This window comes from Achromobacter sp. DH1f (assembly GCF_000633435.1).
Classification (GTDB): Bacteria; Pseudomonadota; Gammaproteobacteria; order Burkholderiales; family Burkholderiaceae_B; genus Achromobacter; species Achromobacter deleyi.
Genome location: NZ_AYMF01000023.1, coordinates 114,384 through 282,707, shown reverse-complemented (window position 1 = coordinate 282,707; position 168,324 = coordinate 114,384). Strand labels below are relative to the sequence as shown.

At 68.4% G+C, this 168,324-nt stretch carries 136 protein-coding genes and 4 pseudogenes (1 of these 140 cut by a window edge); 56 read left to right on the top strand and 84 right to left on the bottom strand.

Going from position 1 to position 168,324, the window contains the following annotated elements; genetic code table 11:
* The 21 genes and pseudogenes from U858_RS33785 to U858_RS0119145 all read right to left on the bottom strand — a co-directional run.
* Positions 1-2,711, bottom strand: a 2,711-nt coding sequence (locus U858_RS33785) for an autotransporter outer membrane beta-barrel domain-containing protein (protein ID WP_025138790.1), incomplete at its 3' end; no start/stop codon positions are given.
* A gap of 248 nt (positions 2,712-2,959) precedes the next feature.
* Positions 2,960-6,328, bottom strand: coding sequence for an autotransporter outer membrane beta-barrel domain-containing protein (locus U858_RS0119235; protein WP_157838825.1), 3,369 nt, complete (start codon positions 6,326-6,328; stop codon positions 2,960-2,962).
* 234 nt (positions 6,329-6,562) lie between these two features.
* Positions 6,563-7,951: an LLM class flavin-dependent oxidoreductase gene (locus U858_RS0119230; protein ID WP_025138788.1), complete on the bottom strand. Its 1,389-nt coding sequence runs from the start codon at positions 7,949-7,951 to the stop codon at positions 6,563-6,565.
* 119 nt (positions 7,952-8,070) lie between these two features.
* Positions 8,071-8,937, bottom strand: coding sequence for an ABC transporter ATP-binding protein (locus U858_RS0119225; protein WP_025138787.1), 867 nt, complete (start codon positions 8,935-8,937; stop codon positions 8,071-8,073).
* Between the two features lie 19 nt (positions 8,938-8,956).
* Complete coding sequence (locus tag U858_RS0119220; protein ID WP_198529741.1) at positions 8,957-9,787, bottom strand: ABC transporter permease; 831 nt, start codon at positions 9,785-9,787, stop codon at positions 8,957-8,959.
* Positions 9,784-10,629 (bottom strand): ABC transporter permease, encoded by an 846-nt coding sequence (locus U858_RS0119215; protein ID WP_025138785.1) that lies wholly within the window; start codon positions 10,627-10,629, stop codon positions 9,784-9,786. The genes U858_RS0119220 and U858_RS0119215 overlap by 4 nt, the downstream gene beginning before the upstream one ends.
* Positions 10,630-10,643: 14 nt before the next feature.
* On the bottom strand, positions 10,644-11,807 hold the full coding sequence (locus U858_RS0119210) for an ABC transporter substrate-binding protein (protein WP_025138784.1): 1,164 nt from the start codon (positions 11,805-11,807) through the stop codon (positions 10,644-10,646).
* Between the two features lie 28 nt (positions 11,808-11,835).
* The gene (locus tag U858_RS0119205; protein ID WP_025138783.1) at positions 11,836-13,356 is read right to left on the bottom strand and encodes an amidohydrolase family protein; all 1,521 of its coding nucleotides are present in this window, start codon (positions 13,354-13,356) and stop codon (positions 11,836-11,838) included.
* Between the two features lie 202 nt (positions 13,357-13,558).
* Positions 13,559-14,566 (bottom strand): alpha/beta hydrolase, encoded by a 1,008-nt coding sequence (locus U858_RS0119200; RefSeq protein ID WP_157838824.1) that lies wholly within the window; start codon positions 14,564-14,566, stop codon positions 13,559-13,561.
* A gap of 8 nt (positions 14,567-14,574) precedes the next feature.
* The gene (locus tag U858_RS0119195; RefSeq protein WP_198529740.1) at positions 14,575-16,929 is read right to left on the bottom strand and encodes a TonB-dependent siderophore receptor; all 2,355 of its coding nucleotides are present in this window, start codon (positions 16,927-16,929) and stop codon (positions 14,575-14,577) included.
* A gap of 196 nt (positions 16,930-17,125) precedes the next feature.
* On the bottom strand, positions 17,126-18,211 hold the full coding sequence (locus tag U858_RS0119190; protein WP_025138780.1) for a FecR domain-containing protein: 1,086 nt from the start codon (positions 18,209-18,211) through the stop codon (positions 17,126-17,128).
* Positions 18,211-18,786, bottom strand: a complete 576-nt coding sequence (locus tag U858_RS0119185) for a sigma-70 family RNA polymerase sigma factor (RefSeq protein ID WP_025138779.1) — start codon at positions 18,784-18,786, stop codon at positions 18,211-18,213. The genes U858_RS0119190 and U858_RS0119185 overlap by 1 nt, the downstream gene beginning before the upstream one ends.
* A gap of 91 nt (positions 18,787-18,877) precedes the next feature.
* Positions 18,878-21,037 (bottom strand): LamG-like jellyroll fold domain-containing protein, encoded by a 2,160-nt coding sequence (locus U858_RS0119180; protein WP_025138778.1) that lies wholly within the window; start codon positions 21,035-21,037, stop codon positions 18,878-18,880.
* Positions 21,038-21,172: 135 nt separating this feature from the next.
* Entirely contained in the window at positions 21,173-22,609 is a 1,437-nt protein-coding gene (locus tag U858_RS0119175) for an amidase (RefSeq protein ID WP_025138777.1), read from the bottom strand.
* A 126-nt stretch (positions 22,610-22,735) separates the two neighbouring features.
* A complete protein-coding gene (locus tag U858_RS0119170) occupies positions 22,736-24,289 on the bottom strand; it encodes an ABC transporter substrate-binding protein (protein WP_025138776.1) in 1,554 nt (517 codons plus the stop codon).
* Positions 24,290-24,364: 75 nt separating this feature from the next.
* A complete protein-coding gene (locus U858_RS0119165) occupies positions 24,365-25,219 on the bottom strand; it encodes a hydrolase (RefSeq protein WP_025138775.1) in 855 nt (284 codons plus the stop codon).
* Positions 25,216-26,130, bottom strand: a pseudogene (locus U858_RS36515) (ATP-binding cassette domain-containing protein); the annotation flags it as partial. The pseudogene U858_RS36515 and the gene U858_RS0119165, both read right to left, overlap by 4 nt.
* A 30-nt stretch (positions 26,131-26,160) precedes the next feature.
* Positions 26,161-26,943, bottom strand: a pseudogene (locus tag U858_RS36510) (ATP-binding cassette domain-containing protein); the annotation flags it as partial.
* On the bottom strand, positions 26,940-27,758 hold the full coding sequence (locus U858_RS0119155) for an ABC transporter permease (protein WP_025138773.1): 819 nt from the start codon (positions 27,756-27,758) through the stop codon (positions 26,940-26,942). The gene U858_RS0119155 and the pseudogene U858_RS36510, both read right to left, overlap by 4 nt.
* Complete coding sequence (locus tag U858_RS0119150; RefSeq protein ID WP_025138772.1) at positions 27,755-28,699, bottom strand: ABC transporter permease; 945 nt, start codon at positions 28,697-28,699, stop codon at positions 27,755-27,757. Before U858_RS0119150 ends, U858_RS0119155 begins: the two co-directional genes overlap by 4 nt.
* 5 nt (positions 28,700-28,704) lie before the next feature.
* Positions 28,705-29,868, bottom strand: coding sequence for a C45 family peptidase (locus U858_RS0119145; RefSeq protein ID WP_025138771.1), 1,164 nt, complete (start codon positions 29,866-29,868; stop codon positions 28,705-28,707).
* A gap of 212 nt (positions 29,869-30,080) precedes the next feature.
* On the opposite strand from U858_RS0119145, the gene U858_RS0119140 reads away from it, so the two are divergent.
* The gene (locus U858_RS0119140; protein WP_042885188.1) at positions 30,081-30,953 is read left to right on the top strand and encodes a GntR family transcriptional regulator; all 873 of its coding nucleotides are present in this window, start codon (positions 30,081-30,083) and stop codon (positions 30,951-30,953) included.
* Between the two features lie 57 nt (positions 30,954-31,010).
* Here the strand turns inward: U858_RS0119140 and U858_RS0119135 are convergent, their stop codons facing one another.
* Positions 31,011-31,838, bottom strand: coding sequence for an IucA/IucC family C-terminal-domain containing protein (locus U858_RS0119135; RefSeq protein ID WP_029954089.1), 828 nt, complete (start codon positions 31,836-31,838; stop codon positions 31,011-31,013).
* 153 nt (positions 31,839-31,991) lie between these two features.
* Between U858_RS0119135 and U858_RS0119130 the strand changes: the two genes are divergently transcribed.
* Entirely contained in the window at positions 31,992-33,320 is a 1,329-nt protein-coding gene (locus U858_RS0119130) for an LLM class flavin-dependent oxidoreductase (protein ID WP_025138768.1), read from the top strand.
* Positions 33,321-33,416: 96 nt separating this feature from the next.
* Here U858_RS0119130 and cysW read toward each other — a convergent pair whose 3' ends face one another.
* The 5 genes from cysW to U858_RS0119105 form a co-directional block, all read right to left on the bottom strand.
* On the bottom strand, positions 33,417-34,229 hold the full coding sequence (cysW, locus tag U858_RS0119125) for a sulfate ABC transporter permease subunit CysW (protein WP_025138767.1): 813 nt from the start codon (positions 34,227-34,229) through the stop codon (positions 33,417-33,419).
* Positions 34,230-34,232: 3 nt separating this feature from the next.
* On the bottom strand, positions 34,233-35,075 hold the full coding sequence (gene cysT / locus U858_RS0119120; protein ID WP_025138766.1) for a sulfate ABC transporter permease subunit CysT: 843 nt from the start codon (positions 35,073-35,075) through the stop codon (positions 34,233-34,235).
* Between the two features lie 73 nt (positions 35,076-35,148).
* Positions 35,149-36,165: a thiosulfate ABC transporter substrate-binding protein CysP gene (gene cysP, locus U858_RS0119115; protein WP_025138765.1), complete on the bottom strand. Its 1,017-nt coding sequence runs from the start codon at positions 36,163-36,165 to the stop codon at positions 35,149-35,151.
* A 141-nt stretch (positions 36,166-36,306) separates the two neighbouring features.
* The gene (locus U858_RS0119110) at positions 36,307-37,872 is read right to left on the bottom strand and encodes an MFS transporter (protein WP_025138764.1); all 1,566 of its coding nucleotides are present in this window, start codon (positions 37,870-37,872) and stop codon (positions 36,307-36,309) included.
* Positions 37,873-37,919: 47 nt separating this feature from the next.
* Entirely contained in the window at positions 37,920-38,390 is a 471-nt protein-coding gene (locus U858_RS0119105; RefSeq protein WP_025138763.1) for a MarR family winged helix-turn-helix transcriptional regulator, read from the bottom strand.
* A gap of 86 nt (positions 38,391-38,476) precedes the next feature.
* Between U858_RS0119105 and U858_RS0119100 the strand changes: the two genes are divergently transcribed.
* Together U858_RS0119100 and U858_RS0119095 are read left to right on the top strand one after the other, a co-directional pair.
* Complete coding sequence (locus U858_RS0119100; RefSeq protein WP_029954087.1) at positions 38,477-39,379, top strand: LysR family transcriptional regulator; 903 nt, start codon at positions 38,477-38,479, stop codon at positions 39,377-39,379.
* Positions 39,380-39,434: 55 nt separating this feature from the next.
* A complete protein-coding gene (locus U858_RS0119095) occupies positions 39,435-39,956 on the top strand; it encodes a hypothetical protein (protein ID WP_025138761.1) in 522 nt (173 codons plus the stop codon).
* A gap of 44 nt (positions 39,957-40,000) precedes the next feature.
* Here the strand turns inward: U858_RS0119095 and U858_RS0119090 are convergent, their stop codons facing one another.
* The gene (locus tag U858_RS0119090) at positions 40,001-40,945 is read right to left on the bottom strand and encodes a LysR family transcriptional regulator (RefSeq protein ID WP_025138760.1); all 945 of its coding nucleotides are present in this window, start codon (positions 40,943-40,945) and stop codon (positions 40,001-40,003) included.
* Positions 40,946-41,126: 181 nt separating this feature from the next.
* On the opposite strand from U858_RS0119090, the gene U858_RS0119085 reads away from it, so the two are divergent.
* From U858_RS0119085 to U858_RS0119050, 8 genes are all read left to right on the top strand, one after another.
* Positions 41,127-42,332: an aminotransferase class V-fold PLP-dependent enzyme gene (locus tag U858_RS0119085; protein ID WP_025138759.1), complete on the top strand. Its 1,206-nt coding sequence runs from the start codon at positions 41,127-41,129 to the stop codon at positions 42,330-42,332.
* Positions 42,333-42,377: 45 nt separating this feature from the next.
* Positions 42,378-43,931 (top strand): ABC transporter substrate-binding protein, encoded by a 1,554-nt coding sequence (locus U858_RS0119080; RefSeq protein WP_025138758.1) that lies wholly within the window; start codon positions 42,378-42,380, stop codon positions 43,929-43,931.
* A 10-nt stretch (positions 43,932-43,941) separates the two neighbouring features.
* The gene (locus U858_RS36450; protein ID WP_025138757.1) at positions 43,942-44,898 is read left to right on the top strand and encodes an ABC transporter permease; all 957 of its coding nucleotides are present in this window, start codon (positions 43,942-43,944) and stop codon (positions 44,896-44,898) included.
* Positions 44,895-45,725 (top strand): ABC transporter permease, encoded by an 831-nt coding sequence (locus U858_RS0119070; RefSeq protein ID WP_025138756.1) that lies wholly within the window; start codon positions 44,895-44,897, stop codon positions 45,723-45,725. Before U858_RS36450 ends, U858_RS0119070 begins: the two co-directional genes overlap by 4 nt.
* Positions 45,722-46,606 carry an ABC transporter ATP-binding protein gene (locus U858_RS36180; protein ID WP_051593619.1) on the top strand — a complete coding sequence of 295 codons (885 nt, stop codon included), beginning with the start codon at positions 45,722-45,724 and terminating at the stop codon, positions 46,604-46,606. Before U858_RS0119070 ends, U858_RS36180 begins: the two co-directional genes overlap by 4 nt.
* The gene (locus U858_RS36175; RefSeq protein ID WP_025138754.1) at positions 46,603-47,436 is read left to right on the top strand and encodes an ATP-binding cassette domain-containing protein; all 834 of its coding nucleotides are present in this window, start codon (positions 46,603-46,605) and stop codon (positions 47,434-47,436) included. The genes U858_RS36180 and U858_RS36175 overlap by 4 nt, the downstream gene beginning before the upstream one ends.
* A gap of 100 nt (positions 47,437-47,536) precedes the next feature.
* On the top strand, positions 47,537-47,944 hold the full coding sequence (locus tag U858_RS0119055; RefSeq protein WP_025138753.1) for a DUF2946 family protein: 408 nt from the start codon (positions 47,537-47,539) through the stop codon (positions 47,942-47,944).
* 99 nt (positions 47,945-48,043) lie between these two features.
* Positions 48,044-50,101 carry a TonB-dependent copper receptor gene (locus U858_RS0119050; RefSeq protein ID WP_025138752.1) on the top strand — a complete coding sequence of 686 codons (2,058 nt, stop codon included), beginning with the start codon at positions 48,044-48,046 and terminating at the stop codon, positions 50,099-50,101.
* Here U858_RS0119050 and U858_RS0119045 read toward each other — a convergent pair.
* Positions 50,091-51,005: a LysR substrate-binding domain-containing protein gene (locus tag U858_RS0119045; RefSeq protein ID WP_025138751.1), complete on the bottom strand. Its 915-nt coding sequence runs from the start codon at positions 51,003-51,005 to the stop codon at positions 50,091-50,093. The genes U858_RS0119050 and U858_RS0119045 overlap by 11 nt on opposite strands.
* Positions 51,006-51,114: 109 nt before the next feature.
* Here U858_RS0119045 and metC point away from each other — a divergent pair, with 109 nt between their 5' ends.
* The 5 genes from metC (at position 51,115) to U858_RS0119020 (ending at position 56,621) form a co-directional block, all read left to right on the top strand.
* Complete coding sequence (metC, locus tag U858_RS0119040; protein ID WP_025138750.1) at positions 51,115-52,263, top strand: cystathionine beta-lyase; 1,149 nt, start codon at positions 51,115-51,117, stop codon at positions 52,261-52,263.
* A 157-nt stretch (positions 52,264-52,420) separates the two neighbouring features.
* Entirely contained in the window at positions 52,421-53,560 is a 1,140-nt protein-coding gene (locus tag U858_RS0119035; protein WP_025138749.1) for an amino acid ABC transporter substrate-binding protein, read from the top strand.
* A 45-nt stretch (positions 53,561-53,605) separates the two neighbouring features.
* A complete protein-coding gene (locus tag U858_RS0119030) occupies positions 53,606-54,754 on the top strand; it encodes an amino acid ABC transporter permease (protein WP_025138748.1) in 1,149 nt (382 codons plus the stop codon).
* Positions 54,751-55,848, top strand: a complete 1,098-nt coding sequence (locus U858_RS0119025) for an amino acid ABC transporter permease (protein ID WP_025138747.1) — start codon at positions 54,751-54,753, stop codon at positions 55,846-55,848. The genes U858_RS0119030 and U858_RS0119025 overlap by 4 nt, the downstream gene beginning before the upstream one ends.
* Before the next feature lie 35 nt (positions 55,849-55,883).
* Positions 55,884-56,621: an amino acid ABC transporter ATP-binding protein gene (locus U858_RS0119020; RefSeq protein WP_115596994.1), complete on the top strand. Its 738-nt coding sequence runs from the start codon at positions 55,884-55,886 to the stop codon at positions 56,619-56,621.
* 55 nt (positions 56,622-56,676) lie between these two features.
* On the opposite strand, the gene U858_RS0119015 is transcribed toward U858_RS0119020, so the two are convergent.
* Positions 56,677-57,549 (bottom strand): LysR substrate-binding domain-containing protein, encoded by an 873-nt coding sequence (locus tag U858_RS0119015; RefSeq protein ID WP_025138745.1) that lies wholly within the window; start codon positions 57,547-57,549, stop codon positions 56,677-56,679.
* Positions 57,550-57,679: 130 nt separating this feature from the next.
* Here U858_RS0119015 and U858_RS0119010 point away from each other — a divergent pair, with 130 nt between their 5' ends.
* The gene (locus U858_RS0119010) at positions 57,680-58,804 is read left to right on the top strand and encodes an agmatine/peptidylarginine deiminase (RefSeq protein WP_025138744.1); all 1,125 of its coding nucleotides are present in this window, start codon (positions 57,680-57,682) and stop codon (positions 58,802-58,804) included.
* Positions 58,805-58,879: 75 nt separating this feature from the next.
* Here the strand turns inward: U858_RS0119010 and U858_RS0119005 are convergent, their stop codons facing one another.
* The gene (locus tag U858_RS0119005) at positions 58,880-59,362 is read right to left on the bottom strand and encodes a hypothetical protein (protein ID WP_025138743.1); all 483 of its coding nucleotides are present in this window, start codon (positions 59,360-59,362) and stop codon (positions 58,880-58,882) included.
* A gap of 219 nt (positions 59,363-59,581) precedes the next feature.
* Here U858_RS0119005 and U858_RS0119000 point away from each other — a divergent pair, with 219 nt between their 5' ends.
* The 9 genes from U858_RS0119000 to U858_RS0118960 all read left to right on the top strand — a co-directional run bounded on the left by U858_RS0119000 (position 59,582) and on the right by U858_RS0118960 (position 70,988).
* Entirely contained in the window at positions 59,582-61,255 is a 1,674-nt protein-coding gene (locus U858_RS0119000) for an NAD(P)/FAD-dependent oxidoreductase (RefSeq protein ID WP_025138742.1), read from the top strand.
* A 163-nt stretch (positions 61,256-61,418) separates the two neighbouring features.
* Entirely contained in the window at positions 61,419-62,537 is a 1,119-nt protein-coding gene (locus tag U858_RS0118995) for an FAD-binding oxidoreductase (RefSeq protein WP_025138741.1), read from the top strand.
* Positions 62,538-62,577: 40 nt separating this feature from the next.
* Positions 62,578-63,729, top strand: a complete 1,152-nt coding sequence (locus U858_RS0118990) for an FAD-binding oxidoreductase (protein WP_025138740.1) — start codon at positions 62,578-62,580, stop codon at positions 63,727-63,729.
* Positions 63,730-63,767: 38 nt separating this feature from the next.
* Positions 63,768-65,384 (top strand): ABC transporter substrate-binding protein, encoded by a 1,617-nt coding sequence (locus tag U858_RS0118985; protein WP_025138739.1) that lies wholly within the window; start codon positions 63,768-63,770, stop codon positions 65,382-65,384.
* 6 nt (positions 65,385-65,390) lie between these two features.
* Entirely contained in the window at positions 65,391-66,341 is a 951-nt protein-coding gene (locus tag U858_RS0118980; protein WP_025138738.1) for an ABC transporter permease, read from the top strand.
* 9 nt (positions 66,342-66,350) lie between these two features.
* On the top strand, positions 66,351-67,250 hold the full coding sequence (locus tag U858_RS0118975; protein WP_025138737.1) for an ABC transporter permease: 900 nt from the start codon (positions 66,351-66,353) through the stop codon (positions 67,248-67,250).
* On the top strand, positions 67,247-68,905 hold the full coding sequence (locus U858_RS0118970; RefSeq protein ID WP_025138736.1) for an ABC transporter ATP-binding protein: 1,659 nt from the start codon (positions 67,247-67,249) through the stop codon (positions 68,903-68,905). The genes U858_RS0118975 and U858_RS0118970 overlap by 4 nt, the downstream gene beginning before the upstream one ends.
* 131 nt (positions 68,906-69,036) lie before the next feature.
* The gene (locus tag U858_RS0118965) at positions 69,037-70,656 is read left to right on the top strand and encodes an FAD-dependent oxidoreductase (protein ID WP_025138735.1); all 1,620 of its coding nucleotides are present in this window, start codon (positions 69,037-69,039) and stop codon (positions 70,654-70,656) included.
* Entirely contained in the window at positions 70,653-70,988 is a 336-nt protein-coding gene (locus U858_RS0118960; RefSeq protein WP_025138734.1) for a 4Fe-4S dicluster domain-containing protein, read from the top strand. The genes U858_RS0118965 and U858_RS0118960 overlap by 4 nt, the downstream gene beginning before the upstream one ends.
* Here the strand turns inward: U858_RS0118960 and U858_RS0118955 are convergent.
* From U858_RS0118955 to U858_RS0118935, 5 genes are read right to left on the bottom strand one after another with little or no spacing between them, the layout of a single operon-like run.
* Positions 70,957-72,477, bottom strand: a complete 1,521-nt coding sequence (locus tag U858_RS0118955) for an FAD/NAD(P)-binding protein (protein ID WP_025138733.1) — start codon at positions 72,475-72,477, stop codon at positions 70,957-70,959. The two genes, U858_RS0118960 and U858_RS0118955, sit on opposite strands and share 32 nt — an antisense overlap.
* A complete protein-coding gene (locus tag U858_RS0118950) occupies positions 72,474-74,171 on the bottom strand; it encodes an amidohydrolase (RefSeq protein WP_198529739.1) in 1,698 nt (565 codons plus the stop codon). The genes U858_RS0118955 and U858_RS0118950 overlap by 4 nt, the downstream gene beginning before the upstream one ends.
* Position 74,172: 1 nt before the next feature.
* On the bottom strand, positions 74,173-75,072 hold the full coding sequence (locus tag U858_RS0118945) for an ABC transporter permease (RefSeq protein WP_025138731.1): 900 nt from the start codon (positions 75,070-75,072) through the stop codon (positions 74,173-74,175).
* Entirely contained in the window at positions 75,069-75,839 is a 771-nt protein-coding gene (locus U858_RS0118940) for an ABC transporter ATP-binding protein (protein WP_025138730.1), read from the bottom strand. The genes U858_RS0118945 and U858_RS0118940 overlap by 4 nt, the downstream gene beginning before the upstream one ends.
* Positions 75,840-75,843: 4 nt before the next feature.
* The gene (locus U858_RS0118935) at positions 75,844-76,893 is read right to left on the bottom strand and encodes an ABC transporter substrate-binding protein (protein WP_025138729.1); all 1,050 of its coding nucleotides are present in this window, start codon (positions 76,891-76,893) and stop codon (positions 75,844-75,846) included.
* A gap of 249 nt (positions 76,894-77,142) precedes the next feature.
* Here U858_RS0118935 and U858_RS0118930 point away from each other — a divergent pair, with 249 nt between their 5' ends.
* The 22 genes and pseudogenes from U858_RS0118930 to U858_RS0118825 all read left to right on the top strand — a co-directional run bounded on the left by U858_RS0118930 (position 77,143) and on the right by U858_RS0118825 (position 104,757).
* Entirely contained in the window at positions 77,143-77,631 is a 489-nt protein-coding gene (locus tag U858_RS0118930; RefSeq protein WP_025138728.1) for a rhodanese-like domain-containing protein, read from the top strand.
* Between the two features lies 1 nt (position 77,632).
* Complete coding sequence (gene epsC, locus U858_RS0118925) at positions 77,633-78,532, top strand: serine O-acetyltransferase EpsC (protein ID WP_025138727.1); 900 nt, start codon at positions 77,633-77,635, stop codon at positions 78,530-78,532.
* A 60-nt stretch (positions 78,533-78,592) separates the two neighbouring features.
* Positions 78,593-79,525, top strand: a complete 933-nt coding sequence (locus U858_RS0118920; RefSeq protein ID WP_025138726.1) for a family 2A encapsulin nanocompartment shell protein — start codon at positions 78,593-78,595, stop codon at positions 79,523-79,525.
* An 8-nt stretch (positions 79,526-79,533) separates the two neighbouring features.
* A complete protein-coding gene (locus tag U858_RS0118915) occupies positions 79,534-81,480 on the top strand; it encodes a family 2A encapsulin nanocompartment cargo protein cysteine desulfurase (protein ID WP_025138725.1) in 1,947 nt (648 codons plus the stop codon).
* Between the two features lie 158 nt (positions 81,481-81,638).
* Positions 81,639-83,255, top strand: coding sequence for an ABC transporter substrate-binding protein (locus U858_RS0118910; RefSeq protein WP_025138724.1), 1,617 nt, complete (start codon positions 81,639-81,641; stop codon positions 83,253-83,255).
* Between the two features lie 9 nt (positions 83,256-83,264).
* Positions 83,265-84,254 (top strand): ABC transporter permease, encoded by a 990-nt coding sequence (locus U858_RS0118905; RefSeq protein ID WP_025138723.1) that lies wholly within the window; start codon positions 83,265-83,267, stop codon positions 84,252-84,254.
* Positions 84,251-85,120: an ABC transporter permease gene (locus U858_RS0118900; protein ID WP_025138722.1), complete on the top strand. Its 870-nt coding sequence runs from the start codon at positions 84,251-84,253 to the stop codon at positions 85,118-85,120. The genes U858_RS0118905 and U858_RS0118900 overlap by 4 nt, the downstream gene beginning before the upstream one ends.
* The gene (locus U858_RS0118895) at positions 85,117-86,766 is read left to right on the top strand and encodes an ABC transporter ATP-binding protein (RefSeq protein WP_025138721.1); all 1,650 of its coding nucleotides are present in this window, start codon (positions 85,117-85,119) and stop codon (positions 86,764-86,766) included. Before U858_RS0118900 ends, U858_RS0118895 begins: the two co-directional genes overlap by 4 nt.
* A 12-nt stretch (positions 86,767-86,778) precedes the next feature.
* The gene (locus U858_RS0118890) at positions 86,779-87,933 is read left to right on the top strand and encodes an LLM class flavin-dependent oxidoreductase (protein WP_025138720.1); all 1,155 of its coding nucleotides are present in this window, start codon (positions 86,779-86,781) and stop codon (positions 87,931-87,933) included.
* A gap of 2 nt (positions 87,934-87,935) precedes the next feature.
* Positions 87,936-89,231, top strand: a complete 1,296-nt coding sequence (locus tag U858_RS0118885) for an LLM class flavin-dependent oxidoreductase (RefSeq protein WP_029954073.1) — start codon at positions 87,936-87,938, stop codon at positions 89,229-89,231.
* A pseudogene (locus U858_RS0118880) lies at positions 89,228-90,307 on the top strand (LLM class flavin-dependent oxidoreductase); the annotation flags it as partial. The gene U858_RS0118885 and the pseudogene U858_RS0118880, both read left to right, overlap by 4 nt.
* 468 nt (positions 90,308-90,775) lie before the next feature.
* Complete coding sequence (locus tag U858_RS0118875) at positions 90,776-91,924, top strand: formylglycine-generating enzyme family protein (protein ID WP_025138717.1); 1,149 nt, start codon at positions 90,776-90,778, stop codon at positions 91,922-91,924.
* 57 nt (positions 91,925-91,981) lie between these two features.
* Positions 91,982-92,953: a MoxR family ATPase gene (locus U858_RS0118870; protein ID WP_025138716.1), complete on the top strand. Its 972-nt coding sequence runs from the start codon at positions 91,982-91,984 to the stop codon at positions 92,951-92,953.
* An 8-nt stretch (positions 92,954-92,961) separates the two neighbouring features.
* A complete protein-coding gene (locus U858_RS0118865; protein ID WP_025138715.1) occupies positions 92,962-93,927 on the top strand; it encodes a DUF58 domain-containing protein in 966 nt (321 codons plus the stop codon).
* Complete coding sequence (locus tag U858_RS0118860; protein WP_025138714.1) at positions 93,924-94,424, top strand: DUF4381 domain-containing protein; 501 nt, start codon at positions 93,924-93,926, stop codon at positions 94,422-94,424. The genes U858_RS0118865 and U858_RS0118860 overlap by 4 nt, the downstream gene beginning before the upstream one ends.
* Positions 94,411-95,427, top strand: a complete 1,017-nt coding sequence (locus U858_RS0118855) for a VWA domain-containing protein (protein ID WP_025138713.1) — start codon at positions 94,411-94,413, stop codon at positions 95,425-95,427. The genes U858_RS0118860 and U858_RS0118855 overlap by 14 nt, the downstream gene beginning before the upstream one ends.
* On the top strand, positions 95,412-96,983 hold the full coding sequence (locus tag U858_RS0118850) for a VWA domain-containing protein (RefSeq protein WP_025138712.1): 1,572 nt from the start codon (positions 95,412-95,414) through the stop codon (positions 96,981-96,983). The genes U858_RS0118855 and U858_RS0118850 overlap by 16 nt, the downstream gene beginning before the upstream one ends.
* Positions 96,980-98,443, top strand: a complete 1,464-nt coding sequence (locus U858_RS0118845) for a BatD family protein (RefSeq protein WP_025138711.1) — start codon at positions 96,980-96,982, stop codon at positions 98,441-98,443. The genes U858_RS0118850 and U858_RS0118845 overlap by 4 nt, the downstream gene beginning before the upstream one ends.
* Positions 98,443-99,477: an HAD family phosphatase gene (locus U858_RS0118840; protein ID WP_042885212.1), complete on the top strand. Its 1,035-nt coding sequence runs from the start codon at positions 98,443-98,445 to the stop codon at positions 99,475-99,477. Before U858_RS0118845 ends, U858_RS0118840 begins: the two co-directional genes overlap by 1 nt.
* A 50-nt stretch (positions 99,478-99,527) precedes the next feature.
* Positions 99,528-101,165 carry an arylsulfatase gene (locus tag U858_RS0118835; RefSeq protein ID WP_025138709.1) on the top strand — a complete coding sequence of 546 codons (1,638 nt, stop codon included), beginning with the start codon at positions 99,528-99,530 and terminating at the stop codon, positions 101,163-101,165.
* Positions 101,166-101,265: 100 nt separating this feature from the next.
* Positions 101,266-103,785 carry a fused MFS/spermidine synthase gene (locus U858_RS0118830; protein WP_051593615.1) on the top strand — a complete coding sequence of 840 codons (2,520 nt, stop codon included), beginning with the start codon at positions 101,266-101,268 and terminating at the stop codon, positions 103,783-103,785.
* 18 nt (positions 103,786-103,803) lie between these two features.
* Positions 103,804-104,757, top strand: a complete 954-nt coding sequence (locus U858_RS0118825) for a hypothetical protein (RefSeq protein ID WP_025138707.1) — start codon at positions 103,804-103,806, stop codon at positions 104,755-104,757.
* A 26-nt stretch (positions 104,758-104,783) separates the two neighbouring features.
* Here U858_RS0118825 and U858_RS0118820 read toward each other — a convergent pair whose 3' ends face one another.
* The 5 genes from U858_RS0118820 to U858_RS0118800 are packed head-to-tail and all read right to left on the bottom strand — an operon-like array spanning position 104,784 to position 110,318.
* Entirely contained in the window at positions 104,784-105,485 is a 702-nt protein-coding gene (locus tag U858_RS0118820; protein WP_025138706.1) for an SDR family NAD(P)-dependent oxidoreductase, read from the bottom strand.
* A gap of 38 nt (positions 105,486-105,523) precedes the next feature.
* Positions 105,524-106,846 (bottom strand): MFS transporter, encoded by a 1,323-nt coding sequence (locus U858_RS0118815; protein WP_025138705.1) that lies wholly within the window; start codon positions 106,844-106,846, stop codon positions 105,524-105,526.
* Between the two features lie 36 nt (positions 106,847-106,882).
* Positions 106,883-107,743 (bottom strand): fumarylacetoacetate hydrolase family protein, encoded by an 861-nt coding sequence (locus U858_RS0118810; protein WP_025138704.1) that lies wholly within the window; start codon positions 107,741-107,743, stop codon positions 106,883-106,885.
* 11 nt (positions 107,744-107,754) lie between these two features.
* Positions 107,755-108,690, bottom strand: a complete 936-nt coding sequence (locus U858_RS0118805) for a VOC family protein (protein ID WP_025138703.1) — start codon at positions 108,688-108,690, stop codon at positions 107,755-107,757.
* Positions 108,687-110,318, bottom strand: coding sequence for an FAD-dependent monooxygenase (locus U858_RS0118800; RefSeq protein WP_042885185.1), 1,632 nt, complete (start codon positions 110,316-110,318; stop codon positions 108,687-108,689). The genes U858_RS0118805 and U858_RS0118800 overlap by 4 nt, the downstream gene beginning before the upstream one ends.
* Before the next feature lie 136 nt (positions 110,319-110,454).
* Here U858_RS0118800 and U858_RS0118795 point away from each other — a divergent pair, with 136 nt between their 5' ends.
* Positions 110,455-111,369, top strand: coding sequence for a LysR family transcriptional regulator (locus U858_RS0118795; protein WP_025138701.1), 915 nt, complete (start codon positions 110,455-110,457; stop codon positions 111,367-111,369).
* Here the strand turns inward: U858_RS0118795 and U858_RS0118790 are convergent.
* The 3 genes from U858_RS0118790 to U858_RS0118780 are packed head-to-tail and all read right to left on the bottom strand — an operon-like array spanning position 111,358 to position 114,099.
* Positions 111,358-112,305 (bottom strand): LysR substrate-binding domain-containing protein, encoded by a 948-nt coding sequence (locus tag U858_RS0118790; protein ID WP_025138700.1) that lies wholly within the window; start codon positions 112,303-112,305, stop codon positions 111,358-111,360. The two genes, U858_RS0118795 and U858_RS0118790, sit on opposite strands and share 12 nt — an antisense overlap.
* 45 nt (positions 112,306-112,350) lie before the next feature.
* Positions 112,351-113,088 carry a hypothetical protein gene (locus U858_RS0118785; RefSeq protein ID WP_025138699.1) on the bottom strand — a complete coding sequence of 246 codons (738 nt, stop codon included), beginning with the start codon at positions 113,086-113,088 and terminating at the stop codon, positions 112,351-112,353.
* A 9-nt stretch (positions 113,089-113,097) separates the two neighbouring features.
* On the bottom strand, positions 113,098-114,099 hold the full coding sequence (locus U858_RS0118780) for a tripartite tricarboxylate transporter substrate binding protein (RefSeq protein ID WP_025138698.1): 1,002 nt from the start codon (positions 114,097-114,099) through the stop codon (positions 113,098-113,100).
* 245 nt (positions 114,100-114,344) lie between these two features.
* Here U858_RS0118780 and U858_RS0118775 point away from each other — a divergent pair, with 245 nt between their 5' ends.
* A complete protein-coding gene (locus U858_RS0118775; protein WP_025138697.1) occupies positions 114,345-115,178 on the top strand; it encodes a hypothetical protein in 834 nt (277 codons plus the stop codon).
* Positions 115,175-116,083 (top strand): polysaccharide deacetylase family protein, encoded by a 909-nt coding sequence (locus U858_RS0118770; protein WP_025138696.1) that lies wholly within the window; start codon positions 115,175-115,177, stop codon positions 116,081-116,083. The genes U858_RS0118775 and U858_RS0118770 overlap by 4 nt, the downstream gene beginning before the upstream one ends.
* A gap of 42 nt (positions 116,084-116,125) precedes the next feature.
* Here U858_RS0118770 and U858_RS0118765 read toward each other — a convergent pair whose 3' ends face one another.
* From U858_RS0118765 to U858_RS0118735, 7 genes are read right to left on the bottom strand one after another with little or no spacing between them, the layout of a single operon-like run.
* On the bottom strand, positions 116,126-117,025 hold the full coding sequence (locus U858_RS0118765; protein ID WP_025138695.1) for a polysaccharide deacetylase family protein: 900 nt from the start codon (positions 117,023-117,025) through the stop codon (positions 116,126-116,128).
* Between the two features lie 26 nt (positions 117,026-117,051).
* On the bottom strand, positions 117,052-117,756 hold the full coding sequence (locus U858_RS0118760) for an ABC transporter ATP-binding protein (RefSeq protein ID WP_369797695.1): 705 nt from the start codon (positions 117,754-117,756) through the stop codon (positions 117,052-117,054).
* Positions 117,740-118,522: an ABC transporter ATP-binding protein gene (locus U858_RS0118755; RefSeq protein WP_025138693.1), complete on the bottom strand. Its 783-nt coding sequence runs from the start codon at positions 118,520-118,522 to the stop codon at positions 117,740-117,742. Before U858_RS0118755 ends, U858_RS0118760 begins: the two co-directional genes overlap by 17 nt.
* Positions 118,519-119,505 carry a branched-chain amino acid ABC transporter permease gene (locus U858_RS0118750; protein ID WP_025138692.1) on the bottom strand — a complete coding sequence of 329 codons (987 nt, stop codon included), beginning with the start codon at positions 119,503-119,505 and terminating at the stop codon, positions 118,519-118,521. Before U858_RS0118750 ends, U858_RS0118755 begins: the two co-directional genes overlap by 4 nt.
* 14 nt (positions 119,506-119,519) lie before the next feature.
* Complete coding sequence (locus U858_RS0118745) at positions 119,520-120,389, bottom strand: branched-chain amino acid ABC transporter permease (protein ID WP_025138691.1); 870 nt, start codon at positions 120,387-120,389, stop codon at positions 119,520-119,522.
* Between the two features lie 27 nt (positions 120,390-120,416).
* Complete coding sequence (locus U858_RS0118740) at positions 120,417-121,583, bottom strand: ABC transporter substrate-binding protein (protein ID WP_051593614.1); 1,167 nt, start codon at positions 121,581-121,583, stop codon at positions 120,417-120,419.
* 36 nt (positions 121,584-121,619) lie between these two features.
* Positions 121,620-122,900, bottom strand: coding sequence for an amidase (locus tag U858_RS0118735; protein WP_025138689.1), 1,281 nt, complete (start codon positions 122,898-122,900; stop codon positions 121,620-121,622).
* A 166-nt stretch (positions 122,901-123,066) separates the two neighbouring features.
* On the opposite strand from U858_RS0118735, the gene U858_RS0118730 reads away from it, so the two are divergent.
* Positions 123,067-123,990: a LysR substrate-binding domain-containing protein gene (locus U858_RS0118730; protein ID WP_029954063.1), complete on the top strand. Its 924-nt coding sequence runs from the start codon at positions 123,067-123,069 to the stop codon at positions 123,988-123,990.
* Positions 123,991-124,014: 24 nt separating this feature from the next.
* On the opposite strand, the gene U858_RS0118725 is transcribed toward U858_RS0118730, so the two are convergent.
* The 5 genes and pseudogenes from U858_RS0118725 to U858_RS0118705 all read right to left on the bottom strand — a co-directional run.
* A complete protein-coding gene (locus U858_RS0118725) occupies positions 124,015-124,326 on the bottom strand; it encodes a DUF6587 family protein (protein ID WP_025138687.1) in 312 nt (103 codons plus the stop codon).
* The gene (locus tag U858_RS0118720; protein ID WP_025138686.1) at positions 124,323-126,146 is read right to left on the bottom strand and encodes a ferrous iron transporter B; all 1,824 of its coding nucleotides are present in this window, start codon (positions 126,144-126,146) and stop codon (positions 124,323-124,325) included. Before U858_RS0118720 ends, U858_RS0118725 begins: the two co-directional genes overlap by 4 nt.
* Positions 126,139-126,402 carry a FeoA family protein gene (locus U858_RS0118715; RefSeq protein WP_029954062.1) on the bottom strand — a complete coding sequence of 88 codons (264 nt, stop codon included), beginning with the start codon at positions 126,400-126,402 and terminating at the stop codon, positions 126,139-126,141. The genes U858_RS0118720 and U858_RS0118715 overlap by 8 nt, the downstream gene beginning before the upstream one ends.
* A gap of 100 nt (positions 126,403-126,502) precedes the next feature.
* Positions 126,503-126,946 (bottom strand): DUF2946 family protein, encoded by a 444-nt coding sequence (locus U858_RS0118710; RefSeq protein ID WP_025138684.1) that lies wholly within the window; start codon positions 126,944-126,946, stop codon positions 126,503-126,505.
* Between the two features lie 78 nt (positions 126,947-127,024).
* Positions 127,025-127,447: pseudogene (locus U858_RS0118705) on the bottom strand (MurR/RpiR family transcriptional regulator); the annotation flags it as partial.
* Positions 127,448-127,855: 408 nt separating this feature from the next.
* Here U858_RS0118705 and U858_RS0118700 point away from each other — a divergent pair.
* Together U858_RS0118700 and U858_RS0118695 are read left to right on the top strand one after the other, a co-directional pair.
* On the top strand, positions 127,856-129,301 hold the full coding sequence (locus U858_RS0118700) for an MFS transporter (protein WP_025138682.1): 1,446 nt from the start codon (positions 127,856-127,858) through the stop codon (positions 129,299-129,301).
* Positions 129,302-129,306: 5 nt separating this feature from the next.
* Positions 129,307-129,939, top strand: a complete 633-nt coding sequence (locus tag U858_RS0118695) for a TetR family transcriptional regulator (protein ID WP_025138681.1) — start codon at positions 129,307-129,309, stop codon at positions 129,937-129,939.
* On the opposite strand, the gene U858_RS0118690 is transcribed toward U858_RS0118695, so the two are convergent.
* The 3 genes from U858_RS0118690 to U858_RS0118680 form a co-directional block, all read right to left on the bottom strand.
* The gene (locus U858_RS0118690; protein ID WP_029954059.1) at positions 129,932-131,530 is read right to left on the bottom strand and encodes a PepSY domain-containing protein; all 1,599 of its coding nucleotides are present in this window, start codon (positions 131,528-131,530) and stop codon (positions 129,932-129,934) included. The genes U858_RS0118695 and U858_RS0118690 overlap by 8 nt on opposite strands.
* Positions 131,531-131,537: 7 nt before the next feature.
* Positions 131,538-133,592, bottom strand: coding sequence for a TonB-dependent receptor domain-containing protein (locus tag U858_RS0118685; RefSeq protein ID WP_025138680.1), 2,055 nt, complete (start codon positions 133,590-133,592; stop codon positions 131,538-131,540).
* A 500-nt stretch (positions 133,593-134,092) separates the two neighbouring features.
* Entirely contained in the window at positions 134,093-135,637 is a 1,545-nt protein-coding gene (locus U858_RS0118680; protein ID WP_081821653.1) for a carboxylesterase/lipase family protein, read from the bottom strand.
* Between the two features lie 173 nt (positions 135,638-135,810).
* Between U858_RS0118680 and U858_RS0118675 the strand changes: the two genes are divergently transcribed.
* On the top strand, positions 135,811-136,602 hold the full coding sequence (locus tag U858_RS0118675; RefSeq protein WP_025138678.1) for an IclR family transcriptional regulator: 792 nt from the start codon (positions 135,811-135,813) through the stop codon (positions 136,600-136,602).
* A gap of 64 nt (positions 136,603-136,666) precedes the next feature.
* Here the strand turns inward: U858_RS0118675 and U858_RS0118670 are convergent, their stop codons facing one another.
* The 25 genes from U858_RS0118670 to U858_RS35375 all read right to left on the bottom strand — a co-directional run.
* Complete coding sequence (locus U858_RS0118670) at positions 136,667-138,217, bottom strand: ABC transporter substrate-binding protein (RefSeq protein WP_025138677.1); 1,551 nt, start codon at positions 138,215-138,217, stop codon at positions 136,667-136,669.
* Between the two features lie 56 nt (positions 138,218-138,273).
* Entirely contained in the window at positions 138,274-139,479 is a 1,206-nt protein-coding gene (locus U858_RS0118665; RefSeq protein WP_081821652.1) for an alanine--glyoxylate aminotransferase family protein, read from the bottom strand.
* Positions 139,476-140,216 carry a class II aldolase/adducin family protein gene (locus tag U858_RS0118660; protein WP_025138675.1) on the bottom strand — a complete coding sequence of 247 codons (741 nt, stop codon included), beginning with the start codon at positions 140,214-140,216 and terminating at the stop codon, positions 139,476-139,478. Before U858_RS0118660 ends, U858_RS0118665 begins: the two co-directional genes overlap by 4 nt.
* A gap of 13 nt (positions 140,217-140,229) precedes the next feature.
* A complete protein-coding gene (locus tag U858_RS0118655; protein ID WP_198529738.1) occupies positions 140,230-141,264 on the bottom strand; it encodes an alpha/beta hydrolase fold domain-containing protein in 1,035 nt (344 codons plus the stop codon).
* A gap of 25 nt (positions 141,265-141,289) precedes the next feature.
* Entirely contained in the window at positions 141,290-142,216 is a 927-nt protein-coding gene (locus tag U858_RS0118650) for a glyoxylate/hydroxypyruvate reductase A (protein ID WP_025138673.1), read from the bottom strand.
* A complete protein-coding gene (locus U858_RS0118645; RefSeq protein WP_025138672.1) occupies positions 142,213-143,865 on the bottom strand; it encodes an ABC transporter ATP-binding protein in 1,653 nt (550 codons plus the stop codon). Before U858_RS0118645 ends, U858_RS0118650 begins: the two co-directional genes overlap by 4 nt.
* Positions 143,866-143,871: 6 nt before the next feature.
* On the bottom strand, positions 143,872-144,735 hold the full coding sequence (locus U858_RS0118640) for an ABC transporter permease (RefSeq protein WP_025138671.1): 864 nt from the start codon (positions 144,733-144,735) through the stop codon (positions 143,872-143,874).
* 7 nt (positions 144,736-144,742) lie between these two features.
* Positions 144,743-145,684 carry an ABC transporter permease gene (locus U858_RS0118635; RefSeq protein WP_025138670.1) on the bottom strand — a complete coding sequence of 314 codons (942 nt, stop codon included), beginning with the start codon at positions 145,682-145,684 and terminating at the stop codon, positions 144,743-144,745.
* 17 nt (positions 145,685-145,701) lie between these two features.
* Positions 145,702-147,291 carry an ABC transporter substrate-binding protein gene (locus U858_RS0118630; protein ID WP_025138669.1) on the bottom strand — a complete coding sequence of 530 codons (1,590 nt, stop codon included), beginning with the start codon at positions 147,289-147,291 and terminating at the stop codon, positions 145,702-145,704.
* 87 nt (positions 147,292-147,378) lie between these two features.
* A complete protein-coding gene (locus U858_RS0118625; RefSeq protein WP_025138668.1) occupies positions 147,379-148,818 on the bottom strand; it encodes an amidase in 1,440 nt (479 codons plus the stop codon).
* 190 nt (positions 148,819-149,008) lie between these two features.
* Entirely contained in the window at positions 149,009-149,974 is a 966-nt protein-coding gene (locus tag U858_RS0118620; RefSeq protein ID WP_029954053.1) for a LysR family transcriptional regulator, read from the bottom strand.
* A 51-nt stretch (positions 149,975-150,025) separates the two neighbouring features.
* Positions 150,026-151,198 (bottom strand): acyl-CoA dehydrogenase family protein, encoded by a 1,173-nt coding sequence (locus U858_RS0118615; RefSeq protein WP_025138666.1) that lies wholly within the window; start codon positions 151,196-151,198, stop codon positions 150,026-150,028.
* 46 nt (positions 151,199-151,244) lie between these two features.
* Positions 151,245-152,231 carry a tripartite tricarboxylate transporter substrate binding protein gene (locus tag U858_RS0118610; protein WP_025138665.1) on the bottom strand — a complete coding sequence of 329 codons (987 nt, stop codon included), beginning with the start codon at positions 152,229-152,231 and terminating at the stop codon, positions 151,245-151,247.
* Positions 152,232-152,265: 34 nt separating this feature from the next.
* Positions 152,266-153,837 carry a long-chain-fatty-acid--CoA ligase gene (locus U858_RS0118605; RefSeq protein WP_025138664.1) on the bottom strand — a complete coding sequence of 524 codons (1,572 nt, stop codon included), beginning with the start codon at positions 153,835-153,837 and terminating at the stop codon, positions 152,266-152,268.
* Complete coding sequence (locus tag U858_RS0118600; protein WP_025138663.1) at positions 153,834-154,295, bottom strand: MaoC/PaaZ C-terminal domain-containing protein; 462 nt, start codon at positions 154,293-154,295, stop codon at positions 153,834-153,836. Before U858_RS0118600 ends, U858_RS0118605 begins: the two co-directional genes overlap by 4 nt.
* Positions 154,292-155,407, bottom strand: a complete 1,116-nt coding sequence (locus U858_RS0118595; RefSeq protein ID WP_025138662.1) for a mandelate racemase/muconate lactonizing enzyme family protein — start codon at positions 155,405-155,407, stop codon at positions 154,292-154,294. The genes U858_RS0118600 and U858_RS0118595 overlap by 4 nt, the downstream gene beginning before the upstream one ends.
* Entirely contained in the window at positions 155,407-156,381 is a 975-nt protein-coding gene (locus U858_RS0118590) for a tripartite tricarboxylate transporter substrate binding protein (RefSeq protein WP_025138661.1), read from the bottom strand. The genes U858_RS0118595 and U858_RS0118590 overlap by 1 nt, the downstream gene beginning before the upstream one ends.
* A 22-nt stretch (positions 156,382-156,403) precedes the next feature.
* Positions 156,404-157,570 carry a CaiB/BaiF CoA-transferase family protein gene (locus U858_RS0118585; RefSeq protein WP_025138660.1) on the bottom strand — a complete coding sequence of 389 codons (1,167 nt, stop codon included), beginning with the start codon at positions 157,568-157,570 and terminating at the stop codon, positions 156,404-156,406.
* Positions 157,567-158,262: a dienelactone hydrolase family protein gene (locus U858_RS0118580; RefSeq protein WP_025138659.1), complete on the bottom strand. Its 696-nt coding sequence runs from the start codon at positions 158,260-158,262 to the stop codon at positions 157,567-157,569. Before U858_RS0118580 ends, U858_RS0118585 begins: the two co-directional genes overlap by 4 nt.
* A gap of 16 nt (positions 158,263-158,278) precedes the next feature.
* Positions 158,279-159,427 carry an acyl-CoA dehydrogenase family protein gene (locus U858_RS0118575; protein WP_025138658.1) on the bottom strand — a complete coding sequence of 383 codons (1,149 nt, stop codon included), beginning with the start codon at positions 159,425-159,427 and terminating at the stop codon, positions 158,279-158,281.
* Positions 159,427-160,401, bottom strand: coding sequence for a tripartite tricarboxylate transporter substrate binding protein (locus tag U858_RS0118570; RefSeq protein WP_081821648.1), 975 nt, complete (start codon positions 160,399-160,401; stop codon positions 159,427-159,429). The genes U858_RS0118575 and U858_RS0118570 overlap by 1 nt, the downstream gene beginning before the upstream one ends.
* The gene (locus U858_RS0118565; protein ID WP_025138656.1) at positions 160,398-161,204 is read right to left on the bottom strand and encodes a citryl-CoA lyase; all 807 of its coding nucleotides are present in this window, start codon (positions 161,202-161,204) and stop codon (positions 160,398-160,400) included. The genes U858_RS0118570 and U858_RS0118565 overlap by 4 nt, the downstream gene beginning before the upstream one ends.
* A gap of 135 nt (positions 161,205-161,339) precedes the next feature.
* On the bottom strand, positions 161,340-162,545 hold the full coding sequence (locus U858_RS0118560) for a multidrug effflux MFS transporter (protein WP_025138655.1): 1,206 nt from the start codon (positions 162,543-162,545) through the stop codon (positions 161,340-161,342).
* Positions 162,542-163,150 (bottom strand): TetR/AcrR family transcriptional regulator, encoded by a 609-nt coding sequence (locus U858_RS0118555; protein ID WP_025138654.1) that lies wholly within the window; start codon positions 163,148-163,150, stop codon positions 162,542-162,544. The genes U858_RS0118560 and U858_RS0118555 overlap by 4 nt, the downstream gene beginning before the upstream one ends.
* Before the next feature lie 153 nt (positions 163,151-163,303).
* Positions 163,304-168,324, bottom strand: partial view of an autotransporter-associated beta strand repeat-containing protein gene (locus tag U858_RS35375; RefSeq protein ID WP_025138653.1) — the 3' portion only. Its footprint extends 3,514 nt past the window's final position; the window shows 5,021 of its 8,535 coding nt (coding positions 3,515-8,535); the start codon falls outside the window, past its right edge; its stop codon occupies positions 163,304-163,306.

Here is a 168,324-nt window from a genome sequence, read left to right as displayed (position 1 = left end):
GTGGACGTGGACGTGGTGCGCGCGTCGCCATGGCCGCCCATCAGGCCGGCGTAGAGCACGCCGCCCTGGCCCAGCGGCGCTTTGACCAGGTCGCCGCCCAGTTGCAGGATGGCGCTGTCCGAATCGATGGCAACGCGGCCCTGCGACAGGCGCAGGCCGCTGTCTTGACGGCCCTGGACGCGGGTCCAGAGGCCGCGGCCGCTGTTGACGCTGCCGTCGTCGGCAGCATCGCCACCGCCGTCGCCGGCCGCGTAGGGTGCGCTGGCGCCGTTGGTGTAGGCGGGAGTTCGGTCGTGGCGGCCATGGTTGAAGAACTGGGCACTGGCCAGCCGGTTGCCCAGGTAGGCGCCGCTTTCGGGCGAGACGTTTCTGACAATACGCAGGGGCGTCGGCGGGGGGACGACAGGGGACACGGGATCGGCCGGCGAAATCGGCACCGCGGGATCGGTCGGCGAAATCGGTACCACGGGAACGGGCGGGACAAACCCCGTGTAGTCGGACGTCAGGTACCAATCCGACGCTGCCCCGCCATTGCCGCCGCGCACCAGGCTGTATTCGTAGCCGTTCAGGGCCAGCGTCTGGGCGCTGGCGCGATAGCCGGAGGACCCGGCGTCCAGGCGGAATGCATCCGCCGTGGTGGTGGCGCCATTGATGGTTTGAACCACACGGATGCCGGTTTGCGTCTGGGCCCCGGTGCCGCCGGCATTGAGAACGCGCAGCGATGTGTTGCCCGTTGTGGTTCCTCTGTTGATCACGAGCTTGTCGGTGGCCGAGGTGTCGTCGCCCAACTGCGTGTTCAGCACCAACGTGCCCCCGCCCGCATAGTTGCTGACTGTGATCGTCTTGAAGCCCACGCCGCCTGTCGGCGCCATGAATGCCACGGTGCCGCTGTTGTCCAGCAGCTCCAACGTGGAATCGCCACGTACGTTCCAGGTGCTGGTGGCGTCCAGCTTCATGCCGTCGACGTGACCGGTGTCGCGCTCTTGCAGGGCGCCGGTCAGCATCGACCCATCCTCCAGGGAGACAAACGCGCTGCCGTCGCGGGCCACCACGTCGCCGGTCAGGCGCGAGCGGACGGCGTTTACCGTGACCCGCACGGTGTTGGTATCCGTGGACACGCCGCCGCTGGTGACGCGCAGGAAATCGGTGTGCAGCAACACGCCGTTGTCCAGGCTGCCGCCCGCCCGTCCAGTGAGGGTGGCGTCGGAGATTTCGAATACATGGTAGCCGCCGTTGGCCCGAAGGGCGGCGCCGTCCTGGGTATTGATCTCGGTGCCGTTGCGTACGGTGACGGTATTGAGTTGGCTGTCGCTCTCGCGGGTGCTCCAGATGCCGACGGCGCCGGCACCTTGCGCGGTCATGCGGACATTGTCGAGCGTGGTGGTCGCGCCCTCGCTGGTCACCAGGCCCGACGAATTGACGCCGGAGGTGGTGACGACGGTATCGGTCGCGGACAAGGTCGAATAGGCCCCGCGGGCCAACAGGCCGGGCGCGTTGTTGCCACGCGTGGTGATGCGGGAGTTTCGCAGCCGGATCTCGGCGGCGTCGCGGCTGTTCAGGTCGCCCAGCCTGACTTCGGCGCCGCTGGCCCGGTTGCCCTGGGTTTCGATGGTGACGCGGGTGGCGTCGATCAGCGCTGCGCTGCCATATTCGCGCGATACGTACAGACCATGGCCGCCCGCGCCCTGAGTTGTGATTGTGCCCGTGTTAAGGGAGACATTGCCTAGCCGGTTGTCTATGCCGGTGAGATTCGAGGTGATGTCGAAATTGTTGGCGATCAGTTGGGTGTCCTTGGACGGCAACCATATCCCGCCGCCATCGGCGGCCTGCGCAGAAATGGACGAATTCGACAGGGAGACGAAGCTATAGGCAGCATTCATGTCGAGCGCGGCGCCGGAACCTGTGGAAATCAGCGCCGCATTGTTGAGGTAGGCAAGGTTGCTCGCGCCGCCCGCATCGGCGCCCATATAGAGTGCAATGCCGCCCGTGAGGCTACCGCCTTCCATATCGAGCCTGCCGCCGCTCATGCGCGCGCCGTAGTGGTCACCGCCGCCCTTGACCACGGTATGGTTCAGCGAAACCTGAGAGTTCAACCCAGCGACCTCGACGCCTGACGAGGCATAGCCGCCCAGGGCCGTGACGCTGCCGCCGTTCAGCGTGATGGTGGCGCCGTTGTTGGCCTGGACGCCGGCGGCGTCATCGCCGCGGGTGGTGATGTCCACGTTCGTTGTCGTGATGGAGGACCGCGCGTCTTGCGCCCACAGGCCCACCGCGCTGACGCCGGTCGTGGCAACCGACCCGCCGCGAATCACGATGCTGCCGCCCGATGTGGCGTTGGCGCCGTTGGACAGGTCGCCGCGGGTGCTGGCCCGGCTATCGGTGAAGGTGATCTCGCTGCCAACGCCCGTGGCGGCCAAGGCATGCGCGGCTTGGCCGTCGCCCAGGGTGGTGACGGAGCTGTTGTTGGTGAGTTCAATTTTGCCGCCGGCGACGGCCCGGACGCCCATCATGTCCTTCGTAGCCGGGTCGCCCGCTGTGCCAACGACAAAATTGACGCCGCTGCCATGGTAGGGCGCGTCGCCGTTCGATACCTGAAGGCCCGCGGCGGGCACGGCGTAGGAAAGGGGCTCGGCAGCGCGGGCCGGCAGGGGGAGTGTGGGCAGCGAGGCGGCGAGCAAGCCGACCATGATGGGGTTCAGAGCGATACGCATAGAGGTTCCTTGGCCCGGGGGCAGGCACATCCACACAGATCCATCAACACCCATTTGTCAAAAGCAGGAATCGTCGAAACGTACTTGTAGGTAGCCAGCCAGCAGGCGGTTGCGTGGCAGTAGTGTGGTCATGGTGGCGTCTTCGAGCGGTGTCCGGAATTGGAATATTCTGAAAGATGTAATTCGGGACACATTCACCGCCAAAAGCGCCCCCGGCCCTGATATCCCTGCTGGCGCGGGGCTGGCTGCTACCAGCGATACCCCACATTCACCATGCCGCCGTAGCCGCGCTGGTTGTTGTTGCCGGCCTGGCCGAAGACGTGGCCGGATACCTGGACGGCGCGGCTGACGCGGCCTTCGGCGCCTACCTTCAGTTCCAGGCTGTTGCGCGACAGGGAGGCATCCAGGGTGTTGGGGCCCATTTGCACCGAGGGGTTGCCGAAGTTGTGCAGCCAGTTGGCTTCCAGGAACGGGCGCACGGCCGGCGTGTTGGGAGTGGCCTGCGGATACAGGCGGACGCCGACGCGCGAGTTCCATGCGTTGTCGTTGCCGCTGCGCATGCGGGTGCCTTGCAGCGTGGCGTCCTGGGCGTCGTAGCGGCTGTAGACCAACTGAGCGTGCGGCTCGATGACGACCGGTCCCAGCGAGGAACCGGGCGCGAAGGGCGCCAGGGCGTAGCCGGCTTCGATCGAGGCGCTCCAGACCGTGGAATGGTAGCGGGTGGATCCGATTTCGCTGTTGATCTGGTTCGAATAGCGGCCATATTGCAGCCAGGTATCGGCGTAGGCGCCCATCCGGGTCGCTGCGTTCTGGTAGAACGTGCCGTACACCCCGACCGAATAGCCGGAGACCTTGCCGCGGGCGCGGGCCTGCACCGTGGCGCCGCCGGGCAGCATGAGGGTGGACGTGGACGTGGTGCGCGCGTCGCCATGGCCGCCCATCAGGCCGGCGTAGAGCACGCCGCCCTGGCCCAGCGGCGCTTTGACCAGGTCGCCGCCCAGTTGCAGGATGGCGCTGTCCGAATCGATGGCAACGCGGCCCTGCGACAGGCGCAGGCCGCTGTCTTGACGGCCCTGGACGCGGGTCCAGAAGCCGCGGCCGGTGTTCAGGGCGCGGCCGTCGGCGGTCTCGCCGCCGCCATCGCGTGCCGCATCGGCCGCGGTATTGCCACTGGCGTAGGACGGCGTGCGGTCATGTCGGCCATGAATGAAGAACTGAGCGCTGGCCAGCCGGTTGCCCAGGTAGGCGCCGCTTTCGGGCGAGACGTTGCGGGACACGGGCCTGATTGGCCGCGCGATCGCCTGGGGATCTTCGGGGTTAATGGGATCTACCGGGGCAGGCGGGATCGGGACATTGACGTAGCTGGTCAGGTACCAATCCTGATCCGCGGCGCCGTGGCTGCCGCGGACCAGGCTGTACTCGTAGCCGTTCACGGAGAGGGTGCGGGTACCGTAGCGAAAGCCGGTGCCACCGGTCAGGCGGAATGCGTCCAGGGTGGTGGTGCCGCCATTGATGGCTTGGATGATGCGAATGCCCGACGGCGCTTCGGCGCCCGCACCGCCAGCGTTGTTGACGATCACGCCGGTAGGCCCGGACGCGTTGCCGCCGTCGATGATGAGCTTGTCCGTCTCTGATGCATCGTCGCCCAGGCGAGTATTGAGTATCAGCGTGCCGTTGGGGCCGACATAGTCATTGACGGTCACGGTCTTGAAGCCCGTGGCGCGCGTAGGCGCATCGAACATGACGAAACTCTCGTTGTTGGTCAGGGTGCCCAGCGTGGAGTCGTTGTTGACGGTCCAGTTGCTGCTGTCCGTCAGCGTCAGACTGCGTATCTTGCCGGTGCCGCGTTGGATCAGTGCGCCCTCCAGGTTGGAGCTGTCGGTGAGTGAAATGTCCACGGTGCCGGTCTCGGCGATCACATCGCCGACCAGGATGGATCGGGTGCGGGCGTCCAGCGTCACCTGTTCGCTATCGATGTTGGTCGTCGTGCCGCCGCTGGTGACGGGAAGGAAGGTCGAGTGCAACAGCACGCCGCCGTTGTTCAATCTACCGCCAGCCAGCGCGACAACCTGGGAATGGTCGAACAGGAAGGTGTGGCTGCCGCCGGCCGCAAGCAGGCCGACGCCATCCTCGGTATTGATCTGGCTGCCGTTGGTGACGGATACGGTATTGCGCTGGCCGGCGGTGTCCAGGGTGCTGCGAATGCCGGCCGCGCCGGCGCCGCGGGTGGAGATGCTGACCTGGTTCAGCGTCACGGCGGCGCGGTTGCTGGCCACTGCGCCTGCGGCATTGGCGCCGGCAGTGCGGACGACGGTGTTGCGCGCGTCCAGGGTGGCGCCGGTACCGTTGGCGTACAGGCCATGGGCGCCGTTGCCCTGGGTGGTTACCGTGGAATCTTCCAGCACGGCCGCGGCCCCATCCCGCCGCACCAGCACGCCAACGGCCGAGTCGCCTTGGGTTTGTATGTCAACGCGCGTCGCGCGCACGGTTGCCGGTGTGCCATAGTCGCGGGATGTGTACAGGCCATAGGCGAAATTGCCCTGGGTCTTGATCGTACCGTCGACCAGCGTGACCCGGCCAGCCCGGTTGTCGATGCCGATATGATCGGACGTGATGTCGAACACGGTTGCAGAGAACACGGTGTCCTCCTCCGGCAGCCAAACGCCCCCGCCCTGGGGGGCCAGCGCTGAAATGGAAACGTTTTCCAGAATGGCTGACGTTCCTTTGTTATTCAGGTCGACGCCGAAGCCGCCGTGGCCAGTGGCGATCAGCGTGGCATTGCTGATCTTGGCGGACGAGGCGACTCCCCCTGGGCCGGAATCACGAAGGTAGATGGCGGTGCGTGCGGTCAGGCTGCCACGATCCATCTCCAGCTTCCCGCCGTACAGTTCGGCGCCGTAGAAGGCACTGCTGCTGGTGACGACGGTATTGGTCAATGACACCAGAGAGTCCGCCCCGGTGATGTAGATACCAGAGGCATTGGCATCACTGGTGGTGACGCTGCCACCTTCCAATGTGATCCTGGCGCCACCGGCGGCGCGGACGCCGGTGGCGGTGTCCCCGTTGGTTGACACGGACACACCGCGGGCGGTGATGGCGGAACCGGCGCCTTCCGCCAACAAGCCGATACTTTGCGATCCCGTCGTGGCGACGGATCCGCCGCGCAGATCAATGGTGCCGCCGGTATCGGCCTTGGCGCCATGTGAATAGTTGGCTTGCGTAGAAACTTCGCTGTCACGGACTGTGATCTGGCTGGCGGCGCCGCTCGCTTGCAAGGCGTGGGATTGCGGCGATCCGTCCAGCGTCTTGATGACACTGCCCGTGAGCGTGACGGCGCCGCCGCTTGCGGCAGCCACGCCAACGGCGCCTCTGCCGGTTGTCGATATGCCGGTGACCGTAATGTTGTCGCCTTGCAAGGCATTGCCTTGAGACACGCTGATGGCCGGGCCCTGGCCCGTGTATGTCACCGTATCGCCGCTGTCCAGCACGAACTGCGTGTTGCCGGCGGGATCATCGACGTTGATTTGCCCACGCTCGGCGGCCTGGGCCGGCAGGGACATCGTGGGCAGCCAGGCGGCGAGCAACGCCGCGGCGAGAGGGGTCAGGGCAATACGCATAGATCGGTCCTTGGCCCAGGGCCAAGGAGGGACGCCTACGCAAATCGAACCAACTCAAAGCGGGAATAACCGGAGCTGCTGAAGGGTAGTACGTATCCGGCCAGGGGCGGTTACGGGGGGGAGTGCGTCATGGTCGCGTCCGTGGAACGTGCAGGGAATTGGAAGATTCTGAAAGTTCGTGGCAAGTGCTGGAATGTTTTGAGAGCTTGCAGCACGGGCCGGACTGCGCCGCGGCTAGGCAACGACTCGCTCGGCCCGGGCATCGGCTGTGCGGGCCTCGGGCGGATGCCCGCGCGCCGCGCGATGCATCGGCCGCGCCAGCTCCAGGTTCTCTCGCAGCGTATTGCCTTCATATTCCGTACGAAACAACCCGCGCCGCCGCAACTCGGGCAGCGCCAGTTCGATGAAATCATCTAGCCCGCCCGGCAGCCAGGGCGACATGATGTTGAAGCCGTCGGCGCCTTCTTCTTCGAACCATTGCTGCAGCTGGTCCGCCACGCTTTCGGGCGTGCCGACTACCTGCTGGTGGCCGCGGGCCCCGGCGATGCGCAGGTACAGCTGGCGGATCGTCAGGCCATCGCGGCGTGCCAGGTCGATCAGCAACTGCTGGCGGCTCTTGCCTCCGTTGGTCTCGGGGATGTCGGGCAGCGGCCCGTCCACCGGGTAGCGCGACAGATCGAAGCCCCCGATCATGTTGGACAGCAGCTGCACCCCCACCACCGGGTGGATCAGGTCTTGCAGGCGGGCGAATTTCTCTTCGGCCTCGGCCTGGGTGCGGCCGATGACGGGGAAGATGCCGGGCATGATCTTGATGTCGTCCGGGTCGCGGCCATAGGCGGCGGCGCGGCCCTTGATGTCGCGGTAGAAGGCCTGGGCCTCGTCGAAGGTCTGGTGGGCCACGAAGATGACTTCGGCGGTGCGGGCGGCCAGGTCGCGGCCGGCGGGTGATGCGCCGGCCTGCACCACCACCGGGCGGCCCTGCGGCGAGCGCGACACGTTCAGCGGGCCACGGACCGAGAAATGTTCGCCACGGTGGTTCAGCGGGTGCAGCTTGTCCGGGTCGAAATACTGGCCGCTGGCCTTGTCGCGCAGGAAAGCGTCGTCTTCCCAGCTGTCCCACAGGCCCAGCACCACATCGTGAAATTCCGCGGCGCGGGCGTAGCGGCGGGCGTGTTCCACGTGTTCGTCCAGGTTGAAATTCTGCGCCTCGCCCTGGCCGCTGGACGTGACCAGGTTCCAGCCCGAGCGGCCGCCGCTGATGTGGTCCAGCGACGCGAACTTGCGCGCCACGTGGTAGGGCTCGTTGTAGGTGGTGGACACGGTGGCGATCAGGCCGATTCTCTCGGTGACGGCGGCCAGGGCCGACAGCAGCGTCAGCGGTTCGAAATGGTCGCTACGGGCCGTGCGCGACAGCGACGGCAGGTCGGTATTGCGCACGCCCACCGAGTCGGCCAGGAACACGGCGTCGAACTTGGCGGCCTCGGCGCGGCGGGCCAGGTCGGCGTAATGGCGGAAATTGATGGGCGCATCGGCCTGGGCATCGGGGTGGCGCCAGGCGGCGATGTGGTGGCCGGTCTGCATCAGGAAGGCGCCTAGCTTGATCTGGCGCGAAGGGCGGGACATGGGGCGGACTCCAGGTAACGGGATAGGCGATCCCCGGGCGCGGCGGCCAGGGATCGCGGGGGCGATACGTTTTGGGGGCAGGCTGCCCGGGCGGTGCGGCCCGCGCAGCCGGGGCGGTACTACCAGGCCATGCGCAGCGAGGCCAGGGACGGCAGCGCCGGCACGCCGGCATTGGCATCCACGCCCAGCGGCGGGCTGTCGTCGGCAGGGGCGCCGTCGGGTTCCAGGAAGTCGGACAGCACGTCGTCGCGCAGGCGGATGAAGCGCGGGTCGCTGCGGTTGCGGGCATGCGGCAGCGGCACATCCACAATGCGGCGGATGCGGCCCGGGCGCGGCTGCATGATCACCACCCGGTCGCCCAGGTAGACGGCTTCTTCCACATCGTGGGTCACCAGGATCATGGTGATGCGTTCTTTTTGCCAGATGCGCTGCAGTTCGGTCTGCAGGCGGGCGCGGGTCAGGGCGTCCAGCGCGCCGAAGGGCTCGTCCAGCAGCAGCACGCGCGGCCGGTTGACCAGGCCGCGGGCAATCGCCACGCGCTGCGCCATGCCGCCCGAGATCTGGTGCGGATACGATTGCTCGAAGCCTTCCAGCCCCACCAGGGCGATGTGCTCGGCCACCCGGTCGCGCTTTTCCGAAGCCGGCAGGTTGGCATTGCGCAGGCCCACGCCGATGTTCTGCGCCACGTTCAACCAGGGGAACAGGCGGTGGTCCTGGAACACGATGCCGCGTTCGGGGCTGGTGCCGCGTACCGGCTGGCCGCCCAGGGTGATGGCGCCTTCGTAGCTGTCGTCCAGCCCCAGGATCAGGCGCAGCAGCGTGGATTTGCCGCAGCCGCTGGCGCCCACGATCGATATGAATTGCCCGGCCGGGATGGCCAGGTCCACGCCTGTCAGCACTTGCAGCACGCCGCCTTCGGCCTGGGCGCTGGGGTAGCGCTTGCCGACGGATTGCAGTTCCAGGTCCAGCGAATTGTCTTGAGCCATGCTTGAGGTTTCCCGCGGGTTATTGGTCCTGGCCGCGCAAGCGCGCCAGCCGGCGTTCGGCCAGGCGGGCCAGGGCGTTCATCAGCCAGCCCACCAGGCCGACGACGAACATGCCGAAGATCACCAGGTCCATCTGGAAGTGTTCGCTGCCTTCGATCAGCAGGTTGCCGATGCCCACGCCCGCCACCAGCAGGTATTCGGCGCCGATGGTGGCCAGCCAGGAATAGATCAGCGCCAGGTAGACGCCGGTGAAGATGGCGGGCGCGGCGGCCGGCAGCACGACCTGGGTGAAGGTCTGCCAGCGGGTGTACTGGTAGACGCGCGCCACTTCCAGCAGCTTGGCCGGCGCGTTGCGCACGCCGTCGCAGGTGTTGACCACCACCGGCACCAGCGCGGCCAGCGACAGAAACACCACCTTGGCCGTGTCGCCCAGCCCGAACCACACCGAGATCAGCGGTATCCAGGCGAACAGGGAAATCTGCTTGAAGGTGTTGAAGCTGGGGCCGACCAGGCGGTTGAACGCGGGGGATAGCCCCAGCAACACGCCCAGGATCAGGCCGGACACGGTGCCGATGGCAAAGCCGGTGAGTTCGCGGCCCAGGCTGGCGCCCAGGGCGCGCCACAGCTTGCCGCCCAGGATCTGGTCGATGGCGGTGGCCAGCACCTTCTCGGGCGACACGAGCAGCGCGGAATTGACCAGGTCGGCGCGCGCCGCCAGCCACCACAGCACGATGGCGGCCACCGGCAGCACCAGTCCGCGCCAGCGGCCGGCGCCGCGCACGGCCAGGGGTTGGGATGCGGCCAGCTCGGCGGCGTCGCGGGACGTTGCGGGGGACAGGGATGCGCTCATGGACGGGCCTCGGTGGGGACAAGACGGGCCGCGCGGGGGCCGTGGATCAGGCGCGTTTCGGCCCAGTCCAGGAGACGGTCGATGGCGTAGCCGATGGCGCCCACGACGATCACCGCGGCCATCACCAGGTCCAGCTGGAACAGCTGGCGGCCGTAGACGATCAGGTAACCCAGGCCTTCGCTGGACGCCACCAGTTCCACCACCACCAGCGACAGCCAGGCCTTGGTGAAGCCCAGGCGCAGGCCGGTGAACAGGGTCGGCAGGGCCAGCGGCAGCACGATTTCCAGCACTTCCTGGCGGCGGCTGTAGCCGTAGACGCTGCCCACTTCGCGCAGCGCCGGGCTGGCCTGGCGAAAGCCTTGCAGCGTGTTCAGCGTGACGGGCACCAGCGCGGCCTTGGCGATCAGGATGTATTTCAGCGGTTCGCCGATGCCCACGATCAGCAGCACGAAGGGCAGCCAGGCCAGCACCGGAATCTGCACCAGCGCATTGAAGGTGGGCAGCACGTAGGCTTCCAGCCGGCGCGACAGGCCCATGGCGGTGCCCAGCAGCAGGCCCAGCACGCTGCCCAGGGCAAAGCCCACCAGCACGCGTTGCAGGCTGGCGCGGGTGTTCAGCCACAGATCGCCGCTGGTGGCCAGGTCGCGCAGGGTGTCCCAGACGTAGGCGGGCGGGGGCAGCACCTGCGGCGAGATCCAGCCCTGGCTGGCGCCGGTCTGCCACAGCACGATCAGGGTCAGGGGCAGCAGCCAGGGCGCGGCGGTCCAGGCGGCCTGGCGAGCCCAGGCCGGCCAGGTGACGGCGGCGGGCGGCGTGGCGCCGGAGAGCGTGGTGGGGGACATGGCGGCGGCCCGGGTCAGCGCGCGGCGGCCTGGCTGGCGCCTGCGGATGCCGCCGCGGCAACGGGCTTGACGTCGCCGGGCGTTGCCGCGGCCGCATTGCCCGCCGCAGGCTTGCCGCTGGCATCGAACGCCGTCCAGTACTTCTCCAGCCCCTGGGCCTTCAGCGAGTTTTGCAGATACCGCGGATCGAACCAGCCATCCAGCGAAACGTCGCGGCGGATCAGTTTCAGCTTGACCGCATCGGCCACCACCGCCTTGTAGCGCGCAATGATGAAGTCGTCGATCAAGGGCGAGTTGCGGGACGCCAGGTCTTGCTTGTCGAACTCGGCGGCCCAGGACGCATAGGGCACGCCGCTCTTTTCCCAGATCTTGAAGAGCGCATCGCGGTTCTTTTCATCGGACGACCACTGCGCGGCGCGCACGAACACGTCGACCACCTTCTGCACCTGGGCCGGGTTGTCGCGTTCGAAATCCTCGCGCACCAGCAACGACGCCTGGCGGGTGTAGGCGGGGTCCTGCCCCTGGGTGCTGTAGATGACCTTGGCCAGGCCCTGGTCACGCACCTTGAACCATTCGTAGCCGCCAAAGGCCGCGTCCACGCCGTTGGACACCAGCGCGGCCTGGGCGCTGCCGGCATCCAGGTTCACGCCCTTGATGTCGCGTTCGGCCAGGCCGTGGGCGGCCAGCACGTTGATGGCCACCAGATGGCCGTTGGTGCCGCGAAAGATCGAGACCTTGCGGTCCTTCAGGTCTTCGATGGATTTGAGCGGCGAATTGGGCGGCGCCACCAGGTACAGGTTGTTGCGCGCGCCGCTGACCAGCAGCAGCTTGGTCTTCAGTCCATTGGCGCGGCCCACCACCTGGGGCAGGTCGCCCTGGTAGGCAAAGTCGATCTGCTTGTTGGACAAGGCTTCGTTGACGGCGGGGCCGGCGCCCTTGAAGAACAGCCATTCGACCTTGACGCCGTCGGCGGCAAAGGCTTGTTCCAGCCATTGGTTCACGCGCACCACGCCGCCCGGCGAGCCGCCCCAGGTGATCGGGTCGCCGCCACCCGCGGTGGCCACGCCCACGCGGATGACGTCGGCGGCGTGCGCGGCGCCGCCGAACAAGACGCCGCCGAACAAGACGCTGGCGGCCAGCGTCAGGCGGAACAATTTCAAGCGTATCAATGACTTCATGGGTAGAGGCTCTAGGCTGGAAGGTGGATCAGGCGGCGCGGGCGACGGGGCTGGCCAGCTTGCGTTCGATGGCGGTGCCGCGGAAGAAGTCCGGGTTGGCCTGGGTGTAGAAGCGGTAGGGGTTGCCGAACACCAGCGCCTTGAAGTCCTGCGCGCTGATGACGCCTTGCTCGACCAGGTCCCAGCTTTCGGCCAGGGGTTCGGTCAGGTCGGGCACGTCCCAGTGGCCGATATCCGACGACCAGATGGCGTTGATCCTGGCGCCCAGCGGGTTGACCTTGTCGTTGAAGGCGGCGGCCACCGTGCGGTCATCGGCTTCCGAGCCGAAGTAGAAGCTGTCGACCCAGCGGGTGCGGATGTCTTCGGCGGACTCGATGCCGGCGGCGGCAAAGTCGTCCAGTTCGTCGGGGTGTGGGTCGCGGCTGTGCGGCAGCGCCGAGATGCCCAGGCTGTCGCGCAGCAATTGCTGCGGGTCGATGTCGCGGCCTTTGATGAAGTCGGCGCCGTAGCGCTGGAACAGCTCGTGCAGCAGCGCCACGTCGGCATTGGCGGGGTTGTAGTTCTGCACCGCGTGGCGGTTGCGCTTTTCCCAGCGGTCCACCAGGTGGGTGTAGACGTGCGAGCCCCAGTCCGCGCCGCCTTCCAGCAGCGCCACCCGCAGGTTCGGAAAACGCCGCGTCACCCCGCCAAAGAACAGCGCCTTGGCAAAGGCCTGCGAGCCATCGGCAAAGTGGCCGATGTGATTGAACATGTAGTTGCTGATCGAATGGCGCCCGGTCCAGCCCTGGCTGCCGTAGTGCGTGGTGACGGGCACGCCCAGCTCGACCACCTTGGCCCAGAACGGGTCGTAGTCGTATTCGCTGTCGATGCCGTAGAAGTCGATGTAGCTGGCGTGTTTGGCGACGTCAGGGTGGTCGGCGGCCGGGTACTTGTCGGCCACCGCCTTGATCGGGCGCTTCACGCCGCCGGCGATGTTGATGACCTTCAGCCCCAGCGTCTTGACCGCGAATTCCAGTTCTTCGATGCCTTCCTGCGGGGTGTTCAGCGGAATGCCCGCCACCGGGGTCAGGCGGTCGCTGTACTTGCGGTACTGGTCGGCGTGGAAGTGGTTGATGGCGCGGTGCAGCGGCTGGCGGAACTCGTTGCCTGCGGCCAGGGGCGCCAGCACGTCATTGGGAAACAGCACGGAGTAGTCGGCGCCTTGCTCGGCCAGCCGTTCGTTCAGCAGCTCGGGCAGCGTGTAGGTGGCCAGGTCCAGCGTGTTGCGCGTGACCCGCGCCCACCAGGGCGAACGCAGCGTGCGGTTGTGCTGGCGTTCCGCCGGGGTCTGCTGGTACCAGTCCTTGCCGCCGCTCTTGGTGGCAAAGCGCGAACCCAGCGCCTTGCGCAGCGCGTCGACCAGCTTGCCGCCGCCGTAGTGCAGCACATAGTCTTCCAGCACCGGCGCATAGTCGTTGACATGCACGTCGGTGTCGATCACCGGGTAATCGAGGGTGGCCTTGACGGCGGCGGACCGTGACGCTTGGCTGGGCTTCAAAGGCTGGTTCATGCTGGCGCGCTCCGTAGGGTAGGTGCAGGGCGCCAGAGGAAATCCCCTGGCTGTCGGCACACCTTACGGGAGGCGCGGGCAACGCCAAACGATGCTTTTGTTCTTTATTTGTGCGGCATTTTCAAATAACCGGCGGCCCCCTGGCCTGGCGTGAACGGCCGTGCCAGGGGGCCGTGAACGGGGCTGCCGCCTGGGGTTGCCGCTACTGCTGGCGTGCGGTCAGCACGTGCCGCAGCACATGCGTGGCCGCCGCCACCGGCACCGACATATGCGTCTCTTCGGGCAATTCCACATAGACCGTGGCCAGCCCCTGCGGCGCCAGCGCCACGTCCAGGCGGCGGGCCAGGGAGCGGGCCTCGTGCACCGTCTGCGCAGTTTCCGCACCGCCCGCCATCAGCAGCAGGCGGCTGCGGCGCAGGTCTGCCTTGCCCGCCTGGGCCTGGCGCACGAAGGCGCTTTCGCGGTCCAGCAGGTAGTGGTCCTGCCACCACAGCGACGGGCTGATGGCCACGATCTGGTTGAACAGGTCCGGCCGGGTGTACAGCACGTTCAGCGCATACATGCCGCCAAAGGAATGGCCGGCCAGCGTCAGGCGCCGATCGTCCACCGGGTAGCGGCGGGCGATCTCCGGTAACAGCGTGCCTTCCAGGAATGCCAGCAGGGCCTGTTCGCCGCCCAGCGGTGGCGGATAGCCGTTGACGCGCGGCAGCGGCTTGCCGGCCGGTTCCGGCGGCGAAAAATCGTACGAGCGCCGCAGGAAATCAAAGGGCAGGTCGGTGGGGTAGCCCACCGCCACGACGATCGCGCTGCCGGCCAGGTCCTGCTGCAGCCGCACCGCGTCGTAATAGGCGCCGAACACGGCATTGCCGTCCAGCAGGTAGATGACCGGACGCTTGCCGCTTGCCGGCGGCTTGCCGCGGGGCTCGACCACCTGGATACGGTAGGCGCGATCGGGCTGGCCGGGCGGATGCAGGTCGAACTGCACGGTGCCGGGCAGGGTGGCGCGGGGGTCGGGCAAGGCCTGGGCGGCGGGCGCTTTGGCCGGGGAGGTGGCCGTCAGGGGCTGCTGCCCCACGGCCTGTTGCTGCCCGATAGCCAGCCCCGACGCGGACAGCGCCAGCACCGCCGTCAGCACCGCCGTCAGCGCGGCCAAGGCGACGCTCCGGGCAGCGCCTGGCGTCTGGCGCATCGCCGCGCGTGCCTGGGTCATGCGCGGCCTCACCATTTGTAGCGCACCTGTCCGACGATCTGGCGTCCCTGGCCCAGATAGCAGTAGCCGTCGCTGCACGTCTGCACTTCCTTGTTCGCCAGGTTCTGCACGCTGATGCTGGCCTGCCAGCCCTTGAGCGCGGGGTGGGCATAGCCGGGTTCGTAGCTCAGGGATACGTCGAACAGCGTCGCGGCCGGGTTGCGCATGACGTTGAGCGAATCGCCATAGCTGGTGCCGATATAGCGCGCCCCAGCGCCCAGTCCCACGCCGGCCAGGGGCCCCTGCGGCAGGCGGTAGTCCAGCCACAGGCTGGCCATGTGGCGCGGCTGGTAGGACGGCACCTTGCCGACCTCGGCGGGGTTGTTGCTCTGGGTGACCTTGCCCACGTTGTAGCTGTAGCTGGCCACCAGCTGCAGGCCGCGGTCCAGTTCGGCCAGGCCTTCCAGTTCGATGCCGGTAGACCGCAGGTTGCCCGCCAGTTCGGAATAGGGTGTGGCCGGCACGACGCGGGCGGCGTCCTTTTCCTCGATGCGGTAGGCCGCCAGGGTGATGTAGCTGTGCGAGCCATCGGGCTGGTACTTGATCCCGGCCTCGACTTGCGAGCCGCGGGTGGGGCCCAGCACGTTGCCGGCCTTGTCGATGGCGGTGTTGGGGGTGAACGACGTGGAATAGCTGGCATACGGCGCCAGGCCGTTGTCGGCCAGGTACAGGGCGCCTGCCTGCCAGGTGAAGGCCTTGTCGGTCTTGGCCTGGGCCGGCGCCTGGGTCAGCAGGTTGCGGTTGTCCTGTTTGGCGATGTCGTAGCGTCCGCCCAGCGACAGCCGCCAGTTGCCCAGCTTGACCTGGTCGGCCAGGTAGGTGCCGTACTGTGAATTGCGTTGCAGCACCGACACCATGTTCATGGGCGGCGTGGGGCCGGGCACGTAGCCGTATTGGGGATTGTCCAGATTCAACGACGGGTAGCCGGACGCCAGGTAGCCCACGCCCTGGTCCCATTTCAGCCACTGGTAGTCGAAACCGGCCAGCAGGCTGTGCGCGGCCGCGCCGGTATTGAAGCGGAAGGTGGCGTTGTTATCCACGGAAAGGGTCTCGACCGTGCTTTCCACGCCCCAGGCGCTGCGGGTCAGCAGGCGCGTGCCGGGTTCCAGCGCACCGCCGCTCAGGTAGCGGGCATCCAGCGATATGTGGCCGTAGCGCAGCTGCTGCTTCAGCGTCACGTCCTGGCCCAGGCGGTGTTCCAGCTCGTAGCCGGCCTGGTACTGGGTCTGGCGCTGGTGGTCGTAGCGCGGATCGCTGACGCGGATGTGGGTCACTTTGCCGTTTTCCACGTAGTTGCCGACGTTGGCGTCGGTCTCGTCCTTCATGTACTGGCCCAGCAGCGTCAGGGTGGTGTCTTCGCCCAGGCGGAATTCGAACGACGGCGCGAACAGGTCGCGATCGTCGGCGATCATGCGGTCGGTGTCGCCCCGGCGCAGCAGGCCGACCACGCGGAACTTCGCCGAGCCGGACTCGTTGATGCTGTCGCCGATGTCAAAGGCGGCCTGCTTGCGGTCGTGGGTGGCGCCCAGCAGCACGATTTCATGAATGGGGTCGGGGCCGGGCCGCTTCGAGATCCGGTTCACCACGCCGCCCGGCGTGCCCTGGCCATACAGCACCGACATGGGGCCCTTGACGATGTCGATGCGCTCCAGCGCATAGGGTTCGGTGCGGAAATAGGCGTAGGACCCCGGCGTCTGGCGCAGGCCGTCCAGGTAGTCGCCGGTGGTGTTCACCGGAAAGCCGCGGATCGTGATCTGGTCAAAGCGCGGGTCAAAGCCCGCGCTGCCCGTGCCCACGCCCGCGGCATAGCGCACCGCCTCGGGCATCGACGTCACGCCGCGCGCGTCCATCTGTTCGCGCGTCACCACGCTCACCGAGCGGGCCGTTTCCATCAGCGAGGCGTCGGTCTTGGTGGCGCTGCTGCTGGTCTGCGCCACGAAACCGTCGACGCCGGCCGATGCGCCGACCACTGCGATCGGCGCCAGCGTGGCCGGGCCCGTGGCGTGGGGTTCCAGCACGTACTGGCCGTCGCCGGTGCGCGTGGCAGTCAGGCCGGTGCCGGCCAGCAGGGCGGCCAGCGCTTCGGGCACCGTGTAGCGGCCGGACAGGCCGGGGCTGGACTTGCCCTGGGTCAACGGCATGGCGCCGCTTAGCGGAATGCCCGCCATCTGGCCAAAGGTGTTCAAAGCCTGGGTCAGCGGGCCGGCGGGAATCTGATAGCTGCGGCGGCCGTCGGCGGGGGCCGTCTGGGCCTGGGCTGGCGCTGGCGCCGTGGGCACCAGTACGGTCAGCGTCAGGCCGGCGGCCAAGAGCCAGGGGCGCATCTTCCGGGGGGTAGGCGGGGGCGCGACAAGGGCGGCAGGCAAAGCGTGGGGCAAATCGAAAGGCAAATCGACGGGCAGATCGTGCGGGCGTTTCATCGGGGTTCCGTAAGCGTGCGTCAGGCGGGCTGGGGCGCCATGCATGGCAGCCCCGCATCTACCTGATCGAACGAAACGGAAAAAGGGGAAGGCACGGCGCTCACGCCGGCGTCAGCGTGGTCCACCAGGGCAGCTTTTTCTCGACCCGCAACGACAGGGCGCGGGCCAGCAATTGCAGCGTGCGTTCGGGGTCGGCCAGCGGATAGGTGCCCATCACGCGCAAGCCGGCGGCCTCGGGCGCGACACCCAGATGGCCGCGCTGGTAACGGGCCAGTTCGGCCACCAGCTCGTCCAGCCGCATGTCGTTGGCCACGATCATGCCTTGGGTCCAGGCGGCGGCCCCGGCGTCGGCCGGACCCGGGCGGCCGATGTGGTCCGCCGTGTACACGACCTGGTTGCCGGCCGCGACGGCCAGCCGCTCGCCGCTGTCCGCCGTGCGGACCTGCACCGTACCGTCCAGCACCGCCAGCCGGGTCGCCTGGTCCAGCAGGCGGACACTGAAGCGGGCGTCGGGGGTACCGGCTATTGCAGAAGATCCCGAGAGGATTCCGGCGCCCTGGCCCTGCGGCCCGCCGGCAGGTTGGGGCGCCTGGGACGTGGCCGACGTGGCCAGGCGGCCTTGCGGCGTGGCGACCACGAACGGGCGGGCGGCATCGGGTGCCGCCGCCACCAGTATTTCGCCACGCAGCAGCGTCAGGCGCCGTTCGGTGGGCCCGATGGCAAAGTCCGCGGCGCTGGCCGTGTTCAGCCACAAGTGGCTGCCGTCGGCCAGGCGCCATTCGCGGACCTGGCCGGTGGCGCTGCGGTAATCCGCCGCCAGCGCCAGCAGTTCGACGCGCAGCGGCGTATGGCGCCACGCCAGCCAACTGCCCAGCACGCCGCCCGACAGCCAGGCCAGGGTGCGCAGGTGGCGCCGCCGCGCCGGCATCAGCGCGGCCTGCAGGCCGGCGGATGCGGCCCGCGGCTCGCCGTCCGTGCGCAGCGGCGCAAAGCGCTGGCTCACGGCCTCGATATAGCGCCAGGCGGCCTGATGGCCCGGACTGCGGTCCAGCCAGGCGCGCCATTGCGTCCAGTCGGCCGCGCTGGCGGCCTCGTCATGCAGCCGCACATACCAGTCGGCCGCCTGTTCCAGGCTGCGATGATCGGCGGCGCCCGCGGGCGCGGCGGGGAAAGCGTGGCGGCCCATCAGCTTGCCGAGGGGGCGGGGCCGCCCAGTGCGGCCGGCGGCACATGCACGGGCTGCGTGGCGGCATGGTGCACCGCTTCCAGCAGCGCGCAATGCAGCATCGCCTGCGCCAGGTATTTCTTGATGGTGCGCTCGGACACGTCCAGCTCGACGGCGATTTCCCGGTATTTCAGGCCATCCACATGCGACAGGATGAATGCCCGCGCCACCTTGGGCGGCAGTTGCCGCAGCATCTCGGCCGCCTGCATCAGCGTTTCGATGATGATCGCCTGCTGCTCGGCCGAGGGTGCCGCCGCGCCTGCGCAGGTGTTCAGGGTGTCCAGCCAGGCGCGTTCGACTTCCTGGCGCCGCCACAGGTCGATGCACAGCCCGTTGCCCATGCTGCGCAGATAGGCGCGCGCGCCTTGCGGCGTATCAAAGGCGCGGGGGGCGGCCAGCAGGCGCACGAAGGCGTCATGCGCCAGATCGGCCGCGTCGAACGCATTGCCCAGCCGGCGCAGCAGCCAGGTGCGTAGCCAGCCGTGGTGCGCCTGGTACAGGTGATGGATGTCCGAAGGGGAAGAGTCGGGGCGCATGGCGGGGCAACGTGACGAAATACCCCGGGAGTTTAACAGGAACGATTATCAGTTACGTGAGCGGCGGCCGGCTCCGGCCGCCGCTCACCGGTCAGCTGCGCCGCGCGGTCAGCCACTGCGCCGGCAGCAGCGCCTTGTTCACGATCCGCACTTCGCCAATGCTGCCAAAGAAGCCGTCGGCCCGGTTGCCGTCCCACGACCCGGCGCCGACGACCCACGGCATGTTGGCGGCCAAGGTCGCCAGGCCCGGCGCGTCGGACGCGTTGCGCAACACCGGCGCGCCTTCGACGTACAGGATGGTTTCGTGGGTGGTGTTGTCGTTGACCACGGCGATGTGCAGCCACTTGTCGGCGATGATTTCGCCGGACCAGTTGGTCTTGGCGTCGCGCGTGCCGGTCACGTCGGGCACGACTTCCCACTGGATTTCACGCAGGCTGGACACGGCGAACAGCAGCGGCGGGGATTCGCCGTCGCCGCCATTGAAGCCGGGCAGGCTGCCGCGCTTGCCGTCGCGAGTCATGATGTTCATCCACGCGTTCTTGCCCGAGGTCCAGTCGCGGTCGATCTTGATGAAGGCTTCGACCGTGTAGCCGTTGGGCACGGTTTCGGCATTGATCGCGGCGGCCGTGTCAGTGGTGAAGTAGCTCATGCGGGCGGTGTTCTTGTCGGTGTTCAAGAAGCGCACCGAGCCCGGGGCGGCAGACAGGTAGTGGTGGTCGTTGGACCAGACCAGGTCGCCCAGCTGGGCGCCGGCCACGCCGTCGATGTTCAGGGCGGCGCGGCGCACGGGGTTCAGCCCGGTGCGGTCGGCGACGACGGTGCCCACCGGCACGGGCTGGCCGTCGGTGCCGCCGAAGAAGCGCCAGTGGGCCAGGGTGCCGGACACCTGCGGGTAGTCGTCGCTGTCGGCGGCGGGCTTTTGCGTGGTGGCGGGCGGTTCGGTGTAGTTGGCCAGGATCAGCGCGCGGGCCTGGTCGATCAGCGCGGTGTGGCTGGGCGTGCCGGCCTTGAAGTCCTTGTTGAAGCCGGCAAAGCGCTTGGCGAAATCCATCTTGATGGTGAATTCCTCGTTGGCGCCGGTCAGCACCGCCTGGTCGAAGGCGTTGAGCGTGTTCTTGGGCTTTTGCGGCACCCAGGGCGAGAACGACAGCACGCGGATTTCGTTGTTGGTGAGGTCGAATTCGTACAGGCGCATCAGGCCGTTGCCGCCCTGGTAGGCCATCTGGTAGTCGACGACCATTTCATGGACGGGATTGCCGAAGTCGTTGGTCTTGGTCAGCAACGCCGCGCCATGGTAGTGGCCGTTGAGCGTCATGAAGATCTGGTCGTTGCTGTGGATCAGTTCACGCCACAGCATCAGGCCGTACGGCACCTCCAGCGGGCTGATGCCGTCTTTGTCGATGTTCAGCAGCTGGTGGTTGACCAGGATGACGGGCAGCGTCGGGTTGGCGCGGATGACCTGGTTGGCCCAGGCCAGCGCCGCGTCGGAAATGCGCCAAGACAGGGACAGCACCATGAACTTCTGGCCTTCGGCTTCGAACACGTGCCATTCGTGAAAACCGCTGGGGTCGCGGCCGCCGAAAGTGGCTTGTTTCTTGGCGCGGTCGGTGCCGAAGGTCTGCAGGTAGGGTTCGTTGGCCAGGGTGCGCTGGGCGTCGGTGGCGCTGGTCTGGCTGCTTTGATCGACGTAGTCGCGGTCCAGGATCACGTCGTGGTTGCCGGCCAGGATGGAATACGGCACCTTGGCGTCTTCCAGGATCTTCATGGCCGCGTCGGCCACCTTCCACTGGTCGGGCTTGTTCTGCTGGTCGACCACGTCGCCCAGGTGGATCAGGAAGGGAATGCTGAGCGCCTTGGCGTTGTTGGCCACCCATTGCGTCTGCGCCTTGTAGGGCTCGCTGCCGTACTTGCGCATGAACTGCTGGTTTTCGGCATCGGTGGCGTAGCGCGAATAGAACTGCGTGTCGGGCAGCACGGCAACGGCGAAGCTGGAGATGTTCTTGGGCTGCGGTTGCGGCGCCGGTGCGGGGGCATCGGGCGCGGCGGGGCCTTCGTCGTCGTTGTCGCTGGCGCAGGCCGACAGCAGCAACGAGCCGCCGACCGGCATGAGCGTGGCGCCCAGGCCGGCTTTGAGCAGGCTGCGGCGGCGCGGGTCCGTCGCGGCCGGCAGCGTGCGGCTTGTCTCGGCAATGTCATGATCGCCGTGTTGCGGGGTTACGGGATACTGCGAGTCTTGCTTGTCGTGCGCCATCTGTGCCGCCCAAGTGAAAAAGAGGGAAGCTTAGAAACGCGCAATGACGGAAATGTTAAGCGTGCGTGAACATTGTGTGCGGCATGGGGATCGCGGGTGCGAACTCGTTCATGCCGTGACCCAAGAGAAACGTTGTCACGCGTGTACCGGCGGCAAGCGGTCGGCCCACGGCCGGGCGCGTTCCAGTTGCCCGGCCAGTTCGATCAGCGTGGTGTCGTCACCATACGGCGCCATGAACTGGATGCCGATCGGCAGGCCGCTCGCGTCGCCGCACAGGGGCACGCTCATGGCGGGTACGCCGGCCGCGTTGGCGGGGCGGGTGAAGACGGTGCCGCGCATGAATTCGTCGGCGAAGGCGCGCCAGTCGCTGCTGCGCACGTCCAGCGCGGTCACGGGCGGGGGCAAGGTGGGCAGCGCGGGCGTCAGCAGCACGTCGTAGTCCGCCATCAGGCGGCCCAGGCTGCGGGCGATGGCGTTGGCCGTGTTGCGGGCGACCAGCAGGGCGGGTGCGGACAGGCTGCGGCCATATTCGGCCAGGCCCAGGTTGGCGGGTTCGAAGCCGCTGGCGTCGGCGGGGCGGCCGGTGTCGGCGGCGATGGCGTCGACCTCCAGCGCGGTGTAGGCGGCCACGATGCGCAAGTACGCGTCGGCCAGCGCGGCCTGGTCGAAGTTGAAGGCGGTAAGTTCGACTCGGTGGCCCAAGTGACGGCATAGCGTGGCGGCGTCGTCCAATGCGGCGGCGACGGCGGGGTCCAGCGTCATGTCCAGGCCTGGCTGCGTGATGAGGCCAATGCGCAGCGCGCGCGGATCGCGGCCGGCGGCCTCGGCGTACGCGCCGGACTTGGCCGGGGCGGCATACAGCGCGCCGGGCTCGGGTGCGTCGGTCAGGTCGAGCAGCAGGGCGGAATCGCGCACCGACCGGGTCAGGACGTGGTGGCTGACCAGCCCGCCCCAGTTTTCGCTGGACACGGGGCCGCAAGGCACGCGGCCGCGCGAGGGGCGCAGGCCGAACAGGCCGGTGCAGGCGGCCGGGATGCGGATGGACCCAGCGCCGTCGTTGCCATAGGCCAGCGGCACCATGCGCGCGGCAACGGCAGCGGCGGCGCCGCCGGACGAGCCGCCGGGGCTGCGGCGGGCGTCCCAGGGGTTGAGCGTCGCGCCGTGCAGGGTGGGCGCGGTGTGGATGTTGGCCGAGAATTCCGGCAGGTTGGTCTTGCCGACGATGACCAGGCCGGCGGCCTTGTAGCGCCGCACCAGTTCGTGGTCGTGCGCGGGGGTGTAGCCCACGGCGGCGCGGCAGCCGAACGACATGGGCGTGCCGGCGTAGGTGGGGCAGTCGTCCTTGAGCAGCATGGGCACGCCGCGCAGCGGGGCGTCGGCGGGCAGCTCGCGCAATTGCGCCTCGGCCTCGTCGCGCATGGTGAGGATGACGGCGTTCAGTTGCGGGTTGACGCGGTCGATGGCGGCAAAGGCCTGCGCCACGGCCTCGGCCGGGGTCAGGCGGCCGGCGCGGATGGCGGCGGCCAACGCGGTGGCGTCGGCCTGGAGGTAGTCGGAATCAGGGATGGGCATGGCTGCGGGAATGCGGGTCAGTATGAATGGAAACAGGTCAATGGCGGAGCGGCGCCAGCGCGGCGGCCAAATTCAAGGCCAGAATTCACACGAAATTCAAGCCCATGGCCACGGCGCGAGCGGGCATCACGGTTGCGTCTTGGTCACGCCCCAGAACCGGTGCGTGCCGCCCGGCCAGCCCTGGTAGCCCTGCACCGACGGCCGCAGTGCGGTGACGACGGGCAGGTTGAACAGGCCGATGATGGGGATGTCTTGCGCCATCAGTTCGTGCAGCTGGTTGAAGAGGTCGCGGCGTTTGTTCGGGTCGGGCTCCATCGCCACCTGCTTGAGCAGGGCCGAGGCCTTGGGGTCGTCCCATTGGCGGGTGGGTTCGACCTTTTTGTCGCCGATCAGCGATTCGTACATCAGCAGCGGGTCCAGCCGGGCGGAATAGCCGAAGATGGCCAGCTCGTACTGGCCACGGCCGTACAGGTCCAGCTGCGAAGCCCAGTCGCGCACTTTCAGTTCGACGTTGATGCCGGAGGCGGCCAGCATGGCCTGCACGATGGTGGCGGCCTGGATGCGTTCCTGGCGGTTGGCGACCAGCAAGGTGATGGGTTTGCCCTTGTAGCCGGCCTGCGCCATCAGGGTGCGGGCGGCGGCCGGGTCGTAGGCCGGCCAGGTCTTGCTGCGGGCATCGTAGTACGGGCTTTGCGGCACCAGCACCGACGGGTTGGCGCTGTACAGGCCTTCGCCCGAGGCCTCGGCCAGGTCGGGCAGGCTGAGCGCGTGGGCAATCGCCTGGCGCATGCGCACGTCTTGCAGCGCGGGCGCATTGCTTTGCACCTGCATGACCAGCCAGCTGGGGGTCTGCTGCACCTGTACCGTCAGGCCCTGGCCGCGCAGCGTCTGCATGGTGGCGGGCTCGATGCCGTCCACGACGTCCAGGTCGCCGGACAACAGGCCGTTGCTGCGGGTGCTGGCGTCGGGCACCGTCATGAAACGCAGCAGGGGAATGGTGGCGGTCTTGTTGCCGGCGTAGCCGTCGCGTGCGCCGGGCAAGGCGTCGTAGGCCTCAAAGCGCTTCAAGTCCAGCTGGCGGCCGGTCATCATGCCGGCGAAGGCATAGGGGCCGGTGCCGATGGGGGCCTTGAAGCTGCCGTCGGCGTTGACCGAATCCGGGTGCAGGATCCACGGCGTGCACTGGATGGTGGCCAGCGTCATCAGGAAGTTGGGCGCGGGCGAGGCGAAGGTGAACCGCACGGTCTGCGCATCGACGGCGTCGACCTGCTGCAAGGCGGGGCCGATCTTGCCGTTGTAGCGGTTGACGCACTGGAAGTTGGTCTTCGGATCCAGATAGCGCTTGAAGTTCCAGGCCACGTCGCCGGCCGTCAGCACCGCTCCGTTGTGGAAATGCACCTTGGGCCGCAGGGTGAACTCGTAGACCTTGCCGTCGTCCTTGACCTGCCAGCTTTCGGCCAGCACGGGCTTGATCTTCAGGTCTTCGCCATAGGCCACCAGGCCTTCGACCACGTGGGCCAGCACCATATCGGCGTTGGCGTCGCGGTTCACGCCGGGGTTGATGCTGGCGATATCGGCGTGCAGCGCCACGCGCAGCGTGCCGATGTCGCCGACGGCGTGGGCGGCGGGGCCGGCCAGCAGGCCGCACAGCAGCAGGGCCAGGGCAGGTTTGCGTGTCATGGGGTTTCCCTTGTGTTTTTGTCTTGGTGGCGGGTCTTGGTGGCGGGTCTTGGTGGTGAGCCTTTATGGCAGGCTTTAGCGGCGGGCCTTCAGAAAGTCCTCGAAGAACGCCTGGACCGGGTCGATGACCTTGAACGGCTCGTGCGCTACGCCCGGCACGGTGTCGCGCCGGACCTTGATGCCGTGGCGTTCGAAGCTTTGCGCCAGCGCCTCGATCCGCTCGATGCGGTTGTCGCCTTGCAGGTCGGCGCCGGGCATCCACAGCTTGCTGTCGCGGGGGATGGTGATTTCCCAGGTCTGGGTGTCGTCGGTGCCGACCACGGTCTGCACGGCCACCTGGCGCATGGCCTCGATGTCGATGGCTTTGCCAAAGCGCGCGGGCACGTCGCGCACGCCCACCCACCAGTCGTAGTCGGGATGCAGCAGCGTCACCACGCCGGGCGCGCCGATGGAGACGGCTTGCAGGCGTTCGGGGTGCAGCATGAAAAAGCGCTGGCAGAACTGGCCGCCGCCCGAATAGCCGTACAGCAGGAAGCGGCTGCCGTTCACGCGGTACTTGGCGATGACTTCGTCCACCATGGCCAGCAGCACGTGGTCGTAGCGGATGTCGTGGAACTGGATGCGCTTGTAGTTGGCCAGGTCGCCGGGTTCAATGATGCCTACCGGGAACAGCGGCGCCAGCACGATGCAGTCGTGGCGCTGGGCGAAATCGGCGAACAGGTCGCGGTATTGCGTGGCGGTGCGGCCGGTGCCGTGCACGATGACGGCCAGGTCGTAGGCCTTGGCGGCGGTTTCGTCGTAATCGGCCGGCACGTACAGGCAGTAGCTGAAGCGCTGGTCGTATTGGCAGGCAAAGAACGGCGTGGCGCCGAAGTCGTAGAAGCTGAGCTTGATGCCGTGGCCCTGGCGGCGGGCGGGTAGCGTGGTCATGGATGGGCCTCCTGGGGCCGGTCGGTGCTGAAAGCGGGGGCCGCGGGTGATTGCCCGGCAGGCGGGCTTTGGCGGTCATCGAAAGGCTGCCCGCCGGTGTCGCTGCGCCATTTCAGGCGCACGCCGCCCGCGGGCGTGGGCTCGAGCAGCGGAATGGCGCCGAGCAGTTGGCGGGTGTAGGGTTCGCGCGGGGTGTCGAAGATGGCGTCGCGGGTGCCTTGTTCGACGATGCGGCCGGTCTGCATCACGATGACGCGGTCGGCAATCTGTTCCACCACGCCCAGGTCGTGGCTGATGAACAGGCACGAAAAGCCATAGCGCTGCTGCAGGTCGGCCAGCAGGTCCAGCACCTGGGCGCGCACCGTGACGTCCAGCGCGGACACGGCCTCGTCGGCAATCAGCAGCGCCGGGCGGCGCACCAGGGCGCGCGCAATCGCCACCCGCTGGCGCTGGCCGCCGGACAGTTCGTGCGGATAGCGCTGGCCGAAGTCGCCGCCCAGGCCCACGTCTTGCAGCGTTTCGGCCACGCGCCGCGCCTTGTCGGCCGCGCTCAAGCCGGGCGCCAGCCGCAGCGCCTCGGCCACCAGGGCCGAGACCGTCATGCGCGGGTCCAGCGACGAATACGGGTCCTGGAACACCATCTGGCAGTGGTAGCGGTAGTCGTCAAAGCCCGCGCCGCGCGCAGCCAGCGGCTGGCCCTTGTAGCGCAGCGTACCGCCCGTGGGCGCCACCAGGCCGGTCAGCACCGAGCCCAGCGTGGTCTTGCCCGAACCCGATTCGCCCACCACGGCCACCACTTCGCCCGGGTGGATGTCCAGGCTGATGCCGTGCAGGACGCGCACGCCGGCCTGGCGGCTGAACCAGGTGCGGCGGGCGCCGTATTCCACGGTCAGGTCGCGCGCGGACAAGAGCGGCGCGGCGGTGGCCAGCGGGCGCGGGGCGCGGCGCTGTGGCAGGGTGGCCAGCAGTTGGCGGGTGTAGTCGTGGGCGGGCGCGGCCAGCAGTTGGGCGGTGGCGCCGGTTTCGACGATGTCGCCGCGGCGCATCACCACCATGCGGCTGGCGTAGCGCGCCACCATCGGCAGGTCATGGCTGATCAGCAGCACGGCGGTGCCGTTTTCCTGGGTCAGCTCGACCAGCATTTCCATCACTTCGCGCTGGATCACGGCGTCCAGCGCGGTGGTGGGTTCGTCGGCGATGAGCAGCCCGGGGCGCAGCAGCATGGCCGAGGCGATCATGATGCGTTGGCGCATGCCGCCCGAGAACTCATGCGGATAGGCCCGCAGCACGCGGTCGATGTCGCGCAGGCCGACGCGGCGCAGCATGGCTTCGATGCGGGCGCGGTGGCTGGCGCGTTCGCGCGGGGCGTGCTGCAGCAGGCCCTCGACCAGCTGTTCGCCTACGGTCAGCGATGGCGTGAGCGAGGTCATGGGTTCCTGGAACACCATCGCCACCTTGGGGCCGCGCAGGGCGCGCAACTGCGCCGGGCGCAGGCCGTAGACGGACGTGCCGTCCAGCTTGATGTCGCCGCCGGTACGCACGATGGCGTCGGGCGTCAGGCGCATGATGGCGCGGCCCAGCAAGGTCTTGCCCGAGCCGGATTCGCCCACCACGCCGACGATCTCGCCGCGCGCCACTTGCAGGCTGGCGTCGGCCACCACGTTGTGATGGGGGCCGGCGGCCAGCGTCAGGCGGTCGATGTCGAGCAATACGGGGGATGTCATGCGCGCCTCCGCATGCGGGGATCGAGCCGGTCGCGCAGCGCGTCGCCCAACAGGTTGATGCCCAGCAGCGACAGCGAGATCGCCAGGCCGGGAAAGATCGCCAGCCAGGCGGCCTGGCCGATGTAGCTGCGGCTGCCGGCCAGCATGTTGCCCCAGGTGGGCGCGGGCGGCGCCACGCCCAGGCCCAGGAAGCTGAGCGAGCTTTCGGCCAGAATGATCCAGCCGCACATGGACGTGGCCATGACGATGACCGGCGCCAGGCAGTTGGGCAGCAGGTGCCGCATCAGGGTGTAGAACTCGGAATTGCCCATGATGCGCGACGCCCGCACGAATTCGCGTTCGCGCAGGCTGAGCACGGTGCCGCGCACCACCCGCACCACGGACGACATATAGGCCAGGGCCAGCGCCAGGATGATGCCGGTTTCGCTGGCGCCGAACACGGCCAGCAGGCCCAGCGCCAGCAGCAGGCCGGGAAAGGCCAGCAGGGTGTCGTTGATGGCCATCAGCACGCGGTCGGTCCAGCCGCGCAGAAAGCCGCTGGTGGCGCCGATGAGTACGCCCGCCCCGGTGGCCAGCAGCACCGTCATCACGCTGACGCGCAGGCTGGCGGTGGCGCCCTGCATCAGGCGGCTGAAGACGTCGCGGCCCAGCTCGTCGGTGCCCATCAGGTGCGTCAGGCTGGGCGCGGCCAGGCGGGCCTTGAAGTTGAGCTTGAGCGGGTCGTAGGGCGTCCAGAACAGCGCCACCAGGGCGGTCACGACCACCACCGCCACCAGGGTGCCGCCCACCACGGCGGTCAGGGAACGACGTTTCATTGCGCGGCCACCCTCGGGTCGAACAGCGGGTAGAGCAGGTCCACCGCCAGATTGACCAGCACGTACACGCTGGCGATGAACAGCAGACAGCCCTGGATCACCGGGTAGTCGCGGGCGAAGATGGCGTCGACCAGCAGGCGGCCCAGGCCGGGAATGGTGAACACCGTTTCGATCACGGCCACCCCGGCCAGCAGGTTGCCCAGGATCAGGCCCAGCAGCGTCCAGGTGGGGCCGAACGAACTCTTGAAGGCGTGGCGGCGCAGCACCTTGAATTCGGACAGGCCCTTGGCGCGGGCGTGGGTGATGTAGTCCAGGTTCAGCACTTCCAGCGTGGACGCGCGGGTCATGCGCAGGATGACGCCGATCTCGTGCAGCAGCAGCGTGGCCACCGGCAGCACCAGATACATCAAGGCGCGGCCCGGGTTCTCGGCGAAGGTGACAAAGCCCACCATCGGAAACCAGCCCAGCTTGAGCGAGAACAGCAGCAAGAGCAGCAGGCCCATCCAGAAGGCGGGCAGCGACAGCAGCAGGGTGGCGCCGCCCACCAGCGCCAGGTCGGCCAGGCGGCCCTGGCGCCACGCCGCCAGCATGCCGGCCGGCACCGCCAGCAGCGTGGCCAGCAGCACGGCGGGCAGCACCACCTGCGCGCTGACGACGAAGCGTTCCAGGATCAGCGACAGCACCGGTTCGCGGTTGGCGATGGATAGTCCCAGGTCGCCTTGCAGCACGTGGCCGCCCCACAGCACGAACTGGGTCGGCCAGCTGGCGTTCAGCCCCAACTGTTCGCGCAGCGCGGCCAGGCTGGCGGCATCGGCCGAATCGCCCAGCATCAAGGCGGCCGGGTCGCCCGGAATCAGCCGCACCAGGATGAACACCGCCAGCGCAACCATCAGCAGCGTGGGCAGCGCCATGCCGATGCGCGACACGATGAAGCGCAACATGGCGCTCAGGCTCCGGCCAGCTCGGATTCGCGGGTATCGACTGCTTCCCGCGGCTCGTCGCCGTCCAGCCGGTAGGTCGTGAAGCGGCGGTTGCTGGCCGGCATGGGCGCGATTTCCATCAGGCCCAGCGCCGGCTCCATCACGATCATGGCGACCGTGGCGGTCAGGTTGCCGCCGTCGCCGTGGCGTTCGGGCCGGCAGACGGAATAGGGCGCCAGGAAGTCGTCGAACAGCGCGGCCTTGACGCCTTCGCGGTCCAGGAGGCGGCCCTGGGCTTGCAGCAGCCGGCGCACGCGCCAGTCGCGGTAGAAGCTTTCGGGTACATGGGGAATGCCGGTGTCGCGCAGCTTGGCCAGGGCAATGGGGCCGACCCAGTGGTTGGCGTGCACGATCAGGCCGTCGTCGGGGTACAGCGGAAAGGCCTCGTCCGGCGCGCATTCGAAGTCGATGCCGAACCCGGCGGCCGACGCGATCATGATGTTGTTCGAGCAGGACTTGGGCGTGGTGGCCACGACCTTGGCGGCCAGGGCGAAGTGTTCCTGTTCCAGCACCTTGCGGCGGATCAGGCCCAGGGGCACGCCCAGGGTCTTGTAGTCGCGCTCGCATTCCAGGTAGTTGGCGGTGATGGAGACGCCCGCGGCGTTCAGCCCGCTGCGGGCCAGGCCGCCGGCTTCGACAAAGGTCAGGTAGTCGGGCCCGTGGTCCTGGCGCACTCGCAGCACGACGCCGGTGGCCGCGCATTCGGCGCGCCAGTCCCAGTTCTGCGCGTGGATCAGGTTGCCCGAGGCGCTGCGCTCGGGCAGCAGGATGGCGCCGGTGCAGCCGTCGTCGGCCTCATCGTCGGGATTGGCCGTGCTGCTTTGGGCCCGCGCCAGCGCCATGACTTCGGTGCGGGCGTTGATCATGACGATGTCTTCGAAGGGCACGTCGGCGCCCTGGGCGATGCCACGCATTTCTTCGACGTAGTGCTCGTCGAAGTCGGCGATGCGGCGGGCGTAGTCGGATATCAATGCCGTCTTTTGCGCGGCGCCCATGCCGAATGCGTCCAGCGCCCCGCCGTACAGGGCCGCGCTTTGGCGGATGCGGGGTTGCAGTGCCTGCCCATACTGGCGGCCGCGGCTTTCAGGGCCGCCGGTCAACGTAACGCAGGGAAAGGGAGTGATTGCCATCTGTCCTTCCTTTTGTATTTTGTTGCTGCGTAATACACTAAATACCGCTGTCATCCCCTGTCAATCGGTTTTATGGGGCGATATATGAAATCTAGGGAAAACGTGTACGACCGCGAAGGACACCGCAGGGCAGCATGCCGCGCCCCGGGCAAGCACGCGCTTGCGCCGGCAGGTCGGGCATGGATAATCCTTCGGCAAAGGAGCGCGACGCCATGCAAGAGCTGAGTCCCTTACAGATCGAAGTCGCCCGCAAGCTGACCGCCCTGATCCAGAGCGGCCGCTGGCAGGTGGGCGAACGGCTGTCGGATCTGCGCCTGGCGCAGGAACTGAAAGTGTCGCGCTCGCCGATTCGCCAGGCGCTGAACCTGCTGACGCGCCAGGGCCTGTTGGCCTACACGGCAGGTAAGGGCTACCGGCTGGAGCGCGAGCCCGCCAGCGACGAAAGCCTGGATGCGCTGGTGCCGCATTCCGAATCCGAAAGCCTGTACGGCGAATTGATGAGCGCCCGCGCCGACGGCCGGCTGGGCGCCGAGGTGTCCGAAGCGCAACTGGTCGAACAGTTCCAGGTCACGCGGGGCGCGCTGCGGCGCGCGCTGATGCGCCTGGCCACCGAAGGGCTGGCCGAACGCCTGCCGGGCCACGGCTGGCATTTCGCCGAAACGCTGGACAACGAGCAGGCGGTCAACGAAAGCTATGAATTCCGCCTGATCGTCGAATGCAGCGCGCTGACGGCGCCGGGCTATCACGCGCCGCCGGACCAGCTGACCGCCTTGCAGCGCGAGCAGGGCGAAATATTGCAGATGCCCGTGGCGCAATTGCAGCGCGACGTCTGGTTCAACGCCAACGCCAATTTTCATGAAACGCTGGCGTCGTGGTCGAACAACCGCTTTCTGACCGAGGCGGTGCGGCGCCAGAATTCACTGCGGCGCATGACGGAATACGCCAATTTCGGGTATCTCGCCGAGGTGCACATCCGCCAGGCCTGTACCGACCATCTGGGGATCCTGGCGGCGCTGGCCGAGGGGGACCGGGATTATGCGGCGGCGCTGCTCAAGCGCCACATCACGCGGGCGGCGGATATCTGAGGGGTGGCGATCGCAGGGGCGGCCTGCGACGCGGCCGTCAGCCCGGCCTTCGACCGATTACGTCGTGGTTTGAGATTGCGGTTGGCGCGGCGGCGCCCGGTGCTGCGGCGCCAACGGGCAGGCCGCGCAGTACTGCGCCGTGGGCAGCAGGTGGTACAGGCAGCATTCCCGATGCAGGGTAACGGCCGGGCCGTCGCCGCGCGATACCCGGGGCGGCAGGCACAAGGGGTTGTCGCGTTCCTGGCAGGCCGGGCCCCACGCAGGTTCGTGCAGCAACTGTTGGCGGTCTTGCGCGGCATGCGACGCGGCGCCGTGGGTTTCCATCGCTTTCAGCACGGCTTCCAGGTAGCGCACCGCGCCGCCCCAGACTGTTTTGCGCGGCAGGCGGCTGGCCTGGAACAGCGCGTCGGCTAGCAGGCGCAGGTGGTCCCAGACCAGCGGACCGTAGCGGTGCCAGACGTCGGAGGGTGCGTGGACGGGCGCTTCGGCGCAGCGGGTGCCGATGCTGCCAGCGGTACTGGCAGGATCCCCATCCTTGGCATCGCCCAGGTCGGCAATCAGGAAGCGCACCGGCGCACCCGTGTCATCCAGTTCCAGCCGCATGGCGTCGGCGGCCATCGGCAAGGGCCGGCACGCACCGCTGGCGGCGGCCACCACGGGCGGCAGCAGCGCCCACAGATAACGCATGGCCCAAGCCGAGGCCACCGCGCGCGGATCGGCGTCCGACCAGTGGCGGCGGTGGCGCGCCAATGCGTCGCCCAGCCAGCCCGCATCTTGCAGCAACGCGCCCGCCGACCGTTCATCGGCGCGGGTGGGCGCAAGCTGCACGGACTCGGCGTAGACACGCCATTCTTCGCGGAAATAGGGCTGCAGGAACGCGATCATGCGGGGGCCGGGATCGAAGCGGGCAAAGCAGGCAAGCGTAAAGACAAAGCGGCGGCGGTGCAAATCGGCGGCATAGCCATATAACGTTTGGTTCGTTCGCGGCGGGCCGGGCCGGCGCTATCTTTTTCGTTTCCGCTACACAGGCCGGCACCCATGGCTGCGCAACGTCAATTGAAGCTGGGCGCGTTCATGCGCCCGGTCAGTATCCACACCGGCGCCTGGCGCTACCCCGGCGCCCATCGCGACGCCAATTTCAATTTCGAACATCTCAAGCGCTACGCCCAGACGCTGGAAAGGGCCAAGTTCGACGCCTTCTTCATGGCCGACCACCTGGCGCTGCTGAACATGCCCATCGAGGCGCTCAAGCGCAGCCATACCGCCACGTCGTTCGAGCCGTTCACGCTGCTGTCCGCATTGAGCCAGGCCACCGAGCGGCTGGGGCTGGTGGCCACGGCGTCCACCACGTTCGACGAACCGTTTCACGTGGCCCGGCGTTTCGCGTCGCTGGACCACCTGAGCGGCGGCCGCGCGGGCTGGAACATCGTCACCACGTCCAACCCCGACGCCGCGCTGAATTTCGGCCGCACCGAGCAGCCGGACCACGCCCACCGTTACGCCCGTGCCCGCGAGTTCTACGACGTGGTGACGGGCCTGTGGGACAGCTGGGCCGACGACGCCTTCATTCGGGATGCGGACAGCGGCATCTATTTCGACCCGTCGGGGCTGCGCGCCGTGAATCACCAGGGCGAACACCTGTCGGTGCGCGGGCCGCTGCACATTGCGCGGCCGGTGCAGGGCTGGCCGGTGATCGTGCAGGCCGGGGCGTCCGAACCGGGCCGCCAGCTGGCCGCCGAAACCGCCGAGGTCGTCTTTGCCGCGGCGGGCACGTTGCAGGACGGCCAGCGCTTCTATGCGGACGTGAAAGGACGCATGGACAAGCTGGGCCGCAGCCGCGACCACTTGAAGATCCTGCCGGGCGTGCTGGTGGTGGTGGGTGACACCGACGCCGAGGCGCGCGCCATCCGCGCCAAGTTGGACAGCCTGGTGCACTACGAAAGCGCCATCGCGTCGCTGTCCATCGCCCTGGGCTGTGACGCGTCGCGCTTCGATCCGGACGGGCCGCTGCCGCCGCTGCCGGAGACCAACGCCAGTAAAAGCAGCCAGGAACGCGTGCTGCGCCTGGCCGAGCGCGAATCGCTGACGGTGCGGCAACTGGCCCAACGCCTGGGCGGCTACGGCGGGCTGGCCATGGTGGGCACGGCCGCGCACATCGCCGACCAGATGCAGGAATGGCTGGAAACCGAAGGGTCCGACGGTTTCAACGTCATGTTCCCGTGGCTGCCGGGCGGGCTGGACGCCTTTGCCGGGCAGGTCGTGCCGGAACTGCAGCGGCGGGGGATCTTCCGGCGCGAGTATGAAGGCCGCACGTTGCGCGAGAATCTGGGGCTGCCGCGGCCGGCGAACCGGCATTTTGCGGATTGAAGCAGGCAGGGCCGCCGCGTGGTGTTGCAGATCACCGGCCTGAAGCTGCCGTCCTGAAGCAGCCGTTTTAAAACGCCGGGCAAGGGTCGACGGGCGCTACAACCCCGCCGGCCGCTGCCTTTCCATAATCGTCTTCACCACCAGCGTCAGCAACGCCATGCAGGCCAACAGCGCGGCGGCGGTGAAGGCGGCGACCGTCTTGTAGTCGTCGTTGAGCTGTTCGATCAGCAGCGGCAGCGTCAGCGTCTTGCCGCGGATGGCGCCGGCCACGACCGATACGGCGCCGAACTCGCCGACCGCGCGGGCGTTGGTGATGACGGCGCCGTACAGCAGGCCCCATTTGATGTTGGGCAGCGTGACGCGGCGGAAGATCTGCCAGCCGCCCGCACCCAGCGTCAGCGCGGCCTGTTCTTCTTCGGGCCCTTGCGCCTGCATCAGCGGAATCAGGATGCGCGCGACGAAGGGCGAGGTCACGAAGATAGTCACCATGACGATGCCGGGCCAGGCGAACATCAGCTGCACGCCATGGCCGTTCAGCCAGCGGCCGAACGCGCCTTCCAGCCCGTAGACTACCAGGTAGCACAGCCCGGCGACCACCGGCGAGGTGGCGTAGGGGATGTCGACCAGTGCGATCAGCACGCGCCGCCCGCGAAAGTCGTAGCGGGTGACGCACCAGGCCAGCAGCACGCCGAACACCAGGTTCACCGGCACGCTGATGAGGGCCGCCAGCAAGGTCAGGCCGATGGCCGCGCGCATGTCGCTGCTGCCCAGGTTCTGCACCAGGGCCGCCCAGCCGCCGACGATGACCCGGGTGAAGATCAGGCTGAGCGGCAGCACCAGCAGCAACAGGGCGGCGAGAAGGCCCGCAGCGATCAGCAGGCGGCGCGGCCAAGGGGAATCCGGGCGCATCCGTCAGACCCCCGCCACGCGCTGCCATGGCAACAGGCGGCCCTGCAACATCTGCAAGGCAAACAACAGCAGCAGCGACGCGGCCAGCACGACGGTGGCGATGGCGGCCGCGGCCGGGTAGTTGTATTCGGCCAGGCGGCTGAAGATCATCAGGGACGTCACTTCGGTCTTGTAGGGAATGTTGCCGGCGATCATCACGACCGCGCCGAACTCGCCCAGGCTGCGGATGAAGGCCTGCGAGCCACCGGTGAACAGCGCCGGCACCAGCGCGGGCAGCAGCACGCGCCAGGCCACCTGGCGGCCGCTGGCGCCCAGGGTGCGCGCGGCCTCTTCGTATTCGGTGCCGATATCGGCCAGCACCGGCTGCACCGAGCGCACCACGAATGGCAGGCTGGTGAAGATCATGGCGATGACCAGGCCGGGAAAGGCGTAGGAAATCTTGATGCCCAGCGGCGCGAAGAACTGGCCGACCCAGCCGCCCGGCGCCAGCAGCACCGACAGCGTCAGCCCGGCCACTGCCGTCGGCAGGGCAAAGGGCAGGTCCACGGCCGCGTCCAGCAGCGCGCGGCCCGGGAAGCGGTAGCGCACCAGGATCCACGCCAGCAGCAAGCCCACCGCCAGCACCACGGCGGTGGAATACGCGGCCGACAGCAGCGTGACGCGGTAGCTGGCCAGCACCCGCGGGTCGGTCACTGCTTGCCAATACTGGCCCCAGCTCATCTGGCTGCTGTAGAGCGGCAGCGCGGACAAGGGCAGCAGGATGACCAGCGTGATGAACAGGCTGCTGACCCCGAAGCTCAACCCAAAACCGGGCAGCGTGGGGTGCTGGCGAAAGAACTTAGGCATGCGGACCCGAACGAAAAGGCGCCGGCCGCCCCGTGGGGCAGCCGGCTGTCATGGCGAATGGCAAGGGCGGGTGTCAGCGCCCGGCGCCCAGCAGTTGGTCCAGCACGCCGTTGGCAGCGAAGTGGGTCTTGGTGATCTGGTCCCAAGAACCCAACACGTCTTGCGGGTTGATCAGGCGGATCGCCGGAAAGCGGCTGGCGCTGGCCTTGATCGCCTCGGCGTCGTGGACGCGGTAGTTGAAGTCGGTCAACAGCTTCTGGATGGCGGGCGAGTACTGGAACTGCAGATAGGCCTCGGCCACCTTGCGCGTGCCTTTCTCGTCGGCCACCTTGTCCACCAAGGCCACGGGGAATTCAGCCAGCACGCTGACCGGCGGCACCACCACTTCAAAGCCCTGGGCCTTGAATTCGTCGCCCTGGGCGATGTTGTTGACCTCGGATTCGAAGGTCAGGAGCGCGTCGCCCTGGTTGTTCTGGGCAAACGCCACGGTGGCGCCGCGCCCGCCGGTGGGGAAGCTCTCGACGTTCTTGAGCAGCTTGCCGACGAAGGCGCGGGTCTGGGCGTCGTCGCCCTTGAACTTCTCGTGGGCGTAGAGCCAGGCGCCCAGGTAGGAATAGCGCGCGTTGCCGGACGTCTTGGGGTTGGGGAACACCAGCTTGACGTCATCGCGCACCAGGTCGTCCCAGGTCTTGATGTTCTTCGGGTTGCCGCGGCGCACCAGGAAGGCGATGGTGCTGTAGTAGGGCGAGCTGTTGTTGGCGAACTTCTTCTGCCAGTCGGCGGCCAAGAGCTTGTTCTGCGCCAGGATGTCCACGTCGGGCACCTGGTTGAAGGTCACCACGTCGGCCTTCAGGCCCTGGATGATGGACTGCGCCTGGCGCGAGGTGCCGGCGAACGACTGTTCGATGCTGACGTCCTGTCCCGTCTTGGCCTTCCAGTCGGCCTGGAACTTGGGGTTGATGGCGGCGAACAGCTCGCGCGCGATGTCGTAGGACGTATTGAGCAGGGCCTGGGGCGCTTGCTGGGCGTGGGCCGGGGCAGCGGCCAGGGCCGTCAGCGTCAGGGCCGAGGCGAGCAGTCGTTGGAACAAAGGGCTTCTCCGGAAAGAGTGGGCGTGAAAGACAGGCGGCAGGGCCGCGTCCCGACCCTGCATGATGCGCAAGGCTGTCGCCATCCGGAAATATTCAATTACTTTTAGCTAATAGCCGGGCGTTGGGTGGCACCGCCGGGGTCAGTGAATCCGGCGTTGCCACAACGCATACCCGGCCGCCACCGCCGACACCCCGCCCAGGAACACGAAGCCGTCCAGCACGCTCATGAAATTGGCCTGCTGCGTGATCACGCGCTGGATTTCGGCCAGCGCCAGGCCATGCGCGGCCGCCAGCGCCGCGCCGGCCTGCGCGAAACGCTGCGTCAGCTGGTCGAGCGTGCTGGCGAACACCGGGTTGGACAGGCTGGCGTTGGCGGCCAGCTGGGTCTGGTGCAGGGCCAGGCGGTGCTGTTCCAGCACGATGATGGTGGCCGTGGAAAACGAATACGCCATCTGCTTGACGATGTTCTTGACGCGGTAGCTGTGCGGATACAGCTCCATCGCAAACGGCTGGAAGGCCAGGTTGGCCACCGGCAGCGCAATGAACAGCAACAGCAGGCCGCGCAACGTCAGGGGCAGCAGCAGCCACGACTGGCTGACGTCGGGCGGCAGATGCGCCAGCCAGGCGCCGATCAGCGCGGCCAGCACGAAACCGGTGGTGATCAACCCCTTCTTGCGCGTCAGCCGGCCGGCAAAACGGAAATAGAGCAGGGCGCCGGCCAGCGCCGCCAGTGACGTCACCCCGACCAGATGCCCGGCGTTTTCCACGGGATAGCCCAGCCCGGCCTGCAAGAAGCGCGACACCAGGTAGCTGAACGCGTTGCTGATGAAGTAGTACAGCGCATACAGCATCAGGCCGGTGCGGAAGGTGGCTTCTTTCAGGCCATGCAGGTGCAACAGCGGACGCGGATGATGCCATTGATGCCACAGAAAGGCGCCCAGCAGCAGCACGCCGGCCAGCGTCAGGCCTTCCAGGCCGGGCGATTCGCTGAACGGCGACGTGCGCAGTTGCTGCGCCACGATCTGCAAGGCGCCCAGCGCCAGCGCCGCGATCACGTAGGGCCACAGGTGGGGCTCGCCGCGCTGTTCGGGCGGCAGGCGGCCGGTGGCCGGCACCGCCAGCATGACCAGTCCGCCCGTGATCAGCGCCACGGGGATGGTGCAGACGAACACCGCGCGCCAGCCGAAGTCGGCCACCAGGTAGCCGCCCGCCAGCGGCGCCAGCGCGCTGCACAGCAGAATGCTGCACAGGAACAGCCGCGTGGCGCGCCCGCGTTCCCGCGGGGCGAAGCTTTGCTGGATGAGGATGCGCGTGGCGCCCATCATCGGGCCCATCAGGTAGCCCTGCAAGGCGCGCGCCACGGCCAGTTCGGCCGACGATTGGCTCAGCGCCGCCAGCACCCCCGCGGCGGCGAACAGCAGCAGGCAGGCGCCGATGTAGTGGCGGTGGCCCAGGCGTTCGACCCACCATTGGTGTTGCAGGATGCCCAGCACGCCGGCCACGGCGTAGGCGCTGGATGACCAGATCAGTTCATCGGGCGGGGCGCCGATGCCGCCGGCGATGTCGCTGATGAAGAACGAAAAGGCGGAATTGTCGAAATAGTCCAGTCCCACGGCCAGCGCGATGGCCAGCGGAAACAGCAGTGTGCGCAGGCCGCTGGCGGCCGCGGCATCCGGCAAGGCAGGGGTGGGCGCGGCGGCGGTCATGGTGGGGGGACGTCAGTGTGCAAGTTCAGGCGTGGACGGCAACGCCATCAAGAGCGGGCCTGAGTGGCGCCGTTCAGATCCAGCAGCAGGCTGCCCAGCCGGTCCAGCACGCGGTGCGCGGCGTCGACGTCTTCGGGCGCCATGCCTTGCAGCAGCTCGCGTTCCAGCGTGGCGGACACGGTATTGACCCGCCGCACCAGCTGGCGCCCCTGGGCCGTGATGGCCAGCGCCTTGGCGCGGCGGTCGTCCGGGTCTTCCAGGCGCTCGATGAAGCCGTTGGCTTCCAGGTTCTGCAGCACCCGCACCACGGCGGAGTTGTCCAGCGACAGGGCGGCCGCCAGGTCTTTCTGGCGCATCGGGCCGGGCGCGCGGGCCAGTTGCACCAGCGGCAGCCAGGTGGCCTGGGTGAGGTCGAACGGCTGCAGGCGTTGATCGACGGCGCGGCGCCACTGGCGCGCGACGACGCCGATCTTGGTGCTGAGCCGGCCTTGGGGCGGGGCGGCGGTTTCCTGGGACATGGCTGGGTTTGCGAATTAGATGACTTATCATCTATTATAGATGAGTTGTCATCTAATTTCAAGAACGACGCAGCAAGAGGTAGACGATGAGCAGAGACATAGACCGCCTGCGGGACATGGCGTTTTTCGCGGCGGTCGCCCGAGAGGGCAGCTTCACCAAAGCCTCGCAGGCGCTGGGCGTGCCCACGTCCACGCTGTCGCGCCGCATCACCGAATTCGAAGCCGATATCAAGATCAAGCTGTTCAACCGCTCGACCCGCCGCGTGACGCTGACCGAGACCGGGGCGCGCTACCTGCAGCAGATCGACGACATCGTGCAGCAGGCCAAGACCGTCAACGACGAGTTGAACAGCGAGATATCCGACCCGTCGGGCGTGCTGCGGGTCAGCATGTCGAACGACTTCGCCACCTATTTCGCCGACGCGCATTTCGCCGAGTTCCACGCGGCCTACCCGCAGATCAGCTTCGACATTTTCCTGACGTCGCTGCTGCCCGACCTGATGACGCAGCGGCACGACGTCAGCATCCTTACCGGCGACCCGCCCACGGCCTCGCGCCTGGTGGCGCGGCGGGTCGGCCTGGTGCGGCGCCACCTGTATGCCACCAAGGCCTACCTGGCCGCGCACGGCACGCCGCTGGCGCCGGCCCAGCTGGAACATCACCAGTGCCTGTTCACGTCAGAGACCGAGGCCGGCGCCGGCTGGACGCTGCATAGCGGCGACGACGCCGTGGCGGTGCAGCCGACGCCGCTGCTGGTCACCAACAGCCAGTCGCTGATCCGCCAGCTGATCCGGCAGGACATGGGCATCGGCCAATTGAGCCGCACGCAGGCGTCGGCGTTGCTGCAGGCCGGGCAGATCGTGCGGCTGCTGCCGGATTGGCAGCTGGACCCGATTCCGCTGTACGTCATGACCGCGTCGCGGCTGTTGCCGGCGCGGGTACGGGTGTTCGTCGATTTCCTGGTGCAGAAGTTCGAACGGCTGGCGTAGGCACCGGGCAGAGGCAAGGGCGGGCGCATCCACCGGGCTGCGCGATAATGCCGCGATGATTTCGCTAATCGCCTTCCTCCAGCATGGCCGGATCGGGCCGTGGCGCCCCGGCGCCGACAGCACGCCGCAAGCGGTCTTCGCCGCCCTGGGGCCGCCCGATGAGGTCTACACCCCCACGGACCTGGACCGCTCCTATCGGCCCGGAGACGCGCGCTGTTTTCCGCTGATCGTCGGCTACGGCGACATCGAATTCCATTTCGAATCCGAGACGGCCTTGACCACGGTGTTCGTGGACGGTTTCAGCGGGCGGGGCGGGTATGTCCGAGGCGGCCCATTGGCATTGACGGACACCGGCATCCTGCGGGCCGGCACGCCCCTGGCGCGCTTTCTGGACAACGCGGCGCGCCGCGGTATCGCGGTCGGCGACGTACGGCCGCACGCGCCGCCTTATGCCTTTCTGGTCACCACGTCAGGCGGAATAGAGGTCGGCTTCGAACACGACGATCCCGCGTTGGCCGGCTCGGTGCCGCGCCTGAATTGGTTCTGCTGGGTGGCCCGGCCGACGCCGGTAGGCTAGGGCTGGTCCGAGGGGCCTTGTCGTGTGGACGGGCCCTGATTCGCCTACGGAAACGCCATGCCGCCATCTCCCTCGGCGGCATCCTGCGGCACCAGGTCCACCCGCTCCGGCGCCATCTCTTTCACCCGCCGGATCAGCAGCCGCGCGAATTCCCGCGCCTGTTCCGACGGCGCATACGAACTGGGCAGCAGGAAGCCGTACGGCATGGTCAAACGCGGCTCGAAGTCGCGCAGCACGATGCCGGGCACGTTGGCCGCCAGGATCGGATCGGCCAGGGCGATGCCCATGCCCAGCGCCGCCAGTTGGCAGGCGGACTGGCCGGACGACGTTTCCATCACCAGCCGCAGCGGCAGCCGGCGCTTTTCCATCAAGTCGTCGATGTGCTGACGCAGCAGGGTATAGGGGCGCAGCGCGATGAAGGGCTCGTCCTGGATGTCGTCGGCCGTGACCACGCGCCTGGCCGCCAGGCGGTGGCCTTCGGGCATGGCGATCACCAGCCGTACCTGGGCGAAAGTGCGGCTGGTGATGCCCGGGAAATCGATCGGCAGCGCGGCCACGCCCAGGTCGAACTGCTGGCCCGACATCCACAGCCCCACGTCCACCCGCGAACGCACTTCCAGCGACATGCGCACCTGCGGATGGCTGCGGCCGAATTCGGCGATGGCGCCGGGCATGGCGCTGTAGGCGAAGTAGGGCTGGGTCAGGATGCGCAGCCAGGCGTCCTGCTGGTTGCGGATGTTGCCGGCGATTCGATCCACCTCTTCGAAACCGGCCAGGATGTGCCGCGTGCCCTCGTAGAAGCGCAGGCATTCCTGGGTGGGGATCAGCCCGCGGCCCTGGCGTGAAAACAGCGAAAAGCCGACTTCTTCTTCCAGCGCCGAGATCAGGCGGCTGATCTGGGGCTGGGTGCGGTGGATGCGGCGCGAGGCCTCGGTGACGCTGCCGGTTTCCATGACGGCGCGCAGGGCTTGCAGGCGGTTCAGGCGCATAGGGACAAACCCGAAAGGGCGGGCAGGGACAGACTCGGGCCGTTCCCGCTGCGCCATAGGAGAAAGCGGCCAGGCCGCCGCGATACATTACAAAAGTGCATGAATCGATACTCCAAACGAAATTGACGCATGGATTCACGCAATCTTAGGATCATCCCACCTTCAATGAAAGAGGCGCGGCGTGAATATCCTGGACAAACCGGTTTCCGTGGGCGGACCCGCGGCACTGTTTCCCGATGACCGCAATGGCATCGAGCAGCTCGACTGGAGCAACATCGGGCAGGCGTTCCCGATCAAGCAGCGGCGGGCGTATCTGAACAACGCGTCGATCGGCGCGCTGAGCCTGCCGGTGGTGGCGGCGGTGAATCGCTTCATGGAGGACGTGCGCGACAACGGCCGCAACGCCTATCCCGAGTGGTGCCGCTACGCCGAGGAAACCATCAAGGCCCGCATCGGCCGGCTGATCGGGGCGGGGCGCGACGAGATCGCGTACGTCAAGAACACCACCGAAGGGCTGGTCAATGTGGCCAACGGCTTTCCGTGGCGCGACGGCGACAACCTGATCCTGCCCGACATCGAGTACCCGTCCAACGTGTATTGCTGGATGAAGCTGGCGGCGCGCGGCGTTACGATCCGTTGGGTGAAGAACCGCAACGGCCGCATCCTGGTGGACGATATCCGCAAGCTGATGGACGACCGCACCCGCCTGGTGTCGCTGAGCGCGGTGCAATTTTCGAACGGCTTCCGGCAGGACCTGGAGGCCACCTCGAACCTGTGCCACGAACGCGGCGTGTACCTGAACCTGGATGCGATCCAGTGGGCCGGCGCGCTGGAGCTGGACGTGGAACGGCTGGGCGTGCACTTCCTGTCGGTGGGCGGGCACAAGTGGATGCTGGCACCCATCGGCACCGGCTACTTCTATTGCCGCAAGAGCGTGCTGGGCCTGCTGGACCCGCCCAGCGTGGGCTATCACAGCGTCGACAGCACCGAAGACCACATGCACTACCTGCTGGAATACCGGCCCAACGCCGGCCGTTTCGAGGAAGCGCTGGCCAACTTCACGGGCATCTGGGGCCTGGATGCCGCCGTGCGCATCCAGCTGGCGCTGACGCCGGCCCGCATCGAGGCGCACATCCTGGAACTGACCGACTACGCCGCCGTGGCGCTGCAGCGCAAGGGCTTCCAGATCGTCAGTTCGCGGGTGCCCGGCGAGGCCTCGGGCAACCTGTCGTTCAAGCATGCCCGCCACGACGCGCAAGACCTGGCTGATCGCCTGCGCGAGGCCGGCGTGGACCTGGCGGTGCGCGGGGGCAACCTGCGCATTTCGCCCAGCTACTACAACGATACCGATGACATCGACCGCCTGGTCGAGGCGCTGCCGTCCTGACGGCGCGCCGCGCACCGGCTGACCATCATGAACAAGGGGAACACCATGGCAATCCTGCAACCCTGGCGCCGGCTGGCGCTGGCCCTGGGCGCCTGCGCCCTGACGGCCTGGGCCTCCAGCGGCGTCGCTGCCGACACGCCCAAGGCCGGCGGCACGCTGCGCTACGGCACCGTGTCCGAAATCGTGTCGCTCGATCCGCATGTGTATGGCGGCAGCGCCTGGAAGGTGCTGATCGAGGCGCTGTACAGCCCGCTGGCGGGCTACGACAAGAACGGCACGATCGTGCCGCGGCTGGCAAAAAGCTGGGACCAGCCCGACGCCCGCACGCTGGTGTTTCACCTGCGCCCGGACGTGACGTTCCAGGACGGTACGCCGGTTACGGCCGACGACGTGAAGTTCTCGCTGGACCGCATCCTGGACCCGGCCACGGGCGCCACGCTGCGCTCGAACCTGCAGGGCGCCACGGTCACCGTGGTGGACGCGGCCACCGTCAAGGTCGAAAAGCCCACGCCGGACGCCACCATGCTGAGCGTGCTGGCATTGCCCGAAGCGGCGATCGTGTCGCGCAAGTGGGTACAGGGCGGCGCCAACCTGAAGCTGTCCGCCAACGGCACCGGCCCGTTCCAGCTCAAAAGCTACGAACCCGCCGTGCGCGCCAACCTGGTGCGCAATCCGCACTATTTCGTCACGGGGCAACCCTACCTGGACGGGGTGGATTTCCGCATGATCAAGAGCGATGACGCGCGCGTGAACGCGCTGCGCAGCCAGTCGCTGGACATGATCGACTTCGTGCCCTGGAAAGACATCGACGTGCTGCGGCGCAACGCCGGCATCAAGATCGACACCGCCGGCGGCGCGTTCATGAGCGTCTGGTTCAATACCAGCAAGAAGCCGTTCGACGACGCCCGCGTGCGCCGCGCGGTGTCGTACGCGATCGACCGCGAAGCCGTGTCCAAGGCCGCGTTCTTCGGCTACGGCAAGCCCATCTACGGCGCGCCCACGCCGGACGATTCGCCGTACTACGACAAGGCGCTGGACGGTACCTACAAGCGCGATCCCGCCAAGGCGCGCGCCTTGCTGGCCGAAGCCGGCTATGCCAATGGCGTGGACGCATCGATGGTGGTGTTCCAGGGGCTGGGCATCTACACGACCATGGCGCAGGTGGTGCAGGCCAACCTGAAGGAAGTCGGCATCAACCTGAAGCTGGAACCCGTGGAATGGGCCACGCTGGTCGAACGCAAGAACCGCGGCGACTATGAATCCATGATCTACGGCGTGTCGGTCAAGCTGCCCGACCCGGACGCCTATGCCTACTACCTGGGCGGCGATTCCAGCTACTGGGCCAAGCCGGTCGGCTATCGCGACCCCGAACTGGAAAAGCTGTTGGCCGACGGCCGCGCGCTGACTGACCCCAAGGCCCGCCAGCCGATCTACCAGCAGGCCGAAAAGCGCATTCTGGACACCAGCCCGTGGGTCTTCGTGAGCTGGCGCGAGCAGGGCCAGGGCTACCTGCGCAAGGTGCACGGCTATACGCAGCTGGGCGGGGCGCTGAGCGAAAGCAGCCCCGGCATCTCGCTGCCCACCATGTGGCTGAACTGAGCGCGCCGGCATGCTGCCTTTCCTGCTCAGGCGCCTGACGTCGGCGCTGGTCACCCTGGCGCTGGCCGCCGGGGTGGTCTTCATCGCGATTCATCTGCTGCCCGGCGACCCCGTGGCCATCATGCTGGGCGACCAGGCCGGCAGCGATCCAGTGGCGGTGGCGCGCGTGCGCAGCCAGCTGGGGCTGGACCTGCCGCTGGGCACGCAGTTCGCCCATTGGGCCGGCGCGTTGGCGCACGGCGACCTGGGCGTATCGCTGCGCACGGGCGAACCGGTGGTCGACGAACTGGCGCGGCGCATTCCACGCAGCCTGGAACTGATCGGCGCCGGGCTGCTGGTGGCGGTGGTGCTGGGGGTGCCGCTGGGCGTGGTGGCGGCGCGTTCGCGCGGCCGGCTGGCCGGCATGGCGGCGTCCGTGCTGGCGGTGGCGGGGTTTTCGGCGCCGGTGTTCGTGCTGGGCATCCTGCTGGTGCTGGTGTTCAGCCTGGCGCTGGGCTGGCTGCCGTCGTCCGGCTTCGTGTCGTTTGCCGATGACCCCGTGCAGCACCTGCTGTCGCTGATCCTGCCGTCGCTGACCATCGGCCTGAACTTCATGGGTGTGGTGGCGCGCATGACGCGCGCCAGCCTGTCGGACGTGATGAGTCGCGACTACGTGAAACTGGCCCGGGCCAAGGGGCTGCCGCGGGGCAAGGCGATCCTGCGCCACGCGCTGCCCAACGCGCTGGTGCCGGTGATTGCCATCATCGGCATCCGCGCGGGCAACCTGCTGGGCGGCACCGTCATCATCGAGGCGCTGTTCGACTGGCCAGGCCTGAGCTCGCTGCTGGTCAGCGCGGCGTTCTCGCGCGACTACCCGGTCATCCAGGGTTCGCTGCTGGCCATCTTCGCGCTTTTCATCCTGATCAGCCTGGTCATCGACCTGGCCCAGGCCCTTGTCGATCCCCGCATCCGCAGGCCGTCCGCATGATCGCATTCCTTCGAACTTCCACCGGCGGCCTGTCCGTGCGGCTGGCCCTGGGCTTTTTGGCCGTAGTGGTGCTCGCCGCCGTGCTCGGCCCGGCGCTGGGGCTGGCCGATCCCTACCAGATCGATGCCGCCAATCTGTTGTCGGGTCCGACCCGGGCGCACTGGCTGGGCACCGACGAACTGGGCCGCGACCTCTTGTCGCGGGCCGTGTACGGCGCCCGCGTGTCGCTCACCGTGGCCGCCGCGGCGGTGGTGCTGGCCGGCGTGCTGGGCGTGGCGATCGGCGTGGGCGTGGCCTTTCTGGGCCGGCGCCTGGAGTCTGCCGCCATCCGGGTCGTGGACGTGTTCGTGTCGCTGCCCGAGATTTTCGTGGCGCTGGTGGTGCTGGCCTTCATCGGCGGCAACCTGCCGACGCTGGTGGCGACCATCGGCGTGCTGTATGCGCCCCAGTTCGCCCGCGTGGCCTGGGGCGTGGCGCGCGGCATCCGGGCGCGCGAACACGTGCTGGCCGCCAGTTCGCTGGGCGCGGGCACGGGCTGGATCATCTGGCACGAGGTGCTGCCCAACATGCGGTCCATCATTGCGGTGCAGGCGTCGTTCACGTTCTCGTTCGCCATGCTGCTGGAAGCGGGCTTGAGCTTCCTGGGGCTGGGCGTGCGGCCGCCGGTGCCGTCGTGGGGGCAGATGGTGGGGTCGCTGAAAGACTATCTGTTCACCAATCCGTGGCCCGTGCTGGTGCCGGCGCTGGCCTTGTTCTTCACGGTGCTGGCCGTCAACGTCCTGGGCGATTGGCTGCAGGACGCGCTGAATCCGGAGCTGCAACGATGACGCGCGCATCCGACGTACTGCTGACGGTCAGGAACCTGACCGTGGATTTCGACACCGCCCACGGCACCGTGGCCGCCGTGAAGGGCGTGGACCTGACGCTGGCGCGCGGCGAAGTCGTGTGCCTGGTGGGGGAATCCGGCTCGGGCAAGTCGGTCACGGGCTTTTCGCTGATGGGCCTGGTGGACCCGCCCGGGCGCGTCGCGGCCGATGCCATGGAGTTTGACGGCCGCGATCTGCTGCGCGCGTCGGACCGCGAGAAAGACGCGCTGCGGGGCAAGGACATCGCCATGGTGTTCCAGGAACCCATGACCGCGCTGAATCCGGGCCGCACGGTCGGCAGCCAGATCGCCGAAGTGCTGCGCATCCATGGCGTGCTGGGCCGCCGCGCGGCGTGGGAACGCGCGGTGGCGCTGCTGGACCGGGTGGGCATCCGCGAACCGGCGCAACGCGCCCGGGCCTATCCGCATGAGCTGTCCGGCGGCATGCGCCAGCGCGTCATGATCGCGATTGCCTGCGCCCTGACGCCCAAGCTCATCATTGCCGATGAACCCACCACGGCGCTGGACGTGACCGTGCAGGCGCAGGTGCTGCAACTGCTGTTTTCCATTCAGGCGGAAACCGGCGCGGCCGTGCTGTTTATCACGCACGACCTGGGCGTGGTGGCCGAGATCGCAGACCGCGTGGTGGTCATGCAGGCGGGCAGGGTGGTCGAAACGGGCGAGGTGACGCAGATCTTCAACCAGCCGCGCCATCCGTACACCCAGGCCTTGCTGGCGGCCGTGCCCGACGTGGACGCGCCGCGCGACCCAGCGCGCCGCCTGGCGCCCAAGGTGGGCGAGTTGGCCGCCCCTGACGTCTCGGCCGAAGGAGCCACACCATGACCGAATTCATCCTGCAAGCCGATGGCGTCGCCAAGGACTACGTGGCCGCGCGCGATTTCCTGGGCCGGCCGACCCGACGGGTGCAGGCCGTCAAGGGCGTCAGCCTGGCCGTGGAGCAGGGCACCACGCTGGCGCTGGTGGGCGAATCCGGCTCGGGCAAGAGCACCCTGGGCCGCTGCCTGGCCGGGCTGCTGCAACCCACCGCGGGCCGCATCCAGCTGGCCGGCCACGATGTGCGGCATCTGACGGGTGCTGCGCTGATGTCGTTCCGGCGTCAGGTGCAGACCATCTTCCAGGACCCGTATTCCAGCCTGAATCCGCGGCGCACGGTGGGTGACGCGATCATGGACGGCATGGTGATCCACAAGCTCTACACCGCCGACGAGCGCCGCGCCCGCATGCTGGCGCTGCTGTCGCGGGTGGGCCTGCAACCGGACCACGCGCGGCGCTTTCCGCACCAGTTCTCGGGCGGCCAGCGCCAGCGCATCGCGATTGCCCGCGCCCTGGCGCTGGAGCCGCGCTTCATCATCGCGGACGAAGCCGTGTCGGCATTGGACGTGTCGGTCAAGGCGCAGGTGCTGGACTTGCTGGCCGACCTGCAGGCCGAGCACGGCCTGACCTATCTCTTCATTTCCCACGACCTGGGCGTGGTGCGGCACTTCGCCGACCGCGTGGCGATCATGGCGGCGGGCGAACTGGTCGAAGAGGGCGAGTGCGACCGGATCTTCGAGGCGCCGGAGCAGGACTACACCCGCAAACTGATCGCGGCAGTGCCGCGGCCGGACCCGGGGCGACGGCGGTTGCGGGGCGTGCCGGCGGTCGTGGATTGACCGGCATCAAAGCGCGGCGTCAACAGCCTGGCCGGACGCTGCGCCAGCCGTGCCCGTGGCGGCGCGCATGCTACCATCGGCGCCGTCAAGGAGAGGACGGATGCACGCAGGGGCCCATGCTGCAAGACGCTGGATCGCGCTGGTCGCGGCGACCCTGTTCGTCTTCCAGGCCCTGATCGCCTCCGCCGTCCTGGCGGCCCCGCGCACAGGCGCTGGCGCGCCGGGCGCCACCACCATCATCTGCACGGCCAGCGGTCCGCGCGTCGTCACGCTCGATGCCGACGGCGCCAAGCCGGCCGCGTCGCAGCACAGCGGCGCCTTGCCGCATTGCTGCAGCGGCGGCTGCGCCATGCTGGGCGGCGCCACGCCGCCCATGCTTTTCCTCCTGGCCTGGCTGTTGCCCGCGGCACCGCCGCAGGCCTTGCCCAGGTCCGCACCGGCCCCGCACTTCTCCAGTGCGCTGGCCCGATTGCCGCAGCGTTCGCGCGCGCCGCCTGTCCTGGTCTGAGCCTTTCTGTTCCCTTTGCATTCCCGTTGACGCCAGCCTGCCTCGCGCGGTCTTGACCGCCGGTGCGCGCCCGTGCGCAACCCAGACCAAGAGAATCCTATGCGCAAGAACAAGCAATGGCTGCGCGCGAGCGGCCTGGCCGCCGCCGTGGCGGCATCGTTTCCCGCGTGGCCGCAAGCCGCCGACGCCGTCATCACCACCGATCCCGTCGTGATCACGGGCGTGGCGCCCAGCGCGCCGCTGACGTTCACGACCGACCCGAAGCTGCCGCGCCAGCCCTTGCCGGCCAGCGACGGCACCGACTATCTCAAGACCATCCCGGGCTTTTCCGCGATCCGCAACGGCGGCACCAATGGCGACCCCGTGCTGCGCGGCATGTTCGGCTCGCGCCTGAACATCCTGACCAACGGCACCTCCATGCCCGGCGCCTGCCCCGCGCGCATGGACGCGCCCAGCTCGTACATCTCGCCGGAAAACTTCGACCAGCTCACCGTCATCAAGGGACCGCAGACCGTGCTGTGGGGGCCGGGCGCGTCGGCCGGCACCATCAAGTTCGACCGCGACACGCCGCGCTTCACCGAAGCCGGCGTGCGCTTTGACGGCAGCCTGGTGGGCGGGTCAAACGGCCGCAACGACCAGGCCGCCGACCTGACGGTGGGCAATGACAAGGTCTATACCCGCATCACCGCCAACCATTCGCATTCCCAGGACTACAAGGACGGCGACGGCAACAAGGTGCCGTCGCGCTGGGATAAATGGAACGCCGACCTGACGCTGGGGTTCACCCCCGACGCCGACACCCTGTACGAACTGACCGCCGGCACCGGCGATGGCCAGGCGCGCTACGCCGGGCGCAGCATGGACGGCTCGCAATTCAAGCGCGAGAGCTTCGGCCTGCGTTTCGAGAAGCGCAACCTGGGCACGGTGCTCAACAAGGTCGAGGCGCAGCTGTACTACAACTACGCCGACCACGTCATGGACAACTACACGCTGCGCAAACCGGACCCGATGAGCGCCATGCCCATGGCCATGGCGGCCGACGTCGACCGGGCCACCTGGGGCGGGCGCTTTGCCAGCACCTGGAACCTGTCGCAGGACGTCAGCCTGGTGACCGGCCTGGACTTCCAGCAGAGCCGCCATCGCCAGCGCAGCGGCACGGATGTCATTTCCTACGACAGCCAGCCTTGGGTCAAGGACGCCGAATTCTCCAATACCGGGCTGTTCAGCGAACTGACCTGGCACGCCGCGCCGGACGCCCGCGTCATCGGCGGGGCCCGTGTGGACTGGGCTTCGGCCAAGGACTTCCGCCCGGACGACGGCGCCATGATGATGCCGATGCCCAACCCGACCGCCGGCGAGCGGCGCCGCGACACGCTGCCCAGCGGCTTTCTGCGCTACGAGCAAGACCTGGCCGGCGTGCCCGCCACGGTCTACGTCGGCCTGGGCCATGCCGAGCGCTTTCCCGACTACTGGGAACTGTTTTCGCCGGGCAGCGGGCCGTCCGGCACCGTCAACGCCTTCCAGGGCGTGAAACCCGAGAAAACCACCCAGCTCGACGTCGGCGCGCAATACAAGACGGAGACGCTGGACGCCTGGTTCTCGGGCTACGCGGGCTACGTCAACGACTTCATCCTGTTCAACTACACGTCGGGCGGCATGATGGGGTCGACCTCACAGGCGACCAATGTCGACGCCCGCATCGCCGGGGGTGAACTGGGGGCTTCGTACAAGCTGGCGCCGTCGTGGAAGGTCGGCGCCACGCTGGCCTATGCCTGGGGCCAGAACCGCCGCGACGGCCGTGCCTTGCCGCAGATGCCGCCGCTGGAAGCCAAGTTCAGCGCGGCCTACGACGATGGCACGTGGTCGGCCGGGGCGCTCTGGCGTCTGGTGGCCGCCCAACGGCGCTATGCGGTGAACGAGGGCAATGTGGTCGGCAAGGATTTCGGGCCCAGCGCCGGCTTTGGCGTGTTCTCGGTGAACGGCGGGTATGCCGTCAACAAGCAGGTGCGGCTGTCGGTGGGCGTGGACAACCTGTTCAACAAGACCTACAGCGAACACCTGAACCTGGCGGGCGACGCGGGCTTCGGCTTTGCGGCCGATACACGCATGAACGAGCCGGGCCGCACGCTCTGGGCGCGGTTGAGCTTCAAGTACTGAGCGCCGCCCGGATCCGCTTCAAATCCCGGTCCAGCTCGATGCGCATCGCTTTCAGCAACGCCCGCGCGTTTTCTGAAAGCGGTGTGCCGGGCCGGAACACCAGGAGGCAGGTGAAGCTGATGTCCAGGTCCAGCGGCTTGATGGTCAGGCCGCGGGCCAGGTAGTCCAGCGCCATCACCGGGTGCACCATGCCGATGCCCAGGCCGTGCAGGGCGAATTCGCAGACCGAATTGGAATAGGGCGTTTCCAGGATCGGGCGCAGCGCCAGGCCCTGGTCGTTCAGCGCGGTTTCCAGGCGGCGCCGGCTGGCGTCTTCGGGGTTCAGCGCGATGAAGGGGTGGTCGATCAGGTCTTGCAGCGCGATGCGCGGCCTGGCCGCCAGCGGGTGGCGGTTGTGCATCGCGATGACCCCGGGAATGCGCACGAATTCCGAGTGTTCCAGCCCGGCCACCGACAGTTCGTCGGCCATCAGGCCGAAATCCAGCTGGCCGGCGGCCACCTGCTGCAGCACCTCGCGCGAGCTCATGATCTGGAACGACATCTGGATGCGGCGGTCCTGCAGGCCGAAGGCGGCGATGGCGCGTGGCATGAAACCGGTGCCCAGCGCCGGCAGCGACCCCACGGCCAGGCGGCCCACGCCAAACGATTTCAGGCTGCGGATGCGGTGTTCGATGAGTTCGAAGCCGGCAAAGCAGCGGTCCACTTCCTCCATCAGCGCCTCGGCTTCTTGCGTGGCCACCAGGCGCCCGCGCACGCGTTCGAACAGGCGCAGTTCGGACGAGGTTTCCAGCTTGCGGATGGCCTGGCTGACGGCCGGCTGGGAAATGCCGAGCAGGGTAGCGGCCTTGCTGGTCGTGCCGGCCTGCATCACGGCCCGGAAGACCTGGATTTCGCGCATGTCCATCTATAAGTCCCGCTTATCGACTGAGTATTTTCAATTGTTGAGGCAATGGGGCGAAAGGCAGACACTGGCGCTATTCCCGATCACCTTCTAAGCCCAGCGAATAGAGTAGATGAAAGCTATCAACCAGACTAATAGAGATTTTGCCAGCCTGTCGCCGTCGGTGCACCGCGCCTCGACCGTGGTGTTCGGCTCGCTGGAAGACTTCGTCAATCGCAAGCACCGCCAGCCCGACGGCTTCAGCTACGGCGTCACCGGCACGCCCACGGCGCGGCTGCTGGAAGACTGCATCGCCGAACTGGAAGGCGGGCGTCACTGCGTCATCACGCCGTCGGGCGCGGCGGCGCTGATGACGGTGGTGATGGGCTTCGTGCGTGGCGGCGATCACCTGCTGATTTCCGCGGCCTGCTACGGCGCACTGAAGACGTTCGGCGAGAAATGGCTGGCCCACATGGGCGTGGACGTCGAGCTGTACGACCCGTCGATCGGCGCCAGCATCGAGGCGTTGATTCGCCCGACCACGCGGCTGATCTGCATCGAAGCGCCGGGCACCGTCACCATGGAAATGGCCGACGTACCAGCCATTGCCGCCGCCGCGCGCCGCCACGGCGTGCTGACGATGATGGACAACACCTGGGCTAGCCCGCTGGGGTTCAAGCCCCTGGCGCACGGCGTGGATTTCAGCGTCGAGGCGGCCACGAAATTCTTCAGCGGCCATTCGGACGTGCTGATGGGCGCCATCAGCATGAACGATGCCGGCCACTACGCCGTGCTGCGCGAGACCCAGAGCATCCTGGGCCAGCAGGTCAGCCCCGACGATTGCTTCCTGGTGCTGCGCGGCCTGGAAACGCTGGGCCTGCGGGTGCGGGCCCAAAGCGACGCGACGCTGCAGGTGGCCGAATGGCTGGCGGCGCAGCCGCAGGTGGAACGCCTGCTGTATCCGCCGCTGCCTGGCGACCCTGGCCACGCGCTGTGGCGCCGTGATTTCTCGACCAACGGCTGCCTGTTTTCGATGGTGCTGGCGCCCGCACCCGAATCCGCCTTCAACGGCTTTTTCGATTCGCTGCGGCATTTCGTCATCGGTGCAAGCTGGGGCGGCGTGCACAGCCTGGCCGCCTATTACCCGGCGGGGTTGCAGGCGGGGCGGGCCTTTCCGGCGACGGACCGGCCCATCGTGCGCCTGTCCATCGGGCTGGAGGACGTGGACGTGCTCAAGGATGACCTGCGCGCCGGCTTGGCGGCGTACCAGGCGCAGCGCTGAGTTTCTGGCCGCGGTGCGGTCGTTTCGCGGCATTGCGGCCCGGATCGCCTGCACCGGTTTGAACGCCCACCGGTTTGAACGCCCACCGCCGGCACACCTTGCCGGCGGCGGACTCGAAGCGCCAGAAGGCGCTCTATATATAGCAAGGGGAATTGCCATGTTGTCTCGTTTCACTTCGTGTTTCGGCGGCCGGGTCCTGGTCGCCGCGGTGGTCTCCGCAGTTGCTTCCACGACGGCCGTCCTGGCGCCGTCGGCTGCATTCGCCCAGTCCGCCGCGCCTGCCGCGGCGCCCGAGGCCCCCGCGGCGGGCGCATCTCCGGTGGCGGCCGCCGTCACCCAGACCAACAGCCCCACCGTGGACCAGATCCGCGCTCGCGGCTACGTCATCTGCGGGTCCGGCCACGGCACCACCGGTTTTTCGGCGCCGGACAAGGACGGCAACTGGAAGGGGCTGGACGTGGACACCTGCCGTGCCATCGCCATTGCGGTGCTGGGCGATGCGACCAAGGCGCGCTTCGTGCCGCTGACGGGCCAGCAGCGCCTGACCGCGTTGCAGACGGGCCAGATCGACGTGCTGCCGCGCACCACGTCCTGGACGCTGCGGCGCGATGCCAACGGCATCAACTTCACCTACCCGAACTACTACGAGTTCGATGCCTTCATGGTGCGCAAGGACCTGGGCATCACGCAGACCAAGGACATGGTGGGCGCCACCATCTGCGTGCAGACGGGGTCCACCAATGAAGTGACGGTGGCGGACCTGTCGCGCAAGTTCAAGCTGGGCCTGAAAACCGTGCTGTTCGACAACGTGGCGGCCTCGCGCCAGGCCTTCTTTTCGGGACGCTGCGATGGCCTGATCACCGACGCGTCGGCCTTGGCGGCGGTGCGCGCCACCCAGGCGCAGAACCCGGACGACTACGTGATCTTCCCGGCCAGCGGCCACAGCGAGGCCCTGACGCCGTCGGTGCGCCACGGCGACGACCGCTGGTTCGACATCGTGAAATGGGTGATCCAGGTGCCGATCGCGGCCGAAGACATGGGCATTACCCAGGCCAACGTGGACGAGATGCTGAAATCCACCGACCCGCGCATCGCCCGTTTCCTGGGCGTGGAACCCGGCAACGGCAAGGCGCTGGGGCTGGACGAGCGCTGGGCCTACAACATCGTCAAGCAGCTGGGCAATTATGGCGAGATCTTCGAGCGCAACGTCGGCAAGAACAGCCCGATGAAGCTCGAACGCGGCATGAACCGCCTGTACCGCGATGGCGGCCTGATGTACCCCTACGTCTTCAACTGAGCCGCGGCGCGGCTCACGACGACGCGCATTGCGTAGAGGCACATCATGTTCAAGCGACTTTGGTTCGACGGCCGCGCCCGGGCTGTCCTGATGCAGGCGCTGATCGCCTGCGGCTTTCTCGGGGCGGTGGGGTGGCTGGCCTGGAACGCGCACGCCAACCTGACCCAGCGCGGCATTGCCATGGGGTTCGACTACCTGGGCGAAGCGGCGCGCTTTCCGATGGCGGAAAGCCTGCTTGCCTACCAGCCCACCGACAGCTATGGCCGCGCCTTCGTGGTGGGGCTGGTCAACACGCTGTACATCTCGGCGCTGGTGATCGTGGCCTCGACGGTGCTGGGCTTTGGCCTGGCGCTGGCCCGGCGCAGCCGCCATCCGCTGGTCAACGGCATCGCGACCGTGTACCTGGAAGCCGTGCGCAACACGCCCTTGGTGGTGCAGCTGCTGTTCTGGTATAGCCTCGTGACGCTCAACCTGCCGTCCGTGCGGCAGGCGCTGCAGCCGCTGCCGGGTGTGTTCCTGTCGGTACGCGGGCTGTTCTTTCCCAGCGTATCGGTGCAAGGCAATGTGCAGGCGCTGGTGGGCGGGCTGCTGGCGGCGGCGCTGCTGGGGTGGGGCGCATGGCGCCTGGCCCGACGCAGCACGGCCCGGGCGGTGCCGTGGCGCTCGCTGGGCGTAGTTTCCGCGCTGGCCGTGGTGGCGCTGGCCGCCGGGTGGGGCGGGGCCACCTTGCAGGTGGACAGCCCCACGCTGCGCGGCCTGAACTTCATCGGCGGTACGGCCTTCACGCCGGAATTCACCGCCTTGCTGGTGGGCCTGACGATCTACTCGGCCGCGTTTTCGGGCGAGATCATCCGCGGCGGCATCGACGCCGTGCCGGGCGGCCAATGGGAAGCGGCGCATTCGCTGGGCCTGAAACCGGCGGCGGCGCTGCGCTGGATCGTGGTGCCGCAGGCGCTGCGGGTGATCATCCCGCCGATGACCAGCCAGTACCTGTCCATCATCAAGAACACCACATTGGCGCTGGCAGTGGGATACCCCGACCTGTCGTTCGTCATCACCACCACCATCAACCAGACCGGCCAGGCCATCGAAGGCGTGGCGGTGCTGATGGCGGTGTACCTGAGCATCAGCCTGTCCGTGTCGCTGTTCATGAACCTGTACAACCGCCGCCTTCTGAGGACGCAACGCGCATGAGCCTGACCCTTTCCACCGCCGCGCCGCAGCCGGCGCGCCAGGCCCCGCGCGACCGCCGCAATACCGTGTGGCACCGGCTGTTCGGCAGCCTGTTCAGCGCGCTGGCCACCGTGGCAACGCTGGCGCTGGTGCTGGCCGCGGCCGGCCGCCTGATCAACTGGGCCGTGATCGACGCGGTCTGGCCCGGCGCGGCCGGCGATGTCTGCCGCCAGGCCAGCGGCGCCTGCTGGGCCTTCCTGGGCGAGAAGATGCGCCAGATCCTGTTCGGCATCTATCCGCCGGGCGAGCAGTGGCGGCCCACGGTCGTGTGCGGCTTCATCCTGGCCATGACGGTGTATTCGCTGAGCCCGCGGCATTGGCGCCTGCGCACGGCGGTGCTGTGGATCGTCGGCATGGCCGCGGGCCTGGCGCTGATGCAGGGCGGCGTGTTCGGCCTGGCGCGGGTGCCGACGGCCTCGTGGGGCGGCCTGCCGGTGACGCTGCTGCTGGCGGTGTGCTCGCTGGGCGCCGGCCTGCCGCTGGGCGTGCTGCTGGCGCTGGGGCGCCGCGGCAGCCTGCCGACTGCGCGTTTCATCAGCGTGGGCATCATCGAATTGATCCGGGGCCTGCCGCTGGTGAGCCTGCTGTTCATGGCGTCCATCGTGCTGCCCATCATGCTGCCCGCCGGCATGACGATCGACAGCCTGCTGCGCGCCGGCATCGCCTTGACGGTGTTTTCGGCGGCCTACCTGGCCGAGGTGATCCGCGGCGGCTTGCAGGCGATACCGCCGGGCCAGGCCGAGGCGTCACGCGCGCTGGGCCTGTCGTGGTGGCAGATGACGCGGCTGGTGGTGCTGCCGCAGGCGCTGCGCAAGGTGATCGCACCGCTGACCAACACCGCCATCGTGATGATCAAGAACACCAGCCTGGTGCTGATCGTGGGCCTGTTCGACCTGCTCAGCGCCGGCCGCGCCGCCTTGACCGATCCGGCCTGGCCCACGCCGTACGTCGAAACCTATCTCTTCATCGCATCGATCTATTTCTGCATCTGCTTCGGCCTGTCGCGCTATTCGATGTGGCTGGAACACCGCTACAAAAAAGGGGAACTCCGATGACCAGACCGCACGCCAACGGCGCGGCGCTGCCCACGATGACGCCGCCCGCGATCACCATCGCGGGCATGAACAAATGGTATGGCGACTTTCACGTGCTGCAGGACATCGACCTGCAAGTGCAGACGGGCGAACGCCTGGTGATCTGCGGGCCGTCGGGCTCGGGCAAGTCGACCATGATCCGCTGCATCAACCGGCTGGAACGGCACCAGCAGGGCTCCATCGTCGTCAACGGCGTGGAACTGACGGATGACCTGCGCGCCGTGGACGGCGTGCGCACGGATGCCGGCATGGTGTTCCAGCACTTCAATCTGTTCCCGCACCTGACGGTGCTGGAAAACTGCATCCTGGCGCCGACCCAGGTGCGGCGCATGCCGCGCGCCCAGGCCGTGGACCTGGCGATGCGCTACCTGGAACGGGTGCGCATTCCCGACCAGGCCGGCAAGTATCCCGGCCAACTGTCGGGCGGCCAGCAGCAGCGCGTGGCCATCGCGCGGTCGCTGTGCATGCAGCCGCGCATCATGCTGTTCGACGAACCCACGTCGGCGCTGGACCCGGAAATGGTCAAAGAGGTGCTGGACGTGATGACATCGCTGGCCGACGACGGCATGACGATGCTGTGCGTGACCCACGAAATGGGCTTTGCGCGCAACGTGGCCGACCGCGTGGTGTTCATGGACGGCGGGCGCATCATCGAGACGGGCGCGCCGGGGGACTTCTTCGATAATCCTCGGCACGAACGGACGCGGGCGTTCCTGGAGCGGATCCTGCATTGACCGGCAAGTCGGGCGGGGGCCCAGCATTCCGTACGCGGGCTGAGCCCCGCCGCCTTCAATCCCAGCGCTTCCAGTCCACGCCCAACGCCTCGCATAGCCAGGTACAAAACCCGGCGGCCAGGTCGTTGCGGCTGTCGCGATGCACCAGCCAGCTCCACTTGGGGCCTCGTACGGACTGGGGCGTCATCGCGATCAGCGCGCCATCGGCGCAGGCATCCTGCGCCAGCAGCTCGGCCACCAGGGCGATGCCCAGGCCCTGGCGCGCGGCATCCAGCAACTGGCCCGGGTCCGAAAAATTCAGGCCGCTGGCCCGCTCGCCGACGTCGGCGCCGCCCTGCATGCGCCAATAGCTCCAGTCCATTTCGCGTTCGCCGTGCAGCGTGGTGCGTTGGGCGGCATCACGGGCCAGCAGGTCCGGGTGGCAGGCCGGGTACAGGCGGTCTTCGCGCAGCACGCGGAATTCGCAATCGGCTTGCGGCGCCAGGTCATCGCGCACCGCAATGTCGATGGTCTCGGTCGTCATGTCCGGCGCGGCATCGCTGGTATATAGCCACAGGTCGACCTCGGGATGCCGTTCGTGGAACACCGCCAGGCGCGGCACCAGCCAGTGGCGCGCGAACGACGGGCTGGTGTTGACGATCAACTGGTTGGGCTTGCGGTACTGGTCCAGCCGGCGGATGCCGGTGGCCAGTTGCAGCAGCATGGCCTGGGTGGTGCCCAGCAGATCGACGCCGGCATCGGTCAGCACGACGCTGCGGCCCTGGCGATGGAACAGCGGTTGTTCCAGATAGGTTTCCAGGCTGCGGATCTGTTGGCTGATGGCGGACTGGGTCAGGTGCAGTTCGTCGGCGGCTTTGTGGAAACTGCCCAGCCGGGCGGCGGCTTCGAAGCCTCGCAGCACATTCAGCGGCGGCCATTGTTTAAGCATGATTGATAAGCAAATCTAATCAGAAGTCCGCTAAATATATCGCTTGTTCGGGCGACATCGGTGGCTCTACGATGCTTTCCAGGCCGTAGAGCCGGATTTCAGCGATTTTCACCACTGATTGGATTTACTTATGTTTACGCGTCGCCATTTCGTCAAACAACTGTCTGCACTGGCCGCCACCCGGATGGTTGCCGCCTCGGGAGCCGGCCTGCTGGCCACGCGCGCCCAGGCCGGCGCCGGGGTGCACTGGCGCATGCCCGACGAAGGCGAAAAACAGGTCCGGGCGTTCATTGCATTCGGCGCGCAGCCGGCCATCTGGAAGGACTTCACCCCCGCCGTGCAGGCCGCGCTGGGCCGCATCGCCCGCGCCATCGCCGCCTACCAGCCGGTCACCGTGTTCTGCCGCGCCCATGACATGGCACTGGCCCGCCGCCATTGCGGCACCGACAACACCACCTTCCTCGCGGCCGAGCTGGACGACATCTGGATGCGCGACATCGGCGCCAACTTCCTGGTGGACGGGCAGGGCGGCCTGACCGGCATGGATTTCAACTTCAACGGCTGGGGCGAAAAGCAGGACCACGACGCCGACGCGCTGGTGGCCGCGCGCATGGCCAAGGAAGCGCGGGCCCGCCATGTGCGCAGCGAACTGGTGGGCGAGGGCGGCGGCATCGAAGTCGACGGCCGCGGCACCGGCATCATGACCGAAAGCAGCTGGATCAACCGCAACCGCAACCCGGACTGGTCGCGCGCCGACGTGGAGGCCGAACTGAAGCTATGCCTGGGCCTGCGCAAGATCATCTGGCTGCCGGGCATCAAGGGCCGCGACATCACCGATGCCCACGTGGATTTCTACGCCCGCTTCGTGCGGCCCGGCGTGGTGCTGGCCAACCTGGACATGGACCCGGATTCGTACGACTACGACCTGACGCGCCGGCACCTGGACATCCTGAAAACCGCCACCGATGCCGACGGCAACCGGCTGCAATTGCACACCGTCTCGCCGCCACTGAACCCGCGGCCCAGCGTGTTCCAGGACGACAACCCGGACTTTGCCGCCGGCTACATCAACTACTTCGTCATCAACGGCGCGGTGATCGCACCGGAATTCGGCGACCGCGAGGCCGACGCCAAGGCGCGCGAGGTGCTGCAGGCGCTGTATCCGGACCGCACCGTGGTGCAGCTGGACATCGATGCGATCGCCTCGGGCGGCGGCGGGATCCATTGCGTCACGCACCAGCAGCCGGCGGTGTAGCGGCGCCGTGCACGGCGCCGAGGGACGACGCCGTGGCGTGATTCGTGCGCAGTGACGCGGCCCGATCCGCCGTCGTCAGCGACCGCCCAGGAACAGGTTGTCGCAATAACCGCCCAGCAGGTCGTAGCTGAGGATGCGCTTGTTGGCATCGGTGGTGAACGACATGTAGCAGGACTCGCCTTCCTCGGTGTAGTAGCCGGTGGGCGCGGTGTTCTGCTGGTAGATCGGAATGGCGCCCTGGCCGCCGCCAGCCGGCAGCACCGTGACCAGCGTGCTGCCGGCCGAGGCGGTGCCGGTCTGCACGAAGCGGCGGTGCTGGGTGGACCCGAAGCGGCTCCAGGTGTGCACGTAGCGCGGGTTCTGCGGGGTGCCGATATTGGGGTAGGCGGCCGAGCCGCCTTGCGCGTCTTCGGGGCCGAACTGGGCAGTGACCGATTCCAGGTTCTGGCCGATCATGCTGCGGGCGTAGCGGTCCAGCTGGTTGGCGGGCGGGTGGTAGACGCAACCACCCAGCAAGACCAGGCCCAGGGCAACGGAACCGAGGGTGATGGGGCGCAAAGCGGGGCGGGAAACCGAGCGGGAATCCGAGACTGAAGTGGGGCGGGGGAGGTGGCGGAACATTGTGGCGCTTCTTTGAGGCTAGTCCGAAAGGCCGCATTCTATTCCCGGCCAAAATGACGGCGGTTTCTTTGGCGTAAAAGATGTAACACCCCACGGCGGCCATGGTCTAATACGCGTTTTACGAGCCCTTGAACCCTGACACGGTTCCCTTGCCTCATGTTGCGCCTGACTGAAATCATTCTGCCCCTGTCGACCTCGCAAGACGATATCGACGACACCCTGCGTACTGCCGCCTATGCCCGCCTGGGCATCGCCCCAGAGGCCCTGCGGTCGCTCACCATCTTTCGCCGCAGCTACGACGCGCGCAAACGCAGCGCGATCACGCTGACTTATTCCATCGACATCGACGTGGCCGACGAGGCCGCCGTGCTCAAGCGCATGGCCGGCGTGCGCACCGTGATGCCGACGCCGCCGCTGGAATACCAATACGTGGGCCACGCCCCGGCAGACTTGCCAGAAGACAGCCGGCCCGTGGTGATCGGCTTTGGTCCCTGCGGCCTGTTCATCGCGCTGATCCTGGCGCAGATGGGCTTCAAGCCGCTGATCCTGGAACGCGGCCGCGTGGTACGCGAACGCACCAAGGACACCTGGGGCCTGTGGCGCAAGCATGAACTGCAGCCCGAATCGAACGTGCAGTTCGGCGAGGGCGGGGCGGGCACGTTTTCTGACGGCAAGCTGTCGACCCAGGTCAAGGACCCGAAGCACTACGGCCGCAAGGTGCTGCAGGAATTCGTGGCGGCCGACGCGCCGCCCGAAATCCTGTACGTCAGCAAGCCGCATATCGGCACCTTCCGCCTGGTCAAGATGATCGAGCAGATGCGCGCCCAGATCGAATCCCTGGGCGGAGAATTCCGCTTTGAAAGCCGCGTGGACGATATCGAGATCGACAACGGCCAGGTGCGCGGCGTGCGTCTGGCGGGCGGCGAATTCATTGCATCGCGCCATGTGGCGCTGGCCGTGGGCCACAGCGCCCGCGACACCTTCCGCATGCTGCATGCGCGCGGCGTGTTCATCGAGCCCAAGCCGTTTTCCCTGGGGTTCCGCATCGAACATCCGCAGTCGCTCATCGACCGCGCGCGCTTCGGCCCCAGCGCCGGCCACCCGGTGCTGGGCGCGGCCGACTACAAGCTGGTGCACCACGCGGCCAACGGCCGGTCGGTGTACAGCTTCTGCATGTGCCCGGGCGGCACCGTGGTGGCGGCGGCGTCCGAACCCGGTGGCGTGGTCACCAACGGCATGAGCCAGTATTCGCGCAACGAACGCAACGCCAACGCCGGCATCGTGGTGGGCATCCAGCCCAAGGACTATCCCGGCATCGATGCGTCGCCCCTGGCGGGCATCGACTTCCAGCGCCACTGGGAAGCCCGTGCCTATGAACTGGGCGGCCGCGACTACTGCGCTCCGGCGCAACTGGTGGGCGACTTCCTGGACGGCCGCCCGTCGACCGCGCTGGGCAGCGTGACGCCGTCGTACAAACCCGGCATCAAGCTGACCGACCTGTCGACCAGCCTGCCGGACTACGCCATTGCCGCCATCCGCGAAGCCTTGCCCGCGTTCGAACGCCAGATCAAGGGCTTCGCCATGCGCGACGCGGTGCTGACCGGCGTGGAAACGCGCACCTCGTCGCCGCTGCGCATCACGCGCCGCGACGACTTCCAGAGCATGAACACCAACGGCCTGTTCCCGGCCGGCGAAGGCGCCGGCTACGCGGGCGGCATCATGTCGGCCGCCATCGACGGCATGAAGGTCGCCGAGGCCGTGGCCCTGCACATCCTGGGCACCGGGCCGATCACCGGCGGCAATCGCCGCGGCGAAAGCGACGACTACTAAGCCGTTCGGCATTGCCCGCGGCACGTTGCGTGTCGCGGCGCCTCTCAAATCCTCTTTGCACGCCCGGCGGGTATCCGATATCGATATGCGGATTCCGTCGTTGGCGGCGTGCGCCTGCGCGCCCAGAATGGATCGCTCTTGATTCGGGGTTGAAGGGTTTGCGATGCCAGCGGTGCAGAAAGTGGTGGTGGTGGGGGCAGGGGTGTTGGGGTTGAGCGTGGCGGCCAAGGTGGCCGATCGGGGCGCACAGGTCGTGCTGGCCGCGCCGCCGCTGGACTATCGGACCGCGTCCCTGCGGTCTTACTCGTGGCTGAATGCCTTTGGCGCGGCGCCGGAAAGCTACCGCCGGCTGCGGCTGCTGTCGCTGGAACGCTACCGGGCCATTGCCGCCGAGTCGTCACCGACGCCGTGGTTGAAGTTCGACGGCGCGCTGACCTGGCGCGACGCCGACAAGCTTGAATCGCTGCAAGCCCGGGCCGCCGAACTGGCGCGGTCGGGCTATGGCGCGGCCTGGTTCGATGCGGACCAGGCGGTGCAGGCCGAACCGGCGCTCGATCGCGCTGCGCTGGACGGCTATGACCTGGTGCACGTGCCGCGCGAAGGCTGGGTTGACCTGCCCGAATACCTGCACCAGTTGCGCCGCCGCCTGGTGGCGCGCGGCGCCCAGTTCGTGACCTTGCCGCAAGCGCCGACGCTGCGCGTGGCAGGGGCAAAGATCACCGGGGTCCAAGTGGACGCCCGCACGTTCCTGGACGCGGACGCGGTGGTGCTGGCCGCCGGCGCCGGTACGCCGGACCTGCTGCGCCAGGTGGGCGTGAACCTGCCCGCGCAGACCAATACCGCCTTGCTGGTGACGGCGCGCAGCAGCGCCGCCGCACCCAAGGCGGTGCTGCGCGCGCCCGATATCGCCATCCGGCCGCGGGCCGACGGCACGCTGTCGCTGCATGCGGAATGGGCCGATGCCCAGGTCACGGGCAGCGATGAACAGGGCTGGCACGTCGCGCCCGACGTGGTGACCGCCGTGACGGAAGCCGCCGCGCGCTGGCTGGCCGGCAGCCCGGCCTTTACCGACGTGCAGACCGGCATCGGGCACCGCCCCATTCCCGGCGACCATCGCGCGGTGGTGGGCGAGGTGGGCAGCGTGGGCGGCCTGTCGGTGGCATTCAGCCACAGCGCGGCCACGCTGGCGCCGATTCTGTCGGAACTCCTGGCCGGGGAAATTCTCGACGGCACGCGGTCCCCTTTGCTGGCCGACTTCCGGCCCGGCCGGTTCGCGGCCTGACGCCCCACGCATTCTCTTTTCTTTCCATCCTGGATATCCCATGAGTGAAGTCTCGACCGATTACGTCATCGTCGGCGCCGGCATTTTCGGCACGTCGCTGGCCTGGACGCTGGCGCGCGCCGGCCATTCCGTCACCGTGCTGGAACGGCGCGAAGTCGCCAGCGGCGCGTCGGGCGGCCCCGGCCACCGCGGCGTGCGCGCCAACAACCGCGACCTGCGCGAACTGCCGCTGGCCGTGCGGGCCTTGCAGATCTGGCCGACGTTGACCGAACTGCTGGGCACCGACAGCGGCTTTGAACGCTTGGGCGGCTTGAGTCTGGGCGAACGGGAACGCGTGGGCGGCACGCATGGCCGCGTGACGCTGGCCGCGCGCGCCGCAGTGCAGAACGCCTTTGGCGCCCGCACCGAAATCCTGGACGCGGCCGGCGTGCGAGAAAAGCTGCCCGACGTGTCGGACAAGGTGATCTACGCGCTGTACAGCCCCAACGACGGTATTGCCGACCACAACGTGGCCACGCGCGCCTTTGCCCAGGCCGCCGTGGCGCTGGACTCGACGCTGATCGAAGGCGCCAACGTGCAGGCCGTGCAGTCGGTGGCGCAGGGCGGGGCGCAGGTCACGCTGACCGATGGCCGCGTGTTCGCGGCCCGGCGCGCCGTGGTGCTGGCCGCCAATACGCAGGTGCCCAAGCTGCTGCGCGAGGCCTTCGGCCTGCAACTGCCGGTGTGGTCGTTCAACCCGCAGGTGGCGCAGCTGCGCGTGTCGCGCGACCTGAAACTGGACTACCTGATCAATCACAGCAACCGCACGCTGTCGATCAAGCGGGCCGACGCGGACCACATCACGGTCACGGGCGGCGCCGTCGGCCGTTGGGACGACGAGACCGAAACCGGCAACACCGACCTGTCCACGCTCAGCGCCAGCCTGACCGCGCTGACCGCCACGTTCCCGCGCACGGCCACCGACACCGAAGTGACCCACCTGGACGCCAGCCGTGCGGATTCCAGTGCGGTGGACCAGATTCCGATCATCGACCGCGTGCCGGGCCACGACAGCGTGCTGTACGCCACGGGCTGGAGCGGCCACGGCTTTGCCATCGGGCCGGCCGTGTCCGAAGCGGTGGCCGAGTGGCTGGTGAGCGGCCAGCGCCCCGACGTGCTCGCGCCGTTTGGCGTGGCGCGCTTTCGCCTGTGACCACGTTGCCTGCAACCCACGCCTTCGTAAGGTTAATCATGACGTCCTCATTCCCATCCTTTGGCGTGGGCGCCGCCTGGCAGCGCGCAGGCGCGTTGACGTTGGCGGCCGCCGGCCTGCTGTCTGGCGCAGCCGCCCAGGCCGCCGACGCCCAGCCGCAAGCCGGCGGCGCGCTGATCCTGGCGCAAAGCTCATTCCCGCCGTGCCTGGACCTGGCCCAAAGCGCGCGCGCCCAGAACGCCAGCCGCCAGGCGCTGGATACGCTGCTGGACCAGGACAAGCGCACGGGCCAGGTCGTGCCCTGGCTGGCCGACCGCTGGGAATACCTGGACGAAGGCAAGACGCTGCGGCTGCACCTGCGCAGCGGGGTGACGTTCAGCAATGGCGAGCCGCTGGACGCCAAGGCGGTGAAGGCGAACTTCGACGCACTGGCGGCGTACGCCAGGGAAGGCCGGGCGCCGCAAGCCGGCGGCTACCTGACCGGTTACCTGGGCGCGGACGTCATCGACGATGCGACGGTGGCGCTGCGGTTCGACCATCCCAAGGCCGGCTTCCTGCAGGCCTTGACCGAAAAGACACTGGCGCCGCTGGCGCTCGCCACGCTGGCGAGGACGCCCGAAGAGCGCTGCCAGGGCGCCCTGATCGGCACCGGCCCCTTCGTGATCGACCAGGTGGTCAAGAACGACAAGATCGTCCTGAAACGCCGCGCCGATTACCAATGGGCCTCGCCCAACGCCGAACACCCGGGCCCGGCGTGGCTGGACCAGGTGACGTTCCAGACCATTGCCGAAGGCAGCGTGCGGGTGGGGTCGCTGCTGAGCCGCCAGGTCGGCGCGATCGAAGAACTGCCCACCGAAGACGTGGCGCGCATCAAGGCCGCGGGCGCGACGGTGGTAGCGCGGTCGGCCGGCGGCATCGGCATCACGCTGTATCCCAACATCGCCAGCCCGGTGCTGTCGCACGCCGAAGTGCGCCAGGCGCTGGTCATCGGCGTGAACCGGCCCGAGATCATCGAAGCGCTCTACACCGAATACGACAAGGCCGCGACCAGCGTGGTGTCGACCACCGTGCCGGGCTACGTGGACCTGTCGTCCAAGCTGGCCTACCAGCCCGAGGCGGCGCGGGCCTTGCTGGACAAGGCGGGCTGGAAGCCGGGCAAGGACGGCATCCGCAGCCGCGACGGGCAACGGTTGCAGGTCGGCGTGACCTGGAGCTTTCCGGGCTACACGCCCACGCTGGAGCTCATCAAGGAACAGCTGGCGCAGATCGGCGTGGACTTGCGCCTGAACCTGCGGTCGGATGCCGAGATCGGCGGGGTGATCCGGTCGGGCAACTATGACCTGCGGCTGTCTGACCTGACGCGGCCGGACCCCGACGTGATCCTGGCGGCGTTCTCGAGCAAGTTCGGGCGCGGCCTGGGCGCGGCGGAACCGGACCTGGACGCCTTGCTGGACCAGCAGAGCGTGGCGGTGGACCCGGCCCGGCGTACCGCGCTGGTGGCGCAGATCCAGAACCGCATCATCGACCAGGGCTACGCCGTGCCGATCAAGGAGAGCAACACGGTGTTCGCGGTGGCGCCGAACGTGCGCGGCCTGTGGCTGTCGACGCCGCGCTGGCCGGTGCTGCACGATACCTGGCTGGCGGCGTCCCGGTAGCCCGCCATGCGCCGCTATCTGCTGTCGCGCCTTGCACAAGCGGTGTTCGTGGTGTGGGCCGCGTTCTCGGTATCGTTCCTGATCCTGTACGTGCTGCCGGGGGACCCCATCGCCATCATGCTGGATGCCCGCGGCGAGGGCGTGCTGGCCGACGCGGCGCAGGTGGCGCAGCTGCGCACGCGCTACGGGCTGGACCAGCCCATCATCGTGCAGTACCTGAGCGGCCTTGCCCGTGCCTTGCAGGGCGACTTCGGCGTATCCATCGAAAACGGCCACGACGTGGCCGCGACCGTGCTGCAAGCCTTGCCCCAGACCCTGGCGCTGGCCGCACTGGCCTTGGCGGTGTCGCTGGCGCTGGGGCTGGCGGTGGCGCTGGCCGCGACCTATACGCGGCGGCGCTGGCTGTCCGAGCTGCTGCTGTGTCTGCCGCCGCTGGGCGTCAGCATTCCGTCGTTCTGGATCGGGCTGGTGCTGCTGCAGTTTTTCTCGTTCGGCTGGCCGTTCCTGCCGGCCACGGGCAATACCGGCTTTGCCTCGCTGATACTGCCTGCGCTGACCCTGGCCATTCCGACCAGCGCGGCCGTCGCACAGGTGCTGGCCAAGAGCTTGGCGGCCGCCTTGCAGCAAGGCTATATCGACACGGCCTACGCCAAGGGCGCGTCGCGCCGCCGGGTGCATTTGCGCCACGCCTTGCGCAACGCCGCGATTCCGGCGCTGACCCTGGTGGGCATGAGCGCGGGGCATCTGCTGGGCGGTTCGGTCGTGACCGAAACCGTGTTCTCGCGGGCCGGCATCGGCCGCCTGACCCAGATCGCCGTGCAGGCGCAGGACATTCCCATGGTGCAGGGGCTGGTGGTGCTGTCCACGCTGGTCTTCGTGGCCGTGAACCTGGCGGTGGACCTGCTGTATCCCTTGTTCGATCCCCGCATTGTCGCCGCACGGCGGCGCGAGGTTTAGGAGGTAGCCATGGCCAGTCTGCATGTCATTGCTTCTGCCGCACCTGGCGATGCCGGCCCGTCCCTGGCGCTGCCCGCCGGCTGGCGCACGCGCGTGGGCAGTCTGCGCCGCTCGGTGGCGCTGGTGCTGGCCCTGGCGGTGGTGGCGCTGGCGCTGGGCTGGGCCTTTCTGCCGCACGTGTTCAGCGCCCAGAGTCCGTTCGAAACCCGCGTGGCGTTGCGGCTGCGACCGCCGTCATGGGCACACTGGTTCGGCACCGACTACCTGGGCCGCGATGTGTATGCGCGGGTGGTGCACGGCGCGGCGCTGTCGCTGAAGGCCACGGTGATTGCCGTGGCGCTGGGGCTGGCGGCAGGTTGCGTGCTGGGCCTGCTGGCCGGGTTCTCGCGGCGCGCGGTGGATGACGCGGTGATGCGCGCGGTGGACGTGCTGCTGGCGATTCCGTCCCTGCTGCTGTCGCTGATGGTCGTGACCGTGTTGGGCTTTGGCACCGTCAACGTGGCGCTGGCCGCGGGCGTGGCCACGATTGCCACCTTCGCGCGGCTGATGCGCGCCGAGGTGTTGCGGATCAAGGCGCACGCCTATGTGGAAGCCGCGTTCGGCAGCGGCGAACGATGGTTCTCGGTGCTGCGCCGCCACATCCTGCCCAATGCGGCGGGGCCGGTGCTGGTGCTGGCCGGCCTGGAATTCGGCGCGGCGATCCTGGCGGTCTCGGCCTTGAGCTTCCTGGGATTCGGCGCCGCGCCGCCCGCGCCGGAATGGGGCACGCTGGTGGCCGAGGGACGCAACTATCTGGTGCGCGCCTGGTGGCTGACGGCCATGCCGGGCGGCGTGATCATCCTGGTGGTGCTGTCCACCAACAGCCTGGGCAAAACCTTTGAACGCTTGCGCCTGCGGGAGGCGAGATGAATGCAATGATGACGGCCGAGCCGCCCCTGTTGGCCATCCACGACCTGCACGTGGCCTACCTGGCGGGCCGCCAGCCGGTGCACGCCGTGCGCGGCGTGTCGCTGGAGGTGCTGCCCGGCGAAGTGCTGGCCATCGTGGGCGAGTCGGGTTCGGGCAAGTCGACCACGGCGCACGCCATCATCGGCCTGCTGCAGGAAGGCGCGCACATCGTGGGCGGCAGCATTACCTTCCAGGGCGAAGACCTGACCCGCGCCAGCGAACGCACCTGGCGCCGGCTGCGCGGCGCCCGCCTGGGCCTGGTGCCGCAGGACCCGGGCGTGGCGCTGAACCCGGCCATGCGCATTGGCGACCAGGTGGCCGAGGTGCTGCGCATCCACGGCCTGGCGGACCGCGTCAATGCACCGCAGCGGGCGCTGGAAATCCTGGACCAGGTCGGCCTGTCGCAACCCGCGCTGCGCGCCGGCCAGTATCCGCATGAACTCTCGGGTGGCATGCGCCAACGGGTGCTGATCGGCATTGCCTTTGCGTGCCGGCCACGGCTGGTGATCGCCGACGAGCCCACCAGCGCGCTGGACGCGACAGTGCAGCGCCGCATCCTGGATCAATTGGCCATCATGAAGGCCGACAGCGGCACGTCGGTGCTGCTGATCACCCATGACCTGGCGCTGGCCGCCGAGCGCGCCGACCGGGTCATCGTGATGCGGCATGGCCAGATCGTGGAAGCCGGCGCTGCGCGGGACGTGTTCGAGCAGCCCCGGCACGCCTATACGCAGGCCTTGCTGGCGGCGCGGCCCGGAGCCACGGATCGGATCCGCCGGGCGGCAAGGTTGCCCAGCGCGCCGGCCAGCCCGCCGATGCTGGTCGTGAGCGGTCTGACCAAGACGTTTTCCCTGGCGGGTGGCGCCACGCTGCAAGCCGTGCGCGGCGTGTCGTTCGAGATCGCGCGCGGCGAGACGCTGGCGTTGGTCGGGGAATCCGGTTCGGGCAAATCCACCACCGCCCGCATGGTGGTCCGCATGGAAACTCCTACGGCCGGCCAGGTGCGATTCGGCGGGCAGGACATCGGCGCCTTGACGGGCGAACCGCTGCGCCGGCTGCGCCAGCGCATTCAGTTCGTGCACCAGAATCCGTACGGTTCGCTGGACCCGCGCTACACGCTCGAAGACATCCTGACCGAACCCCTGCGCGCCTTTGGCCTGGGCAACCGCCATGAACGCCGCGCCCGCGCATTGGAATTGCTGGACGAGGTGGCGCTGGACCGCGCGCTGTTGACGCGCAAGCCGGCCGCGCTGTCGGGCGGCCAGCGGCAACGGGTGGCGATCGCCCGCGCGCTGGCCCTGCGGCCCGACCTGATCGTGCTGGACGAGCCGGTGTCGGCGCTGGACGTGGCCGTGCAGGAACAGGTGCTGGCGCTGCTGCAACGGCTGCAGGCCGACCTGGGCCTGACCTATCTGCTGATCTCGCACGACCTGGATGTGGTGCGGCAGATCAGCGACCGGGTCGCGGTGATGGTGGCGGGCACGCTGGTAGAGCAGGGGCCGGTGGAACAGGTGTTCCAGTCGCCGCGGCATGCCTACACGCGTGAACTGCTGGCGGCGCGCCCCGGTTCCGGCCACGGCGCGCCAGAACCCGTGCGGGCCGCAGCGGTCGCCTGATCCCGATGGCAGGACACGCTGCGCAACGGCGTTCGAAGTGATTTGCAAATCGCCGATCCGTCGTTCGCCGATGCGGCGCACCGGCCTACCATCCCATTTTTGGCATCACGCAGATACGCATCGGAGGTTCCATGGCTGTCAGCAACGCGGCGCCGCAAGGCAGCGCCAATTCGGGCTACGAGGCGGATGTCCTCGTCATCGGCGGCGGGCCCGCGGGGACGTGGGCTGCGATCCAGGCCGCACAGGCGGGCGCCAGCGTGATCCTGGCGGACAAAGGCTACTGTGGTTCGTCGGGCGCCACGGCCGCTGCCGGCACCGCCGTCTGGTACGTGGACCCGGACCCGCAAAAGCGCCAGGCCGCCATGGCCAGCCGCTACGAGATGGGCGGCCGCCTGGCCGATGCCGGCTGGATGAGCCGCGTGCTGGACCAGACCTGGGACGGCATCAATACCCTGGCCGACTGGGGCTATCCGTTTCCGCAAGACACGGCCGGCGTGTCGCGCCGCAATTCGCTGCAAGGCCCTGAATACATGCGCCTGATGCGCAAGCAGGTCAAGCAGGCGGGCGGCAAGATTCTGGACCACCATCCGGTACTGGAACTGCTGCGTGACGCCGATGGCGCCGTGGCGGGGGCCGCCGGGGTGGACCGCCAGCGTGGCGGCGCCTGGTCGGTGCGCGCCGGCGCGGTGGTCATCGCTACCGGCGGCTGTGCTTTCCTGAGCCGCGCGCTGGGCTGCAACGTGCTGACCGGCGACGGGCTGCTGATGGCCGCCGAGCTGGGCGCGGAACTGTCGGGCATGGAATTTTCCAACGCCTATGCGATTGCGCCGGAATTCGGTTCGGTCACCAAGACGCTGTTCTATAACTGGGCGACGTTCACCGATGCCGATGGCGTGCCGATTCCTGGCGCGGCGTCCAAGGGCGGGCGTTCGGTCATCGCTCGCGAACTCCTGCGCCAGAAGGTCTACGCCCGGCTGGACCTGGCCGACGAGGCGACCCGTGCCGCCATGCGCGCCGCGCAACCCAATTTCTTCCTGCCGTTCGATCGCAGCGGCATCGATCCCTTTACCCAACGCTTCCCCGTGACCCTGCGGCTGGAAGGCACGGTGCGCGGCACCGGCGGCCTGCGCCTGACCGGCGCCGACTGCGCCACCTCGGTGCCCGGGCTGTACGCGGCCGGGGATGCGGCCACGCGCGAGCCGATCTGCGGCGGCTTTACCGGCGGCGGCAGCCATAACGCGGCCTGGGCGATCTCGTCCGGATCGTGGGCGGGCGCGGGCGCGGCCCGGCATGCCCTGGACGTGCGCGGCCGCGGCAGGGCAGCGCAAGGCGCCGGCCAGGCCGGCCTGCGCGGGTCCGGTGCGCAGGCAGCCGACGCCGCCGCGCTGGTGCGCGCGGTGCAAGAGGAAGTGATGCCGTTCGAACGCAACTATTTCCGCACGGCCGACGTGCTGGAACCGTCGGTGGCGCGGCTGGATGCCCGCTGGCAGGCCCTGCGCGCCGCCGCACCGGCGGCGGCCGCCGACCTGCTGGCCACCCGCGAGGCCGCGGCCATGCTGGCGACGTCGCGCTGGATGTACCGCAGCGCGCTGGCCCGCCGCGAAACCCGCGGCATGCACAAGCGCTACGACTTCCTGGAACAGGACGCCGCGCAGTACCACCACCTGACGTCGGGCGGCCTGGACGAGGTCTGGGTGGCGCCGCGCGCCGTACCCCAGGCGCAACAAGCGCTGGCGAGGTTGGCGGCATGATCGAGCTGATCAGCGATAGCCGCTGCACCGGCTGCAATATCTGCGTGCGGGTCTGCCCGGTGAACGTATTCGACATCGTCGAGGGCGCGGCGCCCGTGATTGCGCGGCAGGACGCCTGCCAGACCTGTTTCATGTGCGAAGCCTGGTGCCCCGAAGACGCCATGTACGTCTCGCCGCACGCGGACGCACCGGTGCAGGTCGATGAAGACGCCCTGGTCCAGGCCGGCCTGCTGGGCAGCTACCGCCGCCAGATCGGCTGGACCCGCGAATCGCGCAACCTGCGCGCTGCGGACCAGTCGTTCAAGCTGTTGGGCGGGGGGCCGGGTAAGTAGCGTGCGGCAGCGGGTCGGGCGACGGCGCCTGCCGTCCGTCCTCCTTGTCACCCGCATTTGCGGGGTCGGACGCACGCTCGGCCATCACCGCCGCCAGGGGCGCGGCGCGGGCGCGCAGCGCGGGTACCGACGTCACTTCCCAGAACACGCCGCGTGTGGGCAAGCCCAGCGCATACAGTCCGGCCGTCTCGGCGCCATGGCGGTTACGCACTTCACCGGCCTCGGTCACGTCCAGGCCCAGCCCCAGGGCGCCGGCGCGGGCATGGCCGTCCTGCAGCAGTTGCGACAGCAGGTCGTCCCGGCGCCGCGCGATGCGTTCGTCGGGGCCGGTGGCGTTGACCACCCAGTCGGCGTCGATGGCCGGCAGATGTTGGCCGGCGCGGTGGAGGGTGACACGCAGACTGGGCGCCAGGCCCTGCGCGCGTGGCGTCACCGCATCGATGCGGCCGGCGATGCGATGCAGTTGGCCGGTGGCTTCGGCGATTCGCAGTCGCGCCAGCGCCGCCGGATCCGCGCGGTGGCGAAACACCATCCAATAGGGCCGCACATGGCGCAGGAAGCGTTGTTGGTCGGCCAACGTCAATCCAGCCCATCGGGCATCGGCCTGGCGCAGCACGGCATCCATCAGGGGCTGCCACGGTTCGCCGGCATGCCAGGCCAGATCCAGTTGGCCACGGACCCGGGAGAACAGGGCGCGCAGGGTGGCCGGCCCGGCGGTGGCAGCCAGTGGATCGAGGGGCGTGGCGTCGGGGCCGGGCAAGGCGTCCGGCTGGGGCAGCAGCGCGCGCCGCGACACCAGGTGGATCTGGCCTCGGTGGCCGGTGTTCAACAATTCCAGCACGCTGTCCAGGCCACTGGCGCCCGAACCGGCGATGAGTACCGTGTGGTCCCGATGGATCTGCGCCAAGGCCTGCGGATGCCAGGGCTGGTGCAGGTAGCGCGCCTGGCCGACGGCGCCGGGCAGCGCGCGCGGCGCCGCGTTGCCTTGACACAGCGCCACGGCATGGGCGGCATGCTGTTCGCCGTTGGCCAGATGCAGCCGCCAACGAGGGCCAGCGGCAGCGCGGGCGTCAGGCTCGACATTGGCGCCATGCCCGGCGCCCGCCTGCGTCAACGCCGTCACATCCTGCGCCACCCGCGTCACGTAGCCGCTGTCCACGGCCCGCATCAACAGGCCGGATAGCCATTCGCCGTACACGGCGCGTTCCACGTAACGGTCCGCCTGCATGGCGGGCGCGCCGCCTTCGCGGGCGGCCAGCCACACCAGGAAGGCATCCGGTTCGTCGGCATGCCAGCCCCCCATCCTCACGGCGGGCACGTTCAACCGATGCCAGGGCGACGTGGCGCTGTAGGCGACGCCGCGGCCGAAGGCATTGGCGCCGTCATAGAGGGTGACGGCAGTGCCGTGGCGGTGCGCCAGGTGCAGCGCCAGCAAGGTGCCGGCAGCGCCACCGCCGATGATCGCCACCGGCGTGGTCGATGCGGTCATGGCGCAGCGATGCCCGCCGCGTCGTGCACGACGTGGCCGCCGACCACGGTCAACAGGCACTGCGTATCGCGCCAGCCGTCCGGCAGCAGGTCCAGAGGATCGCGGTCCAGCACGGCAAGGTCCGCCGCGAAACCCGGCGCCAGCGGCCCCTTCCAGTCTTCATCGAAGCTCAGGCGGGCGCCGGCCACCGTGAAGGCGTGCAGCGCGGCGCGGGCGGACAGCGCCTGGTCCGGGCCGATGACGCGGCCGGTCAGGCGCTCTTGCCGCGCACCCGCGACCCACAGCGAAAAGAACGGGTCGTAGGGAATATTGTCGGTGGCCAGCGCCAGCGGCAGCCCCAACTCAAGCATCGTGTCGTGCGCCACGACGCTGTCGCCGCCATCGGGCTCGTCCAGGTAGGCCGCGCCGCCTTTCCACAGGAAATAGGTGGGGATGGTGGTCACCAGCACGTCCAGCGCCTTCAGCGCCAGCAGGTCGTCGCGACGCGCTCGGGCTATGTGCTGGATGACCCAGCGGCGCCCGGCCAGCGGGTAGCGGGCATCGACCTCGCGCAGCACCGGCACCACCTCGTGCAGCTTGTCCGACACGATGACATTGACCCGCAGGTCATGCTCGGCGGCCAACAGGCACAGGGCGCGGAAATCCGCCGGCGTCACCGCCTGTTCGACAAAACCGGACCAACCGGTATCGGGCAGGTTGGCGCGCGCGCAGCAGGCCGTGACCGGATCGCCGCCATAGGCAATGTGGATGCCGCTGACGCGCAGCCAGGGGTCGCCCAGGCCGCGGCCGCGGGCCGTGGCCAGCCAGTCGCGCATGGCGCGGGCGGCCTCGGCCAGGTCGGTCCAGGTGGGGCTGACCACCAGCGTGGTACGCATTGTCAGTTCACCGTCTTCCCACAGCTTGCGGTAGACGGAAAGCGTTTCGGGCGCGCTGCCGTGGCCTTCGTAGATGCTGGTGGTGCCCTTGGCGTGGTATTGCCGCTGCGACACGCGCAGGCCCTTCAGGCGGTCGGCGAAGCCAAAGCGCGGCACGTCGGCAAGCAGGTCGAATTCCAGGGCGGGGCGCGAATTGTGGTCGACGATATGGCCGGTCAGTTGGCCTGCCGCGTCGCGCTCCAGTACGATGCCGGCGCATTGCGGCCGCGAATCGGGCGTCAGGCCGTTGCGGGCCAGGGCCAGGCTGTTCAGCGCCGCCGTGCCGGGCGGCTTGCCCCAATTGCCGAAGGGCGCGGGAATATAGACCGGATGGTCGGGGGCCGCGGCATCCAGTTCCTGCCGGGTGGGCAGGCGGCCTTCGGCCAGTTGCGCCGCGCCGCCGAAGTAATAGGGCGGCGTGCCCACGGGCATGGTCACGATGTAGTCGCCAGGCGGCGTCGTCCGGGCCGCATCGCGCACCACGCGCAGCACGTCCGCCACGCTGCGCGCATCGGCCAGCGATGGACGCAGCGTCTTCAGGCCTTCGCGTTCCATGTGGGCATGGGCATCGTTGATGCCCGGAATGACCGTGGCGCCTTGCAGGTCGATCGCGCGCGCACCCCGGTCTGCCAGGGCTATGGCCGCGTCGTCGAACGCGGCCACCTTGCCGTCGACCAGGGCAATGGCCCGGGCCGATGGTCGCGCATCGTCAAAGGTATGGATGCGCGCGTTGCGCAGCACCAGCGGGCGGGGATGCGCCCGCGCAGGATGGATGGGCATGTCAGGACGCGCTTTGATACCAGGGGAACAGGCGCTTGACGACCCAGACGAACAGCCGGTCGGCCACGAAGCCGAACGCGCCCAGCAGCACCAGGCCGATGAACATGATCTCGACCTGGAACAACTGGTGGCCCAGCGACATCATGTAGGCAATGCCGCGGGTGGAACCCGATAGTTCGGCGGCTACCAGCACGATCAGCGACACCGCGATGGCCTGACGCACGCCGGCCAGGATGAAGGGCAGGGCGGCGGGCAGGATCACCTGGAACAGGGTACGCACCCGGCCCGCGCCCAGCGCCGCCGCCGAACGCAAGTAGACGATGTTCGTGTCGCGCACGCCGATGAAGGTGGTGATCCAGATCGGGAAGAACGCGCCCCAGGCAATCAGCGCGATCTTGGGCAACTCGCCGATGCCGAACCACAGCACGGCCAGCGGTACCACGGCCAGTGACGGCACCGAACGAAAGCCGTGCAGCACGGGCTCGCTCAGGTGATGCAGCGCCTCGACGCGGGCCGTCAGGATGCCGGCCGAGATGCCCAGCACCAGCGCAATGCTGAAGCCGGCCGCGGCGCGCGACAGGCTGGCGATGATGTGCGAGGCCAGTTCGCCCGACGCGATCAAGGGCAGCGCAGCTTGCAACACGCGCGAAGGCGGCGGGAACAGCGCCGGGTTCATCCACGGAAACAGGTAGGGCACCGCTTCCCAGGCCAGCAGGAACAGCGCGATGCCGGCCAGGTTCAGCAGCAGCCGCTGGCGGCGCTTGGCGCGGGTCTGGCGGCGATGCGCCTGCTGGAAGCGTTCGGCGATGGTGGCGGCGGGATGGCCCGCGTCAGCGGCGCTCGCCTGCGGATCGGCCGCCTCGGCGGCGTCGGGCGCGCGGCCCAGGGTCAGGGAATTCATGCGGCTTGCCTTGCAGGAGCGCCGGCCAGGGCGGCTTCGATGCGGTTGTAGTGCTGGGCGAATGCAACGGATCCGCGTTGGCGCGGATAGTCCAGGTCGATGCGCAGGTCGTCGCTGAGGGTGCCGGGGTGCGGCGCCATGACCACGACGCGCTGTGCCAGGAAGATGGCTTCGTCGATGTTGTGCGTGACGAACACGACGGATACGCCGGTTTCCTGCCACAGGCGCAGCAGGTCTTTCTGCAGCGTGGCGCGGGTCATGGCGTCGACGGCGGCGAAGGGCTCGTCCATCAGCAGCACCTTGGGCTCGACCACCAGCGAACGGGCCACGGCGATGCGCTGGCGCATGCCGCCGGACAATTCGTGGGGATAGCGTTCGGCGGCGGCCGACAGGCCCACGCGCGCCAGGGCAGCCAGCGCCCGGCTGCGCCGTTGGTCGGCGGGCACCGCCAGGGCGCGCAGGCCGAATTCGACATTCTGCCGCGCGGTCATCCACGGAAACAGCGCATATTCCTGGAACACCACGCCGCGTTCCGGGCCGGGGCGTTCGACCCGCTGGCCGCGAAAGCGCACCTGGCCATCGGTGGGTTGCAGAAAACCCGCCAGCAGATGCAGCAGCGTCGTCTTGCCGCAGCCCGACGGGCCGATCAGGCAGACGAATTCGCCGGCCTCGATGTCCAGCGACACCTGGTGCAGGGCCTGGGCCGGCGTATCGCCGCGCGTCGTGAAGAACTGCGACACGCGCTGGAATTCGATCAACGCAGCCATGCCGTCAGGCCAGTTTGACGCGATCGGGCGCGGCGGCAGACAGCGGCGCGTCCTTGATGGCGGCGCGGAACAGGGCGCGCAGGTCGCCGGCCGGCGCGGGCGCCAGCTTGGCATCGATGGCCCACTTGGCCTGGCTGACCAGGTCGTCGATGAAGCTTTCGTCAAAACCCACCTTGAACTCGAACACCGAGGTCGCTTCCTTGACCTCGGCGGCCGTGCTGCGGATGCGGCCGGCGATCAGCTCGGGCCACGCCGGGTCCTGGGCGATGCGCTTTTCGGCGTCCAGCAGCGCGCCGATGGCGTCCTTGACCAGGGCCTGGCGCGTGTCCAGCGTGTTCTGGTTGACCAGCAGCAACTGGTGGCTGCGGAAGTACTTTTCGTAGCCCGCCTGGGTCAGGAAGAAGGCCTTGCCGCCGCTTTGGCGCAGGGCGGCGTTGCCGGCCTGCGCGGTCCATGAGAACGCGTCGATGTCGCCGCGCACCAGCGCGCCGATCAGGTCGGTGGGCGCCAGGTTGACCTGCGTGATGTCGCTGGCCGACAGCTTGGCGAATTCCAGGTACTTGGCAAGCGCGTACTGGCCCGAGGTGCCGGCGGGCGTGCCGATCTTCTTGCCCTTGATGCTGGCGGGCTGGTCGGCGACGATGCCGCTGCCTTCGCGCGCCACGACCTTCATGTCGTAGGAATAGCGGCTGAAATTGGCCAGGATGCCGGGCTTCAGGCCTTGGAGCACCGCGAACACCACGGGGGTGTCGGTGGTGGTGGAAAAGTTGGCGGACCCCGCCAGCAAGGCCTGCATCGAATCGCGGCCGGTGGGAAAGTCCAGCACCTTCAGGTCGACGTTGCGAGCCTTCCAGTAGCCGCCGCTTTCGGCAACAAAAGGCAGGGCCCAGGTGTAGCCCGCGCTGCCCGAGGCCAAGGTGGCCTGTTCGCGCGTCTGCGCCAGGGTGACGCCGGGCAAGGTGCCCGCCGCGCCGGCCGCCGCGGCGGCGCCGATATGAAACAGCAAACGCCGGCGTGCCGTGTCGATCGACGCCAGTTTCTTATACGAACTCATGCTTGGTGGTCCCGAATGACGTGAAATAGCTTGCGGTCATGCTACGTAAGCCCGGCCCCCGCGACAAAGAATATCTAGACATATGCTTGTTTGATCCCGCGCGTTGCACGCGCCCGCCGTGGCCGCGCCGGCTTCACAACCGGGAGTTGTTAATTTCCGACTTTTTATTCATTTGGATTCCGCGGTTTCAGGCCTAGATTGTGGGTTCCGTCGCACCGGATGCGATGACTGCCTGGAGGCCTTTGCGCCATGAGCTACGACACCCCCGACTCCGCGATCTCCGAACTGCCCGCCACCCTGGAGCAGGCCCGCGCCGATGCGCGCAACCGTCAATTGGCCTATGCCGGTGGCGTATCGCCGATAGACGCCTGGACGCTGGCGCAGAACGGCGAAGCCGTGCTGGTGGACGTACGCTCGGCCGAAGAGCGCACCTTCGTGGGCCATATCCCGGGCACCGTGCACGTGCCATGGGCCACCGGCACCAGCCTGACGCGCAACCCGCGGTTCGTGCGCGAGCTGGAAGCCAAGGTCGCCAGCGCCGGCGGCAAGGACGCCGTGGTGCTGCTGCTGTGCCGCAGCGGCAAGCGTTCCGCCTTGGCCGCCGAGGCCGCTGCCAAGGCAGGCTTTTCGGCCGTCTTCAATGTGTTCGAAGGCTTTGAAGGCGAACTCGATGCCCACCAGCATCGCGGCCTGCGCGACGGCTGGCGCTTTCATGGCTTGCCCTGGGTGCAGGACTGATATGGCGGTGTTCGATCTGGAAGGGGTGGTGCGGGCCTTGGACGGCATCCGCGCCGAATGGCGAACCTCGCAGCAGCGCACGCGTGAACCGGGCGAGCGTGAATTCCCGTCACGCGAAGCGCTGGCGGACATCTTCGACAAATTCAAGCGTGCGCTGTTTCCGATGCGGCTGGGGCCGGTGGACATGCGCCATGAAAGCGAGAACTTCTACGTCGGCTACACGCTGGACGCGGCGCTGCGCAGCCTGCTGGAGCAGGCGCGGCTGGAACTGCGCCGCAACGCGCCCGACCATCCCGAAGTTCAAGAGCACGCCACGGCCATCGTGCGCCGGTTCGCGGCCGCGCTGCCGGACGTGCGCCGCCTGCTGGACAGCGATGTGCTGGCTGCCTACCAGGGCGACCCGGCCGCGCGCAGCGTCGATGAAGTGCTGCTGTGCTATCCCGGCATCCATGCCCTGATCCATCACCGGCTGGCGCACCAGTTGTACCTGCTGGACCTGCCGCTGCTGGCGCGCATCGCGGCAGAGATCGCCCATGGCGAAACCGGCATCGACATCCATCCCGGCGCGCAGATCGGTCCGGGCTGCTTCATCGACCACGGCACCGGCGTCGTCATCGGCGAAACCGCGCGCCTGGGCCGGCGCGTACGGATCTATCAGGCCGTGACGCTGGGCGCCAAGCGCTTTTCGACCGACGCCGAGGGCAACCTGGAAAAAGGCCAGGCGCGCCATCCCATTGTCGAAGACGACGTGGTCATCTATGCCGGCGCCACCATCCTGGGCCGCGTGACGCTGGGGCAGGGCGCCGTCATCGGCGGCAACGTCTGGATCACGGATGACGTCGCGCCCGGCGCCACGGTCACCCAGGCCGGCCCCCGCAGCACGTACCGCTCATCCTCGTAGGGCTTCGGCCCTATTTTTTTGCTCGTTTGTTTTGCTTGTCTGTTCACTTCGGAGATTTCAATGAGTGCCACCGTAGGCGGGACCGTCGCATTGGGCGACAACGGCGCAAGGCAGTTGGCCAATGCGACCAAGACCGTACCCCAGCTTTCCACCATCAGCCCACGCTGGCTGACGCATCTGCTGCAATGGGTACCGGTCGAAGCGGGCATCTACCGCCTGAACAAGGTCAAGAATCCCGAAAACATCAAAGTCACGTGCACCGCGCGCGAAGACGAAAACCAGTTGCCGCGCACCTTCGTGGACTACGAAGAGCAGCCGCGCGAGTACTTCCTGAACGCCGTCAGCACCGTGCTGGACGTGCACACCCGCATTTCGGACCTGTACAGCAGCCCGCACGACCAGATCAAGGAGCAACTGCGCCTGACGATCGAAACCATCAAGGAAAACCAGGAAAGCGAGCTGATCAACAACCCCGATTACGGCCTGCTGTCGCAGGTGACCGACGAGCAGCGCCTCTTTCCGCTGACCGGCGCGCCCACGCCCGACGACCTGGACGAATTGCTGACCAAGGTCTGGAAGGAGCCGGCCTTTTTCCTGACGCACCCGCTGGCCATCGCCGCCTTCGGCCGCGAGGCCACCCGCCGCGGCACGCCGCCGCCTACCGTCAGCCTGTTCGGGTCGCAGTTCATCACCTGGCGCGGCATTCCGCTGATTCCCTCGAACAAGGTGCCGGTGGCCGACGGCAAGACCAAGATCCTGTTGCTGCGCGTGGGCGACAAGCGCCAGGGCGTGGTCGGGCTGTACCAGCCGGGCCTGCCCGGCGAGCAAAGCCCGGGCCTGTCGGTGCGCTTCATGGGCATCAACAACCACGCGATCGCGTCGTACCTGATCTCGCTGTATTGCTCGCTGGCCCTGCTGGCCGATGATGCGCTGGCGGTGCTCGACGAGGTCGAGATCGGCAAGTACCACGACTATCCCGATACCTACAAGTAGGCGGCACGATGGCTCAAGCCGATTCCTCTCCGCGCTTCGCCGCGCTTTCCGGCACAGTGCCGGGCGCCCCGGAAGCGCCCATCGACCCGGGCGAACTGGCGCGCCTGGCCAATGCCTTCTTCACGGCGCTGCCGGGGCAGGCGGTGGGCGTCACGCCACCCGCGCCGGTGCCGCCCGGGGTGCAGGCGCCGTTGAACGTGGCGCCGCCAGGCTCGCCGCTGGTCAGCCCGGCGGGCCTGGGCCCCAGCGTGCCAGGCACGCCGATTCCGCAAGGCGTGGCGCCGGGCGCCAACCTGGTGCCGGCGTCCCCGGCGCAACTGCCGTCGCTGGCGCATCGCGCCCCGGCCTTGCTGCCGCATGCGCCGGCGGGCAATGGCGTGCCCGACAGCGTCGTGGCGACGGTGCCGGCGTACGAACCCCGCTTCGGCGCGGGCGCGACGGGTGTGCCGCCGCCGTACTACTTCCTGGCGCCGGGGCATGGCCAGCCGGCGCTTGACCCGACCGCATCGCCGAATGTGCTGGGCGGCACCCGGATCAGCGACGAATTGGCCGGACTGCCGCTGACGCCGCCCCACGCGGCACCGCCCGCGGCGCCGGTATCGGCCCCCGCCACGCCCACGGCAGATGCGCGCTATTACTTCGTTGACGCCGTGGTGCTGCCCAGCGGCTACACCACGCCCGCGCATCCCCAGGCGCGCGTGGCGCCCCAGGCCGGCGCCGACGCACATCCGCCGTTCGACGTGCATGCGGTGCGGCGCGACTTCCCGATATTGCAGGAACGCGTCAACGGCCGTCCGCTGGTGTGGTTCGACAACGCCGCGACCACCCACAAGCCGCAGAGCGTGATCGACCGGATCGCGTATTTCTACGCCCACGAAAACTCCAACATCCACCGGGCCGCGCACGAACTGGCGGCGCGCGCCACGGACGCCTATGAAGGGGCGCGCGAACGGGTGCGGCGCTTCATCAACGCACCCGACGTAAACGAGGTGATCTTCGTGCGCGGCACCACCGAAGCCATCAACCTGGTGGCCAAGAGCTGGGGCGCGCAACACGTGGGCGAGGGCGACGAGATCATCGTGTCGCACCTGGAGCATCACGCCAATATCGTGCCCTGGCAGCAACTGGCCGCCGCCCGCGGCGCACGGCTGCGCGTGATTCCGGTGGACGACAGCGGCCAGGTGCGGCTCGATGAATACCAGAAGCTGCTCAACGACCGCACCCGCATCGTGGCCGTGACGCAGGTGTCCAATGCGCTGGGCACCGTCACGCCCGTCAAACAGATCATCGACCTGGCGCATCGGGCCGGCGCGCGCGTGCTGGTGGACGGCGCGCAATCGGTCTCGCACCTGGCGGTGGATGTCCAGGCCCTGGGCGCAGACTTCTTCGTGTTTTCCGGACACAAGATATTCGGGCCGACCGGGATCGGCGTGGTCTGGGCCAAGCGCGAGGTGCTGGAAGACATGCCGCCGTGGCAGGGCGGCGGCAACATGATCGCCGACGTGACCTTCGAGAAAACGGTGTTCCAGCCGATTCCCAACAAGTTCGAGGCCGGCACCGGCAACATCGCCGACGCCGTCGGCCTGGGCGCCGCGCTGGACTACGTGAGCCGCCTGGGCATCGAGAACATCGGTCGCTACGAACACGACCTGCTGGTCTACGGCATGCGCGGGCTGGGCGCCATCCCGGGCGTGCGGCTGATCGGCACGGCCGCGGACAAGGCCAGCGTCATGTCGTTCGTGCTGGAGGGCTACAGCACCGAAGAAGTCGGCCATGCACTGAACGAAGAGGGCATCGCGGTGCGCACCGGGCACCACTGCGCGCAGCCGATCCTGCGCCGTTTCGGCGTTGAGACCACGGTGCGGCCCTCGCTGGCGTTCTACAACACCTTTGATGAAATCGACCGCCTGCTGGATGTAGTGCAGCGGCTGGCGGCGTCGCGACGAACCGCTTGAAAAGGTGGTGGCCAGCCGTCGCGGCGAGCGCCGCGACGGCTGCTGCGTTTGCCGGCATTAGTTTCTGCCGGATTTGAAAATCCGCAGAATGTATTTAGCCGCGGCCCCGGCCCTGTTTAGAGTGGATTGCTTCACTTTCAAGACAAGGAAGCAGGGTAATGCAGCGCAGCACAGCCAGTTTGATGAATCCGCACCGGGATGCGTCCGCGCCCCGGTGGGCCGCCCCGCTCGGCGCAGCCCTGTGCGCAGCGGTCTTCGCCTTGGCGGCGACCCCGGCGCATGGCGCCACACCGCAGTACGGCGGCATTCTCAAGGTGGCGCTAGACGGCGACCCGGCTTGCGTCGATCCGCAGCAGCCCGGCAACAACACCGCGCTGAACATCGGCCGCCAGATCACCGATTCGCTGACCGACCAGGACCCCGAGACGGGCAACATCGTGCCGTGGCTGGCCACGAGCTGGAAGGCCGAAGAGGACAACCGCCGCTTCACCTTCGTGCTGCGTGACGGCGCGACCTTCAGCGACGGCAGCAAGCTGGACGCCGATGCGGTCAAGGCCAACTTCGACGGCATCGTGAAGATGGGCGCGCGCGCCTCGCTGGCGTCGACCTACCTGGCCGGCGTGGACCGCATTGAGGCGCCGGACGCGCATACCGTCGTGGTCGTCTTCAAGGAACCCAACGCCCAGTTCCTGCAGGCCACGTCGACGATGAGCCTGGGCCTGTTGTCCAAGGCGACGCTGGCCAGGTCGTACGAAGAACGCTGCCAGGGGCACGTGGTGGGGTCCGGGCCGTTCGTGCTGACCTCGTTCACGCACAACCAGGGCGCCAGGCTGCAACGGCGCGACGATTACGCCTGGCCGTCATCGTTGGCCACGCATCGCGACAAGGCCTACCTGGAAGGCATCGAATTTCGCATCATTCCGGAATCGGGCGTGCGCAACGGCAGCCTGCTGTCGCGCCAGGTGGATGTGAACACCAGCGTGCAGCCGCAGGACGAAAAGGTGCTGCTGGCGCAAGGCCTGCCGATCCTGGCGCGCAGCAACCCTGGGCTGGTGTACAGCTTCTTCCCGAACGAATCGCTGCCCCTGTGGGCCACGCCGGCCGTGCGCCGCGCGCTGGTCAAGGGCATCAACCGCCCCGAACTGCAGACCATCCTGTCGCGCTACCAGCAGCCGGCGACGTCGGTGCTGGCCAAGACCACGCCATCGTATGTCGACCAGTCGCAGGCGCTGGCCTACGACCCCAAGGGCGCCATCAAGCTGCTGGAGGACGATGGCTGGCTGCCCGGCAAGGACGGCATCCGCGAAAAGAACGGCGAACGGCTGACGGTGCGGCTGGAATACTGGCAGTCGGTGACCTACCTGGAGCTGATCCAGCAGCAGCTGCGCGAGATCGGGGTGGACCTGCAACTGAAGAAAAGCGTCATCGGCCAGGTCAATGCCATTCGCGACACGGGCAAGATGCCGATCCAGTTCTACAACCTGACGCGCGCCGACCCGGACATCCTGCGCACCGTGTTCCTGGCCAGCGGCCGCAACGTCAACTTCCGCGCCCCGGCCGAGGTGGATGCGGTGCTGGCGCAGTCCGCCGCCGCGCAGGATCCGGCCCAGCGCAAGCAGCTGATCGCCCGCGCCGCCGAGCTGCTGGTGGCCGACGGCCACGCCATTCCGCTGGTGGAACTGGCCACGGTGGGCGCCACGGGCAAGCACGTCCAGGGCCTGCACTACGACGCCTCGTCGCGGCTGCAGTTCTACGACACCTGGCTGCAGAAGTAGGGAGGCCGCATGACGCAGACCGTGTTGCCGGCCGCTGCCGGCACGGATGCCTGGCGCTACGCCCTGAGCCGCACCGCCCAGTCGGCCTTCGTGCTGTGGGCGGCCTACACCGTATCGTTCGTGATCCTGTACATCCTGCCCAGCGATCCGGTCAGCATCATGCTGAACCAGGGCGATGCCAGCCTGGTCGACCCGGCCCAGGTGGCGGCGCTGCGCGCCCAGTACCACCTGGACGAGCCGCTTGTGGTGCAGTACGGCATCGCCCTTTGGCAGGCGCTGCGGCTGGACCTGGGCGTATCGATCCAGACCGGGCAGCCGGTGTCGGCCATGCTGGCGCAGGCCGCGCCGGCCACGGCGGCCTTGGCGCTCAGCGCGCTGGCGGCCGCCCTGGTGCTGGGTCTGGGCCTGGCGCTGGCCGCCAGTTCTGCCCGTCATCCCCGCCTGCGTTCGGCCTTGCAGGCGGCGCCGTCGCTGGGCGTGTGCCTGCCCACGTTCTGGGTCGGGTTGTTGCTGCTGCAATGGCTGTCGTTCACGTTGCCGGTGTTTCCGGCCATGGGCAACGAAGGCTGGCAATCGCTGGTGCTGCCGGCGGCCACGCTGGCCTTGCCCACCGCCGCCACCGTGGCCCAGGTGTTGTCGCGCTCGTTGTCGGCTGTGTGGGGGCAGCCCTTCGTGGCGGCCTTGCGGGCCAAGGGCTTGTCGCGTCGGCGGCTGCTGTTCACGCACGTGCTGCCCAACGCCACCATTCCCGTGCTGACCATGACCGGCGTGCTCATGGGCAACCTGCTGGCCGGCTCGGTCGTCACGGAAACCGTGTTCTCGCGCGAAGGCATCGGCCGGCTGGCGCAGGGCGCGGTGGCCGTCAAGGACATTCCGGTGGTGCAGGGCGTGGTGGTGCTGGCGGCCGCCGTGTTCGTCATCGTCAACCTGGTGGTGGACCTGGCGTATCCCTTGCTGGACCCGCGCATCACCCGCAACCGGGCGAGGGCGCTGGCATGACGACGCAAACCCTGGCTTCCCGGCCCGGCGCACGCCCTGGCCGCCTGTGGGCGTTCCTGGCGACGCTGCGGGCCAAGCCCATGCTGGCGCTGAGCCTGGCCGTGATTGTGCTGGTGCTGGGCTGGGCGCTGGCGCCGCAGGCCTTCACCTCGGCCGACCCCTTGCGCGGCGTGCCCCAGGACGCGCTGCTGGCGCCGTCGGCCAGCCACTGGTTCGGCACCGACCACCTGGGCCGCGACATCTATGCGCGCACCGTCCACGGCACATCGACGTCACTGCAGGCCACGGCGTTGGCCGTGCTGATCGCACTGTTCCTGGGCGGGGCCATCGGCCTGCTCGCCGGCTTCCTGGGCGGGCGGATCGATGCGGTGCTGATGCGCGCCACCGACGTGCTGATGGCGATTCCGACGCTGCTGCTGTCGATGGCGATCGTGACCGTGCTGGGCTTTGGCACCGTCCATATCGCCATTGCCGTGGGGCTCTCGTACGTGGCCACGTTCGGACGCCTGATGCGCGGCGAAGTGCTGCGCTGGCGCGGCGCGGTGTTCGTCGAGGCCGCGGTGGCCTCGGGCGTGGGCACGCGCGGCATCCTGCTGCGCCACATCGCGCCGCACGCCGCCGGCCCGGTACTGGCGCTGGCCGCGCTGGAATTCGGCGCCGCCGTGCTGGCGGTGTCTTCGCTCAGCTTCCTGGGCTTTGGCGCGCCGCCGCCCGCGCCGGAATGGGGGCTGTTGATAGCCGAGGGCCGCAACTACATCGCGGCGGCCTGGTGGTACACGACCATGCCGGGCATGGTGGTCGCGGCCGTGGTGCTGTCGGCCAACCAGATCGCCCGCCACGCGCAGGACTTGGGAGAATCATCATGACCGCACCCCACGCTGGCCCGGTGCTGGCCCTGGGCAACCTGGACGTCGCCTACCGCGACGCCGCCAGCGGCGCCTGGCGCGCCGCCGTCACGGACGTGTCCCTGGCCATCCAGCCGGGCGAGATCGTCGCGCTGGTAGGCGAATCCGGTTCCGGCAAGTCGACCACAGCCGCGGCCCTGATCGGCCTGTTGCCCGACAACGCCCAGCGGCGCGGCGGCAGCATCGAACTCGAAGGGGTGGAACTGGCCCATGCGCCAGAGTCCGTCTGGCAAGACCTGCGCGGCCGCCGCATCGGCTTCGTGCCACAGGACCCGGGCTTGTCGCTGGACCCGGTCAAGCGCATCGGCACGCAGCTGGAAGAAGCGCTGACCGTGCACGGCGTGTCCAAGGCCGAGGCGCGCCGCCGCGTGCCCGGCATTCTGGCCGACGTGGGCCTGGCCGATGTCGAACGGGTGGCGCGCAGCTTTCCGCACGAGCTGTCCGGCGGCATGCGCCAGCGGGTGCTGATCGGCATGGCTGTGGCGCACGAACCCGCGCTGATCATTGCCGATGAACCCACCAGCGCGCTGGACGTGACGGTGCAGCGGCAGGTGCTAGACCACCTGGAAGCGCTGGTGCGCCGCAAGGGCATCGCCGTGCTTCTGATCACGCATGACCTGGGCGTGGCGTTCGACCGCGCCGACCGCGTGGCCGTGATGCAGGGCGGCCGCATCGTCGAGACCGGCGCGGCGCGGCCCTTGCGCGCCCGGCCGGCGCATCCCTATACGCAAACGCTGCTGGCCGCCGCACCCGGCTTGCGGCAGGGCGGCCCGCCTGCGCCGGCCAGGCCCGCCGGGCACGCGCCGCTGCTGGTCGTGCAAAACCTGGCCAAACGCTTCGGCGAGGTTCGGGCGGTGGACGGCGTGTCGTTCCATGTGCCGCGCCATGGCACGACCAGCCTGGTGGGCGAATCCGGGTCCGGCAAGTCCACGACCTCGCGCATCGCGCTGTGCCTGGAACGGCCCGACGCCGGCCAGGTCTGGTTCGACGGCCGCGACGTCACCCGGCTCAGCCGCGGCCAGTTGCAGGACTTTCGCCGACGGGTGCAGGTGGTCTACCAGAATCCCTATGCCTCGCTGAACCCGCGTTTCACGCTGGAAGCCATCATCACCGAGCCCTTGCACGCCTTCGGTCTGGGCGACCGGGCCTCGCGCCGCGAACGCGCGGCCGAGCTGCTGCACGCGGTGGAACTCAGCCCCGATCTGCTGGACAGCCGGCCCGCCCGCCTGTCGGGCGGCCAGCGCCAACGCGTGGCGATTGCCCGCGCGCTGGCCATCGAACCCGAACTGGTGGTGCTGGACGAGCCCGTCTCGGCGCTGGACGTATCGGTGCAGGCCCGCATCCTGGCGCTGCTGCAGCGCCTGCAGGCCGACCTGGGCGTCAGCTATCTGTTCGTGTCGCACGACCTGGCGGTGGTGCGGCAGATTTCCGACCACGTGGTCGTGCTGCGGCGCGGCCAGGTGGCCGAGCAGGGGCCGGTCGAGCAGGTGTTCGAACGGCCTACCCATCCCTACACGCAGGCGCTGCTGGGCGACACGCCGGGCGGTCGCCACGCGCTGGCGGCCGTTGCCGCGCCTGCGCCCTTGACCCTGGACCTGGCGGCCTGAGGCCGCAACATCATGACCCTACCCAATCCTTTTCCCATCGGCCTGGCGTTCAACGGCGGGCCGTCCGCGCCCCGTGATGGCAGCGACATCCGAGCGCACGCCGTTGCGAGCGCCGAAACGGCCGAGGCGTGGTGGCCCTGGCTGGACGCCATCAGGCAAGCCGACGAGGCCGGCCTGGATTTCGCCACCTTCGACGACCTGTGGGCCCGCGCCGGCTCGCCCGGCCAAAGCGCGCTGGATGCGACGCTGCTGCTCGCCCGCATCGGCCCGGCCACGCGCCGCATCGGCCTGCTCCCGGCGGTGGTGGTCAGCACCACCGAGCCGTTCCATGTGTCCACTGCCATCGCCACGCTGGACTACGTGACGCGGGGCAGGGCGGGGCTGGTGCCCGTCGTGCCCGCGCTGCCGGACGTGGACGCCGCCGTCGCCCATGCCGGCGCCGACAGTTATGGCCTGCCGCTGACCCGCGATGGCCTGTACCAGGATGCCGCAGGCGCCGTGGACGGCGTGCGGCGGCTGTGGGACAGCTGGGAAGACGGCGCCATCATCCGCGACGTGGCCACGGGCCGTTTCGTCGATCGCGACAAGCTGCATTACGTGGACGTGAAGACGCCGACCTTGTCGATACGCGGCCCGTCCATCGTGCCGCGGCCGCCGCAAGGGCAGCCGCCCGTCGCGGTGACCTGGCGCGAAGACGGCGACCTGGCCTGGGCTGCCCGGCATGCCGACATTCTCTTCGTGCCCGAGCCCGCCGACTCGGCCGCGTGGACGGCGCAACGCCAGGCGCTGGACAGCGCCCAGCAGCAGGCCGGGCGCCATCTGGCGCCGCTGCGCTACGTCGTGGATGTGCCCGTTTCGTTCGACGACGCCGCCGACGCTGCGGCGCCAAGGGCAGGACGGGAAGACGCACCCCACGCCGTCCAGGCGCTGGCCCGACGCATTCTGGCCTGGCGCGACGCCGGCTTCGCCGGTGTGCGTCTGCACCCGCGCGACATACGGCGCGACGTAGCCGTCGTGACCGACGTGCTGCTGCCCTTGCTGCAAGACGCCGGCCTGGCCGCGGCAGCCGACATCGATGCGTCATTCCCGCCGATTTCCCTGCGCGGCCGCCTCGGGCTGGCCCCCGCCACCAACCGCTACGCGACTGCAGGCCAAGGAGCCCGTTGACCATGGCACAGAAGCAAGTGATCCTGGGCGCGCATTTCCCGGGCGTGAACAACATGACGGTCTGGAGCGACCCGCAGGCGGGCAGCCAGATCGAATTCGAATCCTTCGAACGCTTCGCCCGCGCCGCCGAACGCGGCAAGCTGGACTTTGTGTTCCTGGCCGAAGGCTTGCGCCTGCGCGAACAGCGCGGCCAGTTGCACGACCTGGACGTGGTGGGGCGGCCCAATACGCTGGTGGTGCTGGCGGCGCTGGCCGCGGTCACCGAGCGCATCGGCCTGGCCGGCACGCTGAATGCCACCTTCAACGAACCCTACAACCTGGCCCGTCAGCTGGCCACGCTGGACCACGTGTCGGGTGGTCGATCAGCCTGGAACGTGGTGACCTCGCCCGGCGCGTTCACCGGCGAGAATTTCCGCCGTGGCGCCTACCTGCCGCATGAACAGCGCTATGAACGCGCCCGAGAATTCGTCGAGCTGGCGCGGCATCTCTGGGACGGCGGCGACGACGGCCGCGGCGCCTTCGACTACCAGGGCGCGCAATTCAACGTACGCGGCCGGCTGGACGTGCCGCCGCTGCCGCAAGGCCATCCGATCATCATCCAGGCCGGCGATTCCAGCCAGGGCCGGGAATTCGCCGCCCGCAGCGCCGACGCCATCTTCACCCGCCACGGCTCGCTGGAACAGGGCCAGGCCTTCTACGCCGACGTCAAGGCGCGCCTGTCCAGGTACGGCCGCGCCGAGGCCGACCTGAAGATCCTGCCCGGCGTGGGCTTCGTGCTGGGCGACACCCCCGAAGACGCCGCCGCGCGCCATGCCGAGGTACGGCGCCAGCAGGTCAGCCCGCAAACCGCCATCGTGCTGCTGGAACAGCTGTGGAACCGCGACCTGTCCGGCTTCGATCCCGACGGGCCGCTACCGGACTTCGATCCCGACGTGTCCGCCGCCACGGTCGCCAAGGGCCGCACCCGCCAGCACGACGACAACCTGGCCACCGCACATCAATGGCGCGAGCTGGCCCGGCGCGAAAACCTGGGCATCCGCGACCTGATCATCAAGGTCACCGGCCGCCAGCAATTCGTCGGCACGCCGGCCCAGGTGGCCGACGAGATGAACCGCTACGTGCAGCAGAACGCCTCCGACGGCTTCATCCTGGTGCCGCACCTGATCCCCAGCGGCATCGAGGAATTCGTCGATCGCGTGGTGCCGTTGCTGCAGGAAAAGGGCGTATTCCGGCAGGACTACGCCGGCACGACGCTGCGCGAGCATCTGGGCCTGGCGACCCAGGCGGTGCCGGCATGAGCCGCGATCCTTCCCGGGCCGCCCACCGCCCGCCGCGCGTGCCGCTGTCCATCCTGGACCTGGCGCCGATCTCGTCCGGGTCCGACGCCCGCCAGGCGCTGGCCAACACCGTCGACCTGGCGCGCCGGGCCGAACAGGCCGGCTACCTTCGTTATTGGCTGGCGGAACACCACCTGTCCGAAGGTCTTGCCAGTTCGGCCGCGCCGATCGTCATCGGCCAGGTGGCGGCCGTGACCACGCGGCTGCGCGTCGGGTCCGGTGCCACGCTGTTGGGCTATCACACGCCGCTGGCCATCGCCGAGGCCTTCGGCACGCTGGACGCTCTGCATCCCGGCCGCATCGACCTGGGGTTGGGCCGCGGGCTGGCCGCGGCAAGGCGCGCCGCGCCGCTGGCCGACGGGGCAGGGGATCCAGCGGGCGCCGCCGCTGCGGCGCCAAGTGGGGCAATCCCCGCGACGCAAGGCGACCGCGTCATCAACGGCCTGCTGATCCCCGCGCCGCCGGTCTCCCGTCCGCAACGCGCCAGCCGTGGGCTGGCCCGCGAAGCCATCCTGCTGCAACCGCAAGCGCAGCCCTTGCCATTCGAGGCGGCCGTGGATGCGCTCTTTGCCCTGCTGGCCGGCACCTATGCGGCAGCGGACGGCAGCCGCGTGCAGGCCACGCCGGGCGTGGGCGCCGCGCTGCAGACCTGGGTGCTGGGGTCGTCGGCGGGCGAAAGCGCGCAATTGGCCGGCCGGCTTGGCTTGCCGTTCGCGGTGAATTACCACGTCAGCCCGGCGACTGCGCTGCAGGCCGTGGACGCCTATCGCCGGGCCTTCGTGCCGTCGGCCACGCAGGCCCGGCCGTACCTGATGATATCGGCCGACGTGGTGGTGGGGCGTGATGCCGCCGACGCCAGGCGCATCGCCACGCCCTATGGCGCGTGGGTGCAAGGTATTCGCCGGGGCGAGGGCGCCACGCGCTACCTGTCGCCGGAAGAAGCCCAAGGCATCGAACTGGAAGCCGACCTGGTGCAGGACCGCACGCGTACCCAATTCGTGGGCGATGCGGATACAGTCGTGCAGGGCCTGGAAACGCTGGTACGCGCCACCGAGGCCGACGAACTGATCGTCACCACCAACGCCCATCGCCACGAGGACCGGGTGCAATCGCATCTGCGGCTGGCGCAAGCCTGGCACGGCACGCCGCAGAGATAATCCGCGCAGTCCTCCCGTACTGCCGCACCAGATAATCCCGATCACCCCGGCGCATTATTCTCATTATTAAGGTTACTGAATAATTCAGATAATCCCATATTTTCCAATATTCTTCCTCGGAAAATCCGGGTATTCCCGAAAATGCCCTGCGTTGCGAGCGCTAACAAAAGTCAGCCTCGCCATTTGCCGTTCAGATAATGTGGGCAGCCATTTCGGCATTCATGCAACGCAACCCAGACCCGCCAGACGCAGTCCTGTTTCAGCTTCAAAGCGATAAGCCATTCGTGATACCCAAAAGCGCTCGGCCAGAGCGCACCGTTTCGTTTCCACGGAAGTACGGAGGGGCACGTGAAGCAACAACTGAAAGTCGGTTTAACGGTGGTTGGCATACTGCTTGGCGCAAGCGCCCTGGGCGCTTATGTGGCCAGCACCGGCACTCCCTCGAAGCCCGGTGCGCCGACCGTCACGCTCGGTGACGGCAAACAGGGGCCGACGGGCATGGCCTGGATTCCGGGCGCCGAATTCCGCATGGGCAACGACCATAAACTGTCGCAGCCCAATGAATTGCCGCCGCATCGCGTGCGGGTCAGCGGTTTCTGGATGGATACCCACGATGTGACGAACGCGGAATTCCGCCGTTTCGTCGACGCCACCGGGTATGTCACGACGGCCGAACAGAAACCCCGCTGGGAAGACCTGAAGGTCCAGCTGCCCCCAGGCACCCCGCGCCCCGACGACCGGCTGCTCGTGCCCGGCGCCATGGTTTTCGTCGGCACGGCGTCCGAAGTCTCGCTGCGCGACTACAGCCGCTGGTGGCGCTTCATTCCGGGCGCCAGCTGGCGTCATCCGCAAGGCCCGGGCAGTTCCATCGACGGCAAGGACGACCATCCGGTCGTGCAGGTGTCGTACGAAGACGCGCAGGCCTACGCCACATGGGCGGGCAAGCGCCTGCCGACCGAGGCGGAATGGGAATTCGCCGCGCGCGGCGGGCTGGAACAGGCCACCTATGCCTGGGGTAATGAACTGAGTCCGCAAGGCAAGCCCATGGCCAATATCTGGGACACGCAACAGCAGCAGCCGTTTCCGGTGGTCAAGGACGAGAAGATCCAGGTGGGCACGACGCCCGTCGGCAGTTTTCCGCCCAACGCGTATGGCCTGTACGACATGGCCGGCAATGTGTGGCAATGGACGGCCGACTGGTATCGCGCGGATGCGTTCCGCATCCAGGCGCAGTACCGCCAGCCGCCGCAGGACCCCGCCGGCCCGGCCGACAGCTTTGATCCCGACGACGCCAACGTTCCCGTGTCGGCCCCGAAACGGGTGACGCGCGGCGGCTCATTCCTGTGCAGCGATACGTACTGCATCAGCTACCGGGCCAGCGCCCGGCGCGGCACGGATCCGTTGAACGGCATGTCGCACCTGGGTTTTCGCACGGTGATGACGCCCGACCAATGGAAGCAGGCCCAGTCCCGCCCGGGACGCGTCGCCAGCCGTTGATGCCTCGCCCGCAGCCCGGGCGACCCGTACAGGTGTGCGTTTGACGAAGGGATACCCATGGCGTTGCGCAATGGCATTCTGGCGTTGGAAGCGGCAATTTCCCGAGACGTACTGGGTCAGGCGCAGGTGGTGCGCCACCTGCTGATCGCCTTGGTGGCCGACGGGCACGTGCTGCTCGAAAGCCTGCCCGGGCTGGCCAAGACCCGCATGGTCAAGGCCATGGCCGCGCACCTGGCGGCCGACATGAGCCGCATCCAGTTCACCCCCGACCTGCTGCCGTCGGACATCACCGGCGCCGACGTGCTGCGCCAGGACGCGCAAGGGCGCAACCAGATTGCGTTCGAGCCTGGTCCGCTGTTCGGCAACCTGATCCTGGCCGACGAGATCAATCGCGCGCCCGCCAAGGTGCAGTCCGCGCTGCTCGAGGCCATGGAAGAACGGCAGATCACCGTGGGCGGCCACACCCGCAAGATGCCCGCGCTGTTCATGGTGCTGGCCACGCAGAACCCGATCGAGCAGGAAGGCACGTATCCGCTGCCCGAAGCGCAGATGGACCGCTTCCTGATGAAGATCCGGCTGGACTACCCCAGCGCCGAGGACGAGATGGCCATGCTGGCGCTCTTGAGAAGCGAGCCGGAACCGACCGCTGAGGCCGACGACGAGCGTCTGACGCAGGACGCGCTGCTGGCCTGTCGCCAGGCCGCGGCCGCCGTGCACGTGGCGCCGGCCGTGGACCGCTACACCGTGGATCTGGTCAACGCCACGCGGCGGCCCGGCGACTACGACGCCGACCTGGCGCGCTGGATACAGGTGGGGGCCAGCCCGCGCGGCGCGATTGCGCTGGATCGGGCCGCCCGGGCCCATGCCTGGCTGGCGGACGCGGACTTCAGTACGCCGGACGATGTGCGCGCCGTGGCCCATGCGGTGTTGCGGCATCGCCTGCACCTGTCCTATGACGCCGTGGCCGATGGCGTCACCGCCGAACAGGTCATCGACCGGATGCTGGACGTCGTGGCCGTCCCGGCCTAGGAAGCGCCATGAGCCCCGCGCCGCATCCCGTCCATCCGCCGCTGGCCGAACTGATCGCCCTGGAAGCGGCGGCGGTCGGCCTGTCGTTCACCGCCCGGCAACCCTTCTGCAGCGTGTTGGCCGGGCCGCACGGATCGCGGTTGCGCGGCCGGGGGCTGGATTTCGCGGAACTGCGCCGCTATGCGGCCGGCGATGACCTGCGGCGCCTGGACCTGCGCGCCTCGTTGCGCTATGGCAAGCCGCTGGTGCGCGCCTATACCGAAGAGCGCGACCGGCCGGCGCTGATCCTGGTCGACCAGCGCATGAGCATGTACTTCGGGTCCGTGCGCGCCTTCAAATGCGCCGTCGCGGCCCGGCTGGCGGCGCTCTCCGCCTGGATCGCCTATCGGGGCGGCGACCGCGTCGGCGGACTGGTGTTCGACGACCGTGGCATCAGGGCGTTCAAGCCGCTGCGCAGCCGCGACCGGGTCAGGGCGCTGCTGGCCGAGGTGGCGCGCGCCAACGCGGCGTTGTCGGCCGACGGCCCCGACGTGCCTGCCGCACAGGGCTTGAACGCCGCGCTGCGCGGTGCGCTGGCCACCGCGCCGCATGATTGCCTGGTCTGCGTCATCAGCGACTTCGCTGGCGCCGACGAGGCCACGCTGCGCGCGCTGCGCCTGTTGGCGGCCCACAACGACGTGCTGGCGATGCTGGTGTTCGATCCCATGGCGCAGCAGCTGCCCAGCGCCGGCCGCATGGTGGTCACCCAAGGCGAAGTGCAGCTGGAAATTGCCGTGGGCCGGCGGCGGGAAAGGCAGCCGCTGGCCGATTTCTTCAGCGGCCGGCTGCTGCAGGTGGCGCACCTGCTGCGCCGCAGCCGCGTGCCGCTGCTGTCCATCGACACAGCGGACGACGAACGCGTGCAACTGCGCCGCGAACTCGGCAAACAGGTGGCGATGCCGGCCGCGATCGGGCCGACCGGAGCGCGGCCATGAGCGACGCGCTGCCTGGCCTGGATCAATTGCAGGAGCTGCCGCTGCCGGCCGCCGTGCCCTATTGGCCGCAAACCTGGGGGTGGGCCGTGGTGGCGCTGTTGCTGCTGGCCGGCGGCGCCTGGGCCGCATGGGCCGGCTGGCGCCGCCACCGCCGCAACCGCTATCGGCGCCAAGGCCTGGCCGCGTTGAACCAGTTGGCGCGGGACGCGGCCAGCGACCCCTTGGCGGCGCGCGGCCTGCCGGCCTTGCTCAAGCGCACGGCGCTGGCGGCGCAGCCCGCCACGGCGCGCGCGCAGGTCGCGCCGCTGGCCGGCGCAGCCTGGCTTGCGTACCTGGAGCGCAGCGCAGGGCAGGGCTTTCCGGGCGATGCGCCGCAGTTACTGACCCAACTGGCCTATGCGCCGGACGAGGCCGTTCGCCAACTGGACCGCGCCGCGCTGGCGCAGTTGATCCAGTCCTGTCGCGCCTGGATGGTGAATCACCATGTGGCGCCTTGACTATCCCTGGCTGCTCGCCGCGGCGCCCCTGGCGCTGGCCGCCTATCGCTGGCTGCCGGCCTACGTGCAGCCCCGCAGCGCGCTGCGCGTGCCGTTCTTCGATACCGTCGCCGCGCTCACCGGCCAGACGCCGTCGCGCCCCGGCGTGCGCATCCGGCGCGGCCAGCTCTGGCTGAACGTGGCCGTGTGGCTGCTGCTGGTGCTGGCGCTGGCAAGGCCGCAGTGGGTCGAGCCGCCGCTGACGCACACGCAGGCGGTGCGCGACGTGCTGCTGGCCGTCGATATCTCGCAGTCGATGGACACCGCCGATTTCCGCGATCCGCAGGGGCGGGCGCAAAGCCGTTGGCAGGCCGTAAAAGCGGTGGTGGCCGACTTCATCGACAAACGCGCGAACGACCGGCTGGGGCTGATCGTGTTCGGCACGGGCGCCTACCCGCAAGCGCCCCTGACCGAAGACCACATTGCGCTGCGCCTGCTGCTGGACCGCACCGAGGTCGGCATGGCCGGGCCCAACACGGCGTTGGGCGATGCCATCGGGCTGGGCATCCGCATGCTGGACGCGGCCAGGGAGCGGGACAAGGTGCTGATCCTGCTGACCGACGGCAACGACACCGGCAGCGCCGTGCCGCCCGCGCGCGCGGCGGCCCTGGCCAAGACGCACCACATCACGGTGCACACCATCGGCATCGGCGACCCGGCCGCCACCGGCGAAGACAGGGTCGATTTCAACGTGCTGCAGGGCATCGCCCGGACGACCGGCGGGCAATTCTTCAAGGCACAGGACCTGGCCAGCCTGCAAGCGGTGTACGCCACACTGGACCGCATCACCCCGCAGGAGGTCAACACGCTGCGGCACCAGCCCAAGCGCGACTATTTCTGGTTGCCGCTTGGCCTGGCGCTGTGCCTGCTGATGGCCTGGCACGGTATTGCCGCGCTGGCGGGCCGACGTCCACGCACCGCGGCGGGCGCACGCAACGAGGAGGCCTCGTGGACGTCGACCTGAGCGCCTTTCATTTTCTGCGTCCGTGGTGGCTGCTGGGCCTGCTGGCGGCCGCGCTGGCATGGGGGGTCGGCCGCGGCGACCGGGTGGCGGCAGGCCGGGGCAACCGGATCGCGCCCGCGCTGCTGCCGTACCTGCTCGTGCGCACGCCGGGCAGCCGTGGGCCGCGTCCCATCGATGCCTTGGCCGCCCTCCTGGCCGTGGGATCGTTGGCCGCGGCCGGGCCGGCGTGGCAGCGCGACCAGCCCGATTTCCTGGACAACGTGGCGCCGCTGATCGTCGCGGTGGCCTTGGGGCCGTCCATGGACGGCGCCGACGTACCGCCGTCGCGGCTGGAAGCGGCCAAGCACCTGGTGCGCGACCTGGCGGCCCGGCGCGCGGGCGCCAAGACCGGCCTGATCGCCTATGCCGGCAGCAGCCACCTGGTCTTGCCCCCCACGGACGACACGCATCTGCTGGACCTGTTTGCGCAGGCGCTGGCATCCGACCTGATCGGGCCGCAGGGCAGGGATGCGGCCGGCGCCATTGCGCTGGCGGCGCAAGTGCTGGCGGCTGAGCGGGCTGGCGGTACCTTGCTGCTGCTCACCGACGGCGCGGATGCCAGCCAGTTCGGCGCGGTGCGCCAGCGCGCGCAGCAGGCGGAGGATCTACAGGTGCTGGTGATGGCGGTGGGGCAGACCGGCCTGGACCAGGCTGCGCTGCGGGGCCTGGCCAGCGCCGCGGGTGCGCCGCTGGGCAGCCTGACGCGCAGCCCCGACGACCTGGACTGGATTTCGCTGCATGCCCAGCAGCATTTCCAGGCGGTGCAGGACGTCCGCTCGGGCGCCATTCACTGGCGCGACGCGGGCTATTGGCTGTGCTGGCCGCTGGCCTTGCTGGCGCTGCTGGCGGTGCGGCGCGGCTGGAACGTCGGCTGGACGGCCGCTGTTTTGCTGGCCGTCTCGCTGGGCGCGCCCGCGGACACGCGTGCCAATCCACTGGCCGATGCCTTTCTCACCGCCGACCAGCAGGGCCGACTGGCATTCGAACAAGGCCATTACGACGCGGCGGCGCAACGCTTCCAGGACCCCTACTGGAAAGGCCGGGCCGCGTACCAGGCGGGGGACTACCCCACCGCACTGGCCGCGTTTTCCAAGGTGGACAGCGCCGAAGGCAGGTTCTACGTCGGCAACACGCAGACGCGGCTGCGCCAGTACGACGCGGCGCTGGCCGCCTACGACCAGGCGTTGGCCCTGGCGCCGGGCTGGGATGCCGCCGTGATGAACCGCGGCATCGTCCAGCGACTGCTGGCGTCGATGACTCAGGAGGCTCAAGGGGATGCGGCCGAGCGGCCCGACCAGACCATCGCCGACCAGTCTGCCAGGCAGGGCCAGAAGGCCGCCGCACCCGTGGCGCAGGCGGCGTCGGAAGAACAATGGCTGAACAACCTGACGCTGTCGCCGGCCCGCTTCCTGCGCGGCCGGTTCGCGGTGGAAGATGCCGCCACGCATTCCACCGCGAATTCCGCCATGGATTCTGCAACCAAGGCCCCGACAAACGCCGCAGGGGTGCGCCCATGACGACCTGGCGCAGACCTGGGCCGTGGCGCAACCTGGCGTGCTTCCTGGCGCTGGCGCTATGCGGCGTTGCGTTCGCCCAAGCCGCGCTTGCCCAATCCCAACGCCAGCCCCAACCCCAGCCCGCGCCCGCCTTGCGCGTCACCGCCAGCCTGCAAGCGCCGGCCCAGGCGCGCATCGGCACGACGTTGCAACTGCATCTGGATGTCATGACGTCCACCTGGTTCACGCAGCCTCCGCAGTTGCCCGCGCTGAACCTGCCGGGCATCGCGGTCACGCCGCCGACGGGGCAGGGCGAATTGCGGCGCGACACCATCGATGGCGTGGCCTACAGCGGGTTGCGCTACACCTATCTGCTCAGCCCCACGGCGGCGGGCGCCGTGCAGGTGCCGGCGCTGGCGGTGACCGCACAGGTCGGGCCGCACAACGACATCGCGTCAGGAACGAGTCAACCCCTGACGTTTGCCGTGGCTGCGCCAGCCGCGAGCGAAGCGCCCGGCCTGGTATCGACCCAGCTGACGGTGTCGCAAGACTTTTCGCTGGCGCCCGATCCGCTGGTGGTCGGCGGTCGCATTACACGCACCATCACCCAGCGCGCGCCCGGCGTACCCGCGCTGATGCTGCCCGCGACCGTCATGCCCGACGTGCCGGGATTCACACGCTATCCGCTTGAACCCCAGGTGACGCCGCTGAACGACGGCCGCGGCCAATTCGTGGGCGGGCAACGCATCGACCGCGCCGATTACGTGGCGCAGCAGGCCGGTTCCTACCGCCTGCCGGCGATCACCGTGCGGTGGCGCGACGAGGTCACCGGCCAGCCGGCGCAGGCGGAACTGCCTGGCCGCGAATTCACGGTCGCTGCCGCGCCGAAAGCCACGCCGCCTTTCTCGTTGGCCGATGACCTGGCCCATCTGCGCCATGGCCTGCGCTGGGTGATTCCCGCCGCTTGGATGCAATGGGGCGCGGCGCTGCTGGCCGCCATTGCCGTGGCGTGGCTGACCGGGCCGCGCTGGCGGGCACTGGGCCGCCGATTGCGCCAGCGTACCGAACACGCGCTGGCGGCAAGACGCGCAAGCGAAACCTGGCATTGGCGCGCCTGGCAGCGCGAGGCGCGCGGGCAGACCGTTTTCAAGACCGCGCCCCAGACCGCTTCCCAGACCGCCTCTTTGACCGCCTTCTATCGCTGGCTGCGCCTGGCGGCCGGCGCGCAGGACTTGCGCACGGGCGTGGCGCCGTTGGGAGACGACGCGCGCCGTATCGCTGCCGACGTGTTGCGCAGCGCGTATGGCGCACCGTCCGCGGGCACGGCGTGGCGCCGGGCGTTGGGCCAGGCATCCCGCGCATGGCGACACACCTGGCGAACCCGGCGCGCGCCGCTCGCCCCATATTCCTTGCCCGACGCGTTGAATCCGCAAGCGCCTGGCGAACCGCAACCGCGCCCCGAGGCGCATGGGAGTGCATGATGCAAGCGACCCTTGAACGGCGGGCACGGCGCTGGGCGGCACGATGGGCCGGCATCGCGGCGATGCTGCTGCTGGCTGCCTGCGCCTCGCCCCAGAAGGCGGTTACGCCCGCGGCGGCATTGCCTTCCTGGAACGAGGGGCCGTCGCGCACCGCCATCCTCGAATTCGTGCAGGCCGTGACGCAGCCGGGCAGCCCGGACTTCGTGGCGACGGACGCGCGCATTGCCGTGTTCGACAACGACGGCACGCTGTGGTCCGAGCAGCCCTTGTATTTCCAGGTGCTGTTCGCCCTGGACCGCATCAAGGCCATGGCGCCGCAGCATCCCGAATGGGCGACCCGCCAGCCGTTCAAGGCGGCCATCGAGGGCGACAAGGCCGCCCTGGCCAAATCGGGCCAGGCGGGCCTGTTCAAGATCATCGGCGCGACCCACACGCAGATGAGCGTCGACGACTTCACCCAAAGCGTCACCCAATGGACGGCCACCGCCCGGCACCCGCGCTTCAACCAGCCCTACACCGCGATGACCTATGCGCCGATGCGTGAATTGCTGGACTACCTGCGCGCGAAGGGTTTCAAGACCTACATCGTGTCCGGCGGCGAAACGGAATTCATGCGCCCCTGGGCCCAGGCCGCCTACGGCATACCGCCCGAACAGGTCATCGGCAGCAGCTTCGTCACCACGTTCGAGCAACGCGGCGGTCAGCCCGTGCTGTGGCGCCAGGGCAAGCTGGAATTCAACGACGACGGCCCCGGCAAACCGGTAGCCATTCAGCGTTACATCGGCCGGCGCCCGCTGCTGGCGTTCGGCAATTCCGACGGTGACCTGCAGATGCTGCAGTGGACCGCCGCTGGCCCGGGCAAGCGCTTTGCCGGGATCGTCCACCACACCGATGCCCAGCGCGAATGGGCCTACGACCGCGATTCCGACATCGGCCGGCTGGACCGTGCGCTGGACGAAGCGCGCCGCAGCGGCTGGACGGTCGTGGACATGAAAACGGAATGGCGCCGCATCTACGCCTTCGACACCCCTTGATCGTGCTGTACCGGGAGTACATACGGCCCCTATGGGCGAGGAGAGCAGTCATGAAAGCAAGACGATGGTTGGGAGCGGCGCTGGTGGCCGCCAGCGGGCTTGCGGTAATGGGAGGGGCTTACGGGCAGGCCCAGAGTGCGCCGCCGTCCAGTCCCCAGGGGCAGGCGTCCGGCAAAAAGCCGAACATTCTCGTCATCTTCGGCGATGACGTCGGCCAGGCCAACATCAGTGCGTACACGCGCGGCGTGGTCGGCTACCGCACGCCGAACATCGACCGCATTGCCAACGAGGGCGCGATCTTCACCGACTACTACGCCGAAAACAGCTGCACGGCGGGGCGGTCTACCTTCATCACCGGGCAATCCGCCCGCCGTACCGGCCTGTCCAAGGTCGGCGTGCCGGGCGCGCCGGTGGGTTTGCAGGACCGCGACATCACCATTGCCACCGCCTTGAAAGGGCAAGGCTACAACACCGCCCAATTCGGCAAGAACCACCTCGGCGACCGCGACGAATACCTGCCCACCAAGCACGGCTTCGACGTGTTCTTCGGCAATCTGTACCACCTGAATGCCGAGGAAGAACCCGAACGCCCCTATTTCCCGAAGGACTCGAAAGACCCCGTCATCAAGGCGTACATGCCTCGCGGCGTGATCCGTGCCACGGCCGACGGCAAGGTCGAGGACACCGGCGCCCTGACCACCAAACGCATGGAGACCATCGACGACGAAACCGTCGGCGCGGCGCTGGACTACCTGGACAAGCACGGCAAGGAAGACAAGCCGTTCTTTGTGTGGATGAACACCACGCGCATGCACTTGTTCACCCACATCCGGCCGGAACATCAGGGCAAGAGCGGCATGCCGGGCAATGACTACGCCGACGGCATGTGGGAACACGACCAGGATGTCGGCAAGCTGTTGAAGAAACTGGATGACCTGGGCATCGCCAAGGACACCATCGTGATCTACACGACGGACAACGGGCCCAATCAGTTCAGTTGGCCGGACGCCGCCACCACGCCGTTCCGCAGCGAAAAGGACACCAACTGGGAAGGCGCCTTCCGCGTCCCGGCGATGATCCGCTGGCCGGGCCACATCGAACCCGGCACGGTCAAGAACGACATCGTTTCCGGCATGGACTGGTTTCCCACCTTGCTGGCCGCGGCGGGAGACGACGGCGTGAAGGAAAGGCTGCTCAAGGGCTGGCGGCCCAACGGCGCCAATCGCGACTACAAGGTGCACCTGGACGGTTACAACCAGCTGGCGTACCTGACCGGCAAGGACCCCAAGAGCGCCCGCGAGGACTTCTATTACTTCAACGACGACGGCCTGCTGGTCGCGATGCGCTACGAGAACTGGAAGGTGGTGTTCTGCGAACAGACGGCCCCGGGCGGGTTCGCCGTGTGGCGAGAACCCTTTGTCTGCCTGCGGGTGCCCAAGGTGTTCAACCTGCGCATGGACCCCTATGAGCGCGCCGATATCGTGTCCGACCAGTACAACGACTGGCTGACCAAGAACGCCTATCTGGCCTTCGTGGGCTCGGCCAAGGCGGGCGAATTCCTGCAGACCTTCATTGAATGGCCGCCCAGCCAGAATCCGCCCAGCTTCAGTACCGACCAGATCCAGAAGGCGGTGGACAAGCAGATCGACGAGTACTTCGAGCAGCAGGCCAAGAAGCAAGGCAAATAAGGTGTGACCGGCGGATGCGGCGTGCGGCCGCATCCGCGCAATGCCCCCCAATGCCCCCTTTAAGGACAAGGACCCGACGATGACAGCATCCGTGCGCCCGATGGCGGCGCTACACAACGTGGGCGAGACGTCGCACGCCGGCACGGCCTTGTGGCCCGCGGCCGCCTTGCTGGCCCTGTCGGGCGTCGCGGCGCTGGTCTTCCAGATTCTGTGGATCAAGCAGCTGTCGCTGATCGTCGGCGTCGAGGTGCACGCGATTGCAGTGGCGGTGGGGGCCTTTTTCCTGGGCCTGGCGGCCGGCAGCTGGGTACTGGGCCGCCGGGCGGACGCCAGTGCGCGCCCGTTCCGGCTGTACGCGGCCATTGAAGGGGCGATTGCCGCGCTGGGCATCGGCGTCACGCTGGCGCTGGGGCAGGGCGCCGCGGCGTTTGCGCAAGGCCAGGCGATCAGCCCCGGGCTGGCGTGGCTGGCCATTGTCGTGATCGTGGGTATCGCGCCGTTTTTCATGGGCGGCACCTTGCCCGTGCTGCTGCGCGCCACGGGTGCCGCGCGCATTGGCCGCGCGGGCGCCACGCTCTATGCCGCCAATACGGGCGGCGCGATCCTTGGCGCGCTGTTACCGGCTTTTTTCCTGATTCCGGCCCTGGGCGTGCGCGGCACCGCCTGGGCGGCGGCCTGCCTGAACCTGGCGGCGGCCGCGGGCGCATGGGTGCTGGACCGGCGCCATGCGCACGCGGCCGACGCGCCGGCGCCGTCGCCCGTGCACGGCCCGCGGGAAGCCCTGTCCGGCCAGGCTCGGCTCGCGCTGGGTCTGTACGCCGTCGCGGGCGCCGTGGCCATGGGCTACGAAGTGCTCTGGTCGCAGATGGTCGTGCCATTCATGAGCACCCGGGCCTTTGCGTTCTCGATCGTGCTGGCGGTGTACCTGGCGGGGCTGACGATCGGCGCCGCACTGTATGCCCGCTGGGAACGCGCGCTGGGCGGCCCGTGGCGCGTCTTCGGCTTCCTGATCGCCGGGGCTGGCCTGCTGGCGCTGATCGAAACCGCTTTGTTGGGCCGCTGGCTCATCGGCGCCCAGGGGATGGCCGAGGCGGCCATCCTGGGTTGGACGGGCAGCCCCCTGGCTGGCATGAGCGGGCGCTTTGCCGTGGCGGCCGGCGCCGTGGTGCTGCTGCCCACCTTGCTGCTGGGCGCGGCATTTCCCGCCGTGCTGCGCCTGGCCGTGCCGCCGCAGCGCCGCGGGCAGGGGGCCGGTGCGGTGCTGGCCTGCAACACGCTGGGCGGCATCGCCGGCACCGCCTTGACCGGGTTTGTCTTGCTGCCCCACCTGGGCACGGTGCGCAGCCTGGCGCTGCTGACCGTCGTGGCTTGCATCGTAGGGGTCGCGGCCATCTGGCAGGCGCGTCCGGCATCGTCGATGACCAAGGGCCTGGGCGTGGCCCTGGCCGGCGCGGCGGTGATCCTGGGCGCGGCCATCCCCGTCCAGCACCTGGCCCGCCTGCTGCCCGGCGCGCAAGGCGGCGATCTGGTGTTCTACGAGGAAAACCACGGCGGCACCGTGGCGGTGGTGGAACAAGGGCAGGGCGCACAACGCTTTCGCCGCCTGTATATCCAGGGGGTGTCCAATTCGGGCGACGCCATGCCGTCGCTGCGCTACATGCGCCTGCAGGCCCTGTTGCCACTGATCGTGCATGCCGGCGAGCCGCGCTCGGCCCTGGTGATCGGCTACGGCACCGGCATCACGGCGGGCGCCTTGTCGCGCTATCCCGGGCTGGAACGCCGCGTGGTGGCCGAACTGTTGCCCGCGGTACTGCATGCCGCGCCGCTGTTCCAGGGCAGCTACGGCGCGTCGCAAGACCCCGGCCTGCAGCGGCGCCTGCGCGACGGACGCCGCGAACTGCTGGGCAACGCCGAACGCTACGACCTCATCACCCTCGAACCGCCGCCGCCCTCGGCGGCCGGCGTGGTCAACCTGTACTCGCAGGACTTCTATGCGCTGGCCGCCACGCGCTTGCAGCCGCAAGGCATCGTCGCCCAGTGGCTGCCGCTGCCCACGCAGAACCTGGACGACACGCGGGCCCTGGTGGCCAGCTTCATCAACGTCTTCCCGCATGCGTCCTTGTGGACGACCGAGCTGCACGAAATGCTGCTGGTCGGGTCGATGGACCCGCTGCCGCTCGATGCCCGGCGCATCGCCGACCGCTATGCCGCGCCGGCCGTCGCCACCGCGCTGGCCGAAGTCGGCGTCGGCTCGGCGGCCGCCTTGCTGGCCACCTGGGTGACTGACCGCGATGGGCTGGCCCGCTTTGCCGGCACCACCCCGGCCGTGACCGACGACCAGCCGGCCATCGAATACGCCACCTGGGTGCGCCCGCGCGAAATCTCGCGCACGCTGCCGGCGCTGCTGGCGCTGCGCACCCCGGCTCCGCTGGCAGGATCAGATCCGGCGCTGGCGCAGGCAATCGAACGCGAACGCGGTGGGCTGGACCTGTTCTATCAAAGCGCCCTGGCGGCGTACGACGGCAACCGCGAAGCCTGGGCGCGCAACGCGGGCCGGCTGGCGGCGGCCAGCCGGGACAACCCCTATCTGCGCTGGTTCACGGGCGGCGCGGCCCAATAGGGAAAGAAGGCCGCAATCATGATCAGACGCTTGCCGACATGGCTTCTTGCGGCGCAGGTCTGCGCCGTGGGCGCCGACGCCGCCGCGCAACCCACGGTCAGGTTGAACCACGACGATCTGCAAAAGCGCGCCAACGGCGTGCTGGCGATCATGTCGCTGTCCATCGTGCCCGACATCACCACCAGTTCGCTGTCGATCGGTTCGGGCGGCGGCACCACGTCCGGCTCGACCGAATTCTTCATGACCCAGCTGGGCGGCGGCGACACGATCTCGAAATCGGTGCCGATCTACCTGGAAGGCGTGCTGGCCGCCAGCCGCTACGACCCCACCTTCATTGCCTCGCAGGGCGCCGAAACCCGCAAGATACCGACCAAATGGAACAGCGTGTCGGCCACGGGCGGCATCGGCTGGGATTTCAAGCTGGCCGACGAACTGAAGCTGCGGCCGATTTTCAACGTCGCCCTGGGCAACGTCACCAGCGACCTGCGCGCGGCCAGCTGGTACGTGGGGCAAAAGACCGGGCAGGACGTGACGTTCCTGGACAAGGGCTCGCTGAACGCCTACGGCCTGGGCGGCTCGCTGATGCTGGACTACGAGCATTACCGGCCGGGCTACGAAGTGGATGTCGAACTGCGCTATTCGGACATCCGCTTGAAAAGCTTTTCCAGTTCGGCCGCCGTGCAGGGCAATGCCATCGCCCAGTCGGCCAACCTGTGGGCGCGCTACCGGGCGCCCACGGGGCTGACGATGTTGCAGCGGCCGCTTCGCTACGTGCTGGAACTGACCCATTCCGAGTTCCTGGGCGACCAGCGCGGCGTGCTGGGCTTTGACCGCCTGACGTCGGTGGGCGCCGGGCTGGAACTGGATTCCAGCGCCTACAACGTCATCGTGACGCGGACCCGGCTGGTGGGCCGGTATGTGTTCGGCACGGGGGTGTCCGGGTTCTCGGTGGGGCTGGCGGTCAGTTTTTGACGCGGTCGGCTATAGCGACGGGCAGCCTATTTCCCCAACGTCAGCCCGCCATCGATCAGCACCACGCTGCCGGTCATGAACAGGAAGGGCGGCTTGGCCAGCGCGATCATCGCGGCGGCGATTTCCTGGGGCGAGGCCAGCCGGTTCAGCGGATGCATCGCCGCCAGCTTGCCTTCGTCCAACTCGCCCGCCTCGATCGAACGTTCGATCATCTGCGTCTTCACGTAGCCCGGCGCCACCGCCAGGACGCGGATGCCGTCCGCCGCCCACTCATTGGCCAGCGACCGGGTCAGGGTTGCCACCCCGGCCTTGGACACGGCATAGTGCGCGCGCCCCTTCATCATGGTGATGCCGGCGACCGACGCGATGTTCACGACCACGCCGCGGCGCGCCTTCAGGTGGGGATACAGGGCATGCGCGCAGTGGAAAGTGCCGGTCAGGTTCACCGCCAGCACCTGCGCCCATTCGGCCGGGTCCTTGTCGGCCACGGGTTCGCGTCCGCCCGCGATGCCCGCGGCGTTGACCAGCAGGTCCACGCCATCCAGCCGGCGGGCGGCGGCCGCGACGCTGGCGTAGTCCGCCACGTCCACCGCGGGATCCTCGCCGTGGCCGGCGCGGTCCCACACCGCCACCCGCCAGCCGTCCTCGCACAGTTGCCTGGCGCATTCCTGGCCGATGCCGCTGGCGCCGCCGGTGACGACGGCGGTCTTGATCGGGGCGTTGGTCATTTTTATGTCTCCTGGTTGCAGTCGGTGCGATGAACGGGTCAGGCCTTCGAGGCGACCAGCGGCTTGACGCCATCCCGGGCGTTGCGCACGCAGATGACCGCCAGCGCCGCGCTGGCCAGGGTGGTCAACGCGAAGATCCAGGCGGCCAGCTGCCATTCTCCGCCCGTCTGCTGCATGACCCAACCGGTCAGCGTGGGGCCGAAGAATCCGCCAAGTGCGCCGATGCTGGTCACCAGGGCCAGCGGCCCGGCATGGGCGCCGATCCGGTTCTGGATAGCGGCGTTCAGCGGCCCGTAGTAGGCGATGGTGTAGCCGGTGATGAGCGACACCACGGCCAGGAAGGCGGCAATCGACGCCACGGCCGCGCTGGGCAGCAGCAGAAAGCCGCCCGCGCCGGCCAGGCACACGGCCGCCAGGTGCCAGCGCACGTCGCCGCTGCGTTCGCTGCTGCGGCCCACCAGGTAGCTGAACACGGCTGCCACCAGGTTCGGAATCATCAGCGCCGAGCCGATCTGCAAGGGCGTGATGTGGTACAGGTTCTTCAGGATCAGCGGCAGGAAATAGGCCAGGGCAAAGGTTGCCGCATACGCGATCAACAGGATCAGCAAGAGGCCCCACAACAGCGGTTGGCGGAATACCTGGAAACCGTGGCGCCACGAGGCTTGGGCGGCGGGCGGGCTGGCTGCCGTCTCGCTGTCCATCACCGCGCGCAAGGATTGGCGCTGGTCGTCAGTGAGCCAACGCGCATCGGCCGGCGTGGCGGGCAGGTAACGCAGCACCGCCAGGCCCAGCAGCACCGTCGGCAAGCCCTCCAGCAGGAACAGCCAGCGCCAGCCGGCCATGCCGGCGTTGATGCCCATCAGCCCGCCGGCCAGCGGCCCGCCGATGATCATCGCCACGGGCAGCGCCATGATGAACACCGAATTCAGGCGGCTGCGATAGCGCGGCGGAATCCACGAGGTGATGTAGAAATTCACGGCCGGAATGAAGCCGCCTTCAGTCAGGCCGAGCAGAAAACGCATGGCGTAGAACGACTTTTCGCCCTGTACGGTGGACATCAGGCAGGCCACCAGCCCCCAGCTGAGAAAGACGAAAGCCAGCCAGCGCTGGATGCCGACCCGTTGCAGGGCCAGGTTGGCCGGCACGCAGACGCAGGCGTAGCCGAAGAAGAACAGGCCCGCGCCAAAGCCATAGGCGGCCAGCGACAGGCCGATGTCGCTGCCCATCTGCAACTGCGCATAGCTGATGTTGGTGCGGTCGATGAAGTTGAGCAGGTAGCCGGCGAACAGCAAGGGCAGGACCCTGCCGCGAAAGCCGGCTACCGCCTGGTCCGCGCCCGCGGCATTCACAAGGGTGGTCATGGTTGTCTCCTGGATCTATGTTCTTGTTGTCGACAGTCAGGCTTCGGCAACGACAGGGTTGCGCAATACGCCCAGCTGGTCGATTTCCACTTCGCAGACGTCGCCCGGTTTCATCCAGACCTGCGGCGACCGGGCCAGCCCGACGCCGGCGGGCGTGCCGGTGATGATGAGATCGCCGGGGTGCAGCGTCATGGCTTGCGAACATGCGGCCACCAGGGTCGCGACGTCGAAAATCATGTCCGCCGTGTTGGCGTCCTGCAAGGTCTGGCCGTTCAGGCGGCACTGGATACGCAGGCCGCGCGCGCCGGCCGGCAGTTCGTCGCGCGTGACGAATTCGGGGCCGAAGGCGCCGCTGGCGTCGAAGTTCTTGCCCAGCGTCCACTGATTGGTGCGCAGCTGAAAGTCGCGCACCGAGCCTTCGTTGAAGATCGAATACCCGGCCACGTGGTCCAGCGCCCGGTCGGCCGGAATGTGGCGGCCGGCCTTGCCGATCACCGCCACCAGCTCGGCCTCGTAGTCGAACTGCGTCGACACCCGCGGGCACACCAGCGCCTCGCCGTGCGCCACCCACGACGACGGGTAACGCGCGAACACCACCGGGTACGCGGGCGGATCGAACTGGCTTTCGGCCGCGTGGTCGCGGTAGTTCAGGCCGATCGCCAGCGCCTTGCCCGGGCGCGTCAACGGCGGCAGGATGCGCACCTGCGACAGCGGCAGCACGTGGCGCGCCGCCGCCAGGTGCTGCGCCGCGGCGCGCAAGCCCTCGTCGCCTTGCGCCAGCAGCGCCTCCAGGTGGCGGGGCAGGCCGGCCGCGGTCAGGTCGACAAGGTGGTCGGCGTCCCGCCGCAGGCCCAGATGGGCGCCGCTGTCGCCAACGGAAAAGGTGATGAATCGCATCAGGGGCTCCTTCAGGTTCGCGCCCGTTCATGATTGATGAAAAAGGCGTCCGGCACCGCCGGGCCCCACAGGTACAGCGCATCTTCCGGCGGATGGTCCGCCGCGGTCCAGGCCAGGCCTGCCGGGATGTGATCGATATCGAACGAGTACTCGGCGTAGCTGCCCCAGGGGTCTTGCACGTAATGGAAGTAGTTCGATCCCAGCACGTGCCGGCCCAGGCCCCAGCCTTCGGCATAACCCGCCGCGCGCATCTGCTCGGCGCCTGCGCCGACCTCGTCGATGCTGCCCACGTCCCAGCTGGAATGGTGCAGCCCGGCGTGGGTGGACTTGGCGAAGGCCACCAGGTGGTGGTCGGACCCGTGCGGGCCATGCAGGAAGGCCACCAGGTCGCCCGAGCGGTCCGACAGCCGCAGGCCCAGCACCCGTATCGAAAACGCCACCATGCGCGACACATCGGGCGTGAAGAACAGCACGTGCGACAGGCGCCGCGGACGCACCTGGGCGGCCTGGCTGCGCAGGCCGGCCGCGCGTTCGCCAGTGGGCACGGCTGCGCGCGGCAAGGGCAACGATTTGGCGTCGGGCGACACCTTCGGCGCCTTGATCAGCTGGATCGGCAGGCCATCGGGATTGCGCAGCCAAAGGCCGTCGCCGTCCGATAGCGGATGCGGATCCGTCGCCAATCCCAGCGCCGCCACGCGCGCCTGCATCTCGGCCACGTCGTGCTCGTAGAGCCCGAAGCTCACGTACTCCAGCTGCTTGTCGCCGCCGCCATTGGCATACACGGAAGCCCAGCAATGGCGATGGCCTGCCGCGTACAGGTCCAGCCGGCCCGGGGTGGCGCGCACGTCCAGGCCGAAATGGCGATAGAAGCGTTCGGCCGCATTCAGGTCCGGCACGGACATGACGTAGCGGTTGACGGAATGCACGGCGGCGGTGGAAGGCATCATGTCGCGCTCCTGAAGGTCGTGGCGCCCGTGACGTGGGCGAACAGGCTTGCGCCCGGCCAGCCGTCGCCGCGCCAGGCCACCTGCTGGTCCGGCCGGATCAAGGTCAGCCGGGCAGGGTAGTGGCCGGCCACCGCGCCTTCGCGCGGCTGGATGATGGTGAACGGCAGCCTGTGGGCGCGGGCCTCGCCGCGGATCTCTTCCAATTCGCCCGGTGGCACGGACTGCGCGGCCAGCAACGTGAAGCCGAAGCCGAAGTGGTCGTACAGCGAACTGCCGTCGTGCAGCCACAGGTGCGGCGCGCGAGCGCCGGGGCGGGAACTGGGCACGTAGTTGATGAAGTCGCGCTCGGGCGCCGGGCCGGCGTCGGCAGCGATCACTGGAGAATCGTCGTAGCGATAGCCCAGCACCACCCCCAGCGTCGCGAATTCGCGCATCTTTTCCACTTCGATGCGCGCGCGGATTTCCTGGCGGATGCGCTGGCCGGTTGGCCCGGCGTCTTCGATGCCGTCGGCCAGCAGCTGGTTGCCCAGCGTGGCGTGGTTGACCTCGGCTTCGTCCAGCACCCACTGGTGCAGCGGCCGGCGTTCGGCCTCGTAGCTGTCCAGCAGCGCCGGCCCGCCCCAGCCTTGCAGCGTGGCGGCCAGCTTCCAGCCCAGGTCCACGCTGTCGGCGATGCCCATGTTCATGCCGTAGCCGCCAAACGGAGGGTGCTGGTGGCAGGCATCGCCCACCAGGAAGATGCGGCCGCGGCGGTAGCGGTCGGCCAGCAGCTTGCTCGCCACCCATTCGTCGCGGCTCAAGACTTCGTAGGGCAGGTCGATGCCGGTGGCGCGGCCGATCAAGGCGGCCACGTCCACGTCGTCGATGCGGCCGTGGCCGTCGGCGTGGGTCGGCATGAAGAACCAGGTATCGCCCCGATCCATCGGGCCGATCAGGCTGGGCACGTCGCGGTTGACCTGCCAGTACATGATGGCCGGCCCCAGGCCGTGCGCGCGGTCCAGGCCTGGCGCCCGAAACACGATGTTGAAGTTGCGCGACAGGCCATAGCGGCCTTCCATGCGCGCGCCGATCAGCTCGCGGACCTTGCTGCGCGCACCGTCCGCACCCACCAGGTAGTCGGCCTGCACCTGCCGTTCGCTGCCATCGGCGCCTTCGCGCATCCGCACCTGCACGCCGGCCGGATGCTGCGACACATCCAGCAGTTCACAGTTGAAGCGGATTTGTACGCACGGCAACGACTGGGCGTAGGCGCGCAGCGTTTCTTCCAGCGTGTACTGCGGAATCCATTGCGCATGCTCGGCGTAGAGCGGGTTGCGGCCCGGCGCGCAGTACATGGCGTTCTCGTGGCGCGCCAGTTCCATGCCCGCCAGCCGGGTGCAGAACACCACGTTCGACGGGTAGTCCACGCCCAGCGGCGAGGCCGCGCGCAGGCGGTCGGCGATGCCCCAGCGGCGCAGGTGTTCGCGGGTGCGCACGTTGGTGGTCTTGGCGCGCGGCGCGTAGCCCACGCGGTCGTTGCGTTCGATCAGCAGGCACGGAATGCCGCGCACGCCCAGCTCGATAGCCAGGCCCAGTCCGGCCGGCCCCGCACCCACGATCACCACTCGAAACGATGCCTGCTGTTGCACGGTGTTGTCTCCTGTGCCGGCCGCTCGGATGGCGACGCTTGGAGGGAATCCTAGAACCCCCCGATAGATACCGAAAGATGGCAAAATTGTCTTACCGATACCGGATTCGCATCACTTTGGCAGAGCGGCCCCAGCGATGAAACTGAACACCTTGCGTGACTTCCTGGCAGTGGCCGAACGGGGCGGCGTGCGGGCGGCGGCGCGCCATCTGGGGCTGGCCCAGCCCGCCATCACGCGCAGCATCCACGAGCTGGAAAAGGAACTGGGCGTGGCGCTGTTCGAACGCCACACCAAGGGCCTGCGCCTGACGCCCACCGGCGAAGTGTTCCTGCGGCGCGCCAGCGCCATCCGCCACGAGATCGAACGCGCCCGCGACGAAGTCGAGCAGATGCGCGGCGCCACGCATGGCCGGGTGGCGCTGTGCATGTCCACCGCGCCGCACCTTGGGCTGTTTGCCGACGTGCTCAAGCCGTTTCGCGCCCGCTATCCCGACACCCACCTGGAAATCATCGATGGGGTCTATCCCCTGGCCGAGGCATCGCTCCTGGACGGCGCGCTGGACTTCTACATCGGCCCCGTGCCCGCGCGCGTGCCGGGCGAGCTGCAATCCGAAAAGCTGTTCGACAACACCCGCGTCATCCTGGGCCGCAAAGACCACCCGCTGGCGCAGGCCCGCTCGCTGCGCGACCTGGTCGGCGCCGAATGGATCACCACGTCCATCACCCACAAGGCCGAGGAAGAACTCGGCCCCTTGTTCGAAAAGCACGGATTGCCCGCGCCGCGGCTGGCCATGAAGGCGCAGTCCGCCCTGACGTTCCTGACGGCGCTGGTCAATTCGGACCTGCTGATGATGCTGCCGATCCAGTGGTTGCAGCATCCGCTGCTGCATGGCGTGCTGCAGGAAATCAAGGTGCGCGAAGCCTTGCCGGCGCCACCCATCTGCATCGTGCGGCGCACGGGCCTGCCGCTGACCCCGGCTGCCGAACACTATTGCACCCTGGTGCGGCGGGTCAGCGCGCGGCTGGGGGCCAAGGCCGGCTCAGGCCGCTAGGCCGGCGCCCGGGCCGTCGCCCAGCGTGGCGCCCACCCAGTGCCGGTCGGTGACCAGCTTGCGCGCCACTTCGAACACCATCTTGCCCGTCACGGCGACGGCAGGCGAGGCTTCTTCCTCGGCCAGGTTCACCAGCACGTTCTGCACGCCGACGCCGGTGTTGGCGATGCGCGCGAAACTGAGCCCGGGGCGCGGCGAACAGGACGCCACGGCGCTTTGCTGAATGGTCACGCCGTAGCCCAGCCGCACGGCTTCCAGCAGCAGGCCCAGCGAATCGATTTCGGCTTCGATGCGCGGCGCGCAGCCGATCTGCGAAAACGCCACGTCCAGCAGCAGGCGCAGGCCGTGGGCGCGGCTGGGCAGCAGCAAGGGCTTGTCGGCCAGGTCCTCCAGCCGCACGCTGGACCCTGCAAAGCCGTGGGGCGAGGCCGGCGAACAGATGGCGAACAGGCTTTCGCGCAGGATCGGGGTGCAGTGCCAGCGCTGCGCGATGTCGGTCTGGAACACCACCGCCAGGTCCAGCTTGCGGGCATTGAGCATCTGCGACAGAAAGCCGGAAAACGCCTCGACCAGATGCAGCCGGACCTCGGGATAGCGCTCGCGCATGCCTTGCAGCAGCGGCCCGCCCAGCACGGCCGCCGTGGCGGGGGTGAAGCCCAGCGTGGCCGAGCCGGTCAGGCGGGCGCCGCGTGCTTCTTCGGCGGCCAATTCGGTCTGGCGCAATATCTGCCGCGCACGGCGCAGGAAAGCCTCGCCGGCCGCGGTGGGGGTGGTGCCTTGCACCTGGCGCAGCAGCAGCCGCACGCCCAGCTCGCCCTCCAGGCGCGACACCTGCTGGCTGAGCGCCGCCGTGGCCACGCCCAGGGCCAGCGCCGCGCGGCCCATGGAACCGTGTTCGACGATGGCGACGAAGTAGCGTAGCTGGCGTAGTTCCATGATGCCCCCGTCTGCCGGCGTGGCGGACCGGCGGTCCGCCCGAAGCTAGCGTTGATCCTGCCTGGCCACGGCGCTGCCGTGCTGGTCCGGCGTGTCGGCCCAGGCCTGGAAACTGGGCGATGGCGTCACCGCGCCGGCCTGCATCAGCGCCAGCCAGATATCGCAGGCTTCGATGAAGCGGTTGATGCCGCAGGGCCACAGCGCCAGGCTCAGCGCCTGCACCATGCGCGGCTCGGCCACGCCGGCAGCGTAGCAGGCGCGGATCGCCTGCTCGACGCCCCAGTGGTCCGAGCGCGCCGATTGCGCCGACAGCAGCGCCAGCCGCGCCAGCTCTTCAGGCACGTCCAGGCCTGCCAGCAGCGTGCGCATCGCGTCCTGGTAGGCCGCGGCGGCAGGCACGTCGGGAAAGTGGCTTTGCCAGTGGCGGTCCAGAAAGGCATAGGCGCCGGTGCCGGCCGACCAGGCCGCTACGCGAAACGCCGCCTGCGCCTGGCGGCCGGTGCCGCCATGGCGGTAAAACAGGTCGACGTGGTGGGTGCCCAGCGCTTCGCCCGCGGCGGTCAGCAACACCAGCCAGACGAACTCGCTTTCGAAGGCGGTCAGGTGCTGCGGCTCTTGCACCAGTGTGCGGTAGAACGGGCCGTAGGCGTCCTGCAAGGCCGGCAGCGCTGCGGCCAGCGCGCCCAGGTGGGGTAGCAGGTAGCCGCGTTGCTGGCGAAAGGCCTCGAGCCTGCGCCGGACATCATCGGGGGGAGTGGGGCCGGGCTGCACGGGCAATGACATGGCAGATGCTCATTCCAGTGTGATATTCGCGCTTTTGATCACAGCGCTCCAGCGCTCGCGATCCTGGTCGATGCGTTCGCGGAACGCCTGCGGCGATCCGCCCATGATCTCCATGCCCAGCTCGGTCATGCGGCTGCGCGTGTCCGGCTCTGCCAGAACCTGCTGCAACGCCTGGCTCCAGGCTTGCAGCACGTCGGGCTTGAGCCCGGCGGGCGCAACGATGCCGAACCAGTTCGTGACACTGTAGCCGGGAAGCCATTGCTTGATCAATGGAACGTCGGGCAATTCCGGCGCGGCGCGTTCGCCGGCAAAAGCGATGGGCCGGATCTGCCCGCCGCGCACCTGCGGCAGGAAATCGGGCAGGTTGCCGATCAGCATGTCGACGCGGCCGGCGATCAGGTCCACCACCGCCTGCGAACCGCCTTTGTACGGAATGTGGACGATGTTGACGCCGGCCTGGCTGCGGAACAGTTCGGCCGCCAGATTGGGCGCGGACCCGATGCCGGTGGACGCATACGACAGCTTGCCCGGGTTGGCCTTGGCATAGGCGATCAATTCGGGCACGTCGCGAAACGGCGCCTGCGGCGAGGCCACTAGCAGCGAATAGATGCCCGCCACGCCGCAGATCGGCGTCAGGTCTTTCTGCACGTCCAAAGGCAGCGTCAGCCCGCGCAATTGCGACGAGATCGTCAGCATGCCCATGGTGGCCAGGCCCAGTGTGTGGCCGTCGGCCGCCGAGCGGGCCACGGCCGATGCCGCCACGAAACCACCCGAACCCGTGCGGGTTTCGACGATCACCGGCTGGCCCAGCCGCGCCGCCAGGGGCTGCGCCAGCACCCGGCACAGCTGGTCGGCGGACCCGCCCGGGCTGAAACCGTTGATCAGCCTGACGACCGTGGCGGGGCGCCATTCGGCCTGCGCCATCGCGGGACGCAGGCGCAGCGATGCCAACGCGCCGCCAGCCACCGCCAGCCCCATCAACCTGCGCTTTCCGTGCTCGATGCTGCTCATGTGACGCTCCTTGCCGCCCCGTGTCGGGCTGATCTCGGCCGCACTATAGGGCGGCGGCGCACGGCGCTCAACGCCGCGTCGGGCAGGGGGGGGTTAAGTTTTCGTGAAGGCTGATGCAGGGGCTGTAGGCCATCTGGCCGGTAGGTGGTTTTTGATGATGGGGGGTATCAAAATTCCTTAGTAGGCCGCGCGCTTTTCGGTGCCTAGAATGCCCTGCATCCCAACAAGATCAAAGGGGCAGGCAGATGAACACGCAAACGATTTCAAGCCCGCAGCCGCAGCGCGAATACGGCAGGAATGGCCTCATCGGCATCCTGATTCCGCAAGCCAACACCGTGGTGGAACCCGAGCTTGCCGCGCTGCTGCCCGGCGGCTTCAGCATGCTGTCGTCACGCCTCAGCGGCAGTCGCACCGATTCGCGCACCCGCCTGACGGATTACTTCGGCAACCTGGGCCACACGCTGGACAGCTTCGACACCGCGCCGCTGGATGCCGCGGGTTACGCTTGCACGGGCAGCTCGTACCTGATCGACCCCGAGTTCGAACGGCGCCGCCTGGACGCGCTTGAGGTTCGCCATGGCTATCCGGTGGTGACGGCCTCGCAGGCCATCAAGTCGGCGTTTGCGCATCTGGGCATCCGGCGCATCGCGCTGGTGTCGCCGTATCCGGCCTGGATGACCGCGCTGTGCCAGGCCTACTGGGCGGCGGCCGGCATCGACGTGGCCGACACGGCCGTGATCGATCTCGATACCGCCGATACCCGCGCCATCTATGCCATCACCACGCCCACCGTCATGGCGGCGTTCGACGCCTTGCGCTGGCAGGACGCCGACGCGGTGCTGTTCTCGGGCACCGGCATGCCGACGCTGCCGGCCATACAGCGCGTGGCGGCGCTGACCGGCAAGCCGGTGCTGTCGTCCAACCTGTGCCTGGCCTGGGAGCTGCTGCGCGTGACCGGCAATGGCCAGCACCTGCCGCCGCCGGACGCGACCCAGCCGCTGTTCGGCGGTTGGGCCGAACGCGTGCCGGGCCAGGGGCTGCGCCCATCTCGACATCGCACGAGGAGTCCTCTGATATGAAAACCTTCCATACCGGCAATGACCGCTATCCGTTCAGCGCCATCGTCAACCGCCCCACCTACCACTGGCCGGGCGGCAAGCGCCTGGCCGTGTATTTTGCAATCAACATCGAAGCCTTCGAGTTCGGCCTGAACCCGGGCAAGGACTTCACCTCGTCGCCCGCCGCGCCTTACCACCGCGGCTATGCCTATCGCGACTATGGCAACCGGGTGGGCGTCTGGCGCCTGCTGGCGCTGTTCGAGGCCTTCCGCATTCCGCTGGCGGTGCTGGTCAACGGGTCGGTGTATGACGTGTGCCCCGACGTGCTGGCGCCGTTTCGGGCGCGCGGCGACGAATTCGTGGGCCATGGCCGCACCAATTCAGAGCGCCAGATCGACATGGCGCCCGACGAAGAGCGCCAGATGCTGCAGGACGTGCGCGCACGCATCACGCAGGAAGAGGGTGCGCCGCCGCAGGGCTGGCTGGGGCCGTTCATCTCACAAAGCCCGCGCACGCCCGAATTGTTGAAGGACGCCGGCTTCTCCTACATGCTGGATTGGTGGTTCGACGACCAGCCGACCTGGTTTCGAACCGACCGCGGCCCGATTCTTGCCATGCCGTACCCGTCCATGGAACTGAACGACCTGCCGGCCTACATCAACCGCGGCGCCAGCGATGGCGACTTCGCGCAGATGGCCATCGACGCCTTCGACGAGCAACTGGCCGAGTCCGTGAAGTTTCCGCAGGTGTATTGCGTGGCCCTGCATACGTTCCTGAGCGGCCAACCCCAACGCATCAAGCGCCTGCGCGACGTGCTGCGGCACATCAGCGCCCGGCGCGACGACGTCTGGCTGGCCACCCCGGGCCAGATCGCGGCGCACGTGGCGAGCCTGCCCGAGGGCATCGTGCCGGGCGGCCCCGCCTAGCCGCGCGCGACGCCGCGCCGGACGGCCGGCGCGGCGCGGGGTTCAGGGCTGCGGCAGGATGGCCGGCGGCAAGGCGGCGCAGTGGTCGTAGATCTCGCCGGGCCGCGTGAACCAGAGTCGGTCGCGCTGGGGATGCCGGGCGATGTACTTCAGCGCCCGGCGCAGCGACCGTAGCCGATAGGGCTGGCCGACGATCATGGTGTGCAGCGCAATGCCGAACACCAGCGGCTGGCGCGTCGACTGTTCCAGCATTTCCTCGAACTGCTCGATGATCATGTGCTCGAAGTCCTGCGGCGTATGCCGGCGCACCAGCATCTGCGGCGAATCATTGATTTCCAGCGGGTAGGGCACCGACATCAACGGGCCCTGGCCGGTGCGCATCCACAGCGGCTGGTCGTCCGCCGGCCAGTCCATGACGAACTTGTAGCCGGTCTCGACCAGCAGTTCGGGCGTCTGGTGGCTTTGCGACATCCAAGGCCCCATCCAGCCGCGCACGTCCTGGCCGGTGTGGCGCTTGATGGCCTCGCGCACCTCGTTCAGCAGGCGCTTTTCGTCGTCCGGCCACAGGTGGCCCTGCGCCTCGGCATTGGTGCGGCCATGGCCGATGATCTCGTCGCCGCGCGCCATCACCCGCTCGGCAATCTGCGGCGCGTAGTCGAAGAGGGCGGTGTTCAGCAGGTGCGCGGCCGGCAGTTCCAGTTCGTCGAACAGATCGAACAACCGCCAGACGCCCACCCGATTGCCATAGTCGCGCCAGGCAAAGCCGCGCGCATCGGGCTGCGGCAGTTCGGTGCCCAGGTGATGGCCGCGGCCGGCGCCAAAGGCAAAGTGTTCGATGTTCAGGCCGATGTACACGGCCAGGCGCTTGCCGCCCGGCCAGTCGTAATTGCCGCGTTCGACGATGGCGCTGTACGGGTAGCGGTCGTGATACGGAAGCTGCATGGTGGTTTCCTCAGGGTGGTTTCCTGTCAGACGCCAAGGAACGCCGTCTGGACCCGCGGGTCGGACAGCAGGGCCTCGGAGGGATCGTCGTAGACTTTTTCGCCCAATTGCAGGATGGCGGTGCGGCGGGCCACGCGCATCGCCCAGTTGGCATTCTGTTCGGCCAGCACGAACGCCAGCCCCTCGCGCGCCTGGATCTCCAGCAGGATGTCGCCGATACGCTCGACCACGATGGGCGCGAGACCCAGCGACGGCTCGTCCAGCAAAAACAGCTGGGGCCGGCTCATCAGCGCACGGCCGATCGCCAGCATCTGCTGTTCGCCGCCGGACAGGCTGCCCGCGGCCTGGCGGCTGCGTTCCTTAAGCCGGGGAAAATAGCGGTGGATCTCTTCCAGCCGCGCCGTGGCACTTTCGCCGCCGCGGCCAAAAGCGCCCATCTTCAGGTTTTCGGCCACCGTCAGCGACGGAAACACCCGCCGCCCTTCGGGCGAGAAACCGATGCCCAGCCTGACCACGTCAGACGCCGGCAGCCCCTTGATGCTGCGGCCTTGCCACAGCACATCGCCGCCATAGTGGCGCGCCAGGCCGACCACGGCGCGCAAGGTGCTGCTCTTGCCGGCGCCGTTGGACCCGATCAAGGCCAGCGTTTCGCCCGGCTCGACCGTCAGGTTCAGCTTGCGCGTGCCGGCGACCGGGCCGTAGCGCACCTCCAGATCACGCAATTCCAGCAGTGACATTCTTCGTCCCCAGATAAGCTTGCACCACCCGCGCATCGCGCAGCACATCGCCGGGCAGACCGCGCACCAGCTCGCGGCCGGCGGCCACGACCAGCAGCCGGTCGCACAGGCCGGCGATGAAACGCATGTTGTGGTCGATGACCACCAGCGTGACGCCCGACGCCCGCACTTGCAGGATCACGTCGCGCACCTGGTCGGTTTCCGCTGCGCTCAGGCCCGCCACCGGTTCATCCAGCAGCAACAGGCGCGGCCGCGCGGCCAGGGCGATGGCGATGCCCAGGATCTTCTGCACGCCATAGGGCAGGCTGCCCGCCGGGGTGTCGGCAACGTCGCGCAGCGCCATGTCGTCGAGCAGACGTTCGACCAGCGCGTCCGCCTCGGCACGCCGCAAGCGGGCCCGGGCCGAGCCGAACAGCGCGGCCATCACGCCCGGGTAGCGCGTCAGGTAGCTGCCACGCACCAGGTTCTCGCGCACGGTGCAGGCGCCGTACACGGCAGTGGACTGGAAGGTGCGCACCAGCCCGCGTGCGCTCAGCGCCGACGTCGCCAGCCCCGTGACGCGTTCCCCGGCAAAGGCCACCGCACCGCCGGTCGGGCGCAACACGCCGCTGACCAGGTTGACCAGAGTGGTCTTGCCGGCGCCGTTCGGGCCGATGATGCCGAGGATCTCGCCTTCGCGCACGTCGAAGCTGACGCCGTCCACCGCCTTCAGGCCGCCGAAGCTGCGGCCGATGTCCTGAACTTCCAGCAGGGCGCTCATGCCGTTTTCCCCTGGGCGCGGCGGCCGCCGAACCAGCCCGCCAGGCCGGCGATGCCCGCGGGAAACGCCGCCATCACGACGATCAGCGCCACCCCGAACAGGATCCGCTGGATCTCGACGTAGCCGCGCAACAGTTCAGGCAGCGCCACCAGGAACACCGCGCCGAGGATGGGGCCGACCACGTTGTACATGCCGCCCACCACATTCATCACCACCAGGTTCAGCGACTCGGCCATGCCGAAGGTGGACGGATCGATGTAGCGCATGAAAAAGGCCAGCAGACCGCCTTGCACGCCGGCCAGCGCGCAGCCCAGCACGAATACGCCGACCTTCAAGGGCAGGCCGCGCACGCCGGTGCATTCGGTCAGCTGCGGCGCTTCACGCACCGCATCGATGGCGCGGCCCGTCTCCGACAGCAACAGGCGCACGCACAGCAGCACCGTCAACGCGGCCGCGGCCAGCGCCACGTAGTACTGCGCCAGCGGCGACGTCCAGGCGGCATTCAGGGGCGGCAGGTTCGACAGGCCGCTGGCCCCGCCGGTGACGCTTTGCCATTCGACCAGCACCAGCCGGATGATCTCGCCCAGCAGGAAGGTCACCAGCACGAAGTATTTGCCGGTCAGGCGCAGCAGCACCGGCCCGACCAGCAGCGCCAGCGCGCCGGCCGCGGCTGCGCCGATGCCCAGGCCAATGGCGGGCGGCAGGTCGAACCGCAGCACCGACAGCGCGCAGGCATAGGCGCCCACGCCCATGAAACCGGCGTGGGCCAGCGAGATATGGCCCGTGCGGATGATCAGGTGCAGGCTCACGGCGCCGATCACATTCAGCAGGATCAGCGCGCCGGTCGCCAGCAGGAAAGGATTGTCCAGCACCAGGGGCGCCAGGCCCAGGATGGCCAGCGCGGCCGACCCGGCAGAGAGCGCCAGGCTGGCGCGCCGCGGCCGGGCGGCCACGCCGGGCAAAGACAGGGGATGAGGCATCATGGAATGGTCGTCCTTCAGCGTTCAGGTTTGCCCAGCAAGCCCCAGGGGCGCACCACCAGCAGCGCGATCACCACCCCGAAGGACACGAAGGTCGAGACCGCCGACCCATAGAATGTCGACAGCAGGCTTTCGCCAAAGCCGAACAGGGTGCCGCCCAGCGCGGCGCCGGGAATGCTGCCCATGCCGCCCAGGATGACGACGATGAACGCCACCATCAGCGGCCGCTCGCCCATGAACGGCGACAACGCATACGTCTGCGCATAGATGGCGCCGGCCACCGCCGTCATGAACACCGCCAGAAAGAACGCCAGCTGGTAGATGCGGCGCGTGTTCACGCCCTGGGCCTGGGCGATCTCGATGTCTTCGGCCGCCGCCCGCATGGCCAGGCCATGGCGGGTAAGGGCCATGAAGCCCCAGAACGCCAGCAGCACCGCGATGGCCACGCCGATCACCATCAGCCGGTCGGCGGGAATGACCGCCGGCCCCAGCTGCATCATGGCGCTCAGCGCCGACGGCACCGAGCGTTCCTGCACGTCCCAGACCAGCACCGCGGTGTAGACGATGGCGATGTCCAGGCCAAGCAGGCCGATCATGCTCTGGAACATCTTCTGGTAGAAACGCCGGAACACCAGCCATTCCAGCACCAGGCCCAGGGCGGCCACGGTCAGGGCGGCCAGCACGATGGCCACCACATAGGGCAGCGACCATTTCCCGAAGTAATAGAAGAGGGCGTAGCCGCCCAGCATGGCAAAGCTGCCATGCGCGAAATTGACGACCTTCATGATGCCGAACAGCAGCGTGAACCCCAGCGCGATCAGCACATAGATCGCGCTCAGGCTCAGGCCGTTGACGAGCACCTGCGTCAGAACAGGTAGGGAGAACATGGCGGTGCCTCGGGCGGCGGGGCCGCGTTATTCGCGGGCCGGCGACAGGGTCGCCAGGGCATGCGGCTTGCCGTCGCGGATCTCGGTGACCCAGAACCGGTTCAGCAGCTGGTGGTTCACGCCATAGGCCTTGGCGCCGCCCCAGACCACCGGGCCGTAGATGCCGGCGTCAAAGCCGCCCAGGTTTTCCAGCGCGGCCCGCACCTTGTCGGTATCGGTGGTGGTGCCGGCGGTTTCCATGGCCTTGAACAGGATGCGCGCCGAGTTGTACCAGCCGGGCGTCTGTGCATTGATGACGCCGCTCCAGCGCTGCTTGTAGGCGTCGACGAAACGGCGCGCGGCCGGCTCGTTGAAGTCGAACACGTCATACGACATGAAGCCTTCGGCATAGGGGCCGGCAATGTCCGCGACCTCGTCGATGCCGGGGCCGCCCACCTGCCAGATGATGCCCTTGAAGCCCACCTGGCGGGCCTGCTTGGTCAACAGGCCGGCTTCACCCGGCGCGTTCAGGTTCAGGTCCAGCACGTCGACGCCCTGGGCCAGCATCCGGGTCAAAAGCGGTGCGAATTCCTTGGACCCGCGCTCGTAGCTTTCCGACCAGACGGTGTAGCCAGCGTCCTGGTAGGCCTTGCCCAGCGTGGGCATGACGACCTGGCCGGTGGCGTCGTTGGGCACGATCAGCGCCACCTTGCGGGCCTGGGGCCGGTTTTCCTTCAACCACTTCACCATCGCCGGGCCGAACTCGACGTTGCTGTTCATGGTGCGGAAGTTGTAGCCGTTCTGGCCGCCTTGCTTGAGGATGTCCGGCGCGTAGCCGTTGGACAGCATGATGACGCGGGCCTCGTTCACGATCGGCACCACCGCCATCACCGAGGGCGTGCCGATCGGCCCGATGATGAACTTCACCTTGTCCAGGTTGACCAGCCGTTCGGCCGCGCTGCGCCCGCCGGTGGCGCTGTACTTGTCGTCGTACATGACCAGTTCCGGCTTGTAGGTCTGGCCGCCGATCTTCAGGCCGCCCTGGGCATTGACCTCGTCGATGGCCATCTGCACGCCGCGCTGCACGGCCAGGCCCCAGGCGGTGCCGCCGCCGGACAGCGGACCGATGCCGCCGATCTTGAGCGTTTCCTGCGCCTGCGCGCCCAGCGCGGGTAACGTCAGCGCCAGTGCAGCCAGCCATTTTTTCATTTGCATGGTATTTCCCCTTGTCGATGCTGCGGTTGAATCTGTTCAGGACGCGGACGGCAGATCCAGCGCCTGGGTGGCGAACCTGGCGGCCGCCAGCAGGCGCGTGTCCTGCCCATACGGGCCGATCAGTTGCGCGCCGACCGGCAGGCCGCCCGGCCCGATGTCCAGCGGAAACGAAATGCAGGGCACGTGCAGCAGCGTCCAGATCGCGCCGTAGCGGGGCGAGCCGGCCGATTCATGCCCGGCCTCGGCCTCGCCTTCGGCCGCCGGGTAGAGCAGCACGTCGTAGCGGTCGAACAGCAGGCTCACCTGCGCCCGCATCCGCGCGGCCTCTTGCAGCATCAGTGCGTGTTCATCCAGGCTGATCTCGGTGCGCAGCCTGGCCGCCAGCCGCGGGCTGAGCTGGTCAGCGTGGTGCAGCCGTTCCTGCGCCAGCGATTGGCGGGCTTCGAAGGCGAATATCCGCAGTTGCAGGGCCTCCAGCGCCTCGAATTGCGGCGGCAGCCAGAAGCGTTCCACCTGCGCGCCCGCCTGTTCCAGGCGGACGGCGGCGCGGTCGATGGCGGAGACGGTGGCCGGCTGGGCGTAATCCCACTGCCGCGACAGGCACAGGCCGATGCGGGGCCGCAGGCCGGCCACCGCCGACACGTCGCGGGCGGCGTGCAGGCCCAGGGTGAAGAAGGCCGCGTCGGCCACGTCGCGCGCAATGACGCCCACGGTGTCCTGCGACGGGCTCAACGCCTTCATGCCGCCCGGCGCGATCAGGCCGAAGCTGGGCTTGTAGCCCACCACGCCGCAGTACACCGCCGGGCGAACGATCGACGCGGTGGTCTGGGTGCCGAACGCCACCGGCACCATGCCGTCCGCCACCGCCGCGGCCGACCCGCTGGACGAGCCGCCCGGCGTATGGCTGGTGCGCAAGGGGTTGGTGGCCCGGCTGGGGGTCTGCGTGGCGAACTCGCCGGTGGCGACCTTGCCCAGCAGCACGGCGCCGCGGTGACGGGCCAGGGCGATGCAGCCGGCATCGGCCGCGGGCCGGTGGCCGCGGTAGATGGGCGAGCCGTATTCGGTGGGGTAATCGGCCGAATCCAGGATGTCCTTGGCGGCGAATGGCACGCCGCGCAGCGGCGCCTGCGGCAACTGCGCGGCCTGGCGGGCATCGGCCAGCGCGCGTTCGGGGTCGAACGCCACGAAGGCCTGGATCACGTCGTTGCGTTCGGCGATGCGGTCCAGGCAGGCCCGCACCACGGCTTCGGGCGTGATCTCGCCGCGGGCGACGGCGGCCGCCGTTTCGCAGGCGGTCCATTGATTGAGAGGCTTCACAGTGAGATCCATGAAAAAGAAAGGAGGTCACCGAGAACTCTATTGATGGGCGATTGGGTTGTCTAATACAATAAAAATGGCTAATTAAGTTGAATACTGACCTAATCACCATGGGACCAACCGCCCCAGAACCGATCCCCGCCAACCTGCCCCCCCCGGAAACGCCATGCCCCTGATCTCGCGTGCGCTACGCGCCTTTGTGGTGGTGGCCGAAGAGCTGCATTTCGGCAATGCAGCGGCCCGGCTCAACATCAGCCAACCGCCGCTGAGCCAATTGATTCGCCAGTTCGAGGCCCAGGTGGGCGCTGAACTCTTCGTGCGCTCGACCCGTTCGGTCAAGCTGACCCGGGCCGGCGAAGTGCTGCTGCAGCACGCCCGGCGGCTGCTGGCGGAAGGAGATGCCGCGGTGCATGCCGCGCGGCGCGCCGGCAGCGGCGATGCCGGCCGCCTGACGGTGGGCTTCGTCAGCACGGCGGCCTACCAGGTACTGCCGCCGGCGCTGTCGCGCTATCGCGCTGAATATCCCGACGTCGAACTGGCGCTGGAACACGCCCTGACGGGCGAATTGGCCGACAAGCTGGCGGCCGGCACCATCGACCTGGCCATCTTTCGCCGCCTGCCGCGCGCCGAAGAGCCAGACTTCGTGTATGAACGGGTGCACCGCGAAAAGATGATCCTGGCGCTGCCGGCGGACCATCCCCTGAACCGCTACGAGCGCGTGCCGATGGCCCGGCTGGACGGCCAGGACGTCGTCGGCTTCCAGCGCGAGGCCTCGTTCTATTTCCACAGCGTGCAAACGCGCCTGTTCCGCGACCACAATGTGCGACCGCACATCGTCTACGAAAGCGTGCTGCCCACCTTGCTGTCGATGGTGGAATGCGGCATGGGCGTGGCGCTGGTGCCCGAATCGGCCGCCACGCTGCGCGGCACGGGCGTGCAGTACCGGCCGCTGTCGGGGCGGGCGAACGCCTTCGACGTGGATCTGTACTGCGCCCGCCGGGCCGACAACCTCAATCCCACGGCCCAGGCCTTTGCGCGTGTGCTGCGAGAATCGACACGCGAGGCGGCCCCCGAGTCCGCCGCGCGCTGATCTCGCAGACCGACCCCAGCCCGATCAAACATGTCGCCGGCTGCGCGGCGGTGCGATCGTCGACTGCGGCCCGCGCGGTGACGCGTGTGCGCCGCAGCCGCCGCACGGACCGCAGCCCTGGACGCAATCGGCATCCGTCGATTGCGCCGCCAGTCGGCTGCCGAGCTTGCGCACGGGCGCGGGCAGATGCCGGTGGCGCAACAGCCGGCCCGCCAGGTTGCGCAGCCAGGCGCGCAGGGCAGGCGACAGATGGCAAGCGAATGCAATGGCGCTGGCCGCCACCGCCATCGCCACCCCGGCGTATTGCCAGACTTGCGTATCCGTGGCTGGCGTCATAGCAGCCACCCCGCAAGCCGGTAGGTCACGAAAGACGCCGCATAGGCCAGCGCGAACATGTAGCCGAAAGACAGCGCCACGTTGCGCCAGTCACCCGTTTCGCGCTTGATGATCGCCAGTGTCGACATGCACTGCGGCGCAAAAGCAAACCACACCATCAGCGACAGGGCGCTGGCCAGCGGAAAATTGCCAGCCAGCACGTTGCCCAGGGCGGCCTCCTGGCCCTCGGCCACGCTGTAGATCGTGGCCAGCGTCGCCACCGCGGATTCGCGCGCGGCAAAGGCGGGAATCAGGGCCAACGTAATCTGCCAATTGAAGCCAAGCGGCGCGAACAGCGGCTGCATCCACTGGCCCAGCATATTGGCGAAGCTGTATTCGATGGCCGGCCCCGTTGCGCCCGCAGGCGCGCCCGGAAACGTGGCGATAAACCACATCAGCACGGTCAGCGCCAGCATGACACCGGTCAACTTCTTCAGAAACAGCCACCCGCGCTCCCACAGGCCGATGCCGAGGTCGCGCCATCTGGGCAGGCGGTATGCCGGCAGCTCCATCAGCAATGCCGCGGTCTGGCCGGCCGGCCGCAGGCGTTTGCCGATGTAGGCGACGCCCAGCGCCGCCAGGATGCCGCCCGCGTACAACGCGAACAGCACCGCGCCCTGCAGATTGAAGATGCCGAGCACCGGCACATCGGGCACGAAAGCGCCGATCAGCAGGGCATAGACCGGCAGGCGGGCTGAGCAGGTCATCAAAGGCGCCACCAGAATGGTCACCAGGCGGTCGCGCCGGTCGGGAATGCTGCGCGTGCCGACGATGCTGGGGATGGCGCAGGCAAAGCTCGACAGCAGGGGGATGAAGGCGCGTCCGGTCAGCCCCACGGCCACCATGGCCTGATCGAGCAGGAAGGCGGCGCGCGGCAGATAGCCGGATTCCTCCAGCACCAGGATGAACAGGAACAGCACCAGGATCTGCGGCAGAAAACCCAATACGGTTCCCAGCCCGCCGAACAGGCCTTCGCGCAGCATCGCCTTGAACGGACCGTCGCCCAGGGCGGCCGTGCTCCAGGCGCCCAGGCCGCCGATGCCGTCGACGATGGCGTCGGTCAGCGGCTTGCCGATCGCATAGACGGCCTGGAACGTCAGGAACATGATCAGCGCCAGGATCAGCGGACCGAACACCGGATGCAGCGTCCAGCGATCGATGCGGTCATCCGTGGCGGTGGCGGACGCGGGCGTGCGCACCGTGTCGGCCAGGATCTGCCTCAATTCGGCCTGGGGATCGGCCGCGCGGGGCAGGGGCGATTGCGGCGCCAACGGTTGGTCCAACAGCTCGCGCAGCGCCCGCGCGCCTTGCCGCCGCACTGCGACGGTCTCGACCACGGGCACGCCCAGGTGGCGGGCCAGCCGGGACACGTCGATGTCGATACCGCGCCGCCGCGCCTGGTCCGACAGGTTCAGCGCCACCACCATCGGCAGGTCCAGGCGCCGCATTTCCAGCAGCAATCGCAGGTGCAGGCGCAGGTTGGTGGCATCAACGACCATCACCACCAGGTCCGGCCGCACTTCACGGGGATAGCGACCTTGCAGGACGTCCTGGGTGATCTTCTCGTCGGCGCTGGCCGCCGTCAGGCTGTAGGTGCCGGGCAGGTCAAGAATCCGCGCGCGCCGCCCGGCGGGCGTGGCGAAGAATCCTTCCTTGCGGTCGACCGTGACGCCAGCGTAGTTGGCGACTTTCTGGCGGCCGCCGGTCAGTTGATTGAAGAGGGCAGTCTTGCCGCAGTTGGGGTTGCCCACCAGCGCCAGCCGCAATGCATGGTCAGCCATGGGGCACCTCGCGCTTGACCATCACGCGGGCCGCTTCCTGGCGACGCAGCGCGAAACGGGTGGCGCCGATGGCCACCAGCAAGGGGGACGCGCCAAACGGACCGCGGGCGGTCAGCCGTATCGGTTCCCCTTGGACGAAACCCAGGTCACGCAGCCGCGCGGCAATGGGATCCGAGGGGCGCTCGTGGGCGATATGGTCGACCACGGCGCGCTCTTGCAACGCCAGGTCGCAAAGACGTAGGACAGAATCAATCATGATAGGAATCGGAATGACGATCGCGCGGCCGGAAGGGGCCAGGCGGTCGCGGGCAAGGCAGGACGGACGCGCCATGCCTGGCGCGCCGCATGAGTGCGGATCAGCCGAGAGAGGAGGGCGGGGCGCGAGAGCCCAGCGGCGGCCCCTGACCCGGCAGGGGCGGCAGGGCCTGCGACGTGGCCACCACCGGCACGACCGCAACCGCCACGCGTAGCGCGGACGGCGCCAGATCGGACGGCGGCGGCGCGGAACCGTCGTGGGCAAGCAGCCCGTATGGGCAATCCAGGCCGGAAGCCGACGGGCCGCCATGGCCAGACGTATCGTCGCGCTTGTCCGTCAGGGACAGCAATACCGTGGGCACGGTGCCCGCCGACGTGCAAAGCGTCAGGGCGATGCGCCCGTCATCCCGGCCGCGGGGGTCCGGCATGTATCCCGGCGGCACGAAGCCGCGCAGCACCAGCGCCACCAGCAACGCCCACAGCACGCCATAGGCATGCCAGGACTTGAGCGCGAAGGATGGGCCCGGACGGGCGGAAACGGCCATGGCCGGATTCTAAGCCGAATTTCTGGTGCGATAGGCTACCGCGACCGACAGCGCTTCGATCAGGCCCAGCGCGGCGGTGATGAAGACACGGTCGGCGGCCAGGATCGTCTCGGCCGCCTGCTCGCAGGCGCGGGCATCCAGGCGCTGCAAGCTGTGCTGGGCGTTGCGGATGTCTTCTTCGAGCGTGGCGGTGACGACCTGCGCCGCGGCGGCGGGATGCGGCGGCCCGGCGGGGCGCGCGTCCGCCGGTTCCAGCGTCGCCTGGAAGCCGCGCGCCAGTTCGGCTCGAAACTGCGGATAGCCCGACAGGTCCAGCGCGCGCGCAAATCGGCTGGCGGTCGCCACGGACACCTGGGCGGCCGCCGCGAATTCCTCGATGGTCATGGTGACGACGCGGAATGGGTGCGCCAGCACATACTCAGCCATCTTGTGCTGCTTGCGGCTCAGCGCGGGCTGGGCCCGGGCGATCCGATCGGCGATTGTCATGGCGGCTTGGGTCATGGAAAGAAGCAAAACGGGGGACGATCCAATCTACGGAACTTCGAATCGGGGGACAATTCGCGTCGCCATTCGCGTTTCCGGGCAGCAAGGCGAATCACGCCAACCCATGGCTACCCGGCCTGTCGGCGGCGGGTCGCCAGACGGGGCTTGCCCGATGCCTTGAACTATTCAGGTTTTCCGTCAAAAAGCGGCTGTCTTGCCGCCGTACGACAGGGCATTGAAACGGTAGAAAACGCCGCTGCCGCGTGCTAACGTATCGCCCAGCGCTCGGGCATTCAGCCCTTTGCGCCGTAAGCGTTCACGTCATCCAACGCGCCTGAAACCGCCTTCGCCGCGGTCGGGCGTGGCCGCGTGTACGCAGGGGCCAGGTCGGATCGGCGCAGGCGTTTCTCATCGGAAACGCTATTCATGGCTCAAGATTCCACCCAAACCATTCCTCCGCCCGCAGCCAGCGGCTACGCGGGCAGACGCCGCAATACCCTGACCGCCTTGCTGGTGGCCACCGCGTTCTTCATGGAGAACCTGGACGGCACCGTGATCACGACGGCCGTCCCCGCGATGGCCCGCGACTTCGGCGTCATCCCCACCGACCTCGGCCTGGGCGTCAGCGCCTATCTCTTGACGTTGGGGGTGTTCATTCCCATCAGCGGCTGGATGGCCGAACGCTTTGGCAGCCGGCGGGTGTTCTGCTCGGCCCTGGTCCTCTTCACCTTGGCGTCCCTGGCTTGCGGGCTGGCCGACAACCTCTGGGCGTTCATCGCGTTGCGGGTGTTGCAAGGCATCGGCGGCGCCATGATGGTGCCCGTCGGACGACTGGTCCTGCTGCGCAGCACGCCCAAGCACGACCTGATGCGGGTCATGTCCATCCTGATCTGGCCGGGGCTGTTCGCACCGGTCCTGGGGCCACCGTTGGGCGGTTTCATTACCGAGTACACGTCATGGCGCTGGATCTTCTATCTCAACATCCCGGTCGGTTTCGCCGCGCTGGCCGCGGCCTGGCTGTTGATTCCCAACGAGATCGACGACACCCGGCGGCCGTTCGATTGGCAGGGCTTTTTCTGGATCGGCGGCGGACTGGCCAGCGTGCTGTGGGGCGTGGAACTGTGCGGACGTGCCGTGCTGCCCTGGCAGGAGATGACGCTTTTCCTGGGCGTGGGCGCGGCCATGCTCGCCATCGGCATCCGCCACCTGAACCGCCATCCTCACCCCATGCTCTTGCTGACACCGATCAAGCACCCGACCTATGCGGTGAACATCCGGGGCGGGTCGCTGTTTCGCATGTCGGTGGGCGCCGTGCCGTTCCTGCTGCCGCTGATGTTCCAGGTCGGCTACGGCATGGATGCCTTTCATGCCGGCCAGCTGGTGCTGGTCGTCTTCGCCGGCAACCTTGCGATGAAGATGTTCACGACGCCCGTGATGAAGCGGTTCGGCTTTCAGCGCATCCTCTTGTGCAACGGCGTGATCAACACGCTGGCCCTGGCAGCGTGCGCGCTGATCGGCCCGGCCATGAGCTTCCCGACGACCGCGGCGATCCTGTTCATCGGCGGGTTGTCGCGGTCCATGCAGTTCACCGCCCTGAACACCTTGGCGTTCGCCGACATGCCGCAAGAGGAACTCAGTGCGGCCAGTTCGCTGTTTTCCACGATGTCGCAGCTGGCCTTGGGGATGGGCATTGCGCTGGGCGCGATCGCCATTCGCATTGGCGAGTGGACGGCGCCCGTACTGGGGGTGGATCAGGCGCCTGGCGCGGCCTATCGCCTGGCATTCCTGGTGGTGGCGCTGGTTTCCCTGGTCGGCATGCTGGATCTGCTCGGCTTGAAGCGTGACGCCGGCAACTCGGTCAGCGGCAGGTAAGCGCCATGGCCACCCGACGCCTGCCCCAACTGACCAGTCGCCGGCAGCCACAACAGGTCCGCTCGGCGGATCTGGTGGCGGTCATCCTGCAGGCCGCCAGCCAGGTGCTGGCCAGCGCCGGGGCGCAACGGTTCACGACCGCGCGCGTGGCCGAGCGGGCCGGCGTCAGCGTCGGGTCCGTCTATCAGTATTTCCCGAACAAGGCCGCGATCCTGTTCCGGCTGCAAAGTGACGAATGGACGCGGACGGCGGAAACGCTGTGCGCCATCCTGACCGATTCGGCGCAATCGTCCGACGCGCGCCTGCGGGCGTGGGTCCATGCCTTCATCGCATCGGAATGCGAGGAAGCGGCGGTTCGGGCCGCGCTGAACGAGGCGGCGCCCCGCTATCGGGAAACGCCCGGGTCCGGGCAGTCGCGCGAGTCCATCGGCCACGCCCTGGAAACGTTCATGGCTGGCGCGTTGCCGCATGCGGCGGCCGATACGCGCAGGCGTATCGGCGACCTGCTGCGATCAACCCTGAATGCGGCCGGCAAGCAGTTCTCGATGCGTCCGCGTACGCCAGCCCAGATTCGAGAGCATGCCGATTCCCTGTCCGAGATGTTCAGCGCCTATCTGCACGCCATGAATGTCAGGTGAGGGCACGGGCGCCTGGCGCCGAATGATGGTGGCGATACACCGCCCAGGCGGCATAGGCGTGCAGGGCGCCCATCATCACGGCAGCCAGGTCGAAGCCCACGAGGCTCCATTGGCCTCGCGCCAGCGCTTGCGGCAGCGGCGCGCCTCCTGTCACCCCATTCAATAAGGGAAGCAGGAGGAGGGCAGCGGCCGCCACCGCCAGTTGCTCCAGCCAGGCCCGCCAATGCCGGCGCAAGACTGCATGCAGCAAGCAAAAGGCCCACACGGCGAAGAAGGCGGCGATTTCAGATTCGGCGCGCTCAGGGGCATTGGCGCCGATGAGTCGATTGGCCCAGAAATAGGCCGCCGTCGCAACAGACAGGCCCGCGATCGCCGCCACGTTCAGCACTTCCACCAGGCGGTGGCCGCCGGGCGTGTAGCCCAGCTTCAGCCGGGCAGGGTGGCGCTTGACCACGAACAGCGCCAGGCCCGTCCCGGCCATCAAGGTTCCCGACACGCCGCAAAAGAACAGCAGCCAACGCAAGACCGGGTCGGCAAAGCGGCCCAGGTGAACCGCGAGCAGGACTTGATAGACCGTCTCGGCAGGCCCGCGCGGCGCCACATCGAGCCGGCCAATGGGTTCACCCGTGATGGCGTCGAAGACCAGGCCACGGCTGGCTGTCTCGGGCGCCGTCAGGCGGTTGGCCCAGCGTTCCCGCAGCACGATCCGGGCATCGGCAGTGCCGGGGCGGTCGATGCGGATGCTGCCGACGCCGCGGGGCCAGGCCTGATTTGCCTGCGACAGCAAGGGCGCGAGCGCGGCATACGCCGACGCTTGCCCCACGGCGACGTCGCCCCGTGTGCTGGCGATGTCCTGTTCGACGACATTGCTGTGGTTCAACGCTGCGCGAAAGCGCCGTTCATCCCCCTGATAGGCCGCCTGGGGGCCCCACGGAATCAGCGTGAACATCAGCAGCAACAGGCCGCTGAACGTGATGACGATATGAAAGGGCAGCGCCAGCACCGCCAGGGCGTTGTGGGCGTCCAGCCAGGACCGCGGGCCTTTGCGCGGGCGGAAGGTGAAGAAGTCGGCGAATATCCGCCGGTGGGTGATCACGCCGCTCACCAGTGCAACCAGCATGACCATCGCCGCCACGCCGACGATCCAACGGCCCAGGCTGCGCGGAATGCCATAGAGCCGAAAATGGAAGTTGTAGAAGAAATCGCCGCCGGACGTGGCACGGGGATGCAGGACCGCACCCGTGCCGGCATCGAGGTCGGCCCGCTGGACCGCCTTGCGGTCGGTGCCCGCGCCCGGCAGGCTCCAACTGGCCCGCACGGCAAGATGGCGGCTGTCCGCCAGGTCCAGCGTCCAGTGGGCCGCGCCAGGCGCGATCTGCGCCATGCTGTCCAGCACGGATTGCCAGGCATCCGGCGACGGGACGGAGCGATGCAATTCGGGCTGCATCCAGTCGTTGATCTCGTCGCGAAAGAAGCTCAGCGTACCGGTAAAGAAGATGGCGTAGAGCAGCCATCCCAGCACGAGGCCGCTCCAGGTGTGCAGCCAGGCCATCGATTGGCGCAGGCCCTCGGTCTTGCCATCGGGTCTCATCGGCGGATCAGAACGAGAGGTTCACGCCGGCCCACAGGCGGCGGCCATCGCCCACGGTGTTGTAGTCCAGCGAGTCCAGGCGCCTGTCGCCGACGTTATAGAGCGCAAGATTGAACGTGGTGTGCTTGTTCAGTACGTAGGATGCGCCCAGGTCGACCGTGCCATAGCCCCCGTATTTGCGCACGCCATCGGCCACTTTCGCGCCATTGTTCCCGACGCGCAGGCCGGCGTCGATCTCGCTGCCGTGATAGACATAGGCGGACCACAGCGTGAGCGTCGGCGTCGCATCCCAGTCCGCCCGCATGTTGAACATGTTTTTGGGGGTGCGCGAGAGGGCGTAGCCGTCGTAGTCGCCGCCTTTCTGCCGGGAGTCCGTGTAGGTGTATCCGACCTTCAGGCTGAGCGTCGGCGAAGGTTTCCAGCGCGTGGCCAATTCAATGCCGCGGATCGTCGCATTGTCGATGTTGTAGCTGTAGAAGAGCCGGTAGTTGCGGTCTTGCGCCCAGCGCGCCGGCTTGCCATCGGCGTCCAGGACAAGCGCATCGGAAATCTTGTCGTTGAACTGGGTGTAGAAAAAGGTGGCGCTGGCGGACAGATCCTGGTTGTTGTCCCACAGGGCGGCGAACTCGTAGCTGGTGCTGGTTTCCGGCCGCAGGCCAGGATCGCCAATCTTCACGCCGCAAGTCCCGTTGGGGCCGTACGTGCACGACGGCCCGCCGGTGGTGTACGCATAGCCCGGGGCGATCGTGCGGATGTCCGGCGCGCGAAAACCGCGGGAAACGCCGCCCTTGATCGTCCATTGCTGCGCGGCATGCCACACCGAGTACAACCTGGGGCTCCAGTGATTGCCATAGATGTCGTGGTCGTCAAGGCGCAAGCCGCCGGTCAGCGCCCAAGCATTGGTCAGCCGCCATTCGTCTTCGACGAACACGCCTTTCTGGGAAATACGGAAGCGATGGTCGACGTTGTCGCGCAGCCCGGGGTTGCGGTCCGTCAGCTCGCCCTGGCTCCATTGGCCTCCGGCGACCAGCTGGTGGTTGCCCAGCGGCAGGTTCAGCTTGGCGTCCAGCACCGTGTTGTCGATCTTCGGCGCCCGCGGGTTCCTTTCCCAGTCGCCGGTCGCGCCATTCTGTCCATACTTGGTTTGGCGGGCGGATTCGCGCGCAAGCGACAGTTCGGACGTCCCCCAGCCCCAACGGCCCGTATAGGAAACCGAGGCATGGTCGCGGCTGTTGTCGTTGTAGGCCGCGGTGCTTTGGGGCCCCAGCGTGTCGCCCGGCGTGCTTTTTCGCCTGAGTTTTGTCGTACCGGCCTCAAGCAGGATGTCATTGAAGGCGTTGGGCGTCAGCGTGAGCCGAGCCGTCACGTCGCGATCACGCGCGCCCGAAAAACCATTGAGGATGCTGTCTTCGTCCCGATCGTAGAGGCGGCCCCAGATCTGCAGCCCCAGCAGGTCGCTTTTGATGGGCCCGGCCAGGTAGAACTGTTCCTGATGCGAATTCCCGGAATCCCCATGCTGCTGGGCCGTGTAGTCCATGCCGATCGAACCATGCCAGCCGGAGGAGGGGACACGTCGGGTGATGATGTTGATCACGCCACCCATGGCGTCCGACCCATAGAGCGACGACATCGGCCCACGGACCACCTCGATCCGCTCGATCGCCTCCAGCGGCGGAATGAATCCCTGTTCGAAGCCCGAATTGCCGTTGACCCGCGCATCCCGGGTACTCTGGCGCTTGCCGTCCACGAGCAGCAGCGTATAGGCGCCAGGCATGCCCCGGATGTAGATGTCTTTCTCGTTGCTGATCCCGGTGACGACCACGCCCTCGATGCTGCCGAGCGCGTCAGTCAGGTCGCGGAACGCACGCTTTTCCAATTCCTCGCGGGTGACGACGCTGATCGACGCAGGCGCGTCGGCGATGTCTTGCTCGATCCCGCTTGCCGTGACGACGACGGGCGACAGCACGGCGGGCGTATCCGCGGCCTGGGCCTGGCCGGCGAGCGCCGGCGTCGCGGACACAAGCATGGCGAGAAACTGCGTTGAAACCTGGCGAAACGCCATCTGAAATCTCCTGGCCGATAGCGGCAAAATCGGCTTGCGCGCCGGGGCGTGCAAGCCTGTTCGCGGCTGTGGGACTACCCACCGCACAGGGGATTTCGTCAATCAGCATGATTCCGCAGGGTCAGGAAGAGTCGCGCATCCGAGAACAGCCTCGGTCCGTGGGGGCAAAATTTACGGAAGTTCGAATGGGGCGACAATTCGCGTTGGACGTCGCGTTCTGGCTGCGCCAGGCGTATCGCGCAGACGCAGGGATATCAGGCCTTGCAGGGCTTTTTCACCACGAGCGCCTGGATCGAGGGGCTGATTTAGTTGTGTATTGGGTCAAGAACGGCGGTCGGATCGCTGAATGGCGGGCACGCTGACCAACGCCGATTGCGGGCCATCCGTAATACGCATAATGTATATTATGTAAAGTCATAGATAGGCGGCAATCACTCAAACCGAGTCATTGCCCCCTCTAGCCCATCTACGCTATGCCCGCTTTCTCCCTTGCGCCCGGTTCAACGAGCCCAAAGCCCACAGGCATGCCGCTCGTCGAATGCGCCATCGGCTTCGTTCCTGTCGCCATTGGGATCCAGGATCCGGATGCCCGAGGCCGGCCAATCCGTTGCCGGTACGCCAGACGCCGAGAACCGCGCGTAATACCCGAGCATGCGATCGGACAAGGCCTTCTGGGGCGCCGTCCATGCGGGCGGCGCCGCCTGCTGCTCGTGCGGATAGCCACTCTGGAAAACGTATGGGATGTCCGAATTATGGAACGGCCCGTCCTTGGGCTCGTCGACATGGAAGATCGTCGCAGGCGCGTTCGGATCGGCGAACTCATACATGAAGACCGGTGTCGACTTCGCCACCACCCTGGCCCACTGCTGCACCTGGCAACCCCAGCGGTCGCTGGCCATCATGATGGCCGCCTGGGTCGGCGAGCCATAGGCCTGGACGGTGTAGCGCGCCTGGACCCGCGCGCTGTCCGGCAGCGCGGCGACCTGCTTGGCCAAGGCGGCCGCATTCAGCGGCGGCTGGCCCGCGGCACGGCGTGCTTGCAGGAAAAATCCGTTCTCCTGGCTCGTGAAGCCCACCAGGATGGGCACCCTGTGGAATTCGCCGCGCGCAAACCGCGCCATCTGGTTGTCCGGAATGATTTCGCCGTCAATGACCATGCGCCAGCCCGCTGCGCGCGTCGCCGCGCCTCCGCCGGCCTCAAAAACCGCCTCGGTGGATTGGGCACGCATGCAGGCCAGCACGTCCGGCGCCTGGGCACAGCCCGCTTTGTCGACCATCGTTGCCGTGGGTCCGCTGCTGCGTTCCTGTTCGGCCGTGACGGAATCATGGATGGGGCCGACGGGCAGGCTCATCGCGATGGCGCGCACGAACAGCCCGGCGCTGGCCGGCGACACCAGGTGCGCGGTGACCGAATAGGCGCCGGCGGACTGGCCCATGATCGTCACTTGGCGGGGATCGCCGCCAAACGCCTTGGCGTTCGCTTGGACCCAACGCAGCGCCGCCTGCTGATCGCGCAGCCAGAAATTGCTGCCCGATTGTGCAAACGACGCCATGCCGAACGCGCCCAGGCGGTAGTTGACGCTGATCACCACCTGCCCTGTCTTCGCGGCGAAGGCCGAGCCGTCAACATCCTGCGAGGAACCCGCGACGGCGGCACCGCCATGGAACCAGACCAGCACCGGACGCGGCTGTGCGGCCTGCGCGGCCGGGCGATAGACATTCAGATAGAGGCAGTCCTCGTTTCGGTATTGGCGAATGGGCGCGATCCAGCCGTTCTGTACGCACTTGCTGGCGTATTGCGTCGCGGGCCGGATGCCTGTCCAAGGCGTGACCGGCGCGGGCGCGGCCCAACGCAATGGTCCCACCGGCGGCGCGGCAAAGGGAATGCCCAGGAACTGCTCGACAGCCCCCTGCCCGGTTCCTTCCAGCTTGCCCTGCTGGACTGAAACGATGGGGCCCGCCAACGCGGCGGAAATGCTGAAACCCAGGACACAGACTGCGGCCAACAGCCGTCTCATTGCCCTGCCTGCAAAGCCGTCAACCATGCCATCCTCCTAGTCTTGCCATCGTCCAGTGCGGGCGCGCGGCCATGCCCGCGGCGCTGCTCATGATAGCTGAGCGCCGCCGTGGCCAGGGGGTTGACGGACATCGAAAAAGTATTGCTTTCAGCTATTGAAGCATCGCCATACAATACTTCGAAACAGCTGACCCCGATCCCATGACCCGCCCTGATCCCCTCTTCGTCCAGTCCCTGGCCAAGGGCTTCGAATTGCTCGAAGCCTTTGCGCATCACCCGTCGACCCTGAGCATGAACGAGCTCATGGAAATCACGGGCTTTGACCGCAGCACCACCCAGCGCATGACGCACACCCTGGTGCAGCTGGGCTACCTGGAACGCGGCCCCGGCGGCAAAGGCTACACGCCCGGCAAGAAGATCCTGCAGCGCAGTTTCGACTACATGCGCAGCGTGCCGCTGCTGGAACGCGCCACGCCGCTCATCGCCGAAATGCAGCGCGAAACCAATGAACGGGTCGAGCTCAGCCTGATTTCCGACCTGTACATCATCTTTGCGCTGCGCCGCCAGACCAAGCGGCAAACCTTCAGCAGCACGCTGGCCGGCCGCGAATTGCCGCTGGTGCAGACGGCCGGCGGGCGCTCGATCATGGCCAATCTGCCCGACGACGAAGTCGAAGACATCCTGGCGCGTTCGGCCCTGATGCCGATGGACAATATTCCTTCCACGCCCAAGACCAATAACGATCCGGACCGCATCCGGGCGCTGGTGCACCGCGCCCGCGAAGACGGCTACGCCACCGCCGTGGAAGAAAGCCTGCTGGGCGAGCTGAACGTGGCCACCGCCATTCTGGACAACCGCCACCGGCCGGTGGCGACCATCCAGATTGCCGGCCTGACTTCGGAATGGGATACGCCCGAAGACTTCGCGCGCCGCTACGCACCCTTGTTGCAGACGGCAGCGCGCGCGCTCAGCGGCAAGGTCGGGCTGGCCTGACGGGCCATTCTGCCGGGCCCGCCGCCCGCCGGTCACGCGCGGACCACGGGCAACCTGCCATCGATCACTGCCCGCGCCAGAACAAGGGCATGGGCGCATGCACCATGCCCTTGAACTTGCCGTCGTACGCCTTGAACTCTGAATAGCCGCCCAGCGGCACGAACGTCACGACCTCGTAGGCACGCTTCTGCAGGGCCTGGGCAATGCGCTTCTGTTCATCCAGGCCCGAGGCGGTTTCGAACTCGGCACGCAGCTTTTCGACCTCGTCGTCCTTGGCCCAGCCGGGATAGCCGGGGTCCATGAGCGGATTCACGATGGGATTGATCAGGTCCATGCTGGTCAGGCTGGAATGGAAAATGCTCCAGCCCCCCTGCTCCACCGGCGCGTCCTTGCTGCGCCGGCTCAAGAGCGTGGCCCAGTCCATGGATTGCACGTCGACCGTCATGCCGATGCTGCGCAGGGCCTGGGCCGTGACCGGGGCCAGCGCCGACAGGCTGCGCACGTCGGTCGGATGCAGCACGACGATCTTTTCGCCCTTGTAGCCGCCCTCTTTCAAGAGCGCGCGGGCACGCGCCAGGTCGGCCGGCCGGGTCTGGGTGGCGCCGACGTCGCTGCGATAGGCCGAGATACAGCTGAGCATGGCGCCGCACAGGCGATAGAACTTGGGGTCGCCCAGCGACGCATCCAGGTAGTCGGTCTGGTTCAAGGCGGCCAGCACCGCCTGGCGGATCTTGGGATTGTCCAGCGGGGGCTGCTTCCAGTTCATGCGCAGCATGTAGGTGTCGGTGTTCTCGCCGTAGCGTTCCACCGTCACGCCCTTGGCCTGCCCCAATTGCGGCAGCAGGTCGGGCGCGACGTTCTCGACGAAGTCGATCTCGCCCTGGCGCAGCGCATTGACGGCGGTCTGGGCGTCGGGCACGTTGATGACCTCGATGCGGTCGAACATGGGCACCTTGCCGCCGGAAAAATAGGCGGCCGGTTCCTGGCGCGGCACGTAGTCGGGGTTCTTGATATAGACGGCCTTGACGCCCGCTTCGAACGCCTTGGCGTCAAAGCGGTACGGGCCGGACCCGATGGATTCCTTGATGGCCTCGGTGGCCGGCGTCTGGGCGATGCGCCTGGGCATGATGAAGGGCACGGGCGAACCAGGCTTGCCCAGCGTTTCCAGCACCAGCCCGAACGGCTGCTTGAGCACGATGCGGAAACGGTCGACCGACGGGCTGTCCATCGTCTGGGTGGCCGCGGCCAGCCGCTTGCCCATGGGGTCGCGCTGTTCCCAGCGCGCCAGCGAGGCCACGACGTCTTCGCCGGTGACCGCCGTGCCGTCATGGAATTTCAGGCCGGGGCGCAGCGTGAAGGTGTAGCTGAGCTTGTCGTCCGATACCGTCCAGCGGTCCACCATCTGCGGCTGCGGACGGCCCTGGGTATCGATCGCGAAGAGCGTGTCGTAGATCAGGTAGCCGTGATTGCGCGTGATGTAGGCGTTGGTCAGCACCGGGTCCAGGATGCGCAGCGGCGCGTGCAGCACCACTTTTGCCGTTGCCGGCTCGGCCTGGGCGGCCGCCGTCCATGCCATGGCGGCCAGCGCGGCCGCGATAAGTCCATGCAGTCTCATCCCTTGTTCCTTTATTTGTCAGGGGTCAAGCAACAACATGCCGTGACCGGAATCGGTCAATCACGCTCGCGCGCGGCCTCTACCGCGCCGTGCAGCGCACCCTCCCCGATGGCGATGCCGCAATCTCGCAACGCTGCCTCGACGCCGCCCAGGGCGCCGAGGATCATGCCGGGGTGAACGGCGCCCAGGTGGCCGATGCGGAACATCCGGCCCGCGTGGGGGCCCAATCCGCCCGCCACCGCCACCTGGTAGCGGTCACGCGCCGTCAGGCGCAGCGCTTCGACGTCGACGCCGTCGGCCACCGAAATCGTCGTGACCGACGTCGAGCGCTCGGCCGGCTCGGTGACATGCAGGGCCAGCGCGCCGGCTTCGCCCCAGCGCGCCACGGCCGCATGCACCATTGCGGCGACACGGCGGTGGCGCGCGTGCACTGCGTCGTGGCCTTCGTTGCGCAAGAGCGCCAGCGACGCCCGCAGGCCCATCAGCAAGCCCTGGGGCGGCGTGCCGCAGAACTTGCGGTACAGCAAGGGGCTCTTGCGTTTGTCCCAGTCCCAATAGGCGCGCGGCGTCGGGTTGGCGCGGGCCACGGCCATGGCGCGGGCGTCGACCGCGGTGAATGACAGGCCCGGCGGCAGCATCAGCGCCTTCTGCGAACCGCCGATGGCCACGTTCACGCCCCATTCGTCCATGCGGCACGGCGTGGCGCCCAGCGAGGCGATGACGTCGGCCACCAGCAAGGCCGGATGGCCGCTGCGGTCCAGCGCGCGTCGCACCGCGGCCAGGTCGCTGGTGGCGCCGCTGGCCGTGTCGGTCTGCACGGCAAAGACGGCGACGATGCGATGGGCGGTGTCGGCGCGCAGCGCGGTCTCGATCGCCAGCGGGTCCAGCGCGCGGCCGGGCCGGATGGGCGTGCGGCGCGCCACGCCGCCCAGCGCCTCGACGTGCAGGGCCCAGGCCTCGGCGAAAAAGCCGCTGCCGGCCACCAGCACCTCGGCGCCGGGCGCGACCAGGTTGGCGATGGCGGCTTCCCAGGCGCCGTGGCCGTTGGCGGCATACATCAGCACGTCGGCCTCGCGCGTGCCCAGCAAGGCTGCCAGGCCGGTCTCACAGTCGCGCACCAGGGTGTCCAGCCGCGGGTCGGACAAGTCCAGGCTGAGCCGGCCCATGGCGTCGCGCACGGCGTCGGGCACGTAGGTCGGCCCGGGCGTGTGCAGCAGTTGCGGGCTGGCCAGGTCCATGGGCGCAAGATGGGCGTCTTTCATCGCGCGGCCTCCTCGTCGAGCAGGCGCTTGGCGGCCGTCCAGACGCGCTGGCAATACTGGGGCGCGGTGGGCCGTTCGAACTGGCCGGCCGTGCGTTCGCACACGGCGGGCGACGGAAGGGTCAGGCGCGCGCCGGCCGACTGGGCCTTGATCTGCGCCTGGCAGGCGCGTTCCAGGAAATAGATATTGACGAAGGCCTCGGCCACGGTGCCCCCGGCGGCCAGCAGGCCGTGGTTGCGCAGGATCATGGCCTTGTGCGGCCCCAGGTCGTCCACCAGGCTGGCGCGCTCGTCCAGGTCCAGCGCAATGCCCTGGTAGTCGTGATAGCCCAGGCGCTGATAGAAGCGCAGCGCATGCTGGGTGATCGGCAGCAGGCCGTCTTCCTGGCAGGCCACGGCGATGCCGTCGGCGGTATGGGTGTGCACCACGCAGGCCAGGTCATGGCGCGCGGCGTGCACGGCCGAATGAATGGTGAAGCCGGCGCTGTTCACGCGCTGCTGCTCTTCGTCGCCCGGGTCGACGGGGTTGCCGTCCAGGTCGATCTTCACCAGGTCTTCGGGCCGCATCTCGTGAAACAGCACGCCGTAGCGGTTGATCAGGAAATGGTTGTCCGTGCCCGGCACCCGCGCACTGATGTGTGTGTCGATCAGGTCAGTCATGCGGAAATGCGCGACCAGGCGGTACAGCGCGGCCAGTTCCTCGCGCATCTGCTGTTCGGTCGATTCGGTATAGGCCATGCCAGTCTCCGGTTCAGGCCGAATGGGCGCCGTGTACAACGCGTTCGCCATGCAGCCAGGCCGCCGTGTCCTCGAACGCCTGCACGGCCGCGTCCGAGATCGACACCGCTTCCAGAAAGCTGTGGACCGTGCCGCGATAGACCTTGGCGCTGACGTCCACGCCGGCCGCCTTGAGCAGGCGTTCGAGCTCGATGCTGTCGTCGTGCAGCGGATCGCATTCGGTGACCACCATCCACACCGGCGGCAGCTGGCGCAGGTCGGCGCGCATGATGTCCACGCGTGGATCGAAGAAATCCTTGCCGTGGCGGATGTGCAGGCCGCGGAACCAGATCATCATGTGCAGCGACAGGCCGTAGTCGCCCGCGCCATAGCGCACCACCGAATTGCGGAACAGGTTGCTGCTGAAGCCGCCGTAATTGAGCACGATGCCCTTGATCAGCCCGCCCTGCCCTTCGTCGCGCAGCGTCAGCGCCGTGCCCATCGACAGGTTGGCGCCCGCCGAATCGCCGCCTATGAAGAGCTGGTCCGCATCGATGGACAATTCCCGGGCCTGCGCGGCGATCCAGCGCAGCACGTCCACGCACTCTTCCAAGGGCTGCGGGAACTTGGCTTCGGGCGCGCGGGTGTAGTCGATGCCGATCACCACGATGCCGGCGCGCTCGGCGTATTCGCGCATCACGCGGTCGTGCGTGTCGATCGAAAACAGCACGAAGCCGCCGCCATGGATGTACATGAAGGCGCCCGGCAGCCGGCGTTCGGCCGGATAGTGGATGCGCACCCGCACCTTGCCGTGGCGCGTGGCCACTTCGGTATTGACCGTGCGGGCCATTTGCGGGCCGCCCTGGGCCCACGGCAGGCGCACTTTCTCGGCATTGGCCCGCCCTTCTTCGATAGGCAGGGTATCGCGGCGCGGATACTGGGCCGCGTCCTTGGCCATCAGGCGCATGAACTCGGCGATCTGCGGATCGACCGGCGCGGGCGCGCCGGTCGGCAGCGTGAAAGCGGGGTCATCCAGGTAAGGCAGGGAATCGTGTTGCAGGCTCATCATCAGGGTCTCGTTGAAAAGCGCGCTGTCAGTAGCCGCGCGAGGTGTCTACGGTATTGGCCAGCGTCGCCCCGTGGCGCAGCCGGTGGATATTGGCCACGACCTGCTCGGCCACGGTGGCCGCAGTGGGCATGGTGGCCATGTGCGGGGTGACCACCACTCCGGGCGTGCGCCAGAGCGGGTCGTCGGGCGGCAGCGGCTCGTGCGCGAACACGTCGAGCACTGCGCCGCGCAGGTGGCCGGATTGCAGGGCCGCGATCAGGTCCGCGGGCACCAGGTGCTCTCCCCGGCCGCAATTGACTACGGCGGCGCCCTGGGGCAGCGCGGCGAACGTGCGGGCATTGAGAATGCCGCGCGTGGCATCGGTCAGCGGCAGCAGGCAGATCAGCACGTCGCAGTGGGCCAGGAAGCCGTCGAAAGCCGCCTGGCCGGCATGCACGGTGATGCCGGCGATCTCGCGCGGGCTGCGCGACCAGCCGTGCACGTCATAGCCCAGGCTGGGGAGGAAGGCGGCGATGGCGCCGCCCAGCTCACCCAGGCCCATGACGCCCACGCGGAAATCGCCCGCCGCCACCTGCACGCCGCGCTGCCAGTGCGCCCGGGCCTGGTTGGCCAGCGCCTGGTCCAGCTTGCGGTGAAAGTGCAGCACCGACCACATCACGTACTGCAGCATGCCCTGGGCCAACTGCGGGTCCACCACGCGGCAGACCGGCAGGCCCCGGGTGTCCTGCCCGGCCAGCAGGTTGTCCACCCCGGCCGCAATGCTGTGGATCAGGCGCAGCCTGGGCATGTCGGCATAGACGCCGGCCGGCGGGTTCCAGCACACGGCCACCTCGGCCTGCAGGCAGGCCGGGTCGGGCCAGACGGCCACGTCAAGGCCGTCATCGCGCGCCTGCAGCAGCGGCTGGAAATAGGCCAGGTTGGCCGAACGGGACAACAATGCAACGCGGGTCATGCGCAAGCCTCTTTCAGAACAATGCTGGCCTGGCGGCTGCCCAGGCCGTCCTTGCCGGGAATGGCGGCCAGCAGCTCGCGGGTGTAGTCGCTGGACGGGTGGCGGAAAATCTGTTCGGCCGGGCCGATCTCCATGACCTTGCCGCGCTGCATGACGGCGATGCGATGGCACAGCCGCGCGGCCACGCGCAGGTCGTGCGTGATGAAGATCATGCTCAGGTTCAGGCGTTCGCGAATGGCCTCCAGCAGGTCCAGGATCTGCGCCTGCACCGATACGTCCAGGGCCGATACAGCCTCGTCGGCAATCAGCACCTCGGGCTCCATCATCAGCGCCCGGGCAATCGAGATGCGCTGGCGCTGGCCGCCCGAGAACTCGTGTGGATAGCGCTGCAAGGCGCTGGCATCCATGCTGACCAGGTCCAGCATCTCGCGCATGCGCTCGGCCACGCGGGCCGGCGATTCTCCATAATTCATCGGGCCCTCGGCCAGGGTCTGGGCAATGGTGCGGCGGGGGTTGAACGAGCGGTACGGGTCCTGGAACACCATCTGGATGCGTTTGCACCACTGGCGCCACTGGGTGCGCGACAGGCGCGAGACGTCCTGGCCGTTCATCACGATGCGCCCGCCCGTGGGCGCGGCGAAATGCGCCAGGCAGCGGCCCAGCGTGGTCTTGCCCGAGCCGGATTCACCCACCACGCCCAGCGTCTCGCCGCGTGCCAGCGACAGGCTCACGTCGTTCAGGGCATGCACCTCGCGGTGGTGCGAACGGAACAGGCCGCCGGTCACAAAGCGCATCTGCAGGTTTTCGACCGAAATCACCGGGTCATCGGCCGGCGGTATCCGGCGGGCGCCGAATTCGCCCTTGGGGACGGCGTCGATCAGCTTGCGGGTGTAGGCGTGGCGCGGCTGCTCCAGCACCTCTTGCGCCGTGCCGGTCTCGACGATCTGCCCCTGCTGCATGACGATGACGCGGTCGGCAATCTCGGCCACCACGTCGAAATCATGGGTGATGAAGAGAATGCCGGTGTCATGCCGCTCGCGCAGCCCGTGCAACAGGCGCAGCACCTGGGCCTGCGAGGTCACGTCCAGGGCCGTGGTGGGTTCGTCGGCAATGATCAGCGCAGGTTCCAGCGCCAGCGCCATGGCGATCATCACCCGCTGGCGCTGGCCGCCCGACAACTGGTGCGGATAGGCGTGCTGCAGGGTGTCGGGCGACGGCAGCCGCATGTCGGCCAGCAGGCGCAGCACCCGCGCCTGCACCTCGCGCGCGCCCAGCTGCGGCGCATGGAACTGGAAGATCTCGGCGATCTGCCGGCCCACCCGCATCAGCGGATTGAGCGCGGTCATGGGTTCCTGGAAGATCATGGCCATGCGGTTGCCGCGCAGCGCCCGCAGTTCGGCGGGCGAGGCCTGGGTGATGTCCTGGCCGGACAACAGGATCTGGCCGCTTTCGCGCGTCAGCACGTTGCGCGGCAGCAGGCCCATGACCGCGCTGGCAGTCACCGATTTGCCCGAGCCGGATTCGCCCACGATGCAGACGATCTCGCGCGGATGCACGGTCAGGCTGATGCCGTGGGCGGCATGGCGGCGGTCGCCGGCGCCCGGCAGGCGCACGCTGAGATCGCGGACTTCAAGTACAGGATGAGACATGGAGGTTCAACCGTTGCGTTTGCGCGCCATGCGCGGATCCAGACGGTCGCGCAGCGCGTCGCCGAAAAGATTGATGGACAGGATCAACAGCGCCAGATAAGCGCCGGGAAACAGCACGATCCAGGGCGCGCGCTGGAAAAAGGCGCGGCCTTCGGAAATGATGCTGCCCAGGCTGGGAATCTCTGGCGGAAAGCCCAGCCCCAGAAAGCCCAGCACGGCTTCAATCAGGATGGCCGAGGCGCAGATGAACGTGGCCTGCACCACCAGCGGGTTGATGGTGCTGGGCAGCACGTGGCGCCACAGCACGCGCACGGTGCGCGTGCCCATGCCCAGCGAGGCCTCGACATACGGTTCTTCGCGCACCGACAGCACCACGCTGCGCACCAGCCGGGCCACGCGCGGGATCTCGGGAATGGAGATGGCGATCACCATGGTCGGGATCGACGCCCCGCCCAAGGCCACCATGGCAATGGCCAGCAGCAGGCCGGGAATGGCCATGATGCCGTCGATGATGCGCATGATGAAGCCGTCCAGGCGGCGGAAATAGCCCGCCAGGATGCCCAAAGCCAGGCCCGCACAGACGGAAATCACGGCCACCAGGGCGGCCAGCGTGATGGACAGGCGTCCGCCGTAGAGCACGCGCGAAAACAGGTCGCGGCCCAGGGAATCGGTGCCCAGCCAATAGCCCTCGCTGATGGGTTTCAGGCGCAGGCGCGGCGACAGGGCGGCCGGGTCGTGCCAGGTGATCCACGGCGCCAGCATGGCCAGGGCCACCAGGGCCAGCAGCAGCGCCAGGCCGCACAGCATCATGGGGTCGCGCGCCAGGGTGGGCCAGAGGCCGCGCGCGCGGGGCAGGACGAGAGTGGTCATGGCGTTCTCAGTAGCGGATGCGCGGATCGAGCACCACATACAGCATGTCGATCACCAGGTTGATGAATACGTAGACGAACGAGAAGAACAGGATCGTCCCCTGCACCACGGGATAGTCGCGCGCCAGCACGGCATCGACGATCAGGCGGCCCACCCCGGGAATGTTGAAGATGGTCTCGGTGACGACCACGCCGCTGATGAGCGTGGTGAGCGCCAGGCCGATCACGGTGACGATGGGCACGGCGGCGTTGCGCAGCGCGTGGCGGTACAGCACGTAGCGTTCGGGCACGCCCTTGGCCCGGGCGGTACGCACGAAGTCTTCGCCCAGCACTTCCAGCATGCTGCCACGCGTGATGCGGGTGATCAGCGCCACGAACACCGTCGCCAGCGTGACGGTGGGCAGCACCATGTGATACAGAAAGGTGCCGAAGCCAGACGCCAGCCCCGCATACCCCTGCACCGGTAGCCAGTTGAGCTTGACCGAGAACACCAGGATCAGCAGGTAGCCCACCACGAAGGCCGGCACCGAAAAGGCCAGCACGGTCACCGCCAGCGTGATGCGGTCCAGCAGCCGCTTGTGCCACCAGGCCGAGAACACGCCCAGCGGAATGGCGGCCAGCACCGTCACCAGGATGGCGCACAGCGCCAGGGCCAGGGTCGGCCCCAGCCGCTGCCCGATCAGCGACGACACCGGGTCTTTCGAAATGATGGACACGCCCAGGTCGCCTTGCAGCAGCGCGCCCATGGCCAGCACATATTGCGTGGCCAGCGGCTTGTCCAGCCCCATGTCGGCGCGGATCTGCGCCACGGTGTCTTCGCTGGCCATGTCGCCGGCAATGATGCGCGCCGGGTCGCCGGGCGCCAGGCGCAACAGCAGGAAGACCACGGTCGCCACCACCAGCATCACCGGAATGGCGGCCGCCAGGCGCTTGAAAACGAGATTCAGCATGATGCGCTCTCCTGCCCTTACTTGGGCGAGGTCCAGAACAGGGGAATCGGCGCGTCCACCAGGTCGGCGAACTTGGCGTCATAGCCCTTGAACTTGGAATAGCCGCCCAGGGGCACGAAGGTCACCTGGTCATAGCTGCGGCGCTGGATGGCGGCGGCAATCGCGCGCTTGTCGTCCTCGGTCTGCGCGCCGGCATACTGGTCGCGCAGTCTTTCCATGTCGGCATCGACGCTCCAGCCGGGGTAGCTGGCGCCGGGCCGCGCATCCAGGTTGGGATTGCCTACCGGTGAGGTCAGGTCCAGGCTGGACAGGTTGGAATGGAAGATGCTCCAGCCGCCCTGCTCCACCGGCTCTTTCTTGGTACGGCGGCTGAGCAGCGTGGCCCAGTCCATGGATTGCACCTCGACGTTCATGCCGATGCTGCGCAGGGCCTGCGCGGTGACCGGCGCGATGTTGGCGAAGATTGGCAGGTCGGTCGGATGCAGAATCACGACCTTCTGCCCGGCATAGCCGCTTTCCTTGAGCAGTTGGCGCGCCCGGGCCAGGTCCGGCTTGTGGATCTGCGTGGCGCCCTCTTCCGACGCATAGGGCGACACGCAGGTCAGCACGGCGCCGCACACCTGGTAGACGTCCGGGTCGCCGATCTGGGCGTCCAGGTAGTCGGTCTCGTACAGGGCGGCCAGCGCGGCACGGCGCACCTTCACGTTGTCGAACGGCGGCTGCAGCCAGTTCATGCGCAGCGTGAACATATTGGAATTCTTGCCGTACGACTTGAGCGTGATGCCCTTGGCGTCCTTCAATTGCGGCATCAGGTCGGGCGGCACGTCTTCCACGAAGTCGATCTCGCCGCGTCGCAGCGCGTTGACGGCGGTCTGGCTATCGGGAATGTTGACCAGTTCCAGCCGGTCGATGCGCGCCACCTTGCCGCCGGCAAAGGCGCTGGCCTTCTCTTTACGCGGCACGTAACCGTCGAACTTGAGGTAGGTGGCCTTCACCCCCGCCTGGAAATCGGCCTGCACGAACTTGTACGGGCCCGACCCGACCACCTCGGTGATGGCCTGCGTGGCGGGCGTATCGGCGATGCGCTTGGGCATGATGAACGGCACCGGCGAACCTTCCTTGGCCAGCGAATCCAGCACCAGGCCGTACGGGGCTTTCAGCGTCAGCACCACGGTGTCATTGCCCTGCGCCGCCAGCGACGCCGTGGCCTGGGCGAGGCGGTTACCGATGGTCGGGTCGCCCGCCTGCCAGCGCTTGAGGGACGCCACCACGTCTTCGGCCTTGACCGGGCTGCCGTCATGGAAGATCAGCCCGGGGCGCAGCGTGAAGGTGTAGGTCAGCTTGTCTGGCGACACCGTCCAGGTGTCCACCATCTGCGGCTGCGGATGACCCGAGGCGTCCATCGAGAACAGCGTGTCGTAGACCAGGTAACCGTGGTTGCGGGTGACATAGGCGGTCGTCAGCACCGGGTCCAGCACACGCAGCGGCGCATGCATGACGAATTTCGCCGTGGTCTGGGCTTGGGTCTGGGCTTGGGTCTGGGTTTGAACCAGCGCCATGCCGCAGCCCAGGGCCAGGGCCGTGCAGACGCGCAAGAATCGTTTCATTGTTTTCCCCTTGATGATGGTGAACTGCGCGAACGGCTGGGCGCGTCGGCGGCTGCGTCAGCCGCCAACCGATCAGCCGCCGTTGAATCAACGGCCAGGCAACGTCACGGCATGCGCCGGCCAGGGCGCGGCGCGCTCGATCTGGGCCGCCAGCCGCAGAATCTGGTCTTCGCGGCCGAAATGCCCGATCAGTTGGCACGCCAGCGGCACGCCGTCGGGCGTGGCCGCCACCGGCAAGCTCGCCGCCGGCCGCCCCGACGCATTGACGAAGGCCAGGAAGGTGGCGTAGCGCGAAACCTTTTCGCGAAACGCCCAGAAACCGCCCGTCAGCGCCAGTTCACCCAGGCGCGCCGGCAATTGCGTGAGGGTCGGCGACAGCACCAGGTCCACTCCCTGCATGGCCTGGCTCAAGGCCCGGCCGATGGCATGGAAACGCTGGATGGCATCCACGTATTGCGTGGCGACGATGCCCCGGCCGATGTCCAGGCCGTCGCGGATCACGGGTTCCAGGTCGTCGTCACGCAAGGTGCGGCCCAGCACGGCCAGCCGCGCGTCCACCGCCAGCACGATATTGGTGGCCAGCACCGTGCCATGGGCGCGCACGAAGGCGCCGTAATCGAAATCGGGCAGCGGGCCATCGACCACCTCGTGGCCCAGTTCGCGGCACAACCGCGCGGTGTCTTCCAGCGCCTGGCGGCAGGAATCGGCGATGGGAATGCCGTTGAAGGCGTCGCGCCAGACGGCAATGCGCAAGCGCCCTGCCCCTTGCTCGCGCACCGCATCCAGATACGAACCCGGCCGGGGCGGCGCGGCATACGGTGCACCCGAGGCATAGCCGCCGATCGCGTCCAGCGCCGCGGCGGTATCACGCACGCTGCGCGTGATGACGCCATCGCACGCCATGCCGCCCCAACCCTCGCCGCGCGCCGGCCCCATGGGCACGCGGCCGCGGCTGGGCTTCAGGCCGAAGACGCCGTTGCAGGCGGCCGGAATGCGGATCGAACCGCCGCCGTCGCTGCCATGGGCCACCGGCACGATGCCGGCCGCCACGGCTGCCGCGGCGCCGCCGCTGGAACCGCCCGTCGAACGGTCGTTGGCGCGCGGGTTGATCGTGGGGCCGCCGTGCACGCTCGATTCGGTGGACGGCCCCATGCACAGTTCGGACACCGTGCTGCGGCCAAAGGGAATCAAGCCGGCGGCGTCGAAGCGTTCGGCCAGCGTCGCATCGTACGCGTATTCGATATCGGCAAACAGCCGCGAGCCCAGGTTGGACGGAAACCGCCGGCTGGCCAGGCCCGAATCCTTCAACAGAAAGGGAATGCCGCCAAACGGCCCCCGCGCCTGCCAGCGGGCGGCCTCTTCACGGGCCTGCTCGGGCCGCAGATGCACCAGCGCGCGCAAAGGCGCGCCCCGTTCCTCTGCCAATTGCAGGGCGCATTCCATCAACTGCGCCGAACTCACTTCCTTCTTGGCCAGCATCTCTGCCAGCGCCAACCCATCCAGGTCGGCGTATTGCGCTGCTTGCATGACTTCCTTCCGGCTAGAATCGTTAAAGTATTGCTATACAATACCTACATACTTCATAAAAATATTCTAGCGGGGCGCTGGCAATTACGGCAACGCAGGCAGCGTCAGGGATTTCCCGGGTCGTTCACACGTCCCGAGGCAATGCAATGAAGGGGGTTGCGCCGCGGCCCCGCAGCGCGGATGGCCGGAATCAGTCGGCCGACGGCAGCACCGGCGAGCGGTCTTCCATGAACAGGTCGGCGATGACGCCGCGCAGCCAGCGGGTGCCTTCGTCCTGGTGGCTGCGTTCGTGCCAGAACTGCTTGACCTCGAAGCCGGGCGGGTTTTCCAGCGGCAGCGGCAGGATCTTGATGCGCCGTTGCGGCGCCATGATGCGCGCCACCGTGCCGGGCAGCACGGCCAGCAGGTCGCTGGTTTCGATGATTTCCGGCACTACCGTGAAATGCGGCACGCGCAGCGCGATGTGGCGGCGCAGGCCCTGCTTTTCCAGGTATTGCTCGATCAGCGTGGTGGTGGACGATTGCGGCGAGGCGCGGCGGTAGCGCGACCCCGCCGGTTCAATCATGACGTGGGACTCGGCGGCGAATTGCTCGATGTCCAGCCGCTGGCCGATGCGGGGATGCCCGGCGCGCATCAGGCAGACGTAATGGTCGCCAAACAGGCGTTGCTGATAGAAGCCGGCGGTCAAGGCCGGCAGAAAGCCGATGGCCAGGTCGGCGTCTTCGGCTTCCAGCGCTTCGCGATAGCTTTCGCGCGGCAGTTGCCGGATGCGCAGGCTAACACCGGGCGCCACCGCCTTCAGATGCTGCATCAGGCGCGGCAGGAACACGACTTCGCCCAGATCGCTGAGCAGCACCTCGAAGGTACGACCGGACTGCGCGGGGTCGAACGGCACGGCGTTCTGCAGCCCGGCCTGCAACACGGCCAGCCCGGCCCGCACGCTGGGCGCGATGCGATGGGCAAAGGGCGTGGGTTCCATGCCGCTCTTCACCCGCACGAACAGGGGGTCGCCGCACAGCTGCCGCAGGCGGACCAGCGCGTGGCTCATCGACGGCTGCGTCAGGCCGATGCGCAAACCGGCGCGAGTAACATTGCGCTCTTGCATCATGGCGTCGAAGGCCACCAGCAGGTTCAGGTCGATGTTCTCGATATTCATCGCAATGTCCGTCACGCGGTGGCCGGCCGCGCCGCGGGCGGGTCGGAGGGGTCAGGTATCGAAGCGGTCCACCCTTTCCCGCCCGGACAGCACGCCCGTCGCAATGATGGTGCGCTGCATTTCGGACGACCCTTCGGTGATGGTCCGGCTGCGTGCGTCGCGAAACATCAGTTCCAGCGGCAGTTCGCGCGACAGGCCCACGCCGCCGTGGATCTGGATCGCCCGATCCACCACCCTGACCAGCATGTCGTCGGCAAAGAGCTTCACGGCAGACGCTTCAAGATGATAGTTCAAGCCCTGCTCGGCCTTCCAGGCCGCGTGATGGACCAGCGTGCGCGCGGCATGCAGTTCGACGGTGGAATCCGCGATCATCCATTGGATCGCCTGGCGCTGGGCCAGCGGCTGGCCAAAGGTGTGGCGGGTATTGGCGTAGGCGATGGCCAGGTCCAGCGCACGTTGGGCGCGGCCGATGGCCTTGGGGCCATGGGACAGGCGGCCGGCGTCCAGGAATTCCCGGGCCAGTTGCCAGCCCTGGCCGACGCCGCCGACGACCTGGCTGGCCGCTACGCGCACGTTTTCGAACAGCAGTTCCCAGGGCTTGTCGGGCGACATCAGGTCGAATGACTGGCCCAGCCGCATGCCCGGCGTGCCGCGGTCGACCAGAAAACACGACACGCCCAGGTCTTTGCCATCGACCCGCGTGCGGGCAAACAGCTGCACGAAATCGGCCTTGTCGGCGCCGGTGATGAAGATCTTGGCGCCGTTGATGACGAAATCGCCGCCGTCGGCCACGGCGGTGGTTTTCATGCCGGCGGGGTCCGAGCCGGCTTCGGCCTCGGTCAGCGCAAAGCAGGTGCGCTTGTCGCCACGAACGACCGGCATCAGGTACTGCGCCTGCTGGCGGGCGTCGCCATGGAACAGCACCGGCCCAAGGTAAGGCGTGAAGACGGTCGGCGCCCGGAAGGCGGGCACGTTGCAGCGGGCCAGTTCCTCGAACACCACGCACCGGCCCACGGCGCCGATGCCGCCGCCGCCCACGGATTCGGGCAGGTCAAAGGCCCAGAATCCCAGCGCCTTGGCCTGGTCCTGCAAGCCGCGGCGCACGTCATCGGGAATGTCGGTCTCGTTGGCGTAGCGGGCCTCCAGCGGCATCAGCGCTTCAGCGACGAAACGGCGGGTGGAATCGCGCAGCTGGCGTAATTCGGATGGCAATTCGAAATCCATGGGGCCTCCGGGGGTGTGGGCCTGGGTATCAATGAAAGTCGCGTCCCTAGTCCAGCTTGACGTTCAGGCCGCGAATGACGTGTTCGTATTCCTGGCGATCGCGTTCCAGAAAGCGCGCAAACGCGTCCGGCCCCAGGTCCAGCGGCTCCAGCCCCACGCGGGTGATGGTCTTTTCCTGGAAGGCGGGCTGCGCGATCACCTGACGCACGGCCGCCGCGATGTCGGCCACCACGGCCGGCGGCGTGCCCGCGGGCGCCACCAGGCCGAACCACGACTGCGACACCATATGGGGAAAGCCCAGCTCGGCGAACGTGGGCGTATCGGGAAACGCCGCGATCCGCTGCGGCGCGGCGACGGCCAAGAGGCGCACCTTGCCGCCCTTGACCATGGGAATGGACGGCGGCACGCCCACCATGGCCATATTGATCTGCCCGCCCGCCAGCGCCGTCATCACGTCGGCCACGCCCTTGTAGGGCACATGGTTCAGTTCGATGCCCGCCTGGGCGGAAAACGCCGCGGCGTCCAGGTGGGCCTTGCTGCCCTGGCCATAAGACCCGTAGGTCACCTGGCCGGGCCGGGCCTTGGCCTGCGCCACCAGGTCGGCCACGCTTTGAACCGGAAAGTCCTTGGCGACCAGCAGGATTTCGCGGGTCTGCGCCACCCCCGCCACCGGCGTGAAGCTCTTGACGGGGTCGTAGGGCAGCTTGCGGTACAGGTACTGGTTGGACGACAGCGTCGGGTCGTTGGCCATCAGCAAGGTGTAGCCGTCGGGCTGCGAGCGCGCCACGTATTCCGCTGCAATGATCGTGTTGGCGCCCGGCCGGTTCTCGATGATGACGGGCTGCGACCAGCGTACGCCCAATTCCTGCGCCAGGCCGCGGGCCAGCACGTCGGCCAGCCCGCCGGCCGTGAACGGCACCACGATGCGCACCATCTTTGTAGGAAACGCCTCGCCCGGCGCCGCCTGTGTCACCTGCCCCGCGCTCAGCGCCAATGCGGCCATGCCCGCCGCCCACATCCTGTAGCTGCCCATGCCTGTCTCCTCGTTGGTCTTTTCGGGATGGCCGTCAGGCCACCTGTCTGCCGGCGCGGTCCCAGTACGGGGCCCGCAAGGCTTTCTTGTCCACTTTGCTGGTGCTGGCCATGCGCGGCAGCGCATCCAGGAACTCGACGCTGCGCGGCTTCTTGTAGCTGGCGATGTGGTCGCGGCAGTGCTGGACGAGGTCGGCTTCGTCGACGTCGGCGCCCGGCTGGCGCACCACGAAGGCCTTGACGGATTCGCCCCATTTCTCGTCGGGGATGCCGATGACGGCGGCCTCGCGTACGGCCGGATGCCGCATCAGCGTCTCTTCGACCTCGCGGGAATAGATGTTTTCGCCGCCCGAGATGATCATGTCTTTCTTGCGGTCGACGATGAAGAGGTACCCATCCGGATCGACATAGCCGACGTCGCCTGTCTTCATCCAGCCATCGACCAGCGCCGCGGCCGTTTCGCGGGGTTTGCGCCAATAACCCTGCATGATCGCGGCCGAACGCATCTGGATCTCGCCCACCTGGCCGTCGGCCAGCACGGCGCCGGCGTCGTCGACGATGCGCAGGTCCACGCCCAGGATCGGCTGGCCGGCCGACGCCATGCGCGCCGCCTCGGCGGCTGAGCCGTCGGGCAGGTGCTGATGCTTGAGCAGCACCGTGCCCGGGCCGTGTTCGGTCATGCCGTAGGTCTGCATGAAGATCGGCCCGAAGGTCGCGCGCGCCCGCCGCGACAAGGCCACCGACATGGGGGCCGACGCATAGCAGACCACCCGCAGGCTGGACACGTCGACGGGCGCCTCGGCCTGCGCATCGACCAGCGCCTGGATCATGACGGGCGCGAAATGCGCCGCCGTCACGCGATGGGCCGCGATGCTGGCGAGGATGTCGCGGGCGTCGAAGCGGCGATGCAGCACGATGGTGGCGCCGCCGATCAGGTAGCTGAGCAGTTCCGTGGTGCCGCCGATGTGATACAGCGGCATCACGATCAGCATGCGGTCGTCTTGCCCGCTGGCGTGCGTCAGCGCCAGCATGCGGGCCTGCTCGACCTGCGCGCCGTTGGCCAGCATGACGCCCTTGGGCACACCCGTGGTGCCGCTGGTGTAGATCAGCAGCAGGGTGTCGTCGGCCTCGGCCCGCCAGGGCGGCGGTTGGGTGCTGGCGGCGGCCAGGGCGGCTTCGTAGCGGTCGGCGCCTTGGCCGGCGTCACTGCCCTGCCCGGCCCCCAGGCACAGCACCTGGGCCTGCGCCGGCAACGCGGGGCGCAAGGCCGCCACGGTCTCGGCATACTCGGGCTCATGAATCAGTAGCGCCGGCTCGCAGTCGCGCAGAATGGCGGCCTGGTCAGCCACCCCCAGCCGGTAGTTGATGCCCACGGCGATGAAGCCGCCCATGCCCGCCGCGGCGTAGAGTTCCAGGTATTCCGGGCAGTTCTGCGCCAGGATGGCAATGCGGCTGCCGCATTGCAGCCCCCGCGCGATCAGGGCGTTGCACAGGCGCCGCACGCGTTCGGCGAATTCGCCATGGGTGATGCGGCGGCCCTCGAACAGAAAGGCCGGATGGTCGCGATAGCAGCGCGCGTTGCGCTCGATGATGTCGCCCAGAATCATGGTGTGTCTTCTCCGTTGGCCAGGCGCAGCAGCGTGCTGCCGTAGCCTTCTTGAACGATGCGCGACTGGGAATCCAGCAGCGCGAAATGACGCTCGACGATGGCGCGCCCGCCACCGGACACCACCCGCGCGGCGCTGATGGACGTGCGCACCCGCACGGTGTCGCCGGCCACCAGAGGGCGCCGGTAGCGCCAGTCGCGCAGGCCCAGGGCGCCGATCACCGGCTCGGCGAATTCCGGCAGCCGGGTCGACATGCCCATCGCCAGCAGGATGCCGTAGGGCCCATGGAACATCGGGCCTTCGATACCGTGTTCGCGGCAATAGTCGGCATCGGCGTGAATCGGATGCCAGTCGCCCGTCAACATGCACGACAGCGACAGGTCGGCCTGCGTCAGCGTGCGGGCGGTGCTGGTGTAGGTGGACCCCACGGTCAGTTCCAGGAATGGCACCGGATTCATCGCGTCACCTCGACATCGGCCATCGCCGCCCAGTCGATGCGTTCGCACACGGACGGCCAATCGGGCATGGCAATTGCGCCATCCAGCACGACGGGCACGTCGTCCAGCATCTGTTCGCGCATCGCCAGGAACCAGGTCAATTCGGCCGGCGCGGCCGCGGGCGGCAAGGCGGCGGCGAACTGCAGGCCCGCCCAGGTACCCAGCGCGCTTTCGCCCATCAGCCCGGCCACCGCCGTGGCGTTCGCGGCCTGCGCCAGTTGCCGCATGTGCAGCGCGTCAGACAGGCCGAACCGCCCCGGCTTGAGGCTCAAGGCCCGGGCGCCGCGTTCCAGGAACAGATGCGCATCGCGCACCCCGGTCATGCCGAAGTCGACCAGCAGCGGCACGTTCACCGATTGCTGCAAGGCCGTGTAACCCTGGTCCGGCACGAAGGCGCAAGGGTCTTCGACCATGATCGCGCCGGCCCGGCTCAGGGCGCTGGCGTACCCCGCGGCGTCGGCCGCCGGATACGCGCCGTTGGCATCCACGTACAGGGCGACGCCATCGCCGACCGCCTGCCGCACGGCGTCCAGGCAAGCCACGTCCAGCGCCATCCCCTGCCCACCCTTGATCTTCAGCGTGCGAAAGCCATGGCGCGCGATCATGTCGGCCGCCTCGCGCGCCATCGCGGCGGGCGGTTGCCGGGTCACCGCCCAGGACACCGGCACCTGCGCCCGCCCCTGCATCCGGCGCCACAGCGGCACGCCGGTACGGGCGCCCAGCCAGTCCCAGCAGGCGTTGTCGATCAGCGTCTTGGCCGGCTGGTTGCCGGGAATGGCGTCCAGCACGGTGCGCAGCTGGCGCGGGTCGGACAGGTTGTGGCCACGCACCAGCGGTTCGAACATCTCGGCCAGCGCGCAGACCAGGCTGGCGGCCGTGGCGCCCACCCAGGTCGGCTTGACCGCCACCTCGGCCGCACCCGCGCAGCCCGAGGCCGTTTCGATGCGCAGCACCACGAACGTGGCCGCCGTTTCGGTCAGGTCGCTCCATTGCACTGCGCGTTCATAGGCCAGGCGGCGCACAAAGACGCGCCATCCGGTGATGGGTTCGGCGTCGGGAAAATGGCGATCCATCAGTCCTGCTCCGCGCCGAAGGTGTCGATCAAGGCCTTCCATTTGGGCGATTCCACCGCCACGAACGCCTTGACCTGCTCGGCGTCCAGGTAGTGCGGTTCGGTGCCCAGCTGGGTCAACCGGGCCTGCATGTCGGGCTGCTGCACGATGCGGCCGATCTCGGCGCTCAACCGCGCCACCACGTCAGGCGGGGTGTCCTTGGGCGCGAACAGCCCGTACCAGGCCAGCGCTTCGAAATCGGGATAGCCCGCCTCGGCCACCGTCGGCACCGACGGCGCCAGCGGGGTCCGCGAGCGCGAGGTGACGGCCAGCGCCCGCAGCTTGCCCGCCTGCACCTGGGGCAGCACGCCGGGCAGCGTGAAGAACGTCATGGACACGTTGCCTGCCATGACCGCCGTCACCGCCTCCGGCCCGGCGTTGTAGGGCACGTGCTTGATCTTGATATGCGCCAGGCTGGCCAGCATGGCGCCCGCCAGATGGCCCGAGGTGCCGCGGCCGGCGGACGAATAGGTCAGTTCATCGGGCTTTTGCCGAGCCAGGGCCACCAGGTCCGCCACGGACTTGGCCGGCACGTCAGGCCCCACCACCAGCATGTTGGGCGCCACGGCCACCATGGCCACCGGCGGCACGTCGCGCATGGGGTCGTAGGTCAGATTCTTGTACAGGTGCGGCCCGACCGAATGCGTCGGACTGCCGCTGACCAGGAACACATAGCCATCCGCCCGCGACCGCGCCACCTGCGACGCGCCCAGGTGGCCGCCGGCGCCAGGCTTGTTTTCCACGACAAAGGTCTGGCCCAGTGACGTCGTCAGCTTCTCGGCCAGGGCCCGTGCCAGGATGTCGGCCGTGCCGCCCGCGCCCGACGAGACCACCAGCCGCACCGGCTTGTCGGGCCATGCCGCCAAAGCGAGCGCGCAAGGAAACCCCAGCGCCAGCGCGGCCAGGCCGCGCGCGCATTGCATTCGAGTGAACATGAAAGCCTCTCTTGGTTGCGGGTCAGACCACCCCGGCCTGCTGCAGAATGTCCAGGTCCTGCGCCGATAGACCGGCCTCGCGCAGGACCTCGGCGGTGTGTTCGCCCAGGTCCGGCGGCGGCCGGAAATCGCTGCGGTTATCGCCGTCGTAGCGCACCGGCCGATGCGCTGCGCGCAAGGCGCCGTGGCGCGGATGAACCTGCTCGTAGAACACGCCCTGGTGCTGCACCTGCGGGTCGTCCGCCAGTTCGTCCAGCCGGCGTTCGGGCATGAACGGCACGTCGTGGCGTTCCAGCCGCGGTTCCCAGTAATCGCGGTCTTGCCCGGCAAACACCTCGGCCAGGGTCGTGGCCAGCGCCGGGTAGCGCTCGACCCGTTCGGCGCGCGTGGGATACGCCGCCAGCAGATCGGGCCGTTCGATGGCGGCCGCGAGACCACGCCAGAATTTTTCCGGCGACGACAGGTGCAGGCCGATGCGGCGCAGGTCGCGGCAGGTCACCACATACGATTGCGACATGGCTGCCCGCCCGTGCAGCGAGGGCGCCTGCCCGGTTGCCATCATCGCGGCCAGCGGCTCACAGGCCATGGCGATCATGGCCTCGAGCATGCTGACTTCCACCTTGCGACCGCGCCCGGTCTGCGCACGTTCGACCAGCGCGCCCAGCACGCCCAGAGCGGCATACAGGCCGGCCACCGCGTCCGACACTGCCGGGCCGGCCACCTTGGGGTCCGCGCCGGCATGAAACATGGATAGCCAGCCCGACGCCGCCTGCCCCACGTTGTCGTAGGCCGGCCGCGACGCGTACGGCCCGCTGGCGCCGAAGCCCGTGATCGAACACACCACCAGGCGCGAGTTCAGCGCCTGCAGCCGCTCGGCGCCCAGCCCCAGCTTGTCTTCGACGCCGGGGCGCATGTTCAGGATGATCGCGTCGGCCTGCGCCACCAGCCGGTCCAGCACGGCCAGCCCTTCTGGCCGGGTGTAGTCCAGCGACAGGCTGCGCTTGTTGCGGTTGTGCGCCTGGAACTGCGTGCTGTACAGGCCGCCCTTGAACGCGCGAAACGGGTCGCCCGTGCCCGGCCGTTCGATCTTGATGACATCGGCGCCCAGCTCGCCCAGCAGCATGCCGGCCAGCGGCGCCGTAATGAAATTGCCCAGGTCCAGGACCCGCAGGCCGCGCAGCACGGTCATGATGCGGCTCCCAGCGCCTGTTGCAGGAAACGCTGCGTGCGTTCGTGCGCAATGTCGGCGTCCATGCCCCCGCCCCGCGTGTAGAAGCCATGATCGGCCTCGGGATAGCGGTGCAGCACGGCCAGCGGCGCGGGCGGCAGCGCGGCTTCGATCTGGTCCACGGCGGCGGGCGGCGCGTAGCGGTCGCGGCCGCCGTAGTGCAGCATCAGCGGGCAGGCCAGCCGGTCGGCATCGTCCAGATGCGCCTCCACCCCGACGCCGTAGAACGTCACGGCGGCATCGATGTCCAGCGTGGCCGCCGCCCGATACGCCAGCTTGCCGCCCAGGCACAGGCCCAGCACCGCCACCTTGCCCGCGAAGTCCGGCCTGGCGCGCACCTGCGCTACGGTGCGGCCGATATCGTCGATGCCAGTGTCTTCGTCGAACCGTTCCAGGTATTCGAAGGCCTTGGCCACGCCGGCCTTGTCGTGCGGCAGTTCCACGCCAGGTTCCAGGCGCCAGAACAGGTCGGGCGCCAGCGCCAGATAGCCCTCGGCGGCGTAGCGGTCCACCAGCGCGCGGATCGTGTCGGTCACGCCGAAGATCTCCTGAAGAATGATCACCGCATGGCCGTTGGCGTGCGCCGGTTCGGCCACGTAGGCGGAAAACGTGCGGCCGTCGCCGGCTGCGATAGGTTCGTATCGGGAATGCATGGAATCCTCGTTGGCGTCAGGCCAGGTAATTGCCTTTCAGTATTTCGCGCGCGATCACATTGCGATGGATCTCGGTCGTGCCGTAGCCGATGGACATGCCGCGTGCGTCGCGGAAGTAGCGTTCGAACGGATACTCTTCGGACAGGCCGAAGGCCCCGGCCAGCTGCATCGCCTGGTTCGTGACCCGCACCGCCATTTCATTGGCATAGGTCTTGGCGATGGACACCTGGGCGACCGAATGCTGGCCGCGGTCCAGGCTGGCGGCCGCCGCGTACACCAGCGCCCGCGCCGCTTCCAGGTCGATCGCCATGTCGGCCAGCTTCCATTGCAGGCCCTGGTTGTCGGCCAGGGGGCGGCCGAACTGCACCCGGTCTTTCAGGTGCTGCGCCGCCTGCGCCAGCGCGGCGTGCGCCAGGCCCAGGCAGATGGGCGGGTTGCCGATGATGCGGTCGGCGTCGAACACCTGCAGCAGATCCTTCATCCGGCCCGGCGGCAGCAACAGATTGCCGGCCGGCACCGGGCAGTCCTGAAACACCAGTTCGGCCATGCCCGTGCCGCGCAGGCCCAGCAGGTCCAGATGCCGCCCCACCGAGAAACCCGGCGCGCCGCGCTCGACCAGCAAGGCCCCTACCCCTTTCATGCCGGGCTCGTCCGACAGGCGCACCAACACCAGGAAGACGTCGGCCACCTGGGCGCCGCTGCACCACAGCTTGCTGCCATTGACCACATAGTGGTCGCCGCGCAAGAGCGCGCGGGTCTGCACGTTGCCCACGTCCGACCCGGCGTTCGCTTCCGACATGCTCCAGGCCGCATAGCGTTCGGCCCGGGCAAAGGCCGGCAGGTAACGGCGCCGGATGTCGTCGGACCCGATATGCAGGATGGCGCGCGGGGTGGCGCCGTCGGTGCACGAAAACAGCATCGCGGTGTTGGCGCAGGAACGCGCCAGTTGCTCGACGATCAGCACCGTTTCCAGCAAGCCCAGGCCTGCGCCGCCGTAGGTTTCGGGCAGGAACACACCCGTGTAGCCATGCTCGGCCAGCACCTTCAGGTTCTCGATCGGCGGCCGGTATTCCTTGTCGGCGCTGGCCGCGGCCGGCGCGAACCGCGCCTGCGCCAACGCGCCTACCGTGTCGCGGATGAGCCGCTGTTCTTCTGTCAGTTCCACTATTCGCCCTTTGCGCCCGTCAGTTTGATGATCTGTTCGTACCTGGCCGACTCGTCGTCCATGAAGCGTGCAAACGCTGCCGGGTCGGACGGCGCAGCCTCGACGCCCAATTGATCGAGCTGTTCGCGCAGCGCCGGGTCTTGCATCGCCCGGCGCAGCTCGGCGCTCAGGCGCTGCACCCGGTCGGGCGGCGTGGCGGCCGGCGCCACCACGCCGTACCAGGTCATGAAGGCGAAATTCGGCAGGCCCGACTCGGCCACCGTGGGAATGTCGGGCGCAATCGGCGAACGCTTCGGCCCGGACACCGCCAACGCCGTCAGCCGGCCATTGCGCACCTGCGGCAGGCCCGTGGACATGCCGGTGTACATCACGTCCACCTGGCCGCCCAGCAGGTCGGCCAGCGCCGGCGCCACGCCCTTGTACGGCACATGCACCAAGTCGACGCCGGCCATCGCACGAGTCAATTCCATCGCCAGGTAATGCGGCGTGCCATTGCCGATCGACGCATAGGTGATCTTGCCCGGCCGTGCCCGCGCGGCATCCAGCAGCTGCTTGACACTGGTCCAGCCCGTCTTGGGATTGGCCACCAGGATGAACGGCACCGACACCAGTTGGCCGACGGGCGCGAAGTCCTTGTGCGTGTCGTAGGGCTGGCGCTGCGGGTAGAACAGCGGATTGAGCACATGGGAATCAGTGACCAGGCCGATGGTGTAGCCGTCAGGTTCTGCCCGCGCCACGGCGTCCGAGCCGATGATGGTGCTGGCCCCGGGCCGGTTCTCGACGATGACGGGCTGGCCCAGGCTTTCAGACAGCCGCTTGCCCACGGCCCGCGCCACGATGTCGGTGCCGCCGCCCGGCGGATACGGCACGATGAAACGGATGGGCTTTTCGGGCCAGGCCGCGCTTGCCGCCTGGGCGCCCAGCAACATGCCGCAAGCGGCTGCCAACACGGCCGCATGTTTCCTGAGCATCATGGCGCCTCCCGGCGGCCGTTGCCGGCGGTGGGGTCGTCCTGGCGGCTGGCCTCGGCTTCGGTGCGCTGCCAGATTTCGCGCGCGATGGGGTTGCCCTGCTCTTCCGCCAGGTGCCCCACCAGCCCCACCGCCCGCCCGATCACGGCGATGCCGCGCGCGGCTTTCCAGGAAATGCCCAGTTCACAGCACAGCGCGCCGATGGCGCCCGTGGCATTGATGGGCAACGGTTTGCTCAGCCCCGCCTGGGCATGGGCGCCGATGGCCAGCATCAGTTCGACATAGCGGCCGGCATGGCCTTCCTGTTCGGCGATCGAGAACAGCCGCGCGGTGCGCGGGTCTTGCGGTTTGTGCAGGTTGTGGCCCAGGCCGGGAATGGACTGCCCCCGGGCGCGAAAATCCGCCACGATTCGGCGGGCCAGCGTGTCCGCATCCTGGTCGCCGGGCGCTTCCCAGGCCTCGTGCAGCATGCGGGCGGCGCCTTCGGCGGTGCCGGCGAACGTCGTGCCCATGCCGCACAGCCCTGCCGCCACCGCCGCCTGCAACGATTCCGGCGCGCCCAGGTAGACCAGCCGCGACACGATCGCCATGGGCGTCATGCCATGTTCGACCAGCGTCACCAGAATGGCGTTGAACACGCGCGACTGGCGGCTGTCGGGCAGCCGGCCGGTCATTTCCAGGTACGCCATGTCCCCCAGGTTCAGGGTGCCGATGACGTCCTCGACCAGGTCGAACCCCTGGACGAAAATGCGGTCGGGCGTGCTGCGGCCCATGCCGCTGCGGATGGGCTTGCGGTCGTGATCCATGCTGTCTCCTGCACCGTTTTGCTGGCGCTTGTTCTATGGGCGGCATCGGCCACCTCTTGGAGACGAAAGATAGGCCTAGGCGTCAGGCGCTGTCCAATAGATGGACGCCATTGGCGGTATGCGGGAAACGCATAGTCATGCCCGCCGCCCGGCCACGACACACAAGCCCGCCGCCAACACCCCGCACGCAAAGATCGCCACCGGCAGCAGGCCCGGCCCCTGCGGCGCCAGGCTGACCGCGTAGCCGATGGCGGCGGACATCAGATAATGCAGCGTGCCCATCAGCGCAGACGCCACGCCCGCCTGTTTGCCGGCGTGGCTCATCGTCAGTGCGGTCAGGTTGCCGAAGATCAGGCCCAGCGCGCCGACCGCCACGGCCAGCAGGGCCGCGTACACGGCCAATGGCGCCTGCCCGGCCAGCACCGCGCCGAACAGCGCCAGCCCCGCCAGCGCATGGATCCCGATGCCGGCCAGCGTCAGTGCGCCGGCCCCGCGACCCTGTCCCAGCAAGCGGTTGCTGATCATGCCGCCCAGCACCAGGGCCACCGAATTGCCCGCGAACACGTAGCTGAACTGCGTCGCGCTCAGGCCGAAATGCCCGGTGAACACAAAGGCCGACGCGCTGATGTAGTTGAACAGCGACCCCAGCACGAAGCCGCCTGCCAAGGTGTAGGCCATGAAGGCCGGGTGCCGCAGCTGCCGGCCGTAGGCCCGCAGGATGGCACCGCCGTTGAGCGGCGCGCGGCGCTGCACCGGCAGGGAATCGGGCAGCGCCCGCCAGCCCCACAGCAGCCCTGCCGCACCCAGACCCGCCAGTACCCAGAACACGCCACGCCAGCCGCCATGACCCAGCAGGTAGCCGCCCAGGATAGGCGCCGCGATGGGCGCGATCATCATCACCTGCATCAGCAGCGAGAAAATACGCGCGGATTCGGCCACGCCGCACAGGTCGGCCACGATGGCGCGCGGCGTCACCAGCCCGGCCGCGGCGCCCAGCGCCTGCACGAAGCGGGCGGCCAGCAGCCATTCCACTGACGGCGCCACGGCCGCCATCACCGAACCGGCCACGAACACCGCCACGCCCGCCAGCAGCGGCAGGCGGCGGCCGTAGCGGTCCAGCAAGGGGCCGTACAGCGCCTGGCCGATGGCCAGCCCGGCCAGGAAGATGGACAGCGTCTGCTGGATGCGCCCGGGCGGCACGCCGAAGTCGTCGGCAATGGCCGGCATGCCCGGCAGGTACATGTCGATGGCCATGGCGTCCAGCGCCGTCAGCAAGGCCAGCAGCAGGATCAGGCCCGCGCCGATCAGGGGCGCGCGGTGGGTCGTGGCGGCGCCGTTCATGCCGCGCGCGCCGGTCGGATGGCCTGCGCCAGGCCATCGGCCAGCATGCGCTGCATGGCGTCCAGCCGCTCGCCCGCCTGCCCCGCGTTGGTATAGACCAGCTTGACCTGCACCGCGTCGATCAGGCCCAGGTAGGCCTCGACATAGCGCGCGGCATCGGCGCGGGCCAGCTTGCCGCGCTGCCCGGCCCAGGCGCGCAACCGGGCATCGAAGTCGCGGCGCAGTTGCGCCAGGTAGGTTTCATAGTCGGCGGTGATGGCCGTTTCCAGCGCGTCGGGCGGCACGTAGCTGGCGCGCAGCAAGAAGCGCAGCGGCCGGGATTCGCCGTGCCGTCCGACCAGGTGGGCGCAGTAGGCGGAACCCGGCAAGGCGCTGTCCGGTTCGTCGGCGAAGCATTGGCGCGCCGTCTGCATTTCCTGCGCAAGCGCGTCGCCGAAGATCTCCAGGTACAGGGCGTTCTTGCTGGCGAAATGGGTATACAGCGAGGCCTTGCGGATGCCGACGGTGTCGGCAATGTCGGCCAGGGAGGCGCCTTCGTAGCCGCGGTCGGCGAAATGGCTGAGGGCGGCATCTAGGATGCGCTGGACGGCGGGGGTGCGGGTCATGGCGAAATTCCGGGTTCGGTCGGCGCTGGGCCGAAACGCCTGGCGCGGCCGACGGCTGCGTTCAGGTGCACGGAATATAGACTAACTACCGGTCGGTAGTCTAGTCAGCTGTGACCTACGGCCACCACCCATTGCCCGAACGCCGGCCCGCCATCACCAGCTGATCCGCACGCCCACGTTGCCCTGCACCAGGTCGCGCCGCTCGCCGCCCAGGTTGAAGCCGTAGCCCGCGGACGCATACACGCTGACGCGTTCGCTGGCCTTGACCGACATGCCGACTCCCAGCCGGGCCTGCGTGCCGCCCATGGCCGATTGCGTCGTGGTGTCTTCGCCGAAGCGCACACGGTCGTTGCCGCCCAAGGTATGCAACAGGTCGGCCCGCACATAGGGCTTCCAGGTGGCCCCGCCTGCCTGATACTCGCCTTGCAGCCGCGCCCCTACCCGCCCGATCAGCGCGTTCCTGGGCGCGAAGCTGACGTCGGATGCCGAATCGCGAACCGTGTCGATGCGCGTGTTCTGGTAGATCACCTGGGCCTGCGGCTCAAGGGTCAAGGTGGGATTCAACGTGATCGGCAGCCCCGCCTCGACCGACGCCGTAACCGCCCGGCCGTTGGTGGATGATGTGTCGCCCGCGCCGGAATCGGGCTTGACCTTCAGGTGGCTGCCCATGATGACGGTATCGGTGTACCAGCCGCCGGGACCGACGTGCGTCCAGTAGCCGCCCAGGCTGTAGGAATCGATGGCCAGCTTGCCGGCGCGATAGTCGTCCTGGCCCATCGCGAAGCCCCGCACGTTGCCATCGGCGCGCGCATAGCCCAGGAATACGCCGAAACGGTCCTGGTGGCCGCTGTCGGTGCGGCGGGCATAAAGGTCCTGCCCCACCTGCAGGCCGAAGACATTGCCGCTGAACGACTGACGCACCGTGCCGTCGCGACGCTCGGAAAAATGGTCGCCCCAGGTGCGCGCCCAGCCCGCCGGCAGGCGCCCTTCGCCCGTCAGCAGGTCCTGGTTGCCCTGGCGGTCGTGGAACGTGCCGATCTGCTGCACCGCCAGCTCGCGCGCCAGCGAAGGCACCTCGCTGTAGATCGGCACGCCTGGCCGGTACGTCGGCACGCTGGGCGGGTCGATGCCCCGGGTGCCGGGATTGGGGTTGGAACCGGCCAGTTCGGAACGCAGGTACCAGTTCTGCTCATTGCCGGCCGCGAGGCCGCCGCGGAACAGCTGATAGGAATACGCGCCCGCGTACACGCCCGCCCCGGTGGCGAAGGCGCTCGGCGCCGTGGTCGCGCCGTTGAGCGCCTGCACCACCTGGATGCCGTCACCGGTGGTCTTGGCGCCCAGGCCGCCGCGGTTGGTGATACGCAGCGTGGTGCTGCCGGTGGCTGCGCCGCCGCTGATGACCAGTTTGTCGGTCGGGGAATTGTCGGCCCCCAGCACGGTGCTCAGCGCCACCACGCCCGCTTGCCCCTGGTAGTTGCCGGTGACGGTCAGCCGGTTGCCCGGCGCGGCGCCCGCCAGGTCGACCACGCCGCTGTTGATGAGGTTGCCGCGGATGGCGAAGCCGCCCGCGCCACCGCCCAGCCCGGGAAAGGCATCGGCCACCGACAGCGTGCCGGCATTGGTGACATTGCCCGTGACGCTGCCGTAGCCGCCGAAGCGGGCGCCGCTTTGCACCGTCACCGACCCGCCGCTGTTGATGGCCGCGCTCGGGTTCGCTGCGTCGCCCACGGCCAGTCCCCCGGCCGCGACCGTGGTGCCGCCGGAATAGCCGTTGACGGCATTGAATACGGTCGTGCCGCTGCCCTGCTGGATCACCTGGCCGCTGCCGTTGATGGGGTCCGCCTGCACGTAACGGTCCGACCGGTTGAAGGCCAGCACGCCGTCGTTGCTGACCAGGCCCATGATGTTGCCGCGGGTGCCGCCATCGCCGACCTGCAGCGTGCCGGCCTTGATGACGGTAACGCCGTCCTTGACGACGCTGGCGCTGCCATAGCTGTTGTTGCCCGTCAGGATGGCCGTGCCGTCGCCCAGCTTGGTCAGCGAGCCGGCGCCGCCGATGTCGCTGGCCACGACCAGCGTGGTGCCGGCCACCGGTTCCACGCTGCCGCCCATGGCGCCCAGGGTGATCGGCCGCGACTGCGTCAGGCTCTGCGTGGTGTGCAGCGTGCCGCCGTTCATGGCCAGCGCGGCGCCAGCCGCGCCCAGCGCCGCGTCATTGGCGATCTGCACGGTGCCGCCATTGATCGCGGTGCCGCCGGTGTAAGTGTTGGCGGCGTCCAGGACCAAGGTGCCCAGGTCGCTCTTGACCAGCCGCGACGCGCCGGTCAGCACCGAATCGATCGTGGTGATGTACGCCGTGCCCAGGCTGCTGCCATCGCCCACCCGGATCGTCGTGCCGCCGTCGGTGTCGGGCACCAGTTCGATCGCCCCGCCCGTCAGCCGGTAGCCATTGCTGGCGAACTGCATGCCGCCGCTGCGCACCGGGCCCAGGCTGTTGTCGACCGTGACCGTGCCGGGCGCCGCCATGAAGATGGCGAAGGTGGCGTCGGCGTACGGCGCATTGGGCACGCCCAGGGAATTGGTCCAGTTGTCGTTGCCGGCGGCGTTCTGCCAGAAGCCGTTGCCGCCATCGACCGTGCCGTTGTTCTTGCCCGCGGCCAGCGCGCCGTCCCAGAAATTCAAGGTCAGCCCGGCGGTATTGACCAGGTTCACCTGCTTGGCCACGGCGGTCTGCACCGAGAACGACGGCGACGGAATGGTGCCGATGGTCAGGCCGCTGCCTGTCAACGTGCCGTCGTAGCTGATGACGCGGTACACGCCCGGGTCGAAGCTGCCGCCCGGCGCGGTGGCCACGTTGAGCGTGCCATTGAGCGCCAGATTACCCTTGACGATGGTCAGGTCATTGAGCGGCCCGCCCACCGTGCCAGCCTGGCCGAAGTTGTAGGCCAGCGTGGCGGCGTTGTCCAGGGTGAGATCGCCGGTGATCGTCAAGGTGCCTGGTGCGCCGGTCAGGTCGCCGGGCGACAGCGTGCCGGCCACGAAGGTGTTGCCGCCGATGATGCCGGTGCCGCCCAGGGTACTGCCGCCGGTCGCGAAGGTGCCGCCAGTGGCCGCGCTCTGGTCGCCGTTCACGAACAGCGAACCCGCCATCGCCACCGTCACGCCGCTGTAGGTGTTCTTGCCTGTCAGCACCGTCTGGCCGCTGCCGTTCTGCACGACCGCGCCGTTACCCGAAATCACGCCGTTCAGCATCACCTGGTCGCTGCGAACCACCACCAGGACCCCGTTGTTGACGACGTCGCCCTGGAGCCCGCCGCTGGTACCGCCATTGCCCAGTTGCAGCGTGCCCGACGTGATGGTGGTGCCGCCGGTGTAGGTGTTGTTGGCGGTCAGGATGGTGGTGCCGGTGCCCAGCTGATTGACGCCGCCACCCCCGCTGATGAGGCCCCCGAACAGATAGCCGTCGCTGCGATTGAACGCCAGCGTGCCGTTGTTGGACACATTGCCGACGATGCTGCCTGTGGGCCCGCCCGCGCCCAGCTGCAAGGTGCCCGCCGTAATCGTGGTGCCGCCGGTATAGGTGTTGGCACCGGTCAGCACCGTCGTGCCGCTGCCGATCTGGCTGACGCTGCCTGCGCCGCTGACCTGCCCGCCGAAGGTATAGGTGTCGCTGCGGTTGAACACCAGCGCGCCGTTGTTGGCCACGTCGCCAACGATGCCGCCGGTAGCGCCGCCCGCGCCCAGTTGCAGGGTGCCTGCCGTAATCGAGGTGCCGCCGGTGTAGGCATTGTTGGCGGTCAGCACCGTGGTACCGCTGCCGTTCTGGCTGACCGTGCCGCCACCGCTGACAAGACCGCCGAAGGTATACGTATCACTGCGGTTGAACGCCAGCGCGCCATTGTTGGCCACGTCGCCAACGATGCCGCCGGTAGCGCCGCCCGCACCCAGTTGCAGCGTACCCGCCGAGATCGTGGTGCCGCCGGTATAGGTGTTCGTGCCGGTCAGCACCGTGGTACCGGTGCCCTGCTGCACGACGCTGCCGGACCCGCTGACGACGCCCGCGTAGGTGGTCGCATTGCTGCGATTGAACGCCAGCGTGCCGTTGTTGGCCACATCGCCCAGCAGGCTGCCGGCGGCCGAGCCGCCCGCGCCAGAACCCAGCTGCAACGTGCCGGCCATGATGGTGGTGCCGCCGGTATAGCCATTGTCCGCGGCCAGCGTCAGGGTGCCCGTGCCCAGCTTGCCCAGTGCGCCGCTGCCCATGACCGCGCTGGTCAGCGTCAACGCGTTGGCGCCAGTGACCTCGAAGCGTCCCCCGCCCGCGCCCAGCGTGGTGGCGCGCCCCGTGGCAAAACTGCCGGCGGCGCGCAGCGTGCCGCCATCCAGCGACAACGCGCCGCTGGCCGCGCCCAGATTGTTGTCCTGCGTGACCTGCAACGCGCCGCCGTTGATGGCGGTGCCGCCGGTGTAGGTGTTGGCGCCGGCCAGCACCAGCGTGCCCAGGTCGGTCTTGACCAGTTTGGCCGCGCCGTCCAGCACCGCCGTGATCGCGGCCGCGTAGGTGGCGCCGTCGGCCGACCCCGCGCCCACCCGGATGATCGCCTCGCTGGGGCCGCCGCCGGCCACGGGCACCCCGATCAGCGTCAGCGCGTCGCTGCCGGTGTTGCCTTGCAGCACATAGCCGTCGGTGGCGAACTGCATGCCTTGCACGTTGATCGGGCCATTGCTGGTGCTGTCCACCAGCACCGTGCCGCTCTGGCCGGTGAAGATCGCGAACGCGCCCTGGCTCCAGGGAGCATTGACGGCGCCGCCCGCGTCCGTCCAGTTGTCGTTGATGCCGTTGGGGGCCACCCAGGTGCCCGCCCCGCCATTGACCTGGCCGTTGTTCTTGGGCCCCGCGTCGCCGTCCCAGTAGTTCAGCGTCAGGCCGTTGGTGTTGACCAGGTTGACCTGCTTGTCCACCGACGTCTGCACGAAATAATCGGCCGGGTTCGACCCCGCGGGCAACGTCCCCACCGTCAGGCCCCCAGGGTTGGATAGCGTGCCGCCGTAGTTGATGATGCGGTAGATGCCCGGGTCGAAGCGGCCCCCGGGCGACAGCGACACGTTGAGCTTGCCGCCCAGGCTGACGTTGCCGCCCACGTTGGTCAGGTCGTTGAACGGGCCGCCTGCCA

What these genes read in the sequence shown, in the direction of transcription:
- U858_RS0118825 (WP_025138707.1), top strand. Translation starts at nt 103,804, where the DNA reads ATGATCAGACGCTTGCCGACATGGCTTCTTGCGGCGCAGGTCTGCGCC.
- U858_RS0118860 (WP_025138714.1), top strand. Translation starts at nt 93,924, where the DNA reads ATGAGCGACGCGCTGCCTGGCCTGGATCAATTGCAGGAGCTGCCGCTG.
- U858_RS0118855 (WP_025138713.1), top strand. Translation starts at nt 94,411, where the DNA reads ATGTGGCGCCTTGACTATCCCTGGCTGCTCGCCGCGGCGCCCCTGGCG.
- U858_RS0119105 (WP_025138763.1), bottom strand. Translation starts at nt 38,390, where the DNA reads ATGTCCCAGGAAACCGCCGCCCCGCCCCAAGGCCGGCTCAGCACCAAG.
- U858_RS0118570 (WP_081821648.1), bottom strand. Translation starts at nt 160,401, where the DNA reads ATGATGCTCAGGAAACATGCGGCCGTGTTGGCAGCCGCTTGCGGCATG.
- U858_RS0119130 (WP_025138768.1), top strand. Translation starts at nt 31,992, where the DNA reads ATGGCTGCGCAACGTCAATTGAAGCTGGGCGCGTTCATGCGCCCGGTC.
- U858_RS0118780 (WP_025138698.1), bottom strand. Translation starts at nt 114,099, where the DNA reads ATGAGCAGCATCGAGCACGGAAAGCGCAGGTTGATGGGGCTGGCGGTG.
- U858_RS0119210 (WP_025138784.1), bottom strand. Translation starts at nt 11,807, where the DNA reads ATGAAGTCATTGATACGCTTGAAATTGTTCCGCCTGACGCTGGCCGCC.
- U858_RS0119110 (WP_025138764.1), bottom strand. Translation starts at nt 37,872, where the DNA reads ATGACCGCCGCCGCGCCCACCCCTGCCTTGCCGGATGCCGCGGCCGCC.
- U858_RS0118770 (WP_025138696.1), top strand. Translation starts at nt 115,175, where the DNA reads ATGAAAACCTTCCATACCGGCAATGACCGCTATCCGTTCAGCGCCATC.
- cysT (WP_025138766.1), bottom strand. Translation starts at nt 35,075, where the DNA reads ATGCCTAAGTTCTTTCGCCAGCACCCCACGCTGCCCGGTTTTGGGTTG.
- U858_RS0118970 (WP_025138736.1), top strand. Translation starts at nt 67,247, where the DNA reads ATGAATGCAATGATGACGGCCGAGCCGCCCCTGTTGGCCATCCACGAC.
- U858_RS0119000 (WP_025138742.1), top strand. Translation starts at nt 59,582, where the DNA reads ATGTTGCGCCTGACTGAAATCATTCTGCCCCTGTCGACCTCGCAAGAC.
- U858_RS0118940 (WP_025138730.1), bottom strand. Translation starts at nt 75,839, where the DNA reads ATGGCTGCGTTGATCGAATTCCAGCGCGTGTCGCAGTTCTTCACGACG.
- U858_RS0118975 (WP_025138737.1), top strand. Translation starts at nt 66,351, where the DNA reads ATGGCCAGTCTGCATGTCATTGCTTCTGCCGCACCTGGCGATGCCGGC.
- cysW (WP_025138767.1), bottom strand. Translation starts at nt 34,229, where the DNA reads ATGCGCCCGGATTCCCCTTGGCCGCGCCGCCTGCTGATCGCTGCGGGC.
- U858_RS0119145 (WP_025138771.1), bottom strand. Translation starts at nt 29,868, where the DNA reads ATGGCAATCACTCCCTTTCCCTGCGTTACGTTGACCGGCGGCCCTGAA.
- U858_RS0118600 (WP_025138663.1), bottom strand. Translation starts at nt 154,295, where the DNA reads ATGAATCCGGTGCCATTCCTGGAACTGACCGTGGGGTCCACCTACACC.
- U858_RS0118840 (WP_042885212.1), top strand. Translation starts at nt 98,443, where the DNA reads ATGCAAGCGACCCTTGAACGGCGGGCACGGCGCTGGGCGGCACGATGG.
- U858_RS0118720 (WP_025138686.1), bottom strand. Translation starts at nt 126,146, where the DNA reads ATGGCTGACCATGCATTGCGGCTGGCGCTGGTGGGCAACCCCAACTGC.
- metC (WP_025138750.1), top strand. Translation starts at nt 51,115, where the DNA reads ATGAAAGCTATCAACCAGACTAATAGAGATTTTGCCAGCCTGTCGCCG.
- U858_RS0118870 (WP_025138716.1), top strand. Translation starts at nt 91,982, where the DNA reads ATGGCGTTGCGCAATGGCATTCTGGCGTTGGAAGCGGCAATTTCCCGA.
- U858_RS0119225 (WP_025138787.1), bottom strand. Translation starts at nt 8,937, where the DNA reads ATGGCTCAAGACAATTCGCTGGACCTGGAACTGCAATCCGTCGGCAAG.
- U858_RS0118740 (WP_051593614.1), bottom strand. Translation starts at nt 121,583, where the DNA reads ATGCAAATGAAAAAATGGCTGGCTGCACTGGCGCTGACGTTACCCGCG.
- U858_RS0118915 (WP_025138725.1), top strand. Translation starts at nt 79,534, where the DNA reads ATGGCTCAAGCCGATTCCTCTCCGCGCTTCGCCGCGCTTTCCGGCACA.
- U858_RS0119025 (WP_025138747.1), top strand. Translation starts at nt 54,751, where the DNA reads ATGAGCCTGACCCTTTCCACCGCCGCGCCGCAGCCGGCGCGCCAGGCC.
- U858_RS0118910 (WP_025138724.1), top strand. Translation starts at nt 81,639, where the DNA reads ATGCAGCGCAGCACAGCCAGTTTGATGAATCCGCACCGGGATGCGTCC.
- U858_RS0118725 (WP_025138687.1), bottom strand. Translation starts at nt 124,326, where the DNA reads ATGACGCCAGCCACGGATACGCAAGTCTGGCAATACGCCGGGGTGGCG.
- U858_RS0118920 (WP_025138726.1), top strand. Translation starts at nt 78,593, where the DNA reads ATGAGTGCCACCGTAGGCGGGACCGTCGCATTGGGCGACAACGGCGCA.
- U858_RS0119095 (WP_025138761.1), top strand. Translation starts at nt 39,435, where the DNA reads ATGATTTCGCTAATCGCCTTCCTCCAGCATGGCCGGATCGGGCCGTGG.
- U858_RS0118960 (WP_025138734.1), top strand. Translation starts at nt 70,653, where the DNA reads ATGATCGAGCTGATCAGCGATAGCCGCTGCACCGGCTGCAATATCTGC.
- U858_RS0119150 (WP_025138772.1), bottom strand. Translation starts at nt 28,699, where the DNA reads ATGTTGCGCTTCATCGTGTCGCGCATCGGCATGGCGCTGCCCACGCTG.
- U858_RS0118775 (WP_025138697.1), top strand. Translation starts at nt 114,345, where the DNA reads ATGAACACGCAAACGATTTCAAGCCCGCAGCCGCAGCGCGAATACGGC.
- U858_RS0118585 (WP_025138660.1), bottom strand. Translation starts at nt 157,570, where the DNA reads ATGACCGTGCTGCGCGGCCTGCGGGTCCTGGACCTGGGCAATTTCATT.
- U858_RS0118930 (WP_025138728.1), top strand. Translation starts at nt 77,143, where the DNA reads ATGAGCTACGACACCCCCGACTCCGCGATCTCCGAACTGCCCGCCACC.
- U858_RS0118900 (WP_025138722.1), top strand. Translation starts at nt 84,251, where the DNA reads ATGACGACGCAAACCCTGGCTTCCCGGCCCGGCGCACGCCCTGGCCGC.
- U858_RS0118680 (WP_081821653.1), bottom strand. Translation starts at nt 135,637, where the DNA reads ATGGTTGACGGCTTTGCAGGCAGGGCAATGAGACGGCTGTTGGCCGCA.
- U858_RS0118635 (WP_025138670.1), bottom strand. Translation starts at nt 145,684, where the DNA reads ATGCTGAATCTCGTTTTCAAGCGCCTGGCGGCCGCCATTCCGGTGATG.
- U858_RS0119070 (WP_025138756.1), top strand. Translation starts at nt 44,895, where the DNA reads ATGATCGCATTCCTTCGAACTTCCACCGGCGGCCTGTCCGTGCGGCTG.
- U858_RS0118555 (WP_025138654.1), bottom strand. Translation starts at nt 163,150, where the DNA reads ATGACCCGCACCCCCGCCGTCCAGCGCATCCTAGATGCCGCCCTCAGC.
- U858_RS0118645 (WP_025138672.1), bottom strand. Translation starts at nt 143,865, where the DNA reads ATGTCTCATCCTGTACTTGAAGTCCGCGATCTCAGCGTGCGCCTGCCG.
- U858_RS0119165 (WP_025138775.1), bottom strand. Translation starts at nt 25,219, where the DNA reads ATGACCACGCTACCCGCCCGCCGCCAGGGCCACGGCATCAAGCTCAGC.
- U858_RS0118715 (WP_029954062.1), bottom strand. Translation starts at nt 126,402, where the DNA reads ATGATTGATTCTGTCCTACGTCTTTGCGACCTGGCGTTGCAAGAGCGC.
- U858_RS0119155 (WP_025138773.1), bottom strand. Translation starts at nt 27,758, where the DNA reads ATGAAACGTCGTTCCCTGACCGCCGTGGTGGGCGGCACCCTGGTGGCG.
- U858_RS0119050 (WP_025138752.1), top strand. Translation starts at nt 48,044, where the DNA reads ATGCGCAAGAACAAGCAATGGCTGCGCGCGAGCGGCCTGGCCGCCGCC.
- U858_RS0118615 (WP_025138666.1), bottom strand. Translation starts at nt 151,198, where the DNA reads ATGGATTTCGAATTGCCATCCGAATTACGCCAGCTGCGCGATTCCACC.
- U858_RS0118590 (WP_025138661.1), bottom strand. Translation starts at nt 156,381, where the DNA reads ATGTTCACTCGAATGCAATGCGCGCGCGGCCTGGCCGCGCTGGCGCTG.
- U858_RS0118815 (WP_025138705.1), bottom strand. Translation starts at nt 106,846, where the DNA reads ATGACCACCCTTGTGAATGCCGCGGGCGCGGACCAGGCGGTAGCCGGC.
- U858_RS0119180 (WP_025138778.1), bottom strand. Translation starts at nt 21,037, where the DNA reads ATGGCGCACGACAAGCAAGACTCGCAGTATCCCGTAACCCCGCAACAC.
- U858_RS0118945 (WP_025138731.1), bottom strand. Translation starts at nt 75,072, where the DNA reads ATGAATTCCCTGACCCTGGGCCGCGCGCCCGACGCCGCCGAGGCGGCC.
- U858_RS0118580 (WP_025138659.1), bottom strand. Translation starts at nt 158,262, where the DNA reads ATGCATTCCCGATACGAACCTATCGCAGCCGGCGACGGCCGCACGTTT.
- U858_RS0119175 (WP_025138777.1), bottom strand. Translation starts at nt 22,609, where the DNA reads ATGCCCATCCCTGATTCCGACTACCTCCAGGCCGACGCCACCGCGTTG.
- U858_RS0119230 (WP_025138788.1), bottom strand. Translation starts at nt 7,951, where the DNA reads ATGTCCCGCCCTTCGCGCCAGATCAAGCTAGGCGCCTTCCTGATGCAG.
- U858_RS0119220 (WP_198529741.1), bottom strand. Translation starts at nt 9,787, where the DNA reads ATGAGCGCATCCCTGTCCCCCGCAACGTCCCGCGACGCCGCCGAGCTG.
- U858_RS0118685 (WP_025138680.1), bottom strand. Translation starts at nt 133,592, where the DNA reads ATGGCGTTTCGCCAGGTTTCAACGCAGTTTCTCGCCATGCTTGTGTCC.
- U858_RS36180 (WP_051593619.1), top strand. Translation starts at nt 45,722, where the DNA reads ATGACGCGCGCATCCGACGTACTGCTGACGGTCAGGAACCTGACCGTG.
- U858_RS0118560 (WP_025138655.1), bottom strand. Translation starts at nt 162,545, where the DNA reads ATGAACGGCGCCGCCACGACCCACCGCGCGCCCCTGATCGGCGCGGGC.
- U858_RS0118810 (WP_025138704.1), bottom strand. Translation starts at nt 107,743, where the DNA reads ATGCGATTCATCACCTTTTCCGTTGGCGACAGCGGCGCCCATCTGGGC.
- U858_RS0118890 (WP_025138720.1), top strand. Translation starts at nt 86,779, where the DNA reads ATGACCCTACCCAATCCTTTTCCCATCGGCCTGGCGTTCAACGGCGGG.
- U858_RS0118965 (WP_025138735.1), top strand. Translation starts at nt 69,037, where the DNA reads ATGGCTGTCAGCAACGCGGCGCCGCAAGGCAGCGCCAATTCGGGCTAC.
- U858_RS0119080 (WP_025138758.1), top strand. Translation starts at nt 42,378, where the DNA reads ATGGCAATCCTGCAACCCTGGCGCCGGCTGGCGCTGGCCCTGGGCGCC.
- U858_RS0119090 (WP_025138760.1), bottom strand. Translation starts at nt 40,945, where the DNA reads ATGCGCCTGAACCGCCTGCAAGCCCTGCGCGCCGTCATGGAAACCGGC.
- U858_RS0118955 (WP_025138733.1), bottom strand. Translation starts at nt 72,477, where the DNA reads ATGACCGCATCGACCACGCCGGTGGCGATCATCGGCGGTGGCGCTGCC.
- U858_RS0118745 (WP_025138691.1), bottom strand. Translation starts at nt 120,389, where the DNA reads ATGTTCTCCCTACCTGTTCTGACGCAGGTGCTCGTCAACGGCCTGAGC.
- U858_RS0119195 (WP_198529740.1), bottom strand. Translation starts at nt 16,929, where the DNA reads ATGCGCCCCTGGCTCTTGGCCGCCGGCCTGACGCTGACCGTACTGGTG.
- U858_RS0118730 (WP_029954063.1), top strand. Translation starts at nt 123,067, where the DNA reads ATGCCCCTGATCTCGCGTGCGCTACGCGCCTTTGTGGTGGTGGCCGAA.
- U858_RS0118805 (WP_025138703.1), bottom strand. Translation starts at nt 108,690, where the DNA reads ATGATGCCTTCCACCGCCGCCGTGCATTCCGTCAACCGCTACGTCATG.
- U858_RS0118620 (WP_029954053.1), bottom strand. Translation starts at nt 149,974, where the DNA reads ATGAATATCGAGAACATCGACCTGAACCTGCTGGTGGCCTTCGACGCC.
- U858_RS0118660 (WP_025138675.1), bottom strand. Translation starts at nt 140,216, where the DNA reads ATGGCCTATACCGAATCGACCGAACAGCAGATGCGCGAGGAACTGGCC.
- U858_RS0119170 (WP_025138776.1), bottom strand. Translation starts at nt 24,289, where the DNA reads ATGACACGCAAACCTGCCCTGGCCCTGCTGCTGTGCGGCCTGCTGGCC.
- U858_RS0118895 (WP_025138721.1), top strand. Translation starts at nt 85,117, where the DNA reads ATGACCGCACCCCACGCTGGCCCGGTGCTGGCCCTGGGCAACCTGGAC.
- U858_RS0118565 (WP_025138656.1), bottom strand. Translation starts at nt 161,204, where the DNA reads ATGGATCACGACCGCAAGCCCATCCGCAGCGGCATGGGCCGCAGCACG.
- U858_RS0119205 (WP_025138783.1), bottom strand. Translation starts at nt 13,356, where the DNA reads ATGAACCAGCCTTTGAAGCCCAGCCAAGCGTCACGGTCCGCCGCCGTC.
- U858_RS0118885 (WP_029954073.1), top strand. Translation starts at nt 87,936, where the DNA reads ATGGCACAGAAGCAAGTGATCCTGGGCGCGCATTTCCCGGGCGTGAAC.
- U858_RS0118655 (WP_198529738.1), bottom strand. Translation starts at nt 141,264, where the DNA reads ATGATGAGCCTGCAACACGATTCCCTGCCTTACCTGGATGACCCCGCT.
- U858_RS0119215 (WP_025138785.1), bottom strand. Translation starts at nt 10,629, where the DNA reads ATGTCCCCCACCACGCTCTCCGGCGCCACGCCGCCCGCCGCCGTCACC.
- U858_RS0118690 (WP_029954059.1), bottom strand. Translation starts at nt 131,530, where the DNA reads ATGAGACCCGATGGCAAGACCGAGGGCCTGCGCCAATCGATGGCCTGG.
- U858_RS0119190 (WP_025138780.1), bottom strand. Translation starts at nt 18,211, where the DNA reads ATGGGCCGCCACGCTTTCCCCGCCGCGCCCGCGGGCGCCGCCGATCAT.
- U858_RS36450 (WP_025138757.1), top strand. Translation starts at nt 43,942, where the DNA reads ATGCTGCCTTTCCTGCTCAGGCGCCTGACGTCGGCGCTGGTCACCCTG.
- U858_RS0118695 (WP_025138681.1), top strand. Translation starts at nt 129,307, where the DNA reads ATGGCCACCCGACGCCTGCCCCAACTGACCAGTCGCCGGCAGCCACAA.
- U858_RS0118990 (WP_025138740.1), top strand. Translation starts at nt 62,578, where the DNA reads ATGAGTGAAGTCTCGACCGATTACGTCATCGTCGGCGCCGGCATTTTC.
- U858_RS0118985 (WP_025138739.1), top strand. Translation starts at nt 63,768, where the DNA reads ATGACGTCCTCATTCCCATCCTTTGGCGTGGGCGCCGCCTGGCAGCGC.
- U858_RS0118610 (WP_025138665.1), bottom strand. Translation starts at nt 152,231, where the DNA reads ATGGGCAGCTACAGGATGTGGGCGGCGGGCATGGCCGCATTGGCGCTG.
- U858_RS0118665 (WP_081821652.1), bottom strand. Translation starts at nt 139,479, where the DNA reads ATGAAAGACGCCCATCTTGCGCCCATGGACCTGGCCAGCCCGCAACTG.
- epsC (WP_025138727.1), top strand. Translation starts at nt 77,633, where the DNA reads ATGGCGGTGTTCGATCTGGAAGGGGTGGTGCGGGCCTTGGACGGCATC.
- U858_RS0118650 (WP_025138673.1), bottom strand. Translation starts at nt 142,216, where the DNA reads ATGACCCGCGTTGCATTGTTGTCCCGTTCGGCCAACCTGGCCTATTTC.
- U858_RS0118935 (WP_025138729.1), bottom strand. Translation starts at nt 76,893, where the DNA reads ATGAGTTCGTATAAGAAACTGGCGTCGATCGACACGGCACGCCGGCGT.
- U858_RS0118835 (WP_025138709.1), top strand. Translation starts at nt 99,528, where the DNA reads ATGAAAGCAAGACGATGGTTGGGAGCGGCGCTGGTGGCCGCCAGCGGG.
- U858_RS0118675 (WP_025138678.1), top strand. Translation starts at nt 135,811, where the DNA reads ATGACCCGCCCTGATCCCCTCTTCGTCCAGTCCCTGGCCAAGGGCTTC.
- U858_RS0119045 (WP_025138751.1), bottom strand. Translation starts at nt 51,005, where the DNA reads ATGGACATGCGCGAAATCCAGGTCTTCCGGGCCGTGATGCAGGCCGGC.
- U858_RS0118710 (WP_025138684.1), bottom strand. Translation starts at nt 126,946, where the DNA reads ATGGCCGTTTCCGCCCGTCCGGGCCCATCCTTCGCGCTCAAGTCCTGG.
- U858_RS0118630 (WP_025138669.1), bottom strand. Translation starts at nt 147,291, where the DNA reads ATGAAACGATTCTTGCGCGTCTGCACGGCCCTGGCCCTGGGCTGCGGC.
- U858_RS0119015 (WP_025138745.1), bottom strand. Translation starts at nt 57,549, where the DNA reads ATGCTTAAACAATGGCCGCCGCTGAATGTGCTGCGAGGCTTCGAAGCC.
- U858_RS0118700 (WP_025138682.1), top strand. Translation starts at nt 127,856, where the DNA reads ATGGCTCAAGATTCCACCCAAACCATTCCTCCGCCCGCAGCCAGCGGC.
- U858_RS0119030 (WP_025138748.1), top strand. Translation starts at nt 53,606, where the DNA reads ATGTTCAAGCGACTTTGGTTCGACGGCCGCGCCCGGGCTGTCCTGATG.
- U858_RS0119185 (WP_025138779.1), bottom strand. Translation starts at nt 18,786, where the DNA reads ATGCGCCCCGACTCTTCCCCTTCGGACATCCATCACCTGTACCAGGCG.
- U858_RS0118765 (WP_025138695.1), bottom strand. Translation starts at nt 117,025, where the DNA reads ATGCAGCTTCCGTATCACGACCGCTACCCGTACAGCGCCATCGTCGAA.
- U858_RS0119235 (WP_157838825.1), bottom strand. Translation starts at nt 6,328, where the DNA reads ATGCGTATTGCCCTGACCCCTCTCGCCGCGGCGTTGCTCGCCGCCTGG.
- U858_RS0118785 (WP_025138699.1), bottom strand. Translation starts at nt 113,088, where the DNA reads ATGTCATTGCCCGTGCAGCCCGGCCCCACTCCCCCCGATGATGTCCGG.
- U858_RS0118950 (WP_198529739.1), bottom strand. Translation starts at nt 74,171, where the DNA reads ATGCCCATCCATCCTGCGCGGGCGCATCCCCGCCCGCTGGTGCTGCGC.
- U858_RS36175 (WP_025138754.1), top strand. Translation starts at nt 46,603, where the DNA reads ATGACCGAATTCATCCTGCAAGCCGATGGCGTCGCCAAGGACTACGTG.
- U858_RS0119020 (WP_115596994.1), top strand. Translation starts at nt 55,884, where the DNA reads ATGACGCCGCCCGCGATCACCATCGCGGGCATGAACAAATGGTATGGC.
- U858_RS0118605 (WP_025138664.1), bottom strand. Translation starts at nt 153,837, where the DNA reads ATGATTCTGGGCGACATCATCGAGCGCAACGCGCGCTGCTATCGCGAC.
- U858_RS0118795 (WP_025138701.1), top strand. Translation starts at nt 110,455, where the DNA reads ATGAAACTGAACACCTTGCGTGACTTCCTGGCAGTGGCCGAACGGGGC.
- U858_RS0118790 (WP_025138700.1), bottom strand. Translation starts at nt 112,305, where the DNA reads ATGGAACTACGCCAGCTACGCTACTTCGTCGCCATCGTCGAACACGGT.
- U858_RS0119010 (WP_025138744.1), top strand. Translation starts at nt 57,680, where the DNA reads ATGTTTACGCGTCGCCATTTCGTCAAACAACTGTCTGCACTGGCCGCC.
- U858_RS0118845 (WP_025138711.1), top strand. Translation starts at nt 96,980, where the DNA reads ATGACGACCTGGCGCAGACCTGGGCCGTGGCGCAACCTGGCGTGCTTC.
- U858_RS0118905 (WP_025138723.1), top strand. Translation starts at nt 83,265, where the DNA reads ATGACGCAGACCGTGTTGCCGGCCGCTGCCGGCACGGATGCCTGGCGC.
- U858_RS0119035 (WP_025138749.1), top strand. Translation starts at nt 52,421, where the DNA reads ATGTTGTCTCGTTTCACTTCGTGTTTCGGCGGCCGGGTCCTGGTCGCC.
- U858_RS0119200 (WP_157838824.1), bottom strand. Translation starts at nt 14,566, where the DNA reads ATGACCCAGGCACGCGCGGCGATGCGCCAGACGCCAGGCGCTGCCCGG.
- U858_RS0118750 (WP_025138692.1), bottom strand. Translation starts at nt 119,505, where the DNA reads ATGATGCCTCATCCCCTGTCTTTGCCCGGCGTGGCCGCCCGGCCGCGG.
- U858_RS0118670 (WP_025138677.1), bottom strand. Translation starts at nt 138,217, where the DNA reads ATGAGACTGCATGGACTTATCGCGGCCGCGCTGGCCGCCATGGCATGG.
- U858_RS0118830 (WP_051593615.1), top strand. Translation starts at nt 101,266, where the DNA reads ATGGCGGCGCTACACAACGTGGGCGAGACGTCGCACGCCGGCACGGCC.
- U858_RS0119100 (WP_029954087.1), top strand. Translation starts at nt 38,477, where the DNA reads ATGAGCAGAGACATAGACCGCCTGCGGGACATGGCGTTTTTCGCGGCG.
- U858_RS0119135 (WP_029954089.1), bottom strand. Translation starts at nt 31,838, where the DNA reads ATGATCGCGTTCCTGCAGCCCTATTTCCGCGAAGAATGGCGTGTCTAC.
- U858_RS0118980 (WP_025138738.1), top strand. Translation starts at nt 65,391, where the DNA reads ATGCGCCGCTATCTGCTGTCGCGCCTTGCACAAGCGGTGTTCGTGGTG.
- U858_RS0118995 (WP_025138741.1), top strand. Translation starts at nt 61,419, where the DNA reads ATGCCAGCGGTGCAGAAAGTGGTGGTGGTGGGGGCAGGGGTGTTGGGG.
- U858_RS0118755 (WP_025138693.1), bottom strand. Translation starts at nt 118,522, where the DNA reads ATGAGCGCCCTGCTGGAAGTTCAGGACATCGGCCGCAGCTTCGGCGGC.
- U858_RS0119055 (WP_025138753.1), top strand. Translation starts at nt 47,537, where the DNA reads ATGCACGCAGGGGCCCATGCTGCAAGACGCTGGATCGCGCTGGTCGCG.
- U858_RS0118595 (WP_025138662.1), bottom strand. Translation starts at nt 155,407, where the DNA reads ATGGATCGCCATTTTCCCGACGCCGAACCCATCACCGGATGGCGCGTC.
- U858_RS0119140 (WP_042885188.1), top strand. Translation starts at nt 30,081, where the DNA reads ATGCAAGAGCTGAGTCCCTTACAGATCGAAGTCGCCCGCAAGCTGACC.
- U858_RS0118865 (WP_025138715.1), top strand. Translation starts at nt 92,962, where the DNA reads ATGAGCCCCGCGCCGCATCCCGTCCATCCGCCGCTGGCCGAACTGATC.
- U858_RS0118640 (WP_025138671.1), bottom strand. Translation starts at nt 144,735, where the DNA reads ATGACCACTCTCGTCCTGCCCCGCGCGCGCGGCCTCTGGCCCACCCTG.
- U858_RS0118820 (WP_025138706.1), bottom strand. Translation starts at nt 105,485, where the DNA reads ATGACCAACGCCCCGATCAAGACCGCCGTCGTCACCGGCGGCGCCAGC.
- U858_RS0118625 (WP_025138668.1), bottom strand. Translation starts at nt 148,818, where the DNA reads ATGCAAGCAGCGCAATACGCCGACCTGGATGGGTTGGCGCTGGCAGAG.